The sequence below is a fragment of the Streptomyces sp. NPDC107517 genome, assembly GCF_055582645.1.
Genome location: NZ_JBVJPM010000018.1, coordinates 1 through 169,320, shown reverse-complemented (window position 1 = coordinate 169,320; position 169,320 = coordinate 1). Strand labels below are relative to the sequence as shown.

Here is a 169,320-nt window from a genome sequence, read left to right as displayed (position 1 = left end):
GGCAAGTCCGTCTCCCCGCAGCTCTACATCGCCAACGGGATCTCCGGCGCGATCCAGCACCGGGCCGGCATGCAGACCTCGAAGACCATCGTCGCCGTCAACAAGGACGCCGAAGCCCCCATCTTCGACCTCGTCGACTACGGCGTCGTCGGCGACCTCTTCGACGTCGTCCCCCAACTCACCGAGAACGTCACCGCCCGCAAGGGCTGACAGCAGCACGAAGGCCGGAGGCCCGGGACCGATGTCGGTCCCGGGCCTCCGGCCTTCGTGTGTATGCCTCAGCCGGCGCGGCGGACCCGCGCGGCCTTGCGGGCGTCGGCGAGCTGGCGGGCCTCGGCCGTGCGGCGCGAGTCACCGCCGGCGCGGCCCGGGCGCGAGCCCATGCCGCGGAACGGGGCACCGCCGCGCTTGGGCCGCTCGGTCGCCGGCGCAGGACCGGCGATGGGGACGCCGGAGGGCGCCTGAGCACCGGTGATACGGCTCAGCTCGGCCTCGCCGGACCGGACCTGGGTGATCTGCGGCCGGATACCGGCGTCGCGCATCAGCCGGCTCATGTCGCGGCGCTGGTTGGGCAGGACGAGGGTGACGACGCTGCCGGACTCACCGGCACGGGCCGTACGGCCGCCGCGGTGCAGGTAGTCCTTGTGGTCGCTCGGCGGGTCGACGTTGACCACGAGGTCGAGATTGTCGACGTGGATGCCGCGCGCCGCGACGTTCGTGGCGACGAGCGCCGTGACCGTACCGGCCTTGAACTGGGCCAGGGTGCGGGTGCGCTGCGGCTGGGACTTCCCGCCGTGCAGGGCGGCGGCCCGCACGCCGCTGCCGAGCAGGTGCTTGGTGAACTGGTCGACGGCGTGCTTGGTGTCGAGGAACATGATGACCCGCCCGTCGCGGGCCGCGATCTCGGTGGCGGCGGCGAACTTGTCGGCGCCGTGCACATGCAGTTCGTGGTGTTCCATCGTGGTGACGGCGCCCGCCGACGGGTCGACGGAGTGGACGACCGGGTCGTGCAGGTAGCGGCGCACCAGCAGGTCGACGTTGCGGTCAAGGGTGGCCGAGAACAGCATCCGCTGGCCCTCGGGGTGCACCAGGTCGAGCAGCTCGGTGACCTGCGGCATGAAGCCCATGTCGGCCATCTGGTCGGCCTCGTCCAGGACGGTGATCTTCACCTGGTCCAGGCGGCAGTCCTTGCGCTCGATGAGGTCCTTGAGGCGTCCGGGCGTCGCGACGACGACCTCGGCGCCACCGCGCAGGGCGCTGGCCTGACGGCCGATGGACATGCCGCCGACGACGGTGGCCATCCGCAGCTTCAGCGACCGGGCGTACGGGGTGAGCGCCTCGGTGACCTGCTGGGCGAGCTCTCGCGTGGGGACGAGGATGAGGCCGAAGGGCTGCTTGGCGTCGGCGCGCCGGCCCGCGAGACGCGCGAGGAGCGCGAGCCCGAAGGCGAGGGTCTTGCCGGAGCCGGTGCGGCCGCGGCCCAGGACGTCCCGGCCCGCGATCGAGTTCGGCAGGGTGGCCGCCTGGATCGGGAACGGCACGGTCACGCCGAGACCGGTGAGCGTCTTGAGGATCTCGGCCGGCAGGTCGAGCTCTGCGAAGGTCTCCACGGCGGGGAGAGCGGGCGTGACGGTGACGGGCAGGGCGAACTCACCCTGCGGCGCGGCGGACCTGCGCCCGTAGCCACCGGAGCTCTTGCCTCCGGTGCGTCCCTGGCCCTGGCCCTGGGGTCGAAAACGGGCGCCCCGGTCACCGCCGGCGGAGCCCCTGCGAGGGTTGGAGTAACGGTCGTTCGTGCGAGCTGAACGGTTCATGGAGAACCTTCCTCGATATGGCACGTATCGAGGAATTCCCGGAGTTTGAATGCCGGACGAATTGCAAGAACGAGCCGAATAGCAGACTGAAAATCAGCCGGCGCGCCGGTACGGAGAATGGCGACGCCTGACGTAGGAATGCTTTGATTCCACTGCGACAGGCGGCTCTCGGACGGGCCGGATCAATGGGGTGCGGGGGTCTTGGTGCCCCGCCGGGGCGGTGTGCCACCCGGTGGTCGTGCCTACCCGGGCGGGATGCCCCGCAAACAGCAACGAGCTGGCGCCCGTACCACTGGGGTACGGGCACCAGCTGCGCTCAACGCTTCAGCGTCAGGCGGGAACGATGTTCTCCGCCTGCGGGCCCTTCTGGCCCTGCGTGACATCGAAGTTCACCTTCTGGCCTTCCTGAAGCTCACGGAAGCCCTGGGTGGCGATGTTCGAGTAGTGGGCGAAGACGTCGGGGCCGCCACCCTCCTGCTCGATGAAGCCGAAGCCCTTTTCCGAGTTGAACCACTTCACGGTGCCAGTAGCCATATGCAAATTCTCCTTCGGGGCAGTGCCCGTGATCCGCACTGTGCGAACCTCGGCGTCGCCGCAATGATTGCCCCGCCCGGAAAAATGCATCCGGAAATAGAAAAGCGCCCGGCAACGTGAAGTTACCTAAGGCACTTGAAGTATCTATGGGAACCACAACTGCAACTGAGATCAAGACTAGCACGAAACGAGCTTCGCGGCACGGTGAGCCAGGATATTTCGCGCGTCGCCGCGAACCTTCACCCCGGCTTGAGCAAATCCCGGCACCCCGGGCCCCGAATATTCACTTCACCGGCGGCTGCCGGACAGGAACGGATAGTCCGTGTAGCCGGTCTCTCCTCCTACGTACATCAGGTACCTGTCGCGGACCTGGTTGAGCGGCGCACCCACGCGGAGCCGCTCGACGAGGTCCGGGTTGGCCAGGAACGGGCGGCCGAGTGCCACCAGGTCGGCGCCGGCGGCGAGGAGGCGCTCGCCCTCGTGCCTGCCGCCGTCGGCGGGAATCCGGTCCTGCGGCAGCACGGGGTTGGCGATCAGCGTGCCGGCCCAGCGCTTGCGGAGATCCTGGAAGAGCGGGTTGTCCGGGTCGGCGAAGACAATGTGCAGATAGGCAAGATCCAGATCCGAGAGGGCGTCGACGAGTGCCGGGTAGATGTCGTCGGTGTCCGTCTCGTCCATGCCGTTGACGGTGAGTCCCGGAGAGATCCGCAGGCCCACCCGCTCGGGGCCGATCGCGCCGGCCACGGCGCGGACCACCTCGACCACGAACCGGATGCGGCCCTCGACGGTTCCTCCGTAGGCGTCGGTGCGGCGGTTGGTGCCCTGGCCGAGGAACTGGTGGAGGAGATAGCCGTTGGCGCCGTGCACCTCCACTCCCTCGAAGCCCGCCGCCACGGCCTTGCGGGCGGCCTCGGCGAAGTCGGCGACGGTGGAGCGGATGTCGTCGGGCGTCATCTCCTTCGGGACAACCGCGGGCTGGTGGCCGGTCGGGGTGTGGATGGTGTCGGGGAGCGGGACGGGCGAGGGGGCCACCGGGGTCAGGCCGCCGCTGTTGTCGGGGTGCCCGATCCGGCCGCCGTGCTGGAGCTGCAGGAACATCCGGCCGCCGGCGGCGCGGACCTCGTCGGTCACGTGCCGCCAGCCCTCGACGTGGGCCTCGTTGTGGATGGCCGTGATGTTGGCGTAGGTCTGTCCGACGGCGTTGGGCGTGGACGCCTCGGCGATGATCAGGCCCGCGGTGGCGCGCTGCGCGTAGTAGGTGGCCATGACGGGCTGCGGGACGCCGTCCGCAGTGGCGCGGTTACGGGTCATGGGCGCCATCACGAGGCGGTTGGGCAGGGTCAGCGTGCCCAGGCGAGCGGTTTCGAAGAGGCGGGACGTCGTCATGGCGGTGCTCCTTGAATCGGGGTGAGTGGCGTGACGGTGTGCGGTGTGGCCGTTCATGACGTCCTCGCCGTGCGGCGGGCGGGGAATCCGTGGCTGCGGGCGGCGACGACCACGGCGAGTACGGGAATCAGGAGCAGGAGGACCGTCCAGGGGAAGGAGCGGGATCCGGCCAGGTCGAGGAGGATCCCGCCGGCGATTCCGCCGCCGGCCATGGCCACGTTCCAGAGGGTGACGAGCACGGCCTGGGCCGCGTCCGCCGACTCGCCTCCCGCGTCGCCCGCGGCGGTCTGCAGGAGCGTGGGGGCGCCGCCCCAGCCGAGGCCCCACAGCGTGACGGCCGCGTAGACCAGGGCGGGACTGTCGGACAGCAGAGCGAGTACGGCCGCCGCCGCGGCGACCAGCAGGGCTGCTGCGACGGTCAGGGCGCGCAGGTGCCGGTTGATCACGACGCCCGCGATCCAGATGCTCGCCAGGGACGCGGCTCCGAAGACGAGCAGGACGAGATCGGTGGAGCTCCCCATGCCCACGTCGTCGAGGAACGTCGCGACGAACGTATAGAGGACGGTGTGGGCCAGGACGAAGACGAGGGTGACGAAGAGGACCGGGGACACGCCGGGCACCCGGAGCACCCGCAGGATCGGCGGCCGGGCCTCCTGCCGCAGTCCTGGCTGGTCGGGGACGGCCGCCGCGATCCATCCGAGCAGGGCGACGGTGAGGACGGTCATGCTCAGGAACGCGGTCTGCCAGTTCACGGCCTTGCCGAGGAACGTGCCCGCGGGCACGCCCAGGGACAGTGCGACCGGGATGCCCGCCATCGCGATCGCGATGGCCCTGCCCTGGAGGTGGGCGGGCGCGAGGCGCCGGGCGTAACCGGCGAGGAGCGCCCAGGCCAGGCCGGCGGCGACTCCCGCCCCGAACCGCGCGGCCATCGTGAGGGGGAAATTCGTCGAGACGGCGGTCAGCGTGTTGGCGACGCCGAACCCCGCCATCGCCGTCATCAGCAGCCGCTTGCGGCGCCATCCGGCGGTGGCCGCGGTGAGGGGCATCGCCGTGAGGGCGGTGCCGATCGCGTAGACCGTCACGGTCTGCCCGGTGGCCGATTCTCCGACGCCCAGGTCCCGGCTCATCGCGGGAAGCAGGCCCGCGGGCAGTGTCTCCGTCAGGCTCGTGACGAAGACGGCGGTGGCGAGCGCGAGCAGGGCAGGGAGGGGCAGTCCGCGCGTGTGCGCCGGGCCGATGACGGCGGCGGTGGCGGGCGACCTGTCGGTCGGCTCCGCGCTGGTGACGTCTGTTCCGTTCATGCGACGAGAGTGCAGGTCGGGGCTTCGGGAACGCTGATGGTCCGCTGACGGTCGGCGGCTGCGGCGTGTGTACCGTGCTCTCATGCGGTTCGGGGTGCTCGGTCCACTGACGGTGCGGGACGGCGACGGGGAGCCGGTCGCGGTTCCCGAGGTGAAGGTCCGGGCCCTCCTCACCGCACTGCTGGTCCACGAGGGGCGGCCCGTGTCCGCCGACCGCCTCATCGACGGGCTGTGGGGCGACGACCTTCCTGGAAACCCCGCCAACGCCCTCCAGGCGAAGGTCTCCCAGTTGCGCCGGGCGCTCGGCCGGGACCGTGTGGTGCGCCAGGCGCCCGGTTACCGGCTCCGCCTCGACGAGGCCGGTGACGACGTGGACGCGCACCTCTTCCTGGACCTGGTGGACCGGGCAGGATCCGCGGCGGGCCCGCGCGAGCGAGCCGAACTCCTCACCGAGGCACTGGAGTTGTGGCGTGGCCCGGCGTACGCAGATTTCGCGGACGAGGAGTTCGTGCGTACTGCCGCGCAGCGCCTGACGGAGCAGCGGCTGGCCGTCCTCGAGGAACGGGCCGAGGCGCTCCTCGATTCGGGCGATCTCACGCTCCTGACCGGGGAGCTGGCGGACCTCGTCGCGCACCATCCGCTGCGGGAGCGGCTGCGCGCCGTCCAGCTGCGGGCGCTGTATCTGACGGGTCGACAGAGTGAGGCGCTGGCCTCGTACGCGGAGCTCCGGGGCCGGCTCGCGGACGAACTCGGGCTCGACCCGAGCCCCGAACTCGCCGCGCTCCACGAGGCGATCCTGCGCCAGGACCCTTCGCTCGCCCCTCCCCCGGCCTCTCCTGCGGGCGCCGTGCCTCGGTCCGCACCTCCCCGGTCGAACCTTCCCGCCCCGCTCACGGAGCTCGTGGGCCGTGACCGTTCACTGGCCGAGATCGCTCAACTCCTCGCCACGGAACGGCTGGTCACGCTCACCGGTCCGGGCGGGGTCGGCAAGACGCGGCTCGCGGTCGAGGCGGCGCGGCGGACCCCGGACGCACCCGACGGGGTGTGGCTGGTCGAACTCGCCGGTGAGCGCGGGAGCGTGGCCGATCTGGCGCAGGTCGTCTCGGCGGCGCTCGGCCTGCGGGACGACGCGCTTTCGGGGCCGCCCGGGCAAGGCGCGCCTGCCGCGCCCGAGCAACGGCTCGCCACAGCGCTGCGGGACCGCAGGTCGCTGCTCGTCCTGGACAACTGCGAGCAGGCCGTCGAGTCGGTGGCGCAGCTCGCCGACACGCTGCTGAGCCGCGCGCCGCACCTGCGGCTCCTGGCCACCACGCAGGAGCCGCTGTGCGTCGCCGGGGAGACGGTGCATGCGGTCGAACCGCTGCCACCCGAGGACGCGGTACGCCTGTTCACGGCGCGCGCCGCGGCGGCCTCCCCCGGCTTCTCGCTCGACGAAGCCTCTCCTGAGACGTGTGCGGCGGTACGGGAGATCTGCCGGCGCCTCGACGGCATCCCGCTCGCCCTCGAACTGGCGGCGACGCGTGTACGGGCCCTGGGTGTAGCGGAGTTGGCGGCCCGGCTCGAGGACCGCTTCCGGCTCCTCACATCCGGGCGACGGGGTGCCCCGCCGCGTCAGCAGACCCTTCGGGCGGTCATCGACTGGAGCTGGGAACTGCTCAGCGCTCCTGAGCGGACCGTGCTGCGCCGCCTGACCGTGCACCGCGAGGGCTGCACTCTGGAGGCGGCGGAGGAGGTGTGCGCGGGCGGCGAGGTGCGCCGCGACGAGGTTCTCGACCTCGTGACGCGCCTGGTCGACCGGTCGCTGGTCGTCGTGGTGACCGGCCCCGGAGGTACGGGCCCGCGCTACCGGCTCCTCGAGTCCGTCTCCGCATACGCGACGGAGCGCCTGCACGGGACCGACGAACTCGACGCAGTACGCGACCGGCATCTGCGCCACTACACGGAACTGGCCGAGCGTGCCGAGCCCCGGCTCCGTGGGCGCGGGCAGCGCGAGTGGCTCGGCCGGCTCGACGCCGAGACCGCCAATCTGCGGGCGGCGCTCGACGAAGCCACGCGGCGCGCGCCGACGGGTGGTGCGGCCGGTGACGCCGTGCGCCTGGCGACCGCCCTGTCCTGGTGGTGGCTGCTGCGGGGCCGGCTGAGCGAGGCCCGTCGCGCCTTGTCCGCCGTGCTCGCCGTGGCGCCGACCGCGGGCGAACTCCGGCTACTGAGCGATGCGTTCGGGCTGATGACGGGAGAGCGGCTCTCGGCGACGCCATGCCCGGACACCGCGGTCGCCGATCCTGTGCGGCGGGGGCGCGCCGTGTGGTTCTCCGCGTACGGCCTGTTCAGGTCGGGTGACCTCACCGCCAGCGAGGAGGCCGTCTCGCAGGCGCTCGCCCTCTTCGCCGCCGAGGACGACCGGTGGGGTACGGCCGCGGGCCTCGGGCTGCGGGCGATGCATGCCCTCATCCGCGGGGACCTGGACGCGCTCGGGCGCGACGGGCTGCGCAGCGCGGCGCTCTTCCGTGAACTCGGGGACCAGTGGGGCGAGTTGCAGACGGTGGAGCCACTGGCGGCGCTCGCCGAGATCAAGGGTGAGTACGCCGAGTCCGCCCGGCGCCACGAGGAGGGTCTGCGTATGGCGCGGGAACTCGGCCTGGACGCGGAGGTCTCCGCCCGGCTCTCGGGCCTGGGCCGGCTCGCGCTGCTCGACCGCGGCTGGGGCCGGGCCGCCGATCTGCACGAGCAAGCCCGGCGATCAGCGTCCGAACAGGGCTACAAGTACGGGGAACTCCACGCCGAGATGGGCCTGGCCCTCGGCGCACGCCGCTCCGGCGACCTCGACGCGGCCGAGGCGCATCTGTTGCGCATCCGCGACGAGTTCCGTGACGTGTCGTCGGAGGCGGGCGATCATCTGCTCCAGGCGGAACGGGGCTTCGTCGCCGAACTGCGCGGGGATGCGGGCGGGGCGGCGGCCCACCATCTCCTCGGCCTGGACGTCGCCTGCTCCATCGGCGAACCTCGCGCCGTGGCCCTCTCCCTGGAGGGTCTGGCGGGCGCGGCGGCACTCACCGATGCCGCGGTTCGGGCGGCCGAGCTCCTCGGGGCCGCGGACGCGGCCCGCCGCAGCGCGGGCGCCCCGCTCCCGCCCGCGGAACGCGGCGACGTGGACCGCATCACGGCGAGGGCGACGGCGGCGCTGGGCGAGACGGCCTTCGCGCAGGCGTACAGGAAGGGCGCGCAGCTGTCCCCGGAGAAGGCGGCAGACACCGCTCGGCTCCACTTTCACGCTGCCGCGTCGGACCGAGTTCCTGGGGACTAGGGAGCGCCGGGGCGAGGTCCACGTCGCTGCGTGCCGCGGGCCCGGGGTGTGTGACGCGCTCGCGGGTGCGCACCCGGCGCCTACCAAGTGCGCAGTCCTGACCTTCGGCGACGAGGCCGAGCCGAGGCCTTCCGGCCGCCGAGGTTCACCTCTCGCCCGTCGCCAGCAGGCGCCGCTCCCCCGCCTCGCCGTCATGATGGATCGGTGTGCGCGAGGTGGTCAGGGGTGCGCCCGTGCCGCCCTGCCTCGACGCGATGATTTCCGCGGCGATGGACAGGGCCGTCTCCTCGGGTGTGCGGGCGCCGAGGTCCAGACCGATGGGCGAGTGCAGGCGCGCCAACTCCTCGTCGCGCAGGCCGACTTCGCGCAGGCGGCGGTCGCGGTCCTCGTGGGTGCGGCGTGAGCCCATCGCTCCGACGAACGCGACGGGCAGCCGTAGCGCGATCTCCAGGAGCGGGATGTCGAACTTCGCGTCGTGGGTGAGCACGCACAGGACCGTGCGTTCGTCGGTTGTGGTGCGCCGCAGGTAGCGGTCCGGCCAGTCGACCACGATGTCGTCCGCCTCGGGGAAGCGGGCCCGCGTGGCGAAGACGGGGCGGGCGTCGCACAACGTCACGTGATAGCCGAGGAACTTGCCCGCACGGACCAGCGCCGCCGCGAAGTCGACGGCACCGAACACGATCATCCGGGGCGGCGGCACGCTCGACTCGACGAGCAGCGTCAGGTCGGCGTCGCAGTGGGAGCCCTCGGCCGAGAGGTCGAACGTACCGGTGCGGCCCGCCGCGAGCAGAGCCCGCGCCTCGGCCGCCACGGTCCGCTCAAGGCCCGAGCCCGCGTCGAGCGCTCCCTCGTACGAGCCGTCCGCCCTCACGAGCAGCGCTCCGCCGCGCAGTGCGTCCGGTCCGCGGGCCACCCGGACGAGCGCGGCCGTCTCGCCCCGGGCGGCGGCCGCGAGCGCCGCCGCGAACACGGGCCTTTCCGGCGCGTCGGCGCGCGCCGGCGTGACGAGGACCTCGATGACCCCGCCGCAGGTGAGACCCACGGCGAAGGCGTCCTCGTCGCTGTAGCCGAACCGCTCCAGGACGGATCCGCCGTCCTGGAGCACCTGCTCACACAGTTCGTAGACCGCCGCTTCGACGCAGCCGCCGGAGACCGAGCCGATGACGGTGCCCTCGCTGTCGACGGCGAGGGCGGCGCCGGGCTCGCGGGGTGCGCTGCCGCCCACCGAGACGACGGTGGCGACCGCGAAGTCCCGGCCCTGCCCGGCCCACCGGTTCAGCTCGTCGGCGATGTCAAGCATCGCCGTCACCCGCGGCAGGGGCCCCGGCCGACAGTACGCGGTCGGGCCGGATCGGCAGGTGCCGGTGGCGGACGCCGGTCGCGTGCCAGACCGCGTTGGCGACGGCCGCCGCCGCGCCCACGATGCCGATCTCGCCGATGCCCTTGATCCCGACGGGGTCGTCCGCGTCCGGGTCGTCGACCCAGTCCGCCTCGATCAGGGGTACGTCGGCGTTGGCGGCGAAGTGGTAGCCCGCGAGGTCGGCGCCGACGTGACCGCCGGTGACCTGGTCCCGGACCGCCTCTTCGTGCAGCGCCATGGACAGTCCCCAGATCATCCCGCCGATGAGCTGGCTGCGTGCGGTCAGCGGGTTGACGATCCTGCCGGCCGCGAAGACGCCGAGCATCCGCCGTACGCGCACCTCGCCGGTGGTGACGTCGACGGCGACCTCGGCGAACTGGGCGCCGAAGGAGTGCCGTTCCTTCGCGGTGAGGGAGCCCACGGCGGCACTGGTGTCGGATCGCACGGTGATGCCCTGCGGCGGAATGTCGCCGCCCAGGGCCAACTGCTCCCGCAGGTCTCGCCCCGCGGCCGTGACGGCCCAGCCCCAGGAGCGGGTGCCCATCGAGCCGCCCGAGATCGCCGCCGGGCCGAAGTCGCTGTCGCCGATGCGCACATGGACGCGCTCCCCGGGCACGTCGAGCGCCTCCGCGGCGAGCAGGGTCAGCGCGGTCCGCGCCCCCGTCCCTACGTCCGACGCGCCGATCCGCACCGTGAAGGTGCCGTCGGCCTCAGCGGTCACGGCCGCCGTGGACGGTGCCACGATCACCGGGAAAGTGGCCGCCGCCGTGCCCGTGCCGAGCAGCCAGCGCCCTTCGCGCCGCACGCCGGGACGTGGGTCCCGGTCCGCCCAGCCGAACCTGCGGGCCCCCTCGTCGAAGCAGGCCAGCAGGTTGCGGGAGCCGAACGGCAGCCCGGAGACCGGGCCCACCTCCGGCTCGTTGCGGGCACGCAGCGCGATCGGGTCCATGCCGCACCGCTCGGCGAGTTCGTCGAGGGCGGACTCCAGGGCGAACGAGCCCGGAGCCTCACCGGGCGCGCGCATGAAGGTCGGCGTCGGCACGTCCAGGCGCACCACCCGGTTGACGCTGCGGTGAGCGTCGGCGGCGTACATCGGACGCCCGAACCCGGCGCTGGCCTCGACGAATTCGTGGACCGTCGACGTGAGGCTGTGCGCCTGATGATCGAGAGCGCGCAACCGCCCGTCGGCGTCGGCACCGAGCCTGACGCGCTGGGCCGTGGGGCTGCGGTAGCCGACGAGCGAGAACATCTGACGTCGCGTCATGACAACCCTGACCGGGCGGTCGAGGACGGTCGCCGCCATCACGGCGAGGATCTGATGCACACGCACACCCTTGGACCCGAAGGCACCGCCGATGTGCTCCGACCGCACCCGCACCGAGGCCGGGTCGAGCGAGAACAGTTTCGCCAGCTCCTGCGCCACCCACATGCTGCCCTGGTTGGAGTCGAAGACCTCGAGGCGTCCGCCGTCCCAGCGCGCCATCGCCGCGTGCGGTTCCATCGAGCTGTGGTGCTCTTCCGGGGTGGTGTACTCCGCGTCCACGACATGGACGGACGCGGCGAGTTCGGCCGCGAGGTCACCCTTCTCCGCCAGCATGCCGTCGCCGTCCGGTGTGTAGATGCCGGCGTGCCCGGCGGAGAACGCGACGTCGTGCGGCTCCTCGTCGTACCGCACCACCAGCGCCTCGGCGGCCTCCCTGGCCTGCTCGGTGGTCTCAGCGACGACCAGTGCCACCGGCCAGCCCACGAACGGCACCCGGTCGTGCTGGAAGACCTCGACGATCGGGTCGGGCCGCCCCAGCATGCCGATGTAGTTCCCGTCGACGCGCGGCGCGTTGCCGTGGTGCAGCACGGCCAGGACCCCGGGCATCGCGCGGACGGGGTCCGACTCGACCGCGCGGATGCGGCCGCGGGCGACGGTGGACAACACCAGCCAGCCGTGGGCGAGTTCGGCGGCGGGGACGTCCCCCGCGTACCGGGCTGCCCCGGTGACCTTCGCCAGCCCCTCCACCCGGGTGTACGAGGTGCCGACGGTGCCCGTCACCGGGACTGCCGTGGTCGTCGTGGTCATCGGACGGCCTCCTCGGCGAGCTCGGTCAGCACGGCCACGACGAGATTGCGCATCAGCGTCACCTTGTATCCATTGTGGGGCAGCGTCTCGGCGGCCGCGAGTTCGGCGTCCGCGGCGGCGGCGAAGGCCTCGGCGGTCGCGGGGCCGCCGGTCAGGGCGCGTTCGGCCTCGTGAGCGCGCCAGGGCCGGGACGCGACCGCCCCGAAGGCGAGGCGCACTTCGTGGACCGTTCCGTCCCGGACGTCGAGCGCCGCGGCGACGGAGCCGATCGCGAACGCGTAGGAGGCGCGCTCGCGGACCTTGCGGTAGCGGGACAGGGCGGCGACGGGCGCCGGTGGCAGGATGACGGCGGTGATCAGCGCGCCGGGCGGCAGCGCGGTCTCCACGTGCGGGGTCTGCCCCACGGGCGAATAGAACTCCGCCAGCGCCAACTCGCCGGGGCCGTCGACCGTTTCGTAGGAGACGACCGCGTCCAGCGCGGCGAGCGCCACTCCCATGTCCGAGGGGTGGACGGCCACGCACTGCGCGGAGGCGCCGAGGATCGCGGCGTTGTGGTGCTCACCCTCGATCGCGGGGCAACCGCTGCCGGGCGTGCGCTTGTTGCAGGGTTTGGCCAGGTCGGTGAAGTAGCCGCAGCGCGTGCGCTGGAGCAGATTGCCGCCGACGGTGGCCATGTTGCGCAGCTGGCCCGAGGCACCGGCGAGGACGGCCTGCGCGAGCATCGGGTAGCGGCGCCGCACTTCGGGATGGGCGGCGAGGTCGCTGTTGGTGACCGTCGCACCGATGTGCAGGCCGCCTTCCGGCGTCAACTCGATCTCGCCGAGCGGCAGTTCGCGCACGTCGACGAGCCGGGCGGGCCTCTCGACACCGGTCTTCATCAGGTCGACGAGATTGGTGCCGCCGCCCAGAGCGCGCGCGTCGGGGTCCGCGTCGAGCAGGGCGACCGCGGCGGGCACGTCGAAGACGCGCTCGTAACCGAACTCCTTCATGCGACAGCCTCCGTTCCTGCGGCGCGGGCGACGGCCTTGACGATCGACACGTAGGCACCGCAGCGGCACAGGTTGCCGCTCATCCGCTCCCGGATCTCGTCGGCGGTCAGCGCCGGAACGCCCGCCTCCGGCCGTACGTCGGCGGTCACGGCGCTCGGCCAGCCCGCCGCGTGCTCCTCGATGACCGCGAGGGCCGAGCAGATCTGGCCAGGAGTGCAGTAGCCGCACTGGTACCCGTCGAGATCGAGGAACGCCTGCTGCACCGGATGCAGTCCGTCGGCGTCGGCCACGCCCTCGATGGTGGTGATCTCACGCCCCTCGGCCGCCACCGCGAGCTGCAGGCAGGAGACGGCGCGGCGGCCGTCGAGGAGGACGGTGCAGGCGCCGCACTGGCCCTGGTCGCAGCCCTTCTTCGTGCCCGGCAGATCGAGGCGCTCGCGCAGTGCGTCGAGCAGGGTGGTGCGGTGGTCGACGGGCAGCGTGTACTTCTCGCCATTGATGTTCAGCGTGATGACGCTGGACGTCGATGGGGCCATGATCAGCCTTCTTTCGCTCATGGGGTGAGAGGGCTGTACGTAGAGAGAGAACTTCGGGGTTGTGCGGCTGTCGGGCGCTCGGCGGCCGAAAAGTCGCTTGCGGTGGTCACCGGCTCTCCACTCGAGCCGGGTCTGCCGCTATGGTGGAGCCAAGCGGACAACTGTCCATTACGCCGACGCTAACGGACGACTGTCCGCTTAGCAAGGGCATACCGGTTCTTGGCACCGGCGTACGGATTCGCGATTCCCGGAAGGGGGACGGGTGCAGCCGAAGAAGGAAGCGCCGCTCCGCTCGGACGCGCAGCGCAATCGCGACCGCATCCTGGAAGTGGCGCTGACCGAGCTGACGCGGTCGGCGGCCGCCCCGCTGAGCTCGATCGCGAAGAAGGCCTGCGTCGGCCAGGGCACGTTCTACCGCAACTTCCCCAACCGCGAGTCCCTCGTGCTCGAGGTCTACCGCTACGAGATGCAGCAGGTCGCCGACACCGCGTCCCACCTGCTCGCCACCCGCGCGCCCGACGAGGCCCTGCGCGCGTGGATGGACCGCCTCGCCCAGTACGCCATGGCGAAGGCCGGTCTGGCGGACGCGCTGCGCCAGGCCACCACGCGCGGCAGCCTCGCCGCTCTCGGGCACGGCCCGGTGACGTCGGCCATATCGCTCCTGCTCACGGCGAATGAGGAGGCGGGCACGATCCGGCCCGGGGTGACACCGGAGGACTTCGGTCTCGCCATCGCCGGGCTCTGGCAGATCGACCCGCACGGCGACTGGCAGCCGCGCGCCGGGCGGCTCCTCGACCTCGTCATGGACGGCCTGCGCGCCGGAGCGCCGGGAGCCGCCTGAGGCGGGCGGGTCGCGCGCGGCCTCGGGCCGACGGACCGGTCAGGGTGTGGGCGGCCGGGGCCGCGGGGGTCCGGGCCGTCCGTCGTCCAGCGCGTCGGGGCTCGCGACGGGTGGCCAGACCGGCCGGTGCGTGGGAGGCAGCGACAACAGGGCCTGGCCGACGGACCGTTGGGCGGGGAGGAGATCGACACTGCCCGTCTGGGTGAGCAGTTCGGTCAGCCGGCGCCCCGCGCCCGCGAGGAGGAGCTTGCCGCCGCGGCGGTCCAGGAGCCACCGCATGGCCAGCAGGCAGTAGAGACCGCGTGAGTCACAGAAGGAGAGCGCGGTGACGTCGAGGACGAGGTACGGGTGACCCGCGTCGACGCAGGCGCCGAGCGTGCCCAGGAAGAGTCCCTCGGCGCTCTGGTCGAGTTCGCCGCTGACCCGCAGCACCGCGCAGCCGTCGCAGCTCGCCAGCTCGGTGATCATCAAACGATGGCTCTGCGTGGACATCACACCTCCATCCGGCCGACGTACGAAGGCCCTTGGCGTCGAGCCTCGCACACACCGGCGCCGGTTCCCGAACCGGACAAGTGCCCCGGGGCGGCACGGTCGGACCGTGCCGGGCCCCGGTTCACGGCCGGCGCGGGTGCCGGGCGGCCGTTGCGGTGAGGGTCTCCCACCATGCCCCCGATCGCGCGTGACGTCACGGGTCCGGCGGGGACCAGCGTGGGCGCGCACCCCGCCGGCGTGCGGCCGACGGGGTGCACGGCGGGCCCGCGCAGGTTCCTTCAGCTCTTGCCGAGCATCTTGTTCATCTGCTCGATCTCGGTGGTCTGCGCGGTCACCACGTCTGCGGCGAGGCGCGTCGCGGGGCCGTACCTGCCGTCGGACTTCTCGGTCCTGCCCATCGCGACGGCGCCCTCGTGGTGCTTGACCATCATCGCGAGGAACTTCTTGTCGAAGTCGTCGCCGGACGCCTTCTTGAGCTCGTCCATGTCACCGGCGCTCATCATGCCGGGCATGGACGAGGACATGTCGTGACCCATGCCCGACATGTCGGCGGGGACTTCCTCACCCCATGCGGTGAGCCAGCCGGACATCTCCTCGATCTCGGGGTCCTGGGCCCCCTTGATCCTGGCGGCGAGGCTCTTGACGTCCTTCGACGCGGCGCGGCCCTCGGCCAGTCCGGCCATCTCCACGGCCTGCCGGTGGTGCTGGATCATCTCCTTGGCGAAGGAGACGTCGGCGCTGTTGCGGCTGCCCGCGTTGCTGTGGCCGTCGGCCTGGGCCGACGCGGCCGGACGGGAGCCGGACTCCTTCGCGCCCGTGTCGTGTCCCCCGGCCGGCTTGTCACTGCCGCATGCGGCGAGGACCAGGGCGGCCGCCCCTGCGGTGGCGGCGACAAGGGCGCGGCGGACGAACAGGCGGTGTGCGGTCATGCGGTGTGCGGTCATGCGGAACTCCTGATGCTGATCTCGGTGAAGGGCTCGCGCGAGCGCGGCGCCGCCCCTTGGGGCGTGCGGTACCGCGCGGGCCTTTCTAGATCCGCAGGAGTTGGAGTGCGGAGAGTGACGGCGGGGCACGGCCGCCGTCGGGGCAACTGCCGGCCGAGGAAGTACGGGCCTCGGGGCGGGCGGGGCAGGTGATCACGTCGGGGAGCAGCACGGGGGCGACGGCCGGGGAGCCGGCGACGGAGGCGGCGGCGCAGACCGAGTCGGCGTGCGCCATGTGCCCTGCACAGCCGCCGTCTCCGTGGTCGCACATGCCGGGAGCGGAAGCCTTGACGCCGTGCCGCTCCAGCCCTGCATGGTCAACCGCGTCAGGGGCGCCACCCGCTCCCGTCGCGGGCGCCGCCGCCGGGTGCGTCTTGCCGTGCGTGCCTGCCGGTACGGGTCCCAGTCCGTGCATGCCGAGCAGGCCGAGGAGTACGGCGCCGACGAGGAGCCCGAGGAGCCGCAGCGTCAACTGCGGTCGCGTGGGCTGTCCTCGGCGGGTGGTCACCGCTGCATCGTAGGCAGAGGGGACTGGCGTGCGCGCTCCGGGGCCGCCAGAGATCTGCCGTTCGTGGCCCGCCCCGGTTCACCCGGAACCCCGCAAGGACTCCCCGTGAGCGCTCGCCGTGAATGAGTGCGGCCGGAGGCCGGGGACAGCTTCGTCCCCGGCCTCCGGCCGCACTTGTGCCGGGAGCCTCAGGCGGCGGCGGGGGTGGCCTGCTCGCTCAGGCGGCCGACGACCTCGGTCAGCGCGGTCGCGACCTCGGAGTCGTCGGCGGGGTGGGTCTCGGCGAAGCGCGTGACGGAGCCGGGGATGGACAGCTTCACGTCCTCCAGGACCGCGGCACCGGCGATGCCCGCGGCCTTGCGCACGTCGTCCTGCGCCCACACGCCGCCGTACTGGCCGAACGCGGTGCCGACGACCGCGACGGGCTTGCCGGAGATCGCGCCGGCGCCGTACGGGCGGGACAGCCAGTCGATGGCGTTCTTCAGGACGGCCGGCATGGTGCCGTTGTACTCGGGCGAGAAGAGGAGGAAGGCGTCGGCCCGACCGGCCGCCTCACGCAGGCGCGCGGCGCCGGCGGGGACGCTTCCCTCGACGTCGATGTCCTCATTGTAGAAGGGCACGTCGGCGAGGCCGTCGAAGAGCTCGATGTCGACACCGGCGGGCGCGTGCTTGGCGGCGGCCTCGGCGAGCTGACGGTTGTGGGAACCGGCGCGGAGGCTGCCGACGAGGGCGAGGATGCGAACAGACATGGCATAACTCCAGATAAGGGCGTACGGATCTCATGCACGGTCCAACCGGACCGAAGTCCGTTTAAAGTTGTACCACCTATCCGGACCACGGTCCACTTGTCCGTTCCCGGCGCTACTCTGAAGCCATGACCGGCCCCATCCCTCCCCTCGTCACGACGCCCGGCACCCAGGGCGGACCGACCGACCTCGCCCTGACACCGGCGGGCGAGCGGCCGGCGCTGCGCGCGGACGCGGCGCGCAACCGCACCCGCCTGCTGGAGGCCGCGTCGCGCCTGCTGTCCGAGTGCGGGGCGGCGAACCTGACCATGGAGGCCGTGGCCACGGCGGCCGGAGTCGGCAAGGGAACGGTCTTCCGGCGCTTCGGCGACCGCACCGGTCTGCTCATCGCCCTCCTGGACCACCGGGAGCAGCAGCTTCAGGCCGCGTTCCTGTCGGGCCCGCCGCCACTGGGCCCGGACGCGCCCGCCCTGGAGCGCCTGCACGCCTTCGGCCCCGCCCTCATCCGCCACGAGCGCGACCACCACGAGCTGATCCTCGCCTCGCGCACCGACCCCCTGCGCAACTACGCCGTCCCGGCGAGCCGGCTGCGCCACACGCACGTCATGCTGCTGCTGCGCCAGGCGGGCACGGAGGGCGACACCGATCTCCTCGCGCACACGCTGCTGGCCGCCGCGGACACCGCGCTCGTCCGCCATCTGACCGTCGAGCGGGGCATGCCGCTGGACCGCGTGGAGGCGGGATGGCACGACCTGCTCGACCGGCTCGCGCGAAAGTCCTGACCGGCATACGCGAACACTCTGACCCGGCTTACGCGAACACCCTGACCGGCTCGCTCAAACGCCGGACGGGCGACCCGTCACTAGGCCTTCTCCGGCCCGTCCGGTCCCCAGTTCTCGGGCCCCGCACCGTGCCAGTCGATCAGGTCCGGGTCGTCGACGGTCGTGTCCGTCTCGGGAAGGCCCGCGGCGCGCAGGAATTCGAGGACGTCGAGCAGGTTGTAGGCGGTCCCCACGTCCTTGCCGCGAATCGTCACCCGCCGGCCGCCGTCAGGCAGGGGCGGGTGCACGGTCACGGGCGCACCTTCGGACATACCTCCAGAATGGTCCCGGCAACCCGAAAACGCACCCCCAACCGAACGGATATCCGAAAACTGGGCGTCGCCTATGCCGCCCTCGCCTGCCGCCGGTAACCGCCCGGGGCGAGCCCGTACTCCCGCTTGAACGCCTTGGCGAAGGCGAACTCGGAGCCGTATCCGGTGCGCGCGGCGACCGCCGTCAGGGGCGCGTCGGACTCCCGCAGCAGCCGGGCCGCCGTCGTCATGCGCCAGCGGGTCAGATACGCCATGGGCGGCTCCCCCACCAGCGCGGCGAACCGCCTGGCGAACGCCGCGCGGGACAGCCCCGCCCGCTCGGCCAGCCCCTCGACGGTCCACTGGGCCGACGGGTCGTCGTGCATCGCCGCGAGCGCGGGCGCGACAGCCGGGTCCCCGAGCGCCGCGGCCCAGCCCCGCGCGGCCGAGGCAGGCTGATCGTCCAGCCAGGCGCGCAGGATGTAGAGGAGCAGCGAGTCGATCAGGGTGGGCACGATGCCGTCCGAGCCGATCCGCGGATTCTCCAGCTCGGAGCCGAGGAGCTGGACCGTGGCGCTCAGTTCCGGGTGGCGGCCGTGCCGCGTCGGCAGGTGGACCACCTCGGGCAGCTGGCGTACCAGCGGGTGCGGGCGGCCCTGGTCCAGGTGGTAGTTGCCGCACAGCAGGCTGGTCTCGGGGCCGTCCCCGCCGAGCGTCACCGAGCCGATCGGCGACCCCTCCCGGAAGTGCTCGGCCCTCGGCTCCTCGACCTGGCTGGAGGGGTGGTCGGCGAGGATGTGGCCCCGCCCGTCGCGCAGGAAGACGACATCGCCGGGGCTGAGCGGGATCGGCTTCAGATGCGGGGCCGCGTCCTCCAGCGGGACCAGCCAGCAGGTCCCGTACAGCACCACGTGGAATCCGGCGCCGGCGACCGGGGGCAGCCGCAGGCCCCAGGGGGCGCGGCCGTTGGTGCGGACGGACGCCGGGCGTCCCGTGCGCATCGAGGCCAGCGCCTCGGTGAGGATGTCCATCCGGCCTCGCCCTCCCCTGGTGCGGCCCGTCCCGGTCAGACCGTCAGGACAATCTTGCCCTGTACATGCCCCGAGGCGAGAAGCTCGTGCGCCTTGCCCGCCTCCGCCAGCGGGAACGTCGCCTCGACGTGCGGACGGATCGCGCCCGCGTCGACGAGTTCGGCGATGGCCTCGAGCGCGGCGTGGTCGGGCTCGACCGAGATGCCGGCGAAGCGCCGCCCGGCCGCCTCCACGCGCGCGGCGAGCTCCGGGTCGCGGTGCTCCAGGAGGCTGATGAGCACGCCGCCGGGACGCAGCGCCCCCAGTGACCGATCCCCCTGGGCGAGCGAGTCGAGGACGATGTCGGCGTCCTTGACCACGTCGGTGAAATCGGCGGTCCGGTAGTCGATGAGTTCGTCGGCGCCGAGGCCGCGGAGGAAGTCGTGCCGGGCCGCACTGGCGATCGCGGTCACCCGGGCGCCCCGCGCCTTGGCGATCTGCACGGCGAAGTGGCCGACACCGCCTGCCGCCCGCTGGATCAGGACCCGGTCACCCTCCTTCACGTCGGCGGCCTGCACGAGGCCCTGCCACGCGGTGAGCGCTGCGAGGGGGACGGCGGCGGCGTGCACGTGGTCGACCGACGCGGGCTTGCGGGCCAGCTGGTGTGACGGGGCCGCGACGTACTCGGCGTAACCGGTGGCGGCACGGGGGAAGAACGGCATCCCGTAGACCTCGTCACCCACGGCGAACCGGCTGCCGGGGGCGGCCTCCTCGACGACCCCGGAGATGTCCCAGCCGACGCCGAACGGGGGCTCGCCGAGCAGCGGGAAGGCGCCGGACCTGACGGCCACGTCCACCGGGTTGACCGCGGCGGCGTGCACCTTGACAAGGACCTCACCGGAGAGCGGCTTCGGCCGTTCGGTCTCGACGACGTCGAGAACCTCGGGACCACCGAAGGTCTTCTGAATGACTGCACGCATGGCAACTCTCCCTGTTTCAGGCGTAGTTGAGGATGCCGACCCCGGATCCGGCCCGGCCCCCCGCTTGATGTCCTCAACCATAGGGAGATCGAATGAGCCGCTGAATAGCCTTCCGTCTCGGCTGCATGTCCCAGCGTCTCGATGATCGGGATCCTCGGGCATGCGCGAGCGCCGGTTCCCCTACGCACGTTGCCAGACGACGACCGCGAGCGTCATCTGCAGCGCCCCCGGCGCGGCCGTCACCGTGAAGGAGGCGACGCGCCCGCCCTCCGTCCTGAGACAGCCCATGGCACCCTCCTGTACGTCCAACTGGCGTTGCCCCACTTGCTTGTTGAGGAGATCAGCGCACTGGCGGGCGCTCGGCGCGCCCTTGCCGGACCAGCGCGCCAGCGCGTTGCCCGCGACCGCGTTCGACCCGGCGAGGCCCAGGTCACCAAGGGGCGCGCGCGACGGTGGAACGGAGTCGAGGAACCACCCCGTGGTCATGTCCGTGCCGTCGCCCCGCGTCTCGCCGTTCAACTGCACCGAGCCGTGCCAGCGCACGCCGATCACCGGCGGGGGCACGGGCGTGGAGTCGGCAGGGGGCCCGGGCGGCGGGGTCGACTCCGGTGCACGGGAGGGCGACGGGGCGGGGGAAGCAGACCGGGACGGCGATGGCGAGGCGGACTCGCTCGTGGCCGGGCCGGCCGGCGGAGGATCATCACGCTGCGGCGATGGCGAGACTCCGGGCCCGGCAACTGCACCGCCCGGCGTCGAAGCCGACGAACTGTGCACGAACGCGACGAGGCCCAGCACGAGAGCGACAACTCCGATGAGTGCGACGGGAATTCGCGTCTTGCGCGACGTGAGCGCGGGCAGCTCCCAGCCGCCCAGTCTCACGGTCTCCCCGATCGCGGCGGCTACCAGACAGACAAGGCCGACGACCCACAGCATCACCACGTTCGCCAGCACAACCGACCCCCGTCGCCCCGTTGACCGAGCCATCGAAGGTAGCGCGCGCACCATCCGCCGGGCCAGCCTTCAGTCCCGCCCCGCGCCCCGCTCTGTGACAGGGGTGTGACAGCGGCACCATTGCGGTCGTCGACACGCACTCGTGATGATGGGGCTTATGTCTGAGTACGGGGGCGAGTCGGACGAGCGGCCCGGGAACTCGATTCCGAGGTCACGCCTCGCTGACTACGCGGATATGACTGAGGCGCCGGCGACACCTGCACGGAGACCGCCGGCTTCACAGACGGTTCCGGAGCCGGTTCCGGCCGCTCAGGAGCCCGAGCCCGATCCCGAGCCGGACGCGCGGCAGGCTCAGCCCGTCGCACAGGAACCCGTGCCCGAGGATCCTGAAGTCACCGCGCGGCGACGCGAGTTCCTCCGTCTGCTCGGCGAGTTCCGGCGTACGGCGGTGCTGGTTCCGCTGGGCGACCTCCCCGGGCCCGAGGACGAACGCGGCCTGCTGACCGCGGATTTCAACGGCATCCATTTCATCCTCGCGTTCTCCGACGAGCAGGCACTGGCCCGTTACGCCCGGGCGCGCGGCGAGTTCAGCCGGGAGTGGACCTACCGGAAGGTCCTCGGCGCCAGGTTGCTCGATGTGGCGGTACCGGCGGCGGGAGTGCCGTGCGGGGTGGCGCTGGACTGCGCGGACGGGCCGGACGGCATGGTGTTTCCGCCGGTGCGGGGCATCGTGCCGGACGAGGCGGCGCTCGACCGTGACGAGGGCGAGAGGGGCAGCGCATGACCGGCGATGGCGGTGGCGGTGGCGGCAAGGATCTGAAGACCGGCGGCCTGGCTCTGATCGCCAAGGGCCTGACCGAGGCCCTGGCCGAGCTCAAAGAGCTCGGCATGGTCGGTGAGGCCGGGGCCGGGCGCGGCTTCGGGGACATCGCCCTGTCCGGCCTGGAGTTGGGGCACGAAGGGCTGACCGGGGAGTTCAAGTCGTTCTGCGAGCGCTGGGAGTGGGGCGTGCGCTCGCTGGTGAACGAGGGCAACGGGTTCGCCGCGAAGACCGGCCTGTCCGCCGGTACGTACTACGAGACCGAGCAGTACGTCGAGGGATCGTTCAAGGTCGTCACGAACGCCGCGATCGGGAACCCGTACGCCTCCGAGGAGGAGGTCACCCAGAAGGGCTGGGGCGACATCGCCACGTCGGGCGCGTACGGCGGCGTGGACTACAGCAAGGAATCCTTCGACCAGGCCATGGCCAACAGCGGCCAGGGCTGGAAGGACGCGGGCCGCGACGTCATGACGTCGCACACGCTGGGCCCCGCGGGCCTCAACCCCGAGAACCTGCACAACGCCCTCGGCGTCTCGGACGGCGAGTACGACCAGATGCTCGACGACACCTTCGGCCCCTCCCCCGAGGAACGGGCCGAGGCCGCCGGACAGCAGCAGGGCGGAGGTGAGGGCTGATGGGTCTCGGTGATCTCGTCGATGGCGTCAAGGGCGGTATCAACAAAGGGCTTTCGGTCGGTGAGGATCTCATCGACGCGGGCAAGAAGAAGGTCGGCGAGGGCGTCGACTACGCGACGAACAAGGTCGGCGACGGCCTGGACCACGTCGGCCTGCACGACGCCGCCGACGCCGTGGAGGACTGGGGCGACGACGTCGCGTCCGACCTCGGCGCCACGCCCGGCGAGCAGCAGCTCGGACAGACCGAGGAGGCCAATGAGCTGGTCCACGGCAACCCGGACAAGATCCGCGAGTCCTCGAAGCATCTCAAGGACTTCCACACCGCGTTCGACCATGTCTCCCAGGGGATGAAGAAGATCGACTCGTCCGGGTGGGCGGGCGAGGGCGGCGACGCGTTCCGCAAGAAGTTCGGCGTACACCCCACCAAGTGGGCCCAGGCCTCCGACGCCTGCGACAAGGCGGCGGGTGCGCTGGACGCGTACGCCGATACGGTCAAGTGGGCGCAGAGCAAGGCCAAGGAAGCCGTAGAGCTGTACAAGAAGGGGCAGCAGGCGTCGAAGGACGCGGTCGACGCGTACAACAAGAAGGTCGACGCCTACAACGCCAAGATCAAGGCGAACGAGGATCCCGGCGCCAGGCCCGGCCCCTTCCAGGACCCCGGCACGGCCGACATCAAGAAGGCCCACGAGACGCTCACCGAGGCCCGCAAGCAGCGCAACACCGCCGCGTCCGACGCCCAGGGCAAGGTGAAGGCGGCCCTCGCGCACGCTCCCGCCGAACCCCCGCCGCTCGACCGCCTCGGCAACGACCTCGTCGACGGCTACCAGGCCTACAACACCGAACTGACCCATGTGGTCGGCGGCGCCCTCAAAGGCACCGCCGGCCTGCTCAACTTCGCCCGCGGCCTCAACCCCACCGACCCCTACAACCTCACACACCCGGCCGCCTACATGCAGAACGTCTCCATGACGCTCTCCGGCCTCGTCTCCACCGCCGCGCACCCCGAACGCATCGTCACCGCCGCCGTCGACGGCTTCAAGAAGGACCCCTCCGAATTCGTCGGCCGCCTCATCCCCGAACTCATCGGCACCAAAGGCGCCGGACTCGCCCGCAGCGGCCTGCGGCTCGGGCTCAGGACGGGGGCGAAGGACGTCGCCGAGAACGCGGCGCGCAGGACGGTGCGGGACAGTGAGCGCGCTGCGGGTCACGCGGACGGCCCCAACCAGCACGGCCGTACCGAGAATTCGGTGGAGAACAAGGGTTCCGACCCCATCGACATGGCCACGGGCCGGATGTACCTGCCGCAGACCGATGTCGTGCTGCCCGGAACCCTGCCGTTGGTCTTCACGCGGCGCGTCGAGTCGGGCTACCGGCTGGGCAGGTGGTTCGGCCCGTCGTGGTCGTCCACCGTCGACCAGCGCCTGGAGATCGACGGGGAGGGCGTCGTCTTCGTGACGGAGGACGGCCTGCTGCTCAGCTATCCGCACCCCGCCCCCGGCGTCCCGGTCCTGCCGACGCACGGCCCCGCCTGGCCCTTGGACCGTGTCGACGGCGGCTACACGGTCACCGACCGCCGCACCGGCCGCGTCCGGCACTTCGCGGACCGGGCCGAGGGCCTGGCGGTGTTGGAGCAGATCGACGACCGCAACGGCAACTGGCTCACCTTCGAGTACGACGAGCAGGGCACACCGCTCGGCATCGTCGCCTCCGGTGGCTACCACCTGGAACTCACCACCGCCGACGGCCGTGTCACCACCCTGCGCCTGGCCGGACCGTCCGGCGCCAAGCATGTCGTCAAGACTTACGGATACGACGCGGCGGGCCACCTCGGCGAGGTCCTCGACTCCTCGGGATCCGCCCTGCGGTTCACCTACGACGAGCGCGGCCGCGTCACGTCGTGGACGGACAGCAACGACCGCTCCTACACGTATGCGTACGACGAGCAGGACCGGTGTGTCTCCGAAGGCGGGTCGGAGGGGCACATGAGCCTGCGTCTGTCCTACGGCGAGGCGGACCCCGCGACGGGTCACCGGGTCACCACGACCACGACGGGCGAGGGCCACACGCGCCGCTTCCTCGTCAACGGCGCCAGCCAGATCGTCGCCGAGACCGATCCGCTCGGCCACACCACGCGCTTCACCCGTGACCACCGCAACCGGCTGCTCACCGCCGTCGACCCGCTCGGCCACACGGTCGACCACCGCTACGACGACGACGGCAATCCGGTCCTCGTCCGGCGCCCCGACGGACGCGAGACGCACGCCGAGTACGACGCGTCCGGGCGCCTGACCCGGCTCAAGGGTCCCGACGGCGCCACGCACCGCTACGCCTACGACGAGCGCGGCAACCGGATCTCGGCCACGGCCCCTTCTGGGCAGACCACGCACTACGCCTATGACGAGGCGGGGCACCTCACCGCGGTCACCGACCCGCTCGGGCACGTGACCCGGGTGCGCTGCGACCGCGCCGGGCTCGCCGTCGAGATCACCGACGCGCTCGGCTGCGTGACCCGCTACGGACGCGACGCCTTCGGCCGGCCCATCTCCCTCACTGATCCGACCGGCGCGACGACCCGTCTGGAATGGAGCATCGAGGGACGGCTCACCCGCCGCGTCCGGCCCGACGGCACCGCCGAGTCATGGACGTACGACGGCGAGGGCAACTGCGTCACCCACACCGACGCGCTCGGCGGCGTCACACGCCACGAGTACACCCACTTCGACCTGCTCACCGCCCGCACCTCCCCGGACGGCGTCCGCCACGAGTTCGAGCACGACGATGAGCTACGGCTCACCAAGGTCACCAACCCGCAGGGCCTGACCTGGAGTTACGTCTACGACCCGGCCGGGCGCCTGACATCGGAGACCGACTTCGACGGCCGCACCCTCAGCTACGCCCATGACGCCGCGAGCCGGCTCGTCGCCCGCACGAACACGCTCGGGCAGACGACATCCCTGGAGCGTGACGCGCTCGGCCAGATCATCCGCAAGGACGCCGACGGCCAGGTCACGACCTTCCGTTACGACGTGACCGACGAGCCGGCCGAGGCGACGGGCCCCGACGGCTGCCATGTGAGCATCCTGCGCGACCGTCACGGCCGGGTCCGCTCCGAGACCGTCGACGGCCGCGAACTCACGTATAGATACGACGAGTTGGGGCGTCGCACCGGCCGCGCCACTCCTACCGGCGGTGTCACGGCCTGGTCCTTCGACGCCGTCGGCCGCCGCACCGACCTGGTCGTGTCCGGTCGCGCCGTCGATCTGCGCTACGACGCCGCCGGCCGCGAGACGGCCCGGCACATCGGCGCGACGATCACCCTGGAGCAGGCCTTCGACCCGCTGGGGCGGCTGTCCGCCCAGTCGGTGACGGACTCGGACGGCCACACGATCCAGCACCGCGCCTACAGCTACCGTGCCGACGGCCACCTCACCGCCGTCGACGACCGGCTCGGCGGCGCCCGCCGCTTCGACCTGGACGCGGTGGGCCGGGTCACCGCGGTGCACGCGGCCGGCTGGACCGAGACGTACGCGTACGACACCGCGGGCAATCAGACCTCGGCGTCCTGGCCCGCCGAACATCCGGGCCAGGAGGCGACCGGCCCCCGCGCCTACCGGGGCACCCGCATCGCCCGCGCCGGGAACGTCCGCTACGAGCACGACGCGCTGGGCCGTATCACGCTGCGGCAGAAGACCCGCCTCTCCCGCAAACCCGACACGTGGCGCTACACGTGGGACGCCGAGGACCGCCTCGTCTCGGTCGTCACACCGGACGGCACCAGGTGGCGCTACACGTACGACCCGCTCGGCCGGCGCACGGCCAAGCTGCGCATCGGCGAGGACGGTGCGACCGTCGTCGAGCGCACCGTCTTCACCTGGGACGGCAGCACACTCTGCGAACAGACCACCAGCGCGCCCCAGTTCCCGCACCCGGTCACCCTGACGTGGGACCACGTGGGCCGACGCCCGCTCGCCCAGACCGAGCGCATCCACGCGGCCGACGCGCCGCAGACGGAGTTCGACTCCCGCTTCTTCGCCATCGTCACCGACCTCGTCGGCACCCCGAGCGAACTCGTCGACGAGCAGGGCCGGGTCGCCTGGCACGCGCGCAGCACCCTCTGGGGCACCACGACCTGGACGGCGAACAGCGCGACGTACACGCCCCTGCGCTTCCCCGGCCAATACTTCGACCCGGAGACGGGGCTTCATTACAACTACTTCCGCCACTACGACCCGCAGACCGGCCGCTATCTCACCCCGGACCCGCTCGGCCTGACACCGGCGCCGAACCCGGCCGCGTACGTCGACAACCCGCACACCTGGAGCGACCCGCTCGGCCTCGCGCCGGAGTACGACGGTGACGGGCCGAAGAAGCAGCCGCAGGGCGGCGACCATCCCGACGATCCGCGGGGCTACACCAAGCCGTCCATCGGCCGCTACGACTACTCCTGGTCGAACTACGACCGGGCCGTCAGCGCCGCCAGGGAGCACGCGGGCGGCGATCTCGGCGCGGACTCCATCAAGATGTACGACCACAACCCGAAGACGGGTGAGGGCACGGGCACCTTGATCGGCGAGCAGACTCCGGACAAGATGCGTGGCTGGCGGATCGACGGGCCGGACGGCCACGTCAACTACTGGGACTGGTCGGGTGGGAAGAAGGGAGCCGGCGGCGTGTACGGACACGACTGGTATCCGGACGACCCGACCACTCCCGGATCCCGCTACATCGGCTGGGCACCCTGGCAGGACAACGCCGGGAACTTTCTGGAAGGTAACTGAGTAAGACATGCCACCCCGTCTCACCGCCACGCTGGAATCCATCGGGGCCGCGCCCGACCTCGGCGCGTACGAAGAGCTGCTGGCCCTCCTGGGAGGGACACTCGCGCCGCTGGCCGGTGTGCCGCGGCAGGCCTCCGGTGTCGTCGACGTCTCGGAGATGACGCTGCCACAGACGTGCGCGCTGCTGCGTGCCGAGCTCGGCGACGTCGAGGGCCAGGTGCTGGCCGCGTGGCCCGGCGACGGGGTGGCGGTACGGCTCGCGCCCGAGCGGCTCCTGGAGCACTTCGACGACCTCTGGTACCCGGCCATGGACGACCTGGTCCTCGTCGGGACCACCGGCGAGGGCCGGAAGCTCGTCGTCCTGGACCACGAGGAGCGACTCGCCTCGGCCCCGCTCAGCGCCGTCGTCGACCGGCCTTAGGGACTTTCGTCTCGACACCTCTCGGCGCCGGCCCGGCCTGATCCGGACGAAGGGCCCTGGGACCTGGGTCCGTGGCCGGGATCACAGGAGGGCGCGGCGGGCCTGCGGAATGTCATGGGGGCCGGAACGGTTGGCACACGCGGATTACATGCTTGTGCACATACCGACTGGTACTGAAGAGGAGCACTCCGTGACTGATGCCGCGTCGCCCGTTTCCCGCGCTGCCGAGATCCTGTCCCGCCCGATCGCGCTGAACGGCCTGAAAGTCCCGAACCGCATCGCGATGGCGCCCATGACCCGCATGTTCTCGCCGAACGGCATCCCGGGTGAGGACGTTCGGTCCTACTACTCCCGACGTGCCGCAGCGGGCGTGGGCCTGATCGTCACCGAGGGGACCTACGTCGGCCACGACTCGGCCGGCGAGAGCGACCGGGTGCCGCGCTTCCACGGTGAGGAGCAGCTGGCCGGTTGGGCGAAGGTCGCCGAGGACGTGCACGCCGCGGGCGGCACGATCGTGCCGCAGCTGTGGCACATCGGCATGGTGCGCCAGCAGGGCAAGCCGCCCTTCGCCGAAGCCCCGGCCGTCGGCCCCTCCGGCCTGCGCATCGACGGCACCGAGGGCACGGGCAAGGCGATGACCCAGGGCGACCTGGACGACGTCATCGGCGCGTTCGCGCAGGCCGCCAAGGACGCCGAGCGCATCGGCTTCGACGGCGTGGAGGTGCACGGCGCCCACGGCTACCTGCTCGACCAGTTCCTCTGGGCCGGCACCAACCGCCGTACCGACGGTTACGGTGGCGACGCCGTGGCCCGCACGACGTTCGCCGCCGAGATCGTCGCCGCGATCCGCGAGAACGTCTCCCCCGAATTCCCGGTGATCTTCCGCTACTCGCAGTGGAAGCAGGAGGCCTACGAGGCGCGGCTCGCCGAAACCCCGGAGGAGCTCGAAGCGATCCTCGCCCCGCTCGCCGCGGCCGGCGTCGACGCCTTCCACGCCTCCACCCGCCGCTACTGGAACCCGGAGTTCGACGGCTCGGACCTGAACCTGGCGGGCTGGACCAAGAAGCTCACCGGCAGGCCCACCATCACGGTCGGCTCCGTCGGTCTCGACGGCGACTTCATCCGCGCCTTCATGGGCGAGGGCTCCGCGGTCAAGGGCATCGACGACCTCCTCGACCGGCTGGAGCGCGACGAGTTCGACATGGTCGCCATCGGCCGCGCCCTGCTCCAGGACCCGGAGTGGGCGGCGAAGGTCCTGGCGGGCCGCTTCGACGAACTGAAGCCGTACGACGCGGAGGCGGCGCTCAAGACACTGAGCTAGAGCCCGAGGCTTCGGGCTGACGCCCGTCGTCACATCCGCCGGGTCCGCCCTTGGGGCGGCGGACCCGGCGGCTTCATGGGGCCCCGCTCGGCACACGCCATGCGTCGCCACACAGTCGGGATCGGAGGAGCTTCCCGGTCCACGCCGGGGCCATGATCGCCGCAATCGCGCTCCACGTGCCGGGGCTGCGTGTGGCCGCCACCCCGGAGGGCCGCCGCCAGGTCGACGGCGGCATCTGGCCGCTCGCCACCCTGCTCGCCGTTCTCCTCCTGTCGCACTACGGCGAGTTCGGCCCGCTCGGCCACCTGCCCCTGCCGGGCCCGTACGACCTGCTCGCCCCGGTCGCACTTTCCCTGGCCTGCTACGCCTGGGCCCTCCGCGGCGGCTTCCGCACCCGGCAACTCGACCGCACGATCGCCGAGGACTGTCCCGGGACGCTCACGGCGGCGGCATCCGAGGAACGGCGGCCCGAAGGCGTATGACGCGGGCCGGTGTGCCGATGGAGCTCGGCCCGACGGGGTGCGCGCTCCTCGAACACTTCGGGCGGCATCCCGGCCGAGTCCGCCCCCGGGTGGACGTCAGGCGCGCAGACCGGGATGGATGCGCGGGCGGGGCGGGGCGCCCGGCTGCTCCTGCGGATCCGTGAACAGCTCCGGATGGCTCGCCCGGATCGTTCCGATGTCGTCGAAGACGCCCTGCAGGTGTCCGCGCAGCGCGTCCTCGGCGCGCGCCCCGTCCCGCCGTTCCAGGGCGTCGACCACCGTGGTGTGCTCGTCGACCAGCGTCTCGATCCGGTGCGGCAGCGGCAGACTCAGCCGGCGGGCCCGGTCGAGGTGCGCCTTGGCGGTCGCCACCGTGCGCCACAGCGTGCGATGGCCGCTCGCCTCCATCAGGCGGCGGTGGAAGGCCTCGTCCTGCTCGAAGAACGCGTCCGCGTCCCCCGCCTTCAGCGCGGCCCGCTGAGCGTCGAGGATGGCGCGCAGCGCGGTGATGTCCTGCGCGCCGGACTTCTTCACCGCCTCGCGAAGCGCCGCCAGTTCGAGCGCCTCCCGCATGAACTGGGCTTCCAGGACGGCGTCGACGCTGATCCGCGAGACGAACGTACCGAGCTTGGGAAAGACGTCGACCAACGATTCCTCGCCCAGCAGGATCAGCGCCTCGCGTACCGGCGTGCGGCTGACGTCCAGCTCCCCGGCCAGCTCGTTCTCCGACAGGGGCGCGCCCGGCAGGAGCGCGAGGGAGGTGATCCGTGCCCGCAGCAGGGCGTGCACCCGGGCCCGGACCGACTCGCGCGGACGCGGTGCCTCCGCCTCGGTCCCTCGTGTCTGTCTCGTTTCCCGCCGCTGAGCTGCCATGACGCTCACTTTCTCACCTCAGCTGCGAGGATACTTACATACAAGGCTTGTATGTAAGTGCGGACGAGGGTAGAAAATGACGCGGAGGCCAACGGAACCCCTGACCGCACCCGTGTCCCTGTCCCCGCTGTGGACACTCCTGTGCCCGGTCTCGCGAACCGCCTACCGTCACATCCGCACGTCCGCCTCGACCGGAGGTCAACGATGACCACCCGCTCCGTCACCGAGAGTGAGGCGCCGGCTGCCCCGCCCGGCATCTCACTCCCCGCCCGCCCGCGCGGCCGGGGGAAGAACGTCCGCTGGGGCATAGCCGTCCTGTGCTTCGGCGGCCTCGCGGTCAACTACCTGGACCGCTCCACGCTCAGCGTCGCGCTGCCGTCCATGTCGGACGACCTGCACATCGGTCCCGAGACGCAGGGCTTCATCCTCAGTGCCTTCTTCATCACCTACGCGCTGTGCCAACTGCCCGCCGGGGCGCTCCTGGACAAGTACGGCGTGAAGCGGGTCTTCGCGATCGGCGCCATCTGGTGGTCGGTGGCCACCGTCGGGATGGGCCTGGTCCGCGGCGTCGGCTCGCTCGTCGGCGCCCGGATGCTGCTCGGCGCCGGTGAGGCCGCCGGCTATCCCGCACCGGCGAAGGCCGTCTCCCGCTGGTTCCCCCGCCACGAACGGACCCTCGCCAACAGCGTCTGGGACAACGGCGCGCGCGTCGGCACCGCCATCGCCCTGCCGCTGGTGACGATGCTGGTCTCCGTGTTCCACTGGCGGGTCGCGTTCATCGCCTGCGGCCTGCTCGGCTTCCTGTGGATCATCGGCTGGTGGCGGCTCTACCACGAGCCCGCCGACCACCCGAAGCTGACCGCCGAGGAGCGCGCCTACATCGAGGCGGGCGGCGCTCACACCGACGAGACGCCCGCGCAGGGGGCGGACGCGCCCAAGGTGCGCTGGCGGGACCTGTTCCGCTACCGGACGGTCTGGGGCATGATGCTCGGCTTCTTCTGCCTCAACTACGTCATCTACTTCTTCATCACCTGGTTCCCCAGCTACCTCGTCGACGAGCGCGGCTTCGACCTCCTCAAGCTGGGCTTCTTCGGTACGGTCCCGGGTCTGGTCGCCATCTTCGGGTCGCTGCTCGGCGGATTCACCGCCGACCGGCTGCTCCGCAAGGGCTGGTCCACGACCAAGGTCCGCAAGACCTGCCTGGTCTCCGGCACGCTGTGCTCGTCCGTGATCGCACTCGCCGTCGTCGTGCCGACCGCGTCCGGCGCCCTCGCGCTGCTCTCCCTCAGCTACGCCTCGCTGACCTTCTCCACCGCGTCCGTCGCGTCGCTGCCCGCCGACGTGGCGCCGACCGCCGGGCACGTCGCCTCGCTCGCCGGTATCCAGAACTTCGCCTCGAACGTGGCGGGGATCCTCGGCCCGATCGTCACCGGATTCCTGCTGGCGTCCTCCGGGGGCTCGTATCTGGTGCCGCTCCTGGTGTCCGGCGCCCTGTCCGTCGTCGGCGCCCTCACCTACGCGTTCGTCATCAAGCGCGTCGAACCGCTGCCGGTGCGCTGAACCGCCCCCGGTCCGCTCCATCCCCGTACTAAAGAAGGGACGCCCCGTGGCCCAGTCGGTCGAGTCGGCCCAGTCGGTCGAGCCCGTCGAGTCCATGCATCGCGCCGCCGTGCTGCACGGCCCCAAGGACGTGCGCGTCGAGGACCGCCCGGTGCCCGAGCCCGGGCCGGGTCAGGTCCTGGTCGCTGTCCGTGCCGTCGGACTGTGCGGGTCCGACCTGCACTACTACGCCCACGGCGAGAACGGCCCGAACGTGCTGCGGCAGCCGACCGTCCTCGGCCACGAGCCGGCCGGCGTGGTCGTCGGTCACGGCGCGGGCGCCGACGACCTGCCCCACGGCACGGCCGTGGCCATCGAACCGGCGCACCCGTGCGGCACGTGCGCGCTGTGCCGGGCCGGGCGCTACAACCTCTGCCCGGAGGGCACCTGCTTCGGTTCGCCGCCGACCGACGGCGCGCTCGCCGAGTACGTGTGCGTGCCGCGGGACTTCGTGCACCCGCTGCCCGCGTCGACGGACGTCCGGCTCGGCGCGCTGATCGAGCCGCTCGCCGTCGCCGTGCACGCGGTGCGCCGCGCCGCGCTCGCCCCCGGTCACCGTGTGCTCGTCACGGGGGCGGGGCCCATCGGTGTGCTGGTCGCACAGGTCGCGGCGGCCGTCGGTGCCGGGTCCGTGACGGTGTCCGATGTGGCAGCCGAGCGGCGGGAGTTCGCGGCGCGGCTCGGCCTGCACACGGTCGACGCCGCCGGCCTCGCGCCCGATCCGGAGCGGTCCCACGCGCTCGCCTCGCCGTACGGCTACGACGCCGTCCTCGACTGCTCCGGCGTGGGGCCCGCCCTGGTGTCGGGGATCCGCGCGCTGCGCCCCGGCGGCACCGCCGTGGTGGTCGGCAATCCGGGCCGACCGCTGACCGAGCTGCCGCTGGCGTGGATGCAGCGTCAGGAACTGTCCCTTGTGACGTCGTTCCGGTACGGGGCAGGGGACTTCGCGGCGGCCGCCGCGCTCGCGGGGCGGGTCCGTCTGGCCGAACTGGTCACCTCCACCTTCCCGTTGGAGCGGGCGTCCGAGGCGCTCGAGGTCGCGCTGACCGACCCGTCGCAGATGAAGGTCCTCGTCGAGCCGGCGCGGGAGGTCTGACGATGACCTTGCGCACCCGGCCGCGCCTGTCCCGTACCGCGCTCCCCGTGGCCGGCCTCAAGCTGCCTCCGCCCACCCCCGAACCCGGCATCGTCCACCTCGGCATGGGCAACTTCCACCGCGCCCACCAGGCTGTCCACACGGCCGACGCCCTGCGCCACAGCCCCGGCCCCTGGGGCATCACCGGTGTCTCGACGAGCGCGGCCCGCGGTCCGCGCCCTGTACTGACCGGCATGGCGGAACAGGACCAGCTGTACACGGTCCTCACCCTGCGCCGCGACGCGGGCGTCGCCGCGACCGTGCCCGGGGTGCACCATCCGGGCCTCGTCGCCGACGGACAAGGCGCCGAGGTCGTCGCCGCGATCGGCAGCCCCACCACACGCATCGTCTCCCTCACGGTGACGGAGAAGGGGTACACCTTCGGCGCCGACGGCCGCCTCGACCTCGACGACCCGCTGGTCCGCGCCGACCTCACGGGCGGCACACCCCGCACCACCGTCGGCCTGATCGTGCGCGGGCTCCAGCACCGGGCCCGCGCCGGCGGGGCGCCGGTCACCGTGCTCAGCTGCGACAACCTCATGGACAACGGGCACCGGCTGCGCGCCCTCATCGACGAGTTCGTCGCCGCGCTGCCCGCCGCGGAACGCCCCGAGCTGGAGACCTACGTCGCGAACTCGCTCACCACGCCGAACAGCATGGTCGACCGGATCGCGCCCGCCACCACCGACGAGCACCGTGACCTGGTAGCCCGCGCCTTCGGCGTCCGCGACTCGGTACCGGTGCCCGCAGAGCCGTACCGACTCTGGGTCATGGAGGACGACTTCCGCGCCGGACGCCCGGCCTGGGAGCACGCGGGCGCGCTGTTCACGGACGATGTCGCCCCGTACGAACTGATGAAACTGCGGCTCCTCAACGGCGCCCACTCGCTCCTCGCCTACCTCGGCCTGCTGCGCGGACACCGCTGCATCGACCAGGCGGTGACGGACGAACTCCTCGGCGGTGCGGTGGAGTTCGCGATGCGTGAGGAGATCCTGCCGACGGTCCCGGAGCCCGAGGGAATGCCGGGCGAGGCCTACGTCACCGAACTCCTCGACCGGTTCGCCAATCCGGCGCTCGGCCACCGCACCGCGCAGGTCGGCTCCGACGGTTCCCTGAAGATCCCGGTCCGCTGGGCGGGGGTGCTCGCCGAGTCGCTGGCGGCGGGACGCGTCCCCCGCGTCCTCGCTCTCGGCCTCGCCGCGTACGTGCGCGTCATGACAGCCGACGACGCATACGACGAGCGTGCGCTCGGCACGGTCCACGACGGTGCCCGGTCGCGCCTGGTCGAGCTCGCGGCCCGTGCGAGCGGCCCCGCCGACGCGGCCCGCCTGCTGCTCCGCGAAGGCGAACTGCTGCCGCCGGAGGTCGCCCAGCACCCCGAACTCGGCGCTGCCGTCGGCGAGTTCGCGCACACGCTCGCCGTGCACGGCATCGAGGCCGCGCTGCGTTCCGCGCGCACCTGATCCAGGTGCCGGCCGCCGGACCCGCGCTCCGGCCTGCACCTCCCCTGCCCCGCGCTCCCCCATCGAGAAGAACGGCACCCCATGGCCACCATCACCTCGGCCGAGGTCTTCGTCACCTGCCCCGGCCGCAACTACGTCACCCTGAAGATCACCACCTCGGACGGTGTCACCGGCATCGGCGACGCCACCCTCAACGGCCGCGAGCTGTCCGTCGCCTCCTATCTGCGCGACCACGTCTGCCCCGTCCTGATCGGCAAGGACCCGGCCCGCATCGAGCAGGTGTGGCAGTACCTGTACAAGGGCGCCTACTGGCGGCGCGGCCCGGTCACCATGACGGCCATCGCCGCCGTCGACGTCGCCCTGTGGGACATCAAGGGCAAGGTCGCGGGCCTGCCCGTGTACCAGCTGCTGGGCGGCGCGGCCCGCGACGGCGTCACCGTCTACGGCCACGCCAGCGGCAACACGGTCCCCGAACTCCTCGACGACGTACAGCGTTTCCTCGACAAGGGCTTCCGCGCGGTGCGCGCCCAGGCGGCGGTGCCCGGTCTGGAGCGGGTGTACGGCATGCGCAAGGGCGACGGCGACACCTATGAGCCCGCCGACGGGGCGCTGCCCAGCGAGGAAGTCTGGGACACCGGCGCCTACCTGGACTTCGTGCCGGCCTACATGTCCGCCGTCCGCGAGCGGTTCGGCTACGACTTCCACCTGCTGCACGACGTGCACCACCGGCTCAGCCCCATCGAGGCGGGCCGCCTGGGCAAGTCACTCGAGCCCTACCGCCTGTTCTGGATCGAGGACCCCACCCCGGCCGAGGACCAGGAGGCCTTCCGCCTCATCCGGCAGCACACCACGACACCGCTCGCGGTCGGCGAGATCTTCAACTCGATCTGGGACTGCCAGCACCTGATCACCAACCGCCTCATCGACTACATCCGCACCTCCGTCTCGCACGCCGGCGGCATCACGCACCTTCGCAGGATCTTCTCGCTCGCCGAGCTGTACGGGGTCCGCTCCGGCTCGCACGGCGCGGGCGACCTCTCCCCCGCGTCACTCGCGGCCGCGCTCCACGTCGACCTGTCGATCCCGAACTTCGGCATGCAGGAGTACATGGCCCATCTCCCGGGCTACGAGGCGGTGTTCGAGACGTCCTGGACGTTCGAGGACGGCCTGATGCACCCCGGCGACCGCCCCGGCATCGGCGTCGAGTTCGACGAGAAGGCAGCCGAGCGCTTCCCGTACGAGCGCAAGTACCTGCCGGTGAACAGGCTGCGGGACGGATCCGTGCACGACTGGTGAGGCGAGGCGCCACGGCGGCCGCCCGCCGTGGCGCCTCGGCGGCCCACGGCCGGGAACCCGGGGCCGTCACAGCGGCCCGCTGCGCCGCACCCCCGCGGCGTATGCTTGCGCAGGTCAGGGGAGGAGGCACCATGGGGCGGATGCCGTCGGCGCAGCGGCGCAGGCAACTGGTCGAGGCTGCCATCCGGGTCATGGCCCGTGACGGCGTCGCGAAGACCACCACGCGGTCCGTCGTGGCGGAGGCGGGCGTCTCGCTGAGCGTTTTCCACTACTGCTTCGACTCCAAGCAGGAGTTGCTCGAAGCGGTGATGGACACCATCTCCGAGCACTCCGAGTCGGACGTCCTCACCACGCTCACCCGCAGGCCCACCCTGCGCGAGACGATCCGCGCCGGGCTCCAGGCGTACTGGGACCACGTACTGGCCAATCCCGGTGAGCACATGCTGACGTACGAACTCACCCAGTACGCCCTGCGGGAACCCGGCTACGAGCATCTCGCCCGGCGGCAGTACGAGCGTTATCTGGCGGCCCACACCAAGGTGCTCCGTCAGCTCCCCGCGGCCCTGGGCGTGGACCTGACCGTGCCCGAGCCCGCGGCCGCCAGGTATCTGGCCGCGCTGACCGACGGGCTCACCCTCAACTTCCTCGTCCTGGGCGACGAGGAGAAGGCGGGCGACGTGCTCGACGTCGTCGCGGACCAGATCCTGACGTTGCTGCGGGAGTAGCTCAGCGGCCGTACACGGCCGCCTCGTTGATCGAGTAGCCGTACTTGGTGGCGCGGGTCACGCCGTGGATGCGGACGTACCGCGCCTGCACCGGGCTGAACACCGCGTTGTCCAGACCCCCGTCGCCGCTGTCGGTGGACCACACGGTCCGCCAGGTGCTGCCGTCGTCGGAGACCTCGACCCGGTAGGCCCGCGCGTAGGCCTTCTCCCAGTCGAGGGAGACCTTGCCGACGGTGCGGGAGCCGCCCAGATCGAGCCGCAGCCACTGGTCGTCCGACCAGCCGCTCGCCCATCTCGTGCCGGTGTCACCGTCCACGGCCCGCCCCGCGGCATAGCTGGTGAACGGGTTCCACTCCGTGGAGCTGGCGCTCGCCGGGGCGCCGGCGGCGAGGTCGGGCGCGGGCTTGTGGAGTTCGGTCGCCTTCCAGGTGCGGAGGTAGGACTCCGCGCCGCCCAGCAGATCCTGCACCGTGTCCTTGCCGCCGCTGAGCCGCATCTGCTCGAGCCAGTCGGGCACCATGCCGACCTGGGCCGCACCGTCGGTGTTGAAGTCCCAGGTGCGTTCCCCGGTTCGCTGACGGTCGATGACGGAACCGCCGTCGGAGCTGCGGAAGGGGTACTTGACCGCGTTGGGGGCGTCGGGTCCGACCGGTCCCGGCCAGCCGCCGACGCCGTTCATGTCGGTGCCGTAGCCGAGTCCGACGCCGTACTTCTGGCGCAGCGCCCTGGTCCCGGCGGACTCCTTGGCGAAGCTGTCGGCGCTGGACATGTACGAGGCCTTGAAGCCGCCGAGTCGGTAGACGCGCTCCAGCCAGCCGTCGTCCATCCAGCTGTGGCTGGAGAGCACGCCGGGGTAGTCCGCCGACTCCAGCAGGTCCAGGGTGCGGCCGGCCGCCTTGACGCTCATGTGGTCGACCTCGACCATCATGTTGCGCTTCATCAGCCCCTTGACCGCGTACTCACCGAGGCGGGTCAGACCGCGGCTGTTGCACTGCGCGTCGCTGTCGTACGTGGGCACCTTGGTGCCTGCGGGGAGCAGCTTGGTCACCTCGGCCGGTGCGGCCGCGTTGCCGGTGGGGTTGTCGTGCTGCGGACCGCTGCACTTCTCCGTGTTCCAGAAGGTGCCGGTGGAGAGGAACTGACCGATGTCCACGGCCGTTCCGATGGTGCCGGAGTCCATCCGCACCCCGCACAGGGCGTTGTCGAACTTGTGGCACAGGAACATGCTGCGCACACCCAGCTTGTACAGCTCGTCCAGACCGCTGTCGATGTCGGCCTGGCTGCACTGCGGGACGTCGAGGATCTGCTTGCAGCCGAAGGGCTCCGAGGTCTCGACGCCGAGCACCACGGCGAGCTTGCCCTCCGCGACGACCTGACGGGCCTGGGCGGAGTCGGTGACGATACGGAAGAAGCCCTTGCCCTTTCCGCCGTAGATCTTGTCGATGTAGTCCTGCATCTCGTAGGACTTGCGGGCCTCGAGGCGGATGGCGTCCATCTCGTTGCAGCCGCGGTCCCTGACGTAGATCGAGCACAGCAGGCCGTTGGTGACCAGGTCGTTGACCAGCACCCGCTGGCCGCCGCGCCAGGCGCGCTCCAGCCACGCGTAGTAGTTCTGCTGGTGACTGAGGGAGTCGTGGGCCGGCCAGTCCTTGAACGTCGGCCAGCCCACCGGGTCGTGGTGGCCGTCCGCGCCGCCGGTGACGTTCTCGAAGAGGGCGAGCGAGCCGTCGGGATAGTGCTCGGGGCAGTCCTTGAGGGCGTCGGCGATGCCCGCTTCGGAGAACGGCTTGCCGCAGATGATGCGGCCGCCGAAGCCCTCGTTGGACATCAGGTGATCGTGCGCGTCGACGAAGCCGCGGACCCGGCCCTGGCTGTCCGTGCCGTGGAAAGGTTCGCCGGTGACGTTGATCTGGGAGTCGGCGGCGGGCCGCGCCGTGGGCTCCCACCAGGGGGTGTCGGCGCCGACGGCCGGAGGGGAGCCCACGCCGAGAGCCAGCAGGAGGGTGACGACGACGGCATACAGGCTGCGTCTGCGGAGGAGGGTCATCCGGGCTACCTTCGCTGTCCGGGACGGGCACGCGCTAACTTACTCGCGCGTAGGTCCCGTCGAGGATGGCGTGGACCTGACACCGAGTCAATAGTCCGGGACAGATGACCTATTTGATGCATCGTCAGCTCCCCTGGCTGAAAAAGACCCCTGACCTGGTCGGAGAGAAGAGCCATCCAAAGGGACGCTTCTGGAGGGCGCATCGGAGGGCGCATCGGCGACCGAGACGGCGGAGCGTCCCGTTCATGAGCCACCACGACCTGCGCACGGCCGCTCCCGATGTCAATCTGGGAAGCAGGTCGGTCCCGGTGCTGATTCCTCAGCGCCGGGACCGACCTGCTGTGTGGGGCCGTCGGGGAACCGTCTGGCTGTCCGCTACCGGTTGCGGCTGCGGGGGCCGTTGTACTGCTGGTCGGTGACGGGCTCGGCCCACACCGTCTCGGGGGTGTCGTCGCCGGTGCCTTCCCACATGGCGATGTGCTCCATGAACCGGTCGGGTGCGGCACCGTGCCAGTGCTCCTCGCCCGGCGGGCAGGAGACGGTCTCGCCGGGGTGGGCCTCGAGGAGTGTGCCGTCGCGGGTGCCGATCAGGGCGATGCCGGAGACCACGTGCAAGGTCTGTCCCACGGCGTGGGCGTGCCAGTTGGTACGGGCGCCCGGGGAGAAGCGGACGAGGTTGGCTCGCATGCGGGAGGGCTCCCGGCCCGCGACGATCACGTCCCACCAGACGTCTCCGGTGAACCAGTCGGCCGGGGCCTTGCTGGTGGACTGCTGCTTGATGAACTCCATGACGGTTCCTTTCGGTTGGGCCCGGTTCAGTGAGGTGAGCGGGTCATCGGGCGACATAGCCGCCGTCGACCGGGAGTGCGACGCCGATGACCAAGCCGGCTCCGGACGAGTCGTCGGAGCAGGCGGTCACGGCCGCCCGCGGAACGGCCGGCGGGACGGCCGGGCCAGGGCCCGGCGGGCTGCGCCGTTCCTGAGGGTCATCCGGCGAAGACGTCAGTCGGGCAAGGGCTCGGCGTAGTGCCGGAAGCCGCCGCGTTCGGTGTGGAGGGCGTACAGGCGCTCGGCCAGGACGGCGGGGCTGCTGTGCTCGGCATCGGGCCGGATCGCTCCGGGGATGATCAGCTGGGCGGCGTGGATGTTCTCCGGGGCGAGCGCGTCGTGCAGCATCTCCGCGTAGGCGCTCTCGGCGGCGAACGCGACAGAGGTGCCGGCCCGCTCGGGGTGCGGCCGCACCGCACTGCCGCCGTTGACGAACAGCAGGGTGCCCCGGCCGAGTGCCCGCATCCCCGGAAGAACGGCGTTGACACAGGTCACCGGGCCCTTGACCGAGAAGGCCAGCGGGTCTTCGAGATCGTCTGCGGCGACGTCGAGAACCGGCTTCATGAAGTCGGCGCGCGGCACCGGGCTGTACTGGAGGATCTCGATGGGCCCCAGCGTCTCGGCGGCCGTGTGCAGAGCCGCGGTCAAGGAGTCCGCGTCGAGGACATCGGCGGTGAAGCCGCGGGCCGCCACTCCTTCGCGGTCGAGGCCGGCCCTGAGGGTGTCCAGGTGCTCGGCGCTGCGGGACAGGAGCGCGACGCTGTGGCCTGCGGCTCCGAAGCGGCGGGCAGTGGCGAGCCCCAGACCGGGGCCTGCGCCGACAAGAGCGAACGTGGTCACGGTGAGTCCTTCACAGAAGTGGCAGGGGCCGGGGCGCATGCGCTGCCCCGGCGGGGGTGGGGCGGTGGGTCAGGGGGTGAGGAGGGTCTTGATGGCGCGGCGTTCGTCCATCGCCTGGTAGCCCTCGGCGACCTGGTCGAGGGGCAGGGTGAGGTCGAAGACCTTGCCCGGGTCGATCCGTCCCGACAGGACACGGTCGATGAGGTCGGGCAGGTACCGGCGCACAGGGGCAGGACCGCCTCGCAGGCCGACGTGGGAGAAGAACAGCTCCTGCCCGTCCACGGCGACGCCGTGGGGCACGCCGACGAAGCCGACGCTGCCGCCGGGCCGCGCCGAGTGCAGGGCCTGCCGCATCGACTGTGCGGTGCCGACGCACTCCAGGACCGAGTCGGCGCCGATCCCGCCGGTCAGTTCCTTGATGCGGGCCGCGCCCTCCTCGCCACGCTCGGTGACGATCTCGGTGGCGCCGAACTCCAGGGCGAGATTCTGGCGCGCCTCGTGGCGGGACATGGCGATGATCCGCTCCGCGCCCATCTCCTTGGCGGCGATCACCCCGCACAGGCCGACCGCGCCGTCGCCGACCACCACCGCGGTCGAGCCGGGCTTCACCTCGGCGGCCTCCGCGGCCCACCAGCCGGTGCCCATCACGTCGGAGACGGCGAGCAGGCCGGGCCAGAACTTCTCGTCGGGGTGCTCGTCGGTGGCGACCAGGGTGCCCTGGGCATGAGGGACGCGGACGAGGTCGGCCTGGCAGGTGGACATGAACTCCCGGTGCAGGCAGCTGGACTGCCAGCCGTTCCGGCAGTTCGCGCAGGTGTTGTCCGAGGTGGCGAAGGAGCCGACGACGAACTGGCCCGGCTTGACCGAGGTGACCTCGGATCCGACCTCCTCCACGAAGCCGACGTACTCGTGCCCCATCGGGTGGGGGTCACCTATGGGCTCGGCGCCCCGGTAGGGCCACAGGTCCGAGCCGCACACGCAGGTGACGGCCGTGCGGATGATCGCGTCGGTCGGGTTGAGGATCTTCGGGTCGTCGAGGGTCTCGAAGCGCACATCGCCGGGGGCGTGGATCACTGCTCCGCGCATGAGGGGTTCCTTTGCGTGCTGAGGCGTGCGCCGCCGGGAAGGGCGGCGCCGCCGAGTGCAGGTGCGGTCCGGTTCGTGGGCGGCGAGCCGCGCACGAACCGGATGCGGGCTTCCCGTCAGCCGCCTCACAGCCGGCTGGAAGCACCACGTCGTCCAGGTAACCCGCTCTCCGCGCACGCAGCGAGTCACCGTCAAAGGGTGTACTGGCAGTACATCCCTTCGGACGCATACGGGACGTACGGTCGAGAGGTGGACAACCGTGAAGAGGTCCGCGAGTTCCTCACCTCGCGGCGCGCAAAGATCACCCCGGAGCAGGCCGGCCTGCCCCCCGGCAGCCGGCGGCGCGTCCCCGGTCTGCGCAGGAGCGAGGTCGCCGCGCTCGCCGACATGAGCGTCGAGTACTACGCCAAACTCGAACGCGGCAGCCTCGCCGGCGTCTCCCCGGCCGTCCTCGAAGCCGTCGCCCGCGCGCTCCGGCTCGACGACGCCGAACGCGCCCACCTGCTGAACCTCGCCCAGGCCGCCGACGGCTCCGACGCCCTCACCCGCCCCGGACGCCGCACCGCCCGCCCATGGGCACCCCACCGCAGCCTGCAGTGGACCTTGGACGCCATCACCGCCGGACCCGCCTTCGTCCGCAACGGCCGCATGGACATCCTCGCCGCCAACCAGCTCGCCCGTGCCTTCTACGCCGACGTCTACGCCTCCGCGCACAACCAGGCGAACCTCGCCCGCTTCAACTTCCTGGACCCCGCCTCCCGCCGCTTCTACCCCGACTGGGACCAGACCGCCGACATCGCCGTCGCCATCCTGCGTACCGAGGCCGGCCGCAGCCCCCACGACAAGGATCTGCACGACCTCGTCGGTGAACTGTCCACCCGCAGCGACGAGTTCCGCACCCGCTGGGGCGCCCACAACGTCCGCCGGCACGGCACCGGGACCAAACGCTTCCACCACCAGGCGGTCGGTGAACTCACCCTTGCCTACGAAGGGCTGGACATGACCGCCGAGCCCGGCCTGACCCTGACCATCTACACCGCCGAACCAGGGTCCGCCTCCGAAGAGGGCCTGCGCCTGCTCGCCTCATGGGCCGCCACCCAAGAAGCTCCTTCACCCACACAGCAACCCACAACACGCTGACTCGCTTCGACGACCCGCCGGAAGCCGCCGAGTCCCGTCATCACGGAGGCGCGCAGGGGGCGCGCCGTCGTGGCGCGGCGGTCACGCGTCGAGGCGGCGCTCGGCGAGCCAGGTGACGATCTCGGGGTCGTGGTGGTCGAAGAACAGCGAACTGCCGCTGTCCAGGGTGGCGATCCGGGCCATCTGCTCGTCGGTGAGTTCGAAGTCGAGGACGTCGATGTTCTCCGCCATCCGCTCGGCGCGCACGGACTTGGGGATGGCCACGACTCCGCGCTGGGTCAGCCAGCGCAGCACGACCTGCGCGACCGACTTGCCGCACTCCTCGCCGATCTCGGCCAGGAGCGGATTGGTGAACAGGTCGTTCCTGCCCTCGGCGAAGCCGCCCCAGGACTGGATCTGCACGCCGTGTTCGCGCATGAGGTGCTGGTAGTCGGCGCGCTGGAAGAAGGGGTGGGTCTCGATCTGGTTGACCTGCGGGGCGATCTCGTTGTTGACGATCAGGTCGATCAGGCGGTCGGGGTAGAAGTTGGCGACGCCGATCGCCCTGGCCGCCCCCTCGCGGTTCAGTGCCTCCATGGCGCGCCACTGGCCGTAGACGTCGCCGAAGGGCTGGTGCATCAGGTACAGGTCGAGGTGGTCCAGGCCCAGCTTGGTCAGCGACGTCTCGCACGCGCGCCTGGTGTTGTCCTGGGCGGGGGCGTCCTGGACCCACAGCTTGGTGGTGACGAACAGGTCCTCGCGGGCGATGCCGCTGGACTTGATGGCGCGGCCCACGGCTTCTTCGTTGCCGTAGGCGGCCGCGGTGTCCAGCAGGCGGTAGCCGGCGGCCAGCGCGTCGGACACGGCGCGCTCGGTGTCCTCGGCCGGTATCTGGTAGACGCCGAATCCGAGGAGCGGCATCTCGACGCCGTTGCTCAAGGTCACGTACTGCATGGGGGATGTTCCTTTGCTGAAGGTGGAGTGAGGGTGTCAGGGAGTGATGAGGGCCTTGAGGACCTGGCGGTCCGCCATGGCCCGGTAGGCGTCCGGCGTCCGGTCGATGGGAACCGTCCGGTCGAAGACGCGGCCCGGGGCGATGGTGCCGTCCAGGACGTCGGGCAGCAGCTGCTCGATGTAGGCGCGGGCGGGGCTGGCACCGCCGGTCAGCGTGATGTTGCGCATGAACACGGCGGGTCCGACGGGCCCCTGCTCGTACTGCGGGACGCCGAGCCGGCTGATGGTGCCGCCGTCCAGGGCCGCGCCCAGGGCGGTGTCGAGGGCTTGGCGGGTGCCTACGGCCTCGATCACCTTGTGCACGCCCCCGGTCAGCTCGCGGATGCGGGCGACGCCCTCCTCACCGCGCTCGGCGACGACGTCGGTGGCGCCGAACTCCCGGCCCAGGCCGGTTCGCGCTTCATGGCGGCCGGCGAGGACGATCCGCTCGGCGCCGAGCCGCTTCGCGGCGATCACCGCGCACAGGCCGACCGCGCCGTCACCGACGACCAGCACCGTGTCCCCGCGGGCGACACCGGCGGTGACCGCGCCGTGGTGGCCGGTGGTCATCACGTCCGACAGTGCCAGCAAGGACGGGAGCAGCGCGGAGTCGGCGGCCACCGGCAGCTTCACCAGCGTGCCGTCGGCGTAGGGGACGCGGACGGCTTCGCCCTGCCCGCCGTCGACGCCGTCGAAGCCGTACCGGCCTCCGTTGCGGCACGAGATGTGCAGTCCCTTGGCGCAGTAGTCGCAGGTGTTGTCGCTGTAGGTGAACGGGGCGACGACCAGGTCACCCGCCTTCAGCCCGGTCACCTCGGCGCCGGTGTCCTCGACGACCCCGAGGAACTCGTGTCCCATGGGACGGCCGGTGTCGGTGGCGGGCATCGACCGGTAGGGCCACAGGTCGCTGCCGCACACGCACGAGGCGACCGTGCGGACCAAGGCGTCGGTCGGCTGGACGATCTTGGGGTCGGGCCGGTCCTCGACGCGTACGTCACCGGCTCCGTACATCACTGCTGCGCGCATGAGGGTGCTGCTCCAAACGGGGGGTGGGCTGAAAAAGGGGTGGGCTGAAAAGAGGGGCGGGCTGTCGCGAGGGGGCGGGTCAGCGTTCGAGCATCTGCGCCTGCGCCTCGGTGTGCGTGTCGCCCGCAGCGGGCGGCAGGCTGCTGAGCTTGTCGAGTTGCTCGCCGGTCAGCGTGACGGTGTCGGCGGCGGTGTTCTCCTCGACGCGGCCGACGCGCTTGGTGCCGGGGATCGGGGCGATGTCGTCGCCCTGGGCGAGCAGCCAGGCCAGGGCCACCTGCGCGGGCGTGACACCGACGTCGGCCGCCACACCCTGCACCTCGTCGGCGATCGCCAGGTTGCGCTGGAAGTTCTCACCGGTGAAGCGGGGGTTGTCACGCCGGAAGTCGCCTTCGGCGAACTGGTCGGTGGCGCGGACGGTGCCCGTCAGGAAGCCGCGGCCCAACGGGGAGAACGGCACCAGGCCGACGTTCAGCTCACGCAGCACGGGAAGGACGCTCTCCTCGATCCCGCGCGTCCACAGGGAGTATTCCGACTGGACCGCGGTGACCGGCTGGACGGCGTGGGCGCGGCGGATCGTGTCAGGGCCGGCCTCGGAGAGGCCGAACGCGCGCACCTTGCCCTCGGCGATCAGCTCGCGGACGGCGCCTGCGGTCTCCTCGATCGGCGTGTTCGGATCCACCCGGTGCTGGTAGTACAGGTCGATGTGATCGGTGCCGAGCCGCTTCAGGGACCCTTCGACGGCCGTACGGATGTTGGCCGGGCCGGAGTCCAGGTTCCACGCGCCGTGGCCGGCATGGGAGACCAGGCCGAACTTCGTGGCCAGCACCACCTGGTCCCGGCGCCCCTTCAGCGCCCGCCCCAGCAGCTCCTCGTTGGTGTAGGGGCCGTAGATCTCGGCGGTGTCGATGAGCGTGACGCCCAGCTCCAGCGCCCGGTGCACGGTCCTGATCGACTCCGCCTCGTCGGTACCGGCACCGGTGTAGCCGTGGGACATCCCCATCGCACCGAGACCGATCCGGGAAACCTCCAGGTCACGCAGCTTGATGTAGCGCATTTCGCCCTCTCCGGTTCGTGGCGTCGCCCGGCACCCTCGCTCTCGCCCGGCCGGCCAGTCGTGTCTGGGGGCTCCGGCCTTGTTCCGGGGTGTCGGCGTCTTGCTCCTTCACCTTCACGCGGATTGCCCCGGTGTGGCAGGGCGGGCTCTTCAGGGGTAATGACAGGGCCCCCCTCCGGCCTGCGCGGCTGGTCCTGAGCGGGTGAGACTGGAGTCATGGCATCCGAGAGCGCGCACAGCGAGGGCGCCGAGCTGGGCCGCTATCTGCGCGCCCGCCGCACCCAGACCAGCCCTGGACACGTCGGCCTCACCGTCGGCGCCGGCATCCGTCGCACCTCCGGCCTGCGCCGCGAGGAGCTGGCCACGCTCGCCGGCATCAGCATCGACTACTACGTACGCCTGGAACGCGGCAAGGAGACCCGCCCCAGCCCCGCCGTCCTCGACTCGCTCGCCCGCGCCCTGCACATGGACGACCAGGAGCACCAGCACCTGCGCGAGCTCGCCGCCCGCGCCGCCCGATACATCCCCGAACCGCCGCCCGCTCCCAGCCGCACCGTGCGCCCCCACCTCAAACTGCTGCTCGAATCACTGCGGCCGAACCCGGCCTACGTCATCAGCCGCAGCATGGACATGCTGGCCTGGAACCCCGGCGGCCTCGCCCTCTACGCGGGCCTGGACGACTGGCCCGTCAAACAGCGCAACCTGGCCCGCTACCTCTTCCTGCACCCTGCGGCCCGCGGCCTCTTCCCCGATTGGGACCGGCAGATCACCGCCTGCGTCGCCCGGCTGCGCGCCGTCGCCGGCACCGCCCCCGACGCACCCGACCTCACCAACCTCGTCGGCGAACTCCTCCTCAAGAGCCCCGACTTCGCGGGCCTGTGGGAACGCTACGAAGTGACCGGACGCAAGCCCGCGCACAAGACGTTCCAGCACCCCCTCGTCGGGACGGTCACCCTGACCTCGCAGTCCCTGCAGGTGGAAGGCACCCCCGGTCAGCGCATCGGTGTCTACACCGCCGAACCCGGCAGCCCGGACCACGACGCTCTGCTCCTGCTCGACATGACCGCGGTGCGACCGGCACAAGGCCCGTCGCCCGCCACCGAAGCCACCGGCCGGCAGCCGTAAGCAGGTCCCGAATCCGGCCTGCACTACAACTACTTCCGCCATTACCACCCCGAGACGGCACGCTAGGTATCGCCCGATCCGCTAGGCCTGACTCCCGCACCCAACCCGTCCACCTATGTGGACAACCCCCATGCCTGGTCGGACCCGCTCGGCCTGGCGCCGGAGTGTCCGCCGAAGGGCGAGCACTCCAACCCCTTCGAGCGCCGGGAGGACGCCGAGAGGGCGGCTTTCGAGGTGGCGGGCGTCCCCTACGGGGCCGCGCCGGACGCGCAGTGGGTGGTGACGCGGGACAAGACCCTCAAGCACATGCCCGGGCACGTCTACTCGAAGGAACCCACCCACTGGGGCAACTTCCGGCAGTTCGAGACCTCGGACGGCTCCAGAGTGGTGGTCGAGCACAAGAACAACTGACGGACAAGGACCACAGTGAACAACGACGACATCACGGATCGCTTCCGCCAAGCCGGACTGGGCGTCGGGGAGTTCCTCGACGACGGGACGAGTCCGACGGTCACCGAGGCGTTCCGGGTGACGGCGAACATCGACACCGTGCCGTCGGCCCGGGTGCCGAAGCGCGACGAGGACGCCCTGCGCCGGGCTCAGGACCTGTGGCTGTCGGCGGCCCGGCAGCGGGGCGTCGTCACACCCGACGGCGCCTTCCTCACGGCCGCCGGGCTGAACGAAGGCTGGCTCCACGTCACGCTCACGCCCGACACCGACCTCTCCCGGCTCACGGATCCCTCCGGCGGCATCGAGTTCCTCACCCGCTCACCGGACGATTCCCGGCTCTGCGCGATCTCCACCGAGGGCGGCGAACACTGGGTCATCGACGAGGCGTACCCGCCGGCGGACGACGAGGACGACTGACGCACGTCTCACCATCGACCCGACGCACGACGGCACCAACGGCACGGGACCGGCCACCGCCGTTGCGGCCCCGAGCAGCACGCCCTGGTGAGACGCATGCCCTCGACGCCGTCCCGAAGGAGGGAGACATGAGTGACCGTGATGATTCCGACGACGACCTGAGCGACCTGACCGATTCACTGCCGGAGGATGAGGATCCGAGTGGGCACGCCGACGGTGACGACGGCGACACTGAGCCATCTCTCATCGAGGAGCTGCGGGCCTATCTCGAGTGACCACGGTCTCCGGTGACGTCTCCTTACGACGACGAACCACGGCGGGCGCCATGACGTACCCGCTGTACGTGCTCCACGACGAGGTCGGGTACACCGCGATCCGGGCGTTCCACCACGACGTTCCGCGGTGGCCGCTGCTGATCGCGCTGGTGGTGGGACTGCTGACGCTGTCCTGCGCGGTGGCTCGATGGGTGGAGAAGCCGGTGGGCAGACGGCTGCGCCGCTTCCTGGAGAGCGCCCGCTTGCCACTGCCCACCCGCGCCCGCAACTGAGCCCGGCGCGGGGAGGCGTCCAACTGGGCCCGGGCGACTGGGCCGCCGTCCGTCCGCCCCCAGCCGCGGCCGAATGTCTCTATGACCGCAACGTCTCCGAAGGAGACTCCCCGAACTGCTGGCGGTACGTGAGTGAGAAGCGGCCTGGGTGCAAGAAGCCCCAGCGGGACGCGACGGCGGTGACGGTCGTGGCACCCGGGTCGGAGGTCAGGAGTTCCTTGCGTACACGGTGCAGGCGGACCTCGCGCAGGTACGCGAGCGGTGTCGTGTCGAGGTGCCGGCGGAAGCCTTCCTGGAGGGCCCGCACGCCGACGCCGACACATTCCGCGATCTCAGCGACCGTGAGGGGCTCGGCGGCGTGACCCTCGATGATCTCCATGGCGCGTCGTACCGCGGGCGGTGCGATGCGCGGCTGTTCGCCGAGCAGCGCCGGCGTGTAATTGCTGGGCTGGGCCATCAACAGCTGGGTCATGAGGAGTGATTCGAGCTGTTGTGTCACGACGGGCCGGTTTGTCATGCCGTCAGGCCCCTCCGCCTCCCGACGCATGAGGTCGACGATGTTCAGCCAGGAGCGGGAGCCCGGTGTGGTGAGGTCCATACCGAGCGAGAAGGAGATCGGGCGGCGCACAGTGCGGCCGAGCAGACTTCCCAGGTGTGACTCCAGGGATGATCGGTCGAACCACACGATCAGCTGCGGATTGCCACCACCCCAGCGCATGTCCAGCTTTCCGGTCGGAGAAGGGACGGAAGCGAGTTCGGGGGAGGAAATGATCTCCTCGCGGCCGCAGGTGATTTCGGCGTGACCGGCGAGCGGGATCTGGACGAGGAAAAAGCTCTCCAGGTCGCCCGGCGTGATCCGGACCTCCGTTCCGTAATCGAGGTAATACAGACCTGTCCGGTCAAAGGGTGCGCCGTGCAGCCGGGCATCGAGCGTCGCCGAGCGCTGCATGATGCGCAACTCATGTGGACAGAAGGCGCGGCCGACCTCGGACCGCGCCTCCCAAATGTCCGCTGTATGAAGCCGCTGGTGATTTGCGAGGGGAGGCACTTCAGCGGGCACGCAAACCTCCACCGCCGAGACGCGCGATCAGGACAGCAATCCGCGTGATCCGGATAGCAAAGATGATCTTTCCATACCAAGGTTGATCCCCGGCACGTCGATCAGAAACCAAAAAATCAACAATGCAGGGAGTGCCGGGCCGGACTGCGGCTGTCACGGGAGCGGAGCCAGGCCCAGCGGCCGGCCCGTCGCATGCGCGCCGCGCGTGCTTGCGCGCGACCTGCGCGGAGAGGGCCGCCGAGGCCGTACCCCCGCGCGTCGCGGCGCCCTTGCCTCTGCCCTCCGGCTCACCGAGTCGGCCGGTCCCCTACGGGTGACCCGGCCTCCCGCGGCTGCCCCCGGCCCCCTCCGGGGGCAGCCGTATGCCATACGTGCGCCCCCACTCATTGACGCCGCCACCTTGCCGGAACGCTGTTCCAGCGCTCGGCACCGCTCACAACCGCACAATCCGACCCCCGGAGGTCCCCCCATGCGCAAGATCACCATCGTCGGAGCCGGCCAGGCCGGCCTCCAGCTCGGTATCGGTCTGCTCGGCCACGGTTACGACGTCACCGCCGTGTCCAACCGCACCGGAGACCAGATCCGCGAGGGCCGGGTCATGTCCAGCCAGGCCATGTTCGGCACCGCGCTGGCCCACGAGCGCAGCCTCGGCCTCGACTTCTGGGGCGACGCCTGCCCGCCGATCGCCGGGCTCGGCGTGAGCATCGCCGACGGCCAGGGCGGCCGGGCGCTCTCCTTCGACGCCCGCCTCGACGCCACGGCCCGCTCCATCGACCAGCGCGTCAAAATGCCGATCTGGATGGGCGAGTTCGCGCGCCGCGGCGGCCGTCTGGTCATTCACGAGGCCGGCATCGAGGACCTGGAGCGCTACGCCGCCGAGTCCGACCTGGTGATCGTCGCGGCGGGCAAGGGCGAGATCGCCGGACTGTTTCCGCGGGACGCCGAGCGTTCCCCGTACGACGCTCCGCAGCGCGCGCTGGCCCTGGCGTACGTCACCGGCATGGCGCCGCTGCCCCACCGCCCCGGCGTCAGCTTCAACGTCGTCCCCGGTGTGGGCGAGTACTTCACCATGCCCAGCTTCACCACCAGCGGCCCCTGCGACATCATGTTCTTCGAGGGCGTCCCGGGTGGCCCGTTCGACTGCTTCGACGGACTCACCCCCGCCCAGCAGCCGGCGAAGTTCCAGGAGCTGCTGCGGACGTACGTCCCGTGGGAGGCCGAGCGCTGCACCGATGTCGCGCTCACCGACTCGAACGGCACCCTCGCGGGCCGCTTCGCGCCGACCGTCCGCAAGCCCGTCGCCACGCTGCCCTCCGGCGCGCAGGTGCTCGGTCTCGCCGACGTCGTCGTCCTCAACGACCCCATCACCGGCCAGGGTTCCAACAACGCCTCGAAGTGCGCGGCCTCCTACCTCGCCACCATCCTGGACCACGGTGAGCGCCCGTACGACGCGGCGTTCATGGAGCTGGCCTTCGGCCGCTTCTGGGACACCGCGCAGTCCGCCACGACCTGGACCAACGCGATGCTCGGCGCCCCGCCGCAGCATGTCCTGGAACTCTTCGGCGCGGCGAGCGTCAACTCCCGTATCGCCGCCCGATTCGTCAACGGCTTCGACGACCCGCGCGACTTGTTCCACTGGTTCATGGACCCGGTCGCCGCGAAGAACTACCTGACCGAGGTCCATGCCTGAGGCTCCGTCAGGGTCAGCGAGTCAGCGACTGACAGCGCGTCAGCGGTACGTACGTAACGAGAGCAGGACAGCAGGACCATGAGAAGGATCGCGGTGATCGGCGCCGGGCAGGCGGGTGCCCAACTCGCTCTGGGGCTCCAGACGCACGGCTATGACGTCACCCTGGTCACCGACCGCAGTCCCGACGAGATACGTCGCGGCCCGGTCATGTCCAGTCAGTGCATGTTCGACACCGCGCTGCAGAGCGAGCGCGAACTCGGTCTGCACCACTGGGAGGACCGGGCCCCGGACATCACCGGCATCGCGCTCTCTCTCATCGGTCCGCACGGCACTCCGGAAGTCTCCTGGCGCGCGCCGCTGGAAGGGCCCGCCCACTCAGTCGACCAGCGGGTCAAGTGTGCCGCCTGGACGGAGCAGTTCGCGGACGGCGGCCGCGGCGAGATCGTGCTGCACGAGGTGGGCGTCAACGACCTCGAGTGGTACGCCCGTACGCACGATCTCGTCGTGGTCTCCACCGGCAAGGGCGAGCTGAGCCGCCTCTTCCCGCGCAACGCCGAACTCTCCCCGTACGACGGGCCGCGCCGTGCGCTGGCTCTGACGTACGTCACGGGAACGGCGCCTCGGGAGGGCGAGGGGGAAGCAGCCGTCCATTACCGCATGGTTCCCGGCGTCGGCGAGTACTTCTCCTTCCCCGCCCTCACCACCACCGGCCCCTGCGACATCATGGTCTTCGAGGGCGTCCCCGGCGGCCCGATGGACTGCTGGGACGACATCGTCACCCCCGAAGCCCACCTCACCCGCTCGCTGGAAATCCTCCACCGGTTCTTCCCCGACGAGTACGAGCGCTGCCGGCACGCCCAACTCACCGACACCGGCGGCGTGTTGCGCGGCCGGGTCACCCCGACCGTCCGGCATCCCGTCGCCCGCCTCGCCTCCGGCCGGCACGTCCTCGGCATGGCCGACGCCGTCGTCCTCAACGACCCGATCACCGGCCAGGGTTCCAACAACGCGGCCCAGGCCGCCACCCACTACCTCGACAGCATCCTCCGCCACGGCACCGCCGAATTCACCCCGCAGTGGATGCAGCGCACCTTCGACAACTTCTGGCGCGGGTGGGCCCAATGGGCCGTCGGCTGGACCAACTCCCTCCTGACCGACCTGCGCCCGCACCACCGCGAACTCCTTTCCGCAGCGGCCGAGATCCCCTCGGTCGCCGGCGCCCTTGCCGCCGGATTCGACGACCCGCGCACCCTGTACCGCTGGTGGTTCGAGGAGGCCGAGGCGCACCGCTTCCTCGCCGAGAAGCGCGCTCAGCACGCCGCCCGCTTCGACGGCCGCGAACTGCGCCGCGCACTGGGCCAGTACGCCACCGGCGTGACCGTGGTGACGGCCCGCGCCCCCGACGGCCGCAACGTCGGGATGACCGCGAACTCCTTCACCTCCGTCTCCCTGGACCCGCCCCTCGTCCTGTGGTGCCCCGGCAAGAACGCCCCGAGCCTCCCGGACTTCACCGACGCCTCGCACTTCGCCGTCCACGTACTGGCCGCCGACCAGCACCACCTCTCCCGCCAGTTCGCCACCCCGGCCGACGACAAGTTCCGCGGCACCCCCATCACCCCCGGCATCGCCGGCACCCCCCTCATGGACGGCGCCGTCGCCCGCTTCCAATGCCGCACCGTCCAACGCCTGGACGCCGGCGACCACATCATCTTCCTCGGCGAGGTCGAACAGTACGAGGCCGACGGCGGCACCCCTCTGGTGTTCCACTCGGGGTACTACCACGTGGCGACGAAGCATCCGGATCTGTGAACGAGCATGCGGAACTCCGCCGAACCTCATTCAGGACGACGAGGTCGTGGGTTCACGCACTGTCACCCGACCGTGCAGAGTCCCTGGCCGAAGAAGCTCAACCGAACCTGGCGGTTGGCATTGTCCCGGTTCGTGTCCACCAACCTCCGTTAGGACAACCGCCGAGGTGCCCGATCGCGCCCTCCACCTCGTGAGTCATCGAAAAGGTGTCCACTGAGATGGAATCAGGAAAACAGCCAGGTCAGGGGCACCCTTCCAGCCCCTGTTGGTCGGCCGCTCGGGACGCGGAGCAGGGCCTCACGGATGACTTCCTGGCCGTCTGCGACCGTCTCGCCCGTCCATACGCCGACCCAGTCGGTGCCGGTGGGCAGGTGGACGGTGCGGTCGCGCGGTGGCAAGCGGTGATGCCGGCGTTGACGGAGTGGCGGTAGTCGTCCCAGGTTAAGTCCTCATCCCGGATCTCTCGCGTGTGCGGTGCTGCTGAGAGCGATCGCGGACGTATGCGCGCTCGGAGGCGGACGGTGGCGATGGTCCCGTCGGGACAACCTCCGCCCAGCCGGGGCCGTATGCGCGAGAAATGATTCAAACTGGCACAGCGAAAGGGCGTTCACGGCCCGGGCGGGATGCAGGCGGAATGCGGAGCGACACCGGGGCACCCCGTCGCATCCGACGTCGTCGGTCGAACCGGGTGTGGGACGCCGCCCCGCCGCGGCGCGTACCGCCTTGCGGCGGTGAGCGGGAGGGAGGGCTCGGGGCGTGACGGAGGTTGTGGCGGCGGGGCGCGCCGAGGGACTCGACGGACTGTTGCGGGAAGTGCGACGGCAGGCCGCGCGCGGGGCCGAGCCGGATCTGTCGCGGGTGCTCGACTGGTTGCACCGGCAGAGCGGCGCCCACGTCGGGCTGGTCGAGGGCGAGTCGGGCGCCGTGGGGCCGGGCACCGTCAGGCCGGCCGCCGAGGTGGACGTGGCCCGTCGCACCGTCGTGCGACACGCCCGCGAGGCCTACCCCACCGCCCTGCCGGCCGCAGGCGGAACTCCCGGCACCGTCATGGCTGCCACCGATGGCTTCCCCCGCACCGTGCTCGGCCCTCTGGCCCCGCTGCTCGCGCGCATGCACGGCGGGGAACTGGCCGCGGCCGCGACCCAGGTCGGTGACTTCTCCGTACGGTGCGAGGCGCTCGGGCCGCGCGAGCCGTGTCCGGTCCTGGTGGCGGTCGGCGGGCACGAACCGGTGGGTGAGGCCGCGACGTTGCTGCCGTACGTCGCGAGTGTCCTGGGGCTGCTGTGGCGGGCCGGGGAGAGCGACCGCACCTGGGACGGTTTCCAGCAGAAGGCGCGACAGGTGCGATTCGCCGTGTTGACGGCGCTGCTCGCAGGAGAGCCGATGCTGGCCCGGCGCATGACGGTCGGGGTCGTGCCACCGCTTCTCGACGCGCCTCGGCTCCGCGTTCATCTGCTGCGTTGCCCACCGGGCGAGCGCGAGCGGATCGTCCGTGCCCTCCAGGACTCCGCTGGGTATCACGGGCCGGACCTGATGGTGCAGTGCCCGGTCTTCGCCGACCACCTCATCTGTCTCATCGCCGACGTGGACAACGAATACGCCGGCAGTGGTGACAGCGGTGGCAACAGCAGGATCACCGACCTCGGCACCAGTGGCGGTGACTCGGCGAGCCGGGCCGAGGACCTGCGGCGGCTGGTGCGGGACGATCCCCGCTGCTCGATGGGGATCAGCGCCGCGCACCCGCTCGGCGCGGCCGCAGACGCGTACAGTCAGGCAGCCCACGCACTGGCGGCGGCGCATGTAGCTCCGGGACGTATCGCCTCCCACCACGGCCGGACCATGCTGGACGGTGTCCTCGTGCGGCGGCAGGCCGTCGGCTGGGCCCGCGCGTTGCTGCGGCCGCTGGAGGCCGCGCCGAAGCCCACCGCCGACATCACCCGCCTGTCCGTCGGCATGCCACGCTCCGCCGTGGCCAAGCTGTTGGGCCTCAGCCGCAACACCGTCTCCGCACACCTCGCCCGCGCGGAACACGCCCTCGGCCAGGACCTCGCCGACGTCCGCAGCCGCGCGGCCGTGCACCTCGCCTTCGCGATCGGTAGCTGGCGCACCGAAGACGAACCCGATGAACCCGACGAACCTCAAGACCCCGTGGCTCTCGACGACTTGCTCCGTACCGAGCAGGCCACGGTCTGGGCCCGGGCGCTCCTGGGGCCGCTCGGTGACCGGCACCGGCGCACCCTCCAGGCGTGGATCCACGCCAACACCGACGCCCGGCAGGCGGCCCGGCAGCTCGGGATCAGCCGCAACACGGTCCGTTCCCACATCCGCGCCGTCGAGACCCGGCTCGGCCTCGATCTGCTGACCACGGGCATCGGGGTCCATGACGTCGTGCACGCCCTGAGCATCACAGACGGCCGGAGCGCGTGAGCACCGCGCCACATCCATGTCCGAGCCGCCGAGCGTCGTGACACCAGCGTGCCCGCGCCGGTGAACATCCGCGCAGCGCACCTGCGTACGCAAGCACCGTGCACCCGCTGCACCCGCTGCACCCGCTGCACCCGCTGCACCCGCTGCACCCGCTGCACCCGCTGCACCCGGAACCTGCGTAGCGGATGCCGCATGCCACACGCCGCGTACCCACGTTGCGTACACGAGCAGTTGAGTAGTTGAGCACGTGAGCACCGTGCACAACCGGGGCCCGAGGCTGCGCAGCGTGCACTCTGGCCCGGGTTCGAGGCCACTCGTACCGTCTGACATGGCCGTGCGGCGCCCATGGCGCGGACCATGCCACAGAGGCAGGCCGACCTGTCGGGGGAGCGGCGCCGCACGGCCTGAGCGCCGAGGCCGGCGGCGTACCGGGGCAGACAAACGGGGGGCAGGAATGAACAGGACGATCACAGACGTGCGAGCACGCTCTGTGGCGGTGATCGGCATGGCGTGCCGCTTCCCGGGCGCCACGGGCATCGAGCAGTTCTGGGAGCTGTTGCGCGACGGCGTGGACGCCACCAGCGAGACACCACGGGGCCGGTACGGCACCCGAGGCGACGGCCGCTACTCGTACGACGGCCGATCCGACCACGACTCCGACACCGACGCGTGGGATGACCTGTACGCGCCGATCGGCGCGGCGGGCACGCTCGGCAGCCGCCGGGCGGGCCATGTCGAGGACATCGAAGCGTTCGACCAGGAGTTCTTCGGGATGTCCGCCGGGGAGGCCTCCGTACTCGATCCGCAGCAGCGGCTGCTGCTCATGACCGCCTGGGAGTCGCTGGAGGACGCGGGACTGCCCGCGGACCGGCTCGCCGGCAGCCGGGCCGGCGTCTACGTCGGCAACACCCGCGGGGACCACCTGGAGGGTCAGTTCCGCAAGGGCCGTGACCGCATCTCCGCGTCGTACTACGAGAACTTTCGCGCGATGCTCCCGGCACGTCTCTCGTACGCCTTCGACCTGCGCGGGCCGAGCCTGCTCGTCGACGCGGCGTGCGCGTCCTCACTGATCGCGGTGCACACGGCGGTACGGAGCCTGCAGGCGGGCGAGATCCCCTTGGCGCTGGCCGCCGGAGTGAACCTCGTACTGCGTCCGGACGAGGGCGTCATGATGACCCGCGCGGGCACCCTGGCGGCGGACGGGCGCAGCAAGTTCGCCGACGCGAGCGCCGACGGCTTCGCGCCGAGCGACGGTGTGGGCGTCGTCGTCCTGAAACCGCTGGCCGCCGCGCTCGCCGACGGCGACCGGATCCGGGCGGTGATCCGGGGAGGCGCCGTCGGCAATGACGGCCGTACGGGCGGCACCTTGCTCACCCCTTCGGCGGACGGGCAGGAACAGGTCCTCACGTGGGCCTACGGCGACGCCGAAGTGGACCCGGCGGACGTCGACTTCGTCGAGGCGCACGGCTCGGGATCCCCACAGCTCGACGCGGTGGAACTCGCCGCGATCGGCGACGTACTGGGCAAGGGGCGGTCCGCGGACCGGCCGTGTCTCGTCGGCTCGGTCAAGACGAACATCGGGCACTCGGAGGCGGCGGGAGGCATCGCCGGCCTGATGAAGACCGTACTCGTCCTGGAGCACCGCCAGGTGCCCGCCAGTCTGCATCTGCGCGCCCCTCATCCGGCCCTCGCCTGGGACAAGTTGCCGGTGATCGTGCCGACGAGGCTGCGGGATCTGCCCGACCCCGGCAGGCCGCTGTACGCCGGTGTCAGCGCGCAGGGCGCCTCCTGCCACAACGTTCATCTGGTCCTGAGCCAGGGCGACTTCCTGAGCCAGGGCGAGTCGGGTGCGTCGCCCGGCATCGTCGAGGACCGACCGTACCCGCTGGTGCTCTCCGCCCGCTCTCGTTCGGCGCTCGGCGTGCTGGCCGCGACGTACGTCGAGTACCTCGAACCCGGCGGCCGGGGCGCCGGATTCGCCGTGCGCGACATCTGCTGGTCGGCAGCGCTGCGGCGCCAGCACCATCCGTACCGCCTCGCGGTGGCAGGCGCCTCGCACGCCGAGCTGGCGGCGGCGCTCGACGGCGGACCGGACCGAGCGGTCGCCGAACCGGCGGACGTGGTCGAGGCCTGCGAACGGTACCGCCGGGGCGAGAGCGTGAACTGGCTCGAACTCTTCGATCCGCCGGGCCACTTCGTCCCCGTGCCCGGTCACCCCTGGCGGACGCGCTACTGCGGGCCGCGCGCCCCGGAACCGGCGGCGCACGAGGCGGCGGCCGGTGACCTGGTGACGGAGGTCCTGCGCGAACATGCCAGGACCCGCTACGAGGAGCGTTCGCCGCTCGACGAGATCGGCATCGACTCGCTCGCCAAGGTCCGGATCGTCGTGGAGCTCTCGCAGCGCTTCGGCCATGAGGTCGATGCCGACGCGTTGACACGGCTTCGGACCGTCGGTGACCTGCGCCGGTGGCTGCGGTCCCTGGAAGGACGGGCGGAGTGAGTCAGCCGCGGAGCCTGTACGGCTGGTTCGCTCGCAGCGCCCGGCGACTCGGTGACACGCACACCGCGCTCGAAGTGGGCGACGAACAGCTGTCGTACGCCGCACTCCAGAACCTGGCGGAACGGCTCGCGGGTCGGCTGACCGAGGCCGCCGGGGACACGCCACCGCGCTGCGTCGGCCTGCTGGCGAGCCGGTCGGTGACCGCGTACGCCGGCTTCCTCGCCGCGCTGCGGACCGGCGCCGCAGTCGTACCACTGCACCCGGACGCGCCGACGGCACGGAACGCGGACGTCGCCCGGGCAGCGGGCGTGGACCTGGTGCTCGCCGACGGGGTGGGAGCCGCCCCGAACCTGGGGGAAGCGATCGGCGTGCCGGTACTGGCGGAGGCGGTGGGCGGGGCGAACGGGCCGAAGACGACAGGCGCAGCGGATGAAGTCGCGGGGCCGCGCGTCCGACAAAGGCGCCCGGCTGCTCCGTCCGGCAGCGGCGTGGCCGAGGACGACGACGTCGCCTACATCATCTTCACCTCCGGCTCGACCGGCAGGCCCAAGGGAGTGCCCACGCTGCATCGCAACATCTGCGCCTATCTGTCGCAGGCAGTGCCGTACAGCGGGGCCGGGCCCGGCAGTCGGATGTCCCAGGCCTTCGATTTGACCTTCGACGGAGCCGTGCACGACCTGTTCGTCGCCTGGGCGTCGGGAGCGACGCTCGTCGTCCCGACACGCGGCCAGCTCCTCTCACCGGTCTCCTTCATCAACGCGCGCCGGATCACGCACTGGTTCTCGGTGCCGTCGGCGATCTCCTTCGCCATCCACCTGGGGACACTGGAACCGGGCGCAATGCCGACGTTGCGCCACAGCACGTTCGGCGGCGAACCCCTGCCCCTCGACGCGGCCCGCCGTTGGCAGCGGGCCGCGCCCGCCGGACGGCTGGAGAACCTGTACGGTCCGACCGAACTGACCGTCGCCTGCACGCGATACCGGCTCCCGCGCGACCCTGCCGACTGGCCGCGCACCCCCAACGGCACGGTGCCGATCGGCGCCTGCCTCCCCGCCGTCGAACACCTGCTGCTCGACGACGCCGGCGGGCCCGGGACCGTCGGCGAACTGTGTCTGCGCGGCCCCCAGCGGTTCCCCGGTTATCTCGACCCGGCCGACAACACGAACCGCTTCGTGCGGCTCGACGCAGCAGGAGCCCACGGTGTGCGGTTCCTCGGGGACCCGACCGACGACGACTGGTACTGCTCCGGAGACCGGGTCACCCACCACGACGGACACCTGGTCCACCTCGGACGCACCGACCAACAGGTCAAGATCCGCGGGCACCGCATCGAACTCGGAGAGATCGAGTCTGCTCTCAGGGAACTTCCCGGCGTACGCGAGGCCGTCGCCCTGGAGGCACGGGTCGCGGACGGGGAGCGCGAACTGTTCGCCGCGGTCAGCGGAACCGCCGTGGAAGCCGAACTGCTGTATGCGGCGCTCGGCAGGCGACTCCCGCCATACATGCTGCCGCGCCGGATCACCGTCCTGGAGCGGCTGCCGCTCAGCCGGAACGGCAAGATCGACCGGCGAGCGCTGCAGGCCGAGCTGACGTCGCGACAACACCCGTAGCCACCCCCGCCCACGTACTCCACTCCGCTTCACTCGACTCTGTTCCACTCCATGTCGCTCCACCTCACCTCCCTGCAGCTCAATTCCCGGAGTTCCCTCATGTACGACGCCATCGTGGTGGGCGCGCGCTGTGCCGGGTCACCCACCGCCATGCTGCTCGCCCGCGCCGGGCACCGCGTGCTCCTGCTCGACCGGGCGTCCTTTCCCTCCGACACACTCTCCACGCATGTCGTCCATCAACCCGGTGTCGCCGCCCTGGCCCGATGGGGGCTGCTCGACCGGGTGCGCGCCTCCGGATGCCCGCCCGTCGACCGCGTGGTCTACGAAGTGGCCGACATCCGGATCACGGGCGGCGCCCGAGGCGTGGCGGGGCAGCGCGCCTGGTACGCGCCACGCCGCCACGTGCTCGACGCCGTCCTGGTGGAGAGCGCCGTCGCAGCCGGCGTCGAGTTCCGTGCCGGCTGCACCGTACGCAACCTGCTCCGGGACGCCACGGGGCGGGTGAGTGGCGTCGAATTCCGGCACCGGGGCCGCACCCACCGGGAACACGCCGCGCTCGTCATCGGCGCGGACGGCATGCGCTCCACCGTGGCCCGGCTCAGCGCCGCCCCGTACACCGTGCGGCATCCTCGGCTCACCTGCGCGTACTACACGTATTGGGACAGCGTCGGTACGGACATGGAGCTGTACGAGCGGCAAGGGGGCTGGGTGGCGACCGTTCCCACGCACGGCGGCGCGTCCCTGGTGCTCGCTTACTTTCCACAGGAACGTTTCGACGACATCCGCGCGGACAGCGGGCCCGCGTACGCCGAACAGATCCGGGCGACGGGCCCCGGCCTGGCCGCACGACTCGTCGGCAAGAGGCCCCTCGAACGCCTCAGGGGCAGCGGCGACCAGCGGAACTTCTTCCGCCGTCCGGCCGGTCCGGGCTGGGCGCTGGTCGGTGACGCGGCACACCACAAGGACTCCATCACCGCCCGCGGCATCACCGACGCCTTCACCCAGGCCGAAACCCTGGTCCGGCATGCCGGTCCCCGGCTCGTCGGCTCACCGTCCGGACTCGACCGAGCCCTTCGCGCGTACGAGCGGGAGTGCGAGGCCCTCCTGGCGCCCGGCTACCGGGCGACCCTGTCCGCCGCCCGGCTGCACCTCCCCGAGCAGCGACTCTCCGTGCTGCGCGCGGTGAGCTCCGACCCCGAACTCACATCGATCTACCTGGACGTGTTCGCCGGCATCACCACCGCCGAGGCACTGTATGTGCCCAGACTGTTCACGCGGTTGTGACCGGGGCCGGGGGACGTGGCGCAGGTCAGGTTCGGACACACGACCCGAGTGACCGGTTGGCACGGCCGGGCTGCGCGACTGTCGTGCAGCCGGACCGACTCACCCTCCGAAGAAGCTCAACCGGACGCGCCGGTTGGCGTTGTCAACGTTGGTGTCCGCGAAACTCCGTTAAGACAACGGTCAGCGTAGCCGTGAAGTGTGGACGACCGCTCGGGACTTCCTTCGGGACGAAGAGGTCGTGGGTTCAAATCCCGCCACCCGACAGAGAAATACCAGGTCAGGCCCGGTACTGAGAGATCAGTACCGGGCCTGATGTGCGCTGAGAGGGGGCCATTTGGGGAGAGCCGACTGCGAGATCCGGCTCCCAGAAAGGCTCCCGACTTGGCCGCGTGGGGGCCGGTCCCGAGGAGCGAGTGTCCGTCAGATCGGGGTGCTCAGGTTCTGGGCGAGGGTGCGGGCTTAGGACGGAGCGGATCGCCGTCCGCTTGACGATGCTGCGCCGCCTGCCACGAAGTAGGTGAGCAGCCGACTTCGCTGCTCGTCGCCGAGTCCGGCACGGCCGACGCCTTGGGAGCCGATCGGAAGCAAGCTCCCAGATCAGGCTCCGGCATCTCGCGATGCTCAAGCAGCCAGCTCCGTCGCCGGGACCGAACCCTCTGGAGGATCGAGGAGCGTGAACGCGCAGTCGACGAATGCGCAAGCAGATGATGACCGCGAGCAGCAACGCCACGTTCAGCGTCAGGGCCATAAGCGGCCGGGCCTTCTCGCGTCAGAGCATTACCGTCCGGCGGCGTGGCGGAAGGTCGTCGTGGAGCAGGGCCCACAAGGGGCGAATCACGCGGCCCATTCGGTGAGCAGGGCGCGGTCGACGAGCTAGCTGCAATGCTCACCGCCCCAAGAAATCGTCCGGCGGACAAGCGGCCGCTGGTGACGCCACAGCCGCGACTGGCTCACGTTCTTCCAACTATCCAGCTGTACAACAGATCTGAACCCGGCCGAGGGCATCTGACCACTGCTGCTGCGACGCGGGTCCACCGCCAACGTCGCCTTCACAATGATGGCGAGAGCGCTCTCAGTCCCACTGCCGCAGAGCGTCGCCCCGCGCACTTTCCGCCAAGTCCCGAAGACCGTACTGGCTGGAATCACCCCTCCAACTCTCTTCTGTGTTCACTCTATTGACACCCAGGTTCGCGCGGCCATACGTTCCGCCCACTTGAGAGCGCTCTCAAGCACGTACGACCGTGATGAACCCATGAACCACCCCGAACCACCCCTCCCGGCCGTTGCGCGGCTTCCCCGCCACGCCGGCCGTCGTGCCGAGCCGCCCTGTTCACCGTGAGACACGAGGTGCTGTTCATGCCAGTCGCCCGAAGACGACCGGCCGCCGTGCTGGTCCTGGCCGCCGCCCTGGCCGCCGTAGGAATCGTTCCGGTCGCCTCCCCGGCCGCCGCCGCCAACGTCCCTGTGGGATCCGGCAGTTACTCCGACACCCGGCCCGCCGGCACGTCCGGCCCCACCACCAACACGGGTACGCCGGTCACCCCCAAGGTCACCGATGCCGCGAAGGGCAAGCCCGTGCCCACCAACGACTGGTGGTCCTCGCTCGCCTTCCAGCGCTACGGCGACAACCCGTACTCGACCCCGATGTACGGCCATCCGCTCACCTACCAGGCCGTGTCCGGCGGCCTCGAGGTCGGCTATCCGACGTCCCCCGCGATCGTCGGCGACGGCCGCCAGTACGAGTACGCCCACAAACGCGACCTGACCCTCGGGCTCACCGGGCTCAACTCGCCCGACACCAAGGCCGATGCGTGGTCCGACTGGACCGTCACGCCCTACTGGTCCGACGGCACCCGCACGCTGCGCACCACGATCGGCCACGGCATGCCGTTCGTGTACGCCAAAGGCTCCGGCGGCGACGCCAGGATCACCACGGCCGCCGCACCCACCGTCTTCGCCGACCAGGGCAACGTCCTCGGCATCACGGTCGCCGGGCACCACTACGCCCTGTTCGCGCCGAGCGGCAGCGACTGGGACGTCTCCAGCTCGACGATCACCGCGAGCCTCGGCAGCAAGGACTACTTCTCGCTCGCCGTACTCCCCTCCACCGACGCCCTCGCCACGTACCGGAAGTACGCGTACAGCTTCGTCACCGGCTCCACCACGGACTGGAGTTACAGCGGCGGGACCGTGCGGGCCACGTACACACTGGCCACGGAGGCCAAGGAGGGTACCGAACGCGGCACGCTCCAGGCGCTCTACCGGCACCAGTGGCTGCACACCGCCGATCCCCTCACCTCGTACACGTACGTCTCCCCGCGCGGCACCATGAAGGTCCGCGAGTCGGCCTCCTTCTCCACCGCGCAGAAGGCCTCCGCGGTCCTTCCCGGGCTGCCGAAGTCCAGTGGTGTCGACACCGACCGGCTGCGTACGTATCTGAACGAGGTGGCGAACTCCTCCGACCCGTTCTCCGGCGCGACCGACACGTACTGGACCGGCAAGGCGCTCGGCAAGCTCGCCCAACTGGTGCCGCTGGCCGACCAGATCGGGGAGACCGCGGTCCGCGACAAGCTGCTCGGGCTGCTCAAGGGGCGCCTCCAGGAGTGGTTCACCGCGGGCGGGGCGAGCGAGTTCTCCTACGACTCCGCCTGGAAGACCCTCACCGGCTACCCCGCGTCGTACGGCAGCGACACCGAGCTGAACGACCATCACTTCCACTACGGCTACTACGTGTACGCCGCCGCGATCGTCGCCCAGTACGACCAGGCCTGGGCGGCGGACTCCGCCTGGGGCGGCATGGTGAAGACCCTGGTCCGCGACACCGCCAACCCGAGCCGCACCGACGGCTCCTTCCCCTTCCTGCGCGGCTTCGACGTCTACGCCGGGCACAGCTGGGCCTCCGGGCACCAGGGCTTCGCCGCGGGCAACAACCAGGAGTCGTCGTCGGAGTCGACCAACCTCAGTGCGGCGCTCGTGCTGTGGGGTTCGGCCACCGGCGACAACTCCCTGCGGGACCTGGGCACTTACCTCCTCACCACGGAGTCCGAGTCGATCGCGCAGTACTGGTTCGACGCCGACGAGCAGGTCTTCCCGTCGTCCTTCGGGCACGACACGGTCGGCATGGTCTGGGGCAGCGGCGGCGCCTACTCCACCTGGTGGACCGCCAACCCCGAGGAGATCCACGGCATCAACGTCCTTCCCGTGACCGGCGGTTCGCTGCACCTGGGCGGCGAGAAGGCCGCGATCCGGCGCAACCTCGCCGAGATGGAACGCGAGAACGGCGGACCGGCCCAGGAGTGGCGCGACATCCTCTGGGAGTTCCGGTCCTTCGCCGACCCCGCTGCCGCCAAGTCCCAGTGGGACGCGGGCAACTCCTCGTACACCCCCGAGGCGGGCGAGTCCAAGGCGCACACGTACCACTGGATCACCACGCTCGACACCCTCGGCGCTCCCGACGCGACCGTCACCGGCGACATCCCCACATCCGCCGTCTTCACCATGGGCACGACGCGGACCTACGCCGCCCACAACTACGGTTCCTCCGCGCGCACCGTGACGTTCTCGGACGGCAAATCCCTGACGGTGCCCGCCCGTTCGACAGCCACGGGCTCCGGAACCGGCGGCGACCCGGACCCGGACCCCGATCCGCCGACCGGAAACACCTTCCAGCTGCGCACCGGCGGCACCCTGACCACGGCGACCGGCGGCACCGCGGGCAGCGACACGATCGCCTCGGCGGGCGGCACCAACCGCGACGGCACGCCGTACCAGCCGCTCGTCTACGAGGTCCGCGGCGTCAACGGCACCTACGCCTCCGGTACGTCCACGGCGTTCCGCCTCCAGGTGGACGCGGGCACCGCGGTCGGCCTCGGCCAGCAGGCCAGGGTCAGCTACGACCTCACCGGCGACGGCAGCTTCGATCGCGTGGAGACCTACCAGTACTTCGCGACCGACCCGGTCACCGGGTGGGAGGAGTACGCCCAGTCACGCGGCCTGAAGTCGGCCACCGGCAGCCTGGGGAAGATGACCGGGGGCACCGTCCGGCTCGAGGTGTGGAGCGCCATCGGCAACGGGGCGTCGAAGCTCCAGACGGGTACGGACAAGTCCGTTCTGGTCATCCCCTACAGCTGAGCGCCGCACGGCGCACGAGCACGCGGCGGGCATCGGAGGTCAGGCCGATGCCCGCCGCACCAGTTCCGTCGGGGTGATCACCGATGCGGGGACCGAGCCATCGGTCTCGTCGAGCAGCCTCATCAGCAGCCGCACCATCAGCCGGCCCATGCCCTCGATGTCCTGGTGCACGGTGGTCAGCGCCGGTTCCGTCGTCCCGACCACCGACGCCACGTCGTCGAAACCGACCACCGCCACGTCCTCGGGAACCCTCGCCCCCCACTCCCGCAGGGTCCGCAGCGCGCCCGCCGCCATCAGGTCGTTGGCGGCGAAGACGGCGTCGAGATCCGGGCGCCGGTCGAGGAGTTCGGCCATCGCCCGGGCTCCGCCCTCCAGCGTGAAGTCACCCCGGGACATCAGCGCCGGGTCCGCGTCGATCAGCACATCGCGGTACCCGTCGACCCGGTCCACCGCGGCCATCAGATCCCGTGGGCCCGCGATGTGCCCGATGTGCCGACGCCCCAGCGAGACGAGATGCCGTACGGCCTCCCGGGCACCGCCGCGGTTGTCACAGTCGACATAGGGCACGGCGAGTTCCTGCCGCGCCGGCGGGCGGCCGCCGAACACGGTCGGGATCCGGGCCCGCATGATCAGAGCGGGCAGCTCGTCGTCATCGTGCAGGGAGAAGGCGAGCGCGCCGTCGACATGTCCGCCACCGAGATAACTCGCGATCCGGTCGTACTCGCCCGGCCCCTCGGCCCACAGCAGGACGAGCTGCGTGTCGTGCGCGGTCAACTCACGGCTGATGCCCCGCAGTTGCCGCTCGAAGAACGGGTCGGAGAAGATCCGGAACTCCGGCTCCGCGATGATCACACCGACCGCGCCGTTGCGCCGGGTCACCAGTGTGCGGGCGGCGCGGTTGGGCACATAGCCGAGCTCCTCGACCGCCTGACGCACCTTGTCCGCCACCGGGGCCCGCACCCCCGCGCCGCCGTTCACCACCCGGGAGACCGTGGCGCGGGAGACGCCGGCCCGGGCGGCGACGGCCTCAAGCGTGGGGCGGGGCCCCGTGGTCGGTTCGGGCAAGGCAGGCGCTCCTCGACTGGCGCACCGTCGGTTCGGTGATCTGTCCGGCGTCCAGGATATCCGGCGCCCTTTCCGCTTGAGAGCGCTCCCGGGAACGAATGAGACCGGTCCGGCGCAATTCGGCCGTGGACCGGGCCCGCTGAAATATGATCACGCCATGCCCGACATGACTGAGACAACGCCCGGGTGACTGGCTCCGGACGGACTGGAGCTGGTCCGTGCCCGGATGCCGATCCTTTAGGTCGAAGCCGTGCCGGTGCGGGTCACGGACAGCGGCGAGGTGAGCAGCGTCGGCCTGCTGCTCCGCATCGGCCCCGACGGCACCGTCAGCCGCACCCTGGTCTCCGGCCGCGTGCTGCACCACGAGCGCGTCCGCGACGCCCTCCTGCGCCACCTCGAAAAGGATCTCGGTCCGGTGGCACTGCCCCGCTTGCCGTCCTCCCTGCAGCCCTTCACCGTCGCCGAGTACTTCCCGACACAGGGCGTCACGCCGTACCACGATCCACGGCAGCATGCGGTCTCGCTGCCCTACATCGTTCCGGTGTACGGGGACTGTCAGCCCCGGCAGGACGCGCTCGACCTTGTCTGTTTCAGCCCCGAGGACGCCGTCTCACCGGCCGTGCAGAGCGAGATGGTCGGCGGCCACGGCGCCCTGCTCGCACAAGCGCTCGCCCACACCGGCTTCGTCGGCTGACTCGGTCCGCGACCGCCGATCGCCGCCGTCACGGCTGCGGCGATCGGGTCCGGACCCGCACTCGGTCGACGGTGCGGGACACGCGGCGGGATAGGCCCGCCCTCATCCGCACAGTCCCACGATCAGGGTCATCATTACCCTCTCCGGATATCAGCGACATTCACGGAGTGCTCCCCGCAAGATCCGGCATTCATCATCATCACAGACCGCACATGTTCCGGCGGGCACTGATCGCGGTCGCTGGCGCCCTCGGTGCGGTGGAAGCTGTCGCCCTCGCGTCCACCCAGCCGGCCGTTGCCTCTGCCCCGACTTCCCCGTCGGCCTGGGACCGAGTCTCCCTCGACGACTTCAACGGCTCCACGGGCAGCAGGGCCAACACCGCCAACTGGCAGCACGGGAACGGAACTTCGTATCCGGGCGGCGCCGCCCGTCACCAGCCGAACCGCACTCGGTGAGCTCACTGCACCACATCGTGGGGCCCAAGTCCGATGCCGGCCAATGGCAGACCACTCAGCGTGAACCAAGCTCGTTTGGTCCGGCCGTACTTCCGGCCTACAGTCGGGCACCGTCGTCAGGCAAGGAACGACAACCGGACCTGCCGCCGTGGATTGTCCTTGTTGGTATCCGCGAAACTCCGTTAAGACAACCGTCACCCTAGGCCCCGAACCACGTCTACGGGAACGTGGCCGGCGCCGGAGACTGACCCCTCGGTACTGATTCGCGATACTGGCCGTAAGGATGAAGCGCCGCGCTCCAGGTGAGTGCGGCGCCTCGTCCGTGGCCGGCGTGAAACAAGGAGCGCAAGGTATCCGGGAGCGGTCATACGCGCACGCCGCACCAACCCGCCCGACAGCGTGCCAGAGCTCCTGCTGGGCTCCCTCGCCGAACGCGCGGCGCAGTGCCGGCCGGCAGGGCTCGAAGTCGGCGACGTACTGGACGTGGTTGATCTGGACATGCCCGTCCCCCCTCCGGTCCGATGACGACGCCGCCGCTCTCAAGTACCGCGACGCCGGCGTGACCGCCGTCCTCGAACCCGAAAAGCAGCGTGACCCTGCGCGTCCTCGGCCGCCACGCCGCCCCGGGCCGAGCCTGATACGCGGCCGCCGAGCGCGATCCGGATGGACACCGAATGACCACCGTCCTCGGCCCCCACCTCCGCACCGTCATGACCGGCGGCTGGTCCCGCAGCCTCGGCGTACGCCAACTCCGCACCGAAGCCTGGAACAACGTCGCCTCTCCCCCGTGCACGAAGCCGGCTGCCGAGGAGCCGCGCTCCTGGCCGGCGTCGCGAGCGGCGTCTACGCGTCACCTGAGGAACTGCCTGCCGCGATCGCCGACGCATCTACCGGTCACACGACTCCGTAGCCACCGCCGGCATTCGGATCACCGTCCATGGCGAGACGCCGAGCGGCGGCGGCGCCCACACACCGGCAACTGCCCGACGCAGCGGTCGCCTTGGGTCGCCGTACGGGCGTCCCACTCGGTTCTTCACATCGTGATCACGCGCAAGCGGTTCAGCCCGGTCGGGCGCTGCCCTCGTGCAGGAACGCGGTGCTCACGTGGTCACCGCCTGCGGGGCGAACCTCTGGCGCAACTCTCGCTTGAGGACCTTATGGCTGGGGCCTATAGGCAGCGACGGGAGCACCTCGATGTGCCGCGGGTACTTGTGGCGGCCCAACCGTTCGCGCGCCCAGGCCGCCAGCTCGTCGGCGTCGAAGGGAACGTCACCCGTCGCGACGGCGGGGACGACGACCGCGCAGATCTCCTCTCCCCGCTCCTTGTCCGGCAGGCCGATGACCGCGACCTGCGCGACCGCGGGGTGTCGCGCGAGGACTTCCTCGACCTCCCGGGGGTAGACGTTGAACCCACCACGGATGATCAGGTCCTTCTTGCGGTCGACGATGCTCACGAACCCGTCCGCGTCGACCTGGCCGATGTCGCCGGTGCGGAACCAGCCGTCGACGATCGCCTTCGCTGTGGCGTCCGGGTCGCCGAGGTAACCGGCGAACACGTTGTGTCCACGAATCACGACCTCACCGAGCTGACCGGGCCCGAGCAGCTCGATCCGGTCCTCGACGGCTTCGTCGGCGATCTCCACCTCGACGCCCCACAGTGGGTGCCCGACAGTTCCGGCGCGGGTGCCGAACCAGGGCTGGTTGACCGCCGCGGTGGGGGAGGTCTCCGAGAGGCCGTAGCCCTCGAAGACGGTGGTGGCGAAGGCGTTCTCGAACCGCTCGATGACCGCGACAGCGAGGGGCGCGCCGCCTGAGACGCAGTCGCGCAGGCGTGGCATCCCGACCGCTCGGGGCGCTGCCTCGAGCAGTTGCACATACATCGTGGGTACGCCGAAGAACATGGTGGCGCTCTCGCGATACATCAGCTCGATGGCGTCGTCCGGCGCGAATCGAGGCTGCAGCAACAGCGTGGCCCCGACCCGGAAGGTCGCGTTCATGGCCACGGTCTGCCCGAAGGTGTGGAAGAGCGGCAGGCAGCCCATCACCACGTCGTCCTGGCGGATCGGCGTGGTGTCGAACGCGTTGACGGTGGCGTTCAACACGAGGTTCAGATGGGAGAGTTGCGCTCCCTTGGGGCGTCCTGTCGTGCCGCTGGTGTAGAAGATGACGGCGATGTCCTCGGCCTGTCGGGGCTCTGCCACCCGGAGAGGTTCGACCCCCGGAGACCACAGGTCCACGATCTCCCGGGCAGATACGCCGGCGCTCGCCGCGGCGGCGTGGGCGAGCGCGCCGCAGGAGCCGTCGTGGAGCAACGTGGTCGCACCGGAGTCGGCGAGGAGAAGGGCTGCCTCGTCGGCCGTGAGCAGGGTCGGGACGGGGACGACGACCCCGCCGGCGGCGAGGATCCCGTAGTACGCGCGCACGAAGTCGGACACGTTGGGCGCGAGCAGCGCGACCCGGTCCCCGGGCCGCACGCCACCGAGTTGCAGGCTCGCGGCGCACTGGCGGGCCTGGCGCCACAGGTCGGCGTACGTCACCCGGTCCGGGCCCTGCACGAGGGCGAGCTTGTCAGGGGAACGTCGGGCGGGCTCGGCAAGCACGGTGGCGAGCGACAGGAGGGTCATGGAGTCTCCGGGATCGTGAGGGCCGGGGTGGACGAGGGGCGGCGGAACGCACCGACGCCGGTCTCGGTTCGGCCGAGGAGCAGCTTCCGGGGCTGCGAGGTCCTGTCATCACGCGCACATCGCGCAGGCGCTTCCCCACCGGATGCTCATCGACGAGCCGTGGTCGCCGAAGGCCGGCAGCGCACCCGATTGCGGCGCGCGCTGCCGACTCAACGGCGGTCAGATCGCCGAGCCGCCGTTCGGGCTGATGACCTGCCCGACCAGGTAGTGCTCGGCCGCTGCCAGATGCAGCACGGTGGCGGCGTACTCCTCGACCGTGCCGAAGCGGCCTGAAGGGCAGGACTGCCAGAGCCGGTTGCGCCCCTCCTCGCCGATCTGCTCGAGGTAGCCGTTGAACGCGGGCGTCGCGACCCCGCCGGGGGCCAGGGCGTTCACGAAGACGTTCGCGCCGGCGACCTCGAACGCCACCGAGCGGGTGAACGCGATCACCGCGCCCTTGGTCGCGCTGTAGTGGGGACTGTGCGCACTCCGGGACGAGATGCCCGCGATGGAGGCGACATTGACGATCCGCCCGTAGCGCTGCGCCTCCATCAGCTTCAGTGCCTCGCGGGTGCAGTAAAAGACACCGTGCACGTTGACGTCCCAGTAGCGCAGCCACTCCTCGTCGGTGATCGCGCTGGTGAACCCCAGCGATCCTCGCGGAACCGGGGTCTGCAGGTAGGCATAGAGTTCGTTGCGCCGCTCGGTGTCCACGGGGCGGTTGGGGGTCAACGCCGCATTGTTGATCAGTGCGTGCACGGTCCCGAACCGATCCGCCGCGGCGGCGAACAGGTCGGCCACCTCTCCGCTCGAAGACACGTCGCAGTTCACCGGGAGGCATTCACCCCTGACCTCCTCCACGGCGTCGCAGGTCTCGGCGAGCGAGGTGGCGTCCACATCGCAGACCACCAGCCGGGCGCCTTCGCGGGCAAGGGTGACGGCGATGGCCTTGCCGAGGCCGGGGCCGACGCCGGTGACGACGGCGACTTTGTCCTTCATGCGCATGTGCGTTCCCTGGAGGTCGGAGGGCTGACGTCGAATCACGAGTCGCATCACGAGCGGAGGGGTTCGGCCCGGTCGAGTTCCGGGGGCGTTTGCCGCAGCTCGATGTTCTCGAGCGACGTGTTCCGGGTCTTCATGCCGAAGACACCGACCACCAGTGCGAACACGAGCTGGAGCGCGGCGATGAAGGAGAAGACCCCCGCGGAGCCGAACGCGATGAGCAGTGCCCCGATCACCTGCGCCGCAGCGATGTTCGCGACCCGGGCGACGGAGTTGGACCAGCCCATGCCGGTGGAGCGGTGGCGGGTGGGCAGCACCTCGCTGGTGTAGGTGTTGGTCGGGGCGACCGACATCTGCAGGCCGAACGAGAGGAGACAGGCGAGGGCGACGGTGGCGAGTGTGGACGAGACCGTGGTCAGCGCGAGGGCGACGGCGGCGATACCGGTGCCGACGACGGCCAGGATGTGTTTGCGCTGCCATCGGTCTGCGAACGTGGTGGCGGCCAAGGGCCCGAGCACGCCTGCGGAGATGATGATCGCCGTGTAGAACGCGGTCTGTTCGAGGCTGAAGCCGCGCAACTTGAGCATGGTCGAGACCCAGTAGTTGAACCCGAAGTACGCCACCACGCCGAGGGACCAGAGCACGGCGGTGAACGCGAACCGGCCTCCGTACCCGGCCTGGACGAGAGCGCGCAGCCCGGAGCGCTCCTGCGGAGGTGGTGCGACTGCGGGCAGCGCCGCTTCGAGGGGAACCAGGACGTGCCCCTCGCCGGTCACCCGGTCCTCGATGGCACGCATCGTCGTCTCGGCCCGCTCGACCTGGCCGACGGAGGCCAGCCAGCGCGGCGACTCCGGGAGCCTGCGTCTCAGCACCGCGGCGAGCAGCACACCGAGCCCACCTAGGAGGTAGAGCACGCGCCAGCCCCACTCGACATGGGGGACCACGAGGTAGCCGAGCCAGGCCATCAGGACCGGGCCGAGCCCTCCGACCCCGATCGCCCAGGCCAGGGCCCGGCCCCGGAAGTCGGCCGGTATCAGCTCAGCCATCAGGACGACCGCCACCACGTTCATCCCCTGGAATCCGACGGCGGTGACGAAGCGCAGGCCGAGGAATGCGCCTGGGTCGGCGACCAGGCCGTTGACCAGCGAGCCCAGGGAGTACGCCACGACGCAGGCCAGCAGGATCGGCTTGCGGCCGAACCGGTCCGCGAGGCGCCCGGCACCCGCGGCGCCGAACAGGGTGCCGAACGCGGTGGCCGCGGTGATCGCCGCCACGTCGTGGACGGTGAATCCCTCGTGGTCGATCAGCGCCGGAGCAGTGAACGCGAACGAGTACAGGTCCATGTACTCGAAGACGAGGGCCGCGGCGAGCAGCGCGACCAGTGACTTGTGCCAGCGGGAGAGCGGGAGTCGCTCGAGTCGGGCGCCCATCTGAAGGAGGGTGTCGGCCCTGGCTCCCGGCATGGTGGTCATGCCTGCTCGCTTCCGGTGAGGTGCAGTGAACACACGTCGGCGAGGACCTCGGATGCCACCTCGAGCGCGTCGTCACCTTGCTGGCCGACGATGTCGAGGACTGCCTGGATCTGCTCCCGGCTCGCCCCCAGTGCGAGGGCGCCGCGTATGTGGCGCCTGGTCCCCGGGGTGTACATGTGGGTGACTGAGGCATCGCCCGCGACGCACAGGAGCTCCACCCACACGGGCGGGAGAACACCGTCACGCCAGATGCCGACCGCACTGGCGAGGAACGCCTCGAGCCAGTCCGGGGCCGCGTCGTAGACGGCGTCCCAGGCGGGGTTGAACTGACCCGTGTCACGCAGCATGGCGCAGACAGGGGTGGGGCCTGAGGGTTCCGCCGGCTCAGGCGGTTGCTGGGCGCAGGCGAGCTCGTGGTCGAGGATCGGCACGCCGACCGCCATCGCGTGGATGCCGATGACTGTGGACAGCTTCAGCACCTCCAGCACCTCGGCGCGGCTGGCTCCGGCCCGTATCGCTTCCCTTGCCTGACGACGGACTCCGCGGTCGTACAGGTGCGTCACCGAGGCATTGAGCTTGAGGCGTACGAGGGCGGCCAGCTTGCGGCCGAGGACGTGCTCGGGGGTGGCGGGGGCCGGCGGTGCGGGGTGGACATCAGGGCGTGCGGCATGGTGGTGCGCGAATGCGGTCATGGCGCTTCCTCGGGGCGTGTGGCGACGGGATGTCGGAGGGGCGGGGTGGCCGCGAACGCGGCGAGCGGGCGGCGGGCAGCGGCCGCGGCCGTTCCCGGTCTGGGGCGCCGTGGGTCAGCGCAACGAGCCGGCGCTCACGCTGCTGCGGGCCGCGAGCTCGTCGAGAACGGTGCCCTCGTCGCTGGAGATTGCGGGCCCGTCGGCCTTCGACGCCTCGCTGCCCGGGACGATGAATCCACGCCGGCCGGGACGGCGGTTCTGCGGGAGACCGAGCCGGGCCAGGGTCTCCTCGGTGCTGGAGTACGTCTCACCGATCTTGTAGATCGCACGCGCCTCCGTGCCGGTGGCGATGTCTCGCCCCAGCTCGCGGGCGATACGGACCATCTGCTCGATCTGTTCGACCGAGGACATCCGTTCCCCCTTGCGTCCCCACAGGTTGTCCTCGATGCCGACCCGCACGTGCAGACCCATCGCGATCGCCATCGTGTTCATCGGCAGGCAGGCGCGCATCGCGCTCTCGATGGTGAGCACGGACCCGTCCGGGGTGCGACGGACGAACTCGACGAGGTCGGCGGGGTGGAAGCCGGCCGCGCCGCCGCCGATGGCGACGTAGTTCAGGACCAGCGGGCCTCGGTAGAGGCCCTTGCGGATCAGCCGCTCGACCGACTCGAGCTGGTGGACGTGGCCGAGCATGAAGTGGGGCTGGATGCCGCTGGCGGCCAGTCGCTCGAGGTGCTCGATGTAGAAGGACGGACGGGCGTCCGAGACCATCTCGCTGTACGCCCTCACGTACTCCGGCTTCTCCAGGATGGTGCCGGCCACGTCGTCATCGGAGAGCATCTCGACGATGTTCATCTGACTCGTGTTGATGGCGATGGTGACCTGGTCCGGCTTCGGGTCCAGGTCTGCCAGCATGTGCCGGGTGTCGTAGTCCAACCACTTGGCCTCGTCGCCCTCTCCCTCGGGGGCGAAGGAGATCGATCCGCCTACCTGCAGCACCATCTCCGGGACGGCCTCACGAAGCCGGCCGAGCAGTTCGTTGAACTTGGAGAGGCGCTTGGAGCCCTTCCCGTTCTCTTCACGGACGTGCACGTGCAGCAGCGTGGCACCGGCGTTCCAGCAGTCCACCGCCTTCTGCACCTGCTCGTCCATGCTGACGGGGATGTCGTCGGAGTCGCCGGGGGTCCACTGCGGACCGTAGGGCGCCGCCTGGATGACCAGCTTCTCCTGGTTCTCGGGGTAGAGGCTGTCGTCCATGAAATGCATGTCGGACTCCTTCGATGGGAGGTCTGAACCCGGTACCGCGAGGGAGGTACGTCCTCGGGTGGCCCCACCGTAGAAAGAGACGCCGGTCACACATTGCGCATCTGGTCGCAAGTATTTAGCATTTCGTCACTCCTGGGTCATCCCGGGGCCGACCGGCAGCGAGAAGCGGTGATGCGGTGCTCACCCAGGCAACGATCCCGGTCGGTGCGCTGTCCGCGCTGCCGGAGATCATGAGGCAGCTCGGAGCGGACCCGTGGGAGCTGTTGGCGTCCTTCGACATCGCACCCGAATCGTTCACCCAGCCCCTGCGGCCGCTCCCCATGTCCGTCCACGGCGAGATCATCGAGGCCGCGGCCCGGGCCACCGGATGCGATCACCTCGGGCTGCTGCTCGGGCAACGTGCCGATCTCGGCAACACCGGCCCGCTGCGCTTTCTCATCCTGAACGCGCCCACCGTACGGGCGGCCATCGAAGAACTGCTGCACTTCAGCCCGATCTGGTATCCCGGGATCGTCGCCTCGCTCGACATGGAGGACGAGTACGCGGCCCTGTCGGTCGCCGTACACAGCCCCTTCCCGGGCAGCGACCAGGTACTGACCGGATACCTCACCGCCAACGTCAAGATCCTGGAGCTGGTACTGGGCCACACCTGGCGCCCGCTCTCGGTCCGGGTCGCGCACCGCGAGCCGGCGTCTCCCACGCCGTACCGCCTCTTCTTCGGTTGCCCGGTCCTGTTCGACCAGCCCCGGCACGAGGTGTGGTTCCCGCTCGAGGTCCTCGACCACGAGCGGAAGCGCACAGGGACCGATCGCCAACTGCAGAGCTTCCTGCACGAACGCCTGGCGGAACTGCGCGGCGAGGGCCCCGTCGACTTCGTGACCCAGGTACGCCGCGCCATCCAGGGCCTCCTGCCCTCGGGCACGTGCAACGCGGAGTACGTCGCGTCGTTCTTCCACGTCCACCGGCACACGATGCATCGGCACCTGACCCGGCACGGCACCAGCTTCGAGGAACTCCTCGACGGCGCCCGCCGGGACCTGGCCACCCGGCTCCTCGGAGCCACGGATATGCCGCTGGCCGAGATCTCGGTCATGCTCGGCTACACCACCCAGAGCAGCTTCACCCGAGCGTTCAAGCGGTGGCACGACGTGACGCCGGTCCGCTGGCGGGCCAGGCATCGTCAGTCCGGCCCGCCGGCAGGCTAGGCGTCGACGGTCCGGCCTGGTGGCGGGCGAGGCGCCGACAGAGCCACGCGCCCCGCGTCTTCGTCGGCCATGCGGTCAACTGGCCCATCCCTCGGCCAGTTTCACGCAGCGGCGCGTTGCTCAGCTGATCTTGAAGGAAGGCCAGCGGACCGCGCGGGTCGACTACGGCGGGCTGACGTCTGTCAAGACAGAGCTGCGCTCGCTGCCCTGGCCGGCTCAACCAGATTTGCCAAGGAACGAACGGGCGCTCCCAGGTCCGTTCGGACCCGTCACGGTCCAGCTCTACATCACGATGTGGCGAGCCAGGCTGCAGAGGGTCTGCTGCGCGATCGGAAGGACATCTTGACCTGCCCCATGGAGATCTCGATGTACTCGAAGATCGCGTTCGCCAGCTCGACCCAGGTCTTCCACCGCGTGCGGTTCAACAGCTCGATCTGCATCGAGGACCAGAACGAGTCCATCATCGCGTTGTCCAGACCGTCTCCGACGGTGCCGAACGAACGCAGGAGTGGCCAACACCTCATCGGCCACCGCGCACCAGGCCCGTCCCCCGAACGCAGAGGCCCGGCCGGGCGTCACGGCGCTGGACGCACCCCCCAGCACCTGGTGAAGTTCGACCACGCAGCCCAAGTGGCCGGTTGGTGCGGCCGGACTTGCCCTCTACAGTGCAGCCACAGCAGCTCACCCACCGAAGAAACTCAACCGAACCCTCCGGTTGGCATTATCCACATTGGTATCCACCAATCTCCGCTAAGACAACCGCCAGCGTAGCCGATCGAGCCCTCCACCTGGTACGTCATCGGAAAGGCGTCGACCTGACTGCCGGACGAAAACCCGCAGGTCAGGTCCTGCTTTCCGGCCCAACCCCTTCGCAGGCACGGCCCGAGCGTCACGGCCTTGGCGTCGGGAGTCGTCTTGGTTGCGGTAGACACCAGGGGCTCCCGCCGATCCCGCGTCGGTGGGAGCCCTTCGCGTTACTCACTGCTTCTCCTGGACGGCTCGCCCGCGGCCGGAACCGCCCATCCGGAATCGCACAACTTCACGTCACGGCCAGGGCGTCGAGCTTCCCCTCCTTCGCCTCCTCGACGAGTGAGGAGAACTGGTCCGCGCTCATCTGCACGCGCTGGCCGAAGTCGTCGGTGATGACGATGCGCTTGTCCTCGGGGGCGGCGGGGTCGATGAACAGCTGCGGGCAGCCGCAGTTGCACTTGCCGCAGAAGGTGGCCACCTCTTGGAGGCCCGTCAGGTCGGTCATGTCGCTGCTCCCGTCCGAGAGTTGAGCTGGCTGTGCCGTGGTTCTACCCGGAGCCGCCCGGGCGGACGCGGCACACGGACCGGAGGCGGAAGCACGCCTGCACGGCTGTCCGCCGTACAGCGCCCCGGATGCTTCCGCCGGGGCCGGTCCTCCGGGAACCAATGGCGAGCCCCGAACGACTCACTCAAAAAGGGAGCTTCCGCCGACGCGCCCTCGTCACACGAGCAGCGCGAACATCACCGCCATCCCGACCGCCATCGCTGCGTGGCAAGCGGATTCGGACGCCTCGCCGCTGAACAGAACTGTTGCTCCCCGTGTTCCGTCGGCGGCGACGGCGACACGCCCCAGATCGAACGCCTGGGCCAGCCAGCGCAGTCCGAGTCCAAGGAGTACGAGGGCCAGCAGACCGGCTGTCCACTGGTCGGCGGGCTGGGCGAGAGTCATGGCGCTGGTGGCGTCGGCGCCGGACATGTCCATTCCCGGCATGTCCTGCGGCATGCCGCCCGCACCGGATGCCATCGCGGAGCCGCCCATCACCGCCGCCATCCAGGCCATCGCCGCCAGCATCACGATGTGCGGCAGCGCTGCCACCAGGGTCGCCGCCCGCGTGCCCTCCTTGGAGGACCGGGCCACCGCGGCGACGGCGAACCACAGCGCCCCCGCCGAGAAGATGGCCACCTGCGGGGCGGCAGGTAGTTCCATGCCTCTGGGCCAGGCCATCGCGGCCATCGCAAGGCCCATGGCGGCGTGCAGAACGTGCCCCACCCGGATGGCCGCAGCTCGGCCCGGAGCGACGGCCAGCCAGAGGGCGTAGAGGGCGGGGAGCAGGAAGAGGACTGTGAGGATCCAGCGCAGTCCGGTCGCGTTGATCACGCGGTCACCTCCGTACGCTCGGTGCGGCGCCGGCGGCGCGCACCGTTGACCAGGTCGATGACGAGGAATGCCAGCAGGGGCAGGCCGAAGAGGGGCACGAAGTAGCCGATCACGGCGACCAGCAGGGCCACCGGGGCCAGGAACCAGCCGGGCAGACGCCGCCAGGTTCCGCGTGCCGGTGCCCGTCCGAGGACGAAGCCGCCGGTGCGGGTGGGCCTGCGCAGCCACCACATGCGGTAGCCCCAAAGGATCATGCCGATGAGGGCGAGCGCGAGCAGGGCGAGCGCGATCTGGTTGGCGAGACCGAACAGCAGGCCCATGTGGGCGTCGATGCCCCAGCTGGTCAACTTGGCAAGCAGCGGGTAGTCGGCCCAGTTCGCCCGGTCGGTGACCCTGCCGGTGGCGGGGTCCACGGCCACGGTGTCGTGGCGCTCGGGCCAACTGCGGGTGTTCTCCTTGGCCACGTACGTGGCCTGTTCCTTCGTCGGCGGCGACACATTGAGGGTGCCACGCAGTCCGGCCGCGTGCGCGGAGGCCACGACCGCGTCGATGCCGACGTCCTTCCCGGCACTCCGGCCGCTGCCGCTCTGCCTGGCGGTGCTGTGTCCGGGCAGTTCGGTGGAGACCACCGGGGTCGGTCCGGCCAGCGCCGACTGGATCTTGCCGATGCTCGCTCCGGCGTGCACGGACCAGGTCATGCCTGTGGCCGACAGGCCCAGCAGACCGACCGAGGCCCACACACCGACGACCGCGTGCCACGACATCGTGCGGCGGCGTCCCTTCGGTCCGCGCTGCGGGACGAGCACGCGCCGCACGCGCTGACGCGAGCGTGCTGCCGTCAGCCACAGGGCGAGACCGCCCAAGACCTCCACCCACAGCCAGCTCGCCGCGATCTCGCTGTAGATCCGGCCGGGCTCGCCCAGATTGAGATGCCGGTGGAATCCGTCCACCCAGGAACGCACCGGAAGCCACCAGCCTGCGAACGTCCGCTCCTGGCCGAGCACTTCACTCGTATACGGATTTACGAACGCGGTCTGGGTGTAGTTGTCGGGCAGGCCGGGCTTGTCGAAGACGACGCGTGTGCTGTCGGTGCGGCCGGTGGCCGGGGTCACCGAGAACAGCGTGCCGTCAGGGACCGCCTTGCGCGCCGCCGCCACCTGCGCGGACAGCGCCTCGGGCTCTCCTTGCGGGGTGACGTGGAGCTGATGGCGGTAGACGACCGCTTCGATCTGCGGAGTCGCGGTGTACATCAGTCCGGTCACCGCGGCGACGAGCAGGAACGGGCCGATGACGACGCCTGCGTAGAAGTGGAGCCGGAGCAGCAGCGGGCGAAGTCCGGTCCAGGAAACGGGGGGCCTGGGGCCTCCGGGTACCGCGGCGGCTTCCGCTTCCCGATCGGGAGCGGTGTCCGCGCTGTCACTGTCCAGAGTCTGCACAGTGGGGTCGGCCGGGGATATGTCCGTCGCAGCTCGCGCTGTGTGGCTTTCCGCCATAACGGGCCTTTCTGTAACGGAACGTCGCCCACCGCTTTCGGCGGTCCGGTGTAGTGGTCGGACGCGAGGGCGAATGAGTTCCCGATAAATCAAAGTGGCCTGGGCCACGGTCAGGACGTCGGGTGAAGCCGGGCCGGTCCCGGCACCGCACGCACCACACCGAGCGGGGGCGGTGCATGCGATGCCGGGCGGTACGGCCTCAGGCGGCGATCAGTTCGGACACGTCGTCCGGTACGGACTCCGCGCTGGTGAGGCACTCCACCAGCGAGTAACGCGCCCGCGACACTCGCGAGCGCACCGTGCCGACCGGGCACCGGCCGAGGGCGGCGGCCTCGGCGTAGGAAAGACCGAGGAGCTGGGTGAGAACGAACGCCTCACGCCGGTCCGCCGGCAGGGCGTCGACCATCTCCATCAGGGCGATGCCGTCGTCGAAGCCGGGCAGACCCTTCGGCTGGCTGCGCTCGGCGGCGGCCTGCCAGTCGACGGTGTCGGCCAGACGCGGGCGCACGGCCGCGTGCCGCAGGCTGTCGGCCACCACACGGCGCGCGATGGACAGCAGCCAGGTGCGCGCCGACGAGCGGCCCTCGAAGCGGTGCAGGCTCGACAGCGCCCGCAGGAACGTGTCCTGCGTGAGATCGTCCGCCGCCTGGGCGTCCTTGGCCAAGTAGGTCACGAAGCGGCGCACGTCCAACTGAAGTGCGCGCACGAAGCGCTCACTTGCGTCGCCGTCACCGCGCGCAGCGGCGAGGGCGATGGCGGTGACCGTGTCGTCGGTCACCGTGGGCAGGGCAGGAGTCATTGCCCGAGGTCCCTTCTCGGATCCCGCTGAGCGCAGGCGTGACGGACTGCCGGCACGCGAAGCCGGACAGCGTCACGAGCACGTCACGGGAAAACGGGAGAAAAACCGTGCCGCTCAGGCGCGAGCACGGGGAGCACGTCGGGGCGGCCTTGAGCCGCCGGACGCGTGGCGCCGGCTGTCACAGGACAGCAGGGGCTCCCGGGGGACCTCTGGTGGTGAGAGTGTGGACGAGCAGCCGTGAGCGCAGACGTCGCACGACGGCAACGGGTCGACGGGACGGTGAGGAGGTCTCGACGGTCGGCAGAACGCAAAGAAGCAGCCGCAGCGGGACGAACGTCGCGTCGGCCACCGCCCGCAGGACACGGAACACCGCGCGCTCTCCCTGAGCCAGCCACACTCCGCACAGGAGAGCGGCCAGCACGTGGGCAGCGAGCATCCCCCACGAAGCCGTACCCGACATGCCACCCATGTGATGCATTCCCGCCATGCCGGTCATGGCCGATGAACCGGCCATACCCGCCATGTCGTGCGCCATCGCACCGTGTTCGTGCGCCGCGGGCATCGGCGACGCGCCGTCGGTGAGTCCGGTACGCACCGCCAGGTCGTAGGCACGAGCGGCCGCCTCGGGGGACGGATCACCGCACAGCAGATAGCGAGCCCACTGCTGGGGACTCGCCGAAGCAGAACCGGGAACCGCCCCAGCACCCGCGGTCGACTGGGCCAGGGTGAACGCGCCGTGCAGACACGCCTGCACCGCCAGCGTCAGCAGGACCACCGTGCGCCGACGGCGCTCACTGGCCGCGAACGCCCAGCCCGCCAGTGCCGTCCCGAGCAGTGCCAGGCCGAGTACGGGCCAGGGCAGCGGGGAACCGGACATCAGAACGTGGCCCACAGCCGCGAGCACGACACACACCGCCGCGAACATCGCGGCGCGCGCAACGCGTGACACCCGGCTGACAGACACGGCGACATCTTGGCACTCCGCGTACGCGGCACGCTGAACCGGGTCGGGAAAAACATTCGTTTGGCCATGTACCTGCCCGGAACTCCGCACCGCGCACGGGCGACTCCTGTAGGGAGTCCCGCTGTCGGCGGGGGCGGTGGCGGTCACCAGAGAGGCGCTCGATGACGGTGGAACACGGCACTATGGGCATCCGGGACGAGCGGCCGGGCCAGGGCGGACAGGCGGCGCTGACGGTGTTGCTCACCGGCGCGATGGCCTTCTCCATGCTCCAGCTGTTCCTGCTGGGGGCCCTGGCACCGCGGCTGGTCGACGTCCTCGGCATCTCTCCCACCCTGCTCGGGCTCACCACCACGGTCGGGTTCGGCGCGGCGGCCCTGCTGTCACCGGTAGGGGGACGGCTGGCGGATCGCATCGGCCCCAGGCGATGCCTGATCGCCCTGTTCGGCATTGCGGGGGTGGCTCTGGGGCTGATCGGCGCCGCGTCCGGCCCCGTCGTACTGCTCGCCGCGGTGGCTCTGGGCGGGTTGCCCCAGGCCCTGGCGAACCCCGCGACGAACAAGACGATTTTGGCGGCGGTTCCCGCCGCTCGGCGAGGTGGGGTGACCGGCCTCAAGCAGTCGGGGGTGCAACTGGGTGCTTTCGCGGCCGGGCTGCCGCTGTCCGCGCTGGCCGGATCCGTCGGCTGGCGCTGGGCGGTGTGGACCGCGGCGCTGACGGCCGTGGCGACCGCCGGCTGGGCCGTGCGCGTCCTGCCACCCGATGCCCCCGCTCCGCGCGGGCCCGGCGGCGGCAGGACGGGGAGCACGGCGCGCTGGTTGGCCCTCTTCTCCTTGCTGCTGGGGTGCGGCATCGCCTCGGTCAACACCTACTTCGCCCTGTACGGGGCGCACGAGCTGGGGTTCGCGCCGACCACCGCGGGCATCCTGGTGGCGGTCCTCGGCGTCGCGGGCATCCTGGGCCGGGTGTGGTGGTCGCGGGTCGCCGCGACGCCGCGACGCGCGGTGTCGCTCCCGGGATGGCTGGCCGCAGGAGCCGTCGCGGCAGGTCTTCTGTTGTACGCGTCGGGTGCTGTCTCCTGGCTCGTGTGGCCCGGCGCCTTGGCAGTCGGCCTGTGCGCCGTCGCCGCGAACGCCGTGTCCATGCTCGTCGTCATGAGCGGTGCCGCCGCCGGACGCGCGGGGCAGGACTCGGCTTTCGTCTCAGCTGGGTTCTTCGCCGGTTTCGCGCTCGGTCCGCCGGTGTTCGGCGTGCTCGCCTCGGCGGGGCACTACGGCTCGGGGTGGCTCCTCGTGACGGCGGAGTTCGCGGCGGCTTCCGCCGTCGCGCTCGTCGGCGCGGCCCGCGGGTCCGCCCGGTGACCGCCCCGAACAACCGGCGGGAAGGCGACCGCGGACCGGTGGGACCGCCCTGGGCCGCGCCCGCTCTCGACGCGGTGCTGACACGGGTGGCGCATACGCGCGAGCAGGTCGGCGAGGGCTTTCCCCTGTACGCCGACCCGGGGGACGGTCACTGGACGACAACGCGCCGGGGCTCGTGGACGGGCGGTTTCTGGACCGGGCTGCTCTGGCTGCGGGCCCGGAGCACCGAAGACGCCGGCGACCACGCCGCGGCTGACCTCTGGACACGCCGGCTCGCCCCCTGGGTCGACGCGGACACCGCCGCGCGCGGGCTCGTCCTCTGGTACGGAACAGCCCTCGGTGACACGCTCCAGGCCGCCCGGCTGCGAGCGGACGCCGTGCGTGCGTGCCGCTCGGCCTTCGACGCGGAGCTGGGCCTCGTGCCCTGGGGATCGGCCTTCGGCGGCCCCGGCCCGCTGGCCCGCGCGGACGGGGTGCCCGGCCTCGTACCGCTCCTGGCTTCGGACGCGGCCGAGGAGAGCCGGTCTCATCTCAGACGGCACCTCGACCTGTGCCTCGGTGGCGGGCGCTGGGCATGGCTGCACATTCCCGGGGCCGGTTGGACGCCTCGGGACGAGCCCTTGCCGGACTGGAGCAGAGGGCGGGCGTGGCTGTTGCTGGCACTGGCCGACGGGGCGCACCGCCTGGGCACGGACGGCCTGGCACCGTATCTGCCGCTGCTGCGCGGCGAGCCCGCCGTCGTGCCGCCCGCGCACTACGCGCACCCACACGGACCACGCGACACCTCGGCTGCGGCGATCACCTCCGTCGCCCTCCTCAAGGCCGGAGAGCGGCGGACGGCCGTAGACCTTCTGCGCGAGCTGGTGAACGCGCACCTCACGGAGGACGGCCGCCTCCTCGACGGCTGTTACGACCTGGCCGCGCCCACCGCACCCCGCCACGAGTTGATCTGGGGCACGTACTTCCTGGCCTTCGCCCTGGCGGCGCTGGTGGGCCTGGTCGACCCGCACGCCGCCTGACGGGTGCCGCCGTACAGGCGGGAATGCCGTCACAGGCGGCCGAGCACTCTTCGGGCCACCGAGGAGATGTGCAGTTCGTCGGGGCCGTCCAGGACGCGGGCCGCCCGGCCGGTCCGGTAAAGGCCGGGGAGCGGCGTGTCCGGGCCGAGCCCCTCCGCGCCGTGGACCTGGATCGCCGCGTCGGCGACCTGTTCCAGGGTCCGGGCGGCAGCCACCTTCGCGAGCCCGACCTCGACGTGGGCGTCGGCTCCCGATTCCAGCCGGGCGACGGCCTCGTAGACGACCGGCCTGGTCATGCGCAGCGCGAGGAGCGCCTCGAAGACATGGCGCTGGACGAGTTGGCGTCCGGCGAGCGGACCGCGTGACGTGGTGCGGCCGGCGGCCCGGGCGCGGAGCAGCTCGAATGCGCGTCCCGCCTGTCCGAGCCACCGCAGGGAGCGCAGGGTGCGACCCAGTTGGAGCCGTTCACCCGCGATGTCCAGGGCGGCGCCGCGACGTCCGACGAGGTGGTCGGCGGGCACGACCACGTCGTCGAGGGCGATCTCGGCCTGCCCCGACGCGCCGAACACGGGCAGGGAACGCACGACGCGGAAGCCCCGTGTGCCGGCCGGCACGAGCAGCAGCGACAGGCCCCCACGGTCGCCCGTCTCCCCGTCGGTCCGGGCGAGAACGGTGAGGAGATCGGCGTCGGCAGCGCCGCTGATGAACCACTTCCGGCCACTGACGCGCCACGACCCGTCGGGCAGTCGCTCGGCCCGAGTGGCGGTGAGAAACGGGTCGGTGCCCGGCACATCGGGCTCCGACATCGCGTAACTGGCCCGTATCTCGCCCGCCACCAGACCCTTCAGGTATGCCTCACGCACCCGGATCGCCGCGTGCCGTCGCAGCATCAGCACATCGAGGAGGGACGCGGAACCGAGTGCGGCCGGACCGTGGTCGCTGAAGCCCTCGACCTCGGCGATCGGCGCATAAGCGGCGAGCCCGAGCCCTTGACCGCCGAGGTCCGCGGGCAGGGGAAGCGCCCACAGCCCCGCGCCCACGGCACGCCGGCGCAGCACGCCCAACACCTCGGCCGCAGCAGGTCCCCCGGCATCCAGCACGGCCTCACGCGGTACGACCCACGTCCGCACGAAGTCCGCGACCCGTTCCTTCAACTCGACTTCATGCACGTGCTCTTGCGGCATCACAGCATCCTTCCCCGGCAGCCCTGTCCCACGTCGTGGCCCGGGACCACGGGGAACTCACACGGGCATGCTTCCGACTTCTCTTCCGAGGGACTGGTCGGGTCAGAACGCGCCCGGGTTCCCGTGGCAGGAACGTGGCAGGAAAGGGGAAGCATGACGACTCCAGCGATACCGGACGTCGAGAGAACGGCCGCACCGCTCGACGCGGCGCGGTTCACCGTCCCGGAATCGCCCGGTCCGGGGCGCGCGCTGGTCGCCGACCATCTGCGCCTGCTCGGGGCCGCGGCACAGTCGGCCGACGGTGATGAGAAGGCCGACCTGATCGGCCTCAGCAGCACGTACGGCACCGTCCACGGGCACACGTCCTGGGGGGAGAAGGCAGTCGACGAGGCCACCGCGCAGGCCGTGTCCGGCGTGATGGACGTGCACGGGCGCCGGGACGCAAGCCCGCGTGGACTGGGCGTCGACTACCTCGACGCAACGACGGGAATCCTCACGGTGCAGGGCCTGCTGGCCGCACTACTGGGCCGGGCCCGCGGAATGGACGGCTTCTCCCGTGTCGGGGTGAGCGCGGAGCGGGCCGGGCTGTTGACGATCGGTCAGTACATCGCGGCGGCGGGCGCCGACGAGGGCGAGGCGGCGGAACTGGGTCCGGGCGGACCGCCGTTCACCTCACGCGAGGGCACTCGCTTCGAGGTCGAGACCCTGGACGCCGGGGTGTGGTCGGCCTTCTGGACCGCGCTGGGCGCGCCGGCCACGGACGTGCGCCGAGGGTGGCGGCCCTTCCAGTTCCGGTACGCGACCGCCTGCGCTCCTCTCCCGCTGTCCCTGCACGTCGCCGCGCACACCGCCTCCTGGGAGCGCATCCGGACAGCCGCGCAGGCATCGGGCGCCGACCTGTGTCCCCTGTGGTCCGTGGCCGACCGGTGCCGGGAGCACGACGGTGCTCCCCCGTGGACGATCTCGGCTCACCCTGCGCCGGGGCCGGAGGCACGGCGCGCACGCGATGCGGCCGAAGGTCTCCCGCTGTCCGGACTGACGGTCCTGGAGGCGGGTCGTCGCGTTCAGGCGCCTCTCGCGGCGCACCTGCTGCAGCGGTTGGGCGCCCGCGTGATCCGCGTCGAACCGCCTGGCGGGGACCCGCTGCGCGGCATGCCGCCCACCAGCTCGGGTATCTCGGCCCGCTGGCTGGCCCTCAACCGGGGTAAGGAGGCCGTGGAGGTCGACATCAAGTCTCCAGGCGACCGCGCCCGCTTGAAGGAGATGGTCGCCGAGGCCGACGTGTTCCTGCACAACTGGGCGCCCGGCAAGGCGGCGCAGCTCGGCCTGGACCACGGCGACCTGTGCGCGGCGCACCCGTCCCTCGTGTACGCGTACACGAGCGGTTGGGCCGGCAGGCTGCCCGGGGCCCCGATGGGAACGGACTTCATGGTGCAGGCCCGTACCGGTGTCGGCGAGGCCGTCCGTCCCGCCGACCAGCCGGCCGCTCCGTCCCTGATGACCGTGCTCGATGTCCTCGGCGGGCTGCTCGGCGCGGAGGCGGTCCTGGCCGCCCTCCTCCTTCGCGAGCGCACGGGACACGGCGCCCGGGTCGACTCCTCGCTGCTGTCGGCGGCCGACGTGCTCACCGCCGCAGCCAGGACACGGGCCGCGAGCGGGCTCGACCCGCGCCCACCGGCGGGATTCCGTGAGCCCTTGCGCACGCTGGACGGATGGGTGGCCCTCGCCGATGTCGCCGCGGCTCCCCTCGACACCAGCGCCATGACGACGGCCGAGGCCCTGGACTTCCTGGCGCGACGTCGGCTGGACGCGGTACCGGTCACCACCGACCTGACACGCCCGGCCTCCTCCGGTCCTCTCATCCGCGACGCGCACGGCGCCCTGAGCGTCCCCTCCCCCTGGAGCTTCCTGTGACCGTCGACCTGCCCGACCTCCTGCCTGCCCGGCTGCGCCGCTCCTGGACCGCCGACGGCACCTGCCCGGACCTGGACCTCTACAGCCTGTACCGCGCGCACCGGATCGCCGATCCGCACCGCACGGCCGTACTCGACGCCAAGGGCAAGCTCTGCTATACCGCGCTGGACCGCAAGGTGCGATGTCTGGCCGCCGGGCTCACCCGGCTCGGGATACGCCCTGGCGACATCGTCGGCGTGCAGCTGCCCAACGGGCGTGACGCCGTGCTCGCCGATCTCGCACTCGCGGCCACGGGAGCGGTCGCCCTCCCCTTCCCGGTCGGACGCGGGCGGCGGGAGGCCGCGTCGCTGCTGGGCAGATCCGAGGCGGCCGCCGTCATCGCAGCGACCGAGCACCGCGGACAGCGCCACGCAGCCGACCTGACGGCCCTGCGCGGTGAACTCCCCCACCTGCGTACGGTCGTCGCGGCCGGACCCGGGCCGGTGCCCGACGACTGTGTCACGCTCCGGACGCTGCTGCGTTCGGACCCGGCGGACTTCGCCCCGGCACGCCCCGACCCCGACGGCGGCGCCCGCATCCTCGTCTCCTCCGGCTCGGAGGCGGAGCCGAAGATGGTCGCCTACTCACACAACGCGCTCGCGGGCGGGCGCGGCAACTTCCTCGGCTCGCTCATGACCGAAGGACAGCCGCCCCGCTGCCTCTTCCTGGTCCCGCTGGCCTCCGCGTTCGGCAGCAACGGCACCGCCGTCACCCTCGCCCGGCACGGCGGTACGCTCGTCCTTCTCGACCACTTCACCCCGCAGGCCGCCCTGGACGCCCTGGAGACGTACGCCCCCACCCACGTCCTCGGAGTGCCGACCATGGTCCGGATGATGCTCGACCGCCTGGCGGAGACCGGCCGGACGATCATCGCCAGGCCGACGGCGATCATCGTCGGTGGTTCCGTGCTCGACGACGCGACGGCGACCGAGGCCCGCCGGGCGTTCGGCTGCCCCGTGGTGAACCTCTACGGTTCGGCCGACGGCGTCAACTGCCACACCACGCTAGCCGACGCGTCCGCTCAGGGCGCGGGTCCAGGCGTCCTCGCCGGGCGTCCGGACCCCCGCGTCGCCGACATACGCATCGCGGTGCCCGGCACGCCCGATCTGCGGGAGGCGCCACGTCACACGGTCGGCGAGATCGTCGCGCGCGGCCCCATGACGCCGCTGTGCTACGTCGCGGCGCCCGAACTCAACGCCCGGTACCGCACCGCGGACGGCTGGGTGCGCACCGGCGATCTTGGACTCATCGACACCGACGGCAATCTGCGCGTGGTCGGACGCCTGAAGGACGTGGTGATCCGCGGCGGCGCCAACATCAGCCCCGCCGAGGTCGAATTGGAGATCGCCACTCATCCTGGGGTCCGCGACGTGGTGTGCGTCGGCGTGCCCGATCCGGTGCTCGGCGAACGCCTGGCCGCCTGCGTCGTGCCCAGGGGCGAGGCTCCCGACACGGCCGGACTGAGCGCTCACCTGGATGCGCGCGGGCTTGAGCGGCGCAAGCATCCCGAACGCCTGCTTCTTCTCGACGCGTTGCCCCTCACCCCGGCCGGCAAGCCGGACCGCGCGCTGCTGCGCGAACGGTGCGCCATCGAAGCCTCGGGCACGTCGGTGCGTACGGTCTGACGCCGGGCCGGCAGGGTCGCTCGCACACCGGGGCGGACCGCATCGGTGACCGATGCTCCCGGTCCGCCCCGGTCACCGGATGAGGACGCAGTGATTTCGGTGTTCCCCCGTGGCGGAAGCCTCGGGATGGGACGATGTACCCGCCATGACTGCTGGACGGTGTGCGCGCACGGTTCGGGCCGGGATGTTCGCGGCCGTCTGCACGGTACTCGCTGCCGTGGGGCACGTGGTCATGTCGGACACCGCGATTCCTCGGTGGGCGCTGCCGTGCTCGCTCGCGGCTGCCGTGGGTGTGGGCTGGATGCTCGCGGCCGTCGAGCGCCGGCCCCGGGCCGTCCTCGCGGGTTGTGTCGGCTTACAGGTCGCCCTGCACGGCTTCCTGTGCCTGGCGCAGGCCCTCGCCGATCCGGCGACCGGCCCGACGCTGCTGCGCAGATGGACCTCGTACCTGCTGTGCAGCGCCTCACCCACGCCCGCGGACGGCCATGTCTCCGGTGCGTCCGCACACAGCATGCCGATGCCCGCCATGTCTCCCCTGCACGGCGGCATGGAGGGCATGCCTGGCATGAGCGCGTCCCAGACCGGCATGAGCGTCACGGCCTCGGCCGGCATGCTGACCGCGCACCTGATCGCCGCGGTGGTCTGCGGTCTGTGGCTGGCCCGGGGCGAGCGCGTGGCGTTCGAAGCCCTGCGCGCCGTACAGGGGTGGCTGACCGCACCACTGCGGCTGCCCCGATGCGTCGTCGTGCCGGTACCGGACACGGTGTGTCCCGCCCCTCGGCCGGCCTCGGACCGGGCACCGCGCGCGCTCCTCCTCTCCCGGACCATCACTTCAAGGGGACCGCCGGCACGTCCCGCTGTCGTCTGACGACAGCCGGCACCCCGACGCCACCCGGCGGACGGGCACCGGCCACGTCCTTCCGGACGCGGCCGGCCCCTCACACACCGGAGCCACGACGCACGCCGTCGGGACCGGACATGCGGCCCTTCCAGTTCGGAGGGCCACTGCCGCCCGCACAGAGGCGTCGCGGCATCCGGTGCCTCGCCCCGAGAGGGACACCAGGTGACCACTCCTGCCCTGCTCAACCCGCCTGACGAGGCGACCGCACTCGCCCTCGCCGCCCGTGACGGCGACGCGCACGCCGCCGATCTCTTCGTCCGAGCACTCCACCAGGACGTCCTGCGCTATGTGGGACGCCTGTGCGCCGACCCCCACCTCGTCGACGACCTCGCCCAGGACACCTTTCTGCGCGCCCTGCGCAGTCTGCACCGGTTCGAAGGCCGTTCTTCTGCCAGGACCTGGATCCTGTCGATCGCCCGTCGCTCCGTCATCGACAGCTTCCGTCACGCCGCCGCCCGGCCGCGGCTGTCGCCGTCAGAGGACTGGCAGAGCGCGGCGGAGCGCGCTCAGCAACGCTGCGTTCCCGGCTTCGACGACGGCGTGGCCCTGTCGGCCCTGCTCGACACGCTCCCGGACGAGCGCAGGGAGGCGTTCCTCCTGACACAGGTCCTCGGTCTGCCGTACGCGGACGCCGCCGCACTCAGCGGCTGCCCCGTCGGGACGATCCGCTCTCGCGTGGGGCGCGCCCGAGCCTCTCTCGTACGGCAGTTGGAGGCGGCGGAGGCCGCAGCCGCGACCGTCACGCGATCGGGCTGACCAACCGCCGGGTGGGTGTCGGCGCGCTCCGCGAGACCGGCGCCCACCCGAAGGTCAGGAGCGGTACCACGCGACGCCGCGCCGTTCGTGCTCCATGACGGACTCCACCGCCAGGGCGACGCCAGGGCCGCACTCGCGAGTCAGCATCCACAGCGCCAGATCGATGCCACTGGTGACACCTCCCGCCGTCACGAGGTCACCGTCGTCCACGACTCGCGCGTCGATCAGCTCGCCTCCCTGCGCAACGAGTTCGGCCTTGGCGTGCTGGTGCGTGGTGCACGGCCTGCCGTCCGTCAGCCCTGCGGCGGACAGGACCATGACGCCCGTACAGACACCAGCCAGGACCACGCCCGCGCGGTGTGCCCGCACCAGGTCCTGCCGGACACCGACGTCGTCGATGAGATGTTCGGCGCCGCCCGGGACGACCAAGAGGCCTGCCGCCGTGGGATCCCAGACGGTCGGAACGACGAATCTCGTGCCGAACAGGCCGCTGATCTGCTCGGGGGACCCCGACGGGCGCACGAGCATCGTCCGGACGTCGGCGCCGGCCAGTTCGGCGTGCCCGAACACGTCACGCGGTCCGATGAAGTCCTGTTCCTCCACTCCGTCGTACACGAGGATCTGAACGCGCAATGACATGGAGCCGCCTCCTTGACCGGTGCGGTGACGGGTCGGGTCAGGACTTCATGGCCTTCTCGATCGTGCTCGCCGCGTTCTCGTAGACGGCGAGCAGATCCAGGTCCTTGCCGGGATAGTTGACGACCTCTACCTGCTCGGTGACGGAGTCCGGCAGTACGTCACCGGTCGTCATGTGCACGTTGTCCAGGACGAAGTCGGGCTTCCTCGCACCCAGTTGGGCCACCTGCTTGGCCGTCGGGGCCTGCGGTCCGTACGTGCCGACCACGCGGGCGCCCGCCATCTTCGCCGCCCAGGTGGAATACACCTGGGCGACCGCGGTCGGGGCCTTGCCGTCCGGCCACGCCTTGCGGAGGTCCTCACCCAGGGTGGCATACCGGCTGGTGAACGTGGAGTTCCACTTCTTGGCCGCTTCCTGCGTGCCGAACATCTTTCCGAGCCGCGTCACCTCGTCGGGCACCTTGCTCGCGTCGTTGTCCAGTCCCACCTCGACGAGCTCGGCGTCGGAGCCGACGGCCTGCCTGATCTGCTCGGCGTACGGCTCGAACGGCGCGTAGAGCACGAAGTCCGCCTCGGCGACGGCGGCAAGGTCCGACGGCTTGGGGTCGTAGTCGGGGGCGTGCTGAGCGGAGGCGGGGACGATCACCTTCACGTCCTGGGCACCGGCGGCCTTCGCGAAGCCGGCCTCCCAGGTGGTGGTCGCCACGACGACGGGAGCGTCGGACGAGCCGCCTGTCTCCTTGGCTCCCGTTCCGTCGTTGTCGGACGAGTCGTCACCGCAGCCGGTGAGCGTGAACGCCAGCGCGGTCGTCAGACTCAGTGCGAGGACGGCAGGGACGGGGTGGACACGGACGCGGTTGCGCGCCATGAGCGGATTCTCCGTTCGGGTATGAGGTGGACGGCCAGCACCACGGCGCCTGCCGTCAGGACGAGGACGGGGCCAGGGGGCCAGTCCAGTTTCAGGGCGACGAGAAAGCCGGTGAGGTTGACGACCACCCCGATCCCGACGGCCCAGAGCGTGATGAACGTCAGGGACGTGCCGAGGCGCCGGGCCGCGAGGGCCGGCAACAAGGTCAGCGCGTCCACCAGCAGGGCCCCGGTCAGCTGGATGGCGGCGGCGACGGACACGGCGACCAGGACCAGCAGCACGACGGTGAGGAGGTCGACCCGCACTCCGGAGACCAGGGCCAGTTCCCGGTCGTGCAGCAGGAGCGCCAGATCGCGCCTGCGCCACCGGAAGAGCACCGGTACGACGACGGCCAGCGCGCCCAGAAGCCACAGGTCGGCGGCGCCGACCGACAGGATCGACCCCCACAACAGCGCGAACGCTCCTTGCGCGTTGACCCCGGAGACGGACAGGACGAGCAGCGCCGCGGCGATCGCCAGACTCATCAGCAGCCCCATGGCGCCCGACAGCCCGTCGGGTGAGCGGGCCAGAGGCGCCACGCCCGCGCCGGCGAGCCCGCAGACCACCAGCGCGCAGAATATCGGGTCCAGGCCGGTGAGCAGCCCGACCGCGATGCCGAGCAGCGCCACGTGCATCATCGCGAACCGCACCGGCATGATGTCCAGGCCGACGATCACCACACCGATCACCGGCAATCCGATAGCGGCCAGCAGCAGCGCGAACCCGGCCCGCCGCACCGGCACGAGCTCCAGAAGCGGCCCAAGGTCGGCCGTGGCCAGGCCCGTCACCGGACCTCCCGCAACCGGCCGGCCGCCATTTCGAGCACCCGGTCGCACCGGTCGGCCAGCGCACGGTCGTGGGTGACGACGACGACGGTGACGGGCAGGGCCAGCAGCACCCCGGCCGCCTCCTCCTGTCCCGCGAAGTCGAGCGCTGCGGTGGGCTCGTCGGCGAGAAGCACCCCCGCGCCCGCCGCCACCGCGCCGACCGCTCGGGCCAGGTACATGCGTTGCAGCTGCCCTCCGGAGAGAGTGTGCAACGGGCGCCCGGCCAGGTCCGCCACGCCCAAGCGGCCGGCGGCCTCCGTCGCCGCCTCGGGTGAACCGCTGGAGTGCAGCAACTCGCTTGCCAGCAGGGGGAACCGGCCGGTCGCCGGCTTCTGCGGAACCCAGGCGCAGGCGCGCCGCCGCCACGCCCAGTCCGCGGAGGTCCTGGCCTGCCGTCCTCCGACGCGGATCTCACCGTCATGACCGCGGTGCAGTCCGAGGACCGCGCGGATCAGCGTTGTCTTACCGGATCCGTTGGTGCCGGTCAGAGCTACCCGCTCGCCCGCCGCGACGGCCAGGTCCACGCCGGCCACCGCCTCGACCCGGCCATGCCGGCAGGCGACGCCCCGCATCCGGATGTCCATCGCGTCCCACACGCCCTCTCGCACCTTTCGTCGGCTCGTGAGAGGAGTCGTGAAGGCGCCCGCACCAGTTCCCGGCACGGGCCCGCTTTTTCACCCGGGCAGGCCCGGCCGCAGGAGGACGCCCGGGACGGGAGGAGCGGCCGGAATGTCGGCGAACGCAGCGGCTTCACCCCGCTGAGTGACTCTCGTGACACGAGGGAACCGGAGCCCGGAGCCGCCCGACTCGTGGAGAAGGGGGTCGGCTGAACGCCGGTCCACTCACGCACGTATCCGAAGACGCACACACGTCTTCTTGTTTCCAGGAGTTGCGCCATGCATCGAATCGACTACCGCGTCACCGGCATGACCTGCGGGCACTGCGCCGCCGCGGTCACGGAGCAGGTGACCGCCGTTCCTGGCGTCACCGAGGTGACCGTCGACCTCGCGAGTGACACGGTACGGGTGACCGGGACGGACCTGGACGACACGCTGCTGCGCTCAGCGATCGAGGAGGCGGGCTACGAAGCGGCCGCCACGGCTGACGCCTGAGGGCGGTGAGGGGCGCGGGTCCCGCTCAGCCCTTTCGCCGACCGGGCGTGCGGTGCCACGAACCGGCGCGTGCGCGGGACAGCGTCCGGTGCACGAACAGGTGCAGCTCCAGGCTGGCGAGGAGTCCCGCGAGAGCACCTGCCCAGGCGCCGGTGACGGTGTCGATCCGGGATCCGAGCCAGCCGCACGCGGCGGCCAGCAGCAGCGTCGTGGTCAACGGAAGGGACCAGGCGAAAGCGCGCTCGCGCCATCGGGCAACGAGCGACACCGGCCCCGACGGTGGGACTCTCCCCCGGCCATGTCGTCGGACTCGAAGGTGCGCTCGTCTTCATGGCAGGGCCCTCGATCGCCGACACCTCCCTCAAAGGTAAACGTCTTACGACATAGGGGATTTAACGACTTTTCGGGTAGTCTCGGCACTGACAACACCTGCCATTCCCACCTGCGGGGGTTGCCATGCCGAACACGCTGAAGCTCATCGAAAGCGTCGGCGGCCGTCTGTCTGTCGACAGCGAACTCCTCTCCCGCCTGTGACCGCGCTGGACGTCAGCGCACAGTCCAGCAGCGCCTGCGCGGCGGGCATGCTCGCCGACAAGGACGCGGACTCGCTGCGCGAGGCGATCACGCAGAATCTCGACTGCGCGGACGTCACGGCCACCGCGTCCCGGCTGCTGGTGCGCGGGGACGCGCCCAGCGCCCGCTGATCTCGGCGCAGCTCGCGGCCTGCTTCATCGTCTGCCGGGACGCGCAGGAGCGGTGCGGGCGCCACGCGGCACACCGCGAACACTGCCGCCTGTGCTCGCAGGCCGCCGGGCAGGCCGCCGAGGCGTGTGAGGAACTGGTCACGGAACTGCGCCGGTGAGCGCGTTCAGCGCGGGGGCGACGGTGCCGTGGCCAGCGGTTCGGCGGCGTAGGTGATCCTGATGACTCCGTCGGCGTCGCGCCGCGCCGTGGCGCTGACGCCGAACACCTTGGCGAGAACAGCCGGTGTGAGGACGTCGAGGACCGGCCCGCTGACCGCTACCGCGCCTTCGTCGAGGACGATGAGGTGGTCGCAGAAGCGGGCCGCGAGATCGAGGTCGTGCAGGACGGCGAGGGTCGTGATCCCGGTGGAGCGGATCAGATCCAGGAGCTCGAACCGGGCTCGGATGTCGAGGTGGTTGGTCAGTTCGTCCAGGACCAGCAGCCTCGGGTGCTGAGCCAGGGCGCGTGCCAGCAGCACGCGTTGGCGTTCGCCGCCGGACAACGAGGCGTAGTCGCGGTGGGCCAGGTGTCGCACGGCGCAGCCGTCGAGGGCGTCCTGGACGGCGTGTTCGTCCTGAGGGCCGTCACGCCCCAGCAGTCCGTGGTGCGGGGCGCGCCCCAGGGCGATCGTCTCCGTGACCGTCAGCCCGCCTGCTCCGCCGGTGCCGTCCTGGAGGACGGCGGCGGTCCGCAGGGCGGCGGCCCGGGGGCTCAACTCCCAGATGTCGTGGCCGCCCACCCGCACCACACCACGGACGGGTCGCAGGGACCGGTAGACGGCGCGCAGGAGCGTCGACTTGCCGCTGCCGTTGGGTCCCACCAGGCCCACGAGGTCGCCGGGGCGGGCGTCGATGTCCACCCCGTGGAGGATCGGGTGCCGGTCCAGGTGGACGTGGAGGCGGTCGACGGTGAGTCGCATCGTGAGTTCAGTCCAGACCCTTGTTGCGGCGCAGCAGCCAGAGGAAGAACGGGGCGCCGAGGAGAGCGGTGAGGATGCCCAGGGGGAGTTCGTTGGGGCGGTTCAGCGTTCGGGACAGCAGGTCGACCAGGACCAGGTAGACCGCGCCGAGCAGGGCGGACAGCGGCAGGAGTCTGCGGTGGTCGGCGCCGACCGTCAGCCTTACCAGGTGAGGGATCATCAGGCCGACAAAGCCGATGCTGCCCGCCACCGCGATGACCGATCCGGTGAGCAGCGCGCTGAGCAGCAGCAGAACCGTGCGGAGGCGGTTGACGTCGGTGCCCAGGGAGGTGGCGGTCTCGTCGCCGGCGAGCAGCACGTTGAGCCGCCGCCCGAAAAGCGTCAGCAGCACGGTGCAGCCGACGACGACCGCGGTGACGGCGGGCAGTTGGTGCCACTGTGCACCGGCAACGCTGCCGAGCATCCAGAACATCACCGTACGCAGCTCAGTGGGCGACGCCTGGAGCTGGACGTAGCTGGTGGCCGACAGAAAGACGTAGCCGACCGCGACTCCGGCCAGGATCAGCCGGGTTGGCGCCATCCGGCCGCTGCGCCGCCCGAGCCAGAACACCGATGCTCCCGCGATCACTGCCCCCACGAAGGCGGCGGCGGAGACGCCGAGGCCGAACAGGGCCGCTCCGCCGCCCAGGGTGATGACGAGGACGGCGCCGAGCGTGGCGCCGTAGGAGAAGCCGAGCACGATCGGATCGGCGAGCGGATTGGCGACCACGGTCTGCAGCACCCCGCCGGACAGGGCGAGCCCCGCTCCGGCAAGCGCGGCGAGGACGACGCGCGGCGTGCGGAACGTCCATACGATCTGGTCGGTCGCGATGTCGCCGAACGCCGGGCCGCGGCCGGTGACGTGGTGCCAGACGATCTGCCACACGTCATGCAGCGGGACACTGACCGCGCCGACACTGACGGCCACGAGCAGGACGGCGACCAGGGCGACGGGCAGGACAGCGAAGGCGAGACCCGCGCGGCGGCGGCCCGGCGCCGGGCTCAGAACGCGTCGGGGTGGAGCTTCTTCGCGAGGCGTTCCACGGCCAGGTCGTTGTCGGGGCTCAGGTAGATCGAGTCGGACAGCGTCACGTACAGGTGGTTCTTCGCGGCCGGCCACTGGGGGAACTCCTTGAACAGCTTCTCGGCGTAGGCCGCGGGATTCGGGTCCTGGTAGGCGATGACGACGAGCGCGTCGACATCCGTGGCCGCGACCTTCTCCTTGCTCAGGTCGGCGAACGACGTCTTCGACGCGTTCTCGAAGACGTTGGTGGCTCCCGCCTTGTCGAGGATGTCGTTGTAAATGCCCTTGGCGACCACGGAGCTGAAGTCGTTGCCGCCCATCGACATGTTCGTGAACAGCATCATCACCTTCGGCTTCTTCTTCCCCTTCACTTTCGAGGAAAGGTCGGCGATGTGCTTGCGCGAAGCCGCGATGATTTTCTCCGCACGGTCCGGCACGTGGAAGATCCGGCCCATGTCGCGCAACAGGCGGTAGCTGTCCTCTGTGGTGAGCTTCGAGTTCTCGTCGTGGCAGCCCTGCGGGGAAATGTAGGTGCGCGCGCCGACGTTCTTCAATTCGTCGCGGGTGGCGAATCCGTTCTTCGCGTCGAAACCGTACGAGGTCGTCGAGAGAACGAGGTCGGGGCGCAGCCCGATCATCGACTCCCGGGGAATGTCGAAGGCTTCGTTCAGCTTCACCCCACCGGTCGGCAGCTTCTTGATCGCCGCTGCGCGGCCCGGCACCTCGGACATACCGTACGACTGCTGGTTCGCGACGATCTTGTCGCCGAGACCGAGCGCCAGCAGCGTCGAGACCTCGGCGACGGACGCGCCGTTCATCACGACGACGCGGCTGGGCGCCTTGTCGAAGACCTGGGTCGTCCCGCAGTTCTCGATCGTCGCGGGGTAGCCGGAGCGTGCTGCGGTGTCCGCCTTCTCACCCGGTCCGTCGTCGCTTCGCGTGCCGCCGCAGGCGGTGGCCGCGAAACTCAGGGCCAGGGCGGCCACGACGGCTGCCAGGGGTCTGCGGATGGGCATGTGCGCTCCTCGGTCTACGGACGAAAGGGGCCGCTCGATCACCCCGAAGCAGTAGTCGGGAAACACCGCCGAAAGGTTCCCGGGTCAGAGACACAAAAAACCTGTCGACTGCTCCCCGCACCGGGACGGGATATGGCGATCACTGCAGCCGACAGGAGTGCGAAGCGCGCTCGGGAAGGCGAATTCCATCGCGCTCCGCAGAGGAGATGCTGGCACAGAAAGGGGTGCTCCGAAAGCCCCGCGCCCCCGTGGCACCCATGAAGATTCAGATTTCCCGAGGCGGGAACGAGCGCTCTAATTGCGCTACTACCTGGAATTGAAACCCTTCTCGTATCGCTGGTTCGCGCTGCGCGACCCCGGGGTTGGTCAGTCCGGGAAACCGGGCCGCGCCACCTCCGCACGGACCCGCAGGGTGCCGCTGTGCTCGAAGCGCAGCTCGAACCAGATCCGGTCGCCCACCCGCCAGTTCCGGTCGGCGGGCACGGTCACGTCGCTCGACGTCGGGGACATGTCCAGCACGCCGTGGGCCGGCACCGACAGCCGGTCGGCCGTGTCGCGGTAGGCCGCGCCCTGCGGTGTCATCCGGTGCCGGCTCAGCGCGATGCTGCCGGGCACCGACGGCGACGTCACCTCGATGAGTTCGTCCGCGGCGCCGCCCTCGTTCGTGACGCGGAAGAACGCGGCCGTGTCCGGAGTGCCTCCGGTCGGCTGGAAGACGCGTGCCCGGGTCACCGTGAGGTCGGGAGGCGTCCCGGCGTGGCCGAGCGAGGTCCAGGCGGTCAGCCCGCCGAGCGCGGCCAGGCAGGCCGCAACGGGTGCGGCGGCGGCGAGCGCCGACGCCTTGAGGCGGCTCGTCGCCGACGACGCGGTCCGCGGTCCGGGTATGGTCACCAGTCACTCCCTGCCCGTCGCCGGGGCTTGTTCGACTTCCGGACGGCGGTCGGAGCCGGCTGCCAGGTGCGCAGCCGCAGACTGTTGGCGACCACGAGCACCGAGCTGACCGACATCGCCGCGGCGGCGAGCATCGGATTGAGCAGGCCGACCATGGCCAGCGGCACGGTCACGACGTTGTAGCCGAACGCCCAGACCAGGTTGGTGCGAATGGTGGCGAGCGTCGTGCGCGACAGGCGGACCGCGTCGGCCAGCGCCTCGATGTCGCCGCGCACCAGCGTCACGTCGGCGGCTCCGATCGCCACGTCCGTGCCCGCCCCCATAGCGATTCCCAGATCCGCCGAAGCGAGCGCTGCCGCGTCGTTCACGCCGTCGCCCACGACGGCCACCTGGCGCCCCTCAGCCCTGAGGGCGGCGACCAGTTCCGCCTTGCTCTCGGGTGAACAGGCGGCATGGACGGTCTCGATGGACAGCTGCGCGGCCACCGCACGGGCCGGAGCCTCGCGGTCGCCGGTGGCCAGGACCGGGCGCACGCCCAGGCGACGCAACCGGTCCACGGCGCGGTAGCTGCCCGGACGCACCACATCCCCCACGGCCATCAGCGCCACGGTGTCACCGTCGACGCGTACCTGTACCGCGGTGTGCGCGGACTCCTCGGCGGAGCGCAGCGCGCCGGTGAGCGCTTCGGGAAGGTCGTCGGTGACGGTGCACACCTCGACGAAGCGCTCCTCGACGCGGCCGCGCACTCCGAAGCCGGGCACTGCCTCGAAATCCCGTACAGCAGGCAGCACTTCGTCAGCGAGCGCGCGCACCGCGTGAACGGTGATCGCCCGTCCCAGCGGATGCTCGGACGCGTCCTCGACCGCCGCGGCGAGGCGCAGCACCTCATCCCCCGTCATGCCGTCGGGGATGACGGTGACCCGGGCGACACTCATGTGCCCCGAGGTGAGCGTGCCGGTCTTGTCCAGGACCACGGTGTCGATGTGCTGCAAGCCCTCCAGCGCCTGCGGCCCGGTCACCAGTACGCCCAACTGCGCGCCCCGGCCGGTCGCGGCCATCAGCGCCGTGGGCGTGGCGAGCCCCAGCGCGCACGGACACGCCACCACCAACACCGCCACGCACGCGGTGACCGCCGCCTGCGCCTCGGCGCCCGCCCCGAGCCAGAAGCCCAGCGTCGTCGCCGCGAGGGCGAGGATCACCGGCACGAACACCCCGGCCACCGAGTCCGCGAGCCGCTGGGCGCGCGCCTTGCCGGCCTGTGCCTCGGTCACCAACCGGGCGATACGCGCCAGTTGGGTGTCCGCACCGACCGAGGTGGCCCGCACGAGGAGCATTCCACCCGCGTTGACCGCGCCCCCGACCACCGGATCCCCGGGCCCGGCCTCCACCGGCTCGCTCTCGCCGGTGACCAGAGACCGGTCGACCGCCGACCTTCCTTCCACCACCACGCCGTCGGTGGCGACACGCTCTCCAGGGCGTACGAGGAAGGTGACGCCGACGGTCAGTTCCTCGATCGGCACGAGCCGCTCGCCGCGCCCTTCGCGCACCGCCACGTCCTTGACACCGAGACGGGCCAGTGACCGCAGCGCGGCCCCCGTGCCCCGCCGTGCCCGCGCCTCCAGGAACCGCCCGGTCAGCACGAACAGCGGCACACCGACCGCCGCCTCCAGATACAGGTGGGCGGCGCCGTAGGAGGCGGACGGCACCAGGGTGAACGGCATCCGCATCCCCGGCTGCCCCGCCCCGCCCAAGAACAGTGCGTACACCGACCAGGCGAAGGAGGCGACCACGCCGAGCGAGACCAGCGAGTCCATCGTCGCCGCACCGTGCCGCGCCCCGCGCAACGCCCGTACGTGGAACGGCCAGGCACCCCACGTCGCGACCGGCGCGGCCAGCATGAAGCACAGCCACTGCCAGTTGCGGAACTGCAGCGACGGCACCATCGACAAGGCGATCACCGGCACCGCCAGCAGGGCCACGATCACGAGCCGCTGCCGTTCGGCCCGGTCCGCGCCGGACTCCTCGTCGTCGCGTTTCTTCTCCGCCTCGGCCTCCGGGATACGGGCCGTGTACCCGGCCTGCTCCACCGCGGCCACCAGCTCCAGCGGCGTGACGTCCGCAGGGTGGCTCACCCGGGCGTTGCCCGTCGCGAGATTCACGCTCGCCGCGACGCCGTCCAGCTTGGCCAGCTTCTTCTCCACCCGGCGCACGCACGCGGCACAGGTCATCCCACCGACCGTGATGTCGGTGACCGTCACGGACGGTATGGTCCCGGCACCCATCAGCCGCCACTCCCGTGATCCATGTCCATCCCGCCCATGCCACCGGAGTCACCGCCGTGACCGCCTGTCCCGCTGCCGCTCCCGGTCCCGTGCATACCGGGCGCGACCGGCCCCACGGCATGCCCGACGGCGTACGCGGCGCCGAACATCAACGCCAGCAGTAGGACGAAGCCGAACAGGGCGGGCGGCGCAAATCCGCGCCGCCTGCGGTCTTCGGCGGAGGACGGGAAGGTGTTGTCACCTTCGGGGGCTTGACTCACTGTCTCTCCTGATCGGGTCGAACCCGCCGCTCCCCCACCCTGCGCTCCGGACAGGGAGCACCCGGCGTCTGCTCAGTAGTCGGATACGCGGCCGCTCCCGTTCCCCACTCACCTCGTGACGTACGTCACCACGCTGCCGGATCCGCTGCCGAGTACAGACATCCGTCCTCGACGACGACCACGCGATCGGCCCAGGCGCGAGCCGGCCCGCGGTCGTGGCTGATGAACAACACGGCGGTGCCGTCCCGCTCGGCCACGTCCGCCAGCAGCTTCAGGACCCGGCGCGCGGCGGCGGCGTCCAGAGCGGCCGTGGCCTCGTCCGTGATGAGGAGGTCCGGTCGCGCGCCCAGCGCGCGGATCAGGGCGGCCCGTTGCAGCTGGCCGCCGGACAGGGCAGCCGGCCTGCGCTGCAGCGTGGTCTCCGGGAGCCCCAGGGTGTTCCCCAGGGTGAGGGCTTCGTGCACGGCTTCTGCGCGGGGCAGGCCGCGCAGCCGGTGTGCCGTCTCGGCGATCTGCGGGAGCACGGCGCGATGGACGTCGAAGGAGGCACGGCTGTCCTGGTGCACGTACTGCACGGCCCGCAGTTCGTCCCGCCCACGGTCGGCCAGCCGCGCCGGGAGCGTACGTCCCGCGTGCAGGACGGCGCCCTGGGCGGGCACGAGTCCGGTCAGGGCGCGGGCCAGCGTCGTCTTCCCCGAGCCTGACGGACCCAGCAGGAGCGAGCGGCTGCCCGCGGGGAAGGAGAGCGACACGGGTTCCAGCAGGGCCCGCCGCCGCCCGGGCAGGCGTACCGCCGTCGCCTGGGCCTCGACCCGCGTCTGCGTGGGCGCGGGGCCGGGCCGGGCGCGTTGCGGCGGGATGTGCTGGAGTGCGGGGTCGTCGACGGCGAGGTCGGAGAGCTGCGCGGAGACGGCACAGCCCGCTTCCATGACGAGCACGTCGTCCGCGATTTCGGCGGCGAACCGCAGGTCGTGCGTGATCACCAGCAGCGCGGTGCCGGTTCGCGCGAGTGTGCGCAGCCGCTCGCACAGGCGCTGGGTCGTGCGCATGTCGAGTGCGCTGGTGGGTTCGTCGAGGACGAGCAGGCGGGGTCGTGCCACCAGGGCGGTTGCCAGGGCCATGCGCTGCTGCTGTCCGCCCGACAGCTGGTGGGGACGGCGGTGCAGCAGCGCGCGGGCGTCGTCCAGACCGGCCGCTTCGAGCGCTGCCGCGACTGCCCGCTCGATGTCGGCACGCGGGGCACGACGACCCAGGGCGGCGCGGGCCACCTCCTTGAGAGTCGCCCCGACCGTGCGGACGGGATCCAGTACGGTGGCCGGGTCCTGCGGGAGGTGGGCGGCCTTCCCTGCCCGGAGTGCGCGGCGCTCGCGTTCCGACAGCGCCAGGAGGTCCCGGCCTGCCCAGAGCACCGCTCCGCCCACGGAGAGACCCGGTTCCGCGAGTCCGAGCGCGGCCAGCCCGAGGGTGGTCTTGCCGCTGCCCGAGGGACCGACGACGGCCAGCACCTGTCCGGGACGCAGCATCAGGTCCACCTCGCTGATCAGCTCCACGTCGGTGTCCGTGCGCACGGTCAGGTCCCGGCAGGTGAGCAGGGTGTCCGAAAGGAACGGCCCTCCCGGGGCCGGGGAAGCGGTGTTCGCGACGGACGCGGCTGAGGTCGTCGCGGGGGCGTTCCGGGCCCGGCCGCGGCCGAGCAGCCGGTCGAGGCCGAGGTTGACACCCACGCACAGCGTCGTCAGCAGGACGGCCGGGGCCAGCACGGCGGCGGGCTGGAGGAACAGGGCGTCCGTGTTGCGTTCCACCAGGACGGCCCAGTCGGCGGAGTCGGCGGGCAGCCCCAGGCCGAGGAAGTTCGCCGAGGCCAGCAGGCCGAGCACGAGGACGAACCTGCTGCCCGCGTCGGTCGCCACCGGTCCCGCCACGCAGCGCAGGACATAGCGCTCCCGCATCCACCACGGGGCGCCCTGGAGCCGCAGCGCCTCCATCGCCGTACGGCATCCGGGTGCCAGGGCGGCGGAGCGCACGAGGCGTGCGGCGGCCGGAAGCTGAAGCACGGCCACGGATGCGATCAGGGTCGGCACGTCCCCGTGCCCCGCCGCGGCCAGCGTCATCAGCAGCAGGAGGCCGGGGAGCGCGAGGAGGACGTCCACGCCGCGCATGAGGGCCTCGTCGGTGACGCGGCGACGCGCTCCAGCGGCGAGCAGGCCGACCGGCACGGCGAGCAGGTAGGCCCCGCACAGCGCACCGGCGGACACGGCCACCACGGTGCGGCCGCCGCTCAGGGCGAGAGCCAGGACGTCACGGCCCAGCGCGTCCGTCCCCAGCGGATGATGAGCTGCCGACGGCAGGTAGGGGGCGGCCACGGACGCGGTGGAACCGGCGACGAACGGCCCCACGATCGCGACCAGCACCGGGACACCCCACAGCAGCAGAACGAGGGCGTCGCCGAAGCGACGCGCCGCCCGCGCCGGGCGGCGCCCCTCGCGCTGCGGTGCTGTCACTGTCATCGGTGTCATGGGCGCGACTCCCGTCGCGGCGCCAGGCGATGGACGGTCAGGTCGGCCGCGAGGTTGACCACGACGGTCGTCACCGCGAAGAGCAGCGCGTATCCCTGGACCGTCGGGATGTCCCGGTCCTGCACCGCGTCGACGAAACCGGTGCCCAGGCCGCCGATGGCGAAGAGCGCCTCGACGACGACCGCGCCGCCGAGCAACCCGTCCACACAGCGGGCCAGTTGCTGGACGGCCGGGGCGAGCGCGCCGGGCAGCACGTGCCACAGCACGACCGTACGCTCGGAGAGTCCGAGCAACCGCAGCTGGCGGGCGACCGGACCGCGTGCGCCCTCGGCGACCGCGATCCTCACCTGCCGGGCCAGATCGCACAGCTGACGGCAGACCAGCACGGCGACGGGCAGCACCAGGACGGACGGGGAACCGATGACCCCGGCGCCCGTCAGCCCGGCCGCGGTGGCCGGGAAGAGCCCCGCGCCGAGGGCCAGCCACGCGGTCAGCAGCAGGCCCAGGACGAACTCCGGTATTGCGTTGAGCGCGACCGCCACCCCGTTCAGGACACGGTCCGGGACGCCGCCCTCGGTAAGCCCGGTCCACACGCCGAGGCCCATCGCGAGCGGGAGCACGACGACGAGGGCGAGCAGGGTCAGCGCGGCCGTCGCCGCGAGTCGCGTACCGATCTCGTGCGTCACCGGCAGACCGGTCACCAGAGAGTGCCCGAGATCGCCCCCGCACAGGGACCCGCCCCACTCCCAGAACCGCGTGAACACCGGCTGGTCCAGGCCGACTTCGGCGCGGGCGACGGCGGCCTGCTGAGGTGTCGTGTTCTCGCCGAGCACCGCGTCCACCGTGTCGCCCGGCAGCACGGCGGTCAGCGCGAAGACCACGACGAGGACGGCCGCGCACTGCACCACCGCGGTGGCCGTCCTCGTCACCACATACCGACGCACGGGCCAGTTCCTCTTCAGCCGAGACGGACGCGGTCGAAACGAGCCCAGTCCGCCGAGTTCGGCGGCGCGGCCCGCACACCGGACACCTGCGCGGTGTGGCCGATGATCCAGTCGCTGAACCCCCACACCAACTGACCGCTGTCCTCGCGGGCGATCCTCTGCGCCCGGCCCAGGAGCGCCAGGCGTTCGTGCTCGTCGCGCGTGGCGATGGCCTGGTCGAGCAGCTGGTCGAAGCGGTCGGAGTGGTAGTGCGTGAGGTTGTTGGCCGCGTTCGTGCGCAGTCGGGAGCGCAGCACGCTCGGGATGGGCAGGGTGGCCGTGCGGCTGTGCCGGGCGACGCCCTTGGTCTTGATCTCCCCGAAGTAGGTGGCGGCGGAGCGCACGTGCGGAGTGACCTTCAGACCGATGTCCTTCAGCTGGCCCGCGATCAGGGAGGAGGCGTTGCGCCAGGTCGGGTCGGCGTCGCCGGTCTCCAACGGGATGGCGAGACCTTCCGCTCCGGCCGCCTTGACCAGGGCGCGGGCGGCGTCGACGTCCCGCTCCGGCTTCGGCAGACCGTTCGGGTAGCCACGCAGGCCGCGTCCGAACAGGTCGTTGCCGACACTCCCGCGCCCACCCAGCGCCACCTCGACCAGGTGCTCGCGGTCGAGCCCGAGCGCGAAGGCGCGCACGAGGCGGGGGTCGTCGAACGGTGCCCGGTCGAGGCGGAGAAGGATCGCCTGCATGGTGGCGAACTTGCTGTGCGCGAGGGTGAATCCGTCCCGGCCGCTCAGCCGCGCGGCGGAGGCGGCGGACAGGTCATGGGCGTAGTCCACCTGTCCGGACAGCAGCGCGTTCAGCCGCGCCCGCTCCTCGTTGACGGGGACGAACTGCAGCTCGTCGATGTGCGGGCGCCCGGCCCAGTGGTCGTCCCACGCCCGGAACACCGCCTTGCCGCCAGGCGTGAAGGACGCGAACCGGAAGGGCCCCGACCCGACCGGGGACCGGAAGTCCTTGGTGTCCTTCGGCACGATCTCGGTACCGGCCGCGGCGAGCGCGCTCGGGAACTCGAAGTCGGGCTTTTGCAGTACGAGGGTGAGGTCACGCCCCGAGGCGCGGCAGGCGGCGAAGTCGACGGAGGCGAACAGCTGCTGCGAGGAGGCGGTGGTCTTCGGGTCCGCGATGCGCCGGTAGTTCCACAGCGCGTCGGCGGCGGTGACCGGTTTGCCGTCGTGGAAGCGGGCGTCCCGCAGCCGTATCCGCCAGGTCGATCCGGCCCGGTCGCTCTCCCAGGACTCGGCGAGCCTGCTCCGCACGGACATGTCGTCCTTGTACGTGAGCAGGCTGTCGTACAGGGCTTTGGAACGGGCCTGGTCGACGAAGAGCGGCGCGGGGTGCGGATCGAGCGTCTCCCGCGAACCGCCCGCGCTGAAGGCGGCCCGCAGCACCCCCGAACCGCCGGAGCCCTTACCGCTCCCCTTCGACTGTGACGAGGAGCAGGCGGCCAGCGCTGTCACCGCCGCGAGCGCACCTGCCCCGGCCAGTACCTGACGTCGTGCGAACGGTGGGGTCATGCCAGCGGGCTCCCGGAGCCGGGCCCGGAGGTGGCATCGACGCAGAGGCACATCGCACGGCTTGGCCGCACACGCATCGTCGACCTCTTCCTGGGGAGTCCACGCCCCGGACAGAACGGATGACGACGGGCCAGTCTCCTGACTCCCGGATCACCGCTCACCCCGCCTTCCGGCCCTGGAGGGCCGTGGCCATGGAGGTCGCTCCCCGGTCACAGTGGCGGGACCGCGCCGGACTCACACCGGCTTCCTGGTCCCCGTCGTACAGATGTATGGCGCCATTATGCAGAGCATGTCGCGGCCCATCGCGAGCGGGTGCGGCCGGCGGCGCACCACACCCCTCAAGCAGGGCGCCCGCGCCTACGGAACCATCGGTCCCAGTGGCGGGACCGCGCAGGAATCACACCGGCCTCCTCGTCCCGGCGGGTGAGGGGCCGCCCGCCGGTGATCGGCGGCGAGGCCCACAGGCCGCCCGTCCAAACGCGCACGCCCTCGCGACGCCACGGCACCGCTCGCACCCGGGAACGGCCCGTACGCCCCCAAAGGCCCCAAGGCGCAGAACAGGCCCATGGCATCTGCCCGCGCGAGCAAGTCGGCGCCGACCGACACCATGGGCCAAGCATCCTGTCACCAGGAGGACTTGGTCACTCCCGGCAGGTTCCCGGCATGTGCCTGAGCCCGCACGCTCACCCGCGACAGGCCGAACTTGCGCAGGTGTCCACGAGGCCGGCCGTCCACGCTGTCCCGGTTGCGCACGCGCGTCGCGCTCGCATCCCTCGGCTGGCGTCGCAGCTCCGCCTGTGCCGCGGCCTTCTCCTCTTCGGTGTACCGCTTGGAGGCCAGGACGGCCTTCAACTCGGCGCGCCGCTCGGCGAAGCGGGCCACGATCTCCTTGCGCTTCTCGTTCTTCTCGATCTTGCTCTTCTTCGCCATCAGACGCGCTCCCCTCGGGCCCGGATCCGGGCGACTGCGGCCTCGACGCCGATCACGTCCACCGTCTTGATGCCCCGCGCGCTCAGCCGCAGCCGGACGTAGCGGTTCTCGCTCGGCAGCCAGTAGCGCTTGCTCTGGACGTTGGGATCGAAGCGGCGGGACGTGCGCCGGTGCGAGTGGGAGATCTTTTTGCCGAAGCCCGGCCGCGCGCCGGTCAGTTGGCAGTGTGCGGACATGGTGGTGCTGCCTTTCTCTCCATCGACGTATCGATAATGGAAATCATTGTCGTATGCTACCTGTCATGACCCGCAACGAACTACGCCCGATCATCAAGCTCCGCTCCACCGCCGGAACCGGCTTCACCTGCGTGACCCGCAAGAACCGACGCAACGACCCGGACCGACTCGTTCGGCGCAAGTACGACCCGGCGGCCGGACGACACGTCGACTTCCGCGAGGAACGCTGACCCCGCCCGAACCGACCCCAGCCGCCCCACCCTCGCTCAAGGAGCATCCCGTGAAGCCCGGAATCCAACCCGACTACCGCCCGATCGCCTTCCGCGACAAGGCCGGTGACTTCGCCTTCCTCACCCGTTCGACCATGACCAGCGACAAGACCGTCGAGTGGGAGGACGGACAGACCTACCCGGTGGTCGACGTCGAGATCTCCTCGGCGAGCCACCCCTTCTACACCGGTACGCAGCGCGTGCCGGACACCGCCGGCCGCGTCGAGCGGTTCGAACGCCGCTACGGGGCAGAGAGGAGCCGGCGATGACCTCCGAGGGATCGATGCCCGTGGTGGTCGTCGGCGGCCTGCACGCCGATGCCCGCCGCTCAGCGGTCGAACAGATACTGCGTGAGGTACCCGACAGCGTCGCCCTCCTGCACGACTTGTCCGCGGGCCCGACGGGAAAGGTGCGCCGCAGCGTCCGCGACGCCACGGGCCAGCTGTCCTGGGGCGAGACGCCTCTGGTCAACGACTGCGCCTGCTGCGCGCTGCGAGAAGACCTCGTGCCCGAACTGGGGCGTCTCGCCGACAGCGGTCTCACCCGGCTCGCCGTGGTGGAGCTGTGGGACTCCGTCGAACCCCGCGGCATGGCCGAGGTCGTCGCCGCGCACGGCGATGGCGCCTTCCGGCTTACCAACGTGGTGACGGCCGTGGACCCGTCCCTCCTCCTGGCCTGCCTGTCCAACGGCGACGACCTCACCGAGGCCGGGCTCGCCGCGGCCACGACGGACCAGCGCACCGTCGCCGACACCTTCGCCCGTCAGCTGGAGTACGCCCCCGTCCTCGCCGTGGCCGCGAGCGACACCGTGGGCCTCGACGACCTCGCGCTCCTGCGGCAGTTGCATCCCACTGCGCTGCAGATCCCCATCACCTCAGGGACGTTGGGCACGGCTGCCGCCGCCGGTTTCGACGTGGACGCGGCAGGGGCCGCTCAGCATCCGGCCTGCGCACGCCTTCCCCACGACTGCCACGAACACGGCGTCAGCACCTTCGTCTGGCAGCGTCGTCGCCCCTTCCACGCGGGGCGGCTCTACGAGGCGCTGGAGGACCTGTGCTGCGCGGCGGCCCGCAGCCGTGGCCGGTTCTGGCTCGCAGACCGCCCCGACAGCCTGCTCGCCTGGGACGCCGCCGGAGGCGCCCTGTGCGTGGAGAGCGCCGGGCCCTGGATGGCCGCACTGCCGGACGTCGCCTGGGAGATGGTGCCGGCCGAACGCCGTACCGCCGCAGCCCTCGACTGGCATCCCGAGCACGGTGACCGGTGCCAGCACCTCGTGTTCACCTCCCCCGACCTCGACCGGGAGGGGCTGCTGTCCCTGCTCGACTCCTGCCTGCTCACCGATGCCGAACTCGCCGCCGGCCCGGACACGTTGCCCCCGTCCACCGGCTTCGACGAACTGCTCGACTTCGCCGCCTAATGGGAGCTACGGAACCGGGGAAGCCGTCATGCCCCGTACCAGCAAGTCCGCCCCCGCCCGCAAGAACCGGCCGAACCCGCTCGACGTGGCTGGCATCACCTACATCGACTACAAGGACATCGACCTTCTGCGGAAGTTCATCTCCGACCGCGGCAAGATCCGCAGCCGCCGCGTCACCCGGGTCAGCCGGCAGCAGCAGCGCCAGATCGCCGCGGCCGTCAAGAACGCCCGCGAGTTGGCCCTGCTCCCCTATGCCAGCCGCTGATCCGCCCACTCCATTCCTGACCGCCCGACAGAAGGACCCGTCTCATGGCCGTGCCCAAGCGCAAGATGTCCCGAAGCAACACCCGCCACCGCCGCGCCCAGTGGAAGGCGCACACCCCCGCGCTCGTCCCCGTCACCGTCGACGACATCACCTACCTGGTGCCGCAGCACCTCAGGAAGGCTTACGAGCGCGGCCTCCTCCACCCGGAGGACTGACCCGCGATGCGCCACCACCGCCTGCCGGTGACCGTCCTGTCCGGCTTCCTGCGAGCCGGCATCGGCATCGAACTGTTCTTCCACCACAAGACGCGCGGAACGCTCAGGATTCGCGGACTGGGGTAACTACTGCCTGATGGTGACGGTCATCGGAAGGATGTCGACCTCGACCATCGCCAAGAGACCGCAGTTCACACCACCTGTGCGCACCAGCCCACAAGGGCAACGGGGACCGCGAGCGTCAGCGTCGAGATCACGACGGCTCAACGGCCTTGCCCCCATCAGGCTGTCCCGTCCGTGACGGGATACGGCACGAACGTGCTGGCGTTCGGGTCGATGTGCAGGGGATGGCCGAGCGGCGGCGCCGCACGCTGGGAGCAGTCGAGACGTTCGCAGACGCGGCAGCCCATGCCGATCGGGGTGGCGGCGGTGCGGCCCAGGTCCAGGCCGTCGGCGTAGACAAGGCGGTGGGCGTGGCGGATCTCGCAGCCGAGCCCGATGGCGAAGGTCTTGCCAGGATCACCCCAGCCGGACCGGCGGGTGACGGCTCGTGCGGTCCACAAGTACCGCTTTCCGTCCGGCATTTCGGCCATCTGGACGTGGATCCGGCCGGGGGCGGCGAACGCCTCGTACACGTTCCACAGCGGGCAGGTGCCGCCGGAGCGGGAGAAGTGGAAGTCGGTGGCCGACTGCCGCTTGGACATGTTGCCGGCCCGGTCGACGCGGACGAAGGAGAAGGGGACGCCGCGCAGGCGGGGCCGCTGGAGGGTGCTCAGGCGGTGGCAGATCGTCTCGTAGCCGAGGCCGTAGTGGTCGGTGAGGCGTTCGATGTCGTAACGGAAGGTCTCCGCGGACGCATGGAAGGCCCGGTACGGGAGGATCAACGCGGCGGCGAAGTAGTTGGCGAGGCCGATCCTGGCCAGGGCGTGGGCCTCGGTGCCGGGCGGGAAGTCCTCGCTGGCGTGCCGGTCGATCTCGTCGGCGTGTTCGAGCAGGGCGAGTTGGGTGGCCATGCGGAAGGCGCGCTGGCCGGGGCGCAGCCGCGCGGACAGATACAGGGTTGCGGTCCCGGTGTCGTAGTGGTGCAGCGGGCCACCCGGCTCGGTCGCCAGGCGGATGTCGTGGTGGTCGGTCAGGCGGTCGGTGAGGGCACGCACCACGTCGCCCGGGCGGATGCCGATGGTGGCGGCGAGGTCCTCGGCGGTGAGGTCGAGGCGGTGGAGATAGTTCTGGCGGCGGTAGAAGTAGTCGCGGATCTCCTCGTGCGGGGTGGGCAGCGCACCCGCTTCCCCCGTGCGGTTCTGCGGGCCGGTGACCTGTTCGGACAGACGCTGGTTGCGGCGCGCGAGGTCGACCACGGCGTGCGCCACGGTGGGTAGCCGGGAGGCCAGTTCCCCTAGATCGGCTCCGCTCACGCGACCCGCGGCGAGCTCGGCGCCGAGTGTCTCGCGGAGGTCCGCGATCAGACGGCTCGTGTCGCGTTCGGAGAAGAAGGACGGGTCGACGCCGAACTCCTCGGTGAGCCGCAGCAGCACCGGCACCGTGAGCGGACGGGCGTCGTGCTCCATCTGGTTCAAATAGCTGGGCGACACGGTCAGGGCGCGGGCCAGCTCCGCCTGGCTCATGCCGCGCTCCTCGCGCAGCCTGCGCAGTCGTGCTCCCGCGTAGATCTTGGCCACAGCGCCCCTCCGGCTCGGTTCCGGGCTCAGCGTAGGTGATGACCGGCCGTCCCGACCCTTCGCAGAGTTCGCAAACGAGGGCGGAAAGATTCGCAGAACTTGGCATCGGTCCATCATTGATGGCACTCAGTGCCAGTGTCAGAGTCGTAGTGCGGCCCACCGGACCCCGGCGGGTGCGCATCGGAACCGGGGCACGATTCACGCCCTGACGTCGGAGATCCCGGCACCGAGCGCACCCGCATCGGCAGCATTGCTCAGCTCACCCCGGTACGGGGCGGTGGGCCGCAACCCACCACAAAGACACGTAGTGCCATTCTCTTGGCAACTCGCCTCGTGGTGATGACTGGATTCGCAGACGAACGACCGAGGAGACGGTGACCGTCATGGCAACCGAGACGCGTGCGCAGGCAGCAGAGGAACTCACCCGCCGTTGGGCGACCGACCCGCGCTGGAAGGGCATCGACCGTACCTACAGTGCCGAGGACGTGATCCGACTCTCCGGAAGCGTCCGTGAGGAGGCCACCCTCGCCCGGCGCGGCGCCGAGCGCCTGTGGCGTCAGCTGCACGAACAGGACTACATCCATGCCCTGGGCGCGCTGACCGGCGGCCAGGCCGTGCAGCAGGTCAAGGCGGGACTGCAGGCCATCTACCTGTCGGGCTGGCAGGTCGCCGCCGACGCCAACCTCGCCGGCCACACCTACCCCGACCAGAGCCTGTACCCCGCCAACTCCGTCCCCCAGGTGGTCCGCCGCATCAACAACGCGCTGCTGCGCGCCGACCAGATCGCCACCAGTGAGGGCGACGACTCGGTCGACTGGCTCGCCCCGATCGTGGCCGACGCCGAAGCCGGATTCGGCGGACCGCTGAACGCCTTCGAACTGACCAAGGCGATGATCGCCGCGGGCGCCGCCGGCATCCACTACGAGGACCAACTCGCCTCCGAGAAGAAGTGCGGGCACCTCGGCGGCAAGGTGCTCGTCCCGACCTCCCAGCACGTCCGTACCCTCAACGCCGCCCGCCTCGCGGCGGACATCGCCGACGTGCCCACGCTGATCGTCGCCCGCACCGACGCCCTCGCGGCGAACCTGCTCACCAGCGACGTGGACGAGCGTGACGCCGAGTTCGTCACCGGCGAGCGGACGGCCGAGGGCTTCTACCGCGTCCGCAACGGCATGGCCCCGGTCATCGCCCGCGGCCTGGCCTACGCCCCCTACGCCGACCTGATCTGGGTGGAGACCGGCACCCCGGACCTGGCGCAGGCCCGCGAGTTCGCCGAGGCGATCCACGCGGAGCACCCGGACCAGATGCTCGCCTACAACTGCTCGCCCTCCTTCAACTGGAAGGCCGCACTGGACGACGACCAGATCGCCAAGTTCCAGCGGGAGCTGGGAGCGATGGGCTACCGCTTCCAGTTCATCACCCTGGCCGGATTCCACTCCCTCAACCACGGGATGTTCGACCTGGCGCGCGGCTACGCCGAGCACGGTATGACTGCCTACGTCGACCTGCAGGAGCGGGAGTTCGCCGCGCAGGAGCACGGCTTCACCGCGGTCAAGCACCAGCGCGAGGTCGGCACCGGCTACTTCGACCTCATCTCCACCGCCGTCAACCCGAACTCCTCCACCACCGCCCTGGCCGGGTCCACCGAGGAGGAGCAGTTCCACTAGAACTCGGCAACGCGTGAGCGCCACCGGGTCCGCAGCGTCACGCGGTGAGCGGCGCCATCCTCCCCTTCTCACGCAGCAGCGGGAGCAGATGATGTTCGACGGCGGGGGCGAGCCTGAGTCCCGGCTCCCGCCCGTCGATCCACCGCAGGGTGGACAGCTCCGCCGCGGGCACCGGCTCGCCGATCAGTGTGGTGGCGAAAACCGTCAGGTGCATCGGAACGCCCTCCAGAACCGCCCGCTCCTCCACCACGGCGAGCGGTTCGAGCCGGCCCGGCTCGACACCGAGTTCCTCGTGAAGCTCCCGCGCCAGCGTCTCCTCCGGCTCCTCCCCCGGCTCGGGCTTGCCGCCCGGGACGAAGTAGACGTCGGGCGCGGCCTGCTTGCTGACGACGAGCAGCTTCCCGTCCTCGACGACGGCCGCCGCGATGACCTTCATGACCGTGTGATCCATCCCCACATTGTGCAACCCACGCCTCCCACTCCTCACCTTCGCTCCCTCGCTCAGGAGATCCGATGTCCCCGCAGCTCATCACCAGGCCCGTTCAGGTCCTCGCCGCCCCCGGTGACCGCCACGCCGAGATCCTCACCCCTGCCGCGCTCGACTTCATCGGCACGCTCGCCCGCACGTTCGCATCGGATCGCGAGCGCCTGCTCAAGGAGCGCCGACGTCAGGCGATGCGGCTGGCCGAGGGCTACCCGCTCGACTTCTCGATGGTGACGCGGCGGATCCGCGAGGACGCGAACTGGCGTGTCGCGCCTCCGGCTCCCGGCCTGACCGACCGGCGTGTGGAGATCACGGGACCTCCTGAGCGGCGGATGACGATCAACGCCCTCAACTCCGGCGCGAAGGTGTGGCTGGCCGACTTCGAGGACGCGACGGCACCGACCTGGGACAACGTGATCGGCGGGCAGCTCAACCTGCTGGACGCGATCGAGCGGCGCATCGACTTCACGACCGAGGCGGGCAAGGCGTACCAGCTGGCCACCGACCGGCCGCTGGCCACCATCGTGGTCCGGCCGCGCGGCTGGCACCTCGACGAGGAGCACCTGGAGGTCGACGGCCGCCCGGTGCCGGCCGCGCTCGTCGACTTCGGTCTGTACTTCTTCCACTGCGCGCAGCGGCAGATCGACGCGGGACACGGCCCGTACTTCTACCTGCCCAAGCTGGAGAACCGCGACGAGGCCCGGCTGTGGAACGACGTCTTCGTCCTCGCTCAGGAACTCCTCTCCATCCCCCGCGGCACGATCCGGGCCACCGTCCTCATCGAGACGATCACCGCGGCGTTCGAGATGGAGGAGATGCTGTACGAGCTGCGTGAGCACAGCGCCGGGCTGAACGCGGGACGCTGGGACTACCTCTTCAGCATCATCAAGACCTTCGGCCACCGCACCGACTTCCTGCTGCCCGACCGGGCCCGGGTCACGATGACGGCCCCGTTCATGCGGGCTTACACCGAACTCCTCGTGCGCACCTGCCACAAGCGCGGCGCCCACGCCATCGGCGGGATGGCCGCCCAGGTGCCGAGCAAGGACCCCGACGCGAACACGGCCGCGCTGGCGAAGGTGCGCCTGGACAAGGAACGCGAGGCCGAGGACGGATTCGACGGGTCGTGGGTCGCCCATCCCGCGCTCGTCCCCCTCTGCCGCGAGGTCTTCGACGATGTCCTGGGCGACGCGCCCCACCAGTTGAGCCGCACGCGCGAGGACGTGGAGGTCACGCCTTCGCAGCTGCTCGCCGTGCGCAAGGTGAGCGGAGCCCCGACGGCTGAGGGCGTGCGCACCAACATCTCCGTCGCGCTGCGGTACTTCGCCGCATGGCTGCGCGGACAGGGCGCGGTCGCCCTGGACGGCCTCATGGAGGACGCCGCCACCGCCGAGATCGCCCGGGTCCAGATCTGGCAGTGGCTGCGCCACCGGCATGTCGACCGGGAGACCGTCCTGACCCTCCTCGAAGAGGAACTGTCCGCTCTGGTCGCCGAGTTCCCCTTCACCCCCATGGAAGAGATCCGTGACCTCTTCCAGCGCACCGCGCTCGGCACCGAACTCCCGCTCTTCTTCACGCCCGACGCCTACACGCGCCACCTCGTCCGCACCACGGAGCAGCAGTCATGACCCTCGACCCGAACCGCGCAGGAGACGTGAACCGCGTAGCAGTCGTCGGAGGCGGCCAGATGGGGGCGGGCATCGCCGAGGTCTGCGCCCGCGCCGGAATCGACACGATCGTGTGCGAGGCAGACTCCACGGCCGTCCAGCGCACCCGCGACCGCGTCACGGCCTCGCTCGACAAGGCGGTCGGCCGCGGCAGGTGCACGGCCGAGGACGCGCAACATGCCCTGGAGCGGCTGACCTTCACCGGTGACCTGACCGACCTGGCCGACCGACAGCTCGTCATTGAGGCGATCATCGAGAACACCGAGGCCAAGACGGATCTCTTCGCCACCCTGGACAAGATCGTCGAGGACCCGACCGCGGTTCTCGCGACCAACACCTCGTCGATCCCCGTGATGCGCCTCGGCATGGCGACCGGGCGCGCCGACCGCGTCGTCGGACTGCACTTCTTCAACCCGGTGCCGGTCCTGCCCCTGGTCGAGGTCGTCACGTCCCTGCACACCTCGTCCGACACCGCGACCCTGGTCGAGCGGTTCGCGACCTCCGCACTCGGCAAGACCATCGTGCGCTCCCGTGACCGCGCGGGCTTCGTCGTCAACGCGCTGCTCGTCCCGTACCTCCTTTCGGCGATCCGTATGACGGAGTCCGGCTTCGCCACGCCGGCCGACGTAGACCACGGCATGGAACTGGGCTGCGCGCACCCCATGGGACCGCTGCGACTCGCCGACCTGATCGGGCTCGACACTGTCGCAGCAATCGCCGATTCGCTCTACGAGGAGTTCAAGGAGCCGCTGTACGCACCGCCGCCGCTGCTCCAGCGCATGGTCGAAGCGGGCCTGCTGGGACGGAAGACAGGGCGCGGCTTCCACGTCTACGAGCGGGGAGCCACAGAGAGCCACCGGGGCTGAGGGGCCCGGGTGCCGCCGCCGGAATGAGGGCCGACGGTGGTTGAGCCTGTGGGGGTGAGCCGGCCAGGGACGCCGACTCACCCCCACAGGTTTGCGGTCGTCAGCCGACGGGTGTCCTACGTCACCGTCCGGAGTCCGGACACTGTGGTCATCCTCAAACGGCGGCCCGTAGGGTGGGCACCGCAGCTGGTTCGCCCCGTCCGCCAGGCGGGATGCGTCGCAAGAGGGAACCCGGTGGGAATCCGGGACTGCCCCGCAGCGGTGAGTGGGAACGACCGCCGTCATACGCACTGGGCCCGACAGACAGGGTCTGGGAAGCGACGGCCAGTAGGTGTTCGTCCGGACCGGATGGACGTGCCCGCGAGTCCGAAGACCTGCCACCTGCCCGTGCGCGTACGACGCGTGCGCGGACATCCCGGTGACCTCGAGGGCGGGTCGGCGTACATATCCGGCGGACGGACCGCGCCTTTGCCGCGCGAGGTCGCACCGCCGGTTCTGTCGCTCCTTCACGCGTTCGAGTCTTCGGGACCTCAGGGATACGTCTCTCGAAGGAGAACTCCGTGACCACCAAGACCGCAGCCGCGGCAGCACGGGCCACCGTGTACGGCTACCCGCGTCAGGGCCAGAACCGGGAGCTCAAGAAGGCCATCGAGGGGTACTGGAAGGGCCGCGTCACCGCCGACGCCCTGCGTACCACCGCCGCCGAACTGCGCCGTACCAACCGTCAGGAACTGGCGGCGGCCGGTATCGACGAGGTCCCCACCGGTGACTTCTCGAACTACGACCACGTACTGGACACCACCGTCATGGTCGGCGCGATCCCCGAGCGCCACCGCGCCGCCGTCGCGGCCGACGCCTTGGACGGCTACTTCGCGATGGCCCGCGGCACTCAGGACGTGGCGCCGCTGGAGATGACCAAGTGGTTCGACACCAACTACCACTACCTGGTGCCGGAGTTGGGACCGGACACGGTGTTCACGGCCGACTCCACCAAGCAGGTTGCCGAGTTCAAGGAAGCCCTCGCCGAGGGGCTCACCGCCCGGCCGGTCCTGGTGGGCCCGGTCACGTATCTCCTGCTGTCGAAGCCCGCGCCGGGCGTCGGCGTCGACTTCGACCCGCTCACTCTGCTCGACCGGCTGCTGCCGGTATACGCCGAGGTCCTCGCGGACCTGCGCGCGGCCGGTGCCGAGTGGGTGCAGCTCGACGAGCCCGCTCTGGTCCAGGACCGCACCCCGGCCGAGCTGAACGCCGCCGAGCGCGCCTACCGCGACCTCGGCACCGCGACCGACCGGCCCAAGCTGCTGGTGGCCTCCTACTTCGACCGGCTCGGCGACGCTCTGCCGATCCTGGCCAAGGCACCCGTCGACGGTCTCGCCCTCGACTTCACCGGCGCCGCGGCCGCGAACCTCGATGCCCTCGCCGCCGTCGGCGGGCTGCCCGGCAAGCGGCTGATCGCCGGTGTCGTCAACGGCCGCAACATCTGGGTCAACGACCTGGAGAAGTCCCTCGCCACGCTCGGCACCCTCCTCGGCCTTGCCGACCGGGTCGACGTCGCCGCCTCCTGCTCCTTGCTCCACGTCCCCCTGGACGCCGCCCTGGAGAAGGACGTCGACCCGCAGATTCTGCGCTGGCTCTCCTTCGCCCGCCAGAAGACCGCCGAGATCGCCACGCTCGCCAAGGGCCTGGCCCAGGGCACGGACGCGATCGCCACCGAGCTCGCGGTGAACCGTGCCGCGCTCTCCTCGCGCGCCACCTCACCCATCACGCGAGACCCGGGTGTCCGCGCCCGCGCCGCCGCCGTCACCGACGCGGACACCCACCGCGCCCAGCCGTACACCGAGCGGGCCGCCGCCCAGCGCGCCCACCTGGGCCTGCCTCTGCTGCCCACGACCACGATCGGTTCGTTCCCTCAGACCACCGAGCTGCGCACCGCCCGCGCCGACCTGCGGACCGGCCGCATCGACACCGCCGGCTACGAGGAGCGCATCAAGAACGAGATCCGCGACGTCATCTCCTTCCAGGAGAAGACCGGGATCGACGTCCTCGTGCACGGCGAGCCCGAGCGCAACGACATGGTGCAGTACTTCGCCGAGCAGCTCACCGGATACCTCGCCACTCAGCACGGCTGGGTCCAGTCCTACGGCACCCGCTACGTCCGCCCGCCGGTCCTGGCCGGCGACATCTCGCGGCCCGAGCCGATGACGGTGCGCTGGACCTCGTACGCCCAGTCGCTCTCCGACCGCCCGGTCAAGGGCATGCTGACCGGCCCGGTCACCATGCTCGCCTGGTCCTTCGTCCGCGACGACCAGCCGCTCGGCGACACCGCCCGCCAGGTCGCCCTCGCCCTCCGCGACGAGGTCAACGACCTGGAGGCGAACGGCACGTCGGTCATCCAGGTCGACGAACCGGCCCTGCGCGAGACCCTGCCGCTGCGTGCCGCCGACCACGCCGCGTACCTGGACTGGGCCACCGAGGCGTTCCGTCTCTCGACGGCCGGGGTCCGCCCGGAGACCCAGATCCACACGCACATGTGCTACGCGGAGTTCGGTGACATCGTCCAGGCGATCGACGACCTCGACGCCGACGTGATCAGCCTGGAAGCGGCTCGCTCGCACATGCAGGTCGCCCGCGAGCTGGCCGGGCACGGCTACCCGCGCGAGGCGGGCCCGGGGGTCTACGACATCCACTCCCCCCGCGTCCCGAGCCAGGACGAGGCCGCCGCCCTGCTGCGCAAGGGACTTGAGGCCATCCCGGCCGAGCGGCTGTGGGTCAACCCGGACTGCGGTCTGAAGACCCGCGGCTGGCCCGAGACCCGTGCCTCCCTGGAGAACCTGGTCGCCGCGGCCAAGGCCGTGCGGTCGGAGCTCGGCTCGGCCTGATCCACGGCGGTGAGGGTGCCGGGGCTCGCACCACGCCCCGGCACCCTCACCGTTGCGCCCGAGTGGGAGCGCCACGAGAAAAGGGGGCCCTGCCGTGAAACACGAGCCGCGGACCGTCGTCATCGACGGTGAGGAGATGGTCGCCGTACCGGTGGAGCTGTACGAGTCGCTGCTCGCCCTGCGCAGGCAGCTGGGTGCGCAGGGGGCGCGCATGCAGTCGCTGCGGGGAGCTCTCAGCGATGTGGCCGACTTCCTGGAGCGGCTCGACGCAGCTCGGGAACAGGTGTCGGCAGATCCTCCAGTGCCCGGCACCGACCCGGCCGTACGCGACGCCCACGGCTTCGCCGCGGAGCTTCGCCACTACGTCCGACACGCGCGAGCGCTCACCGAGGCCAAGCGAGCGCGAGGCAGTGGAGCACGTCGACGAAAGCCCTCAAGTTAGGGCCACCTAACTTTTGTGCGCGACACAACATCTGGCCTGTCTGAAATCCATCCCGCCTAGATGTAGTGTTGCTCTCGCTGGTGGTTCACCAGGCCGGTTGGTCTGGTGAGGCAAGAGGGAACCCGGTGAGAGACCGGGACTGCCCCGCAGCGGTAAGCGGGAACGACCGCCGTCACACGCACTGGGCCGGGTGAATCCGGGCCTGGGAAGCGACGGCCAGTAGGTGTCCTCCGTCGTCCGGAGGACGGGCCCGCGAGTCCGAAGACCTGCCACCGGCGCGCGCACCGACCGCGGTGCGCGCGCTTCGAGGCCCCGAGGGAGGGCCGCGTGGCTGTGGCTCGGACCGGGGCAGAGGTACGTCGTACCCGCCTGTCCCCCTGATGGCCGCACCCGCCTGCCTTCCTTCCCGTCCTCGGCCGAGAGCGACACGGGAACGAGGAGAGGGAGGCGAGAGACCGTGAGTGGTCTCGTGTATTTCTCCAGCGTCTCGGAGAACACCAAACGCTTCGTGGAGCGCCTGGACCTGCCCGCGACGCGGATCCCCCTGCGCCCCCACCGTGAGGGCATGCCGACCGTCACCGAGCCGTATGTGCTGATCGTGCCGACGTACGGTGGCGGCGAGCGCGCGGGCGCGGTGCCCAAACAGGTGATCCGCTTCCTGAACATCGAGGCCAACCGCGCCCTGCTGCGGGGCGTGATCGCCTCGGGCAACACCAACTTCGGTGCCGACTACTGCCTCGCCGGGCGCGTCATTTCGGCGAAGTGCGGGGTCCCCGAGCTGTACCGATTCGAACTGCTGGGCACGGAACGCGACGTCCGTGCCGTACGAGAGGGGCTGGAGAAGTTTTGGACACGACAGTCGTCGACGAGGCGACCGGAACTAGTGGGGCAGACGGCGTGAGCGCTCCCACCACGACCAGCCAGGTCCCCGCCGCAGCGCAGCGCGAGTCGGTCGGTACGCGCAAGGACTACCACGCACTCAACGCGATGCTGAACATGTACGACTGCGACGGCCGCATCCAGTTCGACAAGGACCGTGAGGCCGTCCGCCAGTACTTCCTCCAGCACGTCAACCCGAACACGGTGACCTTCCCGAGCCTCAAGGAGAAGATCACCTATCTGACCGAGAACGACTACTACGAGGCAGAACCGATCCAGCGCTACGACTGGGACGCCATCGAGGACCTGTACCGGCAGGCGTACGCGCACGAACACCGCTTCCGCACATTCCTCGGCGCCTTCAAGTACTACACGTCGTACACGCTGAAGACCTTCGACGGCAGCCGCTACCTGGAGCGGTACGAGGACCGCGTCGTCTCCACCGCGCTCTACCTGGGGGCCGGGGACGCGGAGTTGGCCTCCCGCCTCGTCGACGAGATGATGACGGGCCGCTTCCAGCCGGCCACGCCCACCTTCCTGAACGCGGGCAAGGCCCAGCGCGGCGAACTGGTCTCCTGCTTCCTGTTGCGCGTCGAGGACAACCTGGAGTCCATCGGACGCGGCATCAACTCCGCGCTCCAACTCTCCAAGCGCGGCGGCGGAGTCGCTCTCCTCCTGACGAACCTGCGCGAGCAGGGGGCCCCCGTCAAGAAGATCGAGAACCAGTCGTCCGGCGTCGTGCCCGTGATGAAGCTCCTGGAGGACTCGTTCTCCTACGCCAACCAGCTCGGCGCACGACAGGGCGCGGGCGCGGTGTACCTGCACGCGCACCACCCGGACATCATGCGGTTCCTGGACACCAAGCGGGAGAACGCGGACGAGAAGATCCGCATCAAGACGCTGTCGCTGGGGGTGGTCGTACCCGACATCACCTTCGAACTCGCCAAGCGCAACGAGGACATGCACCTGTTCTCGCCGTACGACGTCGAGCGCGAGTACGGAAAGCCACTGTCCGACCTCTCGGTCAGCGAGCACTACGACGACCTGGTCGCCAACCCGCGCATCCGCAAGACGACGCTCAGCGCCCGCGAGTTCTTCAAGACGGTCGCGGAGCTGCAGTTCGAGTCCGGCTACCCGTACCTGCTGTTCGAGGACACGGTGAACCGGGCCAACCCGATCCCCGGCTGGATCAACATGTCCAACCTGTGCTCGGAGATCCTCCAGGTCAACACGCCCAGCACGTACGACACGTCGCTCGGCTACGAGACCGTCGGCAAGGACATCTCCTGCAACCTGGGTTCGATGAACATCGCCACCGCGATGGCCTCACCGGACTTCGGAGTGACGGTCGAGGCGGCCGTGCGCGGTCTGACGTCGGTCTCCGACCAGTCCCACATCGACGCGGTGCCCTCGGTGGCGCACGGCAACGACCTGTCCCACGCCATCGGCCTCGGCCAGATGAACCTGCACGGCTACCTCGCCGCGCAGCACATTCACTACGGCAGCGAGGAGGGCGTCGACTTCACGAATATGTACTTCTATGCCGTAGCGTTCCACGCCCTGCGCGCCTCCAACCGGCTGGCCATCGAGCGGGGGACGGCTTTCGACGGCTTCGAGACCACGCGATACGCGGACGGCTCGTACTTCGACAAGTACACCGAGCAGGCGTGGGAGCCGGCCACCGAGCGGGTGCGCGCCCTGTTCGCCGACGCGGGGATCCCCCTTCCCACGCAGGACGACTGGCGTGAGCTGAAGCGTTCGGTCCAGAAGCACGGCATCTACAACCAGTACATCCAGGCGGTGCCGCCGACTGGTTCGATCAGCTACATCAACGACTCGACGGCGTCCATCCACCCGATCGCCTCCAAGGTGGAGATCCGCAAGGAGGGCAAGCTCGGCCGCGTCTACTACCCGGCGCCCGGCATGGACAACGACAACCTGGACTTCTTCCAGGACGCGTACGAGATCGGCTACGAGAAGATCATCGACACGTACGCTGCCGCCACCCAGCACGTCGACCAAGGTCTGAGCTGCACCCTCTTCTTCCGGGACACGGCCACCACCCGTGACCTCAACAAGGCGCAGATCCACGCCTGGCGCAAGGGCATCAAGACGCTCTACTACATCCGGCTGCGCCAGGAGGCCCTGGAAGGCACGGAGATCGAGAACTGCCTGGCCTGCACGCTGTGACGGCCATCCACCCTGCACCTGCCCGCCCTCAGAACGACGCTGCGAAGGCCCGCACATGACCACCATCCACTCCCTGACCGAGCTGTCGGTCACGCCCCCCTCCTACCGTCACGACCCGGCGGCGCGGCTGCGCCCCGTCAACTGGAACCGGGTCACCGACGAGAAGGACCTGGAGGTGTGGAACCGGCTGACCGCGAACTTCTGGCTGCCCGAGAAGGTGCCGCTGTCCAACGACATCACCGCCTGGCAGCAGCGGCTCAGCGCCGAGGAACGCACCCTCACCATGCGGGTGTTCACCGGACTGACCATGCTCGACACCGTGCAGGCCACCGTGGGTGAGATCGTGCAGATCCAGGACGCACGCACCGAGCACGAGGAGGCGGTGTACACCAACATCGCTTTCATGCAGGCTGTGCACGCCCGCAGCTACTCGTCGGTGTTTTCCACGCTGTCCACGACCCCGGAGATCGACGACGCGTACGAGTGGGCCGTCCGCAACGACGTCCTGCAGCAACGCTGCAAGGCGGTCCTCCAGCACTACTACGGCGACGACCCCCTCAAGCGGAAGGTCGCCTCGACACTGCTGTCGTCCCTGCTGCTGTACGCGGGCTTCTACCTGCCGCTGCACTTCTCCACGCACGCCCTGCTGACCAACACCGCGGACATGATCCGTCTGATCCTGCGCGACAAGGCGGTCCACGGCTACTACTCAGGCTATAAGTACCAGCGCGGCCTGGAGAAGCGCACGGCGGCCGAGAAGGAGGCCATGCGCGTCTTCACGCACGAACTCCTCGACGAGCTGTACGAGTTGGAGCTGCATTACTCGGGTGAGCTGTACGAGCCACTCGGACTCATGGAAGACGTCGCGGTCTTCGTGCGATACAACGCCAACAAGGCGCTGATGAACCTCGGTTACCCGGCCCGCTTCGGCGCGGACGAGACCGAGGTCAACCCCGAGATCCTCGCCGCCCTGTCACCCGCTGCGGACGAGAACCACGACTTCTTCTCCGGTTCCGGTTCCAGCTACGTCATGGGCAAGGCCGAGGACACGGACGACGACGATTGGGACTTCTGAAGCCATGTCCATGCCTCCCCACGTGCCCGCCCAGCGGGCTGCCGCGTCCTTCAGCCGGTGTGTCCTCCTCAAACACGGTGAGGTCTTCCTCAAGGGACGCAATCGCGACCGCTTCGAAGAGCGGCTGCACGACAACCTGCGCGTCGCGCTCCGCGGCGTCGGCGGCTCCACCTGGATCAAGTCGGCGCAGAACGTCACAGTTTTGGGCAGCGACGGGCAGGTGCCCCTCGAGGCGCTGGTGGAGCGCGCCGGGCGGGTCGTCGGGTTCAACGTCATCGAACCGGGGGTGCGCGTACCCAGCACCCTGGATGAGGTGACGCGGGCCGGTGTCGCCGCGCTCGAGGAGCTGGCGGCGTCCGGTTCCGTGCGTGACTTCGCGGTACGGGCCCGGCGGCGGGACAAGTCGTTCCCGCTGACCTCGTCGCAGGTGGCAGCGCACGTGGGGGCACGGATCAAGGAGGCGCTGCCGGACATCCCGGTGAACCTCAAGCGCGCCGAGATCCTGCTGAACATCGAGATCGACCGCAAGGAGACCTATCTGACCTGGACGCGGCTGCCGGGCCTGACCGGCCTGCCGGTCGGCTCCAGCGGGCGGGCCCTGGTGCTGCTCTCCGGAGGCTACGACTCCCCCGTCGCCGCCCACCGGGCCATGCGCCGTGGGCTCGCAGTCGACTACGTGCACTTCAACGGGGCGCCGTACACCAATCCCTCGTCCGTCTACAAGGCGTACGCCCTGGCCCGTGAACTCAACCGCTACCAGCCACCCGGCAAGCTGCACGTGATCGCGCTCGGGAAGGCGCAGAAGCAACTCGCCGTCGCGGGGGCGGGGCGGCTGCAGGTGGTCGCGCAACGCAGGCTCATGGCACGCACCGCGTCGGCGCTCGCCCCGCGGCTGGGCGCCGAGGCCCTGGTCACCGGGGACAGCCTCGGCCAGGTGGCCAGCCAGACCCTGGCGAACATGGCGGCGGTGGACGAAGCGGCGTCACTGCCGATCCTGCGGCCGCTGGTCGGCTGGGACAAGCAGGAGATCATCGACGAGGCCCGCCGGATCGGCACCGCCGACATCTCCGTCCTGCCGGACGAGGACTGCTGCCAACTGCTCGCGCCGCCGCGCGTCAGCACGCGAGCCGGGCTGCCGCAACTGCGCGCCGTGGAAAGGCGGATCGACTTCGACGAGGTGGTGGAGTCGCTCCTCGAACACGTCCAGGCGATGGAGACCGGAGCGGACCCGGCACCCGAGGAGCCCCACTGCGCCGCCCCGGCGCCGGCATCGGCATGACCGCGTGCCGCGCCGGTGACGGGCGCGCGTCAGTGACCCGACATCGCGGCCGTACGAGGTCGTCGGTGGCCTCGCGCCTCCGCCTGGCGCAGGGCCGAGCCGACGCGTACGGCGTCCGCCGAGGCGGCCACGTCGTGCACGCGCACGGCCCAGGCCCCTCGGGCCGCCGCCAGCGCGGACACCGCTGCGGTTGCGGTGTCGCGGGCACGGGCCGGGCGGGGCGCACCGGTCACCGGGTCGGCGAGCAGCGTGCCGAGGAACCGCTTACGGGAGGCTCCCACCAGGACAGGGAAGCCCAAACGGGCCAGTTCGTCGACGCCGGCGAGCAACTCCCAGTCGTCGTCACGGTCCTTGGCGAATCCGAGCCCTGGGTCGACGATGATCTGCCCGGGGTCGACGCCGGCAGACACCACCGTGTCGATCTGCCGGTCCAGCTCGCGGACGACGTCCGCCCGTACGTCCGCGTAGTCGGCCAGTCCGTCCATGGCGTCCGCATGGCCGCGCCAGTGCATGACCACGAACGGGACACCACTGCGGGCGGCGACCTCGGCCATGCCGGGATCCGCGAGACCGCCGCTCACGTCGTTGATCAGACAGGCCCCCGCCTCCACCGCCGCCCGCGCCACCGAGGCACACATGGTGTCGACGCTCACCAGGGCTCCGCCCGCGACCAGACCACGCACCACGGGCAGCACGCGCCTCAGCTCCTCCTCACGCGGGATCCGCGAGGCACCGGGACGCGTGGACTCCCCTCCGACGTCGATCAGATCCGCGCCCTCGGCGACGAGTTCCAGGCCGTGCGCGACCGCGCGTCCCGGATCGAGCCACAGGCCGCCGTCGGAGAACGAGTCCGGTGTCACATTGACGATTCCCATGACGCCGCAGCGGTCCCAGGACAGCGCCACGGAAGAAGGAGTGGTGTACGCGCTCATGAGGAAATGATGACCGATCTGCATTCACGCTGTACAGCGGGGTCCGGAAATTCATGACCGCACTGTCGAAGCTCGTATCAACAAGTGGACTGCCTTCATGCGGAGTTCACCGACTGGGTAGGCTTCCATCATGGCTCTCGGTACCCCAAGCACACGGTCGGACAGTGCGCAGTCCATTCGCGATCTCCTCTCCCAGGGGGATCGCTCCTACTCGTTCGAGTTCATGCCTCCGCGCACCCCGGAGGCTGAGGCCGGCCTATGGAAAGCCATCCGCAAACTGGAAGCTCTCTCACCCACTTTCGTTTCGGTGACCTATGGCGCCGGCGGATCCACGCGAGGCCGCACCATCAACGTCACGGGTCGTATCGCGCAAGAGACGACCCTCACTCCCGTGGCTCATCTGACCGCCGTCGACCACAGTGTCGCTGAACTGCGCAACATCCTCGGACACTACGCTGACCAGGGAGTTCGCAATATTCTGGCCCTGCGGGGCGACCCGCCGGGCGATCCCCTCGGCGCCTGGACGAGGCACCCCGAGGGCGTGGACCATGCGGCGGAACTGGTCGGCCTGATCAAGGAATCGGGCGACTTCTGCGTCGGGGTCGCGGCATTTCCCGAAATGCATCCGCGGTCACGTGATCTCGCCAGCGACATAAGGCACTTCGTCGACAAGTGCCGGGCCGGCGCCGACTACGCCATCACGCAGATGTTCTTCGACGTGGACGCGTATCTGCGATTTCGTGACCGTGTCGCCGCTGCCGGATGCGACACACCCGTCATCCCCGAGATCATGCCGGTCACGACACTGCGTTCACTGCGGCGGATCCCCGATCTCTCCACGGCCGCTTTCCCGAGCGGACTGGCCGAACGTATGCTCGCCGCGGAGAACGATCCGGCCTCCGTACGCGCCCTGGGAATTGAGCACGCCACCGAAATGTGCCGCCGTCTCATCACGGAGGACGCGCCGGGACTGCATTTCATGACGATGAACTTCTCGACCGTGACGACGGAGATCTATCAGAATCTGGGGCTTGCGACCTGACAGGACCGGGAGCGGGATTGCGCATCGAGCACGGAGGCTGACCCGCCGCACGATCTGCGAGCAAGGACGAAGACACCGATTTCGCGAAAAACACCAGGTCAGTTGGGTTATCATGGTGGGCGCACCACGGTCGGCCGGACACCGGAAAATGATTCATCCGTCCGCGGTATTCCGAAAGGACATGAACGGTGTACTGCCCCTTCTGCAGACTCCCCGACAGCCGCGTCATCGACAGTCGGTCCACTGATGACGGCACCTCGATCCGCCGGCGGCGCCAGTGCCCCCACTGCCAGCGGCGGTTCACCACGGTGGAGACGTACTCCCTCCTCGTGGTGAAGCGCAGCGGAGTGACCGAGCCGTTCAGCCGCACCAAGATCGTCAGCAGCGTCCGCAAGGCGTGCCAGGGCCGCCCCATCACGGAGGACATGCTGGACCGACTCGGCCAGCAGGTGGAGGAGAACCTGCGGGCCGCGGGAAGCGCTCAACTCAGCACCCACGAAGTGGGGTTGGCGGTGCTCGAACCGCTCAGTGAGCTGGATCCGGTGGCCTACATGCGCTTCGCCTCCGTCTATCGCGCCTTCGAGTCGCTCACGGACTTCGAGGGCGCTATGGCCGAACTACGGGCCAAGTGCGGCGAGTCGGCGGGCTGATCTGCCTCGGCCGACGCGGGTGACTCCCCGCGCCGGCCGGTGGCCGCGTCACCTGGTCACCTGGTCACCTGGTCACCTGTGACGGAACGACGGTGGGCGTTTCTCCACGAAGGCGCCCATCCCCTCCTTCTGGTCCTCGGCCGCGAACACGGCGTGGAACAAACGCCTCTCGAACCGCACGCCTTCGGCGAGCGTCGTCTCGAAGGCCCGGGAGACCGCCTCCTTCGCCATCATGGCGACCGGCAGGGACATCTCTGCGATCGTCTCGGCGGCCTTCAACGCCTCGGCCCGCAGTTCATCGGCGGGGACGACACGCGAGACCAGTCCGGCCCGCTCGGCCTCGACCGCGTCCATGGTACGACCGGTCAGGCACATCTCCATCGCCTTGGCCTTGCCGACGGCGCGGGTCAGGCGCTGCGAGCCGCCGATGCCCGGGATGACACCGAGCTTGATCTCGGGCTGGCCGAAGACCGCGGTGTCGGCGGCGAGCAGGACGTCGCACAGCATGGCCAGTTCGCAGCCGCCTCCGAGGGCATACCCGGCGACGGCGGCGACCGTGGGAGTGCGCAGGTTCCCCAGCCGGTCCCAGGCGGCGAACCAGTCGTCGAGATACATGTCGATGGACGCGCGCGGCCGCATCTCTTTGATGTCGGCACCCGCCGCGAACGCTCGGTCCGTGCCGGTGATCACGATGCAGCCGCAGCCAGGGTCCCGGTCGAGCGCCTCGCTCGCGGCGACGACCTCCTCCATCACCTTGAGGTTGAGAGCGTTGAGGACCTCGGGCCGGTTGAGGGTGAGCAGCGCGGTGCGGCCCTCGCGTTCGACGAGGATCGTCTCGTACGCGGTCGTGGTCGGGTCAGCCTTCATCGGTGGCCTCCGTCGCCGCCGTCGTGGTCCCGGATGGCCCGGACGATGCCGGAGAAGTCCTCGGTGGTGCCGACACGTTCCGCGTAGGCGGTGTACAACTCCGCCGCACGGAGACCGAGTTCGGCGTTCACCGAACCGCTTCGTACGGCATTGGCCGCGAGGCCGAGATCCTTCGCCATGAGCGCGGCGGCGAAACCAGGCCGGTAATCGTGGTTGGCGGGGCTCCCCGGAACCGGTCCGGGCACGGGGCAGTTGACGCTGAGTGCCCAGCACTGACCGGATGCGGTCGAGGCCACGTCGTACAGGGCCTGGTGGGACAGGCCGAGGCTCTCGCCGAGGACGAACGCCTCACTCACGGCGATCATCGAGACGCCGAGGATCATGTTGTTGCAGATCTTGGCGGCCTGTCCGGCTCCGGGGCCGCCGCACAGCACCGCCTTCTTGCCCATGGCGTCGAGGAGCGGGCGCGCCGAGTCGAACTCCTCCTCTCCCCCGCCCGCCATGAAGGTGAGGGTAGCGGCTTCGGCACCGACCACACCGCCCGACACCGGGGCGTCGAGGGAGCACATGCCCGCGTCGGCGGCCCGTGCGTGCGCGGTGCGGGCGTCGGCGACGTCGATGGTGGAGCAGTCGAGGAAGAGCGTGCCTGGGCGGGCGACGGTGAGCAGTTCGTCGTAGACGCCGAGCACGTGACGGCCGGCGGGCAGCATCGTGAGCACGACGTCCGCCTCGGTCACGGCGTCGGTGGCACGGGGGACGGCCTCCACGCCTGCTTTCACTGCGGCATCGACCGCGGTCGGAGCCAGGTCGTGGCCGAGCACCCTGTGCCCGGCGCGGACGAGGTTGACCGCCATGGGGCCACCCATGTGTCCGAGTCCGATGAACGCGATGGTGCGGGTCACCAGGCCACCTCCTTGGTGTGGTCGAGTTTTGCGGCGAGACCCAGATCGCACTCGCCGAGCGGTGCGAAGAACCGCTCGACGTCCTCGTCCGTCACCTCCGCCAGCGTGCCGGGGCTCCACTTCGGGTGCCGGTCCTTGTCGATGACCTGGGCGCGGATTCCCTCGGCCAGGTCGGGGTGGGCGAGCGCCGCGCAGGAGATCCTGTATTCCTGGTCAAGCACGCTCTCCAACGGGCCGAGGGCACGGGCCCGGCGCAGGGCGCGCAGGGTCACCTTGAGCGCGGTGGGCGACTTGGCGAGGAGGGTCCCGGCCGCTTCCCGCGCCTCCGGTTCGTCCCGCGCGAGCAGCCGGTTCACGATCTCCTCGACGGTGTCCGCGGCGTAGCATGTGTCGATCCAGGGTCGGGCGACCGCCAACTCGCCTTCCGGGGCGTCCTGTACGTGCCGGGCGAGCACATCGCGCACGGGGACACCGGAGAGTTCCCCCACGAGGTCGGGGAGCGCCGCCGACGGAACGTAGTGATCGGCGAGGCCGCACAGGAGCGCGTCGCCGGGACCGGCCTGCGCACCGGTCAGAGCCAGATGCGTACCGAGCTCACCGGGCGCGAGCGCGAGCAGGTACGTCCCGCCGACGTCCGGGACGAATCCGACCCCGGTCTCCGGCATCGCGACGCGGGAACGTTCGGTGACGACACGGGTGTCGGCGTGGGCCGACACCCCGACGCCGCCGCCCATCACGAGGCCGTCCATCAGGGCGACGCACGGCTTGAGGTAGCGGGCGATCCGGGCGTTGAGCCGGTACTCGTCGCGCCAGAAGGCGGCAGTGGCGCTGCCGTCGCCACCGCCGGTCACGTCGTCGTGGATGGCCCGGATGTCACCGCCCGCGCACAGGCCGCGCGCACCGGCGCCGCTGATCACGACGGTCTCGACGGCGCCGTCGTGCTCCCACGAGGTGAGCGCCACGTCGATGCAGCGGACCATGTCGTGGGTGAGGGCGTTGAGCGCCTGCGGGCGGTTGAGCGTGATGTGTGCGGCGCGCCCTTCGACGTGCAGCAGGACGGATTCGTCGGTGCCGGTCACCGGAAGGCCTCCGTCAGTCCGCGGGCGACGATGACGCGCATGATCTCGTTGGTTCCTTCCAGGATCTGGTGGACCCTCAGGTCGCGGACGATCTTCTCGATGCCGTAGTCGCTCAAGTAGCCATAACCGCCGTGCAGTTGGAGCGCACTGTCGGCGACCGAGTAGCCGGTGTCGGTCGCGAACCGCTTCGCCATGGCGCACAGGTACGGCGCCTGAGAGTCGCCGCGGTCCAGGGCATGGGCGGCCTGGTGCACCAATGCGCGGGCGGCGTTCAGTTCGGTGGCCATGTCGGCGAGGCGGAAGCGCAGTGCGTCGGCGTCGAGGAGGCGGCGGCCGAAGGCTTCCCGGCCGGCGAGGTGGGTCAGGCTCCGGTGCAGCGCGGTACGGGCCCCACCGAGGGAGCAGGCGGCGATGCCGAGCCGGCCGCCGTTGAGTCCGTTCATGGCGATGCGGAACCCCTGGCCCTCGCCACCCAGGAGGCGATCGGCGGGCACCCGCACTCCGTCGAGGACGACCTGCCGGGTGGGCTGTGCGTTCCAGCCCATCTTGCGTTCGTCCGGGCCGAAGGAGAGGCCGGGGTCATCCTTGTCGACGACGAAGGCGGAGATCCCGTCCGCGCCTTCGGCTCCGGTACGGGCCATCACCACGTACAGCTGAGAGGCCCCGGCGCCGGAGATGAACTGTTTGACGCCGGTCAGCAGCCAGGTGTCGCCGTCACGGACGGCGCGTGCGGTGAGCGCGGCGGCGTCCGATCCCGCGCCCGGTTCGGTGAGGCAGTAACTGGCCAGGTCGTCCATGGCGCACAGGCGTGGCAGCCAGCGAGCGCGCTGGCCGCTGTCGCCGTAGCGGTCGATCATCCACGCGACCATGTTGTGGATGCTCAGGTAGCCGGCGATGGAGGGACAGCCGGAGGCGAGGGTCTCGAGGACGAGGACGCCGTCGGTGCGGCTGAGTGCCGAGCCTCCCGCGTCCTCGCCGACGTAGATGCCGCCGAAGCCGAGCCCGGCGGCCTTGCGCAGAACGTCGACGGGGAAGTGCTTGTCCCGGTCCCAGTCGAGCGCATGCGGTGTGATGTGGTCCTCGGTGAAGTCCAAGGTCGCTTCGACCAGAGCCTGTTGGTCCTGGGTGAGCGAGGTGTGCGTCTCCACCGTGCGCGTGGTGCTCATGGTGATCATCCCATCGTCGGGATCGTGAAGCTGGCGCCCTCGCGCAGGCCGGCGGGCCAGCGAGACGTCACGGTCTTCGTGCGGGTGTAGAAGCGGATGGCGTCGGGTCCGTGCTGGTTGAGATCGCCGAACCCTGACGCCTTCCAACCACCAAAGGTGTGGTAGGCAACGGGGACCGGAATGGGTACGTTGACGCCGACCATGCCGGTGTTCACGCGTCGGGTGAAATCCCTGGCCGTGTCGCCGTCGCGGGTGAAGATCGCGACTCCGTTGCCGTACGTGTGCTCGCTGGGCAGCCGCAGCGCCTCCTCGTAGTCGGCGGCGCGTACGACGGACAGGACGGGGCCGAAGATCTCCTCCTGGTAGATCCGCATGGCCGGAGTCACGTGGTCGAAGAGGCTGGCGCCAGCGAAGAAGCCTCCCTCGTGTCCGTGGAGGGTGAAGTCCCGCCCGTCGACGACCAGTTCGGCTCCGTCCTTCACGCCGAGGTCCACGTACCCCCGTACCCGCTCCAGCGCTTCGCGACAGACGAGGGGGCCGAAGTCGGCTTCCGGGTCGTCGCTGCGGCCGATACGCAGCGATCCGATCCGGTCCTTGAGGCGGGCCACCAGCGCGTCGGCGGTGTCCGCGCCCACGGGTACGGCGACGGAGACGGCCATGCACCGCTCACCGGCCGATCCGTAGCCCGCGCCGAGCAAGGCGTCCACGGCCTGGTCGAGGTCGGCGTCGGGCATCACGATCATGTGGTTCTTGGCACCACCGAAGCACTGGGCGCGCTTGCCGTGGGCGGCCGCGGTGGCGTAGACGTGAGCGGCGACGGGGGTGGAGCCGACGAAGCCCAGAGCCTGGACCCGAGGGTCCGTCAGGAGGGTGTCGACCGCATCCTTGCCGCCGTTGACGACGTTGAGGACGCCGGGCGGCAGTCCGGCTTCCAGGAAGAGTTCGGCGAGCCGCAGCGGGACCGAGGGGTCGCGCTCGGACGGCTTGAGGATGAAGGCATTGCCGCAGGCCAGGGCCGGGGCCGCCTTCCACAGCGGGATCATGGCGGGGAAGTTGAAGGGCGTGATGCCCGCGACGACGCCGAGCGGGGAGCGCAGCGAGTGGACGTCGATCCCGCTGCCGGCGTTGTCGGTGAACTCGCCCTTGAGCAGATGCGGGATCCCGGCCGCGAACTCGACGACTTCCAGACCGCGTTGAATGTCGCCGTGTGCGTCGGCGACGGTCTTGCCGTGCTCGGACGACAGGAGCCGGGCCAGGGCGTCCTTCTCCCGGTCTACGAGCGTGAGGAACTTGAGCAGGACGCGGGCGCGCCGCTGCGGGTTCCACTCTCCCCACGCCTCCTGTGCGCGGACGGCGTCCGCGATCGCGGCCTCGGTCTCGGCCGGGTTCGCGAGGGGGACGCGGGCCTGGACCTGTCCGGTGTTCGGGTCGTACACGTCGCCGTAGGAGCCCGAGGTTCCCTCGGTGTGCCTGCCGCCGACGAAGTGAGTCAACTCGCGCACAGGTGCGCGGTCTTGTGTGCGGACCATGAGTGCCTGCTCTCGTCAGGTGATACGGATGGCGCGCGGCACCGGCGCGCCGGCACATGGTGGTGTGCGCGGGCGCGCGGAGGTTCGCGCGAGATCACGTGTGGCGCGGCCGTCGCGACGCCCAGGAGATTCCAGGTGACGTCAGAGGACGCCTGGGCACTCCCGGAGAGACCGGTCAAGAGACGGCCGGAGCCGGGGGATCCTGGGCGCGGCCGGGCCGGGCGGGCGGGCTCGCCGGAAGGGAACGCACACCGGTGCCATGCGTGTCAGCTCCATCCTCGTGGAAAACACGGAACATTCCGCGGCCGGTATCCTGACTCCCGGATCAGCGCGCACCGTCCGCCTTCCCGGCGTCCGAAGACGTCAGTGGCGTATCGCTCGACGGCGAACTCCCCGGTCACAGTGGCGGGACCGTGCCGGACTCACACCGGCTTCCCTGCACCGCGGACCTATCCCCTCGACTATATAGTTGGACGTCCTAGTAAATCCAGCCCTGCACACCGGCCGCTCCGCCGAACGATTGGCGTGCCCGCATGTCTGATCCTGAGATCCCCGTCCACCGGTCCGCCCGTGTCGTGCTCATCGATGACGCGGGCCGTGTCCTGTTGTTCGAATCCCTGACAGACCCACCCTGGCGACCCCGCCGCCGGACACGTGTGGGGCACACCTGGTGGGGGCGTCCGCGACGAGGAGACCCTCGCGGCGGCGGCCGCGCGCGAACTGCACGAAGAGACCGGGCTGTTGGTGGCCGCGACGTCGCTCGGGCCGCCCATGGCCCACACGTCCGGGTACGCGGATCCGGGCTGGGCCCAGGGCCTCTTCGAGGACATCTTCTTCCTGTGCCGGGTCACGTCGCACGACATCGACACCAGCGGCCAGGAGGACCAGGAACGAAGGCACCACGCGGGGCACCGCTGGTGGAGCCCACAGGAGCTGGCCGCCACGCGCGAAACCGTTCACCCGCTGGGACTTGCCGAGCTGGTGACACGGCGTGTGTCAGGAGACGTTCCCGCCACTCCTGTCCGTCTCCCCTGGCACCACTGACGTGGCTCCCCGCGCCGGACCTTCCGTGATCCGCAGCAGATACGTGTCCATGATCCAGCCGTGCCGCTCGCGGGCCTCGGCGCGGACCTGCCGGATGCGGTCGGAGACCTCGTGGAGCGGCCCTGCGACGAGGAGTTCGTCCGGGGTGCCGAGGTAGGCGCCCCAGTAGATCCATACGCCGTCGCCCTCGACCTGGGTGAACGACTCATGGGCGTCGAGCATGACGACGATGTCGCCGTCGTCGTTCTGGCCGACGTCGGTGAGGCGGCGGGCCGGGGTGATGTGCACCGGGCGGCCCACCTGGTTGAGCGGGATGCGGTGACGGGCGGTCAGGGAGGCGACACTTGTGATGCCGGGAATCACCTCGACGCTCACGGAGAGCGCGCCGCGGTCCTCGATGTCTCCGAGGATGCCGAGCGTGCTGTCGTACAGGGACGGGTCGCCCCAGACGAGGAAGGCTCCCGTCTCGCCGGCAGCCATCTCCTGGCGCATCGCCCGCTCGAAGACCTCGCCGCGCCGCCCGCGCCAGTCCTGGACGGCCGCCGTGTAGTCGGAGCGGTCCATCGGGCGCCGGTGGCGGCTGGGATCCTCGACCTCGACCACGCGGTACGGGCCCTGCGCGTGCTCCTCGATCATCTGGTGGCGCAGGTCCGTCAGGGACGCTTTGCGCGGTCCCTTGCCGACGATGAAGAAGACGTCTGCACTACGGATCGCCTTCACGGCCTGAAGAGTCAGATGGTCTGGGTCGCCGGCCCCGATGCCGATGACGAGGATCGCGCGCTGTTCCGTACTCATGCGGACAGTCTTCCAGGGGGGCCACTCAGCGGGAACCGCCCCGTCCCGCTCGTGGGGACTATTGGGGAACCGCCCGCTGCTGGTGCCCGTCGTACGAGGCCAGCGGCCTGATGAGGGCGTTGTGCGCGAGCTGTTCCGTGATGTGCGCGGTCCAGCCGGTGATGCGGCTCATCACGAAGATCGGGGTGAAGACGGGGATGTCGAAGCCCATGAGGTGGTAGGCAAGGCCGGCCGGATAGTCCAGGTTCGGGTGGATGCCCTTGGACGAGATCATCACGTGCCGCAGGGCTGCCTGCAGGGTCGCCAGGCGGGTCGTCTCCGGGTCGGCGGCGCGGGCGACGAGGCGGTCGAGGGCCTCCTGCATGATCGGGACGCGGGAGTCGCCGTGCTTGTAGACGCGGTGGCCGAAACCCATGATCTTGCGGTCGGCCGCGAGCGCGTCGCGCAGCCACCGCTCGGCGTCCTGCGGGTCCCCGATCTCGTTCAGCATGTGCATCACGGCCTCGTTCGCACCGCCGTGCAGCGGTCCTTTGAGCGCTCCGATCGCGGCGGTCACCGCGCTGTACAGGTCGGAGAGGGTCGAGGTGACGACACGGGCGGTGAACGTCGAGGCGTTGAAGCTGTGCTCGGCGTAGAGGACGAGGGAGATCTCGAAGCAGCGGACGACGGACGGGTCCGGGACGGTGCCGAAGCACATGTGGAAGAAGTTCTCGGCATAGCCGAGGTCCGGGTCCGGTGCGATGGGGGCCAGTCCCCGGCGGCGGCGCTGGTCGGCGGCGACCACGGTCGGCAGCTTGGCGAGGAGTGCCAGGGACTTGGCGCGGTTGGCGGCGGGGCTGTCGTCCTCCTCGGACGGGTCCTCGGCGCCGAAGAAGCTCACGGCGGTGCGCAGGACGTCCATGGGGTGACAGGTCTCCGGCAACCGGCCGAGGAGTTCGGCGGTCGTGCGGTCGAGTGGGCGCAGGGCGCGCTCGCGGGCCTGGAACTCGCGCAGCTGGGCGGAGTCGGGAAGCTCACCGTGCCACAGGAGGTACGCGACCTCCTCGAAGGAGCAACGGGCGGCCAGGTCCTGGACGGGGTAGCCGCGGTAGGTGAGGGAGTTCGTCTCCTGGATGACGGTGGAGATCTCGGTGGTGTCGACGACGACACCGGCGAGACCGCGGTGGATCTCGGGGGCACTGGTGGTCATGGCGGTCCTCCGGTATGTACGGACGTCAAGAGCCGGGCGGGGAAGGTGGGGAACGACGGTGTCTGGCCAGGGCGCGCGGCAGGGCCGGTCAGGCGCCGGGCGGCAGTCGGAAGTCGAAGACCGAGGAGTCGAACGCCGCGTACTCGTCGTAGCCGAGGAGCTCGTACAGGCGTGAGCGCGTCATCATGCCCGGCAGCAGAGACTCCTGCGTCCCCTCGGCGGCGATCGTGCGCAACCCGTTCTCGACGGCGCCCATCGCCGTGCGCAGCAGCGTCACCGGGTAGAGGGCGATGTTGTAGCCGAGCGATTCGAGGGTCGGTGCGTCGAGCAGCGGGGTCTTGCCGAACTCGGTCAGGTTCGCGAGGAGGGGGACGTCCACGGCTTTGCGGAACGCCTCGTACTCGGAGACGTCCGCCAGTGCCTCCGGGAAGATCGCATCGGCTCCCGCGTCCACGTACGCCTTCGCCCTGTCGACCGCCGCATCCAGGCCCTCGACCGAGCGGGCGTCGGTGCGGGCCATGAGCAGGAAGTCCGGGTCGCGGCGGGCGTCGACGGCGCCGCGCAGCCGCTTGGCCATCTCCTCGCGCGGCGTGATCGTCTTGCCGTCGAGGTGGCCGCAGCGCTTGGGGTTGACCTGGTCCTCCAGGTGCAGGCCCGCGAGACCCGCGTCTTCGAGCAGTTGCACCGTGCGGGCGGCGTTCATGGGTTCGCCGAATCCGGTGTCGGCGTCGATGAGGACCGGCAGATCGGTGACGCGGGTGGTCTGCGCCGCGCGTGCCGCGATCTCGACATTGGTGGTCAGCCCGATGTCCGGCAGACCGAGGTCCGCGGCCATCACCGCGCCGGAGAGGTAGACGGCGTCGAAGCCGGTGTCCTGGATGAGGCGGGCGGAGAGCGGGCTGATGGCGCCGGGCATGCGCAGCAGCCGTCCGGAGGCGAGCTGTTCGCGGAAGGAGCGGCGGCGCTCCTGCGGTGTCGTACGGGTGTGGAGCAGCATCAGAACAGACCCTTCGGGAGCTTCGCGTCGTACGCGGCGACGGCTTCCAGGTCCACAGCCGGGAAGAGTCCGTCGAGGTCCACCGCTCCGAGGTCGGCGAGGTGTTCGGCGGTGGACAGGAAGCGGTCCTGGTCGGTGGCGGTGACGATGCCCTCGGCGAGGGTGCGGAACTTGCCCTGGTAGGAGGGGCGGTCGAAGGGGCGGGCACCGGCCGGGTGGGCGTCGGCGACACCCAGCTCGTCCTCGATCACCGTGCCGTCGGTGAGGGTGATGACCGCGCGCCCCCCGAAGGCGCGGCTCTGCGGGTCGGGGTCGTGGTAGCGACGGGTCCACTCCGGGTCCTCGACCGTGGTGATCTTCTGCCACAGCGCAACGGTCTCGGGGCGCCGGGCGCGCTCGGGCGCGTAGGAACGCTCGTGGTGCCAGGTGCCGTCCTCCAGGGCGACGGCGAAGATGTACGGCACCGAGTGGTCGAGGGTCTCGCGGCTGGCGTCCGGGTCGTACTTCTGCGGGTCGTTCGCACCCGAGCCGATCACGTGGTGGGTGTGGTGGCTGGTGTGCAGCACGATCGAGCGCACCTTGTCGAGCGGGCCGGCCTTGTCACGCAGGCGCAGGGCCAGATCGATGATCGCCTGTGCCTGGTACTCGGCCGAGTGCTCCTTGGTGTACGTGTCCAGGATCGCGCGGCACGGCTCGCCCCGCTCCGGGAGCAGGACGGTGTAGTCGGAGCCGGCGCCGTCCAGCATCCAGGCGAGAAAGCCGTCCTCGCCCTCGTAGATCGGCGACGGGGACGACTCGCCGCGCATCGCCCGGTCGACAGCCTCGATCGCGGCCTTGCCCGCGAAGGCCGGGGCGAACGCCTTCCAGCTGCTGATCTCGCCCTTGCGGGACTGGCGGGTCGCGGTCGTGGTGTGCACGGCCTGCTGGATCGCCTGGTGGACCGTCTCGGTCGGCAGCCGCAGCATCGCGCCGAGCCCGCCCGCAGTGGCGGCGCTGAGGTGGGCGACGTGGTCGATGCGGTGGGCGTGCAGGCAGATGCCCTTCACCAGGGCCACGTGGATCTCGTACGCGGCGACGATGCCGCGCAACAGGTCGGCACCGGTGCGCCCGGTGTGCTGGGCGACCGCGAGCAGCGGCGGGATGTTGTCGCCCGGGTGGGAGTAGTCGGCAGCCAGGTAGGTGTCGTGGAAGTCGAGTTCACGGACAGCAGTGCCGTTCGCCCAGGCCGCCCACTCGGGCGATACGCGGACGCGGCTGCCGAACACGGAGGCTCCCGGCGCGGTGGCGCGGTGGGCGCTCGCCTGGGCGCGGGCGACCGCGACCGGACGCCGGGTCAGGGAGGCGACGGCGACCGAGGCGTTGTCGATCACACGGTTGACGGCCATGGCGACGCTGCCCGAATCGAGCTCGTCGGTGGCGGTGGCGACGGCGGCCAGCTTCCAGGCCAGCTGGTCCTCGCGGGGCAGGCGGTCGGAGCTGGGGTGGACGCGGACTCGGTGCTCGATCACGTGGCTCCTCACGGTGGGGCGGTGGATGTCCGCCCTGGTACGGACGCGCTCGCCACAACGGGCGGCGGCAGCGGCGGGACGGGGACGCCCCTGCCGATGAGGTGATCCTGCCCGCTGCGCCGGCGAGGGACCACCGACCGAAGCTGTGGAATCCGTACAGGCCACGACGGAGAATCTGCGAATTCTGCGAATAAGGCGGATGCTAGATTCGCAACAACGAGCCCGTTCAGGAATCCGCACGAACAGGAGGCGCGGCCATGCCCCGCCGTCCCACCGAGCACAAGATCTACGCCCACGCGAAGCTGCGCCGGCTGCGGCGCGAGGCGGGCATGAACCAGGTGGACATGGCTCGTGCGCTCGGTATCTCGACGAGTTACGCCAACCAGATCGAGCAGAGTCAGCGCCCGCTGACGGCCTCCGTGCTGCTGCGCGTGGCGGAGGTCTTCGGGGTCGCTCCGGAGTACTTCTCCGGCGCCGACGAGGACCGCCTGGCCACGGATCTGCGGACTGCGCTGGCTGACGAGGCGTGCGGCGCCCCGCCCCCGCCGATCGAGGAGATCGCCGAAGCGGTCCGTGACCACCCGGAGGTGGCGCGCGCCCTGGTGACCCTGCACCGCCGCTATCGTGACGCCGCCGCACAGGCGGCGGCGCTCGGCACCCCGGACCAGGGCTCGACGAACCCGGCCGCGGCGGTGCCGTCCGCCGAACCGCACGACGACGTGCGGGACTTCTTCTACGCCCACCACAACCACTTCGCTCCGCTCGACGCCGCCGCCGAGGAGCTGGCCGGGGAGATGGAGCTGCGGCCAGGGCAGATCGCGGGGCCGTTGGCCGTACGTCTTTCGATGCGGCACGGTCTGAAGGTGGTGCAGGCGGCTCCGGGCCGTGCGACCGACACCCGCCGTCTTGACCGCAATTCCGGTCTGCTGTTCCTGTCACCGTGGCTGAGTGACGGGCAGCGGGCTTTCCAGCTCGCCACCCAGCTCGCGCTCATCGAGCACGAGCCGCTCCTCGGCCATCTGATCGACAGGGCGGGTGAGTTGGGATCGCCGGACGCATCGGCCTTGGCTCGCATCGGTCTCGCGAACTACTTCGCGGGCGCGCTGCTGATGCCGTACGCGGCGTTCCACCGGGCGGCGGAGGACAGCGGCTACGACATCGAACTGCTCGCGGCGCGCTTCGGAGTCGGCTTCGAGACGGTCTGCCACCGGCTGAGCACACTGCAACGGTCAGGGCGGCGCGGGGTCCCGTTCTCGTTCCTGCGGGTCGACCGAGCCGGGAACATCTCCAAGCGGCAGTCCGCCACCGACTTCCACTTCTCCCGACTCGGCGGCACCTGCCCGCTGTGGACGGTGTACGAGGCATTCTCCGCTCCCGGCCGGGTCCTCACCCAGGTCGCCGAGATGCCGGACGGAAAAAGGCACTTCTGGATCGCCCGCACCGTCACGCGCGGCGGCCACGGGCATCACGCGCCGCGCGCCGAGTTCGCCGTCGCGCTCGGCTGCGAGCTGCGCCACGCCCATCGGCTGGTCTACGCGGCAGGCGTCGCACTCGATGATCCACGGGCCGCCACACCGATCGGGCTCGGCTGCCGGATCTGTGAACGCCGGGACTGTGCCCAGCGGGCCCGCCCCCCGGCCGGCGGGCGGCTGTCGGTCGACGCGGACCGGCGCACGTACGTGCCGTATCCCGTGGAGGGACAGGGAGACTGAGGCCCCCGGCCATTGCTCCGTGCCGCGCGTCCCCTGTCTCGCGTGTCCCGCGCCCGTATCCCGTGCCCCGGAAGGACTCTGTCGTGACCTGCCGTGCCTGGTTCGTCTCTCCCGCCATGAACGCCTCGCTTCGGCAAGCCCGGTTCGACGACGGAGCCCCGCTCGATCCGACGGGCCGTGAGACCGCAGGCGCCGCCGCCGAGTCACTGCCCGTGCCCGCCTTGGCCGTCGTCTCCAGGAGCCGGCGCTGCCGTGAGACAGCCGAGCTGCTGGGGCTGACCTCACCTGTCTCACCGGACGAGTTGGCCGCACCGGACACGGGACTCTGGCGCGGCAGAACTCTGGCCGAGGTGAGCGAGAGCTCGCCGCAGGACATCGCCCGGTGGCTCTCGGATCCCGAATTCCCCGCCGGGGGCGGGGAGTCGGTGGCCGAGGTCTGCGCGCGCGTGTCACGGTGGCTCGACGCGACGGCTGCGGGCAGCGGACTCGTGATCGCCGTTGTGGAGCCAGAGCTGGTGCGCGCTGCTGTCGTGCACGCGCTGGGCTCACCCTTGTCCGGTTTCTGGCGCTGCGATGTGACCCCACTGACGGTCACCGAGCTGAGCGGCCGTAGCGGACGCTGGAACGTGCGCTGCGGCCGGCCCCTCACCCCACCCGGCTCTGCCGTCGGTACACGCGATCAGGACGAGCCGTCCCGGTAGCGGTGCAACAGAGCCGCCAGGGCGCAGCGCGGACAGTCGGCGTCAGCGGCGCCCCGCCCCTCGTGGGGTGATGTGGAACAGGCAGCCGTCGTGCAGTCGCCCACCAGCTCCTCCAGCTCCTCAAGAAGGCGCCGGGTCCGCTTGGCCTGCTGGGCCAGCACCCGCACCTTGGCGCTCTGGCCGCCGATCTGCCGTCGGCTCGCAAGGAGGTGCTCGTACTCCTCCATGGTCAGGGCGACCGCCTCGCGGCCGCCGAGGACGATGTGTCGGGGTTGTAGTTGTCTGCCCACTCGGCTCCTCGCTTCGTCGCCGGACCAGTGGTGCCTGGATGAACGCGAGAGGGCCCACGCATGGTTCCGCGGGCCCTCTCGTTCGACGCGATCGGCTCGATCTCCTCGCCGGATCGGCCGGTTCAGTTCCCTGCCGGGATCGCCTGACCGACCGCGGCGGGCCGGGGATTGAGCAGGCGCTCGGCCAACTCGCCGAAGAGCAGGCCGAATCCGGTCCACAGCGTGATCTGGATGGCGAGGGCGGAGAGCCGGAAGCGCCAGAGCACGGCGGCCGGGAAGTGCTCAGGCACCTCGTTGATCACGGGCAGGAACTGGAAGGCCAGTCCGATGACGACGGCGAAGCCGAGGACCGCGGTCACGGTGGCCCACCAGGTGCCCAGGCGCGGCGCCAGTCGCTTGCCGAGGATGGTCGCCGCGACCGCGAGGAGAATGCTGAGGACCATCATCAGGAAGTACAGGGTGGTCCGCTTGCCGATGGTGTCGGGATTGCCGACGGCGGGCGGGTTGGCCGGGTACTTCAGGAACGGCACGACATACACGGCGACCAGGGCGCAGCCGGACAGCAGCAGCGCGGTCGCGCGCGGACCGAAGCGGCCCACGCGGCCGAGTGCGTAGCAGTAGGCGAGCGCCGCGATTCCGCCGAAGGCGACCCCGTAGACGAGGACGCCAGTGGCGAGACCGGCCGTGGACTGGAGGCTGCGCGAGACGAGTTCGACCTCGTCACCGTGCGAGTGGCCGGCGTGGGCCTCCTCGAAGCCGATCGCCTTGTCGACCATCGGCTCACCGAGCCAGTAGGCGATGACCAGGGCCAGCACGCCGGCCGCGAGACCGGCGAGCATCCCGCGAACGAGCAGGTTGCGTACAGTTGTTGAGTTCATGAGCGCGCGACGTCCCTCTGGGTCAGTGGCAGGGGAAGCCGAGCAGGTGGCGGGCGTCGTGCACCCACTCGTGGACGTCCGCTCCATTGAACACCGAGGTGGCGCCCTGTTCGGCGCCGACGAAGTAGAGCAGGACCAGCATCAGGATGCCGAAGAACACGGCCCACGGGGCTATGGCCTTCAGGGGGAGCGTGGCCGGTACGGCCGGTGTGGTGGCGGTCGGCTGGGCGACGTGCTGCGCCATGGCAGGGCCTCCTTCGGGAGTTCGCGTCCCGTCTCGGTGGTGCACAGGGACGACAGCCACGGGTCTGACTCACGGGACGCGAACGACGTCCCATATCACAGTGGCGCGACCGTGCCGGGTTCTCACCGGCTTCCGTCGACCGTCGTCGATAACAAGGAGACATTACCGCCTGTCGCGTGCATGGCCAAGTCTGCGGAGACCCGACGGCGGCACGAACCTTACCGGCGCTCGGAAGCGCGCTTTGCGGGCAGCCCTTCGGAACGTGGTGAGCACCGCCGGTCCCGCGAGCAGCACGCACACGAAGTTGGTGACGGCGCGCCCTGTGTCCCAGCCCAAGGAGGTGGCGAGGTCGAACGCCACGTATCGGTGCCACTGCTCGGTGAACGGCAAGCCTGGCAGGTAGGCGATGGAACTGTTGGGATCCAGGGAGAACGGCCAGAACGACAAATTGAGCAGGAAGCCGAAGAGGTAGCCGGACAGGGATCCGTAGACAGCGAGCAGCAGCACTTCGCGACGGCCCGTCGCACGCGGCAGGAATCCGGCGAGCATGCCGACGAACGCGCAGCCGAACATCTGGTACGGCATCCATGGACCCACGCCTCCGGTGATGAGCGCGGACGCGAACAGCGAGGTGCAGCCGAGGGTGAAGCCGAAGCCGGGGCCGTAGACGCGGCCTGCGAGGACGAGGACGAAGAAGACGGTCTCGATGCCGGCGGTGCCCGCGCCGAGCGGGCGCAGGGCCGCGTTGACCGCGGACAGAACGCCGAGCATTGCCAGGGCTTTGGAGTCGATACCGCCCTCGGCGATCTCGGACAGCACGACGCACAGGATCAGGGCGAGGAGAACCCCGAAGATCAGCGGGGGTGCGTAATTCGACCCGAAGGTGCCCGGTGCGACGACGAAGGGCCAGAAGAACGCGACGACGCCGAGAAAGGCCGCCATCGCGATGACGAGGCCGACGCGGGGCGAGAGGCGGATGGCGGGCGCGGGCTTCTTGGCAGGCTCGGACAGACGTCCCCGCCGCGAGGTCAGCCGGGCCGCGCCCGAACGCCGACTCTGCGGGGGCGTGGCGGCTGCCCGGCCTTCTCCGCCCGGGCTCGGTTCCGGCGCGCCCGGACGTCCTTGAACAGGTGGCGGTGTGCTCACGGCCGGCCCTCCGCGTCGGTCCTGGCATCGAGCACGGCCGTGACCTGGTCGACGGTGAGGAACGGCAACGGCGCGAGGATCTTCGCCGTCTGGGGCGCGAAGACCGGTGAGGCGACAATGACATCCGCGGTGGGGCCGTCGGCGACGATGTCGCCCTCGGCCATGACCACGACCCGGTCGGCGGCGCGGGCGGCGAACTCCACGTCATGCGTGGAGACGACCACGGTGTGCCCTTCTGCGGCCAACGCATCAACAATGCCGATCAGTTGGGTCTTGGCCCGGTAGTCGAGACCGCGAGTCGGCTCGTCCAGGAGCAGCACCTCGGGGGCGGCGGTGAGCTGGATGGCCAAGACCAGCGCGAGCTTCTGGCCCTCCGACAGGTCGCGTGGGTGGGTGGCGTCGTGGATGCCGGGCGCGAGGCGGTCGAGGAGTGTCCGCGCGTGCACGGCGGTCGCCGATTCGGCGTCCGCCTGGTCGAGTTCCTGCTTGACGCTCTCCAAATACAGGAGGTCCGCCGGTGTCTGGGGGACGAGACCGACGAGTCGGCGCGCACGTGCGGCGGGAAGGTCGTGCGGGTCCGCCGTCGCCGCGCCCTGCGTGACGTCGACCGTGCCGGAGTGGCGCGGGCCCGCGCCTTGCAGCGTCCACAGCAGGGACGACTTGCCGGAGCCGTTGCGTCCCATCAGCGCGGTCACCTCGCCCGCGCGCAGGGCGAGATCGACCTCGCGGACCGCCGGCACGCCCTGGTAGGCGACGGTGACCTTGCGGGCGTCGAGCAAGGTGGCCCGCCCGGCGTCGGACGACGGGCGTACGGGGGGCGGGAGACGGCCCGCGAGCCGGGCGCGCAGCGGGGCGGCCCCACGGCGCGCGTCGCGGACGGACAGGGGCAGCGGACTCCAGCCGGCCGCGCGGCCGAGGTCGACGATGGGTGGCGCAATCGTCGACGTACTGAGGACCTCGGCGGGCTCGCCGATGCGGACCCGGCCGTCGCCGGGCAGGTGGAGGACGCGATCGGCGTACTGGACCACGCGCTCCAGACGGTGTTCGGCCATGAGCACGGTGACGCCGAGGTCGTGGACGAGACGGGTCACCGCGGCCAGGACTTCGTCGGCGGCGGTCGGATCGAGAGCCGAGGTCGGCTCGTCCAGGACCAGGACCCGGGGGTGGGCGGTCAGTACGGAGCCGATGGCGACGCGCTGCTGCTGGCCGCCGGAGAGTTCGTGCAGCGCGCGGTGGCGCAGGTCGGCCAGGCCCAGCAGGTCGAGGGTCTCCTCGACGCGCTTGCGCATGGTCGCGGCCGGGATCGCCAACTGCTCCATGGCGTAGGCGAGTTCCTCCTCGACGGTGTCGGTGACGAAGCCGTCGAGCGGATCCTGGCCCACGACGCCGACGACATCGGCGAGTTCACGGGGCGGGTGGTGCGCCGTATCACGGCCGTCGACGGTGACGCGGCCGTACAGGGTGCCGCCGGTGAAGTGCGGGACGAGGCCGTTGACGGCGCCGAGGAGGGTGGACTTGCCAACGCCGGTGTGACCGACGACGAGACACAACTCCCCTTCTTCCACCACGAGGTTCACGTCGCAAAGAGCCGGGGCGGGTGCGTCGTCGTACTGGATGGTGACTTGCTCGAAGGTGATCACGCTTCGCCGGCTTTCGGTGCGATGAGGTGCGGTGCGTGTGCCGCATGCGGCTTACGCGGCACGGTGGGCGGCGGGGCGAGGAAGCCCGCAGTGCCCGCCAGGAGGATCGCCAGGGTCGGCACCAGCGGCAGGTCCGGCCACGTGAGCGGGTAGAAAGTGGGATTCAGTTGAGCCGCGTCGTAGCCGAGGTTGCCGAAGAGCAGGACGGCGGCGACCACGCCGCTGCCCGCGACCAGCCACTCCGCCGTGCGCCAGGGATCGGGCCGGTAGGTGGTGCGGGTGACGCGCCGCCCGCCGAGCCGCAGTCCGGCGAGGCACAGCGCCGCGCCCACCCCCATCGCGGGGAAGCCGAGGAGGGCGGGGGTGCTCGCGTCGAGCAGTCCGTACGCTCCCGCGCACAGGCCGCACATACCGAGGAGCATCAGCGCTCCGGTGATCCGGCGCGAGCGGCGGGTCGCGGTCCCGGCACGCCCGTACCCTCGCGAGTCCATGGCCGCGGCAAGGCGCAGTGAGCGCTCCAGCGCGTCCTCCAGTACCGGGACGACGATGCCTCGCAGGGCCCGCAGCCCGCGCATGCGCCCCGCCCGCAACTTCCGTGCGCGCACGACCCGTTGGACGCTCTGGACGAGCTGTGGGGCGACGCTGATAGCGACGGTCACAGCGACACCCAGTTCGTGCAGGGCCCCCGGCAGGATGCGCAGCGCCCGCTTCGGGTTCGCGAGGGTGTTGGCCGCGCCGATGCAGCAGAGCATGCACGCCAGCCGCAGTCCGTCCGTGGCAGAGGACAGGACAGCCTCCAGCGACACCGGGCCGCCGATCTGGATGCCGGCGTACCAGTCGGGCGTCGGGATGTGCGGCAGGGAGAACAGGAAGTGGTCGCGCGGGGTGATGCCGGTGGCGAACACGGCGCGGAAGACGACGCGGATCGCGACGACCGTGAGCGCCAGGTACAGGTAGTACTTGAAGCCGCGTGCCCACGGCGCTGTCGTGCGCCGCGCCGTGACCACGTAGCCGAGCACGGCAAGGACGAGAAACAGCAGCAGCGGGTTGTTGGTACGGCTGACCGCCGTGGCCAGGGCGAGCGCCCAGATCCACCAGGCCAGCGGGTGCAGGGTGCGGGGCAGGCGGCGGCCGCCGCGGTCCGGCGCCGGGCCGGTACGGGCGGCTGTCGCCTCCATCGCGGTTCGTGCCACTGTGCTCACTCGTGCGGTCTGCGGCGGGCGGAGTACCATGCCGCGCCCCCGATCAGCACGACGAGAGCGGCGCCCACGATCACCGGCAGCACTGACCCCGAGTCGTGCGTGGCGTCGGCCGTCGGTTCCGCGTCGAGGACCGGTGTCTTCTTGCCCTTCGCGCCGGACGCCAACGCGGTCGAGTCCGAAGGCGTTGGTGTGGGCGACGTGGACGGTGTCGGTGACTCGCTCCGCTCAGGTGATTTGGAAGTCTTCGGCCTTTTCGGGTGCTCAGCGCTCGACGGCGACTTCGTACTCTCCTGCGCGACGGGCTGCTCGGGGGCTGGGCCCGTGTCCACGTTCGGCGGCAGCTTGGACGCCTTGGCCGTCGAGGCGGGTCGGCCCGCGCCGCTGGGCCTGGTGTTGTGGGCGCGCAGCTGGTCAGGCGTGACCGTCGGACGTCCCTTGGTGCCCTCGATGTTGGTGCCACCGAAGATCCACAGGTCGACGCTGCCGGGCTTGGGCTTGTAGAGCATGGCTCCGAGCTGGCTGTACTCCCAGTCATTGTCACCGGGGTTCGCGTGCCAGTACGACCAGTAGGCGGAGGCGGGCGGCGTGAGCACGCAGTCGTCCTGGGAGGCTGGCGGGAACTGCTTGCCGTTCTTGTAACCGCTGAAGCCGATGCGGCAGATGAACGCCGGACCGTCGTGGCCGGTGCCGGTGGTGCGCCAGCCGCCCTGGTTCAGCAGTTCGTAGCCGGTCGTCGGCGTGGAGCCGCAGGCCCGGTAGATGGGCCCGCCCCAGTGGCTGAAGTCGACCGCGAGCACGGCACCCGAGCTGGTCGTGCACTGCCCCATGGCCCGCGGGTCGGCACCGGCCCCGGACGTGCTGACGCCGAGCGCTGCGACGGTCAGGCCCAGCACGGCGGACAGCCTGGCCAGCGCGCGGGTGATCCGTCCGGTCGTTTTCATCGGTCCTCCCCCGAGATCACTGCTGACGCCACAGTCGCGCGGCGCCGGGCGACCACGACGGTGCGCCAGCCGATGGCACTCAACAGGACGGCGAGCGCGGCGAGTACCCCGATCTGGACGCCGGTCGAGGCGAGCACACCGTCACCGGCAGCCTCGCTGCCGCCGCCGGTCGCGTCGACGATGCCGCCGCTGCCCGAGCCCGCGGAGTCCCCGGGCGTGAGGATCTCCGGCGTGCCCCCGCCGGCGCCCGGTGTGGGCTGGGCCGACGTGCCGTCCAGGCTGCGCTCCATCGTGCCGAAGGAGATGCCGGTCGCGCCGCCGACGGCCTGGGTGGAGGCGCGCAGGTCGGAGCCGCGCTGGCCCTCGGCTGCGACGTTGAAGCCGCCGTCCGCGTTCTGCTGCCCGGCGAGGAACTTCAGCGCAGTCTTGATCTCGTTCCCGTAAGACGGCTTGTCGAGGGACAGGCCCTGGACTGCGAGCGCCGCCGAGTTGACGGAGTCGCCCGCTGCACCGGGGAAGCCGCCGTCGTCGAGCTGCTTGGAAGCGATCCACTTCAGCGCCTTGTCGACGGCCTTGTCCGCCTTGTCGCCCCCCGCGAGGTCGAGGGCCATGGCGGCGATCGCGGTGGAGTCGACGTCGGAGTCGCCTGTGGGCGGGATCAGGCTGGGCCAGGCCCCGTTGTCGTTCTGCAGACTCTCCAGGTACGCGATCGGGTCCTGGGCGTTCTTCTCGTCCCCGGCACGCAGTTGCGCCATGATCGCGAGGGACTGGGAGAAGACGGAGGGTGCGTAGGTGTACGCGCCCTTCGCCGCGCACGAACGGTCCGCGCCCTTGCTCGCCTCCGCGCACACCGCCTTGTCGAGGGCCGCGATCAGGTCCTGCCCGGCGAAGTCGCGTGGGTCACGTCCCACAGCTTCGGCGAGCAGCGCGGTCTTGCCGATGGAGCCGCCGCCCGCGTACTGGGTGCCGACGCCCGTCCAGTCGTCGACCGTACGGCCCTCGCCGTCCTTGCCGCCCTTGTCGAGGAAGTCGACGATGCCGCGCAGCTTGCCGTTGTTCAGACCGGTGGCGGCCAGCGCGTAGGCGCCGTCGATCGTCAGGCCGAAGTCGGCGCGTGACGAGCCCGCGCCGGTCGGATAGAACTGCCCCTTCTCGAGCTGGGCGGATCCGGTGAGATAGGCGACGCCCTTCTTCAGGTCGGGGCCCGCGCCGGGTGCCGGGTCGTCGGTGCTGGGGGGGTCGGTCGGCTCCGCCTTCTTCGTGGTGAGCGTCGCGAGGTCGGTGCGGGCGCCCGCGAGGACGGCCACGGGCGTCGCGTAGAGGGTGGGGTCGGTGGCGTCCTGGTCGAACCCGAAGCCGCCGCCCGCCAGTTGGATGCGCGACAGCCAGCCCTCGGCGGCGTTCGCGCGCTGCGTGTCACCGACGGCGCGCAGTGCCTGGGCGGCGTAGGACGTGGCGATCACGTCACCGGTCGTCGAGCCCTGGTATCCGGGGAAGGCGCCATTGTCGAACTGAGCCTTCGCCAGATAGTCGCGCGCCCTTGTGACCGCGTTCTCATGGCCGTCGGCCTTGTGCAGGACGAGCGCGACGAGGCCGGTGGTCCCGGCGTCGCCCTCGCAGTGCTCGCCCGGCTGGATGAGGATGCTGGTGATTCCGCCGTCCTTGCACTGCACCTGGGTGAGCCGGTCGACAGATTCCGGGGCCGGGGTCACGCCCGCCCTCAGCAGCGCGAGAACGGCGCGGGCCTGCTCGTCGGCGTAGCTGATGTTCCGGATGTCGCCCTTCGCGCTGCAGCCTTCGCCCGGGGCACGCCCCGTGCACACGTTCTCGGTGAGGTCGGCGATCAGGTCTCGTCCGCCGAAGGACCGGGGGTCGCCCTCGGTCGACTCGGCGAGGAGGGCGAGCCGCGCGGCGGCGGGTGTCACCAGCGGCTGGTCCGCGCCGCCCGGGGTGACGTAGTCGTTCACGTGCCGCGCGAGGAAGGAGCTGACCTTGTCGACGGTGTCGCTCTTGCCGTCCGCGGCGGCCAGTGCGTACGCGGTCTCGGTCGTGAGCAAGAAGTTCGGGGTGTCGGCGCCGTCGTCGACGACGCGTTCGCCGTCGGTCAGACTGCCCTTGAGCCAGGTGGCGGCGGCCTTGACGTCGACGTCGCCGGGCGCGCCGGTCGGTCCGCCGCTCGGATCGGGGCTCGCGCCACCGGCGGCGCGGACGTCGTCGGGGCTGAAGGTGGGTCTGCCGGTGGTGCCGCCTATGTCGGTTCCGCCGTAGACCCAGGCGTCGACGTCGCCGTCCTTGAGCTTGCGGTCCATCGCGCCGTACTGGCTGTAGGACCAGTCGTCCTGGCCGGCGGAGGCGACCCAGTAGGACCAGTAGGCGGTGGCGGGCGGGGTGAGGACGCAGGCGTCCTTGTCCGGAGTCGGGTACTGCGTACCGGAGTTGAAAGAGCCGAAGCCGATGCGGCAGATGAACGCCGGGCCGTCGTGCTGTGTGCCGGTGGTGGTGAAGCCGCCTTCGTGAAGGAGTTCGTAGCCGGTGGTGGGGCTGGTGTCGCAGCCCCGCTCGACCTGGCCGCCGAACGGGCCGAAGTCGACTGCGACGACGGCCCCCTTGGTGGCCGTGCAGTCACCGACCGCCGCCGCGGCGGAAGGCACGTTCATGAAGAACGCGAGGAACGCGGCGGCCAGAACAGCCCCTGCGGCCACGACGGCGGTGACAAGTCCCAGCCGTCTTCGCGTCGTTGCCGTACTCTCCATGGCTCGCACCACGGCCCCCTCGTCGTGTGGCCGAGGCGGGCGGCGGTAGGAGTGGAGGACGCGCCGCGTCACCGGCGTGCAGAACCGGGCGTCGGAGCGGGTCGCACCACGCCGTAGTCCGCGACGGCGTCTGTTGCTGTGGAACATGCTCCAGGCATTCCGGCTCGCCCGATGCGAGATCGGGCCCACGGTTGCGGGTCAGCGCCGGACTTCGACCGGCTTCCCCTGGAACTGCTTGCGTATCAGACGGATTGAAACACGCGTTCACAGAATCCGTCAAGGAAGTTCACAGCCTGACGGTCGGGCCGCGCTTGAGGCCCTGTGGCGACGGTGTGCGGACGTCGGGTACTGTCCCGCCCTGCCGAGTGGGGGAACCCGGTGGGAGTCCGGGGCTGACGCGCAGCGGTATGGGGGCCAGGTAGCGCCTCCGAGCCCGAATGCCCGCGCGGCAAAGGCTAGTTGGAAGTCGGTCCACGCGTCCCGGACGACGGCCACGCCACAGTGCGCGCCCGTCGGCGGCGCGCCGGGGCCGGTCGGCGTCCCTCACCTCTGGAGCACGCCATGCCCCGTTCCCCTCTCGTCCGCCGCGCCGCGTTCACCGCGGCGTCCGCCCTCGGCGCCTTCGCCCTGACCACCCTGCCGGCGGCGGCAACCGCCACCCCGGCACAGATCGCCACATCCAAGACGAACGGCGTGGCCTACCTCAAGTCGCTCCAGGCAGCCGACGGCTCGTACGCCGGCTCAGGACTCTCCAACGAGTGGGCGTTCAGCGCGCTCGCTTCGGCCGGCACGGCCGCCGTCGACATCACGCCTGGCGGCGACGCGACGAAGAACGCGAGAACGGTCTACAGAAACCTGCTCGCCACCAGCACCTGGCCGTCCTCCTCCCCCGTCGTCACCGACTACGAGCGCGCCACCCTCAATGCCTACGCGGCCGGCATCGACCCGGCCCGCGTCTCCGCCTCGCGCAATCTCGTCGCCGACATCTACGGCTACTGGCAGACGGCGGAGCCCGGCTACTTCGGCCCGTCCGCCAACTTCAACGGCACCGTCTTCGCCGCCCTCGCCCTGAACGGCGCGAAGACGACGACCGGCCAGACACGCATCCCCCAGTCCCTGCGCAACGCGGTGATCACACGCATCCGGGCCAACCAGCACAACGACGGCGGCTGGAACTACAGCAAGGCCGAAGGCGACTCCGGACAGCTCTCCGCGGTCAGCGACATCGACATGACCGGTGCCGCAATGGCCGCCCTGTGCGTCTCCGGTGTGCCGAACACCGACACCGACGTCGTGCAGGCCAAGACCTTCCTCAAGAACAAGCTGATCGCCAACTCCGGTGCCTTCGATGCCATGTTCGGCGTCAACACCGACTCCAACGGCTGGGCCGTCTCCGGGCTCAACGCCTGCGGCATCAACCCGCAGACCAGCGACTTCCTCACTTCCAAGGGAAAGACCCCCGTCGACTTCCTGATCAGCCAGCAGTTCAACCCCGGCGGCGGCTTCAAGTACCTCCCCGGCGACACCGCACCGCAGGCGTACGCGTCGATCGACGGTCTGCGCGCCGTCGCCGGCGGCGGCTTCACCGCGGCCCCGCCCGCCCCGGTGACGTCCGGCGCTCCGCAGTGGGTCGGCCAGTCGTCCCTCACCTCGGGCACCGCCGCCAAGTTCGCCGTGACCGTGGACGACGGCTCCGGCACCCTCAAGGTCTGCTCCGTCGCCGTCACCCCGACCGGCACCACCACTACGCTCGGCACGGTCCTCGACGCCGCCTCCGGTACATCGACCCCGTCCGGCTGCGTCAGCGGTGTCACACCCTCCTCCGGCACCGGCCAGATCACATCACTCAACGGCAAGGGCAACAGCGGCTCCGGCACCTGGAAGGTGAGCGTCGACGGCGCGGCTTTCGCGGGCGCCTCCCGCGGCAAGGCCATCGGTGTCGGCGACACGATCGCCCTGCGCTGGGGCGCCTGACCCCGGTCCGACCCGGTGTTCTCGTTTACCTGGTCATTACGTACGATCACCAAGTCAAGCCGCGGCAGGAGCCAGGAAGCCGGTGTGAGTCCGGCACGGTCCCGCCACTGTGACCGCGCACGTCCCCAGGGCGTGCGCGGGAGTCAGGTCACTGACCTGCCGCGGGCCCGATCCGAGGAGCGCGGACTCCGCAGGAGGCTTCCCATGCACGACGGTCACAACCGTCCCCATTTCTCGTTCTCCCCGTCGCCCGCGGCGTCCGCAGCCTCGCGCGGGCGACGCCCGGCGCGCCTCGCCGCGGCCGTGACCGCGCTGTCGACGATCCTGCTGACGGCCGGCTGCGGCTCGTCGGGCACCACCGCCGACTCCCCGAAGGCAGGCGCCTCGGCGGCGAAGGGCTTCCCTGTCACCATCGACAACTGCGGTGTGAAGACGACGTACACCAAGCCGCCGTCCCGCGCGGTGACCATCCACCAGCACCCGGCCGAGCTGATGCTCTCGCTGGGTTTGCAGGACCGGATGGTCGGCACGTCGTACCCCGACTCGGCGGTCCTACCCGCTCTGCGCAAGGATTTCGCGTCGATCCCGCAACTGTCGAAGGAGGCGCCGTCGTTCGAGAAGGTCCTCGACAGCGATCCTGACTTCGTCTATGGCGGGTACGCCAGCGCGTTCGCGGAGAAGGAGGGCCGTTCACGCAAGGCGTTCAAGGACGCGGGCATCGACACCTACCTCAACCGGGAGAACTGCGCCGGGAAGAAGGGGGTGACCATGCAGGACACGTACACCGAGATACGCACGATCGGCAAGATCTTCGGCGTCTCCGACCGCGCGTCCGCCCTCGTCTCCAAGTTGCGCACTCGCGTCGGCAAGGCGGGCGAGGCCGTGAAGGACGCGCGTGACGTCTCCGTGTTCGTCTACGACAGCGGCGACAAGTCCGCCTTCACGGCCGGCGGCAAGGGCCTGGGCAACGAACTGATCAAACTGGCAGGCGGCAAGAACGTCTTTTCCGACCTGGACGACGTGTTCGGCGACGTCTCGTGGGAGCAGGTCGTGGACCGCAAGCCCGACGTGATCGCCATCTACGACTACGCGGGCACCAGCGTCGCGCAGAAGAAGAAGTTCCTGCTCTCCCAGCCCGCCCTCGCCGACGTGCCCGCGATCAAGAACAAGCGTTTCGTCGTGCTGCCGCTGACCGACACCCTCGTCGGCGTCCGGTCGGCGGACGCGGTGGGCGACCTGGCGCGAGGGCTGCACCCGGAAAGCTTCAAGTGACCTCGTCCGCCACGGACGCCGAGAAATCCGCCGCGGTGAAGCCGCGCCGCCGGGCCGCATTCGCCGTCACCCTGGTCGCACTCACCCTGCTCCTGGCCGCCTCCATGACCGCCGGGCTCGCCCTCGGCTCAGTGCACGTGCCGCCCGCACAGGTGTGGGGCGTCGTGACGCACGCGCTCGGCGCCGACTGGACGGAGCCCACCTGGACCCGGGCGCGGGAGACGATCGTCCTCGACGTGCGCGGGCCCCGCGTCCTGCTCGGCTCGGTCACCGGCGCGGGCCTCGCCGTGGTCGGTACGGCGCTGCAGGCGCTGGTACGCAACCCGCTCGCCGAGCCGTACCTCCTCGGGGTATCGTCCGGCGCCTCGCTCGGCGCGGTCGCGGTGATCGTGTTCGGGGTGAGCCTCTTCGGGCCGGTGTCCCTGTCGGTGGCCGCGTTCGCGGGGGCACTGGGTGCGCTCGTGCTCGTCTACGCCGCCGCCCGCACCGGCGGCCGCATCACCTCACTGCGGCTCATCCTGGCCGGGGTCGCGGTCGCATCGGTGCTCAGCGCGCTGCTGAACCTGCTGCTGCTGACGACGGACAACGGCAACGAGGCGCGCACCGTCCTCGCCTGGACGCTGGGCGGCCTGGGCGGTGTGTCCTGGGGTTCGCTGTGGCTGCCGGGTCTGGCGCTGCTGCTCGGCATCGCCGTCCTCATGGTGCAGGCCCCCAACCTGAACCTGCTGCTTGCCGGGGAGGAGGCCGCCGCCACCATGGGCCTGGACGTCGCACGATTCAGGGCCCGGATGTTCGTGCTCGTCTCGCTGGTCACCGGTGTGCTGGTCGCCGCGGCCGGACCGATCGGCTTCGTCGGCCTGATGCTTCCGCACATCGTGCGCCTGCTCGTCGGCGGCGACCACCGGCGTGTGCTGCCGGCCGCCGCGCTGGGGGGTGCGGCGTTTCTCGTCCTGGCGGACATCGCGGCACGGACCGTAGCGGCGCCGGAGGAGATCCCGGTCGGCGTCCTCACCGCCCTGTGCGGAGGGCCGTTTTTCCTGTGGCTGATGCGGCGCGACGCACGCAGGAGCGCGGGAGGCGCAGTATGAAAGCGGCCGAACTCCACGTCGACGGCGTCACCCTCACGGCGGGTGCCCGGCAGCTGGTGCGCGAGGTCTCGCTGATCGCCCGGCCGGGCGAGACGATCGGCCTCGTCGGCCCGAACGGCAGCGGCAAGTCCAGCCTGTTGCGGGCCGTCTACCGAGTGCTGCGTCCGGAGGACGGAACGGTGCGCGTGGGCGGCACCGACGCCTGGTCGCTCCCTCCGCGCCACCTCGCGCGCACCCTGGCCGCGGTGGTGCAGGACACGCCGTCCGGCCTCGACCTGACCGTGCGCGAGGTCGTTGCCATGGGCCGCACCCCGCACAAGCGACTGCTGTCCGGCGACACGGCCGAGGACGCCGCGCTGATCGAGGCGGCACTCGCCTCGGTCAACGCCGTCGCCCTGGCCGACCGCCCCTTCGACCGGCTCTCCGGCGGCGAACGCCAACGGGTGCTGATCGCCCGCGCCCTCGCCCAGCAACCGTCGCTGCTCGTCCTGGACGAGCCGACCAACCACCTGGACATCCGGCACCAGTTGGAGATTCTCGGCGCGCTGCGCCGCCTGCCCGCGACGGTCCTGGTCGCCCTGCACGACCTCAACCTGGCGGCGTACTACTGCGATCGCCTTTACGTCCTGCGCGACGGCAGCGTCGTCGCGTCCGGACCGCCGCAAGAAGTGCTCACCGCGCGCCTGCTGGCTGCGGTCTACGAGGTGGCCGCCGAGGTCGCCGTGCATCCCCGCACGGGTCGCCCCCAGGTGACGTTTCTGCCGACGGACGTGCCGGTGCCGGGTGAGTCCCGGTGACCCAGGGGCAGGAACCGCGCTGGTTTCGGTGAAAGGACCGCCAGGCACCCGCACGGCCATCCGCCCCGCCGATTCGATCACCACTACCAGAACCCTCCGACTCCCCCAGGGGTATACGCGTTCATGGACATCGACCAGCCGATAACGACGACGGTCTACCCGGGCCGGTCGGCCCTCGCTCTCGTCGAGGAGTTCGCCCACCTCCGCCGCCTGTCCCGCCAGGGCGACACGGTGGGAACGGCCGACAGCGAACTAGCGCGGGTGCGCACGCACTTGGCGCGTGATGCCGACCAGCCGGGCTTCGTAGCGGTGACGGCGCGGCTGCAAGGTCTGCTGTGCGGGTTCGGGACGGCCGTGCGGACACCGGACCCGACCACCATCGACGCGATCGACTCCCAGGGAGAGTCGGTGGACGCCCTGCGGATCACCGATCTGCGCGTCGCCCCAGTGGCCCGGGGCCGCGGCGTCGGCACCGCTCTGCTGAACGTCCTCCTCCTGCCCGCCCTGGACGATCGCGCCTGGACGGCGGCAGATGGCACGGACGCCCCGACGGCTCTCGCGTTCTTCCACCGCCGCGGCTGGCTGCCGATCCCCACGCCGGCGTCCGCCACGCCCGTCTCCCCCGCACCCGCGTCCGCCTCACATCACCCCTTCACGTTGCTCGCGCCGCGTCATCCGGCGACGCGCCCGGTCTTGTAGCTCCGCTAGAGCCGTATCCGGCACGGCCGTACGCGCTCGCCGGGTGTCAGGCAAGGAGAACAAGGTCACACGCGTTCCACCTGCTGCTCACCCGCGCGCTGACCTAGCATCCGGGCATGACGGTCCTGCCTGACGACGAACTCTCCCTGGCAGCCGAGTTCCCTGACGCGACGCGTGATCAGTGGCGGCGTCTGGTCGCCGGTGTCCTGCGCAAATCGGGCAGGGACATCCCGGCCACCGAGGCGGAAGACGCCCTGTCCACCACGCTGGAGGACGGGCTGCGTGCGCGTCCGCTGTACACCGCGCGTGACAGCGCTCCGCCGGCTGGTCTGCCCGGATTCCCGCCGTACGTACGGGGAGGCAGGGCAGCGGGCAACACGGTCGGCGGCTGGGACGTGCGGCAGCGCCACACGGTCCCCGCCTCCGCCGCGGTCCTCGCCGATCTGGAGAACGGCGTGACGTCGCTGTGGCTGGCGGTCGGCGACGCCGCCGGTATCCCCGTCTCCGCCATGGCCTCGGCGCTCGACGGCGTCTACCTGGACCTGGCTCCCGTGGTCCTCGACGCGGGCGCCGAGTACGACACCGCCGCGCGCGAACTGCTTCGCCTGTACGAGGAGTCGGGCGTCGCCGCCGACGCGGCTCGCGGCAACCTGGGTGCCGACCCTCTGGGGTTCGAGGCCCGCACCAGACAGGTGTACGACAGCGCGCCGCTCGCCGAACTCGCCCGGCTGTGTGCGCGGCAGTATCCGGGGCTGCGCACGCTGACCGTGGACGCGTTGCCGTACCACGAGGCGGGCGGCTCGGCCGCGCAGGAACTGGGCGCCTCGCTCGCCACCGGCGTCGCCTACCTGCGGGAACTGACCGGCGCCGGCCTGACCGTCGCACAGGCCCTGGCGCAGATCGAGTTCCGCATCGCCGCCACCGCCGACCAGTTCCTGACCATCGCCAAGTTCCGTGCCGCGCGCCGCCTTTGGTCCCGGGTGGCCGAGGCGTCCGGGGCGCCGGCCTGCGGGGCACAGTTCCAGCACGCCGTCACTTCCTCCGTGATGGCCACGCGCCGCGACCCGTGGGTGAACATGCTGCGCACCACTGTCGCGACGCTGGCGGCCGGAGTGGGCGGTGCCGACGCCGTGACCGTCCTGCCCTTCGACGACGCGCTCGGCGTGCCGGACGCGTTCGCCCGCCGCATCGCCCGCAACACCTCCACGATCCTGATCGAGGAGTCGCATCTGGCCCGCGTGATCGACCCGGCCGGCGGCTCCTGGTACGTGGAGCGGCTCACCGACGAACTCGCGCACGCCTCCTGGGAGTTCTTCCAGGAGATCGAACGGGCGGGCGGCCAGGCCGCCGCCCTGCGCTCCGGCCTGGTCGGGGACCGTCTCGCCGAGACCTGGTCGGCACGGAGCGCGAAGCTCGCGAAACGCCGTGAACCGATCACCGGCGTCAACGAGTTCCCGCATCTGAACGAGAAGCCCGTGGTCCGCGAGCCGGTGCCACAGCGGCCGTCCGGCGGTCTGCCCCGGGTGCGGCGCGACGAGGCGTTCGAGGCGCTGCGGGCTCGCTCGGACGCGCACCTCGCCGCGACCGGTCAGCGGCCCCGGGTGTATCTGGCGGCCCTGGGTCCGGCCGCCGCCCACACCGCCCGTCTGACGTTCGCCGCCAACCTGTTCCAGGCGGGCGGCATCGAGCCCGTGACCGACGGCTCGTTCGAGGAGAGCGAGGCGCGGGAAGCATGCCTGTGCTCCAGCGACCAGGTGTACGAGGAGCGGGCCGAGGCCGCCGCGCGTCACCTGCGTGAGGCGGGCGCCGGTCAGGTGTTCCTCGCGGGCCGTCCGGGAACATACGCGGGGGTCGACACCTACGTCTTCGCCGGCTGCGACGCCGTCGCCGTACTCGGCGCCACGCTCGACCGCATGGGAGTGTCCTGATGTCCATCCCCGACTTCTCGGCGATCAAGCTGGGAACCCCGACCGCGACCGGGGGGAACGCGGAAGAGTGGCGTGCGGCGTTGAAGAAGGCGTCCGGCGGCGACGACCTGCTGTGGGAGACGCCCGAGGGCATCACCGTGCACCCGCTGTACACAGGGGAGGACCTGGAGGGCCTGGACTTCCTGGACACGTACCCGGGCATCGCGCCTTATCTGCGCGGCCCGTACCCGACGATGTACGTGAACCAGCCGTGGACGATCCGCCAGTACGCGGGCTTCTCCACGGCCGAGGAGTCCAACGCCTTCTACCGGCGCAATCTGGCGGCCGGACAGAAGGGTCTGTCGGTCGCGTTCGACCTGCCCACGCACCGCGGCTACGACAGCGATCATCCGCGCGTGACCGGTGACGTCGGCATGGCGGGCGTCGCCATCGACTCGATCTACGACATGCGCCAGCTGTTCGACGGCATCCCGCTGGACAAGATGACTGTGTCGATGACGATGAACGGCGCCGTGCTGCCGGTGCTAGCGCTCTACATCGTGGCGGCGGAGGAACAGGGCGTACCGCCCGAGAAACTGGCCGGGACCATCCAGAACGACATCCTCAAGGAGTTCATGGTCCGCAACACCTACATCTATCCGCCGAAACCGTCGATGCGTATCATCTCCGACATCTTCGCGTACACCTCGCAGCGGATGCCGCGCTACAACTCGATCTCCATCTCCGGCTACCACATCCAAGAGGCGGGCGCGACAGCCGACTTGGAGCTCGCGTACACCCTCGCGGACGGCGTGGAGTACATCCGGGCGGGCCGCGAGGCGGGACTCGATGTGGACGCGTTCGCGCCGCGCCTGAGCTTCTTCTGGGCGATCGGCATGAACTTCTTCATGGAGGTCGCCAAGCTGCGTGCGGCACGACTGCTGTGGGCGAAGCTGGTGAAACAGTTCGCCCCGAAAAACACCAAGTCCCTCTCCCTGCGCACCCATTCGCAGACCTCGGGCTGGTCGCTGACCGCGCAGGACGTGTTCAACAACGTGACACGTACGTGCGTGGAGGCGATGGCGGCGACACAGGGCCACACCCAGTCCCTGCACACCAACGCCCTCGACGAGGCGCTCGCGCTGCCCACCGACTTCTCGGCCCGCATCGCCCGGAACACCCAGTTGCTGATCCAGCAGGAGTCCGGAACGACGCGGGTGATCGACCCGTGGGGCGGCAGCGCATACGTGGAGAAGCTGACGTACGACCTCGCCCGGCGTGCCTGGCAGCACATCCAGGAGGTCGAACAGGCGGGCGGCATGGCGAAGGCCATCGACGCCGGTATCCCGAAGCTGCGGGTGGAGGAGGCGGCAGCCCGTACCCAGGCGCGCATCGACTCCGGGCGGCAGCCGGTGATCGGGGTGAACAAGTACCGGGTGGACTCCGACGAGGAGATCGAGGTCCTCAAGGTCGACAACTCGTCGGTGCGGGCCCAGCAGATCGACAAGCTGCGGCGGCTGCGCGAGGAGCGCGACGAGACGGCCTGCCGGGACGCGCTCGCCGCACTCACCCGCGCGGCCGGCGGCGAGGGCAACCTCCTTGAACTCGCCGTGAACGCAGCGCGTGCGAAGGCGACGGTCGGCGAGATCTCCGACGCGCTGGAGAAGGTCTACGGCCGGCACGCCGGGCAGATCCGTACGATCTCCGGCGTGTACCGCAACGAAGCAGGCGAGTCCCCGAACGTCGACCGCACTCGCGCCCGCGTCGACGAGTTCGCCGAGGCCGAGGGGCGCCGGCCGCGCATCCTCGTCGCCAAGATGGGACAGGACGGTCACGACCGGGGCCAGAAGGTCATCGCGACCGCCTTCGCCGACCTCGGCTTCGACGTGGATGTCGGCCCGCTGTTCCAGACGCCGGCCGAGGTGGCGCGCCAGGCCGTGGAGGCGGACGTGCACATCGTCGGGGTGTCGTCGCTGGCCGCCGGCCACCTCACCCTCGTACCGGCGCTGCGCGAGGCGCTCGCCGAGGAGGGGCGCGAGGACATCATGATCGTCGTGGGTGGCGTGATCCCGCCCGCCGACGTCCCCACGCTGAAGGAGATGGGCGCGGCCGCGGTGTTCCCGCCCGGCACCGTCATCCCCGACGCGGCGTACGACCTGGTGACGCGGCTCGCGGACGACCTCGGGCACGACGACCTGTGAGCCGGTGACACGGAGGATGGCCATCGACCTCGACACGTACGTCAAGGGTGTCCTCGACGGGAAGCGGGCGATCGTCGCCCGCGCGATCACCCTCGTCGAGTCGACCCGTCCGCAACACCGGGTGCTGGCACAGCAGTTGCTCACCCAGCTGCTGCCGCACAGCAGCCGGTCTCGGCGCATCGGGATCAGTGGGGTGCCGGGCGTCGGCAAGTCAACGTTCATCGACGCGTTCGGCACCATGCTCACCGGCCTGGGGCACAAAGTGGCGGTGCTCGCCGTGGACCCGTCGTCCAGCCGCACCGGCGGCTCGATCCTCGGCGACAAGACACGCATGGAGCGTCTCGCCGTCGACCCTGCCGCCTTCGTACGTCCCTCCCCCACGGCAGGGACACTGGGCGGGGTCGCGAAGGCGACGCGCGAGTCCATCGTCGTCATGGAGGCGGCGGGCTACGACACGGTGCTCGTGGAGACCGTCGGAGTGGGCCAGTCCGAGACAGCCGTCGCCAACATGGTGGACACCTTTCTGCTCCTCACTCTGGCCCGTACTGGTGACCAGTTGCAGGGCATCAAGAAGGGGGTCCTGGAACTGGCCGACGTGATCAGCGTCAACAAGGCCGACGGCCCGCACGCCCGCGACGCGCAGACCGCCGCGCGTGAACTGTCGGGTGCACTACGGCTGATGCACGGCAAGGACGCCTTCTGGACACCGCCGGTGCTCAGTTGCAGCGCCCGGGAGTCGACCGGCCTGGACACCGTCTGGGACCGCCTGGAGCAGCACCGCACGCTCCTCGACTCGTCGGGCCGCCTCGCCGAGCGCCGCCGCGACCAGCAGGTCGACTGGACCTGGACCATGGTCCGCGACGACCTTCTCGGTCGCCTGTACGCCGATCCCGCGGTCCGTTCCCTGGCGCCCGAGTTGGAGCGGCAGGTCCGTGAGGGCTCGCTCACCGCCACCCTTGCCGCCGAGCGCATCCTGGAGGCGTTCCGGAAGGACTGACGCCGACACCCGGCAGCGACACGCGGTGTCCGTGCCGTGTGTGCCGCTTCCGGACGATCACCGGGCCAGGCAACAGTCCCCGCATTTCGCGCCGTTCGGGGCCCGGTAGTACAGGCAGCAGCTACGGCGGCGGAACGTCAGGACGGGCCCGGTGATCCGGCCGGTCCCCCGCAGCCGCCCCGTAGCGAGCAGTTCATGTGTCAGCTCTGTGAGGCGGACGCGCAGACCGGGCCGGGTGCACAGCAGTTGCGCCGCCGAACCCACCAGTGCGGACGCGGAGTTGCCGGCCAGCAGGCCCGGCGCCATCTTGACGGTGAGACCGCGCTCCACCTCCGTCAGCACGCCGTCGACCTCCGTGAGGACGGCGTCGGCGAGTGAAGGAAGCCGCACCACGAGCCGTCCCCGGGGTTCGGCCAGGCCCAGCGCCGAGCCGTCACCGGACCAGGTCACGTCAGCCATCGTCGGCACGATCCCGTGCACGAGCGCGCACGCCAGGACAGGCGACCAGAGGCGGGCCGCGAGTCCGAGATGCGCGATGGAGACGCCGATGCGGGCCTCGGTGGTGGCGTAGCGGTCGTTGACGGCTCGGGCGCGTGTGGCGAAACCCTCCGGCGTGAGCCGCGGCTCGTCGAAGGCCCGCCCCGTGGACCGTGCTGGGCCCGTGTCCAGGGCGAAGAACCCGCCGATCCGCGCCACGTCGCGCAGCGCCTCAGTGGCCTGTTCCGCCCTGGCTTCGCTCGTCGCTCCGTGCGCCGGAGGGGTTTTCTCGGTGCTGGGGCCGGTGTTCATGAGGCCGGGGCGCGACGTGGCGGGTCGATCAGGTAGAGGTCGAGGATCTCGGGGCGAGCCGCTACACCCGGACCACCGGCCCGTACCCAGTCCGCTATGTCCTCGGTGGCGTCCGGGTCGTTGACCAGGCCGAGCCACACCGGCCTGGCTCCCACCGCACGCCCGGCAGCCGATGGTTGCACGACGATGACGTTGGCCTGTTCGCAGACGTCGAGGCATTCGGAGATCCGCACCGGGGCGATCTGGCGCAGCCTCGCTGTCTGCGCCGCGTGATCGCCCGTGACCTTGACCGTGCCGCAGCAGCAGTCGCGGCACACCACCACCCGGCACGGGACCGCACGGTCCGCTGTCGTCACGCTCTCGTCGGCGAGCCGCTCAGGCATGCCGTGTCCTTCCTCTGGCCGGGGAGTTCCGCCCCGGGTTCTCTCGAGGAGGCGACAGCGTGAGTCTCCTGGCTCTCGGGTCCGTGCTCGTCCCGGCCTTCCCGCCCCCTTGCGGGGCAGTGGCACTTCGGGATCCGCTCGCCGATCACAGTGGCGGTACCGCACCGGATTCACACCGGTTTCCTCGGGCCGCCGTCGCCCATGTCCACAGCCATCATGCCATTCGTTCTGCGCCGCAATCGGGCCGTCCCCCTACGGGGATCCGCGAGGCGGGGCGCCGTGCTGCTCAGGGCGCGACATCTCGGCGTCCGACCGCCGAGCGGCTTCAGGCACGTCGTGACCGCGCCACCGCCAGAGCGCCCGCCACCTCCCGGACCACGCGCTCCGCGTCCTCGGGACTGTTCACCACATCGGTGTCGTTCATGTCGATCACGAGGACGTCACTGGCGAAGTAGTGCTCCTGCACCCAGCCGTCGTACCCCGACCACAGCCTCTGGTAGTACTCGACAAGGTTCTGGTCCTGCTCGAAGTCGCGCCCGCGGAGCCCGATACGGTGCAGCACGGTCTCGAAGTCCGCTCTGAGGTACACCATGAGATCGGGTGCTTTGCGGTAGGGCAGGCCATCGATCTCACGCATCATCTCCGTGAGCAGCCCCTCGTACACCTGCATCTCCAGGGAGCTGATCCTGCCGAGGTCGTGGTTGACCTTGGCGAAGTACCAGTCCTCGTAGATCGACCGGTCGAGGACGTTGTCGTCCTGTTTGTACGCCTCTTTGATCGCAGCGAATCGCGTCTGCAGGAAATAGAGCTGGAGAAGGAACGGGTAGCGCCTCGCCTCGATCTCTTCCGGACCGGCCGTGTAGAACAGCGGCAGAATGGGATTGTCCTCCACGCTCTCGTAGAAGACCTTGCTCCCCAGCTCCTTGGCGATCAGCTCGGCCACACTGGTCTTCCCGATCCCGATCATGCCGCCGACGCAGATCACTGACATACCTCGCTTCTCCCAGGGCTCCGCCCGCGGGCGCGATGCCCGCGACCCGGCTCTTCGACGACATCACGCACCGCCGCGGAGTCGCAGGGGCGCCCCCGGCGCCAGGTGGCGAACCTGGCACTCTCCTTGCGGGGCGACCGAAGGGAAATCATATCGGGGCGCTCACTGCGCGAATTCCTGTGGAAGGTGGCATTGGCCCACAGCTCCGCCGGGGCGCGGTCGCCGCGTCAGACCGCACGGGCTTCCTGCCAGAGGGTGGTTGCGCAGCCCTCGCCTGTCCAGCCAGTCGGTGAGTGATCGGACGTCGTCGGCGGTGAGGAAGGCCGGATTGGCTGTGTACGCGAGATCGGGAGTCGTTTATCGACGACTTCGGGAGTCACTTCGCACGCCGCCGCCATGATCAATGTCAATGAGTTCGGAACTCACTCACGGCGCTACCAGGATCTGTCCGGCCGACGGGACATTCCGCGATGGGTCGACCCGGCGGTGATCGCTGTGGTGGCCGCCTCTTTCACGGCCGGAGGACGACCAGGGCGGTGTCATCGGTGGCGCCGTCAGGTGGGGTGAGGTCGGCCAGGAGGGCGTCGGCGAGCGTTTCGAGGTCGGTGCCCTGGTGGCGGGTGAGGGAGTCGGCAAGCCGGGTCAGGCCGGCGTCGATGTCCTCGCGGCGGCGTTCGATCAGCCCGTCGGTGTACAGCACAAGGGTGGCCCCCTCCGTGAACGTGGTCTCGGCCTGGGGGCGGGGCATGTGTTCGGGGCGGGCGCCAAGCGGGGGGTCGGTGGCCTGGTCGAGGAAGTCCACGGTGCCGTCGGGGTGCAGCAGGGCTGGTGGAGGATGGCCGGCGCTGCTGTAGGCGATGGTGCGGTTGGTGCCGTCGATGACAGACAGGATCGCCGTGGTCGACTCCGCGCCGTCGACCGAGCGGGCGTACAGGCCGAGGACTTCCAGGGCCCGGGCGGGGCCGTCGGCGGCGCGAGCAGCGGCGCTGAGGGCGCTGCGCAGCTGGCCCATGACGCAGGCGGCGGCCAGGCCGTGGCCGACGACGTCGCCGACGGCCACCGCGATGCGGTCGCCAGGCAGGTCGACGAGGTCGTACCAGTCCCCGCACACGTTCAGGGCCCCGACCGCCGGCCGGTAGCGCACGGCTGCGCGGTGATGCCTCAAGGGCCCGGGGGCGGGCAGCATCGCCTCTTGCAGGCTCAGGGCGACTTCGCGTTCGCGGGCATGGGCCTCGCGCAGCCGTTCGTTGGCCTCCTGCAGTTCCCGAGCCCGGGTATACAGCTCGGCTTCCAGTACTGTCGCCCGGTCGCCGCTGTCTCGGCCGCTGCGCGTGCGGATCAGCTCGGTGATGTCCTCCTCCCGGTGCAGAAGCAGCGCCACCCGCCCGTCGGGGCCGAAGACGGGGACGTTGACCGGACTCCAGTACCGCTCCTCCCACACCCCGGGCCGGTCCGGGTACTCCACGTCGTAGCGGTGAAGCGTCATGGCGTCGCGCTGCCCGGTGGCGGCCACCCACCGCAACGATGCCTCCAGCTTGCGCATGCCGGTCACCGCGGGGTCCTTGGGGTCGTCGGGGAAGGCATCACAGAGGTAGCGGCCCACCACCTGGTCACGGGTACGCCCCATGCTGCTCAGGAACGCCTCATTGACGTCGGCGTACACCAGGTCCGTGGTGAACAGGGCCACCGCGCTCGGCAGCGCCTGGAAGACCGCCTCGTAGTCGATCCCGGATGCGTTCACGATGCCACCTGCCCGCGACGCTATGCCGATCACGTTGCTCTTTCACGATAAGCACCAGCGGCGGTCCCGGCAGGTCAGCACTTCAGGGCACCTCAGCCGGCAGCCGACCATGATCAATCCCACCGGGATTCCCCTTACCTCAACTACTCACGCCCGGACCCGGCGCGACTGACTCCCGTTCTCGCGAACACCACCTATTCGCGGGAGCGTGCGACTCCCAATCTCACGTGGAAACGACGTCGCAACTCAACTCGCGTACGTAGCCAGCCGGATCGACGGTCGTCCGGAATTGGTGGGGCACACCGGAGTCGCGCAGCATCCGCAGGCGCCGCCGCGGCCGCCTCCAGCCTCGACCGCCCGAGACCGCGCTGCGGCTCCTGCTCTGAGCCCCGGACGGCAGGCAGCGGCGGACACTCCGCCGTTCAGCTCCTGAACTGATCCAGCTCCGGCTTTCGGCGTCACCCCGCCGATCCGAGCGTAGAACCCCTGGCCACCAGGGCCCAGTCATGGCGGCGGACGGTCTCCGGGCCGGTGCGCTTGGCGAGGATGTCGCAGAGGAGTTCGGCGCAGGCACGGCCGTAGGCGGCGGGCCGCAGGTCGACCGCGGTGACGGGCGGGCTGGCGCCTCGGGTGGCAGTGCCGTCCACGCACGAGGCGACGAGGAGATCGCGCCCTGGGGCACGGCCTGCCGCTGCGGCGGCGTGAAGCACTCCGGTCACGGCGCCGTCGGGGGCGCAGATGACGGCGTCGGTCTCCGGGTTCCCGGCGAGGAGGGCCAGGGTGGCCTGCTCGGCTTCGAGGGCGGTGGCGGCGAAGGAGACGGTACGGATCTGCACCGCTGTGCCGTGGGTGCGCCCCCAACCTTCCGCGGCACCGTGGAGCGCGGCGGCCCAAGCGGATGTGTCGGCGGGTGCGAGGAGCGCGGGGTGGCGGGCGCCGCGGTCGCGCACGTGGTCCAGAAGGGCGATGAGGGAGTCGGAGTTGTCGCAGACGACGGCTCCGGCGGGGGCGGGAGCGGGTCCGAGGTAGCGCTCGCCGGTGACGACCGGCACCCCTGCGTCGAGGACCGCGGGAACGGAGGGGTCACCGATCTCGGGGTCGATGACGAGGAGCCCGTCGACGCGTGAGGCGAGGGGGCCGTGGGTGCCGGTCGCCGGGGCGAGCAGGACGACATCGAGCCCTTCGTCCTGAGCACGGGCGACGGCCCCGAAGGCGAGGTTCATGTAGTAGTCGAGCCGCGTCGCGGTCTGCGGCAGGTGCAGTCCGATGGCTCCGGTGCTGGCGCGCCGGAGCCTGCGGGCGGCGCTGTTGGGCCGGTATCCCAGTCGCTCGGCGACCTCTCGGACGTGGTCGCGCGTGGCATCAGCGACGCGTCCAGAGCCCTGAAGGGCGTCGGAGACGGTGCTCTTGGAGACCCCGGCGGCGCGGGCGACGTCCAGGAGGGTCACGGTGCGGGCGTTCACGTCTCGAAAGTGTAGACGCACAGAGCCAACCTTGCCGGAACGTTCCGGCACCGTCTACATTCACCTGTGCCGGAACGTTCCGGCGCCCGGTAACGGCTGCCTGCCGCCCTGCCGTCCCTGCGAGAACCTCCGGATGTCCCATGCGTCTGATCACCGCCTGCAACCCACCGGCGTCCCCCACCCGCACCCGGCCCGCAGACCGCGCCACGCTGCGCGTCGCCGCCGTCCAGCAGCGCTGGCACAGTGACCACGCCGAGCACCGCGCGGCCTTGCGCGAGGGCATACGCCTCGCGGCGGCCGAAGGAGCACGGGTGGTGTGCCTGCAGGAGCTGACGCTGTCGCCGTACTTCGCGGTCGTCCGCAAGGCCGACCACCCGACGCCGGCCGAGCCCGAGGACCTGCTGACCGGAGCGACCTTCACCTTCGCTGCGGAGGCCGCCCGTGAGTACGGGCTCTACGTACACGCCTCCCTGTACGAGAAGGCCACGGCGCCGAACCGCGAGGACGACGGCCTCGGCTACAACACGGCGATCCTCGTCGCCCCCGACGGAACGCTTGCCCAGCGCACCCGCAAGACCCACATCCCGGTCACCGAGGGCTACTACGAGGACCAGTGGTTCCGTCAGGGCCCTGCTGGCGACGACGCCTTCCCCCTGACAAAGGTCGACGAGGCGAACTTCGGACTGCCGACTTGCTGGGACCAGTGGTTCCCCGAACTCGCCCGCGCCTACTCCCTGGCGGGCGCCGACGTCCTCGTCTACCCGACCGCCATCGGCTCGGAGCCCGGCCACCCCGGCTTCGACACCCAGCCGATCTGGCAGAAGGTCATCACCGGCAACGCCATCGCGAACGCCACCTTCATGGTGGTACCCAACCGCATCGGTGCCGAGAACGGCCTCGTCTTCTACGGCAGCTCATTCATCGTCGACCCCTACGGCCGGGTCCTCGCCCAGGCCCCCCGCGACGAGGCGGCCGTCCTCGTGGCCGACCTCGACCTCGACGCGCGCCGCGACTGGCTGGAGCTCTTCCCCTTCCTCACCACCCGCCGCCCCGACGCCTACGCCCCGCTCACCGCGACTCGCTGAAGCCACTGCTGCGCTGACCGCCGCCCGGACCTCAAGCGACCGACGGCGGTTGATGCCGCTTCCTGCCGCCACGGATGGCGACACACGCCGCCCACCGTCCCGTCCTGCCCTCACCAGGGCAGGACTCCCTTTTGACGACCGAGCTGACTGAACTTTCAGTTACACGATGACGAAGGACGAATCCCGATGACCGCATACACCCTGCTCACTTCCTGCGGTTCCCCGCTCGGTTCACCCGGCCGCAGCCGTCCCGCCGAACGAGAACCGCTGCGAGTCGGGCTCGTCCAGATGCGGTGGTACCCGGATGAGTACGAGCACGATGGCCGGCTGCGCGAGGGTGTGGAGCTGGCCGCCACACAAGGAGCGACTGTGGTGTGCCTGCCCGAGCTGACCCGCAGCCCCTACTTCTGCAACACCGACGACCCCATGGCCGACGGCGCCTATCGCTATCTCGAGGACGTCGAGACCGGGCCCACCGTCAGCCTGGTGTCCGAGCTGGCCATCGAGCTCGGGATCACCGTGCACGCCTCCCTGTACGAGCGTGCCGATGACGGAGGGCTCGGCTACAACACCGCAGTCTGTGTGAACTCGGCGGGCGAGCTCATCGCCCGGACGCGCAAGAACCACATCCCGGCCTTTCCCGGCTACCGCGAAGACCTGTGTTTCCGCCCCGGCGACAGCGGCTTCCCCGTCGTCACTCACGCGGGTGCCCGATTCGGTTTCCCGACCTGCTGGGACGAATGGTTCCCCGAGCTGGCCCGCGCCTACTCCCTGGCCGGGGCCGAGATCTTGGTGCACCCCACCGCCATCGGCTCCGAAGTGGACCTGCCGGACTTCGACACCCAGCCGATGTGGGAGAAGGCGATCAGCGCCAACGGCCTCGCCAACGCCCTTTTCATGATCGTGCCCAACCGCACAGGCACCGAGGGGCGTTCCACCTTCTACGGCTCCTCCTTCATCTCGGACCCCTACGGCCGGATCATGCTGCGGGCCCCTCGCGACACCCCCGCTGTGCTCGTCGCCGACCTCGACCTCGACCAGCGGCGGGACTGGCTCGAGTTCGGCCTGATGCGCACCCGTCGGCCCGAGTTGTACGGCTCACTCGCCGAACAGGTCGCCGACGACCGGACCCGCTAGGCCCGGCGAAAGGCTGTGCCCCATTTTGCCCGGTGCTTCGTCGGCCAAAATGGGGCACAAGTTCCGCCGGCCGGGCAAGAAGGCCACTGAAGGAGCGGAGCTCACGAGGCCGCCACCCCTCGTTGCCGTAATACCCTCGCACCATGGGCGTTTCTTACTGCCGAGCCCTACCCGCCGGGATCGAGGAACTACGAGTGGAACTTGCCGATTACGCGGATTTCGCCGTGCGCCTGGTCAACACTGAGGAGCCGGCGCGGCGCAAGGACATGCTGACCTCGGTCGAGGTGGTCCGTGAACTCTTCGGCTCCGCTTCCCAGATGGCCCGGCGGGCAACGGACGCGGACGTCACGCGCTTCCGCTCGGTCCGGGCGCGGTTGCGCGCAGTATTCACCGTCGCGGACGGGGGCGACCGCACGGCGGCCGTGGACTTGCTGAACTCCCTGCTCCTGGATTTTCCGGTGAGCCCGCAGATCTCCGGTCACGACTGGCTGGACGACGAGGGCCGGCCGCGGTGGCACCTGCACCTCGCCGAGCACCCGTCGAACGCGACCGCGGGCTACGCGGCGATCGCCGCCATGGGCCTGGCCTTTCACCTAACGAAGTTCGGCACCGACCAGTTCGGCCTGTGCCAGGCAGCCCCGTGCCGCAACGCGTATGTGGACACGACCACCAACTGTTCTCGCCGCTACTGTTCCGAACGCTGCTCGACGCGGGTCAACGTGAGCGCCTGGCGAGCCCGCAAACGCCAGACCGCGTCCCGAACCGGCGCAAAGGCCGGAGGAAGCCTGCCGAGCAGGACGTCGAACGGCGCCTGAGACGTTCTCGCTCGGGATGCCGCTGTACGGGGTGCTTCACCTGGTCGGACATGTCGCCGCCGACACGCTGGAACACGGACCACTGCCCGATCCCTGCCTGGTGTTGATCGTCTCTGGCGGGCACACCTCATTGCTGCTCGTGCGGGATCTGGCGCGGGAGCCGATCGTGCACCTTGGCGACACCATCGACGACGCGGCGGGCGAGTGCTTCGACAAGGCGGCCCGGGTGTTCGGGCTGCCATATCCGGGCGGGCCGGCCATCGTCCGCACCGCGCGCGCAGGGGATCCACGCGTTGTGGCATTCCCCAGGCCGCTGGCCGGAGCGCGGGATTCGCGCTACGACTTCTCCTTCTCCGGGCTGAAGACCGCCGCCGCACGCTGGGCCGAGCAGCACCGCATGCGCGGTGAGGACCTGGCGCTCGCGGACGCGGCGGCCTCACTCCAGGAGGCCGTGGCCGATGTGCTGACGCGCGAGACGGTGGCCACCTGCCGTGAGCAAGGCGTGGGAACTCTGGTCGTGGTGGGCGGGGTGGCCGCCAACTCCCAGGTGCCGGCGCTCGCGCAGGAACGCTGCCGGGCCGCCGGAATCATGCTGCGGGTACCGCCGCTGAAGCTGTGCACCGACAACGGCGTGATGATCGCGGCCGTCGGTGACCCGCTGGTCAGGGCGAAAGCCGAAGCAGCGTCGCTGGACGTGTCCATCGACCCGTCCGCGCCACTGGAGTACGCCGCCCTGCGTCCCGTCTCCCTCACCGCCAGGGCTGCTTGATGACGCAGATGGTCCTGGCCCGCTCCGGGCGCACTCCTTCCGGTGTTCGCCGACGGAATACGACGGGTCTACGCCGAGACATCCGCGGCACCTCCATGGAACGAGGACGAAGCGAGCGCCGACCAGTACCTGGCCCGTCTTGCGTTCGACGCCCCCCGGCCGGGATTCGCTGCCGCCCTCGCTGTCGACGGGGGCAACGTGCTGGGGTTCGCCACCGGTTGGACGACGCCCGCACCCTTCCCGTCCGACCGCTGCTATCCCCACGTGACGGCGGCCCTCGGCACCGACCGTACGGCCGCATGGCTGTGCGGTGGCCGTGAGGTCGACGAACTCGCCGTCACCAGCCGCGGCGCAAGGCCGGGGAATCGGCGCTGCCCTCCTCGACAGCGTGACCGCCGGCACACCGGCCGGCCAGTCGGCCCACCCCACTCCCGGGGGCGCCGGCGATGCGGCGTTCCTCGGCCCCCGGCATCCGGCCCGCTCCGCCGTGCACTCTCCCTTCTGACCTACTGGGACGCCGAACCTCCGGTCGGTACGGAAAGGTGCGGCACCCGTGCCACGCGCTCCCCACGGCGCGGCAAAGCTTCGGTAGAGCAGCTTCTTGCACATAGCTTGCAAGAGCATTCTTAGTGCGTTAACCTCGCCGTTTCGTTTGGGGACGGCGGCTGTTGGGGCGGAAACGCGAAAGTGCCTTCCTGACCTGGGACGATGAACCTTGCTGAGGGGTTCT

Annotated in this window: 144 protein-coding genes, 5 pseudogenes and 7 riboswitches; of the genes and pseudogenes, 70 read left to right on the top strand and 79 right to left on the bottom strand. The window is 70.8% G+C overall.

Annotation, left to right across the window (positions count from 1 at the left end):
- Positions 1–210 (top strand): electron transfer flavoprotein subunit alpha/FixB family protein (locus ACZ67T_RS33000; protein WP_469988880.1); only part of this gene is annotated, 210 nt, incomplete at its 5' end.
- Positions 211–278: 68 nt separating this feature from the next.
- On the opposite strand, the gene ACZ67T_RS32995 is transcribed toward ACZ67T_RS33000, so the two are convergent.
- The 4 genes from ACZ67T_RS32995 to ACZ67T_RS32980 form a co-directional block, all read right to left on the bottom strand.
- Positions 279–1,814: a DEAD/DEAH box helicase gene (locus ACZ67T_RS32995; protein ID WP_469988879.1), complete on the bottom strand. Its 1,536-nt coding sequence runs from the start codon at positions 1,812–1,814 to the stop codon at positions 279–281.
- 330 nt (positions 1,815–2,144) lie between these two features.
- The gene (locus tag ACZ67T_RS32990; RefSeq protein ID WP_100598391.1) at positions 2,145–2,348 is read right to left on the bottom strand and encodes a cold-shock protein; all 204 of its coding nucleotides are present in this window, start codon (positions 2,346–2,348) and stop codon (positions 2,145–2,147) included.
- 288 nt (positions 2,349–2,636) lie between these two features.
- Entirely contained in the window at positions 2,637–3,734 is a 1,098-nt protein-coding gene (locus tag ACZ67T_RS32985) for an alkene reductase (protein ID WP_469988877.1), read from the bottom strand.
- 53 nt (positions 3,735–3,787) lie between these two features.
- The gene (locus tag ACZ67T_RS32980; protein WP_469988875.1) at positions 3,788–5,035 is read right to left on the bottom strand and encodes an MFS transporter; all 1,248 of its coding nucleotides are present in this window, start codon (positions 5,033–5,035) and stop codon (positions 3,788–3,790) included.
- A gap of 82 nt (positions 5,036–5,117) precedes the next feature.
- Here ACZ67T_RS32980 and ACZ67T_RS32975 point away from each other — a divergent pair, with 82 nt between their 5' ends.
- A complete protein-coding gene (locus tag ACZ67T_RS32975) occupies positions 5,118–8,339 on the top strand; it encodes a BTAD domain-containing putative transcriptional regulator (RefSeq protein ID WP_469988873.1) in 3,222 nt (1,073 codons plus the stop codon).
- Between the two features lie 145 nt (positions 8,340–8,484).
- Here ACZ67T_RS32975 and ACZ67T_RS32970 read toward each other — a convergent pair whose 3' ends face one another.
- The 4 genes from ACZ67T_RS32970 to ACZ67T_RS32955 are packed head-to-tail and all read right to left on the bottom strand — an operon-like array spanning position 8,485 to position 13,295.
- Entirely contained in the window at positions 8,485–9,639 is a 1,155-nt protein-coding gene (locus ACZ67T_RS32970; RefSeq protein ID WP_469988872.1) for an XdhC family protein, read from the bottom strand.
- Positions 9,632–11,770, bottom strand: a complete 2,139-nt coding sequence (locus ACZ67T_RS32965) for a xanthine dehydrogenase family protein molybdopterin-binding subunit (protein ID WP_469988871.1) — start codon at positions 11,768–11,770, stop codon at positions 9,632–9,634. Before ACZ67T_RS32965 ends, ACZ67T_RS32970 begins: the two co-directional genes overlap by 8 nt.
- Positions 11,767–12,759 carry an FAD binding domain-containing protein gene (locus tag ACZ67T_RS32960; RefSeq protein ID WP_469988869.1) on the bottom strand — a complete coding sequence of 331 codons (993 nt, stop codon included), beginning with the start codon at positions 12,757–12,759 and terminating at the stop codon, positions 11,767–11,769. Before ACZ67T_RS32960 ends, ACZ67T_RS32965 begins: the two co-directional genes overlap by 4 nt.
- Positions 12,756–13,295 carry a (2Fe-2S)-binding protein gene (locus ACZ67T_RS32955; RefSeq protein WP_469988867.1) on the bottom strand — a complete coding sequence of 180 codons (540 nt, stop codon included), beginning with the start codon at positions 13,293–13,295 and terminating at the stop codon, positions 12,756–12,758. Before ACZ67T_RS32955 ends, ACZ67T_RS32960 begins: the two co-directional genes overlap by 4 nt.
- 262 nt (positions 13,296–13,557) lie before the next feature.
- Between ACZ67T_RS32955 and ACZ67T_RS32950 the strand changes: the two genes are divergently transcribed.
- The gene (locus tag ACZ67T_RS32950) at positions 13,558–14,136 is read left to right on the top strand and encodes a TetR/AcrR family transcriptional regulator (RefSeq protein WP_469988865.1); all 579 of its coding nucleotides are present in this window, start codon (positions 13,558–13,560) and stop codon (positions 14,134–14,136) included.
- A 39-nt stretch (positions 14,137–14,175) separates the two neighbouring features.
- On the opposite strand, the gene ACZ67T_RS32945 is transcribed toward ACZ67T_RS32950, so the two are convergent.
- The 4 genes from ACZ67T_RS32945 to ACZ67T_RS32930 form a co-directional block, all read right to left on the bottom strand.
- The gene (locus ACZ67T_RS32945; protein WP_469988863.1) at positions 14,176–14,628 is read right to left on the bottom strand and encodes an STAS domain-containing protein; all 453 of its coding nucleotides are present in this window, start codon (positions 14,626–14,628) and stop codon (positions 14,176–14,178) included.
- Between the two features lie 278 nt (positions 14,629–14,906).
- On the bottom strand, positions 14,907–15,557 hold the full coding sequence (locus tag ACZ67T_RS32940; protein WP_469988889.1) for a DUF305 domain-containing protein: 651 nt from the start codon (positions 15,555–15,557) through the stop codon (positions 14,907–14,909).
- Between the two features lie 100 nt (positions 15,558–15,657).
- On the bottom strand, positions 15,658–16,119 hold the full coding sequence (locus ACZ67T_RS32935; RefSeq protein ID WP_469988861.1) for a DUF6153 family protein: 462 nt from the start codon (positions 16,117–16,119) through the stop codon (positions 15,658–15,660).
- 188 nt (positions 16,120–16,307) lie between these two features.
- Positions 16,308–16,868 (bottom strand): NAD(P)H-dependent oxidoreductase, encoded by a 561-nt coding sequence (locus tag ACZ67T_RS32930; RefSeq protein WP_469988859.1) that lies wholly within the window; start codon positions 16,866–16,868, stop codon positions 16,308–16,310.
- Positions 16,869–16,993: 125 nt separating this feature from the next.
- Between ACZ67T_RS32930 and ACZ67T_RS32925 the strand changes: the two genes are divergently transcribed.
- The gene (locus ACZ67T_RS32925; RefSeq protein WP_469988858.1) at positions 16,994–17,647 is read left to right on the top strand and encodes a TetR/AcrR family transcriptional regulator; all 654 of its coding nucleotides are present in this window, start codon (positions 16,994–16,996) and stop codon (positions 17,645–17,647) included.
- Positions 17,648–17,727: 80 nt separating this feature from the next.
- Here ACZ67T_RS32925 and ACZ67T_RS32920 read toward each other — a convergent pair whose 3' ends face one another.
- The 4 genes from ACZ67T_RS32920 to ACZ67T_RS32905 all read right to left on the bottom strand — a co-directional run bounded on the left by ACZ67T_RS32920 (position 17,728) and on the right by ACZ67T_RS32905 (position 20,491).
- Positions 17,728–17,940, bottom strand: a complete 213-nt coding sequence (locus ACZ67T_RS32920) for a hypothetical protein (protein ID WP_469988856.1) — start codon at positions 17,938–17,940, stop codon at positions 17,728–17,730.
- A gap of 89 nt (positions 17,941–18,029) precedes the next feature.
- Entirely contained in the window at positions 18,030–18,968 is a 939-nt protein-coding gene (locus ACZ67T_RS32915; protein ID WP_469988855.1) for an AraC family transcriptional regulator, read from the bottom strand.
- Positions 18,969–19,003: 35 nt separating this feature from the next.
- Positions 19,004–19,927, bottom strand: coding sequence for an NADP-dependent oxidoreductase (locus ACZ67T_RS32910; RefSeq protein ID WP_469988853.1), 924 nt, complete (start codon positions 19,925–19,927; stop codon positions 19,004–19,006).
- 180 nt (positions 19,928–20,107) lie between these two features.
- Positions 20,108–20,491 (bottom strand): hypothetical protein, encoded by a 384-nt coding sequence (locus ACZ67T_RS32905; protein WP_469988851.1) that lies wholly within the window; start codon positions 20,489–20,491, stop codon positions 20,108–20,110.
- A gap of 760 nt (positions 20,492–21,251) precedes the next feature.
- Between ACZ67T_RS32905 and ACZ67T_RS32900 the strand changes: the two genes are divergently transcribed.
- The 6 genes from ACZ67T_RS32900 to ACZ67T_RS32875 all read left to right on the top strand — a co-directional run bounded on the left by ACZ67T_RS32900 (position 21,252) and on the right by ACZ67T_RS32875 (position 29,335).
- Positions 21,252–21,662: a hypothetical protein gene (locus ACZ67T_RS32900; protein WP_469988850.1), complete on the top strand. Its 411-nt coding sequence runs from the start codon at positions 21,252–21,254 to the stop codon at positions 21,660–21,662.
- Positions 21,659–22,333, top strand: coding sequence for a hypothetical protein (locus ACZ67T_RS32895; RefSeq protein ID WP_469988848.1), 675 nt, complete (start codon positions 21,659–21,661; stop codon positions 22,331–22,333). Before ACZ67T_RS32900 ends, ACZ67T_RS32895 begins: the two co-directional genes overlap by 4 nt.
- On the top strand, positions 22,333–27,111 hold the full coding sequence (locus tag ACZ67T_RS32890) for a putative T7SS-secreted protein (RefSeq protein WP_469988847.1): 4,779 nt from the start codon (positions 22,333–22,335) through the stop codon (positions 27,109–27,111). The genes ACZ67T_RS32895 and ACZ67T_RS32890 overlap by 1 nt, the downstream gene beginning before the upstream one ends.
- 7 nt (positions 27,112–27,118) lie before the next feature.
- Positions 27,119–27,532 (top strand): hypothetical protein, encoded by a 414-nt coding sequence (locus ACZ67T_RS32885; protein WP_469988846.1) that lies wholly within the window; start codon positions 27,119–27,121, stop codon positions 27,530–27,532.
- Between the two features lie 190 nt (positions 27,533–27,722).
- Positions 27,723–28,853: an NADH:flavin oxidoreductase gene (locus ACZ67T_RS32880; RefSeq protein ID WP_469988844.1), complete on the top strand. Its 1,131-nt coding sequence runs from the start codon at positions 27,723–27,725 to the stop codon at positions 28,851–28,853.
- Positions 28,854–29,005: 152 nt separating this feature from the next.
- A complete protein-coding gene (locus ACZ67T_RS32875) occupies positions 29,006–29,335 on the top strand; it encodes a hypothetical protein (protein ID WP_469988843.1) in 330 nt (109 codons plus the stop codon).
- A 96-nt stretch (positions 29,336–29,431) separates the two neighbouring features.
- On the opposite strand, the gene ACZ67T_RS32870 is transcribed toward ACZ67T_RS32875, so the two are convergent.
- Positions 29,432–30,208 (bottom strand): GntR family transcriptional regulator, encoded by a 777-nt coding sequence (locus ACZ67T_RS32870; protein ID WP_469988841.1) that lies wholly within the window; start codon positions 30,206–30,208, stop codon positions 29,432–29,434.
- 204 nt (positions 30,209–30,412) lie between these two features.
- Between ACZ67T_RS32870 and ACZ67T_RS32865 the strand changes: the two genes are divergently transcribed.
- The 5 genes from ACZ67T_RS32865 to ACZ67T_RS32845 all read left to right on the top strand — a co-directional run bounded on the left by ACZ67T_RS32865 (position 30,413) and on the right by ACZ67T_RS32845 (position 36,426).
- Positions 30,413–31,768 (top strand): MFS transporter, encoded by a 1,356-nt coding sequence (locus tag ACZ67T_RS32865; RefSeq protein ID WP_469988839.1) that lies wholly within the window; start codon positions 30,413–30,415, stop codon positions 31,766–31,768.
- 46 nt (positions 31,769–31,814) lie between these two features.
- Positions 31,815–32,903: an alcohol dehydrogenase catalytic domain-containing protein gene (locus tag ACZ67T_RS32860; protein ID WP_469988837.1), complete on the top strand. Its 1,089-nt coding sequence runs from the start codon at positions 31,815–31,817 to the stop codon at positions 32,901–32,903.
- A gap of 2 nt (positions 32,904–32,905) precedes the next feature.
- A complete protein-coding gene (locus ACZ67T_RS32855) occupies positions 32,906–34,405 on the top strand; it encodes a mannitol dehydrogenase family protein (protein ID WP_469988835.1) in 1,500 nt (499 codons plus the stop codon).
- Between the two features lie 81 nt (positions 34,406–34,486).
- Positions 34,487–35,701: a D-mannonate dehydratase ManD gene (manD, locus tag ACZ67T_RS32850; RefSeq protein WP_469988833.1), complete on the top strand. Its 1,215-nt coding sequence runs from the start codon at positions 34,487–34,489 to the stop codon at positions 35,699–35,701.
- A gap of 131 nt (positions 35,702–35,832) precedes the next feature.
- A complete protein-coding gene (locus tag ACZ67T_RS32845; protein WP_469988831.1) occupies positions 35,833–36,426 on the top strand; it encodes a TetR/AcrR family transcriptional regulator in 594 nt (197 codons plus the stop codon).
- A gap of 1 nt (position 36,427) precedes the next feature.
- On the opposite strand, the gene ACZ67T_RS32840 is transcribed toward ACZ67T_RS32845, so the two are convergent.
- From ACZ67T_RS32840 to ACZ67T_RS32825, 4 genes are all read right to left on the bottom strand, one after another.
- Positions 36,428–38,473: a galactose-binding domain-containing protein gene (locus ACZ67T_RS32840; protein ID WP_469988829.1), complete on the bottom strand. Its 2,046-nt coding sequence runs from the start codon at positions 38,471–38,473 to the stop codon at positions 36,428–36,430.
- Between the two features lie 375 nt (positions 38,474–38,848).
- Entirely contained in the window at positions 38,849–39,262 is a 414-nt protein-coding gene (locus ACZ67T_RS32835) for a (R)-mandelonitrile lyase (protein WP_469988827.1), read from the bottom strand.
- Between the two features lie 213 nt (positions 39,263–39,475).
- On the bottom strand, positions 39,476–40,141 hold the full coding sequence (locus ACZ67T_RS32830; protein ID WP_469988825.1) for an SDR family NAD(P)-dependent oxidoreductase: 666 nt from the start codon (positions 40,139–40,141) through the stop codon (positions 39,476–39,478).
- Between the two features lie 69 nt (positions 40,142–40,210).
- Positions 40,211–41,227: a zinc-dependent alcohol dehydrogenase family protein gene (locus ACZ67T_RS32825; RefSeq protein ID WP_469988823.1), complete on the bottom strand. Its 1,017-nt coding sequence runs from the start codon at positions 41,225–41,227 to the stop codon at positions 40,211–40,213.
- Positions 41,228–41,476: 249 nt separating this feature from the next.
- Between ACZ67T_RS32825 and ACZ67T_RS32820 the strand changes: the two genes are divergently transcribed.
- On the top strand, positions 41,477–42,367 hold the full coding sequence (locus ACZ67T_RS32820) for a helix-turn-helix transcriptional regulator (protein WP_469988821.1): 891 nt from the start codon (positions 41,477–41,479) through the stop codon (positions 42,365–42,367).
- Positions 42,368–42,448: 81 nt separating this feature from the next.
- On the opposite strand, the gene ACZ67T_RS32815 is transcribed toward ACZ67T_RS32820, so the two are convergent.
- From ACZ67T_RS32815 to ACZ67T_RS32805, 3 genes are all read right to left on the bottom strand, one after another.
- Complete coding sequence (locus ACZ67T_RS32815) at positions 42,449–43,300, bottom strand: aldo/keto reductase (protein WP_469988819.1); 852 nt, start codon at positions 43,298–43,300, stop codon at positions 42,449–42,451.
- A 36-nt stretch (positions 43,301–43,336) separates the two neighbouring features.
- The gene (locus ACZ67T_RS32810) at positions 43,337–44,365 is read right to left on the bottom strand and encodes a zinc-binding dehydrogenase (protein ID WP_469988817.1); all 1,029 of its coding nucleotides are present in this window, start codon (positions 44,363–44,365) and stop codon (positions 43,337–43,339) included.
- Between the two features lie 79 nt (positions 44,366–44,444).
- A complete protein-coding gene (locus ACZ67T_RS32805; RefSeq protein ID WP_469988815.1) occupies positions 44,445–45,422 on the bottom strand; it encodes an aldo/keto reductase in 978 nt (325 codons plus the stop codon).
- Positions 45,423–45,638: 216 nt separating this feature from the next.
- Between ACZ67T_RS32805 and ACZ67T_RS32800 the strand changes: the two genes are divergently transcribed.
- The 5 genes and pseudogenes from ACZ67T_RS32800 to ACZ67T_RS32780 all read left to right on the top strand — a co-directional run bounded on the left by ACZ67T_RS32800 (position 45,639) and on the right by ACZ67T_RS32780 (position 47,961).
- A complete protein-coding gene (locus ACZ67T_RS32800) occupies positions 45,639–46,547 on the top strand; it encodes a helix-turn-helix transcriptional regulator (RefSeq protein ID WP_469988813.1) in 909 nt (302 codons plus the stop codon).
- Positions 46,548–46,958: pseudogene (locus tag ACZ67T_RS32795) on the top strand (RHS repeat-associated core domain-containing protein); the annotation flags it as partial. It lies immediately after the preceding gene.
- 15 nt (positions 46,959–46,973) lie between these two features.
- Positions 46,974–47,414, top strand: coding sequence for a hypothetical protein (locus tag ACZ67T_RS32790; protein WP_469988811.1), 441 nt, complete (start codon positions 46,974–46,976; stop codon positions 47,412–47,414).
- 128 nt (positions 47,415–47,542) lie between these two features.
- Positions 47,543–47,689, top strand: a complete 147-nt coding sequence (locus ACZ67T_RS32785) for a hypothetical protein (protein ID WP_469988810.1) — start codon at positions 47,543–47,545, stop codon at positions 47,687–47,689.
- 50 nt (positions 47,690–47,739) lie between these two features.
- A complete protein-coding gene (locus ACZ67T_RS32780; RefSeq protein WP_469988808.1) occupies positions 47,740–47,961 on the top strand; it encodes a hypothetical protein in 222 nt (73 codons plus the stop codon).
- Positions 47,962–48,040: 79 nt separating this feature from the next.
- Here the strand turns inward: ACZ67T_RS32780 and ACZ67T_RS32775 are convergent, their stop codons facing one another.
- Positions 48,041–49,009: an AraC family transcriptional regulator gene (locus tag ACZ67T_RS32775; protein ID WP_469988887.1), complete on the bottom strand. Its 969-nt coding sequence runs from the start codon at positions 49,007–49,009 to the stop codon at positions 48,041–48,043.
- A gap of 481 nt (positions 49,010–49,490) precedes the next feature.
- Between ACZ67T_RS32775 and ACZ67T_RS32770 the strand changes: the two genes are divergently transcribed.
- From ACZ67T_RS32770 to ACZ67T_RS32740, 7 genes are all read left to right on the top strand, one after another.
- Entirely contained in the window at positions 49,491–50,711 is a 1,221-nt protein-coding gene (locus ACZ67T_RS32770; RefSeq protein ID WP_469988806.1) for a styrene monooxygenase/indole monooxygenase family protein, read from the top strand.
- Between the two features lie 78 nt (positions 50,712–50,789).
- Positions 50,790–52,520, top strand: coding sequence for a flavin reductase (locus ACZ67T_RS32765; protein ID WP_469988804.1), 1,731 nt, complete (start codon positions 50,790–50,792; stop codon positions 52,518–52,520).
- A gap of 756 nt (positions 52,521–53,276) precedes the next feature.
- Positions 53,277–54,947, top strand: a complete 1,671-nt coding sequence (locus tag ACZ67T_RS32760) for a helix-turn-helix domain-containing protein (RefSeq protein WP_469988802.1) — start codon at positions 53,277–53,279, stop codon at positions 54,945–54,947.
- 475 nt (positions 54,948–55,422) lie between these two features.
- Positions 55,423–57,447, top strand: coding sequence for a beta-ketoacyl synthase N-terminal-like domain-containing protein (locus ACZ67T_RS32755; protein WP_469988800.1), 2,025 nt, complete (start codon positions 55,423–55,425; stop codon positions 57,445–57,447).
- On the top strand, positions 57,444–59,057 hold the full coding sequence (locus tag ACZ67T_RS32750) for an amino acid adenylation domain-containing protein (protein WP_469988798.1): 1,614 nt from the start codon (positions 57,444–57,446) through the stop codon (positions 59,055–59,057). Before ACZ67T_RS32755 ends, ACZ67T_RS32750 begins: the two co-directional genes overlap by 4 nt.
- Before the next feature lie 51 nt (positions 59,058–59,108).
- Complete coding sequence (locus ACZ67T_RS32745; protein ID WP_469988796.1) at positions 59,109–60,341, top strand: NAD(P)/FAD-dependent oxidoreductase; 1,233 nt, start codon at positions 59,109–59,111, stop codon at positions 60,339–60,341.
- A 1,356-nt stretch (positions 60,342–61,697) separates the two neighbouring features.
- Positions 61,698–64,472 (top strand): glycosyl hydrolase, encoded by a 2,775-nt coding sequence (locus ACZ67T_RS32740; RefSeq protein ID WP_469988795.1) that lies wholly within the window; start codon positions 61,698–61,700, stop codon positions 64,470–64,472.
- A 39-nt stretch (positions 64,473–64,511) separates the two neighbouring features.
- Here ACZ67T_RS32740 and ACZ67T_RS32735 read toward each other — a convergent pair whose 3' ends face one another.
- Complete coding sequence (locus ACZ67T_RS32735) at positions 64,512–65,537, bottom strand: LacI family DNA-binding transcriptional regulator (protein ID WP_469988793.1); 1,026 nt, start codon at positions 65,535–65,537, stop codon at positions 64,512–64,514.
- Positions 65,538–65,763: 226 nt separating this feature from the next.
- Here ACZ67T_RS32735 and ACZ67T_RS32730 point away from each other — a divergent pair.
- Positions 65,764–66,231, top strand: a pseudogene (locus ACZ67T_RS32730) (DUF4916 domain-containing protein).
- 1,555 nt (positions 66,232–67,786) lie between these two features.
- Here ACZ67T_RS32730 and ACZ67T_RS32725 read toward each other — a convergent pair.
- The 5 genes from ACZ67T_RS32725 to ACZ67T_RS32705 all read right to left on the bottom strand — a co-directional run bounded on the left by ACZ67T_RS32725 (position 67,787) and on the right by ACZ67T_RS32705 (position 73,781).
- The gene (locus ACZ67T_RS32725; protein ID WP_469988791.1) at positions 67,787–69,310 is read right to left on the bottom strand and encodes a long-chain-fatty-acid--CoA ligase; all 1,524 of its coding nucleotides are present in this window, start codon (positions 69,308–69,310) and stop codon (positions 67,787–67,789) included.
- Positions 69,311–69,529: 219 nt separating this feature from the next.
- Positions 69,530–70,348, bottom strand: a complete 819-nt coding sequence (locus tag ACZ67T_RS32720) for an SDR family NAD(P)-dependent oxidoreductase (protein WP_469988789.1) — start codon at positions 70,346–70,348, stop codon at positions 69,530–69,532.
- A 53-nt stretch (positions 70,349–70,401) separates the two neighbouring features.
- Positions 70,402–71,823, bottom strand: coding sequence for an MFS transporter (locus ACZ67T_RS32715; protein ID WP_469988788.1), 1,422 nt, complete (start codon positions 71,821–71,823; stop codon positions 70,402–70,404).
- Positions 71,820–72,515 (bottom strand): carboxymuconolactone decarboxylase family protein, encoded by a 696-nt coding sequence (locus tag ACZ67T_RS32710; RefSeq protein WP_469988786.1) that lies wholly within the window; start codon positions 72,513–72,515, stop codon positions 71,820–71,822. Before ACZ67T_RS32710 ends, ACZ67T_RS32715 begins: the two co-directional genes overlap by 4 nt.
- 114 nt (positions 72,516–72,629) lie before the next feature.
- Positions 72,630–73,781, bottom strand: coding sequence for a beta-keto acid cleavage family enzyme (locus ACZ67T_RS32705; protein ID WP_469988784.1), 1,152 nt, complete (start codon positions 73,779–73,781; stop codon positions 72,630–72,632).
- A 176-nt stretch (positions 73,782–73,957) separates the two neighbouring features.
- On the opposite strand from ACZ67T_RS32705, the gene ACZ67T_RS32700 reads away from it, so the two are divergent.
- Positions 73,958–74,986 carry an AraC family transcriptional regulator gene (locus ACZ67T_RS32700; protein ID WP_469988782.1) on the top strand — a complete coding sequence of 343 codons (1,029 nt, stop codon included), beginning with the start codon at positions 73,958–73,960 and terminating at the stop codon, positions 74,984–74,986.
- A gap of 359 nt (positions 74,987–75,345) precedes the next feature.
- Here ACZ67T_RS32700 and ACZ67T_RS32695 read toward each other — a convergent pair.
- The 6 genes and pseudogenes from ACZ67T_RS32695 to ACZ67T_RS32670 all read right to left on the bottom strand — a co-directional run.
- A pseudogene (locus ACZ67T_RS32695) lies at positions 75,346–75,495 on the bottom strand (IS3-like element ISAar24 family transposase); the annotation flags it as partial.
- Between the two features lie 530 nt (positions 75,496–76,025).
- Positions 76,026–76,241: a hypothetical protein gene (locus ACZ67T_RS32690; protein WP_469988780.1), complete on the bottom strand. Its 216-nt coding sequence runs from the start codon at positions 76,239–76,241 to the stop codon at positions 76,026–76,028.
- Positions 76,242–76,457: 216 nt separating this feature from the next.
- Positions 76,458–77,114 carry a DUF5134 domain-containing protein gene (locus tag ACZ67T_RS32685; protein WP_469988779.1) on the bottom strand — a complete coding sequence of 219 codons (657 nt, stop codon included), beginning with the start codon at positions 77,112–77,114 and terminating at the stop codon, positions 76,458–76,460.
- Positions 77,111–78,607, bottom strand: coding sequence for a PepSY-associated TM helix domain-containing protein (locus ACZ67T_RS32680; protein WP_469988777.1), 1,497 nt, complete (start codon positions 78,605–78,607; stop codon positions 77,111–77,113). Before ACZ67T_RS32680 ends, ACZ67T_RS32685 begins: the two co-directional genes overlap by 4 nt.
- Positions 78,608–78,806: 199 nt before the next feature.
- A complete protein-coding gene (locus ACZ67T_RS32675; protein WP_469988775.1) occupies positions 78,807–79,406 on the bottom strand; it encodes a sigma-70 family RNA polymerase sigma factor in 600 nt (199 codons plus the stop codon).
- Between the two features lie 178 nt (positions 79,407–79,584).
- Positions 79,585–80,370 carry a hypothetical protein gene (locus ACZ67T_RS32670; protein ID WP_469988773.1) on the bottom strand — a complete coding sequence of 262 codons (786 nt, stop codon included), beginning with the start codon at positions 80,368–80,370 and terminating at the stop codon, positions 79,585–79,587.
- 161 nt (positions 80,371–80,531) lie between these two features.
- Between ACZ67T_RS32670 and ACZ67T_RS32665 the strand changes: the two genes are divergently transcribed.
- Both ACZ67T_RS32665 and ACZ67T_RS32660 read left to right on the top strand, forming a co-directional pair.
- Positions 80,532–81,728, top strand: a complete 1,197-nt coding sequence (locus ACZ67T_RS32665) for an MFS transporter (protein ID WP_469988771.1) — start codon at positions 80,532–80,534, stop codon at positions 81,726–81,728.
- Positions 81,725–82,747: a sugar ABC transporter permease gene (locus ACZ67T_RS32660; protein WP_469988769.1), complete on the top strand. Its 1,023-nt coding sequence runs from the start codon at positions 81,725–81,727 to the stop codon at positions 82,745–82,747. The genes ACZ67T_RS32665 and ACZ67T_RS32660 overlap by 4 nt, the downstream gene beginning before the upstream one ends.
- A gap of 29 nt (positions 82,748–82,776) precedes the next feature.
- On the opposite strand, the gene ACZ67T_RS32655 is transcribed toward ACZ67T_RS32660, so the two are convergent.
- Positions 82,777–83,931, bottom strand: a complete 1,155-nt coding sequence (locus tag ACZ67T_RS32655; protein ID WP_469988767.1) for an acyl-CoA dehydrogenase family protein — start codon at positions 83,929–83,931, stop codon at positions 82,777–82,779.
- Positions 83,932–84,084: 153 nt separating this feature from the next.
- Here ACZ67T_RS32655 and ACZ67T_RS32650 point away from each other — a divergent pair, with 153 nt between their 5' ends.
- The 4 genes from ACZ67T_RS32650 (at position 84,085) to ACZ67T_RS32635 (ending at position 89,166) form a co-directional block, all read left to right on the top strand.
- Positions 84,085–85,845 carry a CoA transferase gene (locus tag ACZ67T_RS32650; protein ID WP_469988765.1) on the top strand — a complete coding sequence of 587 codons (1,761 nt, stop codon included), beginning with the start codon at positions 84,085–84,087 and terminating at the stop codon, positions 85,843–85,845.
- On the top strand, positions 85,842–87,509 hold the full coding sequence (locus tag ACZ67T_RS32645) for a class I adenylate-forming enzyme family protein (protein WP_469988764.1): 1,668 nt from the start codon (positions 85,842–85,844) through the stop codon (positions 87,507–87,509). The genes ACZ67T_RS32650 and ACZ67T_RS32645 overlap by 4 nt, the downstream gene beginning before the upstream one ends.
- Positions 87,510–87,654: 145 nt before the next feature.
- Positions 87,655–88,377, top strand: coding sequence for a hypothetical protein (locus ACZ67T_RS32640; protein ID WP_469988762.1), 723 nt, complete (start codon positions 87,655–87,657; stop codon positions 88,375–88,377).
- 195 nt (positions 88,378–88,572) lie between these two features.
- On the top strand, positions 88,573–89,166 hold the full coding sequence (locus tag ACZ67T_RS32635; RefSeq protein WP_469988760.1) for a sigma-70 family RNA polymerase sigma factor: 594 nt from the start codon (positions 88,573–88,575) through the stop codon (positions 89,164–89,166).
- A 54-nt stretch (positions 89,167–89,220) separates the two neighbouring features.
- Here the strand turns inward: ACZ67T_RS32635 and ACZ67T_RS32630 are convergent, their stop codons facing one another.
- From ACZ67T_RS32630 to ACZ67T_RS32615, 4 genes are read right to left on the bottom strand one after another with little or no spacing between them, the layout of a single operon-like run.
- Positions 89,221–89,805: a DJ-1/PfpI family protein gene (locus ACZ67T_RS32630; protein WP_469988758.1), complete on the bottom strand. Its 585-nt coding sequence runs from the start codon at positions 89,803–89,805 to the stop codon at positions 89,221–89,223.
- A gap of 37 nt (positions 89,806–89,842) precedes the next feature.
- Positions 89,843–90,670 (bottom strand): metal ABC transporter solute-binding protein, Zn/Mn family, encoded by an 828-nt coding sequence (locus ACZ67T_RS32625; protein ID WP_469988757.1) that lies wholly within the window; start codon positions 90,668–90,670, stop codon positions 89,843–89,845.
- Positions 90,619–91,497, bottom strand: coding sequence for a metal ABC transporter permease (locus tag ACZ67T_RS32620; protein ID WP_469988755.1), 879 nt, complete (start codon positions 91,495–91,497; stop codon positions 90,619–90,621). Before ACZ67T_RS32620 ends, ACZ67T_RS32625 begins: the two co-directional genes overlap by 52 nt.
- Positions 91,494–92,120 (bottom strand): ATP-binding cassette domain-containing protein, encoded by a 627-nt coding sequence (locus ACZ67T_RS32615; protein ID WP_469988885.1) that lies wholly within the window; start codon positions 92,118–92,120, stop codon positions 91,494–91,496. Before ACZ67T_RS32615 ends, ACZ67T_RS32620 begins: the two co-directional genes overlap by 4 nt.
- Positions 92,121–92,432: 312 nt before the next feature.
- Between ACZ67T_RS32615 and ACZ67T_RS32610 the strand changes: the two genes are divergently transcribed.
- Positions 92,433–92,648, top strand: a complete 216-nt coding sequence (locus ACZ67T_RS32610) for a heavy-metal-associated domain-containing protein (RefSeq protein ID WP_469988753.1) — start codon at positions 92,433–92,435, stop codon at positions 92,646–92,648.
- A gap of 25 nt (positions 92,649–92,673) precedes the next feature.
- Here the strand turns inward: ACZ67T_RS32610 and ACZ67T_RS32605 are convergent, their stop codons facing one another.
- Complete coding sequence (locus ACZ67T_RS32605; RefSeq protein WP_469988751.1) at positions 92,674–92,916, bottom strand: hypothetical protein; 243 nt, start codon at positions 92,914–92,916, stop codon at positions 92,674–92,676.
- A 262-nt stretch (positions 92,917–93,178) separates the two neighbouring features.
- Here ACZ67T_RS32605 and ACZ67T_RS32600 point away from each other — a divergent pair, with 262 nt between their 5' ends.
- A complete protein-coding gene (locus tag ACZ67T_RS32600) occupies positions 93,179–93,352 on the top strand; it encodes a four-helix bundle copper-binding protein (RefSeq protein ID WP_469988749.1) in 174 nt (57 codons plus the stop codon).
- Between the two features lie 164 nt (positions 93,353–93,516).
- Here the strand turns inward: ACZ67T_RS32600 and ACZ67T_RS32595 are convergent, their stop codons facing one another.
- The 11 genes from ACZ67T_RS32595 to rpmB form a co-directional block, all read right to left on the bottom strand.
- Positions 93,517–94,311, bottom strand: coding sequence for an ABC transporter ATP-binding protein (locus ACZ67T_RS32595; protein WP_469988747.1), 795 nt, complete (start codon positions 94,309–94,311; stop codon positions 93,517–93,519).
- 7 nt (positions 94,312–94,318) lie between these two features.
- On the bottom strand, positions 94,319–95,278 hold the full coding sequence (locus ACZ67T_RS32590) for a FecCD family ABC transporter permease (protein ID WP_469988745.1): 960 nt from the start codon (positions 95,276–95,278) through the stop codon (positions 94,319–94,321).
- Between the two features lie 74 nt (positions 95,279–95,352).
- The gene (locus ACZ67T_RS32585) at positions 95,353–96,390 is read right to left on the bottom strand and encodes an ABC transporter substrate-binding protein (RefSeq protein WP_469988743.1); all 1,038 of its coding nucleotides are present in this window, start codon (positions 96,388–96,390) and stop codon (positions 95,353–95,355) included.
- Between the two features lie 366 nt (positions 96,391–96,756).
- Positions 96,757–97,281: a copper chaperone PCu(A)C gene (locus tag ACZ67T_RS32580; RefSeq protein ID WP_469988741.1), complete on the bottom strand. Its 525-nt coding sequence runs from the start codon at positions 97,279–97,281 to the stop codon at positions 96,757–96,759.
- Entirely contained in the window at positions 97,278–99,563 is a 2,286-nt protein-coding gene (locus tag ACZ67T_RS32575) for a heavy metal translocating P-type ATPase (protein WP_469988739.1), read from the bottom strand. The genes ACZ67T_RS32580 and ACZ67T_RS32575 overlap by 4 nt, the downstream gene beginning before the upstream one ends.
- A complete protein-coding gene (locus tag ACZ67T_RS32570) occupies positions 99,563–99,823 on the bottom strand; it encodes a hypothetical protein (RefSeq protein ID WP_469988737.1) in 261 nt (86 codons plus the stop codon). The genes ACZ67T_RS32575 and ACZ67T_RS32570 overlap by 1 nt, the downstream gene beginning before the upstream one ends.
- 125 nt (positions 99,824–99,948) lie before the next feature.
- Positions 99,949–102,339: an ABC transporter ATP-binding protein/permease gene (locus ACZ67T_RS32565; RefSeq protein WP_469988736.1), complete on the bottom strand. Its 2,391-nt coding sequence runs from the start codon at positions 102,337–102,339 to the stop codon at positions 99,949–99,951.
- Positions 102,336–103,283 carry an ABC transporter permease gene (locus ACZ67T_RS32560; RefSeq protein WP_469988734.1) on the bottom strand — a complete coding sequence of 316 codons (948 nt, stop codon included), beginning with the start codon at positions 103,281–103,283 and terminating at the stop codon, positions 102,336–102,338. The genes ACZ67T_RS32565 and ACZ67T_RS32560 overlap by 4 nt, the downstream gene beginning before the upstream one ends.
- 14 nt (positions 103,284–103,297) lie before the next feature.
- Complete coding sequence (locus ACZ67T_RS32555) at positions 103,298–104,836, bottom strand: ABC transporter substrate-binding protein (RefSeq protein WP_469988733.1); 1,539 nt, start codon at positions 104,834–104,836, stop codon at positions 103,298–103,300.
- A gap of 111 nt (positions 104,837–104,947) precedes the next feature.
- Positions 104,948–105,131, bottom strand: a riboswitch (cobalamin riboswitch).
- A gap of 329 nt (positions 105,132–105,460) precedes the next feature.
- Positions 105,461–105,766 (bottom strand): 30S ribosomal protein S14, encoded by a 306-nt coding sequence (gene rpsN / locus ACZ67T_RS32550; protein ID WP_469988731.1) that lies wholly within the window; start codon positions 105,764–105,766, stop codon positions 105,461–105,463.
- A complete protein-coding gene (gene rpmB / locus ACZ67T_RS32545; RefSeq protein ID WP_469988729.1) occupies positions 105,766–106,002 on the bottom strand; it encodes a 50S ribosomal protein L28 in 237 nt (78 codons plus the stop codon). Before rpmB ends, rpsN begins: the two co-directional genes overlap by 1 nt.
- A 65-nt stretch (positions 106,003–106,067) precedes the next feature.
- Between rpmB and rpmG the strand changes: the two genes are divergently transcribed.
- Genes rpmG through rpmF form a run of 5 tightly spaced genes read left to right on the top strand, consistent with a single transcriptional unit; the run spans position 106,068 to position 108,168 of the window.
- Positions 106,068–106,232, top strand: coding sequence for a 50S ribosomal protein L33 (gene rpmG / locus ACZ67T_RS32540; RefSeq protein ID WP_469988728.1), 165 nt, complete (start codon positions 106,068–106,070; stop codon positions 106,230–106,232).
- 50 nt (positions 106,233–106,282) lie between these two features.
- Positions 106,283–106,540: a type B 50S ribosomal protein L31 gene (locus ACZ67T_RS32535; RefSeq protein WP_469988726.1), complete on the top strand. Its 258-nt coding sequence runs from the start codon at positions 106,283–106,285 to the stop codon at positions 106,538–106,540.
- Positions 106,537–107,688 (top strand): CobW family GTP-binding protein, encoded by a 1,152-nt coding sequence (locus ACZ67T_RS32530; protein ID WP_469988724.1) that lies wholly within the window; start codon positions 106,537–106,539, stop codon positions 107,686–107,688. Before ACZ67T_RS32535 ends, ACZ67T_RS32530 begins: the two co-directional genes overlap by 4 nt.
- Positions 107,689–107,716: 28 nt before the next feature.
- Positions 107,717–107,953 carry a 30S ribosomal protein S18 gene (rpsR, locus tag ACZ67T_RS32525; RefSeq protein WP_469988722.1) on the top strand — a complete coding sequence of 79 codons (237 nt, stop codon included), beginning with the start codon at positions 107,717–107,719 and terminating at the stop codon, positions 107,951–107,953.
- A gap of 44 nt (positions 107,954–107,997) precedes the next feature.
- Positions 107,998–108,168 carry a 50S ribosomal protein L32 gene (gene rpmF, locus ACZ67T_RS32520; protein ID WP_469988720.1) on the top strand — a complete coding sequence of 57 codons (171 nt, stop codon included), beginning with the start codon at positions 107,998–108,000 and terminating at the stop codon, positions 108,166–108,168.
- 281 nt (positions 108,169–108,449) lie between these two features.
- On the opposite strand, the gene ACZ67T_RS32515 is transcribed toward rpmF, so the two are convergent.
- Entirely contained in the window at positions 108,450–109,847 is a 1,398-nt protein-coding gene (locus tag ACZ67T_RS32515; protein WP_469988719.1) for a short-chain fatty acyl-CoA regulator family protein, read from the bottom strand.
- 383 nt (positions 109,848–110,230) lie between these two features.
- Here ACZ67T_RS32515 and aceA point away from each other — a divergent pair, with 383 nt between their 5' ends.
- Entirely contained in the window at positions 110,231–111,514 is a 1,284-nt protein-coding gene (gene aceA / locus ACZ67T_RS32510) for an isocitrate lyase (protein WP_469988717.1), read from the top strand.
- Between the two features lie 37 nt (positions 111,515–111,551).
- Here the strand turns inward: aceA and ACZ67T_RS32505 are convergent, their stop codons facing one another.
- On the bottom strand, positions 111,552–111,965 hold the full coding sequence (locus ACZ67T_RS32505; RefSeq protein ID WP_469988716.1) for an NUDIX domain-containing protein: 414 nt from the start codon (positions 111,963–111,965) through the stop codon (positions 111,552–111,554).
- Positions 111,966–112,027: 62 nt separating this feature from the next.
- On the opposite strand from ACZ67T_RS32505, the gene aceB reads away from it, so the two are divergent.
- The 8 genes from aceB (at position 112,028) to thiI (ending at position 123,275) form a co-directional block, all read left to right on the top strand.
- The gene (aceB, locus tag ACZ67T_RS32500) at positions 112,028–113,626 is read left to right on the top strand and encodes a malate synthase A (protein ID WP_469988714.1); all 1,599 of its coding nucleotides are present in this window, start codon (positions 112,028–112,030) and stop codon (positions 113,624–113,626) included.
- Positions 113,623–114,531 (top strand): 3-hydroxybutyryl-CoA dehydrogenase, encoded by a 909-nt coding sequence (locus tag ACZ67T_RS32495; RefSeq protein ID WP_469988712.1) that lies wholly within the window; start codon positions 113,623–113,625, stop codon positions 114,529–114,531. Before aceB ends, ACZ67T_RS32495 begins: the two co-directional genes overlap by 4 nt.
- A 183-nt stretch (positions 114,532–114,714) precedes the next feature.
- Positions 114,715–114,915: riboswitch (cobalamin riboswitch) on the top strand.
- A gap of 176 nt (positions 114,916–115,091) precedes the next feature.
- Positions 115,092–117,410: a 5-methyltetrahydropteroyltriglutamate--homocysteine S-methyltransferase gene (gene metE, locus ACZ67T_RS32490; protein ID WP_469988711.1), complete on the top strand. Its 2,319-nt coding sequence runs from the start codon at positions 115,092–115,094 to the stop codon at positions 117,408–117,410.
- A gap of 94 nt (positions 117,411–117,504) precedes the next feature.
- The gene (locus ACZ67T_RS32485; protein ID WP_469988709.1) at positions 117,505–117,852 is read left to right on the top strand and encodes a hypothetical protein; all 348 of its coding nucleotides are present in this window, start codon (positions 117,505–117,507) and stop codon (positions 117,850–117,852) included.
- 64 nt (positions 117,853–117,916) lie between these two features.
- Positions 117,917–118,140, top strand: a riboswitch (cobalamin riboswitch).
- A 169-nt stretch (positions 118,141–118,309) separates the two neighbouring features.
- A complete protein-coding gene (gene nrdI / locus ACZ67T_RS32480; RefSeq protein WP_469988707.1) occupies positions 118,310–118,753 on the top strand; it encodes a class Ib ribonucleoside-diphosphate reductase assembly flavoprotein NrdI in 444 nt (147 codons plus the stop codon).
- Positions 118,750–120,921, top strand: coding sequence for a class 1b ribonucleoside-diphosphate reductase subunit alpha (gene nrdE / locus ACZ67T_RS32475; RefSeq protein ID WP_469988705.1), 2,172 nt, complete (start codon positions 118,750–118,752; stop codon positions 120,919–120,921). Before nrdI ends, nrdE begins: the two co-directional genes overlap by 4 nt.
- A 55-nt stretch (positions 120,922–120,976) precedes the next feature.
- Positions 120,977–121,996, top strand: a complete 1,020-nt coding sequence (gene nrdF, locus ACZ67T_RS32470; RefSeq protein WP_469988704.1) for a class 1b ribonucleoside-diphosphate reductase subunit beta — start codon at positions 120,977–120,979, stop codon at positions 121,994–121,996.
- A 4-nt stretch (positions 121,997–122,000) separates the two neighbouring features.
- Entirely contained in the window at positions 122,001–123,275 is a 1,275-nt protein-coding gene (gene thiI / locus ACZ67T_RS32465; RefSeq protein ID WP_469988702.1) for a tRNA uracil 4-sulfurtransferase ThiI, read from the top strand.
- Positions 123,276–123,304: 29 nt separating this feature from the next.
- Here the strand turns inward: thiI and folP are convergent, their stop codons facing one another.
- Positions 123,305–124,207, bottom strand: coding sequence for a dihydropteroate synthase (folP, locus tag ACZ67T_RS32460; RefSeq protein WP_469988701.1), 903 nt, complete (start codon positions 124,205–124,207; stop codon positions 123,305–123,307).
- Positions 124,208–124,337: 130 nt separating this feature from the next.
- Between folP and metF the strand changes: the two genes are divergently transcribed.
- Positions 124,338–125,249, top strand: coding sequence for a methylenetetrahydrofolate reductase [NAD(P)H] (metF, locus tag ACZ67T_RS32455; RefSeq protein ID WP_469988699.1), 912 nt, complete (start codon positions 124,338–124,340; stop codon positions 125,247–125,249).
- 188 nt (positions 125,250–125,437) lie between these two features.
- Positions 125,438–125,899, top strand: coding sequence for a transcriptional regulator NrdR (gene nrdR / locus ACZ67T_RS32450; protein WP_469988697.1), 462 nt, complete (start codon positions 125,438–125,440; stop codon positions 125,897–125,899).
- Between the two features lie 72 nt (positions 125,900–125,971).
- Here nrdR and ACZ67T_RS32445 read toward each other — a convergent pair whose 3' ends face one another.
- The 5 genes from ACZ67T_RS32445 to ACZ67T_RS32425 are packed head-to-tail and all read right to left on the bottom strand — an operon-like array spanning position 125,972 to position 131,442.
- Entirely contained in the window at positions 125,972–126,766 is a 795-nt protein-coding gene (locus tag ACZ67T_RS32445; RefSeq protein WP_469988695.1) for an enoyl-CoA hydratase, read from the bottom strand.
- Positions 126,763–127,719: a 3-hydroxyisobutyrate dehydrogenase gene (gene mmsB / locus ACZ67T_RS32440; protein ID WP_469988693.1), complete on the bottom strand. Its 957-nt coding sequence runs from the start codon at positions 127,717–127,719 to the stop codon at positions 126,763–126,765. Before mmsB ends, ACZ67T_RS32445 begins: the two co-directional genes overlap by 4 nt.
- Positions 127,665–128,747 (bottom strand): enoyl-CoA hydratase/isomerase family protein, encoded by a 1,083-nt coding sequence (locus ACZ67T_RS32435; protein ID WP_469988691.1) that lies wholly within the window; start codon positions 128,745–128,747, stop codon positions 127,665–127,667. The genes mmsB and ACZ67T_RS32435 overlap by 55 nt, the downstream gene beginning before the upstream one ends.
- Positions 128,744–129,913, bottom strand: a complete 1,170-nt coding sequence (locus tag ACZ67T_RS32430; RefSeq protein WP_469988690.1) for an acyl-CoA dehydrogenase family protein — start codon at positions 129,911–129,913, stop codon at positions 128,744–128,746. The genes ACZ67T_RS32435 and ACZ67T_RS32430 overlap by 4 nt, the downstream gene beginning before the upstream one ends.
- A gap of 5 nt (positions 129,914–129,918) precedes the next feature.
- Positions 129,919–131,442 (bottom strand): CoA-acylating methylmalonate-semialdehyde dehydrogenase, encoded by a 1,524-nt coding sequence (locus tag ACZ67T_RS32425; RefSeq protein WP_469988688.1) that lies wholly within the window; start codon positions 131,440–131,442, stop codon positions 129,919–129,921.
- Positions 131,443–131,728: 286 nt separating this feature from the next.
- Positions 131,729–131,903, bottom strand: a riboswitch (cobalamin riboswitch).
- A gap of 193 nt (positions 131,904–132,096) precedes the next feature.
- On the opposite strand from ACZ67T_RS32425, the gene ACZ67T_RS32420 reads away from it, so the two are divergent.
- Complete coding sequence (locus tag ACZ67T_RS32420) at positions 132,097–132,486, top strand: NUDIX hydrolase (RefSeq protein ID WP_469988686.1); 390 nt, start codon at positions 132,097–132,099, stop codon at positions 132,484–132,486.
- On the opposite strand, the gene cobF is transcribed toward ACZ67T_RS32420, so the two are convergent.
- The 4 genes from cobF to ACZ67T_RS32400 all read right to left on the bottom strand — a co-directional run bounded on the left by cobF (position 132,439) and on the right by ACZ67T_RS32400 (position 136,975).
- Positions 132,439–133,281 (bottom strand): precorrin-6A synthase (deacetylating), encoded by an 843-nt coding sequence (cobF, locus tag ACZ67T_RS32415; RefSeq protein WP_469988684.1) that lies wholly within the window; start codon positions 133,279–133,281, stop codon positions 132,439–132,441. The genes ACZ67T_RS32420 and cobF overlap by 48 nt on opposite strands.
- A gap of 58 nt (positions 133,282–133,339) precedes the next feature.
- Positions 133,340–134,470 (bottom strand): bifunctional 2-methylcitrate synthase/citrate synthase, encoded by a 1,131-nt coding sequence (locus tag ACZ67T_RS32410; protein WP_469988683.1) that lies wholly within the window; start codon positions 134,468–134,470, stop codon positions 133,340–133,342.
- 88 nt (positions 134,471–134,558) lie between these two features.
- Positions 134,559–135,467 (bottom strand): methylisocitrate lyase, encoded by a 909-nt coding sequence (prpB, locus tag ACZ67T_RS32405; protein ID WP_469988681.1) that lies wholly within the window; start codon positions 135,465–135,467, stop codon positions 134,559–134,561.
- A complete protein-coding gene (locus ACZ67T_RS32400; protein WP_469988679.1) occupies positions 135,467–136,975 on the bottom strand; it encodes an MmgE/PrpD family protein in 1,509 nt (502 codons plus the stop codon). Before ACZ67T_RS32400 ends, prpB begins: the two co-directional genes overlap by 1 nt.
- Before the next feature lie 257 nt (positions 136,976–137,232).
- On the opposite strand from ACZ67T_RS32400, the gene ACZ67T_RS32395 reads away from it, so the two are divergent.
- Both ACZ67T_RS32395 and ACZ67T_RS32390 read left to right on the top strand, forming a co-directional pair.
- The gene (locus tag ACZ67T_RS32395) at positions 137,233–138,687 is read left to right on the top strand and encodes a short-chain fatty acyl-CoA regulator family protein (protein WP_469988677.1); all 1,455 of its coding nucleotides are present in this window, start codon (positions 137,233–137,235) and stop codon (positions 138,685–138,687) included.
- Positions 138,688–138,770: 83 nt separating this feature from the next.
- Complete coding sequence (locus tag ACZ67T_RS32390) at positions 138,771–139,388, top strand: histidine phosphatase family protein (protein WP_469988676.1); 618 nt, start codon at positions 138,771–138,773, stop codon at positions 139,386–139,388.
- On the opposite strand, the gene ACZ67T_RS32385 is transcribed toward ACZ67T_RS32390, so the two are convergent.
- The 8 genes from ACZ67T_RS32385 to ACZ67T_RS32350 all read right to left on the bottom strand — a co-directional run bounded on the left by ACZ67T_RS32385 (position 139,367) and on the right by ACZ67T_RS32350 (position 148,482).
- The gene (locus ACZ67T_RS32385; protein WP_469988674.1) at positions 139,367–139,678 is read right to left on the bottom strand and encodes a hypothetical protein; all 312 of its coding nucleotides are present in this window, start codon (positions 139,676–139,678) and stop codon (positions 139,367–139,369) included. The genes ACZ67T_RS32390 and ACZ67T_RS32385 overlap by 22 nt on opposite strands.
- 122 nt (positions 139,679–139,800) lie before the next feature.
- Positions 139,801–140,556 carry a CbtA family protein gene (locus ACZ67T_RS32380; RefSeq protein ID WP_469988672.1) on the bottom strand — a complete coding sequence of 252 codons (756 nt, stop codon included), beginning with the start codon at positions 140,554–140,556 and terminating at the stop codon, positions 139,801–139,803.
- Between the two features lie 22 nt (positions 140,557–140,578).
- Positions 140,579–140,800 carry a CbtB domain-containing protein gene (locus ACZ67T_RS32375; RefSeq protein ID WP_469988670.1) on the bottom strand — a complete coding sequence of 74 codons (222 nt, stop codon included), beginning with the start codon at positions 140,798–140,800 and terminating at the stop codon, positions 140,579–140,581.
- A gap of 162 nt (positions 140,801–140,962) precedes the next feature.
- Entirely contained in the window at positions 140,963–141,742 is a 780-nt protein-coding gene (locus tag ACZ67T_RS32370) for an ECF transporter S component (protein WP_469988883.1), read from the bottom strand.
- A 200-nt stretch (positions 141,743–141,942) separates the two neighbouring features.
- Positions 141,943–143,586 carry an ABC transporter ATP-binding protein gene (locus tag ACZ67T_RS32365; RefSeq protein ID WP_469988668.1) on the bottom strand — a complete coding sequence of 548 codons (1,644 nt, stop codon included), beginning with the start codon at positions 143,584–143,586 and terminating at the stop codon, positions 141,943–141,945.
- Complete coding sequence (locus ACZ67T_RS32360) at positions 143,583–144,764, bottom strand: energy-coupling factor transporter transmembrane component T (RefSeq protein ID WP_469988882.1); 1,182 nt, start codon at positions 144,762–144,764, stop codon at positions 143,583–143,585. The genes ACZ67T_RS32365 and ACZ67T_RS32360 overlap by 4 nt, the downstream gene beginning before the upstream one ends.
- 20 nt (positions 144,765–144,784) lie before the next feature.
- The gene (locus ACZ67T_RS32355) at positions 144,785–145,729 is read right to left on the bottom strand and encodes a hypothetical protein (protein ID WP_469988666.1); all 945 of its coding nucleotides are present in this window, start codon (positions 145,727–145,729) and stop codon (positions 144,785–144,787) included.
- Positions 145,726–148,482, bottom strand: a complete 2,757-nt coding sequence (locus ACZ67T_RS32350) for a prenyltransferase/squalene oxidase repeat-containing protein (RefSeq protein WP_469988664.1) — start codon at positions 148,480–148,482, stop codon at positions 145,726–145,728. The genes ACZ67T_RS32355 and ACZ67T_RS32350 overlap by 4 nt, the downstream gene beginning before the upstream one ends.
- 368 nt (positions 148,483–148,850) lie before the next feature.
- Positions 148,851–148,925, top strand: a riboswitch (cobalamin riboswitch).
- A 118-nt stretch (positions 148,926–149,043) separates the two neighbouring features.
- On the opposite strand from ACZ67T_RS32350, the gene ACZ67T_RS32345 reads away from it, so the two are divergent.
- The 8 genes from ACZ67T_RS32345 (at position 149,044) to meaB (ending at position 159,417) form a co-directional block, all read left to right on the top strand.
- Positions 149,044–150,456: a prenyltransferase/squalene oxidase repeat-containing protein gene (locus ACZ67T_RS32345; protein ID WP_469988663.1), complete on the top strand. Its 1,413-nt coding sequence runs from the start codon at positions 149,044–149,046 to the stop codon at positions 150,454–150,456.
- A gap of 49 nt (positions 150,457–150,505) precedes the next feature.
- Positions 150,506–150,630, top strand: a riboswitch (cobalamin riboswitch).
- 30 nt (positions 150,631–150,660) lie between these two features.
- Entirely contained in the window at positions 150,661–151,728 is a 1,068-nt protein-coding gene (locus ACZ67T_RS32340) for an ABC transporter substrate-binding protein (RefSeq protein WP_469988661.1), read from the top strand.
- Positions 151,725–152,816, top strand: coding sequence for a FecCD family ABC transporter permease (locus ACZ67T_RS32335; RefSeq protein WP_469988659.1), 1,092 nt, complete (start codon positions 151,725–151,727; stop codon positions 152,814–152,816). Before ACZ67T_RS32340 ends, ACZ67T_RS32335 begins: the two co-directional genes overlap by 4 nt.
- Entirely contained in the window at positions 152,813–153,613 is an 801-nt protein-coding gene (locus ACZ67T_RS32330; protein ID WP_469988657.1) for an ABC transporter ATP-binding protein, read from the top strand. The genes ACZ67T_RS32335 and ACZ67T_RS32330 overlap by 4 nt, the downstream gene beginning before the upstream one ends.
- Before the next feature lie 123 nt (positions 153,614–153,736).
- Positions 153,737–154,312, top strand: coding sequence for a GNAT family N-acetyltransferase (locus ACZ67T_RS32325; protein ID WP_469988656.1), 576 nt, complete (start codon positions 153,737–153,739; stop codon positions 154,310–154,312).
- Positions 154,313–154,428: 116 nt separating this feature from the next.
- Positions 154,429–156,240: a methylmalonyl-CoA mutase family protein gene (locus ACZ67T_RS32320; RefSeq protein WP_469988654.1), complete on the top strand. Its 1,812-nt coding sequence runs from the start codon at positions 154,429–154,431 to the stop codon at positions 156,238–156,240.
- A complete protein-coding gene (scpA, locus tag ACZ67T_RS32315; protein WP_469988652.1) occupies positions 156,240–158,420 on the top strand; it encodes a methylmalonyl-CoA mutase in 2,181 nt (726 codons plus the stop codon). Before ACZ67T_RS32320 ends, scpA begins: the two co-directional genes overlap by 1 nt.
- A gap of 16 nt (positions 158,421–158,436) precedes the next feature.
- Positions 158,437–159,417 carry a methylmalonyl Co-A mutase-associated GTPase MeaB gene (gene meaB, locus ACZ67T_RS32310; RefSeq protein ID WP_469988650.1) on the top strand — a complete coding sequence of 327 codons (981 nt, stop codon included), beginning with the start codon at positions 158,437–158,439 and terminating at the stop codon, positions 159,415–159,417.
- Positions 159,418–159,474: 57 nt separating this feature from the next.
- On the opposite strand, the gene ACZ67T_RS32305 is transcribed toward meaB, so the two are convergent.
- The 5 genes from ACZ67T_RS32305 to ACZ67T_RS32285 all read right to left on the bottom strand — a co-directional run bounded on the left by ACZ67T_RS32305 (position 159,475) and on the right by ACZ67T_RS32285 (position 164,784).
- A complete protein-coding gene (locus ACZ67T_RS32305) occupies positions 159,475–160,206 on the bottom strand; it encodes a (2Fe-2S)-binding protein (protein WP_469988648.1) in 732 nt (243 codons plus the stop codon).
- Positions 160,203–160,589, bottom strand: coding sequence for a (2Fe-2S) ferredoxin domain-containing protein (locus ACZ67T_RS32300; protein WP_469988646.1), 387 nt, complete (start codon positions 160,587–160,589; stop codon positions 160,203–160,205). The genes ACZ67T_RS32305 and ACZ67T_RS32300 overlap by 4 nt, the downstream gene beginning before the upstream one ends.
- 61 nt (positions 160,590–160,650) lie before the next feature.
- Positions 160,651–160,775, bottom strand: a riboswitch (cobalamin riboswitch).
- 139 nt (positions 160,776–160,914) lie between these two features.
- Positions 160,915–161,580, bottom strand: a complete 666-nt coding sequence (locus ACZ67T_RS32295; RefSeq protein WP_469988644.1) for a deoxynucleoside kinase — start codon at positions 161,578–161,580, stop codon at positions 160,915–160,917.
- A 511-nt stretch (positions 161,581–162,091) separates the two neighbouring features.
- Complete coding sequence (locus ACZ67T_RS32290; RefSeq protein WP_469988881.1) at positions 162,092–163,324, bottom strand: PP2C family protein-serine/threonine phosphatase; 1,233 nt, start codon at positions 163,322–163,324, stop codon at positions 162,092–162,094.
- Positions 163,325–163,779: 455 nt separating this feature from the next.
- Positions 163,780–164,784 (bottom strand): LacI family DNA-binding transcriptional regulator, encoded by a 1,005-nt coding sequence (locus ACZ67T_RS32285; RefSeq protein WP_469988642.1) that lies wholly within the window; start codon positions 164,782–164,784, stop codon positions 163,780–163,782.
- Between the two features lie 140 nt (positions 164,785–164,924).
- On the opposite strand from ACZ67T_RS32285, the gene ACZ67T_RS32280 reads away from it, so the two are divergent.
- From ACZ67T_RS32280 to ACZ67T_RS32260, 5 genes and pseudogenes are all read left to right on the top strand, one after another.
- Entirely contained in the window at positions 164,925–165,869 is a 945-nt protein-coding gene (locus tag ACZ67T_RS32280; protein ID WP_469988640.1) for a nitrilase-related carbon-nitrogen hydrolase, read from the top strand.
- Positions 165,870–166,055: 186 nt separating this feature from the next.
- On the top strand, positions 166,056–167,006 hold the full coding sequence (locus tag ACZ67T_RS32275; protein WP_469988638.1) for a nitrilase-related carbon-nitrogen hydrolase: 951 nt from the start codon (positions 166,056–166,058) through the stop codon (positions 167,004–167,006).
- 194 nt (positions 167,007–167,200) lie between these two features.
- Entirely contained in the window at positions 167,201–167,821 is a 621-nt protein-coding gene (locus tag ACZ67T_RS32270) for a CGNR zinc finger domain-containing protein (RefSeq protein ID WP_469988636.1), read from the top strand.
- A 4-nt stretch (positions 167,822–167,825) separates the two neighbouring features.
- Positions 167,826–168,590, top strand: a pseudogene (locus ACZ67T_RS32265) (tRNA (adenosine(37)-N6)-threonylcarbamoyltransferase complex transferase subunit TsaD); the annotation flags it as partial.
- 42 nt (positions 168,591–168,632) lie between these two features.
- A pseudogene (locus ACZ67T_RS32260) lies at positions 168,633–169,095 on the top strand (GNAT family N-acetyltransferase).
- Positions 169,096–169,320: the final 225 nt, after the last annotated feature.

What these genes read in the sequence shown, in the direction of transcription:
- ACZ67T_RS32835 (WP_469988827.1), bottom strand. Translation starts at nt 39,262, where the DNA reads ATGGAGTTCATCAAGCAGCAGTCCACCAGCAAGGCCCCGGCCGACTGG.
- ACZ67T_RS32930 (WP_469988859.1), bottom strand. Translation starts at nt 16,868, where the DNA reads ATGTCTGTTCGCATCCTCGCCCTCGTCGGCAGCCTCCGCGCCGGTTCC.
- ACZ67T_RS32895 (WP_469988848.1), top strand. Translation starts at nt 21,659, where the DNA reads ATGACCGGCGATGGCGGTGGCGGTGGCGGCAAGGATCTGAAGACCGGC.
- ACZ67T_RS32885 (WP_469988846.1), top strand. Translation starts at nt 27,119, where the DNA reads ATGCCACCCCGTCTCACCGCCACGCTGGAATCCATCGGGGCCGCGCCC.
- ACZ67T_RS32965 (WP_469988871.1), bottom strand. Translation starts at nt 11,770, where the DNA reads ATGACCACGACGACCACGGCAGTCCCGGTGACGGGCACCGTCGGCACC.
- ACZ67T_RS32380 (WP_469988672.1), bottom strand. Translation starts at nt 140,556, where the DNA reads ATGAACTCAACAACTGTACGCAACCTGCTCGTTCGCGGGATGCTCGCC.
- ACZ67T_RS32770 (WP_469988806.1), top strand. Translation starts at nt 49,491, where the DNA reads ATGCGCAAGATCACCATCGTCGGAGCCGGCCAGGCCGGCCTCCAGCTC.
- ACZ67T_RS32875 (WP_469988843.1), top strand. Translation starts at nt 29,006, where the DNA reads ATGATCGCCGCAATCGCGCTCCACGTGCCGGGGCTGCGTGTGGCCGCC.
- manD (WP_469988833.1), top strand. Translation starts at nt 34,487, where the DNA reads ATGGCCACCATCACCTCGGCCGAGGTCTTCGTCACCTGCCCCGGCCGC.
- ACZ67T_RS32740 (WP_469988795.1), top strand. Translation starts at nt 61,698, where the DNA reads ATGCCAGTCGCCCGAAGACGACCGGCCGCCGTGCTGGTCCTGGCCGCC.
- ACZ67T_RS32845 (WP_469988831.1), top strand. Translation starts at nt 35,833, where the DNA reads ATGGGGCGGATGCCGTCGGCGCAGCGGCGCAGGCAACTGGTCGAGGCT.
- folP (WP_469988701.1), bottom strand. Translation starts at nt 124,207, where the DNA reads ATGAGCGCGTACACCACTCCTTCTTCCGTGGCGCTGTCCTGGGACCGC.
- ACZ67T_RS32765 (WP_469988804.1), top strand. Translation starts at nt 50,790, where the DNA reads ATGAGAAGGATCGCGGTGATCGGCGCCGGGCAGGCGGGTGCCCAACTC.
- ACZ67T_RS32410 (WP_469988683.1), bottom strand. Translation starts at nt 134,470, where the DNA reads ATGACCACCAGTGCCCCCGAGATCCACCGCGGTCTCGCCGGTGTCGTC.
- ACZ67T_RS32780 (WP_469988808.1), top strand. Translation starts at nt 47,740, where the DNA reads ATGACGTACCCGCTGTACGTGCTCCACGACGAGGTCGGGTACACCGCG.
- ACZ67T_RS32370 (WP_469988883.1), bottom strand. Translation starts at nt 141,742, where the DNA reads ATGGCGGCCTTTCTCGGCGTCGTCGCGTTCTTCTGGCCCTTCGTCGTC.
- ACZ67T_RS32305 (WP_469988648.1), bottom strand. Translation starts at nt 160,206, where the DNA reads ATGAACACCGGCCCCAGCACCGAGAAAACCCCTCCGGCGCACGGAGCG.
- ACZ67T_RS32330 (WP_469988657.1), top strand. Translation starts at nt 152,813, where the DNA reads ATGAAAGCGGCCGAACTCCACGTCGACGGCGTCACCCTCACGGCGGGT.
- scpA (WP_469988652.1), top strand. Translation starts at nt 156,240, where the DNA reads ATGTCCATCCCCGACTTCTCGGCGATCAAGCTGGGAACCCCGACCGCG.
- ACZ67T_RS32295 (WP_469988644.1), bottom strand. Translation starts at nt 161,580, where the DNA reads ATGTCAGTGATCTGCGTCGGCGGCATGATCGGGATCGGGAAGACCAGT.
- ACZ67T_RS32300 (WP_469988646.1), bottom strand. Translation starts at nt 160,589, where the DNA reads ATGCCTGAGCGGCTCGCCGACGAGAGCGTGACGACAGCGGACCGTGCG.
- ACZ67T_RS32745 (WP_469988796.1), top strand. Translation starts at nt 59,109, where the DNA reads ATGTCGCTCCACCTCACCTCCCTGCAGCTCAATTCCCGGAGTTCCCTC.
- ACZ67T_RS32430 (WP_469988690.1), bottom strand. Translation starts at nt 129,913, where the DNA reads ATGAGCACCACGCGCACGGTGGAGACGCACACCTCGCTCACCCAGGAC.
- ACZ67T_RS32630 (WP_469988758.1), bottom strand. Translation starts at nt 89,805, where the DNA reads ATGTCATTGCGCGTTCAGATCCTCGTGTACGACGGAGTGGAGGAACAG.
- ACZ67T_RS32345 (WP_469988663.1), top strand. Translation starts at nt 149,044, where the DNA reads ATGCCCCGTTCCCCTCTCGTCCGCCGCGCCGCGTTCACCGCGGCGTCC.
- prpB (WP_469988681.1), bottom strand. Translation starts at nt 135,467, where the DNA reads ATGCTGCTCCACACCCGTACGACACCGCAGGAGCGCCGCCGCTCCTTC.
- ACZ67T_RS32785 (WP_469988810.1), top strand. Translation starts at nt 47,543, where the DNA reads ATGAGTGACCGTGATGATTCCGACGACGACCTGAGCGACCTGACCGAT.
- ACZ67T_RS32640 (WP_469988762.1), top strand. Translation starts at nt 87,655, where the DNA reads ATGACTGCTGGACGGTGTGCGCGCACGGTTCGGGCCGGGATGTTCGCG.
- ACZ67T_RS32815 (WP_469988819.1), bottom strand. Translation starts at nt 43,300, where the DNA reads ATGCAGTACGTGACCTTGAGCAACGGCGTCGAGATGCCGCTCCTCGGA.
- meaB (WP_469988650.1), top strand. Translation starts at nt 158,437, where the DNA reads ATGGCCATCGACCTCGACACGTACGTCAAGGGTGTCCTCGACGGGAAG.
- nrdF (WP_469988704.1), top strand. Translation starts at nt 120,977, where the DNA reads ATGACCACCATCCACTCCCTGACCGAGCTGTCGGTCACGCCCCCCTCC.
- ACZ67T_RS32395 (WP_469988677.1), top strand. Translation starts at nt 137,233, where the DNA reads ATGCCCCGCCGTCCCACCGAGCACAAGATCTACGCCCACGCGAAGCTG.
- ACZ67T_RS32870 (WP_469988841.1), bottom strand. Translation starts at nt 30,208, where the DNA reads ATGGCAGCTCAGCGGCGGGAAACGAGACAGACACGAGGGACCGAGGCG.
- ACZ67T_RS32855 (WP_469988835.1), top strand. Translation starts at nt 32,906, where the DNA reads ATGACCTTGCGCACCCGGCCGCGCCTGTCCCGTACCGCGCTCCCCGTG.
- ACZ67T_RS32655 (WP_469988767.1), bottom strand. Translation starts at nt 83,931, where the DNA reads ATGCCGCAAGAGCACGTGCATGAAGTCGAGTTGAAGGAACGGGTCGCG.
- cobF (WP_469988684.1), bottom strand. Translation starts at nt 133,281, where the DNA reads ATGAGTACGGAACAGCGCGCGATCCTCGTCATCGGCATCGGGGCCGGC.
- ACZ67T_RS32715 (WP_469988788.1), bottom strand. Translation starts at nt 71,823, where the DNA reads ATGACCACCATGCCGGGAGCCAGGGCCGACACCCTCCTTCAGATGGGC.
- ACZ67T_RS32595 (WP_469988747.1), bottom strand. Translation starts at nt 94,311, where the DNA reads ATGCGACTCACCGTCGACCGCCTCCACGTCCACCTGGACCGGCACCCG.
- ACZ67T_RS32675 (WP_469988775.1), bottom strand. Translation starts at nt 79,406, where the DNA reads ATGACTCCTGCCCTGCCCACGGTGACCGACGACACGGTCACCGCCATC.
- ACZ67T_RS32680 (WP_469988777.1), bottom strand. Translation starts at nt 78,607, where the DNA reads ATGGCGGAAAGCCACACAGCGCGAGCTGCGACGGACATATCCCCGGCC.
- ACZ67T_RS32725 (WP_469988791.1), bottom strand. Translation starts at nt 69,310, where the DNA reads ATGACCCTCCTGTCGCTCGCCACCGTGCTTGCCGAGCCCGCCCGACGT.
- ACZ67T_RS32710 (WP_469988786.1), bottom strand. Translation starts at nt 72,515, where the DNA reads ATGACCGCATTCGCGCACCACCATGCCGCACGCCCTGATGTCCACCCC.
- ACZ67T_RS32275 (WP_469988638.1), top strand. Translation starts at nt 166,056, where the DNA reads ATGACCGCATACACCCTGCTCACTTCCTGCGGTTCCCCGCTCGGTTCA.
- ACZ67T_RS32940 (WP_469988889.1), bottom strand. Translation starts at nt 15,557, where the DNA reads ATGACCGCACACCGCCTGTTCGTCCGCCGCGCCCTTGTCGCCGCCACC.
- ACZ67T_RS32995 (WP_469988879.1), bottom strand. Translation starts at nt 1,814, where the DNA reads ATGAACCGTTCAGCTCGCACGAACGACCGTTACTCCAACCCTCGCAGG.
- ACZ67T_RS32810 (WP_469988817.1), bottom strand. Translation starts at nt 44,365, where the DNA reads ATGCGCGCAGCAGTGATGTACGGAGCCGGTGACGTACGCGTCGAGGAC.
- ACZ67T_RS32425 (WP_469988688.1), bottom strand. Translation starts at nt 131,442, where the DNA reads ATGGTCCGCACACAAGACCGCGCACCTGTGCGCGAGTTGACTCACTTC.
- ACZ67T_RS32890 (WP_469988847.1), top strand. Translation starts at nt 22,333, where the DNA reads ATGGGTCTCGGTGATCTCGTCGATGGCGTCAAGGGCGGTATCAACAAA.
- ACZ67T_RS32530 (WP_469988724.1), top strand. Translation starts at nt 106,537, where the DNA reads ATGACCTCCGAGGGATCGATGCCCGTGGTGGTCGTCGGCGGCCTGCAC.
- ACZ67T_RS32980 (WP_469988875.1), bottom strand. Translation starts at nt 5,035, where the DNA reads ATGAACGGAACAGACGTCACCAGCGCGGAGCCGACCGACAGGTCGCCC.
- metF (WP_469988699.1), top strand. Translation starts at nt 124,338, where the DNA reads ATGGCTCTCGGTACCCCAAGCACACGGTCGGACAGTGCGCAGTCCATT.
- ACZ67T_RS32610 (WP_469988753.1), top strand. Translation starts at nt 92,433, where the DNA reads ATGCATCGAATCGACTACCGCGTCACCGGCATGACCTGCGGGCACTGC.
- ACZ67T_RS32575 (WP_469988739.1), bottom strand. Translation starts at nt 99,563, where the DNA reads ATGGGTGCCGGGACCATACCGTCCGTGACGGTCACCGACATCACGGTC.
- ACZ67T_RS32800 (WP_469988813.1), top strand. Translation starts at nt 45,639, where the DNA reads ATGGCATCCGAGAGCGCGCACAGCGAGGGCGCCGAGCTGGGCCGCTAT.
- ACZ67T_RS32355 (WP_469988666.1), bottom strand. Translation starts at nt 145,729, where the DNA reads ATGAAAACGACCGGACGGATCACCCGCGCGCTGGCCAGGCTGTCCGCC.
- ACZ67T_RS32925 (WP_469988858.1), top strand. Translation starts at nt 16,994, where the DNA reads ATGACCGGCCCCATCCCTCCCCTCGTCACGACGCCCGGCACCCAGGGC.
- ACZ67T_RS32555 (WP_469988733.1), bottom strand. Translation starts at nt 104,836, where the DNA reads ATGACCCCACCGTTCGCACGACGTCAGGTACTGGCCGGGGCAGGTGCG.
- ACZ67T_RS32915 (WP_469988855.1), bottom strand. Translation starts at nt 18,968, where the DNA reads ATGGACATCCTCACCGAGGCGCTGGCCTCGATGCGCACGGGACGCCCG.
- ACZ67T_RS32665 (WP_469988771.1), top strand. Translation starts at nt 80,532, where the DNA reads ATGACGGTGGAACACGGCACTATGGGCATCCGGGACGAGCGGCCGGGC.
- ACZ67T_RS32840 (WP_469988829.1), bottom strand. Translation starts at nt 38,473, where the DNA reads ATGACCCTCCTCCGCAGACGCAGCCTGTATGCCGTCGTCGTCACCCTC.
- rpmG (WP_469988728.1), top strand. Translation starts at nt 106,068, where the DNA reads ATGACCCGCAACGAACTACGCCCGATCATCAAGCTCCGCTCCACCGCC.
- aceB (WP_469988714.1), top strand. Translation starts at nt 112,028, where the DNA reads ATGTCCCCGCAGCTCATCACCAGGCCCGTTCAGGTCCTCGCCGCCCCC.
- rpmF (WP_469988720.1), top strand. Translation starts at nt 107,998, where the DNA reads ATGGCCGTGCCCAAGCGCAAGATGTCCCGAAGCAACACCCGCCACCGC.
- ACZ67T_RS32970 (WP_469988872.1), bottom strand. Translation starts at nt 9,639, where the DNA reads ATGCTTGACATCGCCGACGAGCTGAACCGGTGGGCCGGGCAGGGCCGG.
- ACZ67T_RS32320 (WP_469988654.1), top strand. Translation starts at nt 154,429, where the DNA reads ATGACGGTCCTGCCTGACGACGAACTCTCCCTGGCAGCCGAGTTCCCT.
- ACZ67T_RS32650 (WP_469988765.1), top strand. Translation starts at nt 84,085, where the DNA reads ATGACGACTCCAGCGATACCGGACGTCGAGAGAACGGCCGCACCGCTC.
- ACZ67T_RS32280 (WP_469988640.1), top strand. Translation starts at nt 164,925, where the DNA reads ATGCGTCTGATCACCGCCTGCAACCCACCGGCGTCCCCCACCCGCACC.
- ACZ67T_RS32690 (WP_469988780.1), bottom strand. Translation starts at nt 76,241, where the DNA reads ATGACCGACCTGACGGGCCTCCAAGAGGTGGCCACCTTCTGCGGCAAG.
- ACZ67T_RS32720 (WP_469988789.1), bottom strand. Translation starts at nt 70,348, where the DNA reads ATGAAGGACAAAGTCGCCGTCGTCACCGGCGTCGGCCCCGGCCTCGGC.
- ACZ67T_RS32985 (WP_469988877.1), bottom strand. Translation starts at nt 3,734, where the DNA reads ATGACGACGTCCCGCCTCTTCGAAACCGCTCGCCTGGGCACGCTGACC.
- ACZ67T_RS32615 (WP_469988885.1), bottom strand. Translation starts at nt 92,120, where the DNA reads ATGGACATCCGGATGCGGGGCGTCGCCTGCCGGCATGGCCGGGTCGAG.
- ACZ67T_RS32865 (WP_469988839.1), top strand. Translation starts at nt 30,413, where the DNA reads ATGACCACCCGCTCCGTCACCGAGAGTGAGGCGCCGGCTGCCCCGCCC.
- ACZ67T_RS32625 (WP_469988757.1), bottom strand. Translation starts at nt 90,670, where the DNA reads ATGGCGCGCAACCGCGTCCGTGTCCACCCCGTCCCTGCCGTCCTCGCA.
- aceA (WP_469988717.1), top strand. Translation starts at nt 110,231, where the DNA reads ATGGCAACCGAGACGCGTGCGCAGGCAGCAGAGGAACTCACCCGCCGT.
- ACZ67T_RS32960 (WP_469988869.1), bottom strand. Translation starts at nt 12,759, where the DNA reads ATGAAGGAGTTCGGTTACGAGCGCGTCTTCGACGTGCCCGCCGCGGTC.
- thiI (WP_469988702.1), top strand. Translation starts at nt 122,001, where the DNA reads ATGTCCATGCCTCCCCACGTGCCCGCCCAGCGGGCTGCCGCGTCCTTC.
- ACZ67T_RS32705 (WP_469988784.1), bottom strand. Translation starts at nt 73,781, where the DNA reads ATGCATTTCATGGACGACAGCCTCTACCCCGAGAACCAGGAGAAGCTG.
- ACZ67T_RS32805 (WP_469988815.1), bottom strand. Translation starts at nt 45,422, where the DNA reads ATGCGCTACATCAAGCTGCGTGACCTGGAGGTTTCCCGGATCGGTCTC.
- ACZ67T_RS32325 (WP_469988656.1), top strand. Translation starts at nt 153,737, where the DNA reads ATGGACATCGACCAGCCGATAACGACGACGGTCTACCCGGGCCGGTCG.
- ACZ67T_RS32825 (WP_469988823.1), bottom strand. Translation starts at nt 41,227, where the DNA reads ATGCGCGGAGCAGTGATCCACGCCCCCGGCGATGTGCGCTTCGAGACC.
- ACZ67T_RS32495 (WP_469988712.1), top strand. Translation starts at nt 113,623, where the DNA reads ATGACCCTCGACCCGAACCGCGCAGGAGACGTGAACCGCGTAGCAGTC.
- ACZ67T_RS32360 (WP_469988882.1), bottom strand. Translation starts at nt 144,764, where the DNA reads ATGGAGGCGACAGCCGCCCGTACCGGCCCGGCGCCGGACCGCGGCGGC.
- ACZ67T_RS32375 (WP_469988670.1), bottom strand. Translation starts at nt 140,800, where the DNA reads ATGGCGCAGCACGTCGCCCAGCCGACCGCCACCACACCGGCCGTACCG.
- ACZ67T_RS32955 (WP_469988867.1), bottom strand. Translation starts at nt 13,295, where the DNA reads ATGGCCCCATCGACGTCCAGCGTCATCACGCTGAACATCAATGGCGAG.
- ACZ67T_RS32565 (WP_469988736.1), bottom strand. Translation starts at nt 102,339, where the DNA reads ATGACACCGATGACAGTGACAGCACCGCAGCGCGAGGGGCGCCGCCCG.
- ACZ67T_RS32585 (WP_469988743.1), bottom strand. Translation starts at nt 96,390, where the DNA reads ATGCCCATCCGCAGACCCCTGGCAGCCGTCGTGGCCGCCCTGGCCCTG.
- ACZ67T_RS32445 (WP_469988695.1), bottom strand. Translation starts at nt 126,766, where the DNA reads ATGAAGGCTGACCCGACCACGACCGCGTACGAGACGATCCTCGTCGAA.
- rpsR (WP_469988722.1), top strand. Translation starts at nt 107,717, where the DNA reads ATGCCCCGTACCAGCAAGTCCGCCCCCGCCCGCAAGAACCGGCCGAAC.
- rpsN (WP_469988731.1), bottom strand. Translation starts at nt 105,766, where the DNA reads ATGGCGAAGAAGAGCAAGATCGAGAAGAACGAGAAGCGCAAGGAGATC.
- ACZ67T_RS32350 (WP_469988664.1), bottom strand. Translation starts at nt 148,482, where the DNA reads ATGGAGAGTACGGCAACGACGCGAAGACGGCTGGGACTTGTCACCGCC.
- ACZ67T_RS32505 (WP_469988716.1), bottom strand. Translation starts at nt 111,965, where the DNA reads ATGGATCACACGGTCATGAAGGTCATCGCGGCGGCCGTCGTCGAGGAC.
- ACZ67T_RS32910 (WP_469988853.1), bottom strand. Translation starts at nt 19,927, where the DNA reads ATGCGTGCAGTCATTCAGAAGACCTTCGGTGGTCCCGAGGTTCTCGAC.
- ACZ67T_RS32990 (WP_100598391.1), bottom strand. Translation starts at nt 2,348, where the DNA reads ATGGCTACTGGCACCGTGAAGTGGTTCAACTCGGAAAAGGGCTTCGGC.
- ACZ67T_RS32975 (WP_469988873.1), top strand. Translation starts at nt 5,118, where the DNA reads ATGCGGTTCGGGGTGCTCGGTCCACTGACGGTGCGGGACGGCGACGGG.
- ACZ67T_RS32945 (WP_469988863.1), bottom strand. Translation starts at nt 14,628, where the DNA reads ATGTCCACGCAGAGCCATCGTTTGATGATCACCGAGCTGGCGAGCTGC.
- rpmB (WP_469988729.1), bottom strand. Translation starts at nt 106,002, where the DNA reads ATGTCCGCACACTGCCAACTGACCGGCGCGCGGCCGGGCTTCGGCAAA.
- ACZ67T_RS32340 (WP_469988661.1), top strand. Translation starts at nt 150,661, where the DNA reads ATGCACGACGGTCACAACCGTCCCCATTTCTCGTTCTCCCCGTCGCCC.